Genomic DNA, 178,251 nt, shown 5'->3' with positions numbered 1-178,251 from the left:
AATACGTGCGCTATTACAACCAAGACCGTATCCTAGAAAAATTAGGCTACCTGACGCCCAAAGAATTTGGGGCGCAAGCAGCCTAAAGAGGTGTTTTATATGTGTCTCAAATCGCTATGTCAGTCTACAGGCATGTGTTTTTTTAATTTTCGTGGGTGGATCAGATATTGAAACTTTCAATCACGATTCGTCTGCCTGTACTTAAGGTGAATTCAAAGCGGTCCCGTTTCTTTTTGTAATAAGTGAAGTGATGCTGTACGGCACACACTTCAACACCGTTGTCGAAGGTAATGAAGTTCACGCCTTCTTTGATTTTTTGGTTTCCGAGGAAAACAAGGTGGTTGTGGCAAAAGATACTATCATAAATAGAATAACCCAGGTTGTTTAAGGCTGTTGTAAACTGATGAAAAGCATCATCAGAAATTTCTTCTAATAAATTCTCCAACGAATACAATATATTCTTCTTTATTTGAATTCGATCGCCATTTTCGATTCTTATTCGCTCATACGGTGTGACAATGATTCCATCTTCTAAAAGAACACCAGCGAGCCAGTCTCCATCTCGATACACCTTTAATTCATGATTGAGGTAAAATTCGAGCTCAGACTCTTCCTCTGCATCGATTTCGAAAAAAAACCATGTACCCTCTTCGAATAAAGCAGTGCCTTCGGAATAGGATCTTTTTTGGGATTTTAAAATGTTTGATCGAAATATGTTGCTCAAGTGAATATCCCTCCTTAACTACATTTCTTGTCATAATTATCATATTTCATTCATGTAAAGATTGATTGAGACAATTAACCATTTCTCTGTGAAGGCATAGAATAATTTATGTGTCAGTGAGCCCAATTTGTTTGAGTAGAAAGTGAGGATGATCACCATGTGCGGAATTACAGGTTGGATCCATTATAAACGAGATTTGACGAATCAAAAAGAAGTGGTGGAAAAAATGGCAGAAACCCTTTCTAAAAGAGGGCCGGATGAAACGAACGTATGGATGGATCAACATATTGCCTTTGGTCATAAGCGGTTAATTGTAGTCGATCCCAAAGGTGGAAGGCAGCCAATGACCCTTCACCATAACGACCACCTTTTCACCATTTGCTACAACGGGGAACTTTATAATACAGAGGATTTACGACAAGTACTTATTGAAAAAGGATATACATTCAAGGGACATTCCGATACAGAGGTCCTATTAACTTCTTATATTGAGTGGAGAGAAGAATGTGTTCACCATTTAAATGGCATTTTCGCCTTTGCCGTATGGGATAGTGAGAAGGAGCATGTATTTTTAGGAAGGGACAGAATGGGCGTAAAGCCTTTATTTTATTTTGAGAAAGATGAGGGGATTCTTTTCGGTTCGGAAATTAAAGCACTGTTGGCTCATCCAGATGTTTTGCCCCAGGTAGACCTTCAAGGATTAGCGGAAGTGCTCGGACTCGGTCCATCCCGGACTCCCGGTAATGGTGTATTCAAAGGGGTGAAAGAACTGCGTCCCGCCCATGCGATGCTCTTCACGAAAGAAGGCTTGAGAGTATGGAGATACTGGAATGTAAAAAGTGAGGAGCATACCGATTCATTTATCGAAACGGTTTCAAAGGTACGCTTTCTGCTTACGGATGCCATCCAGAGGCAGCTTGTTTCCGATGTGCCCCTATGTACATTCCTATCTGGTGGCCTCGATTCCAGCGCTATAACAGCAGTGGCAGCAAATCGGTATAAAGAAGAAGGAAAAGGGAATCTCCATACGTACTCCATTGATTATGAGGAAAATGATCAATACTTTAAAGCAAGTGATTTTCAGCCGAATTCCGATGCTCCTTGGATTGAAAAGATGACATCAGAATTCGATACGATCCATCACAGCTGTGAGATCAGCCAACAGGAATTAAAGGACCATTTGATTGAGGCAGTCCATGTAAGGGACCTGCCGGGCATGGCGGATGTGGATTCATCTCTCTTATGGTTCTGCCGGGAAATTAAACATGACTTTACTGTAGGACTGTCCGGGGAATGTGCTGATGAAATCTTTGGTGGCTATCCGTGGTTTCATCGCCCCGAAGACTTCAATCGCAGAGGTTTTCCATGGATGCGCTCCACAGCTGAACGACAGGGCCTTTTGAAGGAAGAGTGGAGTAAGAAATTAAACCTCGAGGAATATGTCCTGGAGCAATATGATCGCACAGTTGCAGAAACCCCGTTATTAGAAGGGGAAAATGAAGTGGAGACCAAAAGAAGACAATTATTCTATTTAAATTTACTCTGGTTCATGACGACATTGTTAGACCGGAAAGATCGCATGAGTATGGGGGCGAGCCTCGAGGTCAGGGTGCCGTTTGCCGATCATAGACTTGTAGAGTATGTATGGAACATTCCGTGGGAGATGAAAATGCACGAAGGAAGAGAGAAGGGCATCTTGAGAAAGGCTCTCGAAGGAGTGCTTCCCCATGAGGTCCTGTATCGAAAGAAAAGTCCGTATCCGAAAACCCATCACCCGGAATATACGAAACTGGTCGGAGATTGGCTCAATGAAATTCTTGAAGACAAATCAAGTATTCTCTATGAATTGTTTGATGAAAAAAAGCTCAAAGATATTGTCGCAACCGGCGGAGCGGCTTTTGAAGTGCCCTGGTACGGGCAGCTCATGACCGGCCCTCAGCTCCTCGCCCATCTCGCCCAGATCCATGTGTGGTTCAAGGATTATAATATTGAGATTGTGGAATAAGCAAATAATGAGAAAGCGGATAAAAATTAAGAGAACGGTACTAACATAGATTTAAAGTAATAATAATCAGAAAAGGGGCATAGTAAAAAGGGATAGTATCCTTTTATATGCCTCTTTTTAGCGATCTTTAGAAGGAAACTACGATGGCTTATTTGGTGTTAAATAGCAAAAAGTGCAAGGAAAAGGACCCTATTGTGGTCTCTAAGGGTTTGAGAATGGTAGGACAAGCCCAATTGGAAGGAAATAAACAAGTTTATTTGGTCAATAGAGTTTACTATTTCTTTCTGGTGGAAAAGTATTGTATAAGTATTGTATAATAATTGTACAAATAAAATACATTGGAGGCTATAACGATGGCCAAAAAAATAATCGTCATCGGTGCGGGTCCCGGAGGCTTGGCAGCGGCAATGCTTCTTGCCAGTAAGGGGTACAAAGTAGAAGTATTTGAGAAGCAATCATTTATAGGCGGACGAAATGGTTCCTTTACGATGGATGGGTATACGTTCGATATTGGGCCGACATTCTTGAGTATGCCGGAAATTGCAGAAGAATTATTCGAGGCTTCAGGAAGAAACCTTCATGATTATGTTGATTTACGGGAGCTCTCCGTAATGTATGAGCTCATCTTTAAAGATAAAAAAGTGCAAATGTTTAAAGATCCTGAAGCATTAGCCCGGGAAATTGAACGTCATTATCCAGGGAATTCAAAGGGATACACCCGGTTCATGAATGATACCCGTAAAAAAATGGAACGGCTAAAACCGATTTTACAAAGCCCTATGGATCGATATTATCAATATATCAGTTGGAAGGTTTTGAGGGCGCTCCCTCAATTATCATTGGGGAAATCGTTATATAGTGTGTTAAGTGATTACTTTACAGACCATGAATTGCGATTGGCGTTTACCTTTCAATCGAAATATTTAGGGATGTCCCCTTGGGAGTGTCCGGGGGCATTCTCCATATTGTCTTTCATGGAACATGAGTACGGTATCTTTCACCCGATCGGCGGGGTGAATCAATTATCCAAAGCCATGGCAGAAGTCGTGAAGGAGCATGGAGGCTCTATCCATCTAAGTGAAGGGGTCAAGAATTTGTGGATGGAAGACGGTAAAGTCGTGAAGGGTGTCAGTACAGATGCTGGAAAGAACATAGCGGCAGATGAGGTCATTATTAACGGGGACTTTGCCTATTGTATGAGCAATCTGGTGGAAGATGGTGTATTAAAGAAATACAGTAAAGAAAAACTAAAAAAGAAAAAATATTCCTGCTCCACATTTATGATCTATCTGGGAATCGATACACAATATGATCTTCCGCACCACAGTATCCTGTTTGCAGAGGACTATAAGAGAAACGTTGAAGAAATAACGGGAACGTATACGCTTCCGGAAGATCCCTCTATATATATGCAAAATGCATCAGTGACAGATTCGACACTGGCGCCGCCAGGTCATTCCACATTATATATCCTTGCTCCGGTTCCGAATAATGTTAGCGGAATTGATTGGACAGAGAATGAAGAAACCTTCCGTGATCTGGTATTGGATTCGGTGGAGCGTAAAACGGGTTTAGAGAACATTCGAGATCATATAAAGGTTGAAAAGATCATCTCTCCCCATCATTGGGAATCGGACTTCAACATCTATCAAGGGGCTACCTTCAACCTTGGTCACCAATTAAATCAGATGATGGCTCTACGGCCTCATAACAAATTTGAAGAGCTGGAAAATTGTTGGTTAGTCGGAGGAGGGACTCATCCTGGAAGTGGATTACCTACAATATTAGAATCAGCCAGGATCACGACTAATATGCTGATGAATGAAGATCCTTCCTACTCATTCACCAAAGAACGTACGATGGAGGAAGCTCTATGAAAACAGCAGTGGTAGGATCGGGAATAGGTGGATTGATAGCGGGATTGTTATTGGTGAAGGATGGTCATGAAGTTACTGTCTATGAGAAAGAGTCGACCATTGGCGGGCGGCTTACCTTTGTTCAGGAAGGGGATTATAAAATTGATAAAGGGCCGACTATTGTACTACTCCCTAACATGCTTCTATCCATCCTTCTGGAGGCAGGTATTGACACGGGTGAAATAGAATTCGTTCGTTGTGATCCCCTCTATGATGTTCACTTTGCAGATGGGCAATCGTATACGAAATATGCCGATATCCATAAGCAATATGAAGAAATCAAGGAGAAGTTTCCGGGGGATGAAGAGGGATTTCTTCAATTTATGAGTGATATGGAGGAACGATTTACAATCGGGAAGCCACAATTCCTTGAATCATCTTTTCTTAAAACAGGGGATTATCTTAACCGTCAAACAATGGGAGCACTACTTAAGTTAAAGGCCTACAGGAATGTGATGGGCAACTTAAAGCACTATTTTCATCATAGAAAACTTCAGACCGCTTATGGTCTTCAAACTCTGTACATTGGTGGGAATCCTTACTCGACTCCAGCCATTTACAGCTTGGTATCTTTCAGTGAACATAAGCATGGCATTTACTATATAAAAGGTGGGTATGCGGGCTTGCTGGACCATGTCAAGGACGCGTGCGACCGAAATGGCATCAGGATCAAAACCTCTTCTCTTGTTTCTGAAATCGAAACGACAGGAGATAAAGCGACTCATATCGTCATCGGGGCTCACAGGGAACCAATCGACTCGGTTATTATCAATGGGGATTTTCCCACAGCATCAAAATTAGTAAAGAAGAAAGCACCAAAATCGTATAAACCTTCATCAGGCTGTGTGCTTTTATACATGGGAGTGGACGGGAACTTTGATGACAAGCAAATGCATCAATTTTATTTAAATGAAGATTTCGCAAGGAATATGGAGGACATTTTCAAGAATAAGAGAATTCCTAAGGAACCTTCTTTTTATGTATTCAATCCCTCCAAGGTCGATTCCTCTCTTGCGCCTGAAGGTAAGAGTGTTCTGTATGTTCTAATCCCTGTTCCAGTTTCGGATCAAGTGGACTGGGGGGAAACTTCAGAAATTCTTTCCAACCATGTATTGGATACAATGGAAAAAAGGGGATTCGAAGAGCTTAGACAACGGATCACGTGGATGAAGATCAGAACGCCTGAGGATGCTCTGCAGGAGGGGTTATATTCCGGTGGGAGCTTTGGGATAGCCCCCAGCTTAGGACAATCAGGTCCATTCAGACCACAGGTACAACCGTTTCCGGAGAAGAACATCTTTGCTGTCGGAGCGTCCATTCACCCTGGTGGAGGTGTACCGATTGTCATGCAGGGTGCAAAGCTCGTTGCGGAAGCCTTTAAAGAACATTACAAGACTGAATCAGAAAGGAAGGATGTGTCCTTACATGAACAAGATCTCAGAAGCATACGATCATTGTGAAAATATCATTAAACTTCATTCCAAAACATTTTACAGAGCATTTTCCCTGTTACCGAAAGATCAAAAGAAGGCTGTATGGGCTGTTTATGCATTCTGTCGTAGAGTAGATGATATCGTTGACGAGGACACGAACCCTTCTGAGGAATTAAGTCATTTCGAGAAGGAATTCGAATCCTGCTTGGACGGTTATGATCATCGTGATGCTCCTATGTGGGTCGCCTTGGGTGATGTGTTTAAACGTTTTAACATGGATGTTCAAGCTTTCAGGGACATGATTAAGGGACAAAGAATGGACATCTGTGAAAGAGAATACGTGAAAATGGACGATGTCCTGGACTATTCATATCACGTTGCGAGCTCTGTAGGTTTAATGCTCATGCCTATTCTTGCCCCCGGGAAAGAACAGCATTTGAGGGAAGATGGTATTTATCTTGGATATGCCATGCAGCTGACCAACATATTAAGGGATATCGGTGAAGATCTTGAAAGAGGAAGATTATATATTCCTCAGGATTTATTAGTGAAATATGAATATACCATAACTGATCTTAGGGAGCACAGAATGAACGATGCTTTTCAGTCCATATGGGAAGAGATGGCCGGGCATGCTGAATATTATTATGATAAAGCTTTCCGTACCATGAATCTCTATCCTATGTACTCGAGAACCCCCGTAAAAAGTGCTGCCTTATTATATCGCGCGATTCTGGATGAGGTCAGAAATAATCACTATAATGTGTTTTCCAAAAAGCACTTTATATCAAAAGATGTAAAAGAGAAAATCATCACGTCCATCTCATAATAGGCTCATATGGAGGCGTAATAGACGCCATCCATATGAGCTTGTCTTTGTCTGAAAATCATTTTTGAAGTAAAAAAAGAGCCGCATAAAGCAGCTCTTCCTCCTGGTTAAATTGTGTTTCGTTGGTTCATGTCATTCACTTTACCTGTTCCAATCGAGTTCAATCGTTCAACTAAATCAGATCCGAATGGAGAAGTGGAAGAGACATTTGATTCCAATACGGTATCCTTTAATTCGTAGGCATTGGAACCATGCTCTGTAAAATCAAGTCCCGAGAGCTCTTCTTCACGGGAAACGCGAATACTTGATACTCTCGTTACGATGAAGAGAAATCCTCCAACGGTAATGGATGTCCAGGCGATGACTGCCAACACGCCGAGAGCTTGAGTGGCAACTAAAGAAGCACCTCCACCATATAGTAAACCGTTTTGAACATCGAACAATCCTACCGCCACAGTACCCCATACTCCACAAATTCCATGTACAGCAATGGCTCCGACAGGGTCATCGACCTTTAATTTCGAATCGATGAATGTTACAGCTTCCACCAGGATGACTCCGGCAATCAAACCGATAATGAGAGAGCCTGCCAGTGATACATTAGCACAGCCGGCGGTAATTCCGACAAGACCTCCAAGGGCACCGTTTAGTGTAAGAGATGGGTCAATTCGTTTAAATCGGATCAATGTATAAAAAGCGGAAGAGAGAATGGCGGCTGATGCTGAGAATAAAGTTGTAGTAATGACTTGTGGAACTAGGGTCGGATCGGCTGCCAGGCTGCTGCCTCCGTTAAATCCGAACCAGCCGAACCAGAGAATGAACACACCCAGTGCGCCGATCGGTATGTTATGACCTGGAATGACATTCACTTTTCCCTTGCTGTATTTACCGACGCGGGATCCCAGGAAGAGGACCGTGATGAATGCGCCTACAGCACCAGTCAGATGAACAACAGTGGAACCGGCGAAATCGACGAATCCAAGCTCTGAAAGCCAGCCGCCCCCCCACACCCAATGACCCACAATCGGATAGATGATTCCCGTCATAGCAATGGTTAAGAGGATATAGCTTTTAAGTTTCATCCGTTCGGCAACAGCCCCGGAAATGATCGTTGCACAAGTAGCCGCGAAGACCGATTGGAACAGGAAGAAACCGATATCTTCACGACCTGACAGAAAGAAACTATCCGTTCCAATAATTCCACCAGATGTCCCTCCGAACATGAAACCAAATCCAACGATGAAATATAGAACAGTGGCAATGGCTACCGTCAAAAAGTTTTTCATTAGGATATTGAGTGAATTCTTGGCGCGGGTGAATCCAGTTTCCACCATCGCAAATCCTGCATGCATGAAGAATACAAGAACAGCTGCGATCATGACCCACAGGGAATCAACGGAAGCTTGAACAGATTCAGCCGTAGGGGCGGCAGCGAATGCATGGGTACATATGAACAAGGACAAAAGGAATAAAACAGAAATTTTTCTTATCAATGGAATCCCTCCAAAAATTGGTATTTGGCCGTGACGGATGGAATAGATAAAGGACTGTTCAACTATAAGACTGCTTTTTTTCCACGTTCACCTGTCCTGATTCGAATCACATCCTCAACAGGATAGATGAAGATCTTCCCGTCTCCCACGGTTTCAGTACTGCAATGCTCCACGATGAGATCGATGATATCTTCCACCTGTCCATCGTCCACTATCATTTCCACTTTAATGCGGGGAACCAATTGAAGTTCGAATTTGTTTCCCCTGAAGATTCCTTGTTTTCCTTTTTGTTTCCCGCAGCCTGCTGCTTCCGATACAGTCAGGCCGCTGAAGCCTCGAAGGCATAATGCTTCTCGTAAAGACAAAAATGCTTCTGCCCGAATAATCGCTTCTACTTTTTTCATGGATATTTCCTCCTTTGATTTTTGTTTTCTCGATTTATCACTTCTTTGATGTGAGGTTATGTGACATGAATTAGTTATATTATTTATCATATTCAGAAAATAACAAAAGTTCAAGTGTTAATTTGATATGAAAGCGTTTTTATGTAAAAAAAGTTAACATTGTTTTATGGGTGCGCTTTCATTTCAGGATAAAAAAAGAGTCAGCTCGAGTTGCGAGCTGACTCTTTTGGATGGGGGATGAAGGTCCGTCCCTCTAAACGGCGTCCCTGTCACTTTGGGTGAAGCGTTTGTGGATCCATACTTTGGATCGCCAGCGTTTGAGCATGATGATGCCCCGTAGCCATTCATCAGCTATGAAGGAAATCCAGATTCCAATCAGGCCAAGTCCGAACCAGATCCCGAGAATATAGGAAAGGGTTACACTTACTCCCCACATTGATAAAATCCCCATATATACCGGGAATCGTACGTCTCCGGTGGCTCTCAGTGCATTAATGACAACAAGGTTGAAGCTTCTCCCCGGTTCGAGGATGATAGTCAGATAGATCAACGTCTTCCCAAGGGAAATGATGTCTTCGTTGTTTGTGAAAATCCGGAGGAGAGGTTCTGCAGCAACGGAAAAAATCCCTGCCATGATAAGTGAGATCATAATCGCGATTTTTAAACTTTTCAAGCATCGTTCGTACGCACTGTCAAATTCCCTGGCGCCAATCATATGACCGATGATGATCTGTGTCCCCTGACTTATGGCGACGCTGAATAAGAAAATGAACATCATAAGGTTTTGAGCATATACCTTCGTCGTCAAAGCGTTCGTCCCGATGCTTGCAATGAAGTAGGTAATGACCATTTGAGACCCATTATAGGAAAGGTGTTCTCCTGCGGAGGGGATCCCGATGCGCAATAAGTTTTTCACGTGAGAAACAGGCAGCCTGAATAATCTTCTTATTGGAAGTGCATTTGGAATTCGCTTCCTAATGACGATCATGCTCACGATGAATCCGATCAGTCTCGAGGTGATGGTGGAAATGGCAACCCCTTCTACACCTAATACCGGGAAACCCAGGGGGCCGAATATAAATAAATAATTTCCAATCACATTTACGATATTCATTCCGATTGTGATATACATGGCATCTTTCGTATATCCGTAGCTCCTCATAATGGATCCTGCCGTCATGATCAGAGCCTGGATGAAAGCGAAGCCGCCTACGATTTGTAGATAGGAAGAAGCTTCATTCATTAGGGAGGGGGGGAGATCCATCGATAATAGTATCGGATTGCTAAAAAACACAAGAGCGATACTTAATAAGAGCCCGAATAGTAAATTGACAGCAATGGAGACGATGGAAACCTCTCCAGCCAATCGGTTCTCATCCGCTCCTAAATGCTGTGCCACGAGAATGGCTGTACCCGTCGCCACAAATCCGAACATCACAATGATAAGGGAAAGGATCTGATTGGATACCCCGACTGCTGCAACCGAGTCATCCGAGTATTGACTCAGCATTAATGTATCGGCGTTTCCCATCAGCATATGAAGGAAGATTTCAATAAATATCGGCCAAGTCAAGGCGAAAAGGGTCATTTTTTTTTGGTTAATACTCATAAGGTTTCTCCTTTATTTGGCCAGGATTGAGAAGGCCTTGTCAGCTTCTGAATAGATAAGGGGACTAACCATTGTGGTATAGTCCCGCCTTTTACTTACACATTTCTTAACTAAAATTGCAAAATCGCAAATCCGTATCCATCCAGTGCTACTTCAATGAATTCCGCTTCAGCAGCAAATTCCTCACCACTCCATAGATTTACGATCTTCTTCCCTTTTAATTCAAAAGGTAGAGAATAGGTTGTTGCTTCTTCACTGCAGTTTAAAAGAACCATGATTGTTTCCTCTCCGTTTGATTTAGTAAAGGAAAGACAATGCTCGTTCTTGTCTCCGGGTAAAAAGGAGAGGTTCCCTTCATTACGTAATAAAGGATATTGGTTTCTGAGAATGATATGCTTTTGAATATGCTTGAAGAGATCGCTGTTGTGTTGATCTTCCTCCCAAGGGAAACACTTTCTGCAACCTGGATCCTGTTCGCCGGTAAGACCGATCTCATCCCCATAATAAATACACGGCGTGCCTGTAAAAGTAAGCATAAAGGTGTATATTTGTTTTGTTCGCCGGATATCCTCACTACATTCTGTCAACACACGGGGGGTATCGTGACTACCAACAAGGTTAAAGTTCACTTCGTTTACAGTTTTTGGATACATATGGACGACAGATGTCATATTCTCAACGAATTGGGAAGGAGAAATGGTTTGACTGGCAAACAGGTTCAAAAGATTCGTTGTAAATGGGTAGTTCATGACCGCGTCGAACTGGTCGCCCCTCAGCCAAGGCATAGAATCATGCCAGATTTCACCGAGAATGTAAACGTCAGGTTTTATACTTTTGACTTCTTTTCTGAACTCACGCCAGAAGTGGTGATCGACTTCGTTTGCAACATCCAGACGCCATCCATCAATATCGAATTCTTGTATCCAGTAGCGCCCAACCTCTAACAGATAGTTCCGTACCTCTTCGTTTTCAGTGTTTAACTTCGGCATGGAGGCTTCGAAGGCAAAGGTATCGTAATTAGGCGGCTTGCTCTCGATATCCAGAGGGAAATCATGGACATGGAACCAATTGTGGTAAGGAGATTTTTCCCCTTTTTCAAGTACATCCTGGAACGGCTCGAAATAGAATCCACTATGATTAAATACCGCATCCAGCATCACTTTGATCCCGTTCTCATGACAGGTCCTGATCAATTCCTTCAGTGTCTCTTTTGAACCAAACTGTGGGTCGATCTCAAAATAATCAATGGTGTCATATTTATGATTAGAATGTGCTTTGAAGATTGGAGTGAAATAGATTCCTGAGATACCCAGTTTTTTTAAATAAGGGATGTTTTGGATCACGCCGACCAAGTCGCCACCAAAAAAATTGGTCGGAGTCGGAGCTGCACTATTCCAACCGAGGACACCTTCAGGATCATTATCAGGGTTCCCGTTCGCAAATCGTTCCGGAAATATTTGATACCACACTGTATTCTTTACCCAGGAAGGGGCGTCAAACACATCGATGGAATTTATGAAAGGAAAGCAAAAATAATCTCCAATATCAGTAGAAGGGGACTCGTTGAACCCTTTTTCTCCATAAAATATTTCCTCTGCTTCGTCTTGAAGCAGGAATCCATAACGAAGGCGCCTGAATGGAGGGGAGATCGGTGCGAACCAGTAATCAAACAAGTGATCGGTACCCGTTAACACCATATCTTCCCGATCATATACCCAATCTCCGTCTTCCCATTGATAAGGGTCACCATGCAGGAGAGTGATGTGGTTTACATCATTCTTTTTGGTACGTAGACGGATGTGTAATTCATTATTTGCGCAAGCGTATGCATAATTATCTTTCGGTCTATGATATATAGCTTCCAATTGCATCGTCGTTCCTCCTCGTGTTTATTTCATTTAAAGAGTATTCTAAACGAGCTTCTATGTCAATAAAACGTATAAGGAGAGGTAAAGCATATTCCTATATTTCTTTCTACTATAAAAAATTTTCAAAAAAGTATTGTCAAAAGAATTATAGTTTGTATAATAAGAGGTAGGTTGTGCAATCGTTTTCACAAAGGGTGTAAGCGGTATCTTTGTAGTGAAAGTCAGACGTGTGCAAGCGTTTGTTCAATCTGAATTGTGAATCAATAGTTTTTACCATACTTAGGAGGGGTCGAGATGAAGAAAGCGTTATCATTACTAATGGTAATCATGCTTGCGCTGGGGGCGTTGGCTGCTTGTGGTCCAAACCGTGAGGAAGGATCAGGAAGTGACAGCGGAGAGAAAAAAACTGACGATGCAAACAAACCTGAAAAACTGGTTGTCTGGGAAGATCAAGAGAAAACTGGATGGCTTGATGAAGTAGGTGCCAAGTTCGAAAAAGAGACAGGCATCAAAGTAGAAGTGAAAGAAGTCGAAATGGCTACAAAAATGAAAGAACAATTACGTTTAGACGGTCCAGCGGGAACAGGCCCGGACGTATTAACATTACCTCATGACCAGATCGGTGAGCTTGCTCTTGCAGGGCATATCGCTCCTTTAGCAGTGGATGGGGACGTTGAAAAGCGTTTCACTGAGTCTTCCATGACAGCTGAGAGTTATGATGGGAAATTATATGGTCTTCCAAAATCTTCAGAAACACCAGTATTCATTTACAATAAAGCACTGATGGAAGAAGCTCCAAAAACAATGGATGAAGTATATACATTCTCTAAAGATTTCACGAAAGATGGGAACTATGGTTTCTTGGCTCTATGGGACAACTTCTATTTCGCACATGCACCAATTGGTGGATTTGGCGGATATGTATTTGCTGAAAAAGATGGAGCATTAGACGCGAAGGATCTTGGCTTAAATAATGAAGGCGCTGTAGAAGGTACTGAATATATTCAAAAATGGTACTCAGAAGGATTATTCCCTAAAGGAATCATCGGAGAAAATGGCGGATCTGCACTTGATGGATTATTCGGCGAAGGGAAAGTTGCTTCTGTCATGAACGGTCCCTGGTCTTTCCAAGGATATAAAGATGCCGGTATCGACATTGGTATTGCTGCTATGCCTAAGCTTCCAAACGGGGAGCCAATGAAAACGTTCATGGGTGTTAAAGGCTGGCATGTGTCAGGCTACTCTAAAAACAAAGAGTGGGCACAAAAATTCATCGAGTTCATCACTCAAGATGAATATGCTAAATTACGTTTTGAACAAACACAAGAAGTCCCAACAAACCAAGGGTTGATCGACGATCCTGCGATCGCTGATAACCCGGGTGCAAAAGCAGTGGCGGAGCAATCTCAATATGCGGTTCCAATGCCGAATATCCCTGAAATGGGAGAGGTGTGGGGACCAATGGCTGATTCACTTCAAACGGTTGTAACCGGTAAGCAAGAGCCAAAAGCGGCTCTTGATGCAGCGGTGAAACAAATCGAGCAGAACATTGATGCGAATCACTCTAACTGATATGAAACATAGCGGTACCTTCTCATACTGAGAGGTACTGCTATCCTTTTAAAGACCTATTCAAGGGCTTTTTAAGGGAAAAAGAAGTTCTTTTCTTAAAAAGCTCATGAAGCTTATCAAATTGTGAACGTAGAAAGGGGAATATAGGATGGAGCAACAATCCTATCAAACAAACAAAAGAAAAACAGCACTGGCCCTTTCCCTAATCCCTGGTTTAGGTCAGATGTATCATAGGCAGTTTATGAAAGGCGGATTCTTCCTGATCATGACAGCCGCCTTTATCCTTGTCTTTAGAGATTTGATCGGCTACGGATTATGGGGAATTACAACCCTTGGGACAGATATCTCATACGGAGATCATTCCATTTTCTTAATGGTATACGGTATCTTGGCCATTATTGTATCTATATTTGGAATCGGTTTTTACTTGTTTAATCTTCGGGACGCGTATAAGAACGGAGAAAAGAGAGACAGGGGAGAGAAGCTAAGTACGATCCGAGAGCAGTACAAAAATCTGGTCGACAATGGCTTTCCGTATCTCATTATGTCTCCGGGATTTTTACTGCTAGTGTTCGTGGTCATCTTCCCGATCATTTTTGTCGTCCTATTGGCGTTTACAAACTACGATTTGTATCACTCTCCACCGGCGAAGTTAGTCGATTGGGTAGGGATTCAAAACTTTGTTGATATCTTCAAGATTGATATTTGGAGAGAAACATTCATCACCGTACTTGCATGGACTCTCGTTTGGACATTCGGTGCGACAACTCTTCAAGTCGCTCTTGGTGTATTCCTGGCGATCCTTGTCAATCAAAAAGATTTAAAAGGGAAAGCCATCATCCGTACGGTGTTCATCCTGCCTTGGGCAATTCCGGCATTCGTTTCTATTCTCGTTTTTGCTGGTATGTTCAATGAATCATTCGGGACGATCAACCGGGATATCTTAGGATTCTTAGGTATTGAAGGACTACCATGGATGACAGAGCCGATGTATACTAGGATTGCCCTCATTGGTATTCAAGCCTGGTTAGGCTTCCCGTTCATATTTGCCATGACAACAGGAGTGCTTCAATCAATTCCTGATGAGCTGTATGAAGCAGCGACGGTTGACGGGGCATCAGCTTTCCAGAAATTCAAGAACATTACCCTGCCACTTGTCCTTTTTGCAACGGCACCAATCATCATTACGCAATACACATTTAACTTTAATAACTTTAATGTGATTTACTTGTTCAACGGCGGCGGGCCTGCTTTAACCGGACAGAATGCAGGTGGAACAGATATTCTTATTTCTTGGATTTACAGTCTGACAATGACATCAGCACAGTATTCGAAAGCCGCTGCCATCACATTATTATTATCCATCATCGTGATCACTGTAGCGATCTGGCAGTTCAAGAGAACGAAGTCATTCCAAGAAGAGGATATGATGTAATATGAATATGAAGAGACAGAAACTCATACGTTTGACCCTTTCATACGCAGCTATCGGAATCATGTTTGCCATCATCCTTTATCCGGTTGCCTGGATCATCGGATCTTCATTTAATCCAGGTCAAAGTTTATCCGGTTCATCCATCATTCCTAAGAATGCAACATTGGCACATTATAAGGAACTGTTTGATCTGGAAAAAAGCAACTATATGCTTTGGTACTGGAATTCATTGAAGGTCAGCCTATCCACGATGGCCCTTACGGTTTTACTTGTCAGTTTAACGGCTTATTCATTCTCCCGATACCGCTTTGCCGGTCGGAAGAATGGACTGATGACATTTTTGATTTTACAAATGATTCCGAACTTTGCTGCTTTGATCGCCATTTTTGTTTTAGCCTTACTAACAAAATTATTAGATACTCACATCGGTTTAATCCTGGTGTATGTTGGTGGTCAAATCCCAATGAACACATGGTTGATGAAAGGGTATCTGGATACGATTCCAAAAGAGCTTGATGAATCAGCCAAGATGGACGGAGCTGGCCACCTGCGTATCTTCTTCCAGATCGTCATGCCCCTTGCGAAACCGATCATTGCGGTTGTTGCATTGTTTTCTTTCATTGCACCATTCGCAGACTTTATCATTGCAAGTATCCTTTTACGCTCAGAGAAAATGTACACATTACCGGTAGCCTTATATGACATGGTGGCAAAACAATTTGGAGCAGAATTTACAACATTTGCTGCAGGATCTGTACTCATTGCTGTTCCGATTGCCCTATTATTCCTGTTCTTCCAGAAATACTTCGTTTCAGGATTGACGGCAGGGGGTACAAAAGGATAATCTTATAGGCGTTACTAACATTTTTAGGAGGAGCGGAGATGAAAAGAAGAGTATTATCTCTCATTTTAGTCCCGTTTCTTCTTTTTTACGCCCTACCGGTAGGTGCAGTTGAAAAAGAAGAACGAAAATGGCAGGATGAAACCATTTATTTTCTAATGGTCGATCGCTTTAATAATGGGGATACAAGCAATGATAAGAATGTAAACACAGAGGACCCAAAAGCCTATCAAGGCGGGGATTTCCAAGGGGTCATCGATAAGCTGGATTATATCAAGGATATGGGATTCACCGCCATTTGGCTTACCCCGGTCTTTGATAATCAACCAATGGGCTATCACGGATATTGGATTACCGACTTCTATAAGACAGAAGAACATTTCGGATCGATGAAAACGTTCAAAAAGCTTGTGGAAGAAGCCCATAAACGTGATATGAAAGTCATGCTGGACTTTGTGGTGAACCATGTCGGTCCTGAACACCCTTGGGTGGATGACCCTGAAAAAGAGGACTGGTTCCATGAGAATCAACCTATGAATTTTAATGATGAAGAAAGTCTACAGAATGCGTGGTTATATGATCTTCCTGATTTAAATACAGAAAATCCCGAAGTGAAAGACTACCTGTTCAATGCTGCAAAGTGGTGGATAAAGGAAACCGATATAGATGGGTATCGTCTTGACACTGTACGTCATGTCCCTCAAGAGTTCTGGGATGAATTCAGTGATGAAGTGAAGTCGGTGAAAGAAGACTTCTACCTGTTGGGTGAGGTGTTCGACCGTGATCCCGAGAAGATAGCAGCTTACAATGATGTGGGGATCGATGGTTTCGTCAATGTCCCTCAAGCAGAAGAAATGCGTTCAGTCTTCCAAAAACCGGATACCTCCATGGAACGCCTGTTTAACTTTTGGAAATACAATGAAAGCGATTATAACAATCCTTATCTGATGGGAACCTTCATTGATAATCATGACATGGAACGATTTACGAGAATGCTTGTTCAAGAGAAACTTTTCCCGGGAACGAGATGGAAGCTTGCATTGACTTATATGTACACAACACCGGGGATCCCGATTGTTTATTACGGATCCGAAATAGCGATGGATGGGGGGGATGACCCTGACAATCGCCGCTTTATGAATTTCAGGACGGATGAAGAACTGATTGACTATACCACTCGATTGGGAGAGATTCGTCAAGAATATCCCGCCCTGACGAGAGGGGATATCCAACCGATCTACGAGAAGGATGGTATGGGAATCTTTAAGCGAACGTACAAGGATCAGACAATCGTCATAGCGATCAACAACACGAGCGAAACACAAAATGTTCAATTAACAAAAGAAGATTTAGCAGAAAATCATGAGTTAAAAGGGTTGATTAGTGATGACCTAGTGCGCAGTGATAAGGCTGGAAATTATCATCTTGTCCTTGACCGTGAAGAAGCAGAGATTTATATGCTTAAAAACAAGAGTGGACTGAACTATCCTTACCTATTCGCATTGGGAACCATGTACTTCTTATTCCTTCTCTTCCTCTATCTCGTGTGGAAACGGGGAAAAGATAAGAAGAAGCAAAAGTAAGAAATAATAAGAGCAGGGCCACTTGCGTAAGCCCTGCTGCCTTTTTTAAACATAATAAATTGGAAGCGTTTTAATCTAATGACAAGAGCAGCCCGCCTGGAGGTTCGCTTTTTTAAATGAGGGGGGTGGAACCAATGGCGGTCACTATAAAGGATGTTGCGAAGCTTGCAAATGTAGCGCCATCTACGGTTTCGCGAGTGATAGCAAACAATCCGAGAATAAGCGAAAAAACAAAACAAAAAGTACGGGAAGCGATGGAACATCTGGGGTATCACCCTAATTTCATAGCAAGAAGCCTGGCAAATCAATCCACTCAAGTGTTAGGGCTTGTATTACCAGGGTCGGCCAGTACTTTTTCACAAAATCCATTCTTTCCTACAGTATTAAGAGGGTTAAGTGAAGGGGCTCAGGAAAAACAGTATGCCCTTCAAATGTCCACTGGTCAATCCGAAGAGGAAATTTTTGAAGGCGTCGTCCAGATGGTTCAGGGTGGACGGGTGGACGGCATCATCCTGCTTTACTCAAAGGTGGAAGATAAGGTGATGAATTACTTGAAGGATCGGGACTTCCCGTTCGTGGTGATCGGAAAACCTTATAAATATAGTGAAGAAATTACACATGTGGATAATGATAACTACAGGGCGACGAAGGAAGTAACAGATTATCTTCTGGAGCTTGGGCATAAATGCATCGGCTTTATCGGTGGGGATCTAAATCTCGTTGTGACGGTCGAGCGATTGTTAGGATATGAAAAGTCTCTGCGTGATGCGGGAATCGATATGAATAGTGAATACATTATTCATGAAGAATTCCTTCGAGAAGGGGGACGTGAAGCCATCAATGAGCTCATGCAATTGGCGGACCCTCCGACTGCACTGGTCGTAGCAGATGATCTGATGGCACTTGGTGTTTTGAACACACTGGATGAGATGGGCATTCGTGTTCCTGATGACATATCCATTGTCAGCTTTAATAACGTGCTCCTTGCTGAAATGTCCAGGCCGCCGCTTACTTCAGTGGATATCAATATTTTTAATCTTGGGAATGAGGCAGCGAAAAGCCTGATTCAAAAAATTGAAAACCCGAAAGAGCCTATCAAGAGAATCATTGTTCCACATCATCTTGTGACACGAAGTTCCTGCAGTGAACGAAACGTGAATTCAAAATAAATAGCGACTGAGGCGTGTGACGCTCCCACGAGGAGAGAAATCACAAGCTCCAGTCGCTTTTTAACTTATCCGTTGATGACGGTCCCGCCATTGATATGAATCATCTGTCCTGATACATAGCTGGAATCATCGCTTGCAAGATACACATAGGCAGGTCCTAATTCAAACGGTTGTCCAGCCCTGCCGAGAGGTGTGTTTCCTCCAAATTCAGATACTTTTTTAGAACTGAAAGTAGACGGGATCAGTGGAGTCCAAATCGGGCCGGGAGCGACCCCGTTCACTCTGATTCCATCGGAGGCGATATTTTCTGCCAGGGAGCGGGTGAAGCTGACAATGGCCCCTTTAGTAGAAGAATAATCGATTAGATCTTTATTCCCTTTATAGGCTGTAATCGATGCTGTATTAATGATTGATGCTCCTTTTTTTAGATGAGGAAGAGCTGCTCTCGTCAAGTAAAACATGGAGAATACATTCGTTTTAAAGGTACGCTCTAATTGTTCATCGCTAATATCCGTCAGTCCGTCTTGGGGATGCTGTTCACCAGCATTATTTACCAGTATATCAAGCTTGCCGAACTCTGAAATTGTTTTATTCAGGATATCTTTGCAAAAAGTGGAGCTACCGATGTCCCCTGGAAAGAGGATGCATCTGACTCCTTCAGCTTCTACCAGTTCCTTCGTTTTATTTGCGTCTTCATGCTCATCCAAGTAAGAGATTGCCACATGTGCTCCTTCCTTTGCAAAAAACCAGGCAACCGAACGGCCGATCCCGCTGTCGCCGCCAGTAATGAGGGCGATCTTTCCATCTAATTTCCCGCTGCCTTTATAATTTTGATCCGTATGAATAGGTTGAGGGTTCATATCATCCACCGTACCAGGCTGATGATCCTGGTGCTGAGGTGGAAATGTTTGTTTTTTTTGCTGTTGAGACAATGAAAACACTCCTTTTAGGTTTTGGTTTCTTAGGATAGTGTTTACCCGGAAAAAATTATTATTAACCTATTTTTTAGCATATGTAGGGGAGCTTTTTTCTGTAGAAGCATGATCCATTAAACAAGCATACCTATATATATAGCAGGCCTCTCACCTAGAGAAGCCTGCCTGTTCACTCCTTATTCATTAACCCGGCGCCCTTATATCCAATCATATTCAACAACCCTTTGGGAGAAGAGAAGGGAGGGGCGTAGCAGGTTTCGATTTCCTGGAGATCGGTAACCGTCAACCCGCCATAAATGGAAGTGGCCAGGATGTCAATTTGTTTGTCGACACCTTCACCTCCTACAACATTCCCCCCAAACAGCTTACCGGTTTCAGGACAAAAATGGACTCTTACAGATACGTCCAGTGCCCCGGGGTAGTAGCCGGCATGTGACTTCCCTTCATGCAGGGCCGTTTTATAAGTGTATCCTTTTTCCTTTAACTCTTTCTCCCCCAGTCCCGTTGCAGCAATGGCAAGATTGAAAACTTTGGCTATCGCCGTTCCAAGCATGCCCTTAAAAGGGACGGGGTTTCCTGATAGATGACTTGCGATGATGAAGGCTTGACGATGGGCGGGCCAGGCCAGGGGGACTTGTTTCGGAGTACCATCAATGAAATCGATGGACTCGACAACATCACCGACAGCATAAATGGAGTCATCGTCCGTTTGCATAAACTCGTTACTTACGACACCTCCTGATTCTCCAACTGATAACCCGGCTTGCTTTGCCAGTTGGTTCCGGGGCTTCACGCCGACTGAAAGAAGAATGAAATCCGAAAGTAGCGTTTCGCCGCTTTCGAGTTTTAACGTACACTCAGGCAGTACTTCTTTCAGACCATCATTCGTATACAACTGAACACCCTGCTCGGTGATATGATCCTGCAATACATTAGCCGTCTCATCATCAAGGATGCTGATGACGTGTTCAGATCTTTCCACGATATTCACCTTCATGCCAAGATGAGTGAAGTTTTCAGCCATTTCCACCCCGATGAATCCACCGCCTATGATGGTGCAGGTTTTAGGCTTTGAGGTTTCTACGAACTGTTTGATTCTATCCATGTCTTCAACAGTTCTGAGATGGAAGGCGGGGATTTGATGAAGACCGGGAATATCGGGCAGAAAGGGAGATGCACCGGTTGCGATGACCAGATAATCATAAGCTTCTTCGTAATCCCGGTTATGGTCATGATTCCTTATAAGTAATGATTTTTTTTTCCGGTTGATTTGTAACGCTTCGTGATGCATTCTGACATCGATATTTTTTTTTGTATGTAATTTTTCCGGAGTAGCGGCGAATAAACTTTCCCGGTCTTTGATCACATCTCCTAAATAATATGGCATTCCGCAAGCGCCATAGGATAAATATGATGTTTTTTCGAGAAGGACAATCTCAATATCATTGTCGATCTTCCTGATTTGAGATGCAGTCGTGGCTCCTCCTCCGACGGCTCCAATAATGATGACTTTTCTCTTCATGTTTTTCCTCCTAAATGAAAGAAGTCTAATGGATTTATTGTACCCATTAGACTTCTTTAAAAAACCGTTTTAACGGAAGTTTACGTATTGTACATCTATAGAAAGATCTGCTTCACGAATGGCTGCGATGATTTTTTGGAGATCGTCTTTGCTTTTACCCGTAACACGGACTTGATCATCTTGAACTTGGCTCTTTACTTTCACACCGGAATTTTTTATGATTGTGTTGATTTTTTTTGCATTGTCTTTATCAATTCCCTGAACAAGCTTCGCACGCTGACGGACTGTCCCGCCTGATGCACCTTCAAGCTTGCTGTAGTCCAGGTTCTTCACAGGAACATTACGCTTGATCAATTTACTAATAAGGACGTCCTTCAGTTGATTCATTTTAAATTCATCATCGGATACGAGAACGATTTCTTCACCATCTAGTTTTATGTCGCTCTTGCTACCTTTGAAGTCATAACGTGTTTGTACTTCTTTTAACGCGATTTGGATCGCATTACTCACTTCAGACATATCCACTTTGGATACGATATCAAATGAACTTTCCTTTGCCATATGTAACCCCTCCATACTTTTTCTCTTTTCATTATAGACAAGCTGTGATGGTACATACAACTTCTATGGTTGGATTGGGTTGTTTTTTTGGAGAATGGATGGACTGAGTCGAGTCGAGACAAAGTGTTATTTGAATTGGAAGCGTATAAGGTAAATGCTTTCGTCAGACTATCCAACGCAAAAAGACACCAGCTCTATTGAGAACTCGTGTCTTCCATGCAGGTGGATCTCTTACAAATGATCCGTCTTTTTTGAGTATTGATTTTTACCGGCTTTCCGGTTAACTTCTTTGATTTTATTCTTTTCCTGTCTCAGTGCATTGTTGTCTCTAGCCTTTTTTTCATTATCAGATGTATGTGGCATAATTTATAACCCCTTCCTAATCAGATCTCTCGCTTAGTATGAGGAAGCGAAGAGGAGTTTATGAGTGCCCGTTTAAGAAAAATATGGCTAAGGTACCTGTTCCTGTATGAGATCCTATTGCGCATCCAATAATACTGATGTAAACATCCTTCGGGGTAAACCTTTCTTCTATGAGCTGTTTCATTTCAAGGGCAAGTTCTTCGTCATCCCCGTGACTGATGGCGATGATCTGGTCGGAGAAGTCTTCACTACGTTCTTCCATTAAATCCAGAATGCGTTTAAGTAGTTTCTTTTTTCCGCGTATTTTTTCAATTGGGACAAGCTTTCCATCTTCCACATGCAGAAGAGGCTTGATGTTCAGAAGTCCACCTAGGAAGGCTGATGCTTTGGAGACTCTACCGCCTTTTGCAAGGTATTCAAGGTCTTCTACAGTGAATAGATGTTCCATATGGTCGGAGTTAAATCGGGCTGCCTCAATGATTTCTTCTTTTGTGCAACCGTTCTTAAGGAGTTCGGCCGCTTTCATGACGACCAATCCGTAACCGAGAGAAGCACATTTTGAATCAATGATAGTCAGGTCAAGATCCGGGTAATCCTCTTTAACCTGATCTCGAATCATGACAGCTGTTTGATACGTACCAGATAACTGGGAAGAGAAGGCAACGTAAATACCCGATTGATTCGACTCAGCTAGCCTTGTGAACTTTTTTAGAAAAAGGTCTGGTGAGACTTGAGAAGTCTTCGGGAGATGTCCGTCCCTGATTTTATTAAATACGGTTTTCGGTTCAATGGTGATTAAATCCTCGTAGTCTTGACCATCTATATGTACTTTAAGTGGCAGAAGTTCTATGTTGTGCTCGGTGAAATAGGCTGCAGGCAGGTCGCTTGCACTATCTGCAAATAATTTTACTGTCATTCTCATCATCCTTTGACTTATCTTATAACTTTAGTCTAGCTATTTTGAATGAAAATAACAATCGATTGAACACGAATTTATGATAAAAGATGAATGGTAGAGGGAGTTTAGTTAAGATGTAATGTGGAACATAGAAAATAACAACAAGATGCAGGAGGTATGTGTATGTCGAGAGATTATGTTCAATTAGAGGCGAAGAAGTTTGTCGTAGTACTGGTAGGATCCTTGTTAGGGGCCATTGCCATGAACTTTTTTCTTATTCCGGCAAATGTGTATGCGAGTGGCTTTACGGGACTTGCCCAGCTGCTCTCAAGCGTGCTGAAGGAGTTTGCCCCATTTAATATTTCAACAGGTATTTTATTATTTATCCTCAATATCCCTGTAACCATTTTGGGATGGCTGAAGGTGGGCCGTTCCTTTACGGTGTATAGCTTTATTTCAGTGTTTTTGACTTCCTTTTTCCTGGAAGTGATTCCTGTCATTAAATTATCACCTGATATCCTTCTGAATGCTGTCTTCGGTGGGGTCATTGCCGCTGTCGGGGTCGGGATTACGTTGAAATGGGGGGCTTCCACCGGAGGGATGGATATTATCGCCATGATCCTCTCAAGAATGAAGGATAAGCCGGTTGGATCTTATTTCTTCTTAATGAATGCTGTTATCATAACGTCTGCAGGATTCCTGTACGGCTGGGAAAAAGCATTGTATACGCTAGTCACACTATATGCTTCCACACGTGTCATTGATGCCATTCATACACGTCATGAGAAGCTGACAGCAATGATTGTTACAAAGAAATCGAATGAATTACGTGAAGCCATACATTCCAAATTGGTGAGGGGAATTACGACTTTACCCGCCAAAGGGGCTTTTTCCGGTGAAGATAAGGAAATGTTGATCATCGTCATATCACGCTATGAACTTTACGAGCTTGAACATACGATCAAGGACGTAGATCCCAATGCTTTTACCAATATCGTTCAAACAACAGGGATATTCGGTTTCTTTAGAAAAGATTAGTTTCTCATGTTTAACAAATACTATAGGTGAACCTACATAGAAAGGGGTATCACCTTGAAGGCGATCGTATATATACTTTTCAGCACTATCTTGTTTTTGGGTGCACCTATGACAACAAAAGCGGAGAAAGTTCCCTTGATTTTTTCAGTGAAAGCTATTCCCGGTGAAGAGGGGGCTGAGATTCAGCTTGTCCTTTTTAATAATTGTGAACGTGATCGCAGCATTACCTTCCCTACGAGTCAGCAGTTTGACTTTATCATCAAAAATAAGGAAGGAAGAGTGATTTATCGTTACAGTGAAGGGAAATCATTCTTACAAGCTCTCCAAACCATTCATTTGAAAAAAGGTCAAACAAAGGTATGGAATGAAAGATGGAGCTACATTCAAGGAGGCACACGTGTTCCGGAGGGTGTCTATACTATTGAAGCTTTGTTTGGTGGAGAAGACATGGAGGGTTTTAATCATCCTTTACAGGCAGTTGGATCATTTACTGTTCCGGAAGAAAATCCGTCCTTTAGGGACGTGAAGGTGCGGGAGGTTAAAGGTCGCTATACGATAAGTGGACAAGCCTGTGTATCGAATGGAAGTTTTTATTATTCAGTAGAGGATGGGCACAGAGTGCTTCTATCAGAAACCCTCCTAAAAGTGAATAAGGAAGCTCCAAACTGGTCAGATTTTTCCATTATCCTTCCGGAAATGAGAGGGAAAAACGGTAAGCTGATTATGAGTTTATATGAACGTGATGATGGGGATGGGAAGATTATACATCCATATGTTATCATCATGCCATAAAAAAAGAGGGTTGCCGGATATACAGGCAACCCTCATTTGATTATGATAGGCGGTTCAACTCATCTTGAAGAGTGTGCAGCTGTTTTTGTTCTTCAACATTTGAGTTAGCGTAAGCAGATGACAAAGCATTCTTCGCTTTCTCAATGGACATTTGAGCGTTTTCTCCCGAACTGCATGCCTGTTTGGCTGAAGATACAGCGCTCCGGGCTTGTTGAAATAATGGATTGCTCATTATTGCAGCCCCCCAGAACCTTCACCGTGTGAAGCTAGCTTTTTAGCTTCGGCTTCAGCATACGTCAGATGATACGGGATACGTTCGTCATGTTTTGATACAGCAATCTTACCTTGTTGTACAAATCGTTTTGATTTATTTCTACCCATCACTAACCACCCCTTTTACAAGTTGGAACGCAAGGTGCGCTCCTTACTAGTATGGCTCTCCAAGGAGGAACGTACAGTAAGAAGATTTACCCACCGCTGCCATCTGGGTTAAAGGTCAAAGCGCTTTTGCAGATAGCGGCCAATGCCATCCTCTTCATTCGAGAGTGTCACTTCATTCGCGACATCTTTCAGTGGATCAATGGCATTACCCATGGCAACACCAGTACCAGCGTAGTCGAGCATTTCCAAATCGTTGTCTTCATCACCGAATGCTATGATTCGTTCTTTGGGAATATTTAAAGAGGTAGCAACTCGTTCAATGCCCACAGCTTTATTCAATCCGGATTTAACGATTTCAATGATGTGCCAAGGCGCAGCCCACCTGCGATGATCAATTAATTCTGCATGGACATTATCTAAATGTGCACGAATTTCTGCCACATCTTCTTCCTCAGCATGAATGAGCATGGACGTAGGATGATCTGATAGTACTTTTCGGATATCACCTGTAGAGATGGCAGGATTCCCCATCATGAATACATCGATGATTTTTTCATCATGATAATGCAGATAGACATCATCCATTACTTCCGCGACGATGTTACGGAATGGAAAATCATCACAGGCATCAATGATTTGTTTTGCCACCTTTAAATCCATTGGCTCATGGAATATACCCCATGACGGATCGGTGGGATGATGCACGAATGCTCCATTGAAGTTGACGATGGGAGTCGTCAACTGTAATTGTTGATAATACAATTCACTTGCACGGAATGGCCTACCTGTTGCAATCATTACTTCATGGCCTTTATGACGCGCTTTTTTTAATATATCATGTGTTTTGGACGAGATTTTCTTCTCATCGGTTAATAATGTTCCATCGAGATCCAGAACGATCAGATGTTTTTCTTGTGAGTTCATGAATACAATTCCCCAATCTTATTGGTATAAGGCAATTCTAGTGTAGCGTTACACGTTGAAAGTTGTCCACCGCCTGCTCATACATTTTAATAAATGTTTACAAACGCTTCCGATTTAAATATTATACATACTACCAAATCTAGGATATCATAGTAAAGTGAAATGCAATCAGGGGGGAGAGAACCAACATGATTCTAGTTGATAAATCCAATATTCAATCGATCCCATTTCTTCACCTTGTGAGGGAAGAGAACATATATAAACCGTTACCTACATGTTTTTTTATTCACGGTTTCACTAGTGCGAAAGAGCATAATCTTCACTACGCCTATCTTCTTGCGGAAAAGGGATTCAGGGTGATTCTCCCGGATTGTTTAGAGCACGGAGAGCGATCAAGCGGAAAATCAGAGTATCAATTAGGAGAAATCTTTTGGAAGATTGTCTTAAATACCATTCATGAATTATTGATGTTGAAAGACCATTTTGAAGAAAAAGGGATGATCGCACCAAATGGAATAGGCGTTGCCGGTACCTCAATGGGGGGGATTGTAACACTCGGTGCCTTGACTCAATATGAATGGATCTCTTCGGCCGTTTCACTAATGGGGAATCCTACATATGTGAAATTTGCACAAGCCCAGCTGTCGCAAGTGGAATCGTTAGGATATGATCTACCATTCACCGAAGAGGAAATCGAAAGCATGATGAGTGAGCTTGCTCTTTACGATCTAAGTCTTCAACCCGAGAAGCTGGGTGGCCGCCCCCTCATGTTCTGGCACGGAAAGCGCGACAAGGTTGTTCCCTTCAATTTGACAAGAGAATTCTATGAAAGCATTTTGCCTTATTATAAGGAACGTGAAGACTATCTGCTCTTTATAGAAGATGATAAAGCTGATCACAAAGTAACGAGAGAAGGCGTATTGAGGCTTGTCGAATGGTTTGAGAAGCATTTAACAGTTTAACCTTTTGTTTTATACCTGGTTATTTGTTAAGATGAGTAATGAAAATGGGTAAGAGACAAGTATAAACTGTAAAGGAGTGGAGTGAGTAGAATGGATCAAGATCTTAAGGATAATATGATGGGTGCATTAGAGCAGGTTGTCGACCCTGAATTAGGAATAGACATTGTTAATTTAGGTTTAGTATATGATGTGGATCTGGATGAAGAAGGAAAAGCTACGGTCACCATGACCCTCACGTCAATGGGATGTCCCCTTGCCGGAACCATTGTCGATCAAGTGAAAACAGCCCTAAGGGATATCCCCGACGTCAAGGAAACAGAAGTAGACATCGTCTGGAATCCACCATGGAGCAAAGATAATATGTCCCGCTATGCCAAGATTGCATTAGGGATTCGATAAGATTTATTGGATGAAAAAATCCCCCTAAAAGCACAGTGTGCTTTTAGGGGGATTTTCTTTAAAGGGTAATCAATCAATTCGACAAATGGAAATGGGACAATTGTCACAGTTGATTTCATTTTTCAAATAATCCAGATCAAGGATCGTAATCGATCCTCTTTCCGACATAAGGACGTCCTCTTTCTTCAATTCACTTAGTAATCGGTTGACAACCTCCCTGGATGATCCACAGAAGTTGGCCAGTTCCTGATTCGTTAAGGGTAAATCGATCAGTACGCCATTTTTAACGGTTCTTCCGTAGCTATTGGCCATGCGGATCAGGGTAGAGTACAGGGCTCCTTTTTTTCCATGAAGGATGAGGTCGCGAAACTTTGTTTGGTTTTGTTGATTTTGAAGTTGAATCCATTTCAGCCATTTTATCGTCAGTTCACCGTTTTGGGAAAGCTTTTCTTCAAAAATTTCTTTCGGTAATACATACACCTTCGTATCCTCGAGTATTTTCGCACTGAGCATGTAGCACGCCTCACTGCTGAATAACGTCAATTCTCCAATGACGTCATGACTTGAACAGATGCGGAGGGATAATTCACGTCCGTCGGCAATGACTTTGCTAATTTGAATGCGACCGCTTTTAATTAAATATAACTCGTGAGCCGTTTTTCCTTCTTGAAATAAAAAATTTCCCTTTTTCACGGTTTTCATCGTTTTGTTCTCGATAAATAGTTGTTTAATCTCGGAAGGAATTTCAAAAATTTCACTCATGAGATCACATCGTTTCCATTAAATTGTCTTATTCTTAAGCTTAACAAAGGTACCAGACGGATAGAGGGAAATTAAGCGAAAATTAGAACGGCAGCTCCGACAACGAGACAGTAGATGGCAAAGTATTTTAAGTTTCCTTTAGCCATAATATTCATGAACCACTTCAATGAGAAGTAAGAAGCGATCAGTGATGCAATGAAAGCCACCACATATGGTAACGCCATAGAAGCAAGGTTCGGATCATTCATTAAGTCGCTTATTCCGAATACCATAACCCCTACGCTGACAGGGATATAAAGAAGGAATGAAAAGCGCAATGCTGTTTCTGCCTTCATACCGCTTGCCATTGCAGCGACGATCGTTGCGCCTGAACGGCTGATTCCAGGTATGAGGGCAACGGCCTGTGCAAGCCCTATGATGATGGCGTCCTTTACATTTAAGTCCCCATCATTTTTTCTCCCTCTCAGGTTCCGGATCAGCCAAAGGGCAATCCCTGTGATGATTAAAGTCATTCCTACAGTAGTGATACGAGTTAAATGCTTTTCAATTACATCTCCAAATAGTACACCAATCACCCCAGCAGGGATTGTAGCAATAAGCAAATATATAATAAAATGAAAATCACGTTTCGTATCCGGTGTTTTATGTTTGAAATAGCCCAATCCATTCACAATCAGACGTAGAATATCTTCACGGTAAATAACGAGAACTGCCAGTAAAGAAGCCGTATTGACCAGCATTTCAAATGTTAAAGTTGCATCATCGATTCCCAGGAAATGCCTGGCCATAAGTAAATGTCCACTGGATGAGATGGGGATTGGTTCCGTAAACCCTTGAAAAATCCCCAAAAATAAGTATTTCATAATCAGATAAAAATCCATTGTGTATCCTCCAAGCTTTTTTTCTCCACATTTTTTAATTTAACACCATAAAGGGAAACACTGTAAAGCCTTTTTCAGAATGTTAACCGAACGGTAACGTGTTTATCATATTTATCCTTCATCTGGCATGCATGAAAGAAGCAGCTTGTAGAAAAATAGGGAGGAAGCATCGCTTCGAAAAAGGAGGGGTAAGAATGGGACAGTCGCGACAATTCAGGGCCGGAGAAAAGGCACCGAACAATGGTGAGTATATAGAAATCGGTGAAACCGGGAGCATGGTAAAAAATCCGCAAAAACTGCGTTTAAAAGCTGGGGACAGGTTTCCTGAAAACTCCAATCACAATCGTCTTTGGTCGTATATGAGAAAACCTTAACCTGAAAGGAACAAGGATGCCCCCGTGAAAGATAAAGGCAATCCTTGTTCCTTTTTCTTTTCCTTTTACCAGACAAAGGGATATAATGTGAGTAAAGGTCAATAAAGGTCAAAATGAGGTGGACAACGTGAATCTGGAATATATGACTCACAGCATTCAGGAAGGGTTGATTTCTGCTGGTCAATTGGCCAAAGAAAGGCTACATACAGATGTCAGCATTCTTCATTTATGGAAAGCCCTTCTGGGTTCAGGAGAGAGTTTCCTTCGTACCATCTATGAACGGGCGGGAATAAACACTCAGGTTTTGATGCAAATGGTCGATGGGAAGATAAATGACATTCCTGCTGTTGAGGGGGAGGGTATTCAATATGGACAGTACCTTTCCAAAGACATTCATCAACTCTTCCGGGACAGTGAGAGTATGAAGAAAAAATGGGATGATGAATATATCTCCATTGAACATCTTGCCCTTTCCTTGTGGAAGCAGAAGAATCATCCGATAACGTTATACTTAATCGAAGAAAATGTGAAAGAAAAGGATTTTAAAGAAATCATTGAAGAGATTAGAGGAGGGAGCAGGGTGACAACACCAAACCCCGAAGTGAAATATGAAGCGCTAAAAAAATACGGAAGGGATCTTGTAGCTGATGTCAGATCGGGAAGAATCGATCCGGTCATCGGGAGAGATAGTGAAATTCGACACGTCATCCGCATCCTTTCCCGAAAGACAAAGAATAATCCTGTATTAATCGGAGAGCCGGGGGTAGGGAAGACCGCCATCGTGGAAGGGCTTGCCCAGAGAATTGTACGGAAGGATGTTCCAGAAGGCTTGAAGGATAAGACGATTTTTGAGTTGGATATGAGCTCTTTAGTGGCCGGTGCCAAATTCAGGGGGGAATTTGAAGAACGGTTGAAGGCTGTACTTCAAGAGGTGAAAAAGAGTGAAGGACGCATACTCCTTTTCATTGATGAACTCCATACGATCGTAGGAGCAGGGAAAACAGAGGGGGCTATGGATGCGGGGAATATCCTTAAGCCAATGCTTGCCAGAGGGGAGCTTCACTGTATAGGGGCCACGACCCTCAATGAATACCGAAAATATATTGAAAAAGATCCGGCCTTGGAGAGACGCTTTCAACAGGTGCTCGTCCAGGAACCAAATGTGGAAGATACCATTTCCATCTTGAGAGGGTTGAAGGAACGATTTGAAATCCATCACGGGGTCAATATCCATGATCGGGCCATCGTAGCTGCATCCAGGCTGTCAGATCGATATATATCAGACCGGTTCCTCCCGGACAAGGCAATCGATTTGATTGATGAAGCATGTGCCATGATCAGGACGGAAATCGACTCGATGCCGTCGGAGCTCGATGAAGTGACACGTAAAGTGATGCAGCTTGAAATAGAGGAAGCGGCATTGAATAAGGAAAAGGATGCTGCCAGTCATGAACGCCTCGATCGGATCCGTGAAGATTTAAGCAATCTGAAGGAACAATCGAAAAGCATGAAATTAAGGTGGCAGCAAGAAAAAGAAAGCATCGCAGTTGTACAGGAGAAACGGGAAGAATTGGAGAAGCTCAGGAGACAATTAGAAGAAGCCGAGAGCGAATATGATCTTAATAAGGCCGCTGAGCTAAGGCATGGACGGATTCCGGCAATGGAAAAAGAGCTTGCCTCGGTAGAACGGGAAATGATGAAGGAACAGGAAGGGCGCCTGCTCCGTGAAGAAGTGACTGAAGAAGAAGTAGCCAACATTGTGGGACGATGGACAGGGATTCCAGTCACAAAGCTTGTAGAAGGAGAACGGGAAAAGCTATTGAAGCTCGATCACATTCTTCATGAACGGGTGATAGGTCAGGATGAGGCTGTCCAATTGGTCAGTGATGCGGTCATTCGGGCGAGGGCAGGGATCAAGGATCCTAACAGACCGATTGGTTCCTTCATTTTCTTAGGGCCCACTGGGGTTGGGAAGACGGAACTTGCGAAAACACTCGCTCAAACACTTTTTGACAGTGAGGAGCAGATGATCCGTATCGATATGTCTGAATATATGGAGAAGCATGCGGTTTCAAGGTTGATCGGTGCACCGCCGGGCTATGTAGGGTATGAAGAAGGAGGTCAGCTGACGGAAGCCATCAGACGTAAGGCGTATTCCGTCATTTTACTGGATGAAATTGAAAAAGCGCATCCGGAAGTATTCAACATTCTTCTGCAAATGCTCGACGATGGCCGGATCACCGACTCTCAGGGGAGGACGATTGATTGTAAAAACACAGTGATCATCATGACCTCCAATATTGGTTCGGCTCATCTCCTGGAAAGGAACAAAGGGGAAGAAGAGATTGACGCAGAAACGAAGGAGCTCGTGATGGGACAGCTGCGCTCTTCCTTCCGCCCGGAGTTCCTTAACAGGGTAGATGACATTATCTTATTTAAACCATTGAGCTTACAAAATATAAAAGGGATCATTGAAAAGCTCATAGTAGATCTCAATCATCGGGTAGAAGATCAGCATATTACCCTTTCTCTTTCAGAAGAGGCGAAAGAATTCATCGCCCAATCTGCCTATGATCCTGTTTACGGAGCTCGACCTTTAAAAAGGTACCTCCAAAAGGAGATCGAGACGAGACTGGCACGGGAGCTTATTGCGGGGAACATACAACCGGATCAAAAGATCATCATTGATAAGGGAGAAAATGGCTTACTGTTTCATTAGATAAAAAAAGCAGCCGGATTGGCTGCTTTTTTTAGTGGTTTTCAACAGGCTCGTTTGGAATAACAAGCGTGATAAGGAATACCAATACCGTGAAACAAACGGAAAGGATTAATCCTGTTTGAAAATGGAATTCGTTCCCATTCATAGAGCTTACAACGTAAGTTAACATTTCGGACAGTGCAAATGCCCAGAAGAACATCCAAAAAAATCTCACGCCAAGTCACCTCGTTCCTATGTAATCAACTAACAATCGTATGTTGTAACCCATTTCAATCTTTTTCATTTTACCACAACTATTTGAATTAATAAATGACTAATCTGTGAAATGTAAACCCTGCCATCCGGTGGAGAAAAGTGGACAAAATTTTAAAAAAAAGGTGGCGTTGGGCTATCTCCCTTACCATTGTTATGTTCTTACATAAACTATAAAGACTTACTATGTAAAAGGAGAAATTTATATGTATCAGCGATTGTTTCAATTAGAGCAAGAGTGGTGCATGATTCATTATCCTGAACGCCCAAATGGATTTGCTGTCATGATAATAGGGGATTCCCACCATTACGTAGACAAGAAGAGCAGCTTTTGGGTTCAGCATGAGGCACGCTATAAGTGGATTCAAGAGCTGACATCCAAGGGGTATATTGTATATTATAGTAATCTTTATGGAGCGAATTGGGGTAGCGATCAAGCCGTGCATCTGGCAAGGCGGCTCTATCAGCATGTGAAACGGAACGAAATCATCAATGGAAAGATCCACGTATTAGCCGAAGGAATGGGAGCGTTAGTGTTGAAAAATCTTTATCCTAAATTGGAAGATGATATTAGAAGTGCCGTTATGCTCTCACCCTGTGTGTCATTATATGAGCATTTAGAACAAGAAAAGGAACAGAAATTCTTTTATAAAAAAGTGATAAGAGAACTTTCCCGGGTGCTCAAGGTGAAGGAGGAGGAATGTGAAGCGTATATCGCACAACAATCAGGGGACTACAAAGTATTCAAGAATATCTCCATTCCACTCTATATTGTTCAGTCAATGACTCTTAATCGTTATAAAAATCAATTCACTCTCATAAAAGATATATATACGGAACGTTTAGAAAAAGGAACGTCAACGGATCTATTCTTTGTACTTCCTGAGAAGCGGGGGTCTCTTGGAGGGAAGTTTGCCTCTTATTTTTCCTTACATGAGAAAGAGTTATAACAAACATATTGGAGTGATTGACTTGAATCATGCATTCGTATTTGCTGCTCAACAGTTTTTGGGGTTTGAGCTCTGTGATGCCCTTCTGGAGAAAGGATGGACCGTGACCGCTGTTGATGAGGACAAAGAGATGAAAGATAAATGGATGGAAATCGGAAGGAATGCAAACCTTGAGTACGTGACTTACACGGAATGGGATAAGAACGTACGATCAGAGGGCTATGTATTCCTTCCATACTATGACCAGGTAAGAGAAAATAAGGTCAATTACTTAACAGAAGCAGATGAACTTCTTTCAAAAAAGGACCAACCCTTCCAAATGATACGGATTTATTCAAATGTGAAAGGGAAGCGGGACATGAGTGGGGATGGAGCCGCTTTTTACCTACCGACGTTATATGGGGTTCATCAACCGGAGGAATTTCTGTTTGCAAAACTTTTAAAGGGAAGACAAGAGATTTCGGGTTATATAGATGATCCTTCAGGCGCAATTTATGTGAAGGATGCTGCCAGAATGATTGTCCAACTTTCATCCAAGAAAGAACGATTCACACTGAAACCATTATCAGCTCAAAGTTGGAATGAAGCTCTATCATATGTTACGAAGGAATCCTTTTCACCTGCTTCTTATGACTTCGAATCCCAAGGCAAAGAGATTATAGTCAGGCCTTCCAAGTCACACAAAAGCATTATTGATCAGCAGGATAGGGGAATAAGAGTGGATGAAAATCGGGAATGAGAAAACTTTTTCTTTCCATGTGGCGCCAGGTGAGGGTAAAATAAGGATGATGTAATTAGACTTTTTATAGATGATGCACGGGCTTTAAAGGAGTTGCTGCACATGAGTAAGAAATGTTACACGTTTTTCCTGGTTGTATTCCTGATTGGACTAAGTGGTTGTTCAGCAGGGAACAACCCGAACATTGAAAAGGTTGGTTTACTGGTACCTGAAGCGGTAAACGATGGAGTATGGGGAACTAAAGGATACAAAGGATTATTAAAAATACAATCCGACTATCATGCAGACGTGTTCTATAAAGAGGGAATGAAGACTGATACATCAATCAAGCAGACAGTGGATGAATATAACGATAACGACGTAACTTTAGTATTTGGTCATGGAAGTGAGTATGCGGAAGTGTTTAACACCTTGTCAGGAGATTATCCCGACATTCATTTTGTCAGCTTTAACGGTAATGCCACTGAGAAAAACACGACAAGCCTACAATTCAAGGGATATGCTATGGGCTTTTTTGGAGGCATGACAGCAGCCTTTCATTCTAAGACGAAAAAGATTGGCGTGATTGCTGCCTTTGATTGGCAGCCTGAGGTTCAAGGTTTTATAGATGGAGCGAAGTATCAAAACAGTCAGACAAAGATGATGGTTGAGTATACCCACCATTGGGACGATCAAGCTACTGCCCTCAAAGAGTTAGAACGATTAATAAATGAGGATGCCGATGTTGTGTATCCTGCAGGTGACGGCTATAATGTAGCTGTAATCGAAAAGCTGAAGGAAAAAGGGCTTTATGCAATAGGATATGTATCCGATCAATCAGATCTCGGCGAATCAACGGTCTTAACAAGTACCGTTCAGCATGCTGATAAGTTGTATGGGATAGTAGCCGAGAGATTCGCCCATGACGAATTAGAGTCTGGTAACCTGGAATTTGATTTTGAAGATGGCGTGATATCGATGGGGAAATTCAGTCCGGTCATTCCGAAAGATTTTCAATCTGAAATGAAGCAACATATTCAGGACTATATTGATACAGGCAAGTTGCCTAATGGAAAGGAATCGAAGCAATGAATCAAGACAAAACAATGGAATTTATGCAGATTGCCATGAAGTACTTCCCTCAAGCGAAGGAACAGCTGGATCAGGCGGGTGTTGAGTTTACTCCTGAAATGCTGCAGCCATTCATGACACTTTTCACCCAAGTTATGAGTGAAGCCTATGAATTAGGAAAACAGGAAGCCTTACATAAAGAGTAAGTAAACAAACGGGTCATCGAATGTTCGATGGCCCGTTTTTGGTTTATATTGAACGTTTATTTACTATTCCATTGTTTTAAATAGGGGCTGATTTTCTTATAAAGGGGTTTTAATTCATCAATGGAATTCATAATAGAATGGACCCCATCCAGTAAGGATCCCCCTTCAGTCGTCCTATTGTGTTCTTCCTGTGAAAGAGAATCCTCTGTGTTCCTTCTCAGTCCCCCATACATCATTTGTTCAAATGGATGTGGCTTCTTTTCTTCAGACACAATCTCACCTCCTCTTATTATTAATTAACCTATGTATCAGGGGGTTGTACGAGTATAGTCAAACGCGTAGAAGAATGGAAGAAGTAAAAAATAATTGCAGAAAGGAGAAATCTTCGATAAAATTAGTACCAAGTCATAATAATTGATAATAATCGAATGGTATATGAAAAAATTATAAACGAAAGTAGGGAACGCCAGTATGAATACAGGTATTATTGGAATTGGACGTTATCTTCCTGAAAAAATCTTGACAAACGCTGACCTGGAGAAAATGGTGGATACTTCTGATGAATGGATACGTACAAGAACAGGCATTGAAGAGAGAAGAATAGCAAATAATGAAACAAATACCTCCGATATGGCTTTCGAAGCTGCTAAGAAGGCAATCGCTGATGCGGAGATTACTCCTGAAGAAATCGATTTAATCATGGTTGCAACAGTGACCCCGGATCATCCGTTCCCTTCAGTTGCCTGTCTCCTTCAAGAAAGGTTAGGAGCAAAGAAGGCTGCAGCCATGGATATCAGTGCCGCATGTGCCGGTTTTATGTATGGTATGATTACGGCAAAGCAATTTATTGATAATGGTGCGTACAAGAATGTTCTTGTCATAGGTGTGGAGAAACTATCCAAGATTACAGACTGGGAAGATCGAAATACTGCCGTTTTATTTGGTGACGCTGCAGGTGCAGCGGTTCTCGGACCCGTTCCGGACGGTAAGGGGATTCTTGCCTTTGAATTAGGTGCGGATGGATCAGGAGCCAAGCACCTGTATCAAGATGAAAAATTGATCATGAATGGCCGGGAAGTGTTTAAGTTCGCGGTTCGCCAAATGGGTGAATCCAGTATAAATGTCATTGAGAAGGCTGGCTTAAATAAAGAAGATGTTGATTTCCTGATTCCTCATCAAGCCAATATCCGTATTATGGAGGCAGCAAGGCAGAGGTTGGAATTACCGGTGGAAAAAATGTCTAAAACCGTGAATAAGTATGGAAATACTTCAGCAGCATCAATCCCTGTTTCCCTTGTGGAGGATCTGGAAGCCGGAAGAGTGAAAGAAAACGATGTAATCGTCATGGTAGGATTCGGTGGTGGTCTGACATGGGGCGCCATCATCATGCGTTGGGGTAAATAGAAAATAAGAATCTTCATATACAACTTGCAGATAAAGGAGATGGATTGAATGAATAAGAAGCGTGTAGTGGTAACAGGATTAGGGAGCGTCACGCCATTAGGTAATGACGTTGAATCGACTTGGTCGAATATTTTAGCCGGGAAAACAGGGGTAGGGCCTTTAACTCGGTTAAATGCCGATGAGTATCCTGCGAAAGTAGCGGCAGAACTAAAAGACTTCAATATCGAAGATTTCGGAGTAGAAAGAAAAGAAGCGAGAAAGATGGACCGTTTCACTCATTATGCGATTGCGGCATCGTTAATGGCTGTTAAAGATTCGAAGTTGGATATTACTGAGGAAAACGCCCATCGTGTTGGTGTATGGATCGGTTCGGGAATTGGAGGGATGGAAACATTTGAACAGCAATATGAGACATTCCAAAAGCGGGGATATCGCCGGGTCAGCCCATTTTTCGTTCCAATGATCATTCCTGATATGGCAGCGGGGCAGGTGTCCATCATGCTGGGTGCGAAAGGATTCAACTCATGTACCGTAACGGCATGCGCAACAGGTACAAACTCAATCGGTGATGCGTTTAAGGTGATACAGCGTGGAGATGCTGATGTCATGGTTTCCGGTGGAGCAGAAGCACCGATCACGAAAATGTCTGTAGCGGGCTTCTGCGCCAATACTGCTCTTTCGACTAACGCAGATCCTGAAAAAGCATCGAGACCATTTGATGCCAACCGTGATGGATTTGTAATGGGTGAAGGCGCAGGGGTCGTCGTCCTGGAAGAACTTGAGCACGCAGTGAAACGAGGAGCACCAATATATGCTGAAATCATTGGATATGGCTGTACTGGTGATGCGTATCATATTACAGCTCCTGCACCAGCTGGAGAAGGTGGAGCGAGAGCAATGAAGATGGCACTTGACGACGGTGGGATCCTTCCAAATCAAATGGATTACATTAATGCTCATGGAACAAGCACTCCTTACAACGATAAATACGAAACGATGGCAGTGAAGGAAGTTTTCGGGGAACATGCCTATAAATTGGCCATGAGTTCAACGAAATCGATGACAGGTCACCTTCTTGGTGCAGCAGGCGGGGTAGAAGCGATTTTTACAGTCCTTGCAATGAAAGACAGTGTCCTGCCGCCAACAATTAATATTGAAACACCGGACCCTGATTGTGATCTTGACTATGTTGCAAATGAAGCACGAAAACAAGAAGTAAATGTCGCAATGAGTAACTCATTAGGATTCGGTGGTCACAATGCTACCATCGTTTTCAAGAAATACACTGATTAATGATACAAACGAGCCCGCCGATCCATTGGCGTGCTCGTTTTTTTTAAGTCATCTGACTGGCAAACCTAAACTGCTGGAGTTTTTTCGAGTTGTGAACCCTCTATTCGTAACATATACATAATAAAAAAGCCGGAAAAGAGGGATCATGGTGGCCGTTGCTCCTACTGATGAGTGGTTAGAGGATTTAATCAACAAGCCATTGGAGCTATTAAAAAAGACGATTAACGGTAAAGAAGACCAAAATTCGTTTTATCATTATCTAATGAAACATGGGATGTACCGATCATCACATCACGCAGGGGACATTTATGTAAAAATGAAAGAAAAGAATCTATGGGAACGATTTGCACTCTATGAAAATAAGTATAAGCGAAAGTGGAAGGGACCAAGCGTACCAATCTACTTATTCCCCGTACAAGAAAAAAGGGGAATGTTCCAGTCCTCAATGAAAAAATCAGGTGTATGCTTTAAAGATGAAATCTTCTTCTTCGTTACAGACCAGGAAGATCCAAAAGAATATGAAGCGTTGTTTGTACATGAGTATCATCACTGTGTCAGAATGAAGCGATTAAGCAAAAAAGACGATCAATATAATCTACTTGATTCCATCATTTTTGAAGGACTGGCCGAACATGCCGTTAAAGAATATTGTGGTGAAGAGTATGTGGCTACATGGACAAATGCGTATGAAGAAAAGGAACTGTCCGAATATTACCGAAAATGGATAGAGCCAAATTTGAATGTGAAACGAAACAGCCCCCTTCATGACCAGCTTCTTCTTGGACAGAAGTCTTATCCTAAAATGCTCGGCTACTCGTCGGGATATAGAATGGTGCAAAACTATTTAAATAAGCATGATACGTCAACCATTTCTCTAATAGGGAAACCATCAACAGTATTTTTACCATAGCAAATCAGGGGAACAGCCGGTCCCGGGGCAGTTTTCTCGAAAATGGGAGTCCATGTTCCGTCATATCTTTCCATTCCTTTCATAAACTATAGTGAGCAGGACGAGCTCCATTATCTTAATGTAGGGATAGAGGCGGAAGGTATGGTGGTACAATTGTTTGGGCTTTTTATAGGGTTTGGACTGGCCGTTTCTGGAGGAGTGAGCTTAATCATGTATCTAAATTTACTTACAACTGGTATGACGTTTACAGATTATATATTCTTCGTATCCACCAGGGTCGAATGTTATTTATTCCTTTTAGGGATCCTCATTATCACGCTCTCAATTTATATACCCCGCAGAAAAAACAGTGACTATCTATAAAACCCGGGAATGATAGGAATAAATTTACACCAATTAGCCTATACTGATTGACAAATAAGATTGAAGCAAAGCGAGGGGTCAATCATGTTATATCTTCATGATGTATGGGTAAATTGGTTCGAAGGCGAAGAAAATGGCTACAATGTTTGCCATTTTCATGAGTGGAGAAAAGAGGACGTTATTGAATTACTCGATCAGGTTCCTCTGATTAAAGTGGACACAGCACTGTTTCATTACATCGAGAATGATTTATCAGAGTTACCTCAACAACTGCTCAATAATGTCTATCAAAAAGCATACTTGCGAAAAAACCATGAAAGAATTCAATTGGACTATTGTTTCATCCTCACAGACGGGACGGGGATACTCGCAGTCGATACGATCGGGTACACCGTGCCAATCAGGAAAAGCAGGCTTATCCCAAGGCAGGAACAACTCGTATATGAAATGGTTGAAAGTCATGAAACGGTGCAATTCCCTGTTCAGCCAGATTCAAAGAGGGAGGAAGCTTATCACATTCTTTCACCAAGTCCATATATGATGAGTGGACTGACTAGAAAAGAAAGACAATTGAAGCAACTGTTATTCATGGCACTGGATCAACTTCACAGTTCAAACAACACAGCGGAAATTCGCTACTGGTACACTGAATGGGCACCACAACGCTATCGCACAATCCAGAATATGGACTTTGAAGACATATGGCAAATGCTGTATGAAGAAACCCAGTTCGGTTGGTCGGACAAGCATCTGACACTTTGTGAGAATCTGATAAAGGGACAACCATTCTTTGAAAAACTTTGGGAAGTGGAGAATCGTCCGAAAGTAAATTAATGATACTCAGTAAACCTTGAGTCCAAATAACGGGCTTAAGGTTTTTTATTTCAGGAAGGGGGACGAAAGGGATAGTTGATTCAAGTCTATGTTGCTCACTTATTCTTAGCAGCATACCGATTTACAGGTGTATGTGGGGGACTTAAGAGGGCATTATTCGATAATCAGGATTTAAAAAACGACCAGAAACTGCTGAATCAGTCTCTGGTCGATATCATTATTTTTTCTTTCTCTCTTTTCGTCCCAATCCCATGGCTTTTTCCATCTTCTTCAGCATTTTATTTGCTGCGAAGTTTGCCTTTTCTGCACCGCGGTCGAGAATATCATCCAATTCTTCGGAATCAATTAATTCGTAGTAGCGGTCCTGTACTGGTTTAATGGCGTTTATGACCACTTTGGCTAAGTCACTTTTAAAGTCTCCATAGCCCTTACCTTCATATTTTTGTTCAAGTTCCTCTATAGAAGTGCCATCAAGAATCGAAAAGATGGAGAGGAGGTTCGACACACCCGGTTTATTTTCTTTATCGTATTTTACGATTCCATCAGAATCGGTTACAGCACTTTTGATTTTCTTCTCGATTTGCTTTGGATCGTCGAGGAGTGTAATAAACGCCTTCTGATTCTCGTCAGACTTACTCATTTTCTTCAACGGATCTTGGAGTGACATGACACGGGCGCCCATTTTAGGAATGCGTACTTCGGGTACAGTAAAGATATTATTGTACTTATTGTTGAATCGCTCAGCAAGGTTTCTTGTTAATTCCAGATGCTGCTTCTGGTCCTCACCGACTGGAACGAGTTCCGTTCCGTATAGGAGAATATCAGCCGCCATTAACGGTGGATAAGTCAATAATCCTGCTGAGACGGCTTCTTTACCATGAGATTTATCTTTGAATTGCGTCATTCTTTCGAGTTCACCTATATAAGTGACACATTGTAAAATCCAACCTGCCTGTGCGTGTGCAGGGACTTCTGATTGAATGAATAAGGTTGATTTTTCTGGATCGATTCCGCAGGCAATATAAAGGGCAGCAAGACTGCGAATGTTTTTTCGCAATTCCATTTTATCCTGTGCCACTGTAATGGCGTGCTGATCAACCACACAGAAATAACAAGTATATTCTTCCTGAAGTTCTGTAAATTGCTTCATCGCCCCGATGTAATTGCCGAGAGTAATCGTTCCACTCGGCTGAATACCACTAAATATTGTCTTCATTTCAGTTCCTCCTAGTTTTACACAAAATAAAAACCCACCCGTCCTATGAAAAATAGGGACGAATGGGATCATTTCCGCGGTGCCACCCTAAGTACTCGTATGAGTCAGCTTAGTCCATGATCTGCATGGAACCTCTTTAACGTGAAGTTACCCCGTTATATGCTACTCCGTTTCACAAATAAAGCTCCGAAGTCCATTCCTTTTCAAATGAATGCTTGTTTGCACCATTCACAAGCTCTCTTGAAATCATATAGAAAAGTACTACTCTTCATCTACGCTTATACTTTCATTTATATGTAGGTATTATATAAAAAAAAACAATTGAATTCAAGTATACAAAAGATAGGACAGAAGGATGGAAAGAGCGAATGTGAGTCCTCCTATCAGCAAAAAGGACCGTGTAATAGAGTAGGAACGCTGAACCCCATATTCTTCATGAGCTTCTTTCATCTCGTCTATATCGTCGAATTGTGAAATATACTTTCCCTGTTTCGTGCTGTTGCGGAATCTCTTAAGTGCATACACGATGCCGTTGAAAAATCCCTTTTCGAAAATATAAAGGAGAGCACCGAGACTAATATATGCAATTCCGATTACAAACATGCTGTCTATAATAGAAAGAAGCAGATTTTTTTCCTGGAGTAAGGCCGTCACAACGGCAGTGACGAATAAAAGAGATGTAAATATATAGAACAGATTAATTCGTTTCATAATGCTCCTTAAAATGTTTTTATCAAAAGTATACATGAAGCATAAAGAAGAATTCAATCCTCGTTTATATATATTCAATTTATCAAGAGGTGTATGAGGAGTGACAACAGAAGTCCGCAACCGGCATACAAAAGAACAGCAACATATTTCCAACATTCATGCAGAGTGAAATAAGTATTAATTCTATTATTTATATTTAGTCCGACTATCTAATATTTATAATAGAAACGGTGGATCGCTGAAAGAAATATCATACAAACTGTAAAAGAACTTCAGGGCTTAATCATTTACAATTGTAACAATTGTAATGGGGCGAACTCTCTAAAATGTTTACCGAAAACGCTGGTATTAAAGGATTTAAACATCAATATACCTATTAATCTGATTATTTAGCAAAAAAACTGTTAAATTCATATTGCAATAATTTCTCTATCATGTATAATAAGTAACAAATCTTCTGAAAATTAGAAGATAAATAAATATGAGATTTACGAGGAGGTCAATTTCAAGATGAAGAAAAAGTTTTCATTCTTGCTGGTTCTTCTTCTGGCTCTCAGTACTTTCTTAGCTGCTTGTGGCGGCGACAAGAAGACTGAAAGCAATGAAGAGGGATCAGGTGCGGGCGGTTCTGACGAAAAGAAAGAGCAAGTACTTAACCTGCTGGAGTCATCTGAAATCCCATCAATGGATTCCACGCTGGCAACTGACGCTGTTTCATTCAACGTAATGAACAACGTACTAGAAGGTCTTTACCGTTTAGGTGAAAATGACGAGGCAGTTCTTGGTATGGCTGCTGAAGAACCACAAATCAGTGAAGACGGTAAAACATACACGTTCAAGATCCGTGATGCAAAATGGTCTAACGGAGATCCGGTTACGGCTAACGACTTCGTTTACGCTTGGCAAAAAGCTTTAAACCCTGATACTGGTGCAGAGTATGCGTACATCATGTACGATATCAAAAACGCTGCTAAAGTAAATAATGGCGACGTACCTGTTGAAGAATTAGGTGTTAAAGCAACTGATGAAAAAACGTTAGAAGTACAGCTTGAAACACCAGTACCATATTTCAAAGCTTTACTTTCTTTCGCAACATTCTATCCTCAAAACCAGAAATTCGTTGAAGCTCAAGGAGATAAGTTCGGTCTTGAAGCTGATACAGTAGTATATAATGGTCCTTTCACACTTTCTGAGTGGAAGCATGAACAAAGCTTCAAATTAACTAAAAATGACGGTTACTGGGATGCAGAAAATGTGAAGTTGAAAGAAGTTAACTTCAACATCGTTAAAGATACTGCTACTGGTGTAAACCTTTATGAAACAAACAAAGCGGATATCGCTGGTCTATCAGCTGAATTCGTTGATAAGTACAAATCTGATGAAAACTTCAAAACAAGAGCAGCAACGTCTGTATACTTCTTACGTTTAAACCAGGGTAATGAAGTATTGAAAAATGTTAACGCTCGTAAAGCAATCGATTCTGCTTATGACAAACAGGGTATGGTTGACGTTCTTCTTAATAACGGATCAATTCCTGCGAACTACTTAGTACCAAAAGATTTCGTATCTGGTCCTGATGGAACTGAATACCGTGAAGCGGTAGGCGATTTTGGTGGATTTGACGTTGAAAAAGCGTCAGAATACTGGGCTAAAGCAAAAGAAGAGTTGGGTAAAGATTCTATTGAATTAGAACTATTAAACTACGACTCTGACAGTTCTAAGAAAATCGGTGAATTCTTAAAAGAACAACTTGAGCAAAACCTTGAAGGATTAACTGTTAAAATCAAGGCTCAACCATTCAAGCAAAAGCTTGAGTTAGAAACTAAAGGTCAATATGACTTCTCATTCGCTGGATGGGGTCCTGACTATCCAGATCCAATGACATTCGTTGACATGTTCGTGACTGACGGTGCTCATAACCAAATGGGTTACTCTAATCCTGAATATGATAAGAAAATTGAACAAGCTAAAGGTGAACTTCTTGACGATTTAGATGCACGTTGGCAGGCAATGGTTGACGCAGAAAAGATCCTATTTGATGATCAAGCGATCAGCCCAATGTACCAAAAAGGCGTTTCTTATCTAGAACGTCCGTATGTTAAGAATGTTCTACGTCATTCATTTGGTGCAGACTATTCATACAAATGGGCTTCAATTGAGTAATTGTTAACTCAGTAGACACACCTTTAAAGGGAGAGCGTATGCATGAGCATATGCTCTCCTTTTCCAGTGATTGTCGATAATTATCTAAAAAATAAAAATACATTGAAAATTTGTCGAAAAAGGCTATAATAAAAAATGTAGAAAAAATAAGATAAAAAAAGGGGGGCTAAAGAATGGTCAGATATACTATTCAACGTATCGTCTATATGATCATCACTTTGCTTATCATTGCAACCGCCACTTTCTTTCTGATGAAGCTCCTGCCTGGATCTCCACTGCAAAACACAGAAAGGCTGTCTCCGGAACAACAACAAATCATCCTGGATAAATACGGTCTAAACGACCCGCTGCCTGAACAATATGTTAACTATATGGTCGGGTTGGCAAAAGGGGATTTAGGGTTGTCCTTCCAATATGATAATCGCCCAGTTACACAAATTCTTGGCAGTCGTATTGGTCCTTCCTCACTTTTAGGATTTCAAGCCATGGTATTAGGAACGTTTTTAGGACTTTTGGTTGGAATTATTGCTGCAATTAAACACAATACATGGTTAGACTATGGATCTACCTTTATGGCTGTGTTGGGGATATCGATTCCTTCCTTTGTGTTCGCAGCACTATTACAGTATTATGTTGGGGTCAAGCTAGAATGGCTGCCTGTTGCTCTTTGGGGCGAATATAAACATACCATACTTCCGACACTTGCACTGACGGTGGGTGTTGTAGCCACCATTGCTCGATTTATGCGTACAGAAATGCTGGAAATATTAAACTCTGATTATATCTTACTGGCAACTGCAAAAGGTATCTCAAAAACAGGAACAATTGTAAAGCATGCTGTAAGAAACGCGATGATTCCGATTGTTACGATTCTTGGGCCTATGACTGTAGCAGTTATGACAGGGTCATTAGTAGTTGAAAGAATATTTGCTGTTCCTGGCTTAGGGGAACAATTCGTATTATCAATTAACACGAATGATTACACAGTTATTATGGGGATTACCCTATTCTTCAGTGCTTTATTCATCGGTGTTATTTTCTTAGTAGATATTTTATATGGAATCATTGATCCACGTATTCGCTTAGCTGGAGGGAAGAAATGATGGAAGTAAACAAAAAGAAATTAGAGCAACTTAGTCCGGACCTCTTCCAACCTCAACAGGCTAGTGAAGACGAGGCAGAAAAAATTTCACGTCCAAGTTTGAATTTCTGGCAGGACTCATGGATTCGTTTGCGCAAGAATAAGGGTGCACTTGTAGGGATGGTTATCACTGCAATAATTATTTTCTTCGCTATTTTTGGTCCTGGAATGAACGACTTTAAATTCAGCGATCAAAATATTCGCCATGCAAAACTACCTCCAAAAATTGAAGCGCTTTCAGGCGTTAGTTGGCTCCCTTTTGATGGTAAAGACGCAGATGGCTTTGATGTTTATGAAGCTAGACAAGTGAAAGAAAATTATTGGTTTGGTACCGATGATTTAGGTAGGGACTTATGGACACGTACTTGGAGTGGTACCCGTATATCACTATATATTGGTATCCTAGCAGCGATCATTGATTTTATGATTGGTATTTCTTATGGTGGGATTTCTGCATATTATGGAGGAAAAGTCGATGATATCATGCAACGTATCATTGAGATTTTAGTGGGTATACCAAACTTAATTGTTGTAATCCTCTTTATATTAATATTCGAACCTGGGATATTTTCAATAACGATGGCGATGGTAATAACCGGATGGACAGGAATGGCGCGTATCGTTCGCGGACAGGTATTGCAATTAAAGAATCAAGAGTTTGTCTTAGCATCCAGAACCCTTGGTGCAACAAGCAACAGATTAATCTTTAAACACCTATTGCCGAACGTAATGGGACCTGTGATCATCACTACAATGTTTACTGTTCCTTCAGCCATTTATACTGAAGCATTCCTAAGTTTTATCGGGTTAGGGATTGCTCCTCCAAAAGCGTCTCTAGGATCATTGGTGAATGATGGATATAAATCTATTCAGTCATTCCCACATATGATGTTGGTACCGTCAGCTGTCATTTCATTAGTTATCTTAAGTTTTAACCTAATGGCAGACGGTTTGCGTGACGCGCTAGATCCGAAAATGCGAAAGTAATCGAAGGGAGATATTATTATGTCGAAAATACTAGAAGTGAAAGATCTACACGTCTCCTTCAATACGCATGGAGGAGAAGTTCAGGCTGTCCGCGGTGTAGATTTCCATTTAGATAAAGGTGAAACATTAGCGATCGTTGGAGAATCCGGTTCTGGTAAATCGGTTACAACGAAAGCTCTAATGAGACTTATTCCAAACCCGCCAGGATTCATTAAAGGTGGAGAAATCCTTTTTGAAGGAAAAGATTTGGCAAAGCTTCCAGAAAAGGATATGCAAAAGATCCGTGGGAAAGATATCTCGATGATCTTTCAGGATCCTATGACGTCTTTGAACCCAACGATGACAATTGGTAAGCAAATTATGGAACCACTCGTGAAACATCAAAATATGAATAAGAATGATGCAAAGAAACGTGCCATTGAATTACTTAAGCTGGTAGGACTTCCTAGCCCTGAAACACGTTTTAAACAATACCCTCACCAATTCTCAGGTGGGCAACGTCAGCGTGTCGTCATCGCGATTGCTTTGGCATGTAATCCTAAGATTCTTATTGCCGATGAACCGACAACCGCATTGGATGTTACGATTCAGGCGCAGATTCTTGAACTGATGAAGGATCTTCAAAATAAAATCGATACTTCCATCATTTTCATCACTCATGACCTTGGCGTAGTTGCCAATGTTGCAGATCGTGTCGCGGTTATGTATGGTGGTCAAATTGTTGAAACGGGAACGGTAGATGAAATATTCTACGATCCCCGTCACCCGTATACTTGGGGATTGATCGGTTCTATGCCTACAACCGATACAGAAGGTGAACAGGAGTTAGTTGCGATTCCGGGTACACCTCCTGATTTATTGAATCCGCCAAAGGGAGATGCCTTCGCTTTGCGAAGTGAATATGCATTGAAGGTGGATTTCGAACAAGAGCCGCCATATTATCAGGTGTCAGACACTCACTATGTTAAGTCCTGGTTATTGCATCCGAGTGCTCCTCAGGTTGAGCCTCCAGAAGCGGTTAAAGTTAGACAAAGACAAATGCCGTCAAACTATCAAGAGCCGGTACTTGTTGAGGGGGTTCGTTCATAATGGCTGAAAAATTATTAGAAATTAAGAATTTAAAACAGTACTTCAACCCTGGAAAACCGAATATGGTTAAAGCGGTAGATGATATCAGTTTTGATATTTATAAAGGGGAAACACTTGGGCTCGTAGGAGAATCAGGTTGTGGGAAATCAACGACTGGCCGTACAATTATTCGTTTATATGATGCGACAGACGGTCAGGTTCTCTTTAACGGTGAGGATGTTCATGGTAAAAAATCACGCTCGCAATTAAAGAAATTCAACCGTAAAATGCAAATGATTTTCCAGGATCCCTACGCAAGCCTTAATCCAAGGATGAAGGTAGCAGATATCATTGCTGAAGGAATTGACATTCACGGATTAGCTACTTCTAAGGAAGAGCGTTTGAAAAAAGTCCACGAACTTCTTGAAACAGTGGGACTAAATAAAGAACATGCCGGCCGCTATCCACATGAATTCTCCGGTGGACAGCGTCAGCGTATCGGGATTGCCCGTGCCTTGGCAGTGGATCCTGATTTCATCATTGCCGATGAGCCGATTTCTGCCCTGGACGTTTCGATTCAAGCACAGGTAGTTAATCTGATGCAGGAACTTCAGAAGGAAAAAGGATTAACTTACTTATTCATCGCCCATGACCTTTCTATGGTTAAATATATCAGTGACCGCATAGGCGTGATGTATTATGGGAAACTCGTAGAATTAACGACAAGTGATGCACTATACAAAAACCCGCTTCATCCATATACTCAATCGCTTCTATCAGCGATTCCGTTACCGGATCCCGAGTATGAGCGCACTCGCAGAAGAAAAGAGTATAATCCGTCTGTTCATAACTATACAGAGGATGATACCCTTGAAATGCGCGAAGTGGTTCCTGGTCATTTCGTATATTGTTCTGAGAAGGAATTTGCGCAATATAAAGCATCATACAAAAATTAAAGACAATAACAAAAAGGCTGAGACAAAAGTGTTTTAGTCCAAGGAAAATCCGAACGATCATTCGAAATTCTTTTAGGAAAATCGAAATCGTTCGGATTTTTATTATTTTTAATAAAGCATACATATTGTATTGCTGTTTCTAGCTGGACATCTTGAGGACAGGAAGAGGCTCGTCTTCCGCCCGAGGAAAGAGAAGTCTTGCACAGATTCGGGCAGCGGTGTAACAAGTGAATCTAAAGACTATTTAATATGAATCGTTCGTTTTTAGATTAGAACGATTTAGTTATGTCCCGGCCTCTTTCATTGATATATTCTTTTATTGTATGAATATCATAGTATATATTGAAGAATATTCATTTCCTTGGAAATTTCGACAGACTAGGTGGATTAACCCTTTTCTTTCAAGTAATTTCCTTGTTAGAATAGAATATGGAGTTACATATTTTACAAGAAAGCTTATTTAATAGAGGAGAGGTTCATTTTGAAATGGAATAAGGTAGCGACATCTTTATGTTTAGTCACACTGTGCGTCATGCCGTTTCAATCAGCCAGCGCTGCTGAAGAAGGATCGGCTAAAAGCCACGAGAAGAGAGCGTTTTTAATGGGCAAAAAAGAGATAACAAGCCCTGTACCACGGTTTGTGTATGATTCCGGTCTGAGCTTTGAGTATCCGGATGCCGTTAGAGGAGTATATGTCACTGCGCATTCTGCTGGCGGATCACGATTTGATACTCTCACGAAATTGATGGATGATACAGATCTAAATGCGGTGGTCATTGACATAAAAGATGACGTTGGGAACGTAACTTATGAACCGGAAGAGTCTTCCCCATATGCTAAAGTGGGACAGCCATATATTAAAGATCCTAAAGCGATGTTAAAGACGTTGGAAGAAAAGAAAATTTATCCGATTGCCAGGGTGGTTGTGTTCAAGGATACGGTACTGGCGAACCAAAGACCGGAATTGTCCTTTAAAGATGGAAATAAGGTCTGGTCAAATGGAGGAGGGGATTCCTTCGTAAATCCATTCCTGAAAGAAGTATGGGATTATAATGTTGGTATTGCCATAGAAGCTGCCAAAATGGGATTCCAGGAAATTCAGTTTGACTATGTCCGTTTCCCCGAAGGTTTCGAGAAACGGGATGATGAGCTTATTTATGACGGTGGGGAATATGCAAAAGAAAACTCCGATAATGTACAAAAACGTGTGCATGCCGTCACTGACTTCGTGGAATATGCCCATCAAAAGCTCGAACCTTATGGTGTGAAAGTGTCAGTTGATATTTTCGGGTATACGGCAACACTTCCAGAGGCACCCGGTATCGGCCAGAATTTCTCGAAGATATCTGAAAATGTCGATGTGATCTCATCGATGATTTATCCAAGTCATTGGACTCCTTACTTCGGGATAGCAAAACCGGATTTACAACCTTATGAATTAGTGACTGAATACTCCAAGGTGGAAAAAGCTAAAATAGCCGAACTGAAAAATAAGCCGATATCCAGACCATGGCTCCAGGATTTCACCGCTTCCTGGTTGGGCAGCGGGAATTATAAAGCTTATGGGAAAGCTGAAGTGGAGGCGCAGATCAAAGCGTTAAATGATCAAGGAATCAATGAATTCCTTCTATGGGACGCGGGTAATTCATACACTGAAGGCGTAGACTACACTCCTTAATAAAAGAGACTGACCTGTAACCATGCAGGTCAGTCTTTTTAATTCAAGGGTAGTCACCTGCTGAAACATAGCGTTGCATTTGAAAAAGTGTTCAAATATTGTTATGATAAATATATTGGTAAGATTAACCGCTTTCAACCACACTACCCCCTTCATGGGCAGTTCAGCCTGTGATTCCGTATTATTATCCCACGGATAAGACTAACATCTAACATAAACCTATTTTTTCTGAGAATCATAATGGTATCCCGTTAGTCAAAGTCATTTAAAAATTCACTTGAAGGAGTAGATCCATGCACTGGTATGAAAAATTAAATCAATATTTCCCTGTAGAGGAAATGAAATCAAAAGAACATCTTGAATCACTGCTAAAAGAAAGAAGCGACATCTATCACAAAGATGAGGGCCCTCATCATGTGCTTATGTATGCCGAACTTGAAGACTTTATCTTCATCGATTATCTCTTTGTCTCAAAGGATGCCCGGGGACAAGGCCTGGGTCATAAATTACTTGATCAGTTAAAGGAAAAGAAGAAGGCGATAATTCTGGAAGTAGAGCCCGTAGACTATGATGACAGTGATACTGAAAAGCGTTTAAAGTTTTATAAGCGTGAAGGTTTCGAACATGCTGTCAGTATCGGATATGCCCGCCGTTCACTTGCCACAAACGAAATAAATGAAATGGAAATCCTTTATTGGGCTCCCCATCATGAATCGGAAGACCTTATCTTCGATTCCATGAAAAAAACGTATGAGTTGATTCATACCTATAATGATCAAAAATTTTATGGTGCCTCTTATCAACCTGTGGAAGAGGTATTAAAGTTAGATGAAGAACGTGATGGAGATGTATTAAAAGATCTCTAGAAACGAATAGTCGGTTTTGATTCTCGTCCCCCGGAGGCTAGTCAGGTGAGACTCTAAAGGCAGGGCAGTCTCAAATCACCCCCCGGGGAAAAACAAGCTTTACGATGAATAGTCACAAAGGTGATGAAACCTGCCTAAAGCTAAGAAAACCTTATTGTCTATTCGCAATAAGGTTTTCTAAATGAAAATGTAATATGTCATGTTTAGGCACAAGTTGTACCGGGTATACCCATAATAGAATCAGTTTTTATAACTATGTTAAACCTATGTATAGGAAATTTGACAAATTAGTTAAAACTATGTTCAAGGGACAGTAATTCATGTATAATACATAATAGAGATTTCTTATTTAAACTAATTTTAAATAACAGTAAATGTTTAAATAAAATACTCTATATTATAAAAAATCCTTAAGGGAGTGTGAATGATTCGTGGTTACATTATTCACTTCACCTAGTTGTACATCTTGTCGTAAGGCAAAAGCTTGGTTAGAAGAGCATGAGATTCCATATACAGAACGTAACGTATTTTCCGAGCCATTAAGCATTGATGAAATTAAAGAAATCCTTCGTATGACTGAGGATGGAACAGATGAAATCATCTCGACCCGTTCTAAAACATTCCAAAAGCTTAATGTGGACTTAGAAACTTTACCACTGCAAGAGTTGTTCGAACTGATTCAAAAAAACCCGGGTCTTCTAAGACGTCCAATCATTCTTGATGAAAAGCGTCTGCAGGTAGGGTATAATGAGGATGAAATCAGACGATTCCTTCCAAGAAAGGTTCGTACATTCCAACTTCTTGAAGCACAGAGAATGGTAAACTAAAAAATCAATGCATTCTCGAGCATTTTTGATGCTTAGGAATATATAAGTAAAAGGGGCTGACCCTTTAAGGAACGTTGCGTATCCTTTCGGGTCAACCCCTTTTATTATTAGATTAAGTATTATCACTTGAATTTTCTGCAAATATTCGCTAAAATGTCAAAAACACCTAATGGGATTTGTGAGACAAAAATGGGTGTTAGTTTAATTCCATTTTCTGCGGTTATATCATAAAATAGAAGTACAAGGTACAAACTAACCTACATGTATCTTCTATCTTCACCAGCAATAGAGCATTTATGCTCAGAGGGTGTAGTCCCTTCACCAACATCATGCAAGAAGGGAGAGGTGTTAATTGGAAATCGAACGCATAAACGAAAATACCGTCAAGTTCTATATTTCTTATGGGGATATAGAAGATCGCGGCTTTGACCGCGAGGAAATCTGGTATAATCGCGAAAGAAGCGAAGAACTCTTCTGGGAAATGATGGATGAAGTTCATCAGGAAGAAGATTTCGGAATTGAAGGACCGCTTTGGATTCAAGTTCAGGCGTTAGATAAAGGGCTTGAGGTACTTGTTACACGAGCTCAGGTTTCAAAGGATGGTCAACGATTTGAGCTTCCTATTCCAGAGGATAAGCTAAAGGAACTTCCTGTCGATGAACGTATAGAGGAGCTTTTGGATCAGCACTTCCAGATCAAACAGGATCAAGACGGGGAAGCGGAAGTGGTGTTGGATTTCACGTTGAAATTCAATGATTTTGAAGATGCGATTTCTCTATCCCATCGTTTGAAAGATATGCCTTTGGAACATTTAGAGACAAAGCTGCTTGCATTCGAAGATAGATATTATATTTACGTTAAATTTTCAGAAGAGCACTTTTCAGAAGAAGATATCGACAATACGCTAAGTATACTGCTTGAATACGCTGATGAGTCACGCATGACCGTTCATCGTCTTGAAGAGTATGGGAAAGTGGTCATCCATGAAAATATCTTCAAGACATTGAGTGAACATTTTTCGTAAGGATCAATACCGGTTTCATTTAGAAATCGGTATTTTTATATTTCCTCACTCTTTTGTTCTAAGGGAGATATTCTCTCGAAGACCAGTCATTGATTAAGCCGGTGGAAGGTGTTAAACGTATGAAAAATACAGTAAGGGTCCTTTTATTTATCGCAGTACTCGTGTTAAGTTATATTTTCTATTTTGATCAGTTTCTTTCCGGGATGGTGAAATATTTTAGTATTGTCTTTACATTCTCGGTCATTGTTATTGGATTTCTTATTTTCTTTGAAAATCGTCATCCTACCCAAACGTTGACATGGCTGGTCGTATTAGGGGCTTTTCCGTTTTTGGGATTCATATTTTATTTATTATTTGGACGAAATTATCGAAAAGAAAAGATGTATAAGAAGAAGTACATATTGGATCAGGAAACGTATAATAAATTTGAGCCGGGCCCAAAGGAAATAAATGCTGATATGTTTGGTTTATTTCAGGAGAAACATTTTCAGCTGGCACAGAGAATTGGGAATAGTGCCATTTCTTTTTCGAGTGAAACGAAATTGCTTACCAATGGTACCGAGACTTTTGGTGAAATTTTAAAGTGGTTGAAGACGGCCAAGCATCATATTCACATGGAATATTATATAGTGCGTCATGATGATATAGGAAATCAAATTAAGGATATTCTCATTGAACGAGCCAATCATGGAGTAAAAATCCGCTTTCTTTATGATGCCGTTGGTGCCTGGCAATTATCAAAGAAATATATTACTGAACTAAAAGATGCAGGAATTGAAGTGGTGGCGTTCGGACCTGTGAAAATTCCCGTTTTGAATAACAAGTTCAATTTTCGAAATCATCGAAAGATCATTGTCATCGATGGAAGTGTCGGTTTTGTGGGGGGATTGAATATCGGTGATGAATATTTAGGCAGGAATCCGCATTTCGGCTTTTGGAGGGACACGCATCTATTTGTCAGGGGAGAGGCAGTGCGTACCTTGCAGTTGATCTTTCTTCAAGACTGGTATTATATGACGAACGATGACTTCCTGACTCCTGGTTATTTAAGTCCTGACCCACTTGAAAATGCCAACGATGGCGGAGTTCAGATGATCGCTGGGGGACCAGATAACGAATTAAGCGTATTAAAGAATATTTTCTTTTCAATGATCACTTCGGCGAGAAAGAGTGTGTGGGTGGCTTCTCCTTATTTCGTTCCAGATGAAGACATTTTCTCAGCCCTCAAGATTGCGGCTTTAAGTGGTGTCGATGTAAGATTGTTGGTTCCTCATAAACCGGATAAACGAATTGTATTCCATGCATCCCGGTCATATTTTCCGGATCTTCTTGAAGCCGGTGCCCGTATTTTTGAGTATCAAAAGGGATTCATGCACAGTAAAATTGTGATAGTCGATGAGGAAATGGCTTCGATTGGAACATCGAATATGGATATGAGAAGTTTCCATTTGAATTTTGAAGTCAATGCATTTTTGTACAAAACAGAGAGTACAGCCTCCATTGTAAAGGAATATCTGCATGATTTAGAGGAATCGGAAGAATTACAGTTTGAAGAATTCCAAAAGAGACATCTTGGATATAGGATCTTAGAATCCACTTCCCGATTAATGTCTCCTCTTTTATAAAGGTTTGCCTTCAAGTGATTTTTTAGCTTGAAGGCTTTTTTTTTGCAGGAAATCCTCGATCTTTGGCGAATAATGGTAAGAGGAGGTGTTCTATGTTAACTGCTTTACTAAATCGTCAGGTATTTACCACGATCCATTATTCCAGGGAGGAATTGAGAAGGTTCAGAAGGAAAGGCTTGTCGTTTCTTTGCCCTCAATGCTCTTCTGTATTAAAGCTTCGCATCGGTAGCCAAAACATCCCGCATTTTGCCCATGTTTCCCATTCTAATTGTAGGGTGGCAATGCATGAGTCCCCTAAACATCTATTAAGCAAGCAGCTTTTATATGACAGGATAAGTCCTCTCTATGCAGGTGTCAGGCTTGAGTATTATATAAAGGAGCTTAAGCAAATCGCCGATATATATGTAAAAACAGATTCCAGAGAGATTGCTATTGAAATTCAGTGTTCCGTCATTCCGATTCCTGAAATAGTACAGCGTACCCGCGGGTATCTTCGCCAGGGAATCACCCCGTTTTGGATTCTTACTCAACCTTTGAAGCATAAAGAACTCCTGAATCTATCTTCCTTTCAACAAGCATTTATCCGGTTTTCGCCTCACTTAGACTACTTCCTTCTTCAATTTCTTCCGGAAAGAAGCAGCTTTCAACTATACACTCATCTCCTTCCGGTTTCGACTACGGCATTTATGAGTTCATGCCCCATTACCATTCCTGTCGAGCAATTCACTCTCCCTTTACTCATTCCAGACGGCCCCTTTCATCACCCCTATTCCTTTACGAAATGGTACCACCATAGAATGAAGTGGATTTACAACAAACTTCATTATAATAATGGGAGGAAAGATGTGCTTTTAAGGGAAGTGTATGGGGAAGGGGATACGTTTTTGTATCTGCCTCTGTATATTGGTATGCCGGTTACCCCCCATGGCATCCGTATTAAAAATCACGAGGTGGAATGGCAATACTATATATGGAAAGACTGTTTAAAAAAAGATCGCTTCTTTTCAGAGGGAAGAGTGTGTACAGTATTAGGTAGAAGACTCACTAAAGGGTATATCGAGCTCCGTTCCCTGCCGTTACTTAAAAAAGATGAAGGTATAAAGACAATTGTTAGGGGGTATTTAAGACTACTGGAAGAAGTGAACGTGATTAAAAGGATAAGCAATACACAATTTCAGCTAACTGAACCCTGGAGCTGCCCAGATCATTTTTCTGCATTTGAACAGCATAGGCATGATTTTTTTCCTAAATGGAAGCATATATTAAAAAAGCTGTAACTAAGATTGTATTGTTGCAGGAAATTCATAGATGAGAGAGAATGTAACTATAAGGAATTTTCTGTAGATTTCAGAATGGAGGATGTATATGTCAAAAGATACAGCTACTAAAAGTCTGCCTGGTAGAAAAGAGGTAGAGGAAGCTTTGACTTGGAGATTGGAAGATATTTTCGCAAGTGATGAAGAGTGGGAAAAAGAATATAAAGACATCAAAGTGTTAACAAAGAAGGCCGATGATTTTAAAGGAACACTGGGTGAAAGTGCAACTCAGCTTTATAAAGCATTTGCTTTCCAGGATGAAATCATGGAACGTATGGGGAAGGTTTATACATATTCTCATATGCGCTATGACCAGGATACGACCAATTCATATTATCAGGGACTCGATGACCGTGCCAAGAGTCTTTATACACAATTAGGAAGCAAGTTTGCTTATGTGGTTCCTGAAGTCCTTTCCATAGACGAAAAGAAGCTCCAAGGTTTTCTTGAAGAGAAAGAAGAGCTGAAGAAGTATAAGCATGCTTTAGAGGAAATTAATTTAGAGCGTCCCCATGTTCTTTCCGCTGAAGAGGAAGCGCTTCTGGCGCAGGCATCTGAAGTGTTCAGTGCTGCAAGTAATACGTTTGGTATGCTGAACAATGCGGATCTTGAGTTTCCGAGCATTAAAGATGAAAGCGGCGAAGAAGTGGATATTACTCACGGACGATTTATCCGGTTCCTGGAAAGCAGTGATCGCCGTATCCGTGAACAAGCCTTTAAGAAGGTATATGAAACGTACGGAAAATTCGAAAATACATTTGCTTCGACTTTAAGCGGTGCAGTGAAGAAAGATAACTTCATCGCGAATGTAAGGCATTATGATTCTGCAAGACATGCAGCATTATCTAATAATAATATACCCGAAGAAGTATATGATAACCTTGTTGATACGGTCAATAAGAACCTTCATTTGCTTCAGCGTTATGTGAAGCTTCGCAAGAAAGTGTTGGGTTTGGATGAGGTTCATATGTATGACTTGTATACGCCTCTTGTAAAGGAAGTCAAAATGGATATTAGCTATGACGAAGCACAGAACATGATCCTGGATGGCTTAAAGCCCCTTGGTGATGAGTATGCCAATGTGTTGAAAGAGGGCTTTGAAAATCGCTGGGTGGATGTAGTCGAAAATAAAGGAAAGAGAAGCGGAGCATACTCATCTGGGGCATATGGCACCAACCCTTATATCCTCATGAACTGGCAGGATAATGTGAACAATCTATTTACGCTGGCCCATGAATTCGGACACAGTGTCCATAGCTACTATACTCGTAGTTCCCAACCGTACACGTATGGTCATTACTCCATCTTTGTGGCAGAAGTGGCATCCACTTGCAATGAAGCTTTATTGAATGATTACCTTTTGAATACAATCGATGACGAGATGAAACGATTGTATCTATTGAATCATTATCTGGAGGGATTCAGAGGAACCGTTTTCCGTCAAACAATGTTTGCTGAATTCGAGCATCATATTCACAAGAAGGCACAAGAAGGAGAAGCCCTGACTTCTGAGTTCTTAACTAAAGAATATTATGAACTGAATAAAAAATATTTCGGGGATGATATTTCAATTGATGAAGAAATCGGGTTGGAGTGGGCACGAATTCCGCACTTCTATTACAATTACTATGTCTATCAATATGCCACAGGGTTTTCAGCTGCAACGGCTCTAAGTCAACAGATCCTGGAAGAAGGCGAGCCGGCTGTGGAACGCTACATCGACTTCCTGAAAGCAGGAAGTTCAGATTATCCGATTGAAGTGTTGAAGAAGGCAGGAGTGGATGTGACGACATCCAAGCCTGTGGAAGATGCTTGTAAAGTCTTTGAGGAAAAGCTGAATGAAATGGAAGAACTGTTGGAAAAGTTACAGTAGTAAGCGTCACTTCTTAAAGAAACACCCCGTCTGAAGGGCAACTCCCTTCAGACGGGGTGTTAGTTGTTTATGGCAGTTGATGATCGTTTGATAGTAAAGGTCCGTCCCTCATTTCATTGATTTGAAGCCCCTGAAGCGGTTACGGTTACCAAGGGAGTGAATGAAGAGGAGGAGTGATAGAAAGAGGATGGGTGATGTGATATAAACCGGCACAAGGTGCATGAGACCGAGGATGTTTATAAAGAAGCTGATCAGGATCAGCAGGAGAAAGATTCCATATTTCATTTTTGCAAGCATATCAATTCCCTCCGAACGTTGTCTTATAACCATGTATATGAGGTAGAGGAGGCGAACATGTATCGATTTTGACAATATTGTGAAATACCATACAAACAACTTGCCAATACAAGTGAAAACGTGATATATTATCAGTGTGAAGTTGATCACAAGCAAACATATACCCCTTTGTTTGACCGTGAAAAATTTCTCCCATCCCCTTTGTTCGTATTGAAAAACCGATGTTGGAAACAACATCGGTTTTTCCTGTTTTTATGATGTTTTAATTATTCTAATATAATCAACGGTTGAGATATTTCCAAAATGTTCCATGCTTGGCAGGGAGCTTTTTTACTTTTTGCTGAAGTGTCCATTTCTTCATTTGCTTTTCTACATCTTCTATTGATAAATCGTATACAACGGCGATTTCCTTCGACGCCACAACCCGATAATATTTCATGAATACTTCCAGTGGAGGTAAGGGTTGTTTCTCAGGCTTGGTTGCAAGCATTTCTTGAATAATATGAACATACACCTCATAAGAATACAAACCAGTGATCTTTAATCCCTCATCTTCTATATTCTCATTGAAAAAGACCAGGGTCGGAATTTCTTCCACTTCCATCTCTGACGTGATTTTAACATCGCACTGAAACGCCTTGGATGCAGAAGAAGAGTTAATATCGTTCATGAACTCATTCAGATCCAACTTGGCGGCCAGAGCACATTCCTTTAAGACCTCGATGTTGGAGATATCTTGTTTCTGAAGGAATAACCGTTCCTGTAAAAAACGTAAAAAGCGGATCCCCGAATGCTTTCCTTGAAGTTCTGCTGCTTTAATGGCAAAAGAAGCCAGATATGGAGAATCAATCGGATTATCAATCCACAGGCTTCCGTCACACGACATTCCAGACCGACTTGCTGTTTTATCCCACTGCTGAGCTAAATCCTCCTGTTTCCGCTTAGTCGCAAGGTTTAAGGAGGCCAGCTGTCCGCTTAAGATATAGCGGATCCGAAAGTATTGTCCGTACTCAATGTGCAATTTCTTTAAGATTGGTTCAAGTGCCCAGCATTCCGGGCAAAGAGGGTCAACAAACATATATATTTCCAGAGGTTTCTTGTCACGCCCACACCCTTTAAGGTGATGCCAGCTATTTGTACTAGTCAATGGCAGAACCCTTTGATGTCGTCGCATTTACCATGTGGTGGGCAGTTAATACGAGTCTGTGAAAAAAGTCATCCCTTACTGGACCCTCTAGATTGACCTCATCCATAGCCTCATGCATGCAGCTTAACCAAGCCTTGGCACGTTCCTCAGTAATGGGGAAAGGAAGGTGCCTGGCACGCAGCATAGGGTGTCCATGCTCTTCTGTGTAAAGAGCCGGCCCACCTAAATATTGAGTTAAAAATTGTTTCTGTTTACGTGCTGTCTCGGTTAAATCATCCGGGAAAATCGGTGCTAATTCAGGATGAATGGATACTCTATTATAAAAAGCTTCAACGAGCATGGAGAGTTTCTTTTCGCCGATAAGATTATAAGGCATTTGTGGTTTCTCGACCATAAGAATGACTCCTTTTTACTTAGATTGTATGTTTATTCTAGCAAGCATTTATCCATATCTCAAACAAATCGCCTTACATCGACTGATTATTCCTATTTTAGTGTAGCCTCCTTTCATCGCTCTATGCTCCATTTTTATGAAATAGTTGGGGTAAGGTTGATAAGTTAATGGGGGTCCATCGGATTAGGTATGTGGTCCCGGAAAGAAAAGGCAGGCCTGAAGTAAGGCCTGCCTTAAAAGTGAAGAGGGACCTTTATGCAAAGTAGCGATCCGTCACTTTTTTTACATATGTGGTGGTTTCTTTAAAAGGTGGGATACCATTGTATTTATCAACGTTTCCAGGGCCTGCGTTGTAGGCGGCGAGTGCAAGGTGGATGTCCCCATTGTATTTATCGAGCATCTGTTTCAAGTACTTTGTGCCGGCAAATACATTTTCTTCGGGATCGAAAATGTTGTTGACTCCAAGACCTTTTGCGGTGCTGGGCATGAGCTGCATTAACCCCGTGGCACCTGCAGGACTGACGGCAGCCGGATTAAAATTGGACTCCTGTTTAATAACGGCTTGAATCAATTTTTTAGGCAGGCCATAGTGATCCGCTGCCCGGGTGACGATCTCATCGATTTCCTGAGGTGTATTCCAGTTTGTCTTGTTAACCATGGAAAGCTGGCGAATGCTTGTTGTCCCCGATGAGGATGGATTTGAGATCAGTCCTTCATTGACGGCCCCCAGGGTTTGATTCATATTTAGATTATTTTGGCTCTTTTGGATGGCATGTGATAATAGTTGTTGAAACAAGTCATTCGTTTGACCAGTTGTATCTTGAATCGTGGATACTGAACCCAAGCTGTTCAGTGCTTGGAGCTCCATCATCGTTTTCAACTGCTGAACATTCATGTGTATAGCTCCTCTTATTTAAACTGTTCTGGTGAATACTTACAAAAACAGAGCATCATTCTCTGTTTTAAACAACAATCTTTGAGAAAAGATCCTTTCATTCTATATATATATCGGTCACGATTTCTCTTGGTTTAATTTTTCCAAGTAAAAACGTTTGATTTTATTTTCTGTTTTGCGTTGTGGAATGTGGTGTTCCTCCAGTAACTCATGGAATGCCACTTCACCTGATTTCCGTTCTTTCACTTCATATTCAAGCTCACAGTCTTCTTTTTGTAAATATGAACTTTTGTCGAAAACAAGAAGTCCATCCTTATAGGGGATTTCAGCCCTTCTTGTCGATAGTGTCCCAAAGTGATGAAGAGATAGGTGTGAGATAGAAAGAGAATCCAATACATCTGCGACTTCTCCTTTTGGAAATGTACCTCCTTGTAATAGGGAATCTGTTTGCTCCTTGGATATGGATTGATGCGTCTCTAAGAGATCTTCGTTCAAAGGGGTTTTTAACGTTAACGTATACACTCCTTTTTTCTCCCGGATTCTGAGGGCAGATTGTTTTTCTTTTAATTGATAATCCGGTGTATCAAAATAGTGATTGTCCTGAGAGGTAAAATCCTCCTCTTTAATATGGAAATGTGAGGTTAATCGGGTAAATTCCTCTTCTGTTACGAGATTCTTAAATTCAATTTCAATTTCCTGAGCCATGACAAGCATCCTTTCCTTGCATACTTCTTCTATTATCTCTTTAATAATAGGGAACTTCAATATTTAGATGAAATGGTTGTGTTGTGTTAAAATGATACTGATTGTTTAATGGAAGGATGAAGAAAAGCATGAGAAAAATTGTTCAATTTCAACACACAACATATGAAAACGGTACATTATACTTACATACGGACCAAGCGGATCTCTTACAAGATACATCTGCCGCCGGTCAGATCATTGCAGACTCTGATCGCTATGCTTTCGTTTACTTAGCAGAAAATGAAGAGGAATACATATATTTATATCTGGAAGAGTCAATCTGGCCGGAACTGAAAAAAGCCCTGAAGGAAAAAGCAACTGTCCTTGCCAAAAGCGGTGATCATTCATTGGAATTGGACCAATTCACAGAAGAGCTTGAATATCTAGTAGATAATATAGAAGGAAACGGGAACTACGGTGACGAAATGGTTAAAAAGGTAGAAAGCGTATTTCTTGAAAAGTAGGCGTGTAGAGGTGAGGGGAATGAATCACTGGGAACAATTTTTAGCTCCCTACAAGCAAGCGGTTGATGAATTAAAGATTAAGCTTAAAGGAATGAGGGGAGAATATGAACTTCATAACACCCATTCTCCCATTGAATTCGTGACAGGAAGAGTAAAGCCTATCGCGAGTATTCTTGATAAAGCAAATGAAAAAGGGATCAAGTTATCAAATATAGGAAAAGAGTTACAGGATATCGCAGGACTCAGGATGATGTGCCAATTCGTTGAGGATATTCATGTGGTAGTGGATAAGCTTCGTGGACGTAAGGATTTTACGATCATAGAAGAACGTGATTATGTGACCCATAAGAAACAAAGCGGATACCGCTCCTATCATGTTGTCATCGATTATCCGGTACAAACGATTCACGGAGAAAAGAACATTCTGGTAGAAATTCAAATACGTACTCTTTCGATGAATTTTTGGGCTACAATTGAGCACTCATTGAATTATAAATACAGTGGACAGATTCCTGAACAGATTCGTTATCGTCTGCAAAGTGCTGCGGAGGCTGCATTCAGACTCGATGAAGAAATGAGTTTGATCCGTGAAGAAATCCAGGAAGCCCAAGTCATTTTCACAAACAAAAAGGAAAAGGATCAGCGTGGGAATAGCTCTAACGATCAACTAAAACAGTAGTGACTTGAAGGGGGTAAACGAATGAAGTTCGCGATTACATCAAAAGGTGATTCGAAATCCAATACATTAATGCATAAGATGAGAACATATCTACAAGATTTCAACCTGATCTATGATGACGATCAACCGGATATCGTCATATCTGTTGGTGGGGATGGCACGCTTCTTTACGCATTTCATCGCTACAGATCGAGGCTTGATAAGACAGCTTTTGTCGGTGTACATACTGGTCACCTCGGTTTCTATGCCGATTGGGTGCCTGAGGAGATTGAAAAGCTTGTCATTGCCATTGCCAAGACACCTTATCAAATCATTGAGTATCCATTATTGGAAACCATTATCCGGTATCAGCATGGTGGAAAGGAAACCCGTTACTTGGCTTTAAATGAATCAACGGTTAAAAGCGTGGAAGGAACCCTTGTTATGGATGTGGAAATCAGGGGGCAGCATTTTGAACGCTTCAGAGGAGATGGACTATGTTTATCTACTCCTTCAGGCAGTACGGCATATAATAAGGCGCTGGGTGGGGCGATCATTCACCCGTCCTTGCCTGCCATTCAATTCGCTGAAATGGCTTCCATCAATAATCGGGTGTTTCGGACCATTGGATCCCCTCTTATTTTACCTGCACATCATACATGCATGTTGAAACCTGTAAATGGACCGGATTTTCTGGTGACGATCGATCATCTTTCACTCCTTCATAAAGATGTGAAAAGCATTCAATATCGTGTTGCAGATGAGAAGATTCGATTTGCCAGGTTCCGCCCTTTCCCATTCTGGAAACGGGTGCATGATTCATTTGTAGCGGATGAGTAAAGGTGTAGTGTCAGATGAAGGGATATAAGCTTACATGGATCATCCCGTCAAGCTATGAAGGAAAGATGATGAGAGAATTTTTAATCGATCAGCATTTGTCAAAGCGGACACTGACTGCTGTAAAGTTTGACGAAGGAAGGATCACAATCAATGGGCATGAAGAAAATGTTCGTTACCACCTGTCTTCAGGGGATTTCCTTGAAGTAAGATTTCCCGAAGAAAAACCGAGTGACACGTTAGTCGCGGAGCAATCCGCTCTGTCCATCGTATATGAAGATGAAGATGTTCTCGTTATCGACAAACCATGGGGAATGAAATCCATACCCACGAAAGATGAGCCAAAGGGTAGTCTCGCTAACGCCGTTTTAGGGTATTTTGCTAAAAGCGGTGTTTCGTCTACAGTACATATTGTTACCCGATTGGATAAAGACACATCCGGTCTTGTCCTCGTGGCGAAACACCGGCATGTTCATCATTTATTCAGCCTTCAGCAGAAGAAAAGGGAAATCAAGAGGACGTATAAAGCCTTTGCTGAAGGGGTATTGGACAACGGCTGCGGTATTATTGAAGAACCGATTGGCCGAAAATCCGACAGCATCATTGAAAGAGAAGTGCGGAGCGATGGACTGTATGCCTTGACTCAATATAGGGTGGAGGAGCAGTTTCCCGGGTTTGCTTACATCGAGTTAAGGCTGGAAACGGGCAGAACCCATCAGATCCGGGTTCACCTATCTTTTATCGGGCATCCACTAGCAGGTGATGATTTATATGGCGGAAGTTTAAAGCTGATAGGAAGACAGGCTCTACATTGTGGGGAATTATCCTTTTTTCATCCGGTTAAAAAGGATTGGCTGAGCCTGGAGGCTCCTTTACCTTGTGATATGAGGACACTGCTCGAAAATAATGGGAAAAGAGATCCTTTTCGGCAAGACTGAAGAGGGTCTCTTTTTCTATTCATACATTAAGAAGGTCATTCCATCACCCGGAACTTCTCTTTCACAAGAGGCATCCCTGAAGTTACACTCACCACTTCCATCTCGGGATATCTGATAGCAGAAAGCTTTCCGCCGAATACTGCACCCGTGTCGATGTTAGCCGTTTTATTCACGATACGGACTTCCTTCACCGGTGTGTGACCATATACGATCCAGGCATCCCCTTTATAGTCACGGGCCCAGTCTCTTCTGACAGGGGTGCCATCTTCATTTATTTCCCCTGATATGTCTCCATAGAGGACAAAGGTCTTTACCCGGTTAGTCTGTTTTCCGATTAAATTCTCTTTAATGCCTGCATGAGCAATGATTAGCCTGCCTTCATCCAATTCCTGATATAGAGGAGCTTGTTCATATAATTTAACGAACATTTCGCGAAATCTGTTCCTTTCTTTTTGCGGAAGGGAACTTAGTTCGGCTACGGTTGTCTCCAGCCCGTGCAGGATTTTTACTTTGTTACCTAAGAAATAGCGATAAAGCTTATTACAATGATTACCAGGGACGTAATAAACGGAATCCTTTTGAAAAAGTTCAAAGACGGTGGATACCGTCTTTAGTGAATGAGGGCCACGGTCGGTCAGGTCTCCCACTAAGCCCAGCTTCCTCCCTTCAGGATGAATAGGCAGTCCCATACTCCATTCATACCCCATCTTTAACGTTAACTCTTTTAATTCATTAAAGCAGCCATGAATATCACCGATAATATCAATTTTCATCTGAATTCCTCTTTCGTAGTGTGCCTTTTTCTTTTCTTTTCACGTATTTTATGACATATTAATGATTCAGTATTTAAATCCTTCGTTTATTCCTTCTTCAGGCATTATTATTACATAATAAAGCAAAGGGATACATCCATGTTTATGATTTCATAAGAGACAATTGTCTTGAGATTTGCTAGTATTATTACGACTATATACAATTCATGATAAAAAGGAGGGTGTATTAATGTCTGAGGTAACTCAAGATCCAGAAAAAGATAGAGAAAAGCAGGAAAAGGAAATGTATGATGAAGACCTTCTCATTAGAGCCCTTCAAGAAGAAAATCTGGATTTATTCCGTTCAGAATTTGTTCAATTACACTCTTATGACCAAGCAAAGTTTTTCTCAAAAATAGATGAAGATTTACGAAGCAGACTGTACCATTATCTTTCACCTGAGGAAATGGCGGAGCTTTTTGAAAGTCTGGATATAGACGAAGAGGATTATCAGGATATTTTAGCCGAGATGAATCCTACATATGCTGCAGAAATGCTTTCTAATATGTATGCAGATGACGCAGTGGATGTTTTGAATGAGCTGGATAAAGAGCAGGTTGTCAGTTATTTGACAATCATGAATGATGAGTCGGCTAAAGAGATCAAAGAGTTATTGCACTATGAAGAGTATACTGCCGGTAGTATCATGACCACTGAGTTCGTAGCCATTTCTAAAAATCAGACGGTGCGTTCTGCCATGTACATACTAAAAAATGAGGCACCGAATGCAGAAACGATTTACTATATCTATGTTGTGGACGATGATAAAAAGCTGGTAGGGGTTATTTCCCTTAGAGATTTGATCATTAGCCATGATGATGTCATGATCGGTGAAATTATGAGCGGTCGTGTCATGGCTGTTGGTGTAAGTGAAGATCAAGAAGCAGTTGCTCGACAAATGAAGGACTATGACTTCCTTGCTCTCCCGGTTGTCGATTTTCAGCATCATCTCCTTGGAATCATTACAGTAGATGACATCATGGACGTTATGGAAGAGGAAGCGTCCGATGACTACTCCAAACTTGCCGGTATCGCCGATTTGGATTCCATTGACAGAAGCCCCATAAATGCAGCGAAAAAACGTCTGCCTTGGCTGATTGCCCTGTTATTTCTTGGAATGTTCACAGCAAGCCTCATCGGTAGATTCGAGGCCACATTGGATAAATTGGCGATCCTTGCTGTATTTATTCCATTGATTGCCGGAATGGCTGGAAATACCGGAACACAGGCACTTGCCGTTGCCATAAGGGGAATTGCGACGGGCGACCTTGAAACGGAAAATAAGATGTCCCTGGTCATTCGTGAAGCAGGTACAGGACTTATTACAGGCACAACCTGCGGAATTGTTGTCAGTATTATTGTCTATGTTTGGAAGGGTGAACTCTTCTTAGGGATCCTTATCGGGGTCTCCGTGTTGATTTCATTATTCGTTGCAACCCTAGCCGGTACATTAGTGCCCCTCATTATGCACAAGCTAAAAGTAGACCCGGCCGTCGCTTCCGGTCCTTTTATCACCACGATTAATGATGTCATCAGTACCTTGATATATCTTGGTTTAGCGACTATGTTTATGAATTACCTAATATAGAGAGAAGAGGGGGAGGAATGAATGGAACAACATGCATCTGTTGCATCGCTTGTCATCGTTATTCTAGTAGCTTTTTTAACTCCCATTTTGCTACATAAATTTAAGTTGAATTTTATCCCGGTTGTAATCGCGGAAATCATCATGGGATTAGTTATTGGTAAGAGCGGATTTAATTTTGTTCATCAGGACATGTGGCTTGAGACTTTATCTACCCTGGGGTTTATATTCCTCATGTTCTTAAGTGGTCTCGAAATTGATTTCACGGCTTTTTCAGGCGGTAAAAGGAAAAAAGAGATGTTGCCGAATGGTAAAGAGGAACCAAATCGATTGAAATTGGCGATCATCATTTTCATCGGTATTTTCTTTGTATCTCTGGGGTTGTCTTATCTATTTGTCCTATTTGGACTCATCGATAATGCGTTCTTGATGACATTGATCATTTCGACGATATCACTGGGAGTCGTCGTACCGACACTTAAAGAAGCCCATATCATGAAAAGTGCCATCGGGCAGATCATATTGCTCGTAGCGGTCATTGCAGACCTTGTGACTATGATTTTACTTGCTGTGTTCGTTTCTCTTTACGGAGAAGGTCACGGGAATATGTGGCTCCTTCTAATCCTGTTTGGGGTTGGAGTGCTATTGTACTTCGTTGCAAAAAGATTGAAGAACAATCCATTCATCAAAAGCTTATCCACAGGGACGGTTCAAATTGGTACGCGTGCTGTCTTTACATTGATCATCTTACTTGTGGCGGTATCTGAGACGGTGGGAGCGGAAAATATCCTCGGAGCATTCCTTGCAGGTGTGCTTGTTTCCTTGCTTGCTCCAAATCAGGAAATGGTCCATAAGCTTGATTCATTTGGATATGGATTTTTAATCCCGATCTTCTTCGTAATGATCGGAGTGGAGCTCGATCTTGGGTCTCTACTGAGCGATAAGAAAATGCTCTTACTCATCCCATTATTGGTTTTGGCATTCCTGATATCAAAAATCATTCCGGTTTACTTATTGAGATACTGGTATGATACGAAAACAACGATTGCCTCAGCATTTTTACTTACATCAACATTATCATTGGTGATTGCTGCTGCAAAAATTGCAGAAAGAATCGAGATTATTACAGCTCAAATGAGCGGTACCCTCATTTTAGTTGCCGTCATCACATGTATCATTACACCAATCCTCTTTAAAAAGCTTTTCCCGAGGGAAAGTGCGAAAGAAAAAAAGTTGAAGATTACGTTCTTGGGGGCCAATCAGTTAACAATGCCGGTTTCTAGAGAACTTCAATCTTCCTTGTATGAACCGGTGCTGTATCATACTAAGCAGGATAAATCTGATCGGAGTATTGCTGATTCACTGTTTACGATCAATGAGATCGAGAATTATGAACTTGATACGCTGGAGGAAAAGAATATCTTTGAATCGGATATCATCGTAATCTCCACTGGGGATGAAGAAGTGAATGCCACCCTCGCCGTCACGGCAAGGGAGTATGGAGTAGGTCGCGTGATTGTAAGGGTGGAAAGCCCGGATCTGCATGAAAGCCTGCGTGAACAGGATATCGAAGTATACTCCGTATTCTTGTCAACCAAAGCGTTATTAAGGGCACTCATTGAGTCACCATCCGTTATGAACATCCTGACAAATCAGGAAACGTCCCTTTATGAAATCCGTATGCTGAACAGTCAGTTTGAAGGAATGACACTTCGTAAATTCCCGTTTACGGGAGATGTCATCTTTGTCCGGATCTTCAGAGGGAAGGATTCCATCGTTCCCCATGGGGATACAGAACTACACATGAATGACCGTTTAATCGTCACAGGTTCAAAAGAATATGTGGATGAACTCAAGCGGGAACTCGAATTCTGTGAATACTGCTAACCATGAACCTTGCTTCCCAAGAGAACCTTTTCTTGGGGAGCTTTGTTTTTTATAAGGCTTTTTTCGCAAACTTTGTTACTGATAAATTAGTGAGTGCTAGTTGATTGGAACGAAAGGTGCTCGCTTTCCACCGGCAAGGCCACTCGAGGTCATAAGCTAAATGGTCCACCATTAGCTCTGACACCAAATGCTCCTTTAAAGGGTAAGGGGAACTGCGTAGACTCCTACGGAAAGCGGAGCAGTTCCCCTCACCCTGCAGCACACACTCAAAGTCAGAGCATGTGCAAATAGTGTATTTGTCATCATAAAACGAAGAGAGCCTTTTATAAAGAATTATTAACTCAATTTTCTAATAAATATAGAGTAAGGAGGATATATACATGTGGGAAACGAGAATAGTGGAGATCCGAGAAAGGGTAAAGGAGAGTCTGGAGGATTTATCATTTGAAAAACTGAATGAAAAGCCTTCACCCGGAGAATGGAGCATTGCTCAAATTGTTCTTCATCTGGCCGGAGCAGAAACGCGTTTTTTGACTTTAGCTATCGAATCTGCAAAGTTGAAGTCCGTTACAACAAGAAGTACTCCAGTTGATTTATCTGTATTTGACGATGAATCCACGAAATTAAAAGCACCGATCGAACCTTCGTCGGATCCAATGAACATGGTAGACTTGATGAATGCTCTGGACAAGTCACGTACCTTAACATTACACTTACTTGATCAATATACGAAAGAGGATCTGAATGATCGATCCATGCACCATCATCGCTTCGGAGAAATGCCGATCTGGCAGGTGTTTGAGCTGCTCGGAAAGCATGAACAAAGGCATTTACTTCAAATAGAAGATGTAAAAAAGAGGATAGGATAGGATAGGATAGGTATAGGTGCGTTCACTATTTTGCTCTTCTTAGTTACGAGTTCACCTGCACATTGTAATTGAACACTGCCACTTTATTTTATAAGAGCTATTTTCTATACTGTTGGATTATTTATTCTGATTGGCCCATTTAGCTTATGAACGTCAATGGGGTTAAGACTCACGGCTCCGGGTAAAAGCGTGGGCCTGGCGTGGAAGTGGAAATCAACCCGGCACTCGCATTTTCAAAAGCAACAAAGTTTACTAAAACAGCTTTTCTTTTACAGGAGATTGGGGTAGAATTAGTAGTAGGTACTAATAACATGTATTAATTAGGAGGACTATAATGACTCTTTCATTAAAAGGTAAAACATATGTCGTGATGGGAGTGGCAAACAAGCGAAGTATCGCTTGGGGAATCGCCCGTTCATTGCATCAATCCGGTGCTCGCTTGATATTTACATATGCAGGAGAACGTTTTGAAAAAGGTGTCAGTGATCTTGCCGGAACACTCGAAGGCGGAGAAGATTCACTCGTTCTGCCTTGTGATGTAACAAGTGATGAAGATATTGAAAAATGCTTTGCAACGATCAAAGAGGAAGTGGGTGTCATTCACGGACTGGCTCACTGTATCGCATTTGCCAACAAGGAAGAACTTGCAGGAGATTATATGAATACGACAAGAGACGGTTTTCTTCTTGCACACAATATTAGCTCTTACTCCTTGACGGCAGTTGCTAAAGTGGCTAAGGATCTTATGACAGAAGGTGGAAGCATCGTTAGCATGACCTACCTCGGTGGAGAGAGAGTCATGCAAAATTATAATGTCATGGGTGTAGCGAAAGCATCTCTTGAAGCAAGTGTGAAATATCTTGCGAGCGACCTTGGGAAGCATGGCATCCGGGTTAATGCCATTTCTGCAGGACCGATTCGCACCCTCTCAGCAAAAGGTGTAGGTGACTTTAACAGCATTCTAAAAGAAATCGAAGAGCGTGCTCCGCTGCGTCGCAATACGACACAGGAAGAAGTGGGAGATACGGCAGTGTTCCTTTTCAGTGATTATTCAAGAGGAATCACAGGGGAAAATCTTCATGTGGATTCAGGTTATCACGTACTGGGATAAAGAAAGAAACGGCAGTGGGGAATCATTCCCACTGCCATTTCTTTTTTCTTTTCATTTTGTAAAGTTTTCATAAAAAAGAAACCCATGGGCACTTTTTGCATACATATAAAAGTGGAGAACTATTAGGAGGTGCCTTTGTGAGAAAAGAGAAAAATGCAGGGAGAGAACCTATGCTATATATTAACCAGCCGACATTAGAAGAGGTTAAAGGCAATATGCAAGTTACTTACCGCTCAACTAAAAAGAAATCGCCCCCCCAATCTCAACCCCTAACAGAAAGTAAGCACAATATAAACCTATCTGCCGCTGAATCACTTGAAAAGCAAGAGATCCAGGAAAATAAATTTCTTGATGAGAAGTCTATTGTGCTCCATGAGGACCAAAATGAAAATTCAGCGACCAAATCGATTCCTCAGCTTCCTGAACGGAAAACGGCTGCTACTGCTTTTAGAAGATTAAAGCCATTCAGGGATTTGTCAATAAATGAGAAATTAGAGTACATTTCTGCAAGTATCTCCGGTAAAGTACCCTTTCCGTGTGAGTTTTCAAATGGGGAAATGACTGTGAAAGGTGTCATACTGGTGGAAGAAGAGGATGAAATAATTGTTAAAAGCTTTCAAGGGGAAGAAGTGAAAATGAAGAAAAATGAATTGCAATCCATCAAGATGATTGGCCTTCAATAAAAAAAGAGCCAGGCGGGATACCCGGCTGGCTTATTTCATCTGAAACTAGAGGATTAGTCTTCGCATTCCAAGAATACGTGTACGTCCTTGATACATTGAATCGCACAGAAGCAATCCAGATCAACTGTGATACACTCTCCTGTAAATACCCATTCAGTGTTATTACCCATAGTCTCCATATCAGACCCAGAGCCAGACCTGGACCTTGACCCAGAACCAGTACCTTCAGCATAGTCAGGCTTTAACACTTGAAGAGTCGCACAGCAGTTATCGAATACTTCCTTCACTCGGAAAAATGGTGATTTCCAAGGACATCCTTTGATATGCGCTTTAAAGGTCTCACCGTTTTTAAGATATAACTTAAAGATACGAGTATTCAACCGATTGCTGGGACTTACCATTGAACCTAGTGGCTCAAGGAAACAATCATTTTTACAATCGTTACACTCTTGATTTGCTTCGTCTTGAATATCTTTAATAGCACGAACGGCTTGACATACGCAACCACGATCTTTTGAACTTTTGTCTTTATCTCTTCCGCAACCCATATAGAAGTTCCTCCTTAAATTGAATTTCATTTACATTACTAACATATTGCCATGTAGGCAATTAGGTAACGGACATCTGCCCTCTTTTGAAAATTTGGGCTTGTATAATTTGCTAAATGAAGGGAGTCTTTCCATTGCCACTTACTTTTGTCGAACTGATTGCCCTTGGGTTAGCCATTTTTCGATTAACCCACCTCATTGTCTTTGACAAGATCACCGAATTTTTAAGAGCTCCATTTTTTGATGAATCCATAGTGGTGGAAGAGGATGGTGAGGAAGCCATCTATCTCTCCCCTAAAAAAGGCGGGTTAGTGGGTTTTATCGGAGAATTATTATCCTGTTATTGGTGCACGGGTATATGGGTTTCTTGTTTCCTTTATGGAGGATATTTCTTTTTCCCATTGTATTTCAATCCCCTTATTACATTATTGGCGGTTGCTGGAATAGCCGCCATTTTAGAAGCGGCCGTCCAAAGTTGGAATACTGCCTGATGACATAGGTAATTAGTGGAAACAAGCTAAGGTTTCTTCACATATACTAAAAAGGGAAACAGGGTAAAGGAGGATATAAAAAGTGAAGAAAACCTCTATAAATACAAAGAATCAGGGAAACTCATCCACCAAGAAAAAAGGATGCGGTTGTGGATCGAAAGTGAAAAAAAGCTAAGGCTGCTCAAATTGGGCAGTCTTTTTTTCATAAAAAATGACTTTATGAAAAAAATAAAGGATGAGTACAAATAAAAGAGGGATATAGAATGAACAAAAATCGGATCATCATTCCGCTTGCAGTATTTGTGTTGATCGGTTGCGCAAATAAGGAAGATGGAAATGACAGCAAGATTGCTCTTATGAAGAAAACCAATCCGCCACCCATCGAATTAGTGGACAATCCTGAGACGGACAGCTACGGTCATGCCATCAAGAGGGAAATTTCCAAGATGGAGGAGCTCTACGACGTCGCTGTCATCCAGGGGAAGGAAGAAACGCTCGTTGTTTACAAAGTGAAACATATGCATAGATTCAAAATGAAAAGTATCGAAAAAAAAATGGATGGCTATTTAGAGGATAAATATCCCAAAGAAGATTTTATATTATCCAGTGATTATAAAATCTTTCTCGAGACCATCCGCCTAAAAGAAAAGCTGAAAAAAGGTTCAATCTCTAAGAAGGATGCTGAAAACAAGTTTCAGGATATCGTGAAGCTTCAAAAGGAAAAAACGTAGGAGGAATGGTTTGTGGGGAAAACACCGAAAACACCAGAACAGAAGAAGTACGAACAGTTAGAAAAACAATACGAAACGAAGCGGCCCTTACTTAAAAATGTCATTAAAGCATTCTTTGTCGGCGGTTTCATCTGTTTAATCGGACAAGCGGTTACGTACATGTACATTTACTATTTCAACTTCACAGAGCAGACAGCAGGGAATCCGACGGTTGCGACAATGGTCTTTCTCGCCATGCTCCTGACTGGCTTCGGGGTGTACGACCACATTGGCCAATTTGGCGGGGCTGGAAGTGCCGTCCCCGTTACAGGCTTCGGGAACGCTGTGATTTCTGCGGCCATTGAGCACAGAACAGAAGGCCTCGTCCTTGGGGTTGGAGGAAATATTTTCAAACTGGCAGGCTCTGTTATTGTCTTCGGGGTATTCTCAGCCTTTGTTGTTGCCTTAATCAAGACCATTTTAATCCAGTTGGGGGTAGTCTAATGCTACAGGGTTCAAGATCATGGGTGTTTCCTACAAACCCGGCCATCCTCTCAACCGGGGTTGTAGGTGGACCTTTTGAGAAAAAAGGAAACCTCACCGCTGACTTCGATCAGTTTTACGATGATGTATGGATGGGGCAGGACACATACGAAAAAGCTAATCGCACTCTCATTGAGGATGCCGTTCAAATTGCACTGGAAAAACAATCTCTGCAAAAGGATGATATTCAATTTTTCTTAACCGGGGACCTGATCAATCAAATTACCCCTTCAAGCTTTGCGGCAAGAACCAACGGAATTCCGTATTTCGGATTGTTCGGCGCGTGTTCTACATCAATGGAGGGTCTCGCCCTCTCGGCTTTTTTAGTCAACTACCATGGGGCCCATCATGTAGTTACAGGAGCCTCCAGTCACAATTCCGCTACCGAGAAGCAGTTCCGCTACCCTACTGAATACGGCGGCCAAAAACCTCCAACTGCGCAGTGGACCGTCACTGGTGCCGGCTATGCCGTGATTGGTGAAGGGGCATCCGTTACTATACCGGCTCCCAGAGTGACCTCTGCCACCATCGGAAAGGTAATGGATATGGGGTTGAAGGATCCATTTAATATGGGCGGCGCTATGGCCCCGGCGGCTGTCGATACGATCACTGGCCACTTTCAGGATCTGGGGAGAGATTCTTCATATTATGATCTCATTATAACCGGAGACCTTGCCAAAATCGGAAGACAGACGGCCCTTGAAATGCTGAAGCAAAAAGGCTATCCACTATCGGATCAACAATTTAAAGATTGCGGAATGTTGATTTACGGTGAAGATCAGCCGGTCCAGTCCGGGGCAAGTGGACCAGGGTGTTCAGCAACCGTGCTTTATGGTCATTTATTGAATGAAATGAAAAAAGGAACGTATAAACGTATTTTAGTCATAGCGACAGGTGCACTGTTATCACCCCTTACATTTCAACAAGGCGAATCGATTCCTTGTATTGCTCATGCAGTGTCGATTGAGTATTTGTAGGGCTTTAAAGGAGGAAACCAAGTGTTAGCGATGTTTTTTTGGGCATTTACGATAGGCGGTATCATTTGTGTAATCGGTCAATTATTGTTTGATGTGGCGAAATTAACCCCAGCCCACACTTTAAGTCTGCTGGTGGTCTCAGGAGCAATCCTTTCAGGATTCGGTCTATACGAGCCTCTCATCGATTTTGCCGGGGCGGGAGCAACCATTCCCATTACGAGCTTTGGGAACGCCCTTGTAAACGGGGCTATGCAGGAAGCCGGGGAACATGGAGTAGTTGGGGTCCTCACCGGTATGTTCGAAGTCACAAGCTCTGGGATCTCTTCGGCCATCATCTTTGGTTTCATTGGGGCGCTCCTGTTTAAACCAAAGGGATGATAGGAGTGAATATAGATGCCTGAATACTTACAGGTGGCGGTGAGAAGTTTATTTATCCTGCTTTCCCTGTTTGCCATCACCAAGTTATTAGGGAAAAAACAGCTTTCAAAATTATCTTTTTTCGAATACATCACAGGGATCACCGTGGGGAGCATTGCTGGAACTCTATCAATGGATCTGGGCCTGCCATTAAGTGAAGGCCTTATGAGTATTCTATTATGGTTTGCGTTCCCCCTGTTGTTTTCTTTCCTATCATTAAAGAGTATTCGCTTTAGAAGATTTGCTGAAGGAAAACCCACAGTATTCATTAAGGATGGAAATATCGATGAAAGAGCGTTGAAAAAAGAAAAATATTCTGTCGATGAGTTGCTCGAGCAACTGCGGAAAAAGGATGTTTTCCGTGCAGCGGATGTAGAATTTGCATCACTTGATACCAACGGGGATTTAAGTGTTCTTTTGAAAAAAGAAAAGCAGCTGCTTGTTCGAGAAGATGTATTTGCTTTATCGCAAAAGTCCACCCCTCCACAAGCCGTGATTACAGACGGTAAGATTGATCAAAAAGCCCTGTCGGAAATTGGTTTTCCCTTAACATGGTTAGTAAGTGAGCTGGCGAAGAGAAAACTGAAAGTGGAATCCATCTTTCTTGCCCAATTAGATGCAGAAGGCAACTTGACCTTTGACCTGTTCGATTGGACAAACACACAATAAATTATCCAAGAGCCCATACGTAAACCTCTCTTTATACATATGTTATAAGAGACTAAAGGTAAAAGAGAGGTGACAGTAAATGTATGGATATGGTTACGGTGGCTGTGGATATGGCGGCGGCGGTTATGGCGGCGGATATGGTTCGACGTTTGTATTAATCGTTGTGCTTTTCATTCTATTAATTATCGTTGGAGCCAGCTTCTGTTAGAAAGGGGTACAAAAGGCAGAATCCTCATTGGAGGGATTTTGTCTTTTTGTTTGGTTGTTTTCATAAACATTGTTGCTTTTGAAGAAGGGTATAGTGGTTGATTTTCGCTCCAGGTGATCGCTTCCCGCCAGGAGGCGAGCACCTGGAGCGAAAATCAAACTGTCCAAGCGACGTTTTTCACTACAACAAAAATGTAAGGAATGCATTATTGCCTAATAGTACGAATATTCTTTTTCTTTTCTGGTGAAAATGGACTGTTTAGCTCTGACACAAAATGATCCTTTAGAGGGTGAGGGGAACCGCGTAGATTCATACGGAAAAACTGGCGTGCCGAGACCCCGGAAGCAAAAAGCTGAGGAAGCTCGGCCGAACGTCCGTGGAAAGCGGAGCAGTTCCCCTCACCCTACCGTACTCACTCAATGTCAGAGTAGTGGTAATAGTGTATTTGTAATCATAACCTCAATCTTCTGCGAAAAGAGCCTTTTATTTAGAGTGAGGCTAAGGGAAAATGCCTAAATAATTTTCAATTCAATTCACGCTCCTGTTTTTTTTACATATGATGCTTATAGTTAAAAGGAGGCGTGATGGAAATGAATAATAACTTTTTTAAGAATTTAGAGAAGAAGACAGGCGTAAACATGAACGAAGTGTTAGAGCTTGCGAACTCATTACAAAATGCGAATTTCAAAGATGAAGCAACGGTTAGAAGCGTCATCAAACGAGTATCTAAAATTGCCAATAAACCTGTAAACAAGGAAATGGAAGATAAAATTGTCCAATCGATTGTGAACGACGGTAAGCAACTGGACTTTGGTACAATTTCCAATATGTTAAACAAGGGGAAGAAATAAAAGAATTTTCACTAAATCAAGAAGAATGGACATAAAAAAACGGTAAGCCACGTATTTTATGTTAATTCTTCTTTCTTTTTTGAAGGGATCTAAAAGAGTAGCGTTTACACGTTTTTCAAAACCAAAAATTGGGTAAGTAAAACCAAGGAGGTAATACCATGGGATATATTGCGCCAATTCCTCACTATCAATACAAACAATATCAAGAAAGGGAAATAAAAGTTAATAAGGATCCGTTCAGTTTTTTCCCCATACATTCAATCAATCCACTTAAAAATAACACCCATTTCCAAGAAACAGAAACAACTGATGAAGTCCGATTCAATCAAAGGACAACTCCCTATCATTCTCAGAGTAAATCATCCATTCCAACCACATTATTAGCACAACTAACAGGAAAAGGAAAACACTTTAACGAATATGTATAGTGAATCGATTCATTGGAGGTATTGACTTGGAACTTCAGCAATTCACTGAACATTGCTTTGCGTTTACGGGAGCTGTTACGATTGGGTATTGTGTAAAGAGGGGAAAGGGGCTTCTGATCGACAGCGGATTGGATGACTCGGCCATGAAGAAGGTAATCAGGAAGCTTGAGAGTGAAAAGATGCCCCTTGATTATTGTATAATCACCCATGCCCACGCCGATCATTTTGGAGGTGCCCATTATTTAAAGAAAAAATGGGGGATTGAAATGTTTGCCCCTAAATTGGAAAAATCCATTATGGAGAGTCCCATCTTGGAACCCATTTATTTGTTTAACGGGGCTGTTCCTATAAAAGAACTCCGGAATAAATTTCTGGAAGGACAGGCAGTGGAGATAGACGGGGAGATTGTGACTGGAGAAAACAAAATTGGTCCGTTCACCTTTGAAGTCATTGATTTACCGGGGCATTCATATAGTCAGGCAGGCCTCCTGATAGATGATATCCTTTATGCAGCAGACAGTTATTTTGGAAGTGCTATGTTAAAAAAGCATGTGATACCCTTTATTGTGGATGCGGATCAAACCTTGAGATCATTAGAAAAGCTCCTTCACATTTCCTGCAAAGGAGCAATCCCTGGTCATGGACACTTCGAAGAAGACATTTCTTATACAGTGAAGGAAAATATAGAACTTCACAACGACAGAATGAACTCTCTATTAGCAATGGTAATTGATAGTCCAAACGGACAGACCATCGACCACATCATGAGAGAATATTTAGATTTACATATGATCACTGTATCGAATGTGGGGCAGTGGCTGCTATATAGAACATCGGTTACAGCATATCTCACAAGTCTGGAAAGGAAGAAGCTCCTATCATTTTTGATTGAAGGCAATGAGCTCATTGTAAAGCCTCTTTAATATCCTTGAACCAACAAGGTTTTCCCATCTTCCCATTCGGCGTATAGCACGTCCTTTGAGGAGAGAAAGCCTTGTTTTTTAATTTCGTTTATCAACCACGTGTCTTCTTGTCCGGCAAGGAGTAAATTATCATAGACGATTTCCCCATCGACGATCAATGAAAGAGGGAGGGTGGCGGCCTTGATTGGTAATTGAAGATCCTGACGTTGTACCATATCATAAAGTGGCTTCCGAATGACGCTCAACGTGCCGTCTGATTCCAAGAGGGCATATTCACATTCTCTTACAGAAAATACATCCTTTGCCCGAAGTAAATGCTGCAGCTGATTCAAGTCCAAATGATTCTTCTTGAGTTCTTTAAAGTTTATTTGTCCTTTATTTATGATTAATGATGGAGTTCCCTCCAGTATATGTCGAAACCGTCTTGATTTTTGAGTGAAGTATTCAGTAATGAAAATCAAACTACCCCAAATTGAAATGGCAGCGAGAATAGGATAAACCGTTGTTTTCCCGTCATAAAGGGAGTTACCCACGAGCTCACCAAGAATTAAAGCGGAAATGAAATCAAAGGCTGATATTTGTGTGATTTGTGTTTTGCCAAGGATTTTTGTCAGAATGAGCAATGCGAAATATCCAACGATTAATTCGATGGCAATGGACTTGATTTCCATGAGGTTCCCCCTTTCCATACATTTCACCATTATCGACGAGAACTGAGCTGAATATACGAAGGAACAAAGGAAAAAGAACAGTGTATCTAGTCCTGAAACTAGATACACTGTTCTTTATTGGATGGTCTTTTTCATTGTTTTATGTGGAATGCCTGCATCCAGGAATTCATCGGATATAACTTCATAGCCTAACCCTTCATAAAAAGGGATCGCATAGGTTTGAGCATTTAGCTTCAATTGGGATAAGGGCTGCTGCTTTGCATATTCTTCAATGGCCAGCATCAGTTCACGCCCTGCCCCTTTCCCCCTGATGGCTGGAAGGACGCAGATCCTTTCTACTTTTCCTACTCCATCAAGAATACGAAAACGCCCTGCCCCAACCGAATGACTTTGGTCATAAAGAACGAAATGAGTGGAGTCGTTTTCATATTCATCGATCTCTTCTTCAAGGGGAACCTTTTGTTCTTCTACAAAAACAGTCTTTCGAATGTTGAATACTTCTTGGATCTGATCCTCTGTCTTGGCAACTACGACTTTCACCGTTTATTCTCCCTTTCCCAATCGGAATGTTTCGTACACGGTCCAGGATCCATTCTCTAACTGATAAAGTAAGTGAAAACGGTCGATTGTCTCTTCATGATCGATACCGAGCATGCTGAGTGAACCGAAGATATCTGAATGCTCATCATTAGAGAGCTTCTGGGCGACTGTAATGTGAGGAACGAAAGCGAATTCAGGTTCGTCACCCATGAAGTTTTGATTATGCATGTCATCGTGCAGCCCTTGCAGTTCAGGCTTGGACTCAACTTTGAAATAAATAACGTTATTTACAGGTTGAAAGGAACTTACTTTGTACACTTTTAAATTGAAGGGGTCGTATTTTTTTGAAATTGCAGAAAGTTTCCCTGCGATCTCTTTAATTTGATCATCATCTGCACTAAAGACGTTCTTTAATGTCAAATGTGGCGGGACCAATGCATAATGAGGATCATAGCGCTTCCTGTAAGAGTTCGCGATATCTTGTAGCTTTTTCGATGGGAAAATGACTATACCATAATTCATTTTCTTCAATCCTCCTCTATTTAACTATCATTGTTATATGTATAGTATAGCAAATTTTTCAAAAATTTAATATAGGGCGAACGAAAGAGGAATAGGGTGATTCCGGCTGATCTTATACTTCATTGGTAAGCGACAAGGATGCCCTTGTCGCTTACGTCAACTGAACATCATTTTTAATGCACGCTTTAAATCGGGTTGCCAATGCTTCCATGTGTGGTCACCGTCGAATTCATCATAGAAGGAAGAAAATCCTTTTTGTTCGAATGTTTCGTGGAGCTGTCGGTTTGGTTTTAAAAAGTCCTTAACCTTTCCGTCCGTCGTTTTTACTTCAGTTTCCTGCTTACCAATAATATGGTAGATGCTTAACAGGTGAGGCTGAGTAAAGTCATCCACAGCATCCAACACTTTCTCATTGACGAATGGAGATTGAAGGAGTACTTTGCCAAATGTGTTCGGATATTTTAATGCAGTCAAAAGCGACACTGTTGCACCTAATGAATCTCCAATGAGAGCGCGTCCCATTCCCATATGATAAGTAGGGTAATGCTCATCTAAATATGGGACTAATTCATGTGCCAAAAATCGGATATAGGCACTATTTTCCTCACCATGGGGATGGTACTTCCTTCTTCTATCATCTACGTCCTTGTACGGGACCCCTACAATGATCATATTTTCAATTTCCCTTTTCGAAAGGAGTTCATCCGCGAGTCGGGGGATCCTTCCAAGCTGGAAGTAATCTTTTCCATCCTGCGCAATGAGCAGGGAATATTTATAAAGGGGAGAGTACGTTGCCGGTAAATAAACGAGCATTTTCATCTCTTCGTTCAGTTCTTTACTAAAGAGGTTTACTTCGGTTACGGTTCCTCTTGCAGTTGTCATGACAATAGCCTCCTAAGATCTGTGTTAACGTTTACAGAAAGATTGTATCATAATCCCTTATTTATTTCCCGAAAGCGGATTACAATACGAAAATTCGAAAAAGTGTTATAATTTTCAACAGAAAGGGAACGCCCAGAAAGGGGAATGAGTATGAATAAACCTGTTCACTCAAGAGATGTTACCAAGGCTGCATTACAAAGGCTGGAAGATCGGGGTGTATCCATAGAGGATATTGCCGAAATCGTTTATGAAATGCAGTACGCATATAATCATGAGCTTCTTATGGAAGATTGTATTGATAGCGTGAAGAAAGTGCTGTTAAAAAGGGAGATTCAGCATGCGATTCTTGTGGGAGTCGAATTGGATCAGCTTGCTGAACAGAAGCAGCTTTCAGAGCCCCTTCAATCGATCGTAGAAACGGATGAAGGTCTGTTCGGAGTCGATGAGACCATTGCACTGGGGGCTGCCCTTGGATATGGAAGTATAGCCGTAACCACCTTTGGTCATCTTGACAAAAATAAGATCGGGATCATCCGTGAATTGGACACAAAAAACGGGGAAGGGGTACATACCTTTTTGGATGATATCGTTGCAAGCATCGCAGCCAATGCTTCATCAAGGATTGCACACAGCCTGAGGGACCGGGAAGAAAACATTTCTGAAGAAGATAAGCTTAAATTTGAGAATGAAGAATTAATCGGTAAAAAAGAAACTATTATATAACAGTGGGGACTGAAGGATGGACATTTAACTTCAGTCCTTTTTATGTGGACAAATATGCGTCGTGTATGAAATGAAAATAGAATGATTGTAAACGCTTTATACATTCCCTATGCATGCGTACGTTGGTTGTATAGAATAATGAAGCATTATTCGTGACATTGTGTAATAAGAGGAATGAAGAAAGAGGTTTTTTATGAAAAAAGTTAAAAGTTTATGTATTAGAATTGACAAGATTGTTACAGTTTGTGTTACAATTATTTCGTTAACGTATAAAATTTAATAGGGGGAATTAGAATATGAAAAAACGCAGTTTATTCCTAAGCACTGCACTACTTCTAGTTCTATCTGTCATTCTTGCTGCATGCGGCGGCGGATCAGGTGGAGGATCATCATCTGATGGTGAAGGTAACAAAGAGGTTGACTTCATTGGAATTGCTACAGGTGGAACAGGGGGTACATATTACCCGTTAGGCGGAACATTCGCTAAGATTATTGAAGATGAAACCGGAATCAAGTCTTCGGCATCCACTTCAGGTGCATCTGCTGAAAACATGGCCGCTGTTAAAGACGGTAAAACGGAAATTGCTTTTACGCAAACAGATATTGCGTCTTATGCTTCTGAGGGAACAGAAATGTTCAAAGATAACAAGGTAGAAAACGCAAGGGGTATTGCGACTCTCTATCCGGAAACAATTCAAATTGTCACCACGAAAGATTCAGGTATCAAATCAGTGGAAGATCTTAAAGGGAAAGTTGTTTCGGTCGGTGAAGCCGGTTCAGGAACATTATTGAACGCCACTCAGATTCTTGAGGTTCATGGAATTAAACTGGAAGATCTGGAGGCTCGTAACTTGTCATTTGATGATTCAACTACGGGTATCCAGGATGGTACAATTGATGCCGCATTCATCACGTCTGGTACCCCGACTGGAGCGGTTGAAGGCTTGGCTGCAACGGAAGACATCACGATCGTACCTGTAGAGTCAGGGAAGGTCAGCGAGTTAATCGAGAAGTACCCTTATTACTCAGAGGATGAAATCCCTGCAGGAACATACAGTAAGGTAGATGAGGCAGTGACAACTGTTGCCGTTCGTGCCATGCTTGTTACGAACGCTGACATTTCTGAAGATGTCATTTACGATGTAACCAAGGCTATTTTTGAAAATACGGATAAAATCACCCACGCCAAAGGTAAGTTGATCAAGGCGGAAGATGGACTCAAAGGGATGGGCATTGAATTACATCCAGGTGCTAAGAAATACTTTGATGAAAAAGGAATTTCAATGGAATAGGTTCACACCAAAAGATGGACGAAGGGATAGGCCGCTTAACACGGTCTATTCTTTTGTTTTGGTAGAAACCCATTTCACGGATGCACAACGGATGTGAAAATGGAATGGTGGGGAATTCTACATGAAGAAATTTATATTCACAGGAGCGTTTCTCCTTATTCTATGTCTTTTAGTTATCCTTTTTATACCTTTACACATTTTTTTGGTAATAGAACCAAGAAGTACATCAGGGGACTCTGTCCTTTTCAGCCTTTCCGAAGATCATTCATTTTCGGTTCGTTATACTCACTCTATCCATCTATCAGAAGTAGAGGAGTTTTATCATCAAACATCATCAAATCAAATTCAACAAACCAAGTTACTTTATGAAGATACTGCTATTGGGATGCCTGCCAATGCAGAAGGGGATGAAGTTTTTGAAGTAACGAAAGAAGGCAAATATTTAATTTCTAATATGAATAAAGTGTTTCCATACATTGATATCCGGATCGGACAGGTTGTCGCCAATCATCGTCTCGTGCTGGACGGCAAGGAATACCCTTTTGCAGACTACTTTGATAAAGGTTCTGTCGTTCGGGTTCAATTAAAGAAACAATCACTTTATGATCAGTGGAAAGGAGTGACTGTAGTTGGAGAAAGATAAAGAGTTTGAATCATTGACTGCAGAGCAACAACAAGAGTTACTTGAGAAATATGATCCTGAATCATCCACAAGAAAATTCTATCATGGAACGTTCAAATGGATCATATTCTTCGGATTATTAGCGTTTTCATTATTTCAATTAGTAGCATCCATCTTTCAATTCATCCCTAGGCAATTATTATTATCCATTCATTTAGGGTTTGCTCTTTCTTTAGTGTTCCTATTATTTCCTGCACGGAAGAAAAATCTGAAGAAGAATAAGGTTGCCTGGTATGATATCGTTCTTTCAATCATTTCTGTTGGAATTGGTGCTTATTGGCCGATCATGCAGGATGACATCGTAAGCAGGGTGGGATTAATGACTTCCCTGGACTTTTATGTTGGTTTCGCTGCCATGATCCTTGTATTGGAAGCGACCCGTCGTGCCGTCGGGTTACCGATTACGATTATTGCTTCTGCATTCATCCTGTATATGTATTATGGCAGGTTGATGCCTGGTTTCCTTGCCCATAGAGGATACGACTGGGATGATATCGTAAAAACGATGTTCTTTACCAGTGAAGGGATCCTTGGGACCCCATTGTATGTGTCAGCCACTTTCATCTTCCTGTTCCTTTTGTTTGGGGCATTTTTGGTGAAAACAGGCGTCGGACAATATTTTAATGACTTAGCTGTGTCGATAGCTGGAAAGCGTGTCGGTGGGCCGGCTAAGGTTGCGATTTTCTCCAGTGCCCTTCAAGGAACCATTAGTGGAAGCTCTGTCGCAAACGTTGTAACATCAGGTTCATTCACCATTCCTATGATGAAAAAGCTGGGGTACCGTAAAGAGTTTGCCGGTGGGGTAGAAGCGGCTGCGTCGACTGGTGGTCAGCTAATGCCACCAATTATGGGAGCAGCTGCTTTCCTGATGGTTGAGTTTATCGGTGGGATATCGTATTGGGATATTGCGAAAGCAGCCTCGATACCTGCTGTACTCTACTTTACAGGGATCTGGATCATGACCCACTTTGAAGCTAAGCGAATTGGTCTTCGCGGATTATCTGATGAAGAAATGCCCGACCGTAAAGAAGTGTTCAAGAAGATTTATCTGCTTCTTCCAATACTGGCAGTTATCATTTTATTGGTCAGCGGAATGAGCGTTATGCGTGCAGCGCTTTGGTCGATTGTTATAACTATCGCCGTCAGTGCGATAAGAAAGGATACAAGAATCGGTTTCAAGGATGCAGTAGATGCCCTTGTGGACGGTGCCCGAACTGCTCTATCTGTAGCAGTGGCTACAGCCGCAGCAGGTATGATTGTAGGGGTCGTGACGAAAACCGGGTTAGGATTGACCCTTGCAAATGGGCTGGTGGATCTGGCAGCTGATCTTACCAATTCCACAGAGGGCAAGTTGATCCTTACATTAGTGTTCACGATGATTGCGTCGATTGTACTTGGTATGGGTTCTCCGACTACAGCAAACTATGTCATTACATCGACAATCGCTGCTCCTGCGATAATACTATTGGGAGCACCTGAGTTAGCGGCTCACTTATTCGTTTTTTACTTCGGGATCATAGCGGATATCACGCCGCCTGTGGCACTGGCTGCATTTGCCGCTGCCGGGGTGTCGGGAGGAGAACCGATACGGACAGGTGTCAATTCGGCTAAATTGGCCATTGCTGCCTTTATCATACCGTACATGTTCGTCCTGTCCCCTGAACTGTTAATGATTGATACAACCATTCCAAGATTACTATGGGTCGTCTTTACGGCCATTACAGGAATGATGGCGATCGGAGCAGGTATGATCGGCTATTGGTATAGAAGAGTATTCGTCATTGAACGACTCCTCTGCGTAGCAGCGGGATTATTACTGATCTATCCGGAGGGAATGTCGGATATTATTGGTTTGGTTTTATTCGGTATCATGCTGGCTCTGCAATTCTTTATTAAAAGAGAAGATAAAACACCAACACGAGCAACGGCATAAAACAAAAAGAGGCTGATCCATTTTAGGGCTCAGCCTCTTTTTCATAGTGATGAAGTCAGGAAAATGTTTCATTTAGACGAGGGAGGGGAGGAAAAGCGGCTAAAATATCGTGAATTTTAAATTTGCGGATATCTTTTCTGGAAAAGCAGTAAGCTGTAATATAGTTCGTTTCAACTTTTTTCACGAGTATCCTTCTTTTCGTACACTGCAGTTCCGAATCCATGTAAATGATTTCAATGGGATGTCGTTCCAGTAATGAACGCTTTACTAATCTCATCATTTGGATGCCCTCCTCAACTGGATGTACTGACAGTATATACGAACGGATGTTCTTTTATACGTGGAAGAGTGAAAAAGAGAATAATCTAGTGAAAAACCATTGACATTTTTCTGTTCATGAATATAATAGAATATATACCTTCCAATGCGACTTGTTAGCTCAGTGGGAGAGCACTTCCTTGACAGGGAAGGGGTCGTGGGTTCGAATCCCTCACAGGTCATACATAGAAAAAAGACAGCATCATGTACATGATGCTGTCTTTTTTTTATATTTTTTCAACATTTATTGTTTGCATGATAAAGGACTCTGCTGAAATTGGGTAAGAGTCCTTGTCAAAATCCTATTAAAAGTATGATGGCTTTTAGTTTACTTCTAATTCTTCTTCAAAATAAAATGTGCCTGGATGTTCCTTCACGATATAAGAATATCGCTTCATGTTTTTGACGTACTGCCATTTTAATATTGTCACTGTTTCGCCAGTTTCCTTAATCGTAACCATAGAACCATTACTGAACCGATTTTTTGTGGATTTCATTGGGCACTCCCTTTCATATTTAATCATTATACCACAGTTTACCCTTCGTTTTAGAGTCCCATGAGTGATAATCTTATAAAACGATCACGTTCCTTCAAAAGGACTAAAAAGGAAACGGTTTCAAATAGCGGGAATGGGAGGTGCCGTTCATATCATACAAATAGATGTGTAGAAAGGAGCGGTGTTCCTTAGTGTGTCGGAGGTCTGACTTTCAAAAGTTCTTCGTCAAGAACTTGCTTATTTGTTTCATTACTGTTATTCTATAGAAGAATTATTTTTGTCCGGTATACGAGGGAAGAACAAGATTTGGTTTTCACCTGATATCGCAAGAATAGTAATATATTGTGTGTAAAGCACTTTAGGAGGCAACAAACATGGAAAATGGTAAAGTAAAATGGTTTAACGCAGAAAAAGGTTTCGGATTCATCGAAGTAGAAGGTGGAGACGACGTATTCGTACACTTCTCAGCGATTCAAGGTGAAGGTTTCAAATCTCTTGACGAAGGTCAAGAAGTATCTTTCGACGTTGAACAGGGTGCTCGTGGACCACAAGCAGCTAACGTACGTAAAGCATAATCTAACGTTACAACTCCAAAAACAGACTCATCCGTGAGTCTGTTTTTTTTATTTTTTTATATGGATAATGCAGATAAGGGACGGACCTTTAAAGGTCCGTCCCTCTATTTATTAACAGTCTATATCTTTTTAATGGAAATTGCGTCACGCATTTTTTGCAGGGAGGATTTGGATAAATCTTTTCGTTTCTTCATGATGTTGACAAAGAGGGCGTCCACTATAGTTAGCTGACTGATTCTTGAGGCGAGGGCCTCTCCACGGTATTCGGTCTCCTGGGAGACAGTGAATAACGGAATATCGATTCTGGTGCTCAAAGGAGATTTGGCGAAGTGGGTGATGCCAATGGTAGTGACACGATTTTTCTTTGCAACTTCCAACACTTCGAGTAAATCCTTATTGGCACCTGAATGAGAAATAAACACAATCACATCATCTTCTGTCAGTTGAGAAGCAGATATCAGTTGCATATGTGAGTCATTATAGGCGTTAGTGGTCATGCCCGACCTGAGAAACTTATGATGGGCATCCATGGCAATGAAACCTGATCCGCCAGTACCGTAAAATTCAATCCTTCTTGCCCCGAGCATAGCCTGAACTGCTTCCCGGAAGGTTTCCTCTTTCAGGATGCGTAATGAGTCCTCAAGGGTCCTCATATTGGATCGAAATACTTTTTGTGCGATGACACCTTCTGAGTCCTGTTCGTGGATGGTTTCATGGATATCTTCAATCGGAGTCACGATATCGGCAGCTAATGAAATCTTCATCGCCTGGTAGCCTTTAAAACCTAAACGCTTGCAGAATCGGAATACCGTTGCGTCTGCAATACCAAGATCTTCTGCCACCCCACTGATGGTTGAATGGATAATTTTTTCAGGATTAGCAATAATAAAATCAGCAATCATCTTTTCTTTTTCACTTAAATTTGAGTAATGGGACCTGATTCGTGGAAAACAATGGTGAGCCTGTTCCTCCATGGTAAAACCCCTCCTGTAAGACATGTGTGAAAATAATTTTAACCTATTCAAGCAAATAAAAAAATATTATTTCATAAAAATCCACCATAGAAATTTATTTCGTATTATAATAATAACGGTGAAGAGCTCTATTTATTCGTATTGAAAGGGATGATCGTAATGACAAAACAACAAATAGGAGTCGTCGGCGTCGGAGTGATGGGAAAGAGTCTCGCCTTAAACTTTGAAAGCAGAGGCTATTCAGTTTCTATATATGATGTGTCAGATGAAAAGGTAAGAGAAGTTCTGGATGAGCATCAAGGGAAACAATTGGTAGGTACACATGATGTAAGTGAATTTGTTCAATCGCTGGAAGCACCGCGTAAAATTCTTATCATGGTACCTGCCGGAAATATTACGGATAAAGCGATTGATTCATTGCTTCCGCACCTGGATAAAGGTGATATTCTCATTGACGGTGGAAACACATACTTTGAAGATACGGTCCGCCGCAATAAGTCTTTGGATGAGAAGGGAATTAACTTCATTGGAGCAGGAGTTTCCGGTGGAGAAGAAGGTGCATTATACGGCCCTGCGATTATGCCAAGCGGCCAGAAAGAAGCCTATGACTTAGTCGAGCCTTTCCTGACTGCCATTGCAGCGAAGGTAAAAGGGGATGCATGCAGTACATATATCGGTCCAGACGGATCCGGCCATTACGTGAAAATGGTTCATAATGGAATAGAATACAGTGATATGCAACTTATTTGCGAAGCGTATTACCTTATGAAGAATGTACTGGGGCTAAGTGCAATAGAACTTCATGAAATTTTCAAAGGATGGAATGAAGGGGAACTCGACAGCTATTTGATTGAAATCACAGCCGATATCTTTACGAAGGTGGATGAAGAAACAGGTAAGCCGCTTGTGGATGTTATTTTAGATACCGCAGGGCAAAAAGGTACCGGTAAATGGACGAGCATCAGCTCCCTTGAATTAGGGGTACCGCTATCGATCATCACTGAATCCGTTTTTGCCCGCTTCATTTCAGCTATGAAGGAAGAACGTGTGAAAGCGAGCAAGATCCTGAGAGGACCAAAGAATAAAGAATTTACAGGAAACAAACAGGCGTTCATCGAGATGATTCGCAAGGCATTGTACATGAGCAAAATTTGTTCTTATGCACAAGGATTCGCACAGCTTCAGTCGGCTTCAGATGAATACGATTGGAACCTGAAACCCGGTGAAATTTCCATGATCTTCAGAGGGGGATGCATCATACGAGCAGGCTTCCTGGAAGAAATCAAAAATGCCTATGATCGTGACCCGGGCTTAAGGAATTTACTACTTGATCCGTATTTCAAGGACATTGTGGAGAACTATCAGGATGAAGCAAGGGAAGTGGTGGCAACAGCTATCAAGTTGGGCATACCGGTACCAGGCCTTTCCAGTGCATTGGCTTATTATGATAGCTATCGCTCAGAGTCACTGCCAGCGAATCTCTTGCAGGCTCAAAGGGATTACTTCGGTGCCCATACGTATCAGCGCATTGATAAGGAAGGTACATTCCATACAGATTGGTTATCTAAATAAAACGACAAAAGCCCAGTGGATATCCACTGGGCTTTTGTCGTCATTAATCATCTTTTGATTTATGTTTGTTCTTTTCATCAAGCTGATCTTTTTTCAATTCGTCGATAGGGACAGGGTCGACGTTTTGCTCGCTTTCATGCTGATCAAGGATACTTTCTTGATCCTGCTCCCCGTTCTCCGGGTTATTATTTGTTCGTTTGGTCATGTTGGTTCAGCCTCCTTGAAATGTTCGGTTCTTATACCATACCCCCTTATGCATGCCGGAAAACCCTCTTGGGAAAGATTAAAAAAAGCCGCCTTATAAAAAAGGCAGCTTACTGACTTGAGTTAGATTTTAACATCAATTTTAGCATTTTTCTTAAGATCTTCTACATGCTGAACAAGTTTTTCTTGTTTTTTCTGTTGTTCCAATTGAGTTTTAATTTGTGGTTTTACATCTTCAAACTTAGGTGCATCCTTTGATTGATCCTGCCCTTGCTGACTTGCATACTGATCATAGAACTTCTTCATTTCATCTTCCGTGACTTCAGAGACCTTGATTTCTTTATCAACGTAGTTCGTATATTTAATATTTTCAGCAATTTGAGTTTTTAATTCATCCATGGTAAATCCGGCTTTCTTCATGGCTTCTTCGAATTGCTTGTCATCTTTGTATTGCTTTTTTACTTCTTCTAGCTGTTTATTGATTTCATCATCTGTCGCTTTATACCCTTTTTCATCTGCCTGCTGCATAAGAAGGGTTTGTCCAACTATACTATCGATGGTCTGATCTTTGATTTTCTTGGCTGCATCTTTACTTGTCGGGTCTTGTCCCATTTGTTGATACTGCATCTGTGATTGAGTCAGAACATTGTTGAAGTCTTCACCGTTGATTTTTTCGTCGTTGACGATAGCCACGATCTTATCTTTTTCTACCTTTTGTTCATCCATCTTCTTTTGCATTTCTTCCATTTTCTTTGCTTGTTCTTCTTGAGCCTTTTTATCCGTTGCTTCAGTTTTCGGTTTATCGTCAGCTTTTTGGCTCTCCTCATTCGAACCGCAAGCGGCTAGTCCAATTGTTAATAATGCTACCAGTAAAGTCGTTAATAGTTTCTTCATAATAGACTCCTTTCAGAACTAAGGTGTGATTTCCAAAAAAATCACTTAATGCGAATTTTAAATGAAAAACCTGCAAAAAGAAAGTATTTAAGCCAAAAAGTATTGATTGTAATAAGGATGAAACACAGGTAAAGAGCTAAATCTCCTTTTAGGTACGGATATGTATGGGATTATAAAAAAGAAACCACCTCCAAACAATATGGAAAATAACATGATTATTACATGAAACATTAAAAAAGAGGTTGCTTAAATCGAGTTATTCTCCATTTAAACAACCTATGAAAAAATATTGGGGACCAAAGAATACGGTCAAACAACCTTCTATTTGAATTATAGAGAGTGGGGGGGAATAGCTCAACCAGCATCTAGGAAGTTGAGAGCTCCTCACTGTTCGTTTGAGGATCTTATTCGATCTTCTTCTTCCCTTTTTATGAAAAATAATAATTATAAGCATATTCCATGGGAAGGGATTTTCTTCCTTTTGTTGAATTAGTAATATTATCAATAGGAAAAGGAGAAAGAGCATGAAGCAACTAGTAAGAGTGGGGACGACATATATTCCCGTGAGTGATGTTCAAAAGGCAAGTACGTGGTATAGGGAAATGTTAAACGCAAAGCTGAACTACAAGGATGAGGATAAAGCCATATTAGATCTTGCCAATCAAAGCATCTTCCTGGTGTGTTCGGCAGATGGGGAAAGCAGTAATTTTCTCGATAAGTATCATACTAAGCGATTTTCTTTAACCTTTGAAGTGGATGGTTCAAGTGAATTAAAGGAATTGAGAGAGCAAATGCTGCACCTGGGAGTAGAGGCAGGGGAAATCGAAGACAGGGGCCATGGTGGACTGAATTTCGTTTTTTCAGACCCCGATGGTAATCTTTTTGACGTGTGGAGTGAATTGAGTCCCAAGTTTAAACAATCCTTGTTAACAAGTGAACTATAAATTAATCGGTTATGCTTGACTCTTTATTAGTAGTAGAGAGATACTAGTAAAAGTTTAATAGATTTACTTGTAAATCCATTTTGAATCGTATATGATAGTAAAGAACACAACATTTTGTGTTCTTTTATATTTTCATAACTATATATTGATTATAACCTGTAAATAAGGTGTCTGATGAGACTTAAAAGGGAATCCGGTAAGAATCCGGAACTGTCCCCGCAACTGTAAGTGCTGACGAAATAAGGAACTGCCACTGTCAAATTGATGGGAAGGCCTTAGAGTAGAGTGAAGCACAAGTCAGGAGACCTGCCTTATTTAACACGTGTTATCTTCTTCGGGAATTGGGAGGATAAAGCGAGGATTGAAATAGGCTGAAGTCTATACTATCTCCTCATTTTTAAAAGCCCACCTTTCAAGAAGGTTGGGCTTTTTTTGACTCCTTCCCACTATAAAAAACGGGAGGAATGAATGATGTCAATCACAGTAAATGAACAACAAAAAGAAATGGAAGGGATTCTTAACAGTCTTCACAGTCAGTTTACGAACCTTGATTTCACAGAATTCAATGAGAAGATTTCATTGTATGCAAATCAACAGGCGAATCTCTCGAGAGATAAGCTTTATCATTTCATGATCCTGACAGCTGTTGAACGTATCTCAGCACTTGAACCGGATTGGACTTATGTGGCTGCAGCACTTTATATGAAGGATTTATATCACGGGATAGCTTTATCAAGGGAATTATCAGACGATAATCTATACGATTCCTTTTATCACATGGTTAAAGACTTAACCGCAGCACAGTTATATTCTCCGGCACTACTGGATTCTTACAGCAAAGAAGAAGTGGATTACTTAGGTTCGGTCCTGGACTCGACCAGAGATCATCTCTTTACTTACATAGGAATTGTGACTTTAACTGAAAGGTATCTGACAAAGTCCCATGAAGGTGAAATTCTGGAGCTGCCCCAAGAGCGATTTATGATCATTAGTATGACCTTATGCATGAACGAGGACAAAGAAAAAAGAATCTCATTGATTGAAGAAGCGTATTGGGCCCTTTCCAATTTGTATATGACCGTGGCCACCCCTACATTTGCAAATGCAGGAAAAAGCCATGGCCAGTTATCCAGCTGTTTCATTGATACAGTGGAAGATGACTTAAGAAGCATTTACGACAGTAATACTGACGTTTCCACACTGAGTAAAAATGGAGGCGGTCTTGGTATTTATTTAGGGAAAGTCCGTAGCAGAGGCAGTGATATAAAAGGCTTTAAAGGAGTGAGCTCAGGGGTCATACCCTGGATGAAGCAACTGAATAATACGGCGGTTTCCGTCGATCAATTAGGTCAGCGTCAAGGAGCGATCGCCGTTTATTTAGATGTATGGCATAAAGACATCTTCTCATTTCTAGATACCAGGTTGAACAATGGGGACGAAAGGCAAAGAACTCATGACCTTTTTACAGGGGTCTCTATACCTGATCTATTTATGGAACAAGTGGAAAACAGAGGATCCTGGTATTTATTTGACCCTCATGAAGTGAAAGTAGTTATGGGGTATTCCCTGGAGGATTACTATGACGAAAAGGAGGGGAGTGGATCTTTTCGGGAGAAGTACTGGGAGTGTGTAGCTCACCCGTCACTTTCAAGGGAAATGGTGCCGGCAATTGAAATTTTCAAGCGGATCATGATATCCCAGCTCGAAACGGGGACTCCTTATATGTTTTACCGTGATACGGTTAATCGGATGAATGCCAATCCGCATAAAGGAATGATCTATTGCAGTAACTTATGTACGGAAATCGCTCAGAATATGAGCGCGACTGTGATGGAAGAGGAAGTGGTACAAGACGGAAAGATCGTCACGTATAAGTCTCCGGGAGATTATGTCGTTTGCAACCTTGCCTCCATTTCCCTGGCCAAGACCATTATGGATGATGAGTTGAAGAGAGTCGTATCCATAGGGGTAAGATTACTTGATAATGTGATCGATTTAAATAATCTACCCGTTCTTCAAGCTCAGATAACCAATCAGCGATATAGGGGAATCGGGTTAGGAACATTCGGATGGCATCATCTCCTTGCATTAAAAGGATTGAAGTGGGAAAGCAGTCAGGCAGTCGACTATTGTGATTCCCTTTATGAAGAGATTGCATATTACACGATAAAAGCCAGCCACCACCTGGCAAAAGAAAAGGGAGCTTATCCTTATTTCAACGGTTCGGACTGGTCTACGGGAGAGTACTTTACCAAACGGGGATATTCAGGTGAGAGATGGTTGCAATTAAAAGATGAGGTTTCTGACAAAGGGTTGCGTAATGGATACTTAATGGCAGTTGCGCCGAATTCCTCAACCTCTATCATCGCAGGTTCCTCTGCGAGCATTGATCCGATATTCCGCCTCGAGTATTCTGAAGAAAAGAAAGATTATAAGATTCCGGTCACCGCTCCTGATCTGTCTCCGAAAACGACCTGGTATTACAAGACCGCCTATAAAGTCGATCAACATTGGAGTGTGGAACAGAATGAGAAGAGACAGAGGCATATTGATCAAGGAATTTCGTTCAATCTGTATGTGCGTAATGATATCAAGGCAAAAGAATTATTGGACCTTCACCTTGACGCATGGAAATCCGGGTTGAAAACCACCTATTATGTCAGGTCGACATCAGAAACTAATTTTGATGAATGTGAAAGCTGTCATAGCTAGCAGGGAGGGAGAGGTAAAGATGAATAAGTTGAAGAAGAGAATTCTGATTGATTCAAAGGCACCAAATAAATCAACTGGGATCATAAACGGAAAAAGCTCCAATATATTAAACTGGGATGACGTACGATTTTCATGGGCATATCCGAAATATAAGAGGATGCTGGGGAATTTTTGGACTCCTTTTGAAATCAATATGGCCAAGGATATCAAACAATTCCCGACTCTATCAGAAAGAGAGCAGGATTCCTTTTTGAAAATTATTGGGTTGCTGGCCCTGCTTGATAGCATTCAGACCGATTATGCAGGGAAGGTGGCAGATTATTTGACGGACTCCAGTTTGAATGCACTGATGATCATTCTGGCACAGCAGGAAGTCGTACATAACCATTCCTACAGCTATGTATTATCCAGCATCGTGTCTAAAAGTGAGCAGGATGAAGTATTCGATTTCTGGAAGAACGACCCTATTCTAATGAAGAGAAATGAATTTATTACAAATGGATACAAAGGGTTTGTTGAATCACCAAATGTGGAGAATCTATTAAAGTCAGTTATCTATGATGTCATCCTGGAAGGTTTGTTCTTCTATTCAGGTTTTGCCTTTTTCTATAATTTGGCCAGAAACCAGAAAATGGTTGCAACAAGTACGATGATCAATTATATCAATCGGGACGAACAGCTGCATGTCGGGTTATTTGAAAAGATATTTAAAGAAGTTTTAAATGAAAATCCATCTTATCAAACGGAGGAGCTGCGTACCTTCGGGATGGAAACATTCAAACAGGCAGCTTATCTTGAAATAGAGTGGGGCAGGGAGATCATCGGATCCCATGTCGATGGTCTGTTAATGACCGACCTGGAGGCTTATATAAAATTCATGGCCAATAAAAGAGCGAAACAATTAGGTTTTGACGAACCGTTTGAGGGCTACAGGACTAATCCACTCAAATGGATCATTGCGTACCAGGAAGTGGATAGAGGGAAGACCGATTTCTTTGAACAAAGATCAAGGCAATACACTAAAACATCGGATGCCAATGGATTTGATGAACTATGAAGAGACCTTAACAAAAAGCGAGTCAGGTTGACTCGTTTTTTGTTATCTTTTTTCTATAAAAGGGCCATAATCCCTTCTTTTATGTTGAACGGGCACCCATTTAACAGCGATGAATTCTTCGCATGGCCTATTCTCTGTCAACAATCAGCTCCTTGTATTCCTCAACACGGCTATGAAGAGCAGCGAGTGAAGGCAGCCAGAAGGCAGGGGGATTTTCTTGAAGCTTATGAAGAACCGAAAAACAGGGAAGAGAAGCTATTTAATGAATGATGGAAAGGGGGAAATAAGAAGAGCAGCATATGTATGCTTTCTCACATGTTGGTGAAACTTGTTCACGCAGAATCTGGAGCAAACTAAGAAAGGGCATCCCATCGGAAGCCCTTTTTTTGTGTGTTACATATGTATTTCTGGTTCTACCCTAACCGTCACATTTCCCTTGAGGGCACGGGTGATCATACAAGATTGTTCAGCTTTCAGCATTAATTTCTTAGTAAGTGTGAAGGCTTTTTCATTGGCAGAAGTCCCTAAGAAAAGGATGGGACGATGAATGATTTCTTTGTAGGTGATGATCCCTTTATCCACTTCCACAATTCCTTCAGATTTCATAGTTAAGGCTCTTTTTTCTATTCGACTTCGTTCAAGCATTGCTGCCAGTGTGATGATATAACAAGTAGCAGCTGCCCCAAGAAGCATTTCATCAGGATTCGTACCAACCCCGGGCCCGTCCATTTCAGGGGGGATTGATATTTTCGTATGGAAATTCTCCGAGCTCATGGTACCAGTATCATTCCTGAGTCCTGGCCAATCAGTCGAGATATGAAACGAATGTCTTGGCATTTATGTTAGCCTCCTAGAAAGCATGGTAAGATTATTGTATACACATTTTGTAGTGATGGCAAAGAAAAAAGACTCTACAGAGTAGAGTCTTTCGGGTAAGCATGAATTATGCTTTAGTTACGTTAGCTGCTTGGTCGCCACGGTTTCCTTGAACGATTTCAAAAGAAACTTTTTGACCTTCTTCCAAAGTTTTGAATCCTTCGCCTTGAATAGCTGAGAAGTGTACGAACACGTCGTCTCCACCTTCGCGCTCGATGAATCCGAAACCTTTTTCTGCGTTAAACCATTTAACTGTACCTTCTAACATACTGTTACCTCCTCGTGTGTTCTCCACACAATTGTATTACTATTCTTGCTCATGTAACTTCAAGGCGAAAAGCTTTAAAAACTTTGTCCATCCTTCCATTCCGAACAAAAATAATTCTCTTACATAATATCAGGTAAACGTGTAAAAGGCAACCCTGATGAATGTCTGAAATCATATCGTGTTGTTAGTAGTGTGAATATTAGTTCTATTCTAGCGTGATGAATAAAGGGTTGGAATGGGACAGCTGATTAAAGATTTGTACGTACTTTCCATAGCTCCGGGAAGAATTGGTGATCTAGCACCTTTTTCAAATAACCGACACCGCTTGAGCCACCTGTTCCCATTTTATGGCCAATGATTCTCTCGACGGTTTTCATGTGACGGAACCTCCATTGCTGCAGCCAATCCTCAAGGTCGATTAATTTTTCAGCCAATTCATATAGGTCCCAATACTGTTCAGGGTTCTTATAGACGGTTGTCCAGGCATCGAGTACCGACTGATCTTCACTGTATGGTTTTTTATAATCACGCTTCGTCACATCTTCATGAATGGGTAATCCTGCACCTGCCAAAGCAAGTATGGAAACATCATACAGGGAAGGGGCTTCATAGGCCTCATTCAGCTGGACCAGTAGCTCTGGATCCTTTTTATAAATTTCAAGGACATGCTTTGTTTTATATCCCAGGGCAAACTCAATCATTCTGTATTGGTACGATTGAAATCCAGATGCTTGACCAAGGCTGTCTCTAAATTGAACATACTCTGATGGAGTAAGGGTCGATAACACATCCCATGCATGAATGATTTGAGATTGAATCTTTGAAACTCTGGCAAGCATTTTAAACGCAGGTGACAGTTCCCCGTTTTGTATGGAGGAAATGCTTGCACGGATTTCATGCAGTATCAATTTCATCCATAGTTCACTGACTTGATGTATGATAATGAACAACATTTCATCGTGGTGACCTGATAACCGTTTTTGACTGTCCAATAACGTATCCAGCCCCAAATATTCTCCATAGGTCATTTTGTTAATGAAATCCGTATAAACTTCTTCATTCCCCATAGAGTCTTTCTTGTTAACCATTAAGATTCTCCCTTTCTTCTGACTGAATTCGAGAGATGCAATTGATTGAGCCCTCTTGATATATACTTCTTGAATGGGAAGTGGAATTCCTTCCTTTATCTTCAGGGAGCCATTTCCTCTTTTGGATCAAATATCTTCACATCTGCTTTATAAAAAGGAAGAGTTCAAAAATTCAGCGAATGATGCAAAGCGGTTTGAAAAGGATTGAATCGTAACGGAAAGGGGAAAGTAAGAGTATCTTTTCCTATATAGGAGTCTAAAATCATGAATATTTTACATCATACAAAGACGGTGACAGTTCGGTTTTTCGATGAGCGCTTCTTCGATCATTCTGCACAGTTGGCTTATTATTTATTGTTATCGATTTTCCCATTTTTGCTTTTTGTGTTTTCGTTGATCAGTTATCTCCCCATATCAGAGACCAATGTGCTTCTGCTGATCAAACCTTTTGCTCCGGATAAATCGTACGCCATCATACAAAATAATATTGAACAAATTCTTAATGACCAAAGAGGGGATGTTTTATCCATTTCGATTTTCTTTACTTTCTGGCTTTCGTCAATGGCCGTTCAATCCATGGTGCGATCGCTGAATCAGGCGTATGGAATTGAAAGGAAGAAACCCTTCTTGATTGCATTAATGTATGATCTTTTGTTGACTGTTGGGTTTATGGTCCTTATATCATTCTCCCTTATCGTACCGGTCTTAGAGGAGTATGTCCGTCATGCACGATTTACAGAAGGTAAAATTAACGGGGATTGGAGTCAGGTGTGGGTGATAGGCAAATGGGGCTTGAGTTCAGTCTTTATGTTCATTCTTTTTGTCTTTCTGTATATGGTCGTCCCAAGTAAGCGGATATCGCTTCTTCATGTGATTCCTGGCGCCCTTGTTGCTACCTTCGGATGGCAGGGGATTTCCTGGATATATGGCACATATGTGAAACTGAACGACTATTCTCAATTTTACGGTCAGTTGGGAAGTGTCATAACGCTGGTGGTCTGGTTTTATATATCCTCCACAATCCTATTGATAGGTGGACTGTTGAACGGAAGTATAGCGGAGAAATAGGTGAGGGAGAAATAATAAGAAATCGCTTGGCTTTGTGCCAAGCGATTTCTTTAGGTTGTTATACGTGATTCTCTTCTCTCATCATCGCCACAAGCTTCTTGGATATAGTGAGTAATACTAATCCCAGGATAATGGCCGCAGCTCCGATGACGGAGAATATTTCTAAATATCCAAGAGTTTCGGTAAGGGAAGCCAACTGCCCGGCAAGTAAGCTGGCCACTCCAATGGCAGCCATCCATACACCCATAAGCAGTGATGCAATCTTCACGGGTGCGACTTTACTGACAAGAGACAATCCGACCGGTGACAGGAATAGTTCGCCGAGAGTATGAAGTAAATAGGTAAAAACGATAAACAACAGGTTGGCTCTGACCGTGATATTTTGTTCATCGGAACCCGTTTGCATTACAGCAGGAATCAGAATCATGAACCCGAGGCCAAGCAGGATCATCCCGATTCCCATCTTTGTCGTCATGTTTAAATCCCCACTTTTTGAACGGGAAAGCCGAAGCCAGACACTGGATAAAATCGGTGCCAGAATGACAATGAATAACGGATTGACAGATTGGAACCAGGCTACCGGTATCGTATAGCCAAACACTTCACGGTCGATAAAGTTCTTCGTGTAGAGAGTGAATGAGCTTCCTGCCTGTTCAAATCCTGCCCAGAAAAATACGACAAAGCATGCAAGAATGAGGATGGCGACGGTACGCTGTCTTTCCTTCTTTGTTAAGGGGACATTAGTTTCTTCATTTGCTTCTTCAACCAATAATTTATTCGGCTTCAGCCCCACGTCCCCAAGATATTTATTGTTCAATGCACTAAAAATGATCTGTCCTGTGATCATTCCAATAGAGGAGGCAAGGAATGCCCATTTAAATCCATAATGCATGGTTCCGTCTGCCATGGTTGTCAGAAACAAATCTTCTGCAAGAAAACCTGCAATAAGTGGTGCGAACAAGGCACCAAGGTTGATGCCCATATAGAAAATGGTAAAGGCAGCATCTTTACGTTTATCGTTTCGAGGATAGAGCTCACCTACGAACGTGGAAATATTAGGTTTAAAGAAACCATTTCCAATAACAAGTAATGCTAACCCGGCATATAAGCCAAGTTGGGAATGGGTTAGAAATATGGTGAAGTCCCCACATGCCATCGTAATTCCTCCGATGGTAATCGCTTTTCTTAATCCGATATAGCGATCCGTGAGCCATCCTCCGAAAATAGGAGTGAAGTATACACTCCCTGTATAGATCCCATAGATAGATAATGCCTTTGCGGGATCAACACCCAAGCCTCCGCTCACAAAAGCGGTAGTTAAATAAAGGACGAGAAGGGCCCTCATCCCATAGTAGCTATACCGTTCCCATAACTCAGTGAAAAATAGAAGGTAAAGACCTTTAGGATGTTTTTTACCTTGAGGTAAACTGTCTAAAGTTGATGAGCTCACTTTATCACTCCTGTTTTTTAAAATGTAAGTAAGACAAGAAGAAAAGGGACGATTATACTTTTTTCCAATTCCTTTCATAGTATTCCCGTTCTTTTCATAGGCATGTACAAAAAGGGGCGGTGGAGAATTTGTTTAAAGGGTGTTTGTATTGCGGTCATGCATCGATTACAGAAAATGAATTATTTATGAAAGAAGGATATGGTGAAACGAAATGGCACGTTCATGGACAAAGAGTTGGAGGAAATGTGGCCATGTACAGCTGTGATCGATGTGGCTTCATTCACCCTTTCAATAATGATAAAAGGAAGAGATTCGAAAGGGAAGAGGCGAATAGCTCCCGCTCCATTCGATGGAATATTCGGTAAACAGCATTTGTAGTCATCTGGCAAATGACGGTATAATACAAGAAGGGAGGGAGTCAAATGAATACATATCCAGATACGAAGAAGACCATTCAATTGATAAAGGAGCTTGTGGAAATCCCAAGCCCTTCAGGAAACACAAATAAAATCATGAGTTTTGTTGAGGAATATCTGTCGGATTTACAGGTTGAGATGAGTTGGAACCGAAAAGGGGCCCTCATCATCACACTGCCAGGTGAAGACACAGACAGACACCGCATGCTGACGGCACATGTCGATGCACTCGGTGCCATGGTTAAGGAAATCAAGAATGACGGACGATTACGGTTATCCATGATCGGTGGATTCAGATGGAATGCGGTGGAAGGGGAATATTGCCGGATTGAAACTTCATCAGGCAAAACCTACAGCGGGACCATTCTTATGCATCAAACCTCTGTTCATGTATACAAAAATGCAGGAGAAGCGAAGCGGGACGAAACGAATATAGAAGTCAGGATTGATGAAAAAGTCCATAATGCAAAAGATGTAAGGGAGCTCGGCATTGAAGTGGGGGATTTCGTATCATTTGATCCCCGTGCTGAGATTACTGAGAGCGGGTTTATTAAATCCCGCCATTTAGATGACAAAGCAAGTGTAGGGATGCTCATGCAGCTAATACGCCACATTCAATCTGAAGGAATGACGCTTCCATACACGACCCATTTTTTAATTTCGAATAATGAAGAGATTGGTTATGGGGGGAATTCCAATATCCCTGAGGAAACGATTGAATATTTGGCTGTCGATATGGGTGCAATCGGAGACGGTCAATCTACTGATGAATATACGGTATCCATTTGTGCGAAGGATTCAAGTGGACCTTATCACTACGGCCTGCGCAAGCATTTAGTCTCCCTGGCTGAAGAGAATTCAATTGATTATAAGGTGGATATTTATCCGTATTATGGTTCTGATGCGTCCGCGGCCATACGAGCAGGCTTTGATATTGTCCATGGATTGATCGGGGCTGGGATCGATGCCTCTCATGCTTACGAACGGACACACGAGTCCTCGATTCTGAATACAGAAACACTCCTTTGGCACTATGTTCAATCAAAGATGGTCACTGAATGATCACGCAGTCTTCCATCATCCATTTTGGGTGATGGGAGTTTTTTTGTTTTAGTTATTCTAAAGTGTGGGTATGGTGACATTTGTGACAGAAAAGTTTGTTGTTAAGTTTAGGAGGTATTTCTCTTATCAAACCTAAGATGATAAGATAAAATATAGATACTAATAATTAAAATGAGGTAAAAGAATGATTACATATAATCTGTTAGAGAGCATTAAATTAAAAACCATCTACGGGGAACTGCCTTCGGAAATAACCGATATTCATGTGGATTCCAGAAAAGTGACTGAAGGCACCGTGTTTGTGTGCACAAGAGGGTATACTGTGGATGGGCATGACTTTGCTGCAATGGCCGTTGAAAAAGGTGCTACATTAATCATAGCAGAAAAACAGCTCGATATTGATTTAAGCAAAGCGGCATTAGTTGTAGTAAAAGACACATTTAAGGCATTGGCTCAATTAGCCAATAAATATTACAATTATCCTTCACAAAAGCTCACTGTTTTCGGTGTGACTGGTACAAACGGAAAGACCACTGTGAGTAATTTGATCCATTCTATTCTTAAAAGTTCCGATCAAAGCTCAGCTTTATCTGGAACCATCGGTTTTAACCTGGATGGAGAGATGCTTCCGAGCGAAAATACGACATGCGATAATTTAACGAATCAACAGATGATGCAAAGTGCGTTAGATCGGAATATCGCTAACTTCACCCTTGAAGTATCCTCCCACGGCTTGGCACTGGGAAGATTATGGGGGATCGACTTCGATGTCGTTGCCTTTACGAACCTGAGTCATGACCATTTGGATTACCATGGAACAATGGAGCACTACGGATATGCAAAGGGACTTTTATTCTCCCAACTGGGGCAGGATCTTCAAAATCCAAAGTATGTCGTATTGAATGCAGACGACGATTGGTATGACCGTTACAGTTATATGACTCCCCATGAAGTTATCAGCTACGGACTTGAATCACATGCCGACTTCAGGGCTGTGGATGTGAAATATTTTAATGATTTAACAAGGTTCACATTGGCTTCACCTGAAGGGAGCTTCGATGTAGAAATGAAGCTCTTAGGGAAATTCAATGTGTATAATGTACTGACTGCTATCGCATGTCTGTATGCAAGAGGAATGGAAATATCCAGGCTTGTTGAGATCGTCCGTGAACTTCCTCCTGTAAACGGAAGAATGGAGAGGGTGGAGATGGAGGCCCCACTTTCTGTATATATCGATTACGCCCATACACCTGATGCTATCGAGAACGCGATTCAAGCGGTGCTTCCATTTAAGGAGAATAAAATCATCTTCCTGGTCGGTACGGGAGGAAACCGTGATAAGACAAAACGTCCAACCATGGCAGAAAAAGCATCATTGGCAGATTACGTCATCTTAACCACCGATGATCCAAGGTATGAAGAATATGATAGCATCCTGAACGATCTGGAGAAAGGGATGCAGCATAAACAATATGCCCTGATCGGGGATCGCTCTGAAGCAGTTAAGCATGCTATCGAGGTAAGCGAACCGGGAGATATCATCATTTTCGCAGGTAAAGGACATGAGGATTATCAAATCATCGAAAATACAAAATACCCTCACAGCGATAAACAAATTGCTGTGAATGAGAGTAAGCTGAAGTACGGGATATTTGAATGATTTTTATGGGAAACAGACCAATATGACAAATGTTGGTCTGTTTTTTTGTATGAGGATAGACGGATTTCTCAATCTTTGGTAAATTTAAATTACATAATAAATGATGAAAGTATGAAGCTTATGAAGTTTTCGTTATATTTAAATGATTATGAAACAGAGAAGTTATTTTCCACGTTAAGATGGCTATTTGTGTTAATTGCAACAATAATATTTTATATTCCGCCCTTTACAACTTATATCACGACGAACAAAACAGTATTTCCATATTTACTAGTTTCTGGGATCCTTTATATGCTGGTGACTCAATTAGCTTTATTTCGGGCAAGGGAGGATAAACAAAATCTTCAATTCATCCTTAAAGCGGGGATTGTTTTTGATTTCCTGGCACTGATTTGGCTGATGTTCTTATCAGAAGGTATTCACAGCCCCCTTTATCCAATATCGATATTATTCGTTATGCATGCCACGATATACTGGAGAACGAAGGGTGCCCTCATATCCCTCACTGTTTTTAGTATCGCCTATTTTGTGATGGGAGTCGTCACTGTTGATGTTATGAAATTTCACCATTATTTTACTTTGACGTCCAATCTGTTTTTTCTCTGGATCATTGGTTTGTTCGGGGCATTAATCATGTTGAGAGAGCGGGCTCAATACGTCCAAAAGGAAGCCTATCACCACCTTGCCCATAAAGACTATTTATCAGGCCTATATAATCATCGTTCATTCCAGGAAAGATTCAGGCGAAGATTGGAAAATAACGAATTGTTTATCTTATTTCTTGGAGATATAGATGATTTCAAAAAAGTGAATGATGAGTACGGTCATTTAACGGGAGATGAAGTGATTAGAAAAACCGGTGAAGTCTTTCTTTTCCATGCTGAAGCTTACAATGGACAGGCGTTCAGGTATGGGGGGGAGGAATTTGTCTTCATCTTGCCTGCTATGGAAGATCGTATCATCCAAAAGTTCCTTCATGAATTATACGATCATTTGAAGAATTTGGAGCCGGTACCCATTTCCATGAGCTTCGGCCAGTCTCAATCAAGCGAAACCTTTGAACCGGAGAAACTGATTGCACTTGCAGATCACAGACTTTATGTTGCGAAGAAAACAGGAAAGGGAAGAAGCTGTCTGACTAGTGACCATCTGTTCATACCCGTAGTACCCATAGACAATCACGAAAAAGAAGCCATCCGATAACGGATAGCTTCTTTGTTTGTAACATGAATTAAACGAACATACCTGCAATGGCAGCACTTAAAAGTGAAGCAAGTGCACCAGCAATGACTGCTCTAATTCCTAAGCGGGCAATATCACCTCTGCGATCTGGTGCGAGATTTCCAAGTCCACCGAGTAAAATACCCAGGGATGAAAGATTCGCAAATCCGCAAAGTGCGAAAGAAATAATCGCTACTGTTTTATCGGAAAGGTTCCCGATTTCCGGAGCGAAGGCAGAATATGCAACAAATTCATTAATTACGAGCTTCTGACCAATGAAGTTTCCTGCCGTAATCGCTTCGTGCCATGGTACACCGATAGCGAAGGCAAGTGGAGCAAATACATAACCAAGTATTAGTTCTAGTGAAAGACTGTCAAATCCGAATACTCCTCCTACTAAGCCAAGTAAACCATTGATCAAGGCTACAAGAGCTATAAATGCAAGCAGCATAGCTCCAATATTTAAAGCCAGTTGAAGACCGACACTTGCACCGTTTGCCGCAGCGTCGATCACATTGGCCGATTCCGAATCCGCTTCCATTTCAAACGCTTCTGGTTCCGGAGAATCATCTGTTTCCGGAACAAATAACTTAGCCATCACGAGTCCTGCAGGAGCGGCCATAAAACTTGCAGCAAGTAAGTATTCCAAAGGAACACCTAAAAGAGAATATCCTACTAACACAGAACCGGCGACAGATGCCAAACCTCCCGTCATGACGGCGAATAGCTCTGATTCAGTCATTTTTGATAGGAAAGGTCTTACAACCAACGGTGCTTCAGTTTGTCCCACAAAAATATTGGCAGCGGCAGACAATGATTCCGCTTTCCTTGTTCCCAACAGTTTAGACAGCCCGCCACCTAAAATCTTAATGAAGAACTGCATAATTTTAAGGTAGTAAAGTACTGAAATTAAAGCTGAGAAGAAAATAACAACAGGAAGTACATTAAATGCAAAAATGAACGCAATGTTCGATTCTTCTGTGTAAAGTCCTCCAAAAAGGAATGTGATCCCTTCGTTGGAATAGTTAATAATAGCATTAACCACTTCCGTCAAACCTTTAAGAGCGTCCTGGCCCCACGATGTTTTTAACACGATAAAAGCGAAAAATAACTGTATGGCAAGTCCTCCAAGGACAGTTCTGTAATTAACCCGCTTCTTGTTCTTAGAAAATGCAAAAGCAATTCCCATAACGACAATAATACCAATGATACCCCATAAATATTGCACTTTTTTCACCTCTTCGATAAGTATGATTGAAACTTGAAGCTTTCGGATTTTTATTTTACAATTCTTTCAGACGTCTGACAACCTACAATTGCAAGATTTGTCGAAACTTGTACGGACAACATCGTCAATAGTATGCGCAAATACAGCGTTTTCATGAAAGGGGATACAAAAATGAAGATCAGAAAAAATATTTTGGAAGGCATGGAACAAAAAGTATATATTTACGAAAATAAGAAAGAAGAATTCTTTTTAATTGCAGTTCCGGCTATTGAATGGTCATATTCATTCAAGTATGAGGATGATAATGTCCAGTCAAAATTACTACATTCATTAACGGAAAGGGTTCCAACTGAGAAAGCGGAGACGTTGAGCTCCCGAATCGTCCAATGGACAACCGAAATGTAAAAGACGTTTTTTCCATGGACTAAGGAAGTAAGCTCCACGATGATAGGTCATTTTCGTGGCTGAATCCTTGTAATCATAAGGATTCATCAAATGTATTCCCTGTACATCTGCATTGATTCTTTGTTGCATTGTTACTTTAGAACGAATATGATGAGAAAGTGAGAATGACGAGAAAGGATTTTATCAATGAAAATAGACTTTATACAGGAAGTTCAGTCGAGACGGACTTTCGCTATTATTTCCCACCCGGATGCCGGGAAGACAACCTTAACAGAGCAGCTCCTTTTGTTCGGAGGAGCGATTCGCGCAGCTGGTACAGTTAAAGGAAAAAAATCAGGAAAGTTTGCAACATCTGACTGGATGGAAATCGAGAAGCAGAGAGGGATTTCTGTCACTTCTTCTGTCATGGCATTCGATTATGATGATTATCGGGTGAATATCCTGGATACACCAGGTCACCAGGACTTTTCCGAAGACACCTATAGAACATTGATGGCAGTGGATAGCGCTGTTATGATCATCGATTCAGCGAAAGGGATTGAAGCACAAACCTTGAAACTATTCAAAGTTTGTCGAATGAGAGGCATTCCGATCTTCACCTTCATCAATAAGCTTGATCGCCAAGGGCGTGAACCACTTGAGTTATTGGAAGAGCTTGAAGAGGTATTGGGAATTCAATCTTATCCTATGAACTGGCCGATCGGAATGGGGAAAGAATTCTTAGGGATCTATGATCGCTTCCATAATCGCATCGAGCAATTTCGAGTTGAGGAAGATGATCGCTTTATTCCATTAAGTGATGAAGGTGAAATCGAGGGAGAACACCCCCTAAAGGAAAACAAGCTATATGATCAAACACTTGAAGATGTTCTGTTGCTGAATGAAGCTGGAAACCAGTTTTCCCGCGAACGGATAGCGAATGGAGAATTGTCTCCAGTCTTTTTCGGAAGTGCATTAACGAATTTTGGTGTTCAAACATTTCTAGAAACATACTTACAGTTCGCTCCATCTCCGCAACCAAGGAATTCCGATGCTGGAGAGATTGAGCCAACGGCAGAGGATTTTTCTGGATTTGTATTTAAGATTCAGGCTAATATGAATCCTGCTCACCGTGACCGGATTGCATTTGTCCGGATTTGCTCTGGTCAATTTGAGAGAGGAATGACGGTTAATCTTTCCCGTACAGGAAAGTCCATAAAACTTGCTCAATCCACTCAATTTCTAGCAGATGACCGGAGTACGGTGAATGAAGCGGTCAGTGGGGATATCATAGGGGTTTATGACACGGGTACGTATCAAATTGGAGATACACTCGTCCAAGGCAAGCAAGGCTTTCAATATGAAAAGCTGCCTCAATTTACACCTGAACTTTTTGTACGTGTCACAGCGAAAAACGTGATGAAGCAGAAGCATTTCCAAAAAGGGATTCTTCAACTCGTTCAAGAAGGGGCTATCCAATATTATAAAACCCGCACGGAAGATATTATTCTTGGAGCAGTTGGTCAGCTTCAATTTGAGGTATTTGAACATAGAATGAAAAATGAGTACAACGTTGATGTAAAAATGGAACCAATCGGCTCTAAAATCGCCAGGTGGATCGAAAACGAAGAGGATGTTAAGGAGTCCATGTCCAGCTCCAGAAGTATGTTGGTAAAAGACCGTCATGAAAATCTTGTCTTCTTGTTTGAAAACGATTTTGCCATGAGATGGTTCAATGATAAAAACCCGGATATTCGATTGTACAGTTTAATGTAAAACATGCTGAGCACCCTTCCTGAGTCAGGAAGGGTGCCTTTTTTATAGCCAAGTAGTCATATTATTCTCTTCTCACACCTTTTAGCTAAAAACACTGAGTATATAAAAAAGTATACAAATATCAAGTGATATTTTCCTGATTAAAGGGATATTACTGGCATCTTTTAAGTTGAAAGTCTTAGTATATGAATATGGATGTTATCACTTCTCCAACCGGATTATGTAAAGGTTGATCGATCATTCATTAATCACTGTGATCGTCATGAGGGAAATCAGAAATTTTTACAAAGAGTGATAAAGCTAGCCAGAGAATTAGATATTCTTGTACTGGCAGAAGGTATAGAGAGAAAAGAATTGCTCTTTTGCAAAGAAATCAGGGTACACTATGCCCAGGGCTTTTTAATGTAGTGACAAAAGTCAATCGAAAGAGCAGATTCCTACCATGGAAGTTAACATTAATCCCTCAACACTAAAAAGAAGCCGTTCAGGGAAACAGAACGATTGATGATATACCCCCTTGACAAATGAAGAGAACATGATAATATACTATTATAAATTACTTTAGTGCATAAAAGCTTAAAAGCGTTTAAGAGTAAAAGAATTAAATTCTTAACGAAATCACATATACATTGTCTTGAACAACCTAGTAGGAAAAAGTGAGGCAGCAACCAGAGACTGGACATAAGGTGGAAGTCCAGGCCGCTTCTTTCTGAATTACATTGTTTATAAACACTCTAAGTCATTAGAGGTTTATCAAGAGGCAGCCTTTACGAAGTGGAAATAAACCTTGTTAAATCCTGGATCAGCTGTAATCCAGTTCATTGCATGAGTTTATTTCAATTAGGGTGGTAACGCGGAGAACTCTTCGTCCCTATCAGGGGATGGAGGGTTCTTTTTGATTTTGAATTTAAAGAGAAACATATTATTCAACCAAGATAAGGAAGTGTTAAGATGTTAAACATAAAAAGCGTTCATAAACCTGCTGTACCGGAAGCGTCACTAGTATTACTCGCTGTGCTGGGAATAATCAGTGTCAGTATTACAGTGGTGGGCTCGGTCCCTCATATTCCGATTATTCTATCCCTTTTCTTTTTGATGGTTTATGGGCTTATACGCAATGTGAAATTCAAAGAAATCGAACAGGGTATGATTGCCGGCGCACAAGGGGGATTAGGTGCCATATTATTATTTTTCTTTATAGGACTCCTTGTAAGTAGCTGGTTGATCAGTGGGACAATCCCCACATTAATGTTTTACGGGTTTGAATTTGTCACCCCTCATTATTTTTATGCCATTGCCTTTTTGCTCACTTCCTTAAGCGGTATAGTAATCGGAAGTTCACTGACAACGGCAGCAACCATCGGCGTGGCGTTAATCGGAATTGGGGAGGCAATGGGATTATCCATGGCAATCACAGCAGGTGCAATCGTTTCAGGTGCCTTCTTTGGCGATAAGATGTCCCCGTTATCGGATACGACCAATCTTGCTTCATCCATTGTCAAAGTGGATCTCTTTACCCATATTCGAAATATGGCATGGACAACAGTACCCGCCTTTGTCATCACGTTAATCGTATTCGGTGTCTTGTCACAGGGTACCAGTGATATTAATTTGGTTCAGCTTGATGTTCTGCAGGAAGGCTTGAAGCAAACAAATCTTATCCACTGGTATAGTTTAATCCCTGTAGTCTTGCTAATTGTAATGATTGCGTACAAAACACCGGCATTATTCACACTGGCTATTACGATAGCAGTCTCTGTGTTACTATCTTTTTTCCACGGGGTGTTAAAGGCAAATGAATTATTCCAGGTCCTCTTCTCAGGCTATAGGTCAGAAACAGGTGTGGAATCCATTGATTCCCTGCTGACAAGAGGAGGAGTGGAGAGCATGATGTTTACCATTTCCCTTGTCATTCTTTCTCTGAGTCTAGGGGGATTGCTATTTAAACTTGGAATCATACCTGTTTTGTTAAATAAGGTATCTGCCGTGATTCAAACTGGAAGAAGAACCATTCTTTCTACTGCGTTATCCGCTATTGGGATCAACCTTGTAGTAGGAGAGCAGTACTTATCAATTTTGCTGACGGGTGAAGCTTTTCAGTCTCAATACAAAAAATTGGGAATTCATCCTAAGACCTTGTCCCGTACATTGGAAGATGCCGGTACAGTGGTCAATCCTCTTGTTCCATGGAGTGTGTGCGGGATATTCCTAACAGATGTATTGGGTGTTTCAACCCTTGAATATTTACCATTTGCAGTTTTTTGTCTTATTTCTCCTGTGATCACCATCCTGTATGGTTTCACAGGGTGGACTATCGAGAAAGAACAAACCGGGAACAATCCTGCTATGAATTCATAACATCAAGAAATGAAAAGGAATTCTCGAAAAGATTGTTGCCATTTTTAACAACAAGTGAAAAAGGACTGTCCGTGTGAATCATTCACTGTAATAGAGTGAGGATGATTCATCTTGAGGACAGTCCTTTTTGCTTCATTTCTACATATGTGTCAAATCTGCGCTGGTAATAGCGGTTTCCCACAGAAATCATGAAAAGGTGGAAAAGGGGGAGTACAAATATCATCAAGGGACCTTCGACCAATAATACACCTTCCTGTATCATATAGAGCTCAACCGTAAAGAGAAAAAGAATGCTCCCTAAAGAGTATGTCCAATCTCCGTTTCTAAAAAAAATTACCAGGCTATAAAAGTATGTCGTGAACCAGATGTAGATAACATTGCCGGCGATCAAATCCCTGGAAGGGTTTGAAAAATGATTCAAGGGGATGATATATAGCTCCAGAAGGGAAGACAGGATCCAGGCGAAAGAAAGCGTGACGGTGGAGAGGGCAAAGAACAGGGTGATGAATTGAACATAATGATTGGAAGATTCCTCAAGTATTCTCCACCACGTCTTGGCCAAAATGACCGAAACGACGAGGAAGAAAGTTGTGTAATACGAATGCCACCAATGATGTTCATATAAATTCGTGTATAGGAACCACGTCTCAATAAGGAAAAACACACCGATGATAAGGGCAATCCTCATCGTCGACAAGCGGTACAAGACAATGTACGTTATGGCAACTGGTACTGAGAATGCTTGAGAGCTGATCGATCCCAGGACGCTATCGTTGTAATTATTCGATAAAATATGGGGATGATACGTATAGCTGTTAAATAAAACAAAGATAACATATTCGAAAACATAAGCCAATCCGGAAATAAAAAGCCAAAATAGGATGATCCGGGCAGAAATGTGCTGGTTCTTTATCACTATGAAAGATAGAACGAAAATGCTGAAAAGGCTAAGGAATACAAAGGGAACCCAGTTCGCCATTCTAATGCTCCTTACGTTACAGTATAAAAATAGTGTACACACATAAGGATGAATTATTTATTTGAGAGAAAATTATCCTTAATTATAATCTGAAGACGGTTTAATATTGAAGGATCTTCCTTTAGAGACTATAGTTAACAGTAACTGCTTCCAAACCAGTGAATGATATAGATAAAGAAAGGGGAGCATTCCAATGAAGATTAGTGATTTTTCCATACGTCGCCCTGTGTTCACCATTGTCACCATGCTGCTTATCCTTATATTGGGGGGAGTTTCCCTTCTCAGGATACCGTTAAAACTCATTCCCGACCTGAATCCGCCAGTAGGGGTCGTTGTGACTAATTATCCTGGAGCGGGTCCAGAGGAAGTGGTGGAAAAGGTAACGAAACCACTTGAAGAAAGTTTATCCACCTTGCCCGGGATGAAAAACATTCAATCGACTTCGAGGGAAGGATCGAACTTTATTCTCCTTGAATTTTCATGGTCCACTTCCATTGATGACATTGAGAACGATGTCCTGCAAAGATTGGACCAAACTCCTCTTCCCGATGGAGCAGAAAATCCAAGGTTTCTCAAATTTGACCCTGCACAGTTCCCAATCATTCAATTTTCTTTGAGAGAAGAGGGGAAAGAGGCCAATTTAAAGACACTATCCGAAAATTTAAAGTTAGAACTGACAAGAGTTGAAGGTGTTGCAAATGTAAATGTGTCGGGTTCTCTTAAAGATGAAGTGGTGATTGAATTAAATCAACAATCACTGAAGGATAATCGTTTAAGTCAGAAAGATGTGATTAATACGATTCGGGCAAATAATGTAACAGCGCCTGGAGATACGATAGAGACAAATGGACAAACCTTGACCACAAGAGTACTCAGTAAGCTTCAGTCTGTGGATGAGTTAAAGAAATTGGTCCTTCTGGTGAATCCTAAGTCAGATAAAAAGATCACTCTTTCAGATGTAGCAACAGTGGAAAAGCGGCAGCAAGATACAAACACAATTACACGAGCTAATCAAGAGCCTGCCATCCTGTTCAGCGTATTGCAACAATCCGACGCAAACACAGCCTCCGTTTCAAAAGCATTTCAAAAGGAGCTGGATCGTCTTCTGGAACAGGATCAATATCAATTAATCAAAGCTGATGTCTTGTTCGATCAGGGAGATTACATCACTCAAGCTATCGGTAATATCGCTAATTCCCTCTTAATAGGTGGAGCTTTTGCCATGCTCGTTCTATTCCTGTTTCTTAAGAATGTAAAGAGCCCCCTTATTATCGGGGTAGCGATTCCTTACTCTGTCATTGTCACATTTGTTCTCATGTTTTTTGCTGATTTCGCATTGAATATTATGACACTGGGAGCATTGGCCCTTGGTATAGGGATGCTTGTGGATAATGCAATTGTGGTCATTGAGAATATATACCGCCATCTTTCCCTCGGGAAAAGCCCCAAAGAAGCTGCAAGTATCGGAGCGAAGGAAGTAGGGGGAGCCATCACCGCTTCCACACTTACGACAGTTGCAGTATTCCTGCCCGTGGTCTTTATATCAGGTTTACTTGGTGAATTATTTACTGAGTTTGCTTTGACGATTTCATTTAGTTTATTGGCTTCTCTCGTAGTGGCATTGACGGTCATACCGATGCTTGCGAGCAGACTGTTAAAAAAACCTAAAGGAAACATAGAAGCAAAACGAAGACGTTCGAAAAGCAGAAAAACCTTCACCCGATCCGTGAAATGGGCACTTCGTCACAGGTTTATTGTATTATTTCTCACTCTCATTACTTTAGTAGCAGGAGGTCTCGGCCTTACAACTGTAGGAACCCAGTTTCTACCACCTACCGATGAAGGATTCTTTAACATGAGGGTCGAATTGGAAAATGGAGCTTCTGTAGAGGAGACTAATAAAGTCGTAAATGCGATTGAAGAGAAGTTAAAGAAGGAAAAAGATGTTGATGTATTTGTAAGTCTGGTAGGGACAACTCAAGAAGAATCATTTAGAGGGAGTGGGAAAGGAAATATTGCAGAAGTTTATGTGAAAATGAAGCCTTTGGACGATCGTGAGAGGTCGATTTTCAATTTTGCGGATGAAGTAAAGCCTGAAGTAGAAAGGGCAGCACAAAAGGTGAATAAATCCGCTGAAGTTTCGTTTAATTTACAATCGACTTCTGGTTCCAGTCCTCAAACCCTGACGTTTAATTTGAGGGATACGGATCAGAAGCGGTTAGAGAAATCAGTCGATACCCTTTTTACTTCATTGAAAAACATGAAGGATGTATCGGAAGTTTCAACAGATCAAATGGAGACGGTAAAAGAAGTTCAAATGAATGTGAACCGGGAGAAAGCTCTCCAACAAGGATTGGCACCTGCTCAGATAGGGACTCTCGTTCAAGATGTCACCCGGGGAGTTCTCGCTACTCAGATGGTAACGGATTCATCTGATGTCATTAATGTTCTCGTTCAATATGATCGCAATATTACCGAGAATCTCGATTCTTTAAAGAAACTCCTTATTCCAAATGGACAAGGAAAGTATATTCAGTTAAATTCCGTCGTTGACTTCTCAATAGAAGACGGACCAGTCAGCATTCAAAGGATTGACCAGCAGCATGCGGTCCAATTTACACTCAAATATTCATCGGCGACCAACCTTGGAGAGATTTCAAAGGCGGTTGATGAGAAGATTGAATCAGTGGATCTTCCAAAAGAGACCTTGGTTTCATTCAGCGGAGACAGAGAGCTATTGGATGATTCTATTGACGACATGGCCCTTGCACTCGGACTCGCCATTGTTCTGGTATACATGGTCATGGCTGCGCAATTCGAATCATTTAAGTATCCTTTTGTGATTATGTTTACAGTACCACTCATGGTGATTGGTGTGGCAATTGCCCTGGCGATTACCCAGACACCTATCAGTATTTCGGCAATCATTGGAGTGATTGTCCTGGCAGGGATCGTTGTTAACAATGCAATCGTCATTGTCGATTACATTAATCAACGGAAAGAGGCAGGCACCAATAGTTTTGACAGCATTGTCGAAGCGGTACAGGACCGGGCAAGACCGATCTTCATGACGGCCTTAACGACGATACTCGGTTTATTGCCTCTTGCTCTTGGCATAGGTGAAGGTACAGAAATCAATCAACCTATGGGAATAGCCGTCATTGGTGGACTGATCAGCTCTACGTTATTAACCATATATGTCATTCCGATTGTGTACAGTTTCTTTGATAAAGATACGCGAAGAATGAAGAGAGGAAGAAAAACGTACGAATATAAAGAGTAGTTCATATACAACCTTTTTTGATACTATAAGGCTCTTTTCTAAAGATTGTTGTTTTTGAACAATGTAGCTTGAGATCTGTCAGTCGGTGTGGTGGGTGGTGAGAGGGGCTGCATTGTTTGCAGCTAGCGTGCGGACGAGCCTCTTCAGCTAAAACGATGCCCGATCCCCGCCGGAGTCTGCGCAGTTCTCCTCGCCATTAAACGCGACTTGAATGACAGAACTCACTATTTAAAAAGCAACAAAGTTTGCGAAAACAGCCTTCTAAAAATAGGAAGGTATCATGGATAAGGTACGTCTATTTTCCCACTGCAAGTAAACATCGTAATAATTGGGAGGAATATGGTAAAAATAAAAGAAGAAGCATCAATAGGAGGAATTTCAAGATGATATTTTCCCTGAAACCATATCCAGTCCAATACATACTGTACCTGTTCCATAAAGGCATAGATAGGCAAATATGTCACAAAATAGGCCCTTTCCAAGTGTGCTTATGAAGACTTCCATAACAAAATTAGAAGGAATCCTTTGGAGTATCGCACTGCCGGGTTTTCCTCAATTACTTGCCGGTTTATGGTTTAAGGGAGCACTGTTTGTCATTCTTGAGATTATTATAAATGTCCAAAGTAACTTCAATCTGGGAATCATGTACAGTTTTTTAGGGGAAACGCAAAAAGCAGCAACAGTGATTGATTACCAGTGGCTGATGTTCTACCCTTGTCTATATATGTTTGCTATGTGGGATGCGTATAAGTTTGCCGATGGTCAAAATGAAAGGTACAGCTTTTTGCCATTTGTAATGTCGGCCTATATGGTGACGGTTGGATTGATGGTTTCTCCCAAGGTATATATATTCGGAAAATTCATCGGACCTATATTTTTACCCATTTTGTTCGTCATACCCGGAGTACTGTTGGGGCTCTTGATCCGCTCTCTCCTGATTCGGTTTCATTAAATCTTATTTCTTTACGAAAAGCCTTTTTTGAGTTAGAATACATGTATACAATTTAACGTTTTCTACCTGTCAAAGGGGAGTAGCTATAGGTTTTATTACCTAAACAAAGTCGTCAATTCATGGTTTTATACCATCGGCTTTGTTGGCATATTCGTATGCTAAGCAAGACCTTTGCCTTATTTAGGCAAGGGTCTTTTTATTTTATAAAATTCCTTGCCTATTGGAAAACTAACTATGTAAATAGGGAGGGACTAAAAGGTATGGATGCTTCGATGTTATTGGAATATGGTTGGGTCCTACTGATATTGGTAGGTCTTGAAGGAATCTTAGCTGCGGATAATGCAGTGGTCATGGCCGTAATGGTTAAACATCTGCCGGTTGAACAGAGGAAGAAAGCACTCTTTTATGGACTTTTAGGGGCATTTGTATTTAGGTTCGCTGCACTATTTCTCATTTCGTTCCTGGTCAATGTGTGGCAGGTTCAAGCAATCGGGGCTATCTATTTATTCTACGTGGCCATTCACCATTTCGTTAAGAAAAGGAAAGACACTGGAGCAGTAGAAGCGGAACCCGCGAAAGGATCAGGCTTCTGGACTACTGTACTCAAAGTGGAGCTTGCTGATATCGCATTCGCGGTTGACTCGATGCTTGCAGCCGTAGCTTTAGCCGTCACTCTGCAGCCTACAGGATGGTTTGATGTAGGGGGAATCGACGGAGGTCAGTTTATTGTCATGTTCCTCGGAGGTATCATCGGATTAGTGATTATGCGATTTGCTGCCACTTGGTTTGTGAAATTATTAGAGAAATACCCTACTTTAGAATCAGCTGCTTTTTTAATCGTTGGATGGGTTGGAGTGAAGCTTGCAGTGTTTACGCTCTCACATCCAGATGTAGCTATCCTGGATCATCACTTCCCTGAATCAAAAGGGTGGAAGCTTGTATTCTGGAGCGTACTGATCCTGCTTTCTGTTGGTGGATATTTATTATCGAGAAGAAAAGCAAAACAGACAGAAGCAGAAATAGAAACAAAAGCAAAAGCAGAATAATTTTACAAGAGCTAACGTGAATTTCCCACGTTAGCTTTTTTTGTGTGTATTCATCGCTGAAACACATTCTAAGAATTTTATTTAAAGAAACCCCCTCAAAAAAAAAACTTTTTACGTAACTCCTTTAATAAGGCGATCGATCGGCCAAATAATTTAAACATTTTAGGGGTGTACATATGAAAAGAAAATCAAAAATCATGAAAACTTCATTAGCGGTACTGGTTGCCAGTTCTATTAGCTTACCGAGTTCAATCGCATTTGCAAATACGAATGATGAAAATTTTGATTCCATCAAAATGGAACAAGAGAATTCGACTTCAAATAAAGATGTGGTAGTAAATGACGAAGCAATGTTGGATTCAGCAAAAAATGAAGTCGAAAGACTAAAGGAATCCACAGAGTCTCCATCCTTATTACCGGGTGATTTCTTCTATTTTGCGAAGCTGGCTATTGAAAAGATACAGTTGGCCTTTACAATGGATGACGCCAAAGAAGCCAAATTACTAGCCGGATATGCTGCAGAAAGATTGGCGGAAGTAGAAGCTTTATTTAAAGATGGTAAACAAGAAAAAGCCATCGACGCCTTGAATAACGCCATTGAGATGATACAACAATCGGAAGATCAATGGTCTGATAATGATGAAAGCGATAAGGATTCAACTGATGAGGCAAGCATTGAGACTGATTCAGATATGAAAGATGAATCTAAAATGGAAAAAGAAACAGACGACACAACTTCTGAAGATGCCACTGTTGAAGATTCTGTAAAAGAAGAAGAAGCAAATTCCGATGATTATGAGACAACAGAGAAATCCGATGAAATGACTAAAATGGAAGAAATGAGGGCACAGAACATCTTATCTCTAAAAGCCAATTTGGAAAAAGTGAAAAACCCTAAAGCAAAAGCTGCCCTACAAAGAAATATTGAAAAGAGTTACATGAAATTAGCTGAAAAGCTTGCGAAATTAGAAGAAAAAGTAACGAGAACGGCTGAAGAGAAAGAATCTGAAGAAAAAGAATCTGAAGAAATAAAGCTGAATAACACTAAAACAGCGATAAAGGAATCATCAAGCGTTAAAATAGAAAAACATGCTGTTGAGGGAACTTCGGATGTACAGACTCCAGAAACAACAGAAGTAAGAGAAGAAACGGCATCACCGGTAAAAGAACATGTAGAGACAAGAGAAATCAAGAACGAATGGAAATCACAACATAAAGAAGCAAAAAAAGAAGCAAAAGAAGCACGTAAACAAGAGAAAAAAGATGCAAGAGAAATCCATCATGAAAAAAAAGATGAAAAGAAACAACATACAATACAAGGCAAAGAAAATCGACAACACCGCGAGAAAGCCAAAGGAAACGGAAATGGTAAGGGTCACCATAAAGACTAATAAAAACAGCTTCAAGGTAAAAGACTGAAAGTTAATGGACACATCAGTCTGGAAAGGGTTGACATCAACTCTTTCCTCCCTATTATTCTTTTAAAATCAATATGATATGAGTATAATAGTGTGCAGGACGGGGTGAGACTGATGCTAAATTTATTACTATTTATGCTCGCGAAACAAAAGAAAAAGCAGACGCTTGAAGAATTGGCGATTCAAATCCAAAATGGTGATGAGCCATTATTGAATGTAGTCCTTGAAGACTATAAGCCATTTATTAAAAAAACAGTATCTTCAGTCTGTAAACGGTTTATTTATGAAAGTGATGATGAATTCAGCATCGGTCTGATTGCCTTTCATGACGCCATCTTAAAATACAATCATCAAAGAGGAACTTCGATCATCAGTTTTTCTGAAGTAATCATTAAAAGGAAAGTCATCGATTATATCAGGAAAAATGGAAAGTATCAGGATGTTAGCATTGATATGAGTTTCTCTGATGATGGGGAAGAATCTTCTAATCTAACTATTGATCAAATAGTATCTGTAGAGGAATTCGATAAGCAGGAGGAAGCGAATAAGAGACGTGAAGAGATCCTGTCTTTCCAGGAGCACTTAGCTCACTTCAAATTGTCTTTCAAAGAATTGCTTGAACAATCGCCTAAGCATGAAGATGCCAGGTTGAATGCTATTGATATCGCAAAAACAGTGGTCAATTCAAAGGAATTATTGGACTATCTTATAGATAAAAGGCGATTACCGGTAAAGAAAATAGAGAAACAGGTAAGCGTCAGTAGAAAAACAATTGAGAGAAATAGAAAATATATAATAGCCATTTCTCTTATCCTGATAGGAGATTATGTCTATTTACGGGATTATTTAAAAGGGCGGTTAGATATATGAAAAAAGGGATCATTATGGAAATCAAACGGGATATCCTTGTTATGATGACACCAGAAGGGGAATTTCTTACAGGTAGAAAGCAGCCCGATCAACAGTATGCAGTTGGGGAAGAGATTCCTTTCTTTCCACTGCAGAGAGACTTCGTTAAATCCAAACCGTTATTTAAATGGAATTGGAGAGTTTCGACTTCATTGTTTACAGCCCTTGTTGTACTCATTGCCCTGTTCTCAAGTACTATGGTTCAGAATAATCGGGCTTACGCCTATGTTTCCGTCGATATCAATCCGAGTATGGAATTAACATTAAACAAAGAAAAACAGGTATTGAAAATCAAGCCATTTAATGATGATGCGAGGGTCCTCCTAAAGGAACTGAGTGACTGGGAGAATGAAGATGTGGGTGAAGTGACGGAGAAAATCTTTCTCTTAAGTGAAAGACTCGGATATTTAAAGGATAATCAAAATGTTTTCATCACTTCTTCCTTCATTGATGATTCCGATATTAAAAAGGAAAACGAATTACTTGACGTTTTAACTGAATTTGTTCAGGAATACAGTTCTGATCATCGCACGAACATCGTCGTAAAAGAAACTTCCAGTGAGTTTAGAGAAAAAGCATCGGAAAAAGGAATGACTGCAGGCTCTCTCATTAGGAAAACAGAACAAAAGAATTCCATTCAACCAATCGAGCCATCAGAGAAACACAATGAAGCGATCAAAAAAGAAAAAGAAAATCAAAAGATGAATCAAATAGAAGAACCCAAAATCGAAAATGAAAAGATGAATCCGCCTGAAGTTGAAAATAAGCAGAATGCGGATAAGTCTGAGCCTCTCCGAAATAAGCATACTGATTCTCTAAAACTTCATCCTGGTAAGAATGAGGAAAAAGAAAAACCTGTAAAGTCAGAAAATGGTAATTCTTCACATGATAACAAATGGAAAAGAGATAACGATAGATCAAATAGAGGACACAACGATCCTTCATACAGGGAAAAGTATGACAACAGGGACATTGAAAAACATAATCATCATCAAAATAGAAAAGAAGTAAAGAAAGACAATCATGAAGAAAGAAAAGGTAACAAAAAAGACTAATAAAGGCAGATAAAGGCTCATTCATCGAATGGGTCTTTGTTATTGGAACTCTTAAAAAGAAAGGGTAGCTGGTATATGCCAGCTACCCATTGCCATATTATTTAGTTTGTTGTCCAGTTAGTTGAGATTGAGCTTGTTTCACAAGGCGCTTCGTGATTTCTCCTCCAACTGATCCATTAGAGCGAGCTCCTGTATCTGATCCAAGTGTCACACCAAACTCCTGAGCGATTTCATATTTCACTTGATCAAGGTATTGTTCAACACCAGGAACGAGTAGTTTATTGGAACTTCTAGCCATAATCGTTTTCCTCCTTACTAGTATACTTGAAACAATGAATGATTTGTTTCAGTACCTTTATTATTTGTATTATCACCACGAACATGAATGGTAATATTTCGCCGAAATTGCATTGTTTGCTTAATAATAAAACGATTCATGAAACCAGTTGGTTTAGAAGCCTTTTATTAAAGAAAGAATAATCATTAAAGAAATTATCCATTTTTCCTTTCATTCTTCTGATTTATTCTTTAAGATAGAAAAGGAAATAACGTTGAAAGGGAAATACATATATGTGGTATAAGCTTAGATTGAATTTAAATAAATTAACTCCAGCACAAGTTATTGTATCGTACTATCTGCTTGCAGTAACGATTGCGACGATACTGCTCAGTCTCCCCATTGCTCATAAGTCGGGGGTAGAGTGGAGTTTCTTAGATGCGATTTTCACAGCTGTCAGTGCTGTGAGTGTCACGGGCCTGACCGTTGTGAGCACCGTTGACACATTTAATACGACAGGCATCTTTATATTAATGTTTGTTCTGCAATTTGGTGGAATTGGAATCATGACCCTTGGGACATTTTTCTGGTTGATTGTGGGCAAAAAGATAGGTTTGAAAGAACGCCGGCTCATCATGACGGATCAAAATCAGACTAGCCTTGCGGGGTTGGTTAATTTATTGAAGCAAATATTATTATTAATCATCTTTATAGAAATCGTGGGGGCTTTCATTTTAGGTGTATACTTCTTAGGTTATTATCCAACCTGGCAGGAAGCCTTTATCCAAGGATTATTTGCCTCAGTCAGTGCAACGACGAATGCTGGTTTTGATATTACAGGTCAATCCCTCATTCCTTATGCAAATGACTATTTTGTCCAGTTCATCACCATCATCTTATTGACCTTGGGAGCAATCGGCTTCCCGGTGTTGATCGAGACGAAGGATTATCTTATGAGTAACAAGAGGAACAGACATCACTTTTCATTATATTCCAAGATCACAACCGTTACTTTTTTTGGATTATTGGTTTTTGGTACATTGATTATCTTTATCTTTGAATACAACCGCTTTTTTGATGGTATGGAATGGCACGAGTCTTTCTTTTATGCGTTTTTCCAATCGGCCACGACAAGGAATGGTGGTCTTGCAACAATGAATGTTGCTGAGTTTTCATCTCCTACCTTGTTGGTTATGAGTGCCCTTATGTTCATCGGGGCATCCCCAAGCTCAGTTGGTGGAGGAATCAGAACCACCACTTTTGCCCTTAATCTATTGTTTTTGTTCCATTTTGCCAAAGGAAATCAAACAATCAAGATATTTAAGCGGGAAATTCATCAGCAGGATGTAATTAAATCACTTGTCGTGACGATGATGGCCATTTTTATCTGCTTCCTATCTGTCATCATCCTATCCTTCACAGAGGACCATTCCATTATGGAGATTGTCTTTGAAGTCGCATCTGCCTTTGGAACGACGGGATTATCCATGGGAATCACCTCTGAGCTCTCTGCCATCGGTAAATGTGTCATCATTGCGTTAATGTTTATTGGTCGAGTGGGGATACTCTCCTTCCTCTTTATGATAGGAGGAAAAGAAAAGACAGCAAAATATCATTATCCAAAAGAACGGGTGATCATTGGATAATGGATTTCTTTAAAACTTCTTTAAAAACGATGCTGATTGGAGCATCGTTTTTTTCTGCCCCATCGGGCATAGAAGAGATCATTTTAATGCGGAATAGGGTACGTCAAAGAAGATGAAGAGGAATAAGATGATGGGAAAAGAAATGATCCATCCCAGGATCGGATTTTTATGATGAACGATCAGTACAGTGAACATCATAAGATTAAAAAGGATATCCCAGCCGTAATGCCAACCGTTATGATACGTCATCATCCCAAGTAGATGGGAAATTCCTTCAGTCAGTCCGTATATTCCTGTCCACAGTATGATCCAACATAGCTTCCCTAGTTTGGAAGAAGGGAGTCTGCCTATAAAGATGGTAATCGTCACAGTGTATTGAATCACCATCTTGCTCAATGAAATGAGGGTATGATTCAAATGAATTGAGTCTCCGAATGGAGTAATAGTGCGGAATTCCCACATGGAATAATCATATAAAAGAAACTGTGAAAGTAAATCCCCAATAATGAAAAATAATAATGTGGGATAATAACTGTAAAACTCCTTCCAATTTCCAAATCGCCACCCTAAAAAAACGTATACCAATAATAAAAATAGTATCATGTCATATCCTCATTCACCCTTTTCCCTTAGTTTCCGGTATAATCCTTGATTTATTCTGCCTATTATTAGAAGAATGGAAAAGGAGCAGAAGGGAAAAATAAGCTCGAAGGAGATGAGTCATACCATGAAACGAAAAGCACAGTATAATGCTGCAGAAAAAAATAATCAAACCCCGCTTAAAAATAAGCGAGAGGCTGAGTTTTCCGCTGAATTTACTCAAGGGGAAGATCCTGCTAAAGGAAAGAATAGAAATTCTTCAAAAGGCAAAAAGGGCAGAAGCTGATGAAAGATAAAAAACAGTCCTTTCGCGAAGAATTTGGCCAGGAATTTGGAGATGTCAATGCAGCCAAAATCTATGAAGTGACACAAAAACAAACCAAAACAAAAGAAAAGAAGAAAAAATGTTAAGCGATTCGCTTAACATTTTTTCTTCTTTATCATTGCACAAGTTGACGGTCGAACTCAAATATGGTTGATTGGCCAGAAGAAGGTTCAAAGTAGGCAAGTACATATTGATCCTGACCATCTTTTGATTGAATCGTTTCCAGGAGAGTATGTTTATACAACTCTTTTTCGTTTAAATTCAGATCTGCAAATGATCTTCCTGCAATAGCTGGATGCATCAAAAGGCTTTGATAGATAGATGAACGTTCTTCTTTGGTCAGTTCATGTGTCCACCATGGTTTCCTTGGTTTGTATTTTTGGTTTTCCAAGTAATCAAGTTTCATCAGACTCTCGATGATGGATATATGAAAGCTTGTTTCAGTGGATAAGAATTCAAAAAGACGTCTGAATAAATCTTCTAACTGATGACCAATTCGTGACCACCCCTGATTTTCCCAATAGGAACCAAATTGCTGGAAGAAATCAAATGGTGTTTCAAAGCATTCGGTCACGAGGTACTCAATGGTGCGATCCATGCGGTGATCGTTCCAATACTTCTCCAAAACGTCTTCCACCTGCTTGATCCGAACGATATCGTCGAAAGATAGTACATTATTTCCCAATATTTCATAAGGTGAATGATCCATATACGTATACTGATGATCATTTGCACGAATTCTTAAACCAGTTCCACGGAGCATCTTGAGAAATCCTAATTGTAGCTCCTCAGGTCTCATTTCAAATACATCATTGAATGTTTTCCGGAATGAATGGTAATCCTCTTCGGGTAATCCTGCGATTAAATCGAGGTGCTGATCGATCTTTCCGCCATCCTTTACCATCGTAACGGTTCTTGTCAGTTTTTTATAGTTTTGTTTTCGCATCACAAGGTCATTCGTTTCATCGTTAGTGGATTGAATGCCAATTTCAAATCGGAATAATCCCCGTGGTGCATGTTCGTTCAGGAATTCAATCACTTCCGGTCGCATGATATCTGCCGTAATTTCAAATTGAAATACGGTACCTGGAAGATGCTCGTCAATGAGAAATTGAAACATTTCCATCGCATAGCTACGGCTAATGTTAAAGGTTCGATCCACAAACTTAATGGTTTTTGCTCCATGCTTCATAAGGAAACGGATATCTTCTTTTACCTTCTCACGATCAAAATAGCGCACACCTACTTCTATAGAAGAAAGACAGAACTGACAACGGAAAGGACATCCCCTGCTTGTCTCGATATACGTCACCCTTTTGCCGAGCTGGGGTAAATCATCCTTAAAGCGGAAAGGAGAAGGAACGTCACGTAAATCGATTTTATTTTGTTGAGGCTTGATGACCGGCTTACCGTCTGTTAAATAAGCAACACCATGTACCTTAGTCCAATCTTTATCACCATTAAGCTGATCTAATAATTGCTTAAAGGATTCTTCCCCTTCACCCATAACGATAAAGTCAACGTCTTCCAGGCGCTCCAGCCAATATGGAACATCATACGTCACTTCGGGACCTCCAATGATGATCGTTACCTCAGGCATGATTTTCCTAAGAACCTTGATAACTTTGATGGTTTCTTCGATATTCCAAATGTAGCAGCTGAAACCGATGACGTCAGGCTTCTTAGAGAATAAGTCTGAAACGATGTTCAGTGTTGGATCCTTGATGGTGTATTCAGAGAGCTCAATTTCATGTTCAGGCTCTGCATAGGCCTTTAAACAGCGAATAGCTAAATTCGTGTGAATATATTTTGCATTTAACGTACTTAAGACGACTTTCTTCATTAATAATCTCCTTTATTTTAAATCCATCTGACGAATAGCCTAACGAATTCTTGGTGCCGTATTTTTTTCCTGCAACAAATGTTGTTCGTACAACATATTAATCCAACCTGATTATCATTTTATCTAAGCTTGCGAAAAAGCTCAATGATTGTCTAAAATGAATTTAAATTTATTGTAACTATTAGAAGGAATTTTAGTAAAAGTTGCGAATTATATAAGGTAATAAAGGTTTTTTGAATATTGTGTAATATGAAGCACGTCTGCTTAGCCAAAAGAATAGATTTTTAGGAAAAAGGGACTGACCCGTTTTGGGTCAGCCCTTTCTAGTGAGGTTTATCTTGTTTTCATTTCTCTTTTTGAAAGCAGTTTCTGAAGTCTTGTCGATTTAAACTCGATGATTGGCTGAGTGATGCTTGTAAAGAATTTTGTTGAGAAAATCATCGTGAGTACAAGGGATACCCCGAGTAAAAGTAACAGACTCGTATTGGGGTCAATGGTGTCCTTTAGATGACTTTCACGGAATAACCGGATAAGAAAACCATGGAGAAGGTAAACATAGAGGGTGTTTTTCCCCCATTTAGTGAAAAACTGTCTCTTTGTTGGGACAAATGTAAAAAAACTGAATATCATCACAACGTTTAATAAGTATACAGCCGCCCTGACAACCATGCTGATGGCGCTATTCCATTCGAAATCTCCATAAGGTTTAGAACCGAGCAGCCATTTGTCTGAGAATTCAGGGATAAAATACATTCCCAAAAATACGATTACAAATAATGAGCCTGCCACTAAACGGGCTTTACTCGTTTTGAAATATTCGAAGTGCTCCTTTTCCATGTAGTAACCCATCAGAAAAATAGGAAAAAACACAAAGGTTCTGGACAAGCTCAAGTAATTTGTAATGATATCGGCGAACCCCACAAGCAGTCCAAGTGAGAAAGCCACTGTCAAGCCGGGACCAGGTTTAAACTTAAACCACTTGATGAAAGCATAAAGCAATGCGTTCCAACAGAAAAGGCTGATGAGAAACCATAATGACCAGTGTGGATTAAGTGGATCTACCTCAAATGTTGATTTTTGATAAAGAAAATGGTAATACACCGTGTATATCAATTGAAACACAATGTAAGGAAGAATCAGCTTTTTAGCAAGCTTTTGGATATATCCCTTTTTATAAAATCCTTTCGCGAAGAACCCTGCCACAAGAATGAAGGCAGGCATATGGAATGTGTAGATTGTTTTATACAAAGAAAGGATAAAGGGATCGCTTTCTATATAAGACCGGATTATATGTCCAAATACCACTAAGAAAATCAAAATGAATTTGGCGTTGTCGAAGTAATAGTCGCGTTGTTTCATATCTTCACCATCTTTTAGAAAAGTTTAATCCTAATTCATTCTTACCCTAGGATACAATGAGCAAAACATGAATTCACTGTTAATTATCACCAAAAGTATGGGAAGCTATGCGGATTCTATACAGACCTGAGCCAATGGTCGTCATTTAAATTAGTAAGGGGATGAGGAAATGACTAATAGTAGTGAAGTAAAGGAAGAGCGAAATAAGGAACAATGTCATCCCGTTGATAGGGAAATTTGCTTAGCTTCACCCATGCCGATGCTTGTGATCAATAGAGAGTTGAAAATCGTTTATGCCAACCCTGATGCATGTGAAACCCTGCGAACGAATAATGAGAATGTTGTAGGTAAGCTGTTCAGTTCCTTTTTCTCTTCTGTACCGGCTCCGATTGTAGCCCATTATAAAGAGGTCATGGAAACAGGGAAAACACTTGAAGATGAAACACTGATGAATGTGAATGAGAAAATAATCATTCATGTTGAATTATTGCTCAAAAAATCGACCATTTCACCTAATGCTTATTTATACTTTAAAGACGTAACCGAGCTGAAGGAGAAAGAACGAAAAGATCATATGAATGTGCATTTGCTTTCAAATATATTTCAGAACGCATCCGAGGGCATTGTCTTATTTGATATAGAAGGTAATATCAATGATGTGAATCATGCATTCAGTTTACAAGTGGGGCTCGATAAAGAAGAGATTACAGGAAGAAATATCAGCTCATTCATCCCTGAGAATGCTCACTATAAGATAGATAAGATTAAAGAATTGATTTCTCAAAACAAAAAAGCGCGTGGTGAAATCCCGATAAAGAAATCACAAAGTATTTCAATCGTTGAATTTACTACAAGTCCGTACGTTCATCATAAGCTTCATATGGCTATTCTTAGGGATGTAACGGAAAAGAGGCAGATGGAGATTCAGCTCAAACGGAATGAAGAGTTGTTCAAGGGGTTATTTGAGGAAGCGATTGATGCAATTGTTTTATGGGATCATGACGGAAGGGTCCTTAAAGCAAACTCATCAGCCCTTAAAATATTTGAGTGCACCCTTTCTGAACTCCTTTCAAAAAAAATCAGGGACTTCGTATATCCATTAGAAAGCCAGAAGTTCGATTTGGTCATGGAACAATTAAATAGAAGCGGAGCAGTAAGGGATGAGGTGTTGTTCCTCATGCCGAACAATCAGCTGAAGCATTTGGAATTCACCTCCAAGCTTCATTCTGTTGACGGCTACAACATGACCATTTTCCGTAATGTTAGTGAACGTTATCAAATGGAAAAAGAATTGCGTGAAAGCGAAGAAAGGTTCAGAAAAATATTCGAAGGATCATTGGACGGATTGCTTCTGACCAATCACAATTATGTGGTGGTTGATGCGAATCCTGAAGTGAGTAAAATCATTAAGCTGGAAAAAGAGCAACTCATTGGTAAAGATGTACGTGAAATATTGAATATAGAACCTGGCGAAGAGTCGTATGATGAATATTTGCAGCAATTGAAAGAAGAAGGTCAGGCAACATTTTTACAAACGTTAACGTCATACAGAGACAGGGTTCAATATGTTGAGTTGTCGTCGAAATATAATTTGCTCTCTAACCTGAATTTAACCATTATTCGGGATATTACCGATCAAATTGATATGCAGGAGCAATTAAGGAAATCGGATACATTAAGCGTTGTAGGAGAGCTGGCTGCAGGAATCGCCCATGAAATCAGAAATCCAATGACTGCACTGAAAGGGTTCATACAGTTACTTGAGAATAGTGTCGGAAAAGATCACGAGATGTATTTTAATGTGATTACTTCTGAATTTCAGCGTATTGAGTCAATCATCACGGAGTTTCTCGTATTAGCAAAACCTCAGGCAATCCAATACCAGGAAACGAATCTAATCAGAATTATGAAAGATACGGTTGAATTATTGAGTGCTCAGGCAGTGATGCATAACGTTCAATACGAAGAGAGGTATGAGGAGAACCTTCCAACCATCATCGCTGAACCCAATCAGCTTAAACAGGTATTCATCAATGTCATTAAAAATGCGATTGAAGTTATGTCAGATGGAGGTGTGATTTCCATCAGCATTCAGGAAACGGAGGATGGAATGATTCATATCGAAATTAAAGACCAGGGAGGAGGCATCTCAAAGGATAAAATTAAAAAGCTCGGGGAACCTTTTTATACCACGAAGGAAAGAGGCACTGGACTTGGCCTTATGGTAAGCTTTAAGATTATTAAAGAGCATAAAGGCAGTGTTCAGGTGGAGAGTAAAGTGGGTGAGGGAACCATTTTCCACATCTATCTGCCTAAATCATAAAGGAGTCCTGTTAAATGTCGATTCAAACGATTGTGATAGAAAGTCCCATAGGTAATTTGAAGCTTCTTGCGGATCGAAATCAATTGCTGAGTGTACAGTTTGTTGATGGAGAAGCATACACCGAAACGGAACATCCCATTTTAATAAGAACCATGGAGCAGATTCGGGAGTTTTTTAAAGGGGAAAGGACTGAATTTAATCTCCCTTTAAAAATAGAAGGAACAGCTTTTCAGAAGGAAGTTTGGAATGCTCTTCAGCAGATACCGTACGGAGAAACCTGGTCGTATCAAGATGTAGCACAAGCCATCCAAAGACCGAAAGCAGTGAGGGCAGTGGGGCAGGCAAATAAAGCCAACCGTTTTCCCATCATCATCCCTTGTCACCGTGTCATCGGAAAAAATAAGACACTTACAGGCTATGCAGGTAAGCAAATAGACAAAAAAGAACTGTTATTGTCATTAGAAAAATAAGTATAAACGGGCATTTTCCATTTGGAGATGCCTGTTTTTTTATGATTTTTTCGGAAGGATTGTTGTTCTTAAAACATATGGCCTATGTTGGATTTGTCAATTAGAGTGTGTTGGGTTTTAATTGCTTTTTTTATCTATTTCGATTATTATCTAATTAGATAATAATCGAAATAGAATGGAGGCGAAAGGTTGCAATTAAGTAAACAGGTGGCTTTTCATAAAACAATGGGTGATCCGACCCGAATCAAGATAGTCTATTTATTGGCAGAAGAAAGCTTGCACGTGGGAGCCATTGCGGGGAAGCTTGGACTTACTGCTCCGACCATCTCCCATCACCTGACGAAATTGAAAGAATGCAATCTGGTTTATTCAAGGAGAGAGAAAAACACGGTTTACTATTATCTGAATAAAAAAGTAGTGAATCATCACGGGGATGTTCTTCATCAGTTTGCTAATGAAGAGAAGGGGGACAGGACGATGTCAGAACCACTATTGAAAGAAAAACAAAAAATAAAAAATAATTTTTTGGAGAAAAATGGACGGATCAAAAGTATTCCCTCCCAACAAAAGAAAAAAATATTCATTCTGGAACATCTTGTGGAAGGACTGAAAGTGGGCGAAAAGTACACGGAAAAAGAAGTGAACGAGTACATTCTGCAATTCCATGAAGACTTTGCCACCTTAAGAAGAGAGTTCATCATTCATCAATTCATGTATCGGGAAAATGGCATTTATGAGGTGAATCCGAGGGAAATGTGGGCTTCAACAAAACTAGATGAAGCTTAAGCTCAATAGAGGAAATAGAAGGGGTGAGTCCTTCTATTTCCTTTATTTTATGACAATGGTTCGTCGAATGCTTTCCGCAAAGTTTGGATAAAGCACTCCCTTTTCCGTTATGATACCAGCAATCAATTCATGAGAGGTTACATCAAAAGCAGGATTATAAACTGAAACATTTTCTGGTGCAATAGTGGTTCCGTTAATCTTCGTGATTTCCTCTCCTGATCTTTTTTCAATCGGTATTACGTCCCCGGTTTTGGATGTCAGATCGAAAGAGGAAGAAGGGGCAGCCACGTAGAATGGAATATTATAATGGTCACATACTATGGCAAGCATCGACGTACCGATTTTATTCGCAGTATCCCCATTTGCAGCTATACGGTCCGCACCGACAATCACCGCTTCCACACCTTTTTCCTTTATAGTATGAGCAGCCATGCTGTCGGTGATGAGGGTCACGTCAACACCTGATTGTTGAAGCTCCCATGCAGTGAGACGTGCACCTTGTAGGACCGGTCGTGTTTCACAAGCATAGACTTGAAATCCAAGCCCCTTTTCCCTTCCTAAGTGAAAGGGGGCGAGTGCTGTTCCGTATTTACCAGTGGCGATGGATCCTGCATTACAGATGGTCATGACTCTCCGTTTATCATCTAATTCTTTCAAGGCGAATTCACCAATCATTCTGCATATTTCCTCATCCTCAGTATGGATCTGAATGGCAGTGTGAAGAAGATTGGTCTTGGCTTCATTTACGGATTGTGCATGTTTGATAACACCTTGCAAGCGCTCCAATGCCCAGGAGAGATTGACCGCAGTCGGTCGTGAACCAGAAAGATATTGTTTATCACGCCTGAACAGGTCATTGAAAATGGTCAGATTATCTGTTTCATACTGGCATGCAGCTTGGGCTAATCCATAGGCAGCCGTAATTCCGATTGCCGGTGCACCTCTCACTTTAAGTGAAACAATCGCTTCATAATATTCTGTAATGGTCGAAAGTTTAAGATATTCCACTATGTTCGGCAGTTTTTGTTGGTTAAGAATCAGTAAATGATCTTCATGCCACTCTAGTGAAGTTGGAATGGTCAGTGTATGTGTCATGAGTTTCCCCTTTATTTATTCAGAATGTGAACGTACAATAGTCAGAAGTTCTTCGATCGAATGAATTTTTTTGCGGTTTACAATCAATATTTTTCCAAGATTCAAGCATGAGCGTTTTGTCTTGAGTCTTTGTTCTTTATCTCCGATGCTTTCGAGGTCATCCACACGAGCAAGTCCGATCGTTCTTCTGATGCATTCGCACCCTGCAAATCCGATGCTGTCCTGGAAGCTCTTCTCCAACACATATTCCAGATAGCCATCCACCTTCGTGTAGGCGTCGCCGCTTTCCTTCCAGTGCATGGAGAACGTAGTGGAGAAAACGGTCCAGGTATTTTTGATATGGTGGAGGATAGACTCCTTCTCATTAGTCTTTGAGACCACTTGGAAAATAAGGTTGGCAATAAATTGCCCGATATCAAAGCCGATGGGTCCATAGAAAGCAAACTCAGGATCAATCACTTTTGTTTGATGTTCATCTACAAAGATACTGCCCGTATGAAGATCGCCATGAAGCAGGGCTTCACCTTCTGTAAGAAAGCTCTTTTTTAGTTTTGCCACCTCTAGCTTTACTGCGAAATCATCCCATAATTGTTGAACATCCCCGGTAAGTTCTTCCTCAAACTGATTTGTTTCGCTGTTGAAAAAAGGATCCGTGAAAACAAGGTCTTCTGTGATTTTACAGAGCTCGGGATTTGAAAACTCTTTCACATATTCCTTTTTCTTGAAAGGATGAAGAGCATAATCGGATGTGAAATACAATGTATTGGCGAGAAATGTACCAATATCCTCTGATAGATTAGGATAGTCCCCTCCATTAATTAGACCAGTACGTGCGATAGTCAGACTACTCAAATCCTCCATCACTGTAATGGCGAGGGCGGGGTCAGAATAATACACTTCGGGTACAAGGTCGCCTGCAAATGATCGCTGAAGATGAAGGGCACCAGCTTCAATTCTTGCCCGATCAATTGTCAACGGCCAGCTTTCACCAACAATTTTTGCATAAGGGAGAGCTTGTTTGATGATGATTCCTTTACCGGAATCTCGTTCAACTATATGAAAAACCAGATTTAAATTACCATCTCCAATTTCTTTACATGTTAAATGAGACCCTTCTTCAAAGATGTTTAAGCGATTGGCCATTGCGATGGCAGACAGTTCCGTTAGTGGTTGATACGTATTGAGTTTTGTAATTGCCATTGTTGATCCTCCTTTTGTTACATCTTTATAACAGGAGGCTTTTCCGTGGCATAAGAAAAGCCTCTTTCCATGTTTGAAAGAGGCTTGAAGAGTCAACTTCATCGCCTCTTATCTCTCAGAAAGACTATCTTTCTGTTGGAATTAGCACCGTGCCTTACTGGATTGATCATTCCGGCGCTTGCAGCGCCCCGTTTTTACAACGGCATTAAGGTCGGTTGCTGGGCTTCATAGGGCCAAATCCCTCAGCCAGCTCTTGATAAGAGTTGCGTATTCTATTTAATTAAAATTCTGAATGTTCCATTTGAATTGAATAGTACCATTGAAGTATTTTCCATGTCAACGGTTTTTTATTGTTTTCTAATAAAAATCAGGTCTTCGGTCTTGGAAGATCGGAATTTGTTTACGAACTTTTTCTACTTCTTGTAAGTTGATCTCAGCTGAGACCAGGTGCTCAGTTTGATTTCCTTTAGCAAGGATTTCGCCCCATGGACCAATGATGAGGGAGCAACCTCCAAATTCGTTATCGGGGTCACTGCCCACCCGGTTGCAGGCGATTACGAAACATTGATTTTCGATCGCACGTGCCTTCAAAAGTGTCTGCCAGTGGTCGATCCTGGCTGCAGGCCATTCAGCAACGACAAAAATAACCTTGGCACCCAGCAGTACATGCTTTCTGATCCATTCAGGAAATCGAATATCATAACAAATGAGTCCAGCCATCTTTGTATCATCGAGAGAGAACATTCCATCCTCCTGCCCAGGAAGTAAATAATGATGCTCATTCATTAATTTAAACAAGTGAAGTTTTGAGTACCGTTTCACGAGACCTCTTTTCGAATCCGCCACCAATAGTGTATTTCTTACGCCATCATTTGATTTATTTGCAACAGAACCACCTATGATGTGAATGGAGTACTTCTTCGAAAGGGCAGTCAGGAAGGAGCAGGCATCTTCGGCTCCATCATCTGCGATTTCTTCCATCCGTGTAAGATCATACCCGGTTGTCCAAAGCTCGGGAAGAACGACCGTACTGCATCCTTCTTCCCGGGCTTTTTTCACCCAGTGTTCCACCTTCACCTTGTTTTCTTCAGGATTTCCAAACACGATATCCATCTGGGCGAGACCAATCTTTTGTATCATTACCTTCACCTCGTTATGTACTTTTTGGTATTTATTCCTTTACATTCTTTAATTTCCGTTATATCATTTGTCACTAGAATTTGAAAGTATTTAATTTTCGAAAAAATAAGTGGGTGAGTGTATGAAAAACTTTAAGCAGGCAAAACGATTGGATTTATTACCTCAACAATTTTTTGCATCCCTTGCAGGAACAGTGAATGCTGTGGTGAACGAGGGACATGACGTCATTAATTTAGGTCAAGGAAATCCGGATCTGCCGACCCCTCCGCATATTGTGGAGAAACTAACAGAAGCAGCTGCTTCCCCGTCTAATCATAAATATCCTCCATTTCGCGGTTTATCCTCATTTAAAGAGGCGATTGCCGCCTTTTACCTCCGGGAGTATGGAGTAGAGGTAGATCCGGAAACAGAGGTAGCCGTGCTGTTTGGAGGAAAAGCAGGGTTAGTTGAAATTCCTCAATGTTTATTGAATCCGGGGGATGGTGTATTAGTTCCTGATCCAGGTTATCCGGATTATTTATCCGGGGTAGCATTAGCAGAAGCCAGCATGATCAAGATGCCGCTGAGGGAGGAAAATGGATTTCTGCCGGATTATGGGGAACAGTCAAGCGAAGTGTTAGAAAATGCAAAGTTAATGTTTCTCAACTACCCTAATAATCCTACTGGTGCGATTGCTACACAATCATTCTTTGAAGAAACGGTTGAACTTGCCGACCAGCATGATATATGTGTTGTACATGACTTTGCCTATGGAGCGATCGGGTTTGATGGAAAGAAGCCTATTAGCTTCTTAGAAACAGAAGGAGCCAAGGATGTCGGGATTGAAATCTATACATTATCGAAAACGTATAATATGGCTGGATGGCGAGTGGGTTTTGCAGTGGGGAATAAGAGTGTCATAGAAGCGATTAACGTTCTTCAGGATCACTTATATGTGAGCCTTTTCGGAGCCATACAAGAAGCTGCGACAACCGCTTTAATAAGCTCCCAGGAATGTGTGAATGCATTGGTATCAACATATGAGGAAAGAAGAAAAATATTGATCTCAGGTCTTCAGAAAATTGGATGGGAGGTCAAAGCCCCGCAAGGTTCCTTCTTTGCCTGGCTGAGGGTACCGGAGGGATTCACATCAGTTGAGTTTTCAACCTATTTGCTTGAAGAAATCAAAGTCGCGGTTGCGCCCGGTATAGGCTTTGGGGAATTCGGTGAAGGGTACGTACGTGTAGGGCTTTTAACAACAAACGAGCGTATCAAAGAGGCGATTTCCCGCATAGAAAATTTAGAATTATTCCACAAAAAAGGATTGACATAAGTTGAATTTGGTGCAATAATCCAACTGAAATATTGAATAAAGAATTCTTATCAAGAGCAGGCGGAGGGACCAGCCCGATGAAGCCCGGCAACCGACTTATTTAAGCACGGTGCTAATTCTTGCAGCTATATGCTGACAGATAAGAAAGAGTGACGAATTCAAACCTCTTCTTATTTGGAAGAGGTTTTTTGTTTGGAGTCTGTAAGTTCAACAGGCGTTTAGCCTGGCTTTTTTCAAAAGGAGGTACTATGACAATGAGTGAAATAATAGCAACATATCATTTAAAGGGAAAAATCGGGACCTTCGAGAAAAAGGCAGAAGGAATTGCCTTGGGATTGACGGTTGGGTCATGGACGGACTTGCCGCTTCTAGAGCAGGAACAATTGAGCAAGTATAAGGGTAGAGTCGTTTCCGTGAAGGAGTGGGAGGAGGAAGACGGAGTCCGCGGTGAGGTGCAGATCGGATATCCCGGACATAATTATTCAAATGATATCCCAGCCATCCTTACAACCGTATTCGGTAAGCTTTCACTGGATGGTGAAGTGAAATTGGTGGATTTAGAGTTTTCGAAAGACCTGAAAAAAACGTATCCCGGTCCTCGTTTTGGAATGGGAGGGATCAGGGAGTTAACAAAGGTACATGACAGACCGTTGTTAATGAGCATCTTTAAAGGTGTGATCGGCAGGGATCTTTCCTATCTGGAAAATCAATTAAGAGCCCAGGCTCTGGGAGGAGTCGATGTAGTAAAAGACGATGAAATTTTGTTTGATAATCCACTTACACCTTTTTCTGAGAGGGTCAGCTCAGGGAAAAAAGTACTGCAAGAGGTTTTTGAGGAAACAGGTAAGAAAACGTTGTATGCAGTAAACCTAACAGGCAGAACCTCACAATTACAGGATAAAGCAAGAAGAGCAAGGGAGCTTGGAGCGCATGCTCTATTATTCAATGTATTTTCTTACGGTCTCGATGTTCTCCAGGAATTAAGAGAAGACCCTGAAATCTCATTACCAATCATGGCCCATCCCGCTTTTGCCGGAGCTGCTGCCGCTTCGCCTGCATATGGGGTGAGTTATTCATTATGGTTAGGGAAATTTTTACGAATGGTGGGAGCTGATTTTTCACTATTTCCCTCACCTTATGGAAGTGTTGCATTAGAGAAGAGTAAGGTACTATCCATCAGCCATGAGTTAACAAAGGAAGATGCCCATTTAAAAAAAGCATTGCCAGTACCATCAGCAGGCATTCATCCTGCTCTTGTTCCTCTTTTGGTGAAAGACTTTGGTATTGACTGTGTCATTAATGCAGGGGGTGGCATTCACGGTCACCCGGACGGTGCAAGTGGAGGAGGGAGAGCATTCATTCAAGCAATCGAAGCTATTGTAAATGGAACGTCTCTCAATGAGGCAGCTGAAACCAATGAGGAACTTCGCAAAGCACTGTCCTTATGGGGTGAGGAGGTAAAAGTGTAGTGGGGTATCCAATCATTTTCTGTGATTTTGATGGAACGATAACAGAAACCGATAATATCATTTCCTTGATGAAAATCTTTGCTCCTCCTGAATGGGAATCTATCAAAGATGAGATTTTAAACCAGTCGGTGTCCATTAAAGAAGGTGTAAGCAATCTGTTTTCCCTCATTCCTTCTTCCAAGAAGGACGCCATGATTCAGTATCTAGTAGATACAGCTATTATACGAGACGGATTTAAGGAATTTGTAAACTATACCAAAGAGCATGAAATTCCTTTATATATCGTCAGTGGAGGAATGGACTTTTTCGTTCGACCTTTACTAAAAGAATATGGTCCATTTGATGGGGTATTTTGTAATGAAGCGCACTTTAACGATACGACTATAACGATTCGGTGGCCATATCCATGTGACGTCCACTGTGAAAGTAAAGGATGTGGATGTTGCAAGCCTTCTATCCTGAGATCATTGTCCCTGGAAGATCATCTGGTCATTGTAATAGGGGACTCAGTTACAGACGTCGAGATGGCAAAGCTTGGCGATACGGTGCTTGCCAGAGACTATCTTGCACATATATGTGAAGAAAAAGGAATCCCGTATCATCCGTTTGAAACTTTTCACGATTGTATGGACGCTATTGAAAAAGGAGTGACATTATGAAATCGTATCAACCCGAATGGGAAGAGCTCGCTGATATTAAAAGAGAATTAGCAGAAAGAGACTGGTTTATGGGGACGAGTGGGAACCTTGCGATACGTGTGGGTGCTTCCCCTGTTACTTTCTTGGTTACGGCAAGTGGAAAGGATAAACGAAAGCATACAAAGGATGATTTCCTTCTTGTGAATGCTCATGGTGAGGCAGTTGAGGAAACTCATTTACGACCATCAGCGGAGACACTGCTTCACAGTCATATTTTCAAAGAAAGTGCAGCGGGATGCAGCTTGCATGTCCATACGGTTGCCAATAATGTAATCAGTGAATTGTATGGGGACGAAGGTGTCATCACATTAAAGAACCAGGAGCTGCTCAAAGCCTGGGATAAATGGGGGGAACATGATTCTCTGCCTATTCCCATCATTCACAATCATGCACACATCCCAACCTTAGCAGATACCCTTCGACCATTCATTAATCAAGACACAGGGGCAGTGCTCATTCGCAACCACGGGATTACGGTATGGGGACGAACCGGATTTGAAGCTAAGAAACTATTAGAGGCATGTGAGTTTATGTTCCAATATCAACTCACTCTTTTGTCTTTAACGAAAACGAAAATACATTCCTAAAGGAGGAGCCGGTTTATGACAACGATTAACATTCAGGGGAAAAATCAAGTCATTGATAGTCAGGAAGAGGTAGTAAAATATTTACGTGAACAAGGGGTCATTTATGAGCACTGGAACATTGAAAAGCTGAACGAAGGATTAAGGGACCATTACGCTTTAACCGAAGATGAAAAAGCGGAGATTTTGTCTACCTTCAAAGAGGAGATTGAAGATATTTCAGAACGAAGGGGGTATCAGTCCTGGGATGTGATCTCCCTTTCCGAGAATACACCTAATCTTGAAGAGCTATTGAAAAACTTCCAACAGGAGCATCATCACACAGATGATGAAGTCCGCTTTATCGTTAATGGACATGGTGTATTTGTCATTCAAGGAAATGATGGGGACTTCTTTGAGGTCCACCTAAACCCCGGGGACTTAATTTCAGTTCCTGAAAATATCCGCCACTATTTCACCTTGAGCGACGATAAAAAAGTAGTCGCAGTCCGTATTTTCATCACCCAGGAAGGTTGGGTCCCAATCTATTAATATAATAGGGATAGACAAATGAAAAACCTTTTGTCTATCTTTTTTTTGGTTAATGACGAAAATTGTCTAATTTAGATACAAAACTAGTTATTTTGTCTTGTTTTGCGAATCTATTTACTTTTCTAGTAATCCTTGCGATAATTCTCAAGTAACGATTTTACCTTATAAAGACTAGGAGCTAAAAAAAGGAGTTTAGTAGAAATGGGTCGTCTATTCAAACAAAAATGGTTATTAATGAGAATCAATCAGAAACGTACAGAAATGATTTCCCTTGGAGAGAGCCTGGGACTATGTGCAGAGGAGACAATCAAATGCAGCCAGCAATTGGATCAGCTTTTGAATGACTATAGCAAATGCACAAGTGATATTATTCCATTCACGTTCCAGGAATCATCAAGTGAATTCGGGCAATACATTAAGAGCTTATTGAAACGCACTGCTTCTTGATCACTCACCAAGAACTCCCTCAGCATTCAAGAATTACACAAGAGAAAGAATCTCCAATCATTCCCACTTTTAAATTACAAACATTCTAATTTGTCGTTTTTTCAAAAAAAACAAAGACGGTCCGCAGTTTGCGGACCGTCTTTGTTTTCACCTTGAAGCTGCCTATTATGTTTGACAAGGAGAGGATTTATTTGTATAATATTTTGAAACTGAGATATTTATCATTAAAGGAATGAATGCTATGAACCAAACGAAAGATTCAAAACAATCATTGAAGCTTTTCATTGTCCTGTCAAGAGCTTTTAAAGCCTTGAATGAAGAGATAAATAAGAATATTCAAGAGAATGGATTAAATCCTACTGAATTTGCTGTCCTTGAGCTCCTTTATCATAAAGGAGACCAGCCTTTGCAGCAAATAGGAGGGAAGATCCTGTTAGCATCCGGCAGCATCACCTACGTAGTCGATAAGCTTGAACAAAAGGGATACCTTAAACGTGCAGCATGTCCTAAGGATCGTCGTGTGACCTATGCCCAGATTACGGAAAATGGCAGAGCCTTAATCAACGATATATTCCCGAACCATGAAAATCGTATCCATGAATTGATGTCTGCATTAACTCCTGATGAAAAGGAAGAAACAATACAGATGCTGAAAAAGTTAGGTTTATCCATCAAAGATTTATCCTATTAAGCTCTGGCAACCTGCCCTGTCTATTTAGATGGGGCTTTTTTATGGGTTAAAATGAATTCGATAACAACTTTGGTATTTGTCAATACGTCAACTTGAGAATTAAAATAGAAGTACAAAATGGAAGCGGAGGACACTTGACATCGATGGGATATTTAGGGAGGGATTGAGCGATCCATGTATTCACCTTCACTTATTTGGATAGTGCAAAGCCTAAAGCACCAATGTTTACGAAAAGAGCCTTACGAAAAGAACTTAACATATAAACAGGAGATTTCGGATATGGAGTCGAATAATTAATATCGGGATGAAATTAAGAGGAGGTAGTATTTATGAAATTTGAAGAGTTTACATATGAAAGACCAAATCTGGAAGAAATAAAGCCAGTTTTCGGGAAAGTACTTCAGAAATTTAAAACGGCTTCGGATGTCTCTGAACAGGTGGAAGCCATCAAGGAAATGAATGAAATTCGTCTTAGCATTGATACAATGCAGAACATTTGCTATATCAGGCATTCCATCGACACAAATGATGCCTTTTATAAAGAAGAGCAGGAATATATCGATAATATGATGCCTGAGGTTTCCGGCATGGTGACAGAATATTATCAGGAACTGGTAAATTCCCCATACCGTCAAGAATTAGAGGATAAGTGGGGGAAACAGTTGTTTTCACTTGCAGAGAGTGAAATCAAGACTTTTTCTCCTGAGATCATCACTCTGCTTCAAAAGGAAAATAAGCTGTCTTCCCAATATACAAAATTACTGGCTTCTGCCAAAATCCCCTTTGATGGCGAAGAGAGGACATTAGCCCAAATGGGTCCCTTCACTCAATCCGTGAATCGCGGGACAAGAAAAGATGCTGCCCTGGCCAGCGTCTCCTTCTTTGAAGAGAATCAGGAAGAATTAGATCGTTTGTTCGATGAGCTAGTCAAACTTCGTCATGAGATTGCGACGTCATTAGGGTATAAAAACTTCGTTGAACTAGGGTACTATCGCATGACAAGAACAGATTATACACCAGAAATGGTAAAGGTATTCCGCGAACAGGTGAAGGAGCATATCGTTCCTCTTGCGACAGAGCTGAAAGAAAGACAGGGAAAACGAATTGGAATCGACTCCATGAAGTTTTATGATGAAGGATTTAAATTCACTTCGGGAAACGCATCCCCTAAGGGAAATCCTCAGTGGATAATTGATAATGGAAAGCAGATGTACGAAGAATTATCACCTGAAACAAAGGAATTTTTTGATTTCATGATCGAACATAACCTCATGGATTTAGAAGCGAAGAAAGGGAAAGCCGGAGGAGGTTATTGTACGTATATTGCAGGGCATGAATCACCTTATATCTTCTCGAACTTCAATGGCACGTCGGGAGATATCGATGTATTGACCCACGAAGCTGGTCATGCGTTCCAAGTTTATTCAAGCCGTGGATTCGATATTCCGGAATACATTTGGCCTACATACGAAGCGTGTGAGATACATTCCATGAGCATGGAATTTTTCACTTGGCCATGGATGAATTATTTTTTTAAGGAAGATACGGATAAGTATCAATTTTCTCATTTAAGTGAAGGGCTTCAATTCCTTCCGTACGGTGTTGCAGTTGATGAATTCCAACATTTTGTATATGAGAACCCTGAGGCTACTCCTCCTGAACGTAATGCAGCATGGAGAAAAATCGAGAAAGAGTATCTGCCCCACAAGGACTATGATCATGTTTCATATTTAGAGAATGGAGGTTTTTGGCAGAGACAATCTCATATTTACAATTCACCATTCTATTATATTGATTATACACTTGCTCAAATCTGTGCTTTTCAGTTTTGGAAGAAAATGAATGTTGATCGTGAAGGAGCATGGGATGATTATGTTGCCCTTTGTAAATTGGGGGGAAGCCGTTCTTTCACAGCACTAGTGGAAGCAGCCCATTTAGACTCCCCATTCCAGGAAGGGACAGTTGAAAAAGTGATTGAACCAATAAGAAAATGGTTAAATGGGATCGATGATACATCCCTATAAACGAATTTCGGCAGCCTGTATTTAATACGGCTGCTCTTTTTTTCTTCTATTCTATTGTGGTTGAATTCTCAAAGAATTATCTTCTTTTGCTTCTGTTTTCCCCTGCTTGTACATAAGGTGAAGTAGAAGGTGTCAGAGGTGATGGGATGAAAAAAATTGCTGGATCGTTTCAGATAGCTGCAGTATATGTGGGAACTGTCATAGGAGCCGGCTTTGCCACGGGAAGGGAAATTGTAGAGTTTTTCACCAGGTTTGGTTTTGTCGGATTTATTGCCATTTTACTAAGCGGATACTTATTTATTACCATGGGGACCAAGATCATGCTCAAATCCCATGATATTAAAGCGAAGTCCTTCGAAGAATTTAACGAATACTTATTTGGAAAATGGTTTTCAAAGATCATGAATATCATCATGATGATCATGCTGATCGGGGTTTCAGCCGTGATGCTATCGGGAGCAGGGGCAGTTTTCCAGGAGCAGCTCCTATTATCCAAACAATTAGGTATTTTGTTGACCATTGCTTTAGGTTTTTTTACGATGATGGTCGGCATTAAAGGGTTATTTGCTGTGAATACGTTTGTTGTTCCCCTTATGATTGTCTTTAATCTTTTCCTGATGGTATATTCTGTTCGCCATGCTGAATTTTTAGACGCATTTTTGATGATCCCTCATGCTGAAGATGGATGGAAATCGGTTGTTGCCCCTTTTTCATATGTAGCCTTTAATTTGGCCATGGCACAGGCTGTTCTTGTTCCAGTTGCCGGAGAAGTAAAGGATCGGGAAGTCATTAAATATGGGGGATACCTAGGCGGTTTTTTTCTTACACTCATTTTGATCTCCAGTCATATCACCCTTGTTATGATTCCTAACGTCACACAATACCAGATTCCCATGGCCGTTGTGATGAAGTCATTTGTTTCCGGCTTTTACATTGTTTATATCCTTATTATTTATGGTGAGATTTTTACTTCCGTCATTGGGGGTGTGTTCGGTCTCGAGAAGCAGCTGAGCAGTTATTGGAAAGGACCTTCTTTACTGACTTTTACAGGTATTTTCCTGATGATTTATTCTTTAAGTTTCTTCGAATACAGCGAGCTCTTATCCTATTTGTACCCTCTATTTGGGTATATGAGCCTGTTATTCATCATTCTTCTCTGGATGAAACCGAATAAATAATCCTCAAGGAGAGTAAAAAATGTGTCTGCTGCCCATGTTAATAGAGAGTAAATAAACAGAAGGGGTGGCAAACATGACACAGTCCAAGCATGAAAAGGAAAGACAGTGGAATGTACGGAAAGAGGAGCAGCATGCTCATGGGAAAGTTTCTTCTTTTAAGGAGCTTTCTGAAGAAAAAAAAGAAAAACAATAAAATAAAAACGGATGCCTTTGGCATCCGTTTTTATTAGTCTATGTGTCATTATCGTGATGATAAGCGTCTTTGGTTTTGTATTCTTCAGGAAAGTACTTATTTCGCACTTCATCTTTATCCCAATCCTTCTTCCCACAAACAGCTGCCAGTTCGTCAAGATGTCTCATAAGGTACTGCATATCAAGATCCTGCAGGCTCTCATAGTCGATGCCTTCTAAAATATAATCCTTAAATGTCCAAACCAGCCTCTTCGTTTCTCCACTGTTATTCTCACCGATCATTCTCAGGGAACGCATGATTTCTGCAATGATGGATACATCCTGTTTCCCGTAATGCCTTAATTGGTAAAAGCTTTTGTATAAATAATCGACAAAGGTCGGCTGTTCTAATATGATGCGCACCTGGTTTTCATCATCTGTCAGATATGAGCTTGGAAGCTTGTGTTTAGCAAGCTTTGAAAGGATGATTCCGATTTCTTCTATGCAGTTCTTGGCAGTATTCGGGTCATTGATAGCGGGGGAAATGGCTCTTAAGGCTATCTCCACAAGCTTACGTATTCCGAGTTCAATGTCTTCCATTGGTTCTTTATCAGGACCCAACACAAGGTATTCCAGGTAATCTGCAACGTTTATGTCTTCATTCGTGGTCCAAATTGTCATTACAAGGGTTTCCTTTAGTAAATATTCGCCAGGTGTTTTCACCATCCGGACGATGCTCTTGTCCTTCCAGGCTTTCTTGATCATTCGTTCAATATCAATCTGCTGTAAATATCCGGATGCCTCGCTGTACACATTCATGGGCTCGGTTTCTTTAAAGAAGATTTCATTGAATGTGGATGGCTCTTCTTGAATGGCATTTTTTCTGTACAGATAGCTATTATCAATTTTATTATTTGTTTTAATGGTGATGTTATGGATTAAATTACTCACCTTCACCCAATTGGACACATGATGAACAAAATAAACGAAAACAAATAAACAAATAACCGCCACTACACCTGCAAAAGCCGAAGAAATATATAATTCTTGACCGGATTCATCCTGGAGTAGGACCAGCAATGTGATGCAATATACTACACCTGAAACAAGGATGGCAAGCACTCGTTGAGTCGGCCGATCGTTGATGAAATTCTGTAAGGTCCTGGGTGAATATTGGGACAGGAACGTTGTGAGAACAACCATGATGGTTGAAAAGGTAATGGTCGTCATAGTCATGATTGATGATGCGATGGTACTGATAATCGTCATGGATAGGTTGAAATTTGAAAACAAAACCTTAGGGAATATGGGGTAATGATGCTGACTCAACCACCAATCAAAATAAAAGGTGATGAGTGAAAGACATAAGGATACCAGCGAGAATAAAAATGGCACAAACCAAAAGCTTTTTTGCGCTTTATTAAAGATATGTATGTTCAAGTTCATAAACAGGGCTCCACCTTACGAAACAGTATGCTATAAGAATATCCTCAAAGCCGTTCCCGTAAACCTTACTATTAGGTAGGTCATGAAAAAAGGCGGAGAGAATCCCTCCACCTTAAAAGAAAATATCTTTAACTATTATGCCTCTATGATTTTATAGTTTTTGTGATTAACCACCGTCTTTTCTTCTAATTCTAGATCACGATAATTTTTCATATAGGTTAAATCGACGATTACTGAATTTTCATTCACTTTTTCAACGATTCCTTTTAAGCCATCTCTAAATTCTATCACATTTCCGATTTCTGCTTTTTTCATGAAGGTCGCTCCTTTATTGGCAAAATTCTACAAACAATTACTAATATTTTGACGTAAAGTTATGGAAAGGTAAAGAGTTTTCTAAAAATTTCATTTAAAAAATATGACTTGAGCTTATCGTCCTTTTATAACTACAATAGAAACAGTGAGAATGGAGGTAAGGATATGAGCGAAACAGAAATTCTTGAACAGTTGCAGTTATTACGTACAAAAGAAATAGAGGAAATAAAGGTGATGAAAGATGACTTTCTTGCCTTTCGATCAGTGCTTGTGAAACAGGATGATTTTAAACAGTTCCGAGGTATAGCTAAGCAAGGTGGGAATATCCACTTTCAATATCTTGATATACCGAGAAGTTAAAAGGCAGTGGGGGAGATAATCCTCCGCTATTTTATTTTTTCGGGATCTGGGGCTTTGGAGTCCATCTGTATACAATCATTATATGAAGGAAGCTCATCTTTTAGTAGCAGGTTTACACGGAAGACAACGCTTCGCAAAATAACCGATACAATAAATTATCGTTCGGGTACTTTTTTCTTTTCTCCATGTGGAATTAATAGTAAAATAGAGTAAAGAAAAAGAGGTGATGTTGATGAAAATCGTGGCTCAAATTGAGATGGTACGGTGGAAGATGATAGATTCCGGCATTCGTTTGGGGCTAAGCAGTCCAACCACCATTCAACTGAGTAAAGAGCTGGATGCTTTGATCAATATTCATCAGCGTAATGATACTAAAAATACAACTCAAAACAAAATCATTCAATAAAACAAATAGAAGGGTTAACCTCTTGAATTTCTTCTCTTTTCTAAGAGAGAAATAGAAAAGGGTTAACCCTTTTCTATTTCATTAAAGGAGATTGAATAGCTATGGCAAGGGGTATCCTTTTATAGAAGCAATTGATAAAAAAATGAAGGGAGATGGGGAGAGTGAAGGATCATGTTGTATGTATCACAGGGGGAGCCAATGGAATTGGGAAAACTCTCGTAGAAGAATATGCTAAACAGGGTAGTATTGTAGAATTCATGGATACGGACGGCGAAAAGGGAAGAGAACATTCCCAAAGGCTTAATGCGGAAGGATATACAACCGTATTCCATGAAGTGAACGTTGGAGTGCCAGCAGAGGTAAAAGTCGTTTTCAATAAAATTAAAGAAGATTATGGTGGTATGGATGTTCTGATTAATAACGCCGGAGTATCCAGGTTCATGTCCTTTTGGGAGATGGAACCTGATGACTGGAACAACATATTATCATCAAACTTAAGCAGTGTATTTTATTGCAGCCGGGAAGCAGCCTTATTAATGAGGGATCGTGGAGGATGTATTATTAACATGGCTTCCACAAGGGCTTCTATGTCTGAACCGGACACAGAAGCCTACTCAGCTACGAAAGGCGGCATTGTAAGTCTTACCCATTCACTGGCCATAACTCTGAGTGAAGCGAAGATTCGCGTCAATTCCATCAGCCCCGGTTGGATTCAAACAGAAGATTATGATGCATTAAGAAAAATTGACCATGATCAGCATCCTTCAGGCAGGGTGGGGAAACCGGATGACATTGCGAGAGCTTGCTTATTTCTTACCCATCCCGATAATGATTTTATAACGGGAGAAAATCTCGTTGTTGATGGTGGGATGACGCGGAAAATGATTTATAAGCATTAATGAATCGAGTATCAGGGTTTTGCGGTTCAATGGTCCTATCCCTTTCTTAATACGACAATATTGATGAGGCCGATGAATAGAACAAATAGTACGCTGACAATCATGCTACTTTTCACTCCTATTCTCTTTTATTTTCATAATATGGGAGTGATGTGGAATGAGTTCGGGATCTTTGATAAGAGTTTGTAAATATTCTTTCAAGGTAGAAATAGAGTAGATCACACACCGAAACGGTGGAGTGGTCTTTTTTTATAAAAAAGGGATAATTTAACAAAGTCTTATGATAAAATGTGATATATAGTATTGTTAGAAAATTAAATCAATAGTATTGAACGTAAACGAGGGGGAAAAAGGATGAATCAATTGGATTCAATTAAGAGAGAAATGAATAAAGTGTTAGTGGGTAAGGACAAAGAGATCGACCTGTTGTTGATTGCCTTGCTTCAGGAAGGACATGTCCTATTGGAGAGTGTGCCCGGTACAGGTAAGACTTTACTCGCAAAAACATTCAGTCATTGTATTGATGGCACATTCAAAAGAATTCAATTCACTCCTGACGTGTTGCCGAGTGATGTGACAGGTATACAGTTCTTTAATCCCAAAACACAAGAATTCGAATTAAGAACAGGACCCGTGGTTACGAACGTCCTACTCGCCGATGAAATAAACAGAGCCACACCGAGAACGCAGGCGAGTTTACTGGAAGTGATGGAAGAAAAGCAAATCACAATTGATGGAGAAACCGTCCCATTAGAGCCACCCTTTATCGTGGTGGCGACTCAGAACCCTATTGAATCCCAGCAAGGAACATTTCCTCTTCCAGCTGCTCAGCTGGACCGCTTTTTATTGAAGATTCCGTTTACATATCCTGATTTTGAAGAAGAAAGAATGATTTTAACCCGTTTTAAAACGAATCAGCCTCTCAATGAAGTCAAAAAAGTGGTGTCACTATCTGAAATTCTGGAGATGACGAATATGGTAAAACATGTGCATGTTGACTCAGATATAGAGGCTTATATTTTACAGATGACCAGGGGGACACGGGAGCACGAATGGATAGAGACTGGTGCCAGTCCAAGAGCCAGCTTGGCATTGTTAAAAGCATGTCAGGGGCAAGCTTTTATCGAAGGGAGAGATTTTGTTCGTCCTGAAGATGTGATGGAAGTAGCTCCCTATGTGTTGCAACATAGAGTCCAATTAACTGCAGAAGCTTCTTTAACCAAGACGAATGAAGAAGTAACGAAGCAAATAGTAGAAATGGTCAATCTTCCGGTTGAAATGAGGTAGTGGATGTGGAATGGGAACGTGAAATCATAGAAGATCCATATAATTCTCTGAGTGAAATTCTTCTCATTTTTGCTGGAGGAGCCTGCTTTATCTTTCAATCTTATATCGGACTAGTCATTTTTCTCTTCTGCTTCTTATATTTTAGGGCTCATAAGTGGTATTTGGAGAAAATAGGGATTGGGATCGAGGTGGAAAATAACCCTACACGTGTGAAGCTACATTGTAATGAGCAGGGATACTTGGATTTCCATGTTAATAATCGTGGTCTGCCGGTTTGGGGAGCCTCTCTGAAACTATCTTTTAAAGATATTGTTGAGCCTATTTCTCATCATTATGAATCATATCATGGCAACATGATTGAAGTGACTGTCCCCTTCTCCATTAAAAAAGGAGAAAAAGGGAGGGTCCGATTGCCGATTAAAGGCAGCAGAAGAGGGCTTTGTCGTTTAACAAGGGTACAACTGGTCATTCCCCATCTGTTTGGAAGCGGCAAGGTGATCATGAATTTACAAGAACCTGTCTCATCGACAATGATTGTTTTTCCTTCTTCTTCTCCAGTAAAACTTCTGAAAAATAGGGACTCGAATCGAAATGGTGAATTATCTTCACCTCACTCTCTATTCTTCGATGTTTTTCAACCAATTGGTACAAGAGAATATGTTTCCGGCGATCGTTTTCAAGATATTCATTGGAAGGCATCAGTAAGGACCGGTCAATTGCAAACAAAGGTATATGCTCCATCTATAAAGAAGGAATGGATGATTGCTATTAATCTTTCGGACCGTTATTCTATAACCGGTCAGCTTGAGTCCATCATCAAACATACAGCTTTCTTAATGCATCTCGCTGTAGAGCAAAATATTTCGTTTTCACTGGTGTTAAATGCAAGGAGTCTGGGAATCACGCCCTTCTATTATTTACCTGCAGGTACAGGAAGAAAGCATCAGCAAAAAGGACTGGAACTATTAGCAACTTTATCGACGGATGAGTTTACTATTCCTTTTCATATCGTGTTACAACACCTACATATGAGACAGCTAGTTCCGTCTGTCTTTATTGTGGCAGGAGCAATGGAGGCCAGGGAAAGAGATAGATTGGTGAAGATCTCCATTAAAGAACCGGAAATCTTCATGTTGAACTCAGATGAAGAGCAAGGAGTCGTGACAATATGGAATCATACATTGAAAATTCCTTCTTAACAAAACATTTTAATAAGCTCATCGTAAAGCTGGTAGTGTTGCTGGGGGTAGACTTATTATTCTCTCTATTAGCTGTAACTTTTTTCGTACCAAGAGAAAAATTCCTGGTGAGTTACTTGCCTATTGTCAGTCTGGTAACGATTTGTTTTTTTTCTTGCATTATTATATTTGTAAGATGGAAACGTGTGAATCAATTCATTTTATACGCTCTTTTGTTCGTGATGCTTGTATTAGGAATCTACACCTTCTCAGCATCTTGGTGGCTTTTATCTCTATTATTGTTATTTCTCCATTGGCGATTTGTTTCCCATTTTCAAAGTGAGGATAGTGACATTGATATTAATAGTGGAGCGGTACTTGCATTCATTTTAGTCTCTATCGTATCTTTACTATTCGGATCCAGGAATGATTTGGGGAATGCGACAATTATCTATTGCCTGCTCTTTATGTTGGTGGTTTTTATTACAATCGGAACAGCGGTTCAAAGAATGATGAACCAGGCTGATTCAGAATCTAAAATATATAGACAATTTTTAAGGCCGTTTGCCATCCTACTGGTTGTAATCATCGGCGGTGGTTTATTGGTTTTTTTCATTCCTTTCTTAAGGACAGGCTTCTATTGGGGTGTTCAAAAATTCTTTTGGGCGATTTCATTTTTGGCAGATCCGGTTTTTAATCTATTGCTCAGAATAAGGGATTGGATCATGAGTCTCATTTCGAGAGATACATTGGAAGGGGTGGGACTGAAACTGGAAACGGCAGATATAGAATCAGCCCAGCAAAATGCATTTTATGAAGGAATATCAATGCCATGGATAAAGTGGGTTTTAATTGGAATCTTCCTTTTGATTTTCATTATGTATGTGTTGAAAAAGAGAAGGGTCACTCTTGATACAAGTGATGAGGAAGGTTCGTCCCCCCTATTGACTACGTTTAAATCCGATTATAAAGAGGAGGGGAAACAACACAATATAGCTGCATATTCAGATGCAAGTAACACCATCCGTAAGAAAATGAAGAATTTGGAAAGAGAAGCCTCCCTGGCTAATACGGGAAGAAACTTTAATGAAAATGTTCGTACATGGTTTATGAGAATGAACATTTTTGAAGAAGAGCATTTTTTTGTACTTTATGAAAGGGTTAGGTACGGAATGAAAGATCCAAGTCTGGAAGAAGTCGAATACTTTACCAGGCGAATAGAGCTCCACATTGCTGAATTGAAAAATAGGATAGACCAATAGTAGAAGATAAACAGAAAAGAGAGGCACGTTTTCTCTAGCATTGACTTCTTTAATTTTTTCCTCCAATGGTATAAATAATTAAGAGGTGAGCATTTTTATTTTATTGGAACTAAAGCAATTATTTACAAAATACAAACTGAATATTATAAGCCTTTTCCGTTCTAATCTAGTTTCTTCAGCATATGCTAGAGAAAGAATGATAGGAAAGGAAGGATTCAATATGAAATACGAAATAGAGCAGGCGCTGCGGGTCAAAAGCCTAGCCATCGATGTAATGGAAGAACTGATGAAAGATGATGGGAAACATAGTGTTCAAGAATTAAAGCAGCTGTCAGAGTTATTCTCCCGATGTATCTGTGATCTGGTGAATGTATACACAAACACTTCTGAAGATCACGAAATGATCCTGAAAGGAACGGTTATAAAGGCAAAGATCGGCTATAACCTCATGAAGCCACAAACGGTAGAAAAAGAATAGTATGACAATGAAAAAACTGACTCATACTAAAAACTCCATCTCAGATAGAAATGGAGTTTGAAAAAGGTCGGTTTTTTATTTGTCATTGACAGTAAATCATCAAATTTTACATAATTAGGTTCATAACAGTGGCAAATTTATGAAATACTAAAAAAATCAAGCTTTACAATTGTGTATATCTTCATTGCATGCTATTCTTTTTTATTGAACAGCTTTATAGGAACAATGGATTAATCACTAGAAGTAGTTGACGTTTTCATCATAATCCATTACTTTTATGAAGCAACTAAAAACAAGATATTTGAAGGAGTCGATTTTCATGGCACAAAAAACATTTACAGTTACAGCTGAAACAGGAATTCACGCTCGTCCGGCAACTCTACTAGTTCAAACGGCAAGCAAATTCGACAGCGATGTACATCTAGAATACAAAGAAAAGAAAGTAAACTTGAAATCAATCATGGGTGTTATGTCTTTGGGTGTTGGTAAAGGTGCAGAAATCACAATCATTACTGAAGGTAGTGACGAAGAAGAAGCGTTAAACAGCTTGCAAGAAACGTTGAACAAAGAAGGTTTAGCTGAGTAATGTCCAGTCTGTTAAAAGGAATTGCGGCATCAAATGGTATTGCCATAGCGAAAGCGTATCGCTTAGTCGAACCTGACTTGAGCTTTGAGAAGAAAAACGTAGACAATGCTGAGCAGGAAGTTTCACGCTTCCAGGAAGCTATTTCAACGTCTAAAACAGAGCTTGAAGCGATCCGTGATAAAGCTAAAGTTGATTTAGGGGAAGATAAAGCTCAAATCTTTGAAGCACATCTTCTTGTCTTAAGCGACCCGGAACTACTGACACCGATTGAAGACAAAGTCAAATCAGAAAATGTAAACGCAGAATTCGCCCTTAAAGAAACGGCGGATATGTTCGTATCCATGTTTGAATCCATGGACAATGAATACATGAAAGAACGTGCAGCTGATATCCGTGACGTGACAAAACGCGTCCTTTCACACCTTCTGGGCGTACAGATTGCCAACCCAAGCATGGTATCAGAAGAAGTGATCGTGATTGCAGAGGATTTAACTCCTTCCGACACGGCACAATTAAACCGTGAATTCGTTAAAGGATTTACAACAGACATTGGTGGAAGAACATCTCACTCTGCCATTATGGCCCGTTCCATGGAGATTCCGGCTGTAGTGGGGACGAAGTCCATTACTTCCTCTGTTGAAAATGGTGATATGATCATCGTGGACGGATTAAATGGAGAAGTACATATTAATCCGACTCCGGAAGTCATCGAAGAATATAAAAAAGAGCATGCCCGTTATGAAGATCAAAAAGCTGAGTGGGCCAAACTTGTGAACGAACCAACGGTATCCAAGGATGGGGAGCATGTTGAGCTTGCTGCCAATATAGGGACACCGAAGGATCTTGAAGGGGTGATTAATTACGGCGGAGAAGGTGTAGGTCTGTATCGTACAGAATTCCTATATATGGGTCGTGATGAATTACCGTCTGAAGACGAGCAATACGAAGCTTATAAGGCTGTTTTGGAAGGTATGGAAGGGAAACCTGTCGTGGTTCGTACTCTTGACATCGGTGGGGATAAAGAGCTTCCTTACTTAAATCTGCCTAAAGAAATGAACCCGTTCCTAGGGTATCGTGCAATCCGTCTATGTTTAGATGAACAGGATATCTTCCGTACTCAGCTCAGAGCCCTATTAAAGGCAAGTCCTTTTGGGAATCTGAAAATCATGTTCCCGATGATTTCAAATCTTCAAGAGTTCAGAGAAGCGAAAGCTATCCTTGAAGAAGAAAGAAAAGCTCTTCTTGAGAATGGGACAAACGTAGCCGATCATATTGAAGTGGGAATCATGGTGGAAATTCCCTCTACTGCTGTCATGGCGGATATGTTTGCCAAGGAAGTTGATTTCTTCTCGATTGGAACCAATGATTTAATTCAATACACAATGGCTGCGGACCGCATGAACGAGCGCGTTTCATATTTATATCAACCGTATAATCCTGCCATTTTACGTCTTGTGAAGATGGTCATTGACGCGGCACATAAAGAAGGCAAATGGGCAGGTATGTGTGGGGAAATGGCTGGAGATGAGATTGCCGTACCGATCCTACTTGGATTAGGTTTGGATGAGTTCTCAATGAGTGCCACTTCCATTTTACGTGCACGTTCTCAAATTCGTCAGTTAAACCGTACTGAAATGAAAGAACTTGCAGAACAAGCCCTTCAATTAGACACCAATGATGCGGTCATTTCTGCCGTGAAAAAAGCAACAACAATGGAATGAATTTAGGTTTTTTATAGTGAATTTGAGGGTATATATGGGAAATATAGGCACACCATTTAGGCCTATTTATTCTCATTTCCCCCTTACTTGTGGATTGAAGGAACGTATAGTTCTTTCAATCCTTCTTTATTTATAGAGGGAGTACTTACTTATCAAGATATAATAATCCAGGTTGTTTTCATGATATTGAAAAAGGCAGAACCTTGTTTCCGGGAATTCACTTGTTCATTATACTTTATGAAAGCGCTTTTTTAAAGTGTTTTACTAAAATAACTTTTTTTGTAAACGCAGCGTTAAATTCATAAAATGTTGATTTTCAAAGTGATCTTATTATTTCTTTTATAAAAAAGATAGAATGGTGGTTTATGATTTGGAAAAGCGGGTATTCTATAACTAAGCATGAAATTGGAGATTAATTTCTCACTAACACCCCCTTTTCCTTTTTTTTGAACTGACTCAGTTAGCTGTGTTGGTTCTTTTTTTTTGTCTCTTTATTTTGCCGATGAATAGCACACCAGATGTAGATGAATAATAACCGTGTGCTTATCATTCATAGGATAAGCAGAACAAAAAGGGGTGCATCAAAAAATGGCGAAAAGAACAAAAAAGAATGATCCACAACAAAAAAATAAAAAAGGCTTTGATTCATCAAAAATCAACGCTGAATTTGCCCATGAAATAGGAAGTGCGGCAACAAATAAAATACACAAAGACAAAGCGAAAAAAGAAAAAATATCTAAAAACAACGGTGAGTATAAAGGGTAATGATGGAGAGGGACGGACCTATAAAAAAGGTCCGTCCCTCTCATTAGGTCTGGATGAAGGATTGAAGACGGTTGAGGCCTTCTGTCAGTTGATGCATGGAGCATGCGAATGATAGGCGGAAGAACCCCTCGCCGAGCGGGGAAAAAGCGTCTCCCGGAACGACTGCGACCTTCTTTTCCTGAGCCAGGGCAAGGGAAAAGTCAAAAGAGGTTAATGATAATGAATCAGGTATTTTCACGAAAAAGTAAAAGGCACCGTCGGGTTTGACAACTTTCTCAAAGCCCATAGCAATGAGTCGGTCGTAAACGTAGTCCCTTCGTTTCTTATAGTCATACTTCATCTCCAATGCATCGTCCTTTCCATCTGTCAGAGCTTCATATGCAGCCTTTTGAGAGATGGAGGAAGCACAGGATACGTTGTATTGGTGTACCTTTAAAAGATGCTTTGAAATGGCTTCCGGGGCAAAGATAAGGCCAATCCTCCATCCTGTCATACTATGTGATTTTGATAAGCCGTTGACGACTATCGTTTTTTCTCTTAAATATTCAGCTATGGAGTGATGTTGCCCATCAAATGTGAGTTCACTATAAATCTCATCAGCCAATACAAAGATGTCACGGTTCTTAAGTAAATCCGCTATCTCTTTTAGTTCTCCCTTTGATAGGCTAACCCCTGTCGGATTGGAGGGGTAGGGGAGGATAATGCATTTGGTTGAAGGGGTTAAGCTGCTTTCAATAAGAGCCGCATCTAATTTGAAGTCATTTTGGGTGATATCAATATGGACAGGATTTGCTCCGCATAATTTTATGATTGGTTCGTATCCCGGGTATACGGGTCCGGGGAGGAGACAGTCGTCTCCCTGGCATAATATTGTGCGAAGAACCACATCGATTCCCTGGGAAGCTCCATTTGTGACGATGACTTCTGCATGAGGGTCATAACGTATATGGTATTTCTCTTTCACGAATGCCGCTGCGGCTTCACGCAATTGGAGAAAACCTGCATTATGGGTGTAAGAAGTGAAATTATCATCAATAGCTGCTTTTCCAGCGTCTTTAATATGTTGAGGGGTGGGGAAATCAGGCTGACCGATTGTTAGGGAGATCATGCCTTCGATATCAGACACCATGTTGAAAAATTTACGAATGCCTGAAATTTGAATGTCCCTTACCAGGGGATTTATATGCTGTTCCAATATGTACACCTACTTTATATAATTTTGATTCATATTTTAACACTAATTTAACCTTTTACGTAGAGATTTTGTTTGAATGAAGGAGAAAAAGGGAAATGATAAAAAATGAAATTAGTCGGATAGGGAGAGCCTTATGATACGAACAAGCATAATAAAGGAAAATGGGGATATTCAAAGCGATGTACCTTTATCCAGAATAAAAGAAAAAGACGTAAAATGGTATTGGGTGGATTTTTCAGAACCTACCAGCAAAGATATCCGGTTACTTAAGTTGTATTTTCGGTTTCACCCTCTTGCGATTGAGGATTGCTTGGACGACTTCAGTCAGCGTCCTAAACTCGATTTTTATGATCAGTACATATTTGTCCTCTTACATGGAATAAACCAGAAGAACCTTGAATCCCATGAGGTGAATATGTTCGTGAACTCGAGATTCATTGTTACTTTCCATAAGGAGTCAGTTAAGGAATTAAATCAACTATGGGAGAGAGTGATAGAGGAAGGGGGACAACTCAGTCCATTTAAAATCATGCATGGAATCGTGGACCGCTTAGTGGATGAATATTTCCCTCTCATTTATAAGATTGAAGATCGCCTGAATACAATTGAAGATAGAACGAATGAAGGTGCAGACAGTGACCTGATGGATGAATTATTCGATATTCGACATGATATGTCAAAACTCAGGCGAACACTTGTGCCAATGAGGGACCTGTTGTACCGGATCAGTAACTCAGGAAGATTAGATACGCTGAAAGAAGAACAGCTATACTTCAATGATGTGTATGATCATCTGATAAAGCTGGTGGAAATGCTGGAGTCTTATCGTGAATTTTCTTCCGATATACGTGATAACTACCTATCAATAAATTCAGACAAAATGAATAACATTATGATGACCTTGACCGTCATCACGACCATTTTCATGCCCCTTACTTTTATTGCAGGCTTATATGGAATGAACTTTGTCTACATGCCAGAACTAGATGAGCGGAGAGGATATTTTATCGTTCTTGGGATTATGGGCCTAATCGCATTGATCATGTTCAGTTTCTTTATGAAAATTGGCTGGCTTCGCTTCAGCACGAAAAAACGAAGGAAGCGGAGAAGGCTCCTTCGTTTAAAATAAGATGTTCTTTAAGCGGGTGTTTCGTATATGGAATACCTGCTAAATCATGGAGGCTAATCTTCCTTAAGCCATCCTCTTTTCACGCCTGTCCCCACCCATTCCTTTACCAGGGCGTAAATTTGCGGGGAGATATCTTTCATCCACGCATTGCGGTTTAGTACCTGGTGCGAGAAAATCTGATGCTCCAACCATGATTTTCCTTCTGTAGAGACATTCAGGAGAAGGGGGTGAATGTGGTCGATTATGGACGCATAAATAGCCTCATTGGTCTTTCCTTCTTCAAATTCTTCCCAAAGAGCTCTGAACTCGTCTCTTGCTCTTTCAGGCAGCATCCCAAAGATTCGATCCGCTGCAAGCCCTTCCCGCTCCCTCTTGTCTTCATATCCCTTTGCATCAAAGGCATAAGTATCACCTGCATCTATCTCCACAATATCATGCAGAAGCAGCATCCGGATGGAAGTGAAAAGGTCTGTATCCTGCTTTCTTTCGTATACTTCAAATAAGGTCATGGCCATCACACTTACATGCCATGAATGCTCCCCGCTATTTTCTCTTCGGCTTCCGTCACTCACGTACGTCCGACGATTGATGGCTTTTAATTTGTCCACTTCTTTAATGAATTTCATCATATCATGTAACATGAAATAACCCCCAATCATTGTATTTCCATTTTCATTATGAGGAGATTTTAAAAAACGTGCAACTGTTTCGGGAAACAATCAAGTAAAATTGCTTTAAAAAAGTGGATTTTTTCGTGAAAAAACGTTATATTGGTTGAGGACAAAAGAAGAAGAACTGGGGCGATGTTCCCGAGAGGTTCTAGCACAACCCTCTATAAAAAACTAAGGAAAACGACATCCTTAGGTGTCGTTATTTTTTGTTAGTGGCAATCGAGAGCCTATATTATAGAGTTTTAAAGAATCTCTTTCTTCATTGCATGGCGAATGGGCCGGTAGAAAAGAAAGGAGAACCTTATATGAACACAGATAAAGCATTAGTCGTATTTAGCGGAGGTCAAGATAGTACCACGTGTTTATTTTGGGCAAAGAAAGCATTTAAAGAAGTAGAAGCAGTGACATTTAACTATGGTCAGAGGCATGTTGCAGAACTTGACTGTGCAAAAGAGATTGCAGAGGATCTGAATGTAGCCCACCATGTATTAGATATGAGTTTATTAAATCAACTGGCACCAAGTGCACTTACAAGAGCGTCTGAAGAAATTACCCATAAGGATGGCGAATTACCGTCCACCTTTGTTCCGGGAAGAAATTTATTATTCCTGTCATTTGCAGGCATATTGGCAAAGCAAATCGGAGCGAAGCATATTGTGACAGGTGTATGTGAAACAGACTTTAGCGGTTATCCTGACTGCCGTGATATTTTCGTGAAATCGTTGAATGTCTCCCTCAACCTTTCCATGGATGACCAATTTGTCATTCATACTCCCCTGATGTGGATCAATAAGGCCCAAACGTGGGGATTGGCTGACGATTTAGGGGCTTTTCATTATATCCAGGAGAATACCCTTACCTGTTATAACGGGTTGAAAGGCAGTGGGTGTGGAAAATGTCCCGCTTGTGAACTTAGGCAAAAAGGATTGGAAGAGTATGTAATTGACCGAAAGAGAGGAGAGGGGCTATGATTCAACAAATTTATCCTGCTCCCGACCATCCTTATGAATTTGAATTAAATAAAGATATGCATTTTGCAGCAGCGCATTTTATTCCGCATGTAGAGGCAGGAAGTTGTCAGGAGGTTCATGGTCACACGTACTTCGCCAATATTACGATTGGGGGAGACCAGCTCGATGATTCTGGATTCCTGATTAATTTCCAACATATAAAGAATCTGATCCACAAACGTTTTGATCATACGTTGATCAATCAGGATGAGCTGTTCTCTTCGGAAAGTAATAGGGAATTTCCCACAACTGAAGTGGTCGCGAAAGTAATGTGGGAAATCATTCAATCCCATTTAGACTCACTTCCCCATCGTCCAAGATGTCTTCAAGTGTTCTTAAGGGAGACACCTACAAGCTATGTCATCTACAGACCGAAGGGGAGACAAGCATGAAGAAGTTACCCGTTTTAGAGGTTTTCGGTCCAACCATTCAAGGGGAAGGGATGGTCATTGGTCAAAAAACGATGTTCGTCCGTACCGCGGGCTGTGATTACAGTTGTGCCTGGTGTGATTCAGCCTTCACTTGGGATGGATCAGCCAAAGATGACATAGAGCTCTTGACAGCTGAAGAAGTGTGGAAGAGGCTAAGGGAGATTGGAGGAAATCGATTCTCCCATGTAACGATTTCCGGCGGAAACCCTGCTCTATTATCTAACCTTAAGGAGCTAATTGACCTATTGAAGGAAAATGGCATTGAATCAGCACTTGAAACTCAGGGAAGTCGATGGCAGGATTGGTTTTATGATATTAGTGATCTGACTATTTCCCCCAAACCGCCAAGTTCAAGGATGGAGACCGACTTTATGAAGCTTGATCATATTGTTCATCGCTTATCGGAAAATCGCTCACAATTCAGTTTGAAAGTGGTTGTTTTTGATGATAAGGACCTAGAATATGCGACAAATATACATCATCGTTACCCTGATGTCCCTTTTTATATCCAAACTGGCAACCCTTCCGTGGTAGAAGGGGACACAGCCAAGTTGGTTACAGATTTACTGTTTGATTATGAAACACTCATTGGAAAAGTGTGTGAAAGAGAAGAATTAAATAATGTTCGTGTACTTCCGCAACTCCATACTTTGGTGTGGGGGAATAAGCGGGGAGTGTAGGGTGAAAAGCGATTGATGTAATTATATTCAATCGCTTTTTTGTATTTTCGTGGATATTACTAAGGGCTGGTTCCCTCATTCTCTTGATTCCGGCTCTTATGCCCTTCTATATAAGCAAGTTCATCGGGTTCATCCGTGCCATTTGAGTTCTTTCCAATGGCGATCAAGGGTAGATTATTCTGGGCAGGGAGAATGTGATCGCTTATCTCATCGAAGTCCTGCCTGCTTTTGCCTTCAAAATCTTTTCGATCTGTCATTTCAACACCTCCTTTCCTTAGTATGTATTGGCATTGAGATTCTAGTCAGTGGGTTTTCCTTAATGGGAAGAGTCGAATGCCAAATACAGGGAACTCGACTTTTTTCATGCCTCTTGTAAAGAAGTTCATAAATTGTTCGATATAAGAAGGGAGCGGAATAATGTATGGAAGGACGAATACAATTGAATCAATCAAATGGAATACTTCTTGAAAGTGGAACAAATGAACTTGAAATTGTTGAATTCGAGGTTGCAAACAATAAATTTGGGATCAATGTGATTAAAGTTAAGGAGATCATTCAGCCGACGACGGTCATACCGATTCCCCATTCACACCCTCATGTCAAGGGGATCGTTCAATTGAGAGGAGAAGTACTCCCTGTTGTGGATATGGCAAGAGTCCTGGGAGTGGCAGAAGAGGAAACAGCAAAGTCCAAGTACATTGTTGCTGAATTTAATCAACAGAAAGTCATATTTCATGTTCATAACGTCACTCAAATCCATCGCATCTCATGGAACCAAATAGAAAAACCTTCAGAAATGTATTCTGGCGTGCAGTCGGGAATCATCGGGGTGATCAAGCGGAACGAATCGATGATCCTTCTATTGGATTTTGAGAGCATCATGCTCGAGATTAACCCTGAAACAGGGATCAGGGTAGAACAAGTTAGGAAATTAGGCAAAAGGGAGAGAATGAATAAGAGAATTGTTGCAGCAGAGGATTCACCATTACTACGAAAGCTCTTGAATGACACCCTGAAAGAAGCTGGATATGAAGACGTGGAGTTTTTTGAAAATGGAGCAGATGCATTTTATTTTTTAGAGACCCTTGTTGAGGGAAATAAAGATCTGAAAGAAAGCGTACATCTTGTATTGACGGATATTGAAATGCCACAAATGGATGGGCATCATTTGACCAAAAGAATCAAAAACCATCCAAAGCTTAAAAACCTGCCCGTCATTATTTTTTCATCTCTTATCACTAATGATTTAAAACACAAAGGCGAGGTGGTGGGGGCTGAAGATCAAATCAGCAAACCTGAAATAGCAGAGTTGATTTTAAAAATCGATAAGTACATACTGTGAATTTCTGAAAAAAAGGGTTCTGACCATTGTCAAAACCCTTTAGGGGATATATGCGTTACTGTACTAAAATCATTGGGTATTAAAAGAAGCTGTCGCCTAGCTTTTTAAATACAGGCTTTTGATATTGATTTTTACCCGACTTTCGTATTCCGTCAGTATGATCGGACATTCCTGTATACTGTTCCAAAATTCCTTTTGCCTGCTGCAAGCCCATTTTACATTTTGGGTTTCTTGAACTTTGATCAAGTGTTCCCAGATGTGGAAGCTCTTTGAAATCTTCCTTTAAAGGGGGGAGATGGAAAGTATATTCTCCACAATCTATCAACACATCTGACTGCTGTTGACTATTTTTGGGGTTTTTAGAGAAGTGAAGTCCAACTTTTTTCGCCTTACCTTCTCGAATCATTTTCATTAAGGCTCGCTTTTTTAATGAATATAAGTATTTTGGGTTACCTGCTGTTTTCGCATGGCGATTCACAGTGAAAATAGCTTGAGAGAGGGTAGTGACGGATGTGGAAGAAGGGGTGGTTTTACTAGTGTTTCTCAAGTTATTGGCTCCTTTCTAATGTATTCATCTTTATTATAAACCCTTTTCCTATGATTGGAAAGGAAAGTAGGGGAGTTTATTGATTAAGATGTTGCTTGGAAGAAGTATGAAATTTCGGAGCGGGTAAGGAAAGGTACTTGTGGGGAAAGGTCATAAAGGCTCTACCCAAACAATGCATGGGTACATTTTTAGGCGAGCCTGTTGATTATCTTCCGGGGTATATATTAATATTCTCCGTAAGGTTATACGGTGATGATTGATAATTGTTAACACCATAGGGTTGCTGGTATCCAGGATAAGGGTACCCTCCATAAGGTGGATAAGGCGGATAGCATGCAGGGCCATAGCATGGTCTATTGAATAGGAAAGGGCTGATGGCCAATCCCGCTAAGCCACCGGCCAGGAATGGTAATCCGAAGAATGGGAAGAAACGCTGCTCGCCTCCTCTATAGGCTGGATAGCTTCGGTAAGGGTAATATGCGTGTTGGTACATAAACGTAAAAACCTCCTCTCTCTATATTCAGTCTATGGTTCATGTTCAACCTGTGCGCCTGTCTCATATATAATAGGCAGAGGAAGTGGATAACGTAGACATTTTAGGCTGAATCGAGAGGGGAAACAGTGTATATTCTTACAAGAATGCAGGGAGTCATGGATGAACCAGTACCATTGAAACGAAATTCATGATGTAGATTAAAACATAAGCATAAAAGGATGACGAATCCATGAAATGGACAGATAGTACCACAATCAGTCAAGATCAGAAGTTCCTGGATACTGTGCTGAAGGAATTAATTTTAGATCATATACACGATATGATTTTCATAATGAAGGTTGAAGAGGGAAAAGGATTCAGGTATGTATATGTAAATGAATCTGCGAAAAAGTATACGATGATCCAACAGAAGGATATGGGGCGTTACTTAGAGGAAGTGATCCCTGTTGAAATGGCAGTGGATTTGAAGAAAAAATATTTGGAACTGGTCGAAACAGGAGAACGCATCATCTATCAGGATGCATTTTATGTGAAAGGTTATAAAGTGATAAACGAATCCATCCTTACTCCAATTAAGAATGAAGTAGGCCTGGTAGACTACGTTATTTCCATTACGAGAGATATAACCCCCTCAATTGAGGAAAAAAAGAAGTTGGTGAAAGCGAAGGAACGATACAAATCAATCATTGAACATAATCTTGATGCCATTTTTATACTGAACTCACAAGGAATCATCAGGGAGTCAAATGCGGCGGGCTGCTCTCTTTCAGGGTATTCAATAGATGCCCTGGCCAATATGAATATATTTGATTTATTCTACCCACAAAATAAAAAATTGTTAGAAGGTGCCCTCTCTCAATCATTACTGGGAAACCCTTCTTCGATTGAACATTGTCTTCTAATGAATGAAAAGGGAGAAGAAAAAGTAACTCAATTGAAAATAGTCCCCATCGTGGTAAAGGAAAAGTGTGATGGATGCTATATTATTGTGAAAGACATCACGTCGCATTATGAACAAAGTGAAATGATTCATTATATGGCTTTGCATGATCAATTAACTGGCCTTTGGAACAGAAAGGCATTGGATGATCATGTACCCTTAATCATACACAATATGGAAGAAAGAGGAGTTGAGCTATCACTTTTATACCTGGATCTGGATCGGTTTAAATTTGTGAATGACACGTTAGGTTTAAAAGGTGGGGACCGTTTTCTTAAAAAGATTACAGAACGCTTGATCACTTTGACGAATGAGGATTGTTTATTGTACAGGCAAGGGGGAGATGAATTTATCTTCCTTTTGAAGAATTGCAGCTTTGAAGATACCAAGACAAAAGCAAAAGAGATCCTGGCGTTATTCGTAGCCCCTTTTATAATGGAGACACAGGAATTTTATATTTCTCCCTCCATCGGCATAAGTCGCTACCCTGCAGATGGTTATGACTCTAATTCCCTTATCCAGAAAGCGGCACAGGCTCTATTTGAGGTGAAAGAAAAAGGAAGGGCCCATTATCGTTTTTATCAAACCCATATGAAATCAAGCTTTCCAAACTACATAATAATGGAATCACACTTGAGAAAAGCGATAGAGAAGGGCGAATTGTACATACATTATCAACCGCAGGTCAATTTGTCCACTGGTAACATCGACAGTTTTGAAGCGTTGATCCGCTGGAATAACCGTAAGTTTGGTTTCGTTTCTCCTGCCCAATTCATTCCTCTGGCAGAAGAAACAGGCTTGATTCATCAAATTGGCGAATGGGTTTTGGAACAGGTATGCATACAGTTGCAAAAATGGAGAGTCAAGGGGTACAGGTCAGTCCGCGTGGCAATCAACATATCCCCAAAACAATTCCAGCAAGAGCATTTAGTGGACACCATTGATTTCTATTTATCAACGTATAAGATATCCTCTTCCTGCATAGAAATTGAAATTACGGAGGGAGCCATGCAAGATACTCAGCAAACGTTGAAAATGTTAAAAAAGCTTAAAGAGCTCGGAGTATTCATTTCTGTAGACGATTTTGGTACGGGTTACTCCTCTCTTCATTATTTAAAACGATTCCCCATCGATATATTAAAGATCGACCAATCCTTCGTAAAGGAGATTGGAATGAATCAGAAGGACTCTGCCATAACGACTACGATTATCCATCTTGCCCACAGCCTGGGACTTGAAGTCATCGCAGAAGGGGTTGAGCGCGAAGGACAGGTTGACTTTCTGAAGGAGGCGAAATGCCAGAAAGCTCAAGGTTATTACTTTAGTAAACCGATAGGACCAAAGGAAATCGAGCAGCAGCAATTTGTTCTTATGTAATGGCCGGTTGGTATCAAAATCCCTTTATGGAAATATGTCGTTCACACTAAATGATTGACAGGAAAATTCCTATGACTTATTTTAAAGTGAGGAGAGTAATAGGTTCATTGAAAGAAAGCCGTCAGGATCACTTTTAATATGAATCACAGTTCCGAATGCTTTATGAAGGAGAGGGATTATGAAAAAGACAAAACGTATGGAAATCCTCTTTCTCCCTACCGAAAGAGGGACGATTAAAGTATATGTATACGGCTTTAAATCTCCTCGATCTTTAGGCCAGGTAGTTGTTTCATATAATGATGTTTCAGTTGAAGCAAAAGGATATAAGAGAAATAAAACAATAATTAAGGCACTAGCCCAATTACACGAACTCATAGTGAATAACTTGGATAGTTAGCTTCTTAGACTGATTTTTAAGAAAATACCATTTTCTTAAAAATCAGTCTTTTTTCTTTAAATATGGTTGTAATGCTTCTTTGTATGATAAAATATGAGTGAGTATTCATTCATTGACAGGGGGAGTTACATATGGGAGAAAAGCAAGTTGTAATCGTAACAGGCGGTTCGAATGGTATGGGGAAATATATGGCAAAGCACTTCGTGGAAGCCGGTGCAAGTGTCGTAGTCACAGGAAGAAATGAAGAGAGGCTTAAATTGGTAAGAGAGGAGTTCTCATCTCTTGACGGTAATATAGAAGTATTTCAAATGGATGTAAGGGAGCAGGAACATGTTAAAGCAATGGTTGAGTTTACTGTAGAGAAATTCGGTAAGATCGATGTTCTCATTAACAATGCTGCTGGAAACTTTATTTGTCCTGTAGAAAAGCTAACCCCAAATGGCTGGAAGTCTGTCATTGACATTGTTTTGAATGGAACATTCCTTTGTTCACATACCGTAGGAAACTATTGGATTGAACAAGGTCAAAAGGGATCCATCATTAACATGGTTGCAACATATGCCTGGAATGCAGGCGCAGGTGTCGCTCATTCTGCTGCAGCAAAGGCAGGCGTTTTATCGTTGACACGAACCCTTGCCGTTGAATGGGGCCACAAATATGGTATCCGTTCGAATGCGATTGCCCCTGGACCTATCGAAAGGACCGGCGGGGCTGAGAAGCTTTGGATTTCAGAGGAAGCAGCCAAGAGAACCATTGACAGTGTTCCATTGAAACGTTTGGGAACACCGGAAGAAATTGCAGGACTTGCCTTCTACCTTGCCTCTGAAAAAGCGGCCTATATTAACGGAGAGTGCATTACCATGGATGGCGGTCAATGGCTGAACCCATTTCCATTTTGATTTATAAGACTAATTAATCAAGTACTTCCTATAAAGCTTTCTCTATTCATGTCAAGTCGACAGGAAGAGAAAGCTTTTTAATGGTTTCTTTTTCAGGTCCCGAGAATAGTTGTGTTATAATTATGCAAAAAATACATAAGTGAAGGTGGGGGAGTGGGAATGGATGCATTAGAGATATTAACAAATATAGAACAAGTGATTCCGTACTTTCAACCGATCTTCAGTGCAGATGAACATAAAATCATCGGATATGAGGTATTGGGGAGAATGAAAAGCGGGGATGGAGCAGTAGAAAGTCTCGGTCCATTCTTCGTGGATGATGAGATACCCGATGAATATAAAATTGAAGTGGATGAGCGTGTCACACGTCTGGCGCTTGAAAAATTCATAGAAGAGAGCCAAGAGGGGGACATATTCCTTAACCGTGATGCCAGATTGCTGATGCTTGACCATGGAGAGTCCTTCCTTGAACTTCTACTGGAATTTGAAAAGAAAGGGTTGAATCTGAACCGGACTGTAATCGAACTGTCTGAAAAATCGTTTGTGGGGGACTTTGATCAACTGGTTCATCTGCTCTTATATTACAAAACCTATGGGATAAAAATCGCCATCGATAATATTGGGGGGAACAGCGGTCAATTAGACAGGCTTTCACATTATTCACCGGATATCCTCAAGGTGGACTTGTTTCAACTTCGAAATGATGCGGGAAACAAAGTGTATAAAGATATTTTATATAGTTTATCGGTGCTTGCCAGAAAAATCGGGGCATCCCTTTTGTTCGAGAATATCGAAATCAATTATCAGCTTCAGTTTGCCTGGCTGAACGGAGGAAGATATTATCAGGGCTTTTATCTCAAGCACCCTTCGGATTCCTTTCTGACTCCGGATCTATTGAAGGAGAAGTTGAAAGAAAAATGTCAGGATTATATTCGGTATGAAAAGAAGCATCTGGAAGCAGGATATGAATTTGCAGACGTGTTGCATAAAGAAATCAGTCAAACGTTGGTGTTAATAAAAAAACAAACGGTTGAGTTCGATGGTCTACTTTTCGAGGTGGCCAAGCATTTCACGGATAAATGCTTTCGTTTATATATTTGTGATGAAAATGGATTTCAAGTCACGAGTAACGTGGTGAAATCCAATCAAAAATGGATGATCGAACCAAGGTATAAAGGCAAGAATTGGAGCTGGCGCCCATACTTTCTGGAAAATATCATACGTATGAGAATAGATAAAAAAGGTTTATTGTCTGATATCTATAGTGACATCGATTCCGGGGAGTCTATCCGTACGTATTCATACCCATATGGAAATGGTCTTTACCTCTTTATGGATCTCTCATATGAATTTTTATTTGAAGAGGAAGGTTTGCTTTTTTAGTATGTTTGTCGGGCCAAGCCCCTCCGCTTTTCGATTGTCCAGCTCCGGCGGCTAGTCCCTCGAGGTCATAAGTCAAACCAACCAAAAAGGCAAAGAGCGCCTTTCCGGTTGGTTCGTCTTATGCTTGTCGCCTCTGGGCAAAGCCCCTCCGCTTTTCGATTGTCCAGCTCCGGTGCTTAGAGGCTCGAGGTCATAAGTCAAGAATGCCAAAAAGGCAGAGAGCGCCTTTCCGGCATTCTCGTCTTATGCTTGTCGCCTCTGGGCAAAGCCCCTCCGCTTTTCGATTGTCCAGCTCCGGCGGCTAGTCCCTCGAGGTCATAAGTCAAACCAACCAAAAAGGCAAAGAGCGCCTTTCCGGTTGGTTCGTCTTATGCTTGTCGGGCCTTAGCGAGCCGCCTCCGCTTTTCTTGTATAGCTGTCTCTGGTTGGGACAAATTAATTTTAAGGACATTTTGTAAGGAGGGGCTATGATGAGTATATTTATGATTGTGCTTGCCTTGATAGTTTTGGCGATTGCAGGTTATTCACTTGTGTATACGTTTAGAGTTGCCGGGCAGGAGAAGCGGCTTAAGGGTGACTTTGACACTGATATCCCTGACGTCGTAAAGGAGCACCCGTTTATCCGTAATCCCGTGTTTCTGTCTATTCTAATTGGAACCATTCTGATTACATTATTCATTATCTATTGGTCCATACGCTACTTGTCATAATAACTGAAGGATACAGCATGATGTTCATGCTGTGTCTTTTTTTTGTTGGATAAATATACCACCAAGAAACGTGTTTGAACGTCAGGAACAGGGGGAATTTTACAACCAAACCAATTAATATGTCAGACATTGTTATGATTTAACGAAAGAATGGTATCCTATCGACAAATTTCCGTTGCTACAATAATTTCATCTAATGAAATGGGAGGGAAAGCATATGGAAAAGAAGAAGTTATGGTTATTATTTTTTATTTTGGGACTCGTAACAGCGGCGTGCGGACAAGCAGTTCAAACACAAGCATCCGAATTCAACAAGGAGAATGCACTATCCCTTGTAGAGGAAGCTTTTCATAGTCAAGTATCCCTAAGTGAAAAACCACAATCGAAGAAACAGATTGAAGACCAGCTATCCAAATATTTTTCTCAAAGTCTTACAACAAATTTTATGAGTGAGAATATATACGAGGTAGATGGAGGATATATCACATTCGGTTCTGATTTCGCCTCGCATTATGTACCATTTTTTCATTATGATGAATCCACCAGGGTAAGATACAAAGATGGGAATTGGTATGTGTGGGAAGAAAGAACAGGTGAAGAAGAAGGACCGGTTTCAAGTTTAAACGGTGTCGAAGCCGTTGTGTTGAGCGAGGAAGAAGGTACATGGAAAATTTCTTCCATTACTTATGAATTGCCTAAAGCCGTTAAATCTGAATAAATAAGAAAAAGTTGGCCAATTTCCCTGCAGTTAAAAAGGCTTAAATGCAAGGGATGGCCAACTTTTTTTGATGAATCCGACGTAACTTATTTGTTTAAAGCAGCGGTCAAGGCTTCCAGATTATAGCCTGAAATGACTTCCGAACCGATTGTGATAGTAGGAGTGGAGTAAGATTTCAATTGATCGATAAGATATCTTCGCGCTTGATTGTCTTCCTTGATGTTGATTTCCTTATATTTAACATTTCGGTCTTTCAGGAACATTTTAACCACTTCACAGGGTGGGCAATCAGGTTGAGAATATAAAGTAACTTCCTTCATGATGAATGATCTCCTTTTTTTTGCTTCGTGAAATAATCTACGATACCCATTGCAGAAACGTTCATATCGAGTTTTAACAAATGGAAAATGGGGTTGTCTGGATCGATTCCTTTTTGTACTAATTCCCTTTTTGTAAGGTCAATGAGTAAAGAAGAAATGTTTTTTACATTCTCCTTCATTGTAGCATTAGAAGAGTATTGTTTCTCACTATTTTTCATGAAAAGATCCAGCCATTTTTCTACTTCCGTAAGGGCAAAAGAAACTTCCTCCGTTACCCCATAATGACCAAAATACAACCTGTCCAAATGAAGATTTCTATACATACTGATAGAAGTCTTCATTTGTTCTGGATCAAATTGATTGGGGGAGGTGGAAGGGAAATAAAACCGCTTTGACCCAATGGTATATTGAATTCCACACGTATCACCGGTAAACATCCCATTCGATGAGGAATCAAAGATACTGAGGTGATGATCGGCGTGTCCCGGCGTATGAAAAAACGTTAACGTGCAGGTATCGCTTATACTCAGTTTCTCTTTATGTTCCATCACCAGAATCCGATCTTCAGGAATTGGTACAATCGGTCGAAACAGCTCATCGAATTTCTCTCCATATACTGCTTTGGCTCCTGAAATCAATCGCGTAGGGTCATTGATATGACGTTTTCCTTTTGGATGGACAATGATCCTCGCATTTGGACATTCTTTTAGGAAAAGACCAGCACCTCCAGCATGATCAAGATGGATATGGGTTAAAATTATGTATTGAATATCTTCTGGATTAATGTTTAACTTAGAGAGACCTTTTTTAAGATGAGGTATAGAAGGGCTCGCAGATGTTTCGATTATGGTCAGTGCGTCTTCGCTCAATATATAACTACCTGTACGTTCCTTTAATGATAAATCCATTAGATCTACTAATGATATCCGGGAATCTATACGGTAAATACTCATCGAATCAATCCTTTCAAAGGGAGAAGATATTTGTTCTCTTTCATTATAAAGGAATTTTTGCTGAAAAAGGGCAAAACAATAGATTTAACAGGATAGAATCTGGTACAATGCAAAAGCTATGACCAAGAATTAGATCAGGAAAGGAGAGAGTGATTATGTCTCAGCTTCTTGGAATTATACAAAGATTAAAATCATTACAAGAACAAGGTGAACAAGGGGAAACTCAACAACGATTCTTCGAATACAGTGGAAAGAAAATCTGTGAGGTGAAATATCTGCCAAAGCAGGATACATTCGAAATCGAAGTCATGAATGAAAAAGGAAACAGCTTTCCTTTTGATAACATAGACATTACAGCGATTGAAATTTTCGAACTTCTACAGGAAGCACAACAAGATTAACTCATGTAAAAGGTAACCTTTTGGTTATCTTTTTTAGTGGAGCCATGGTAGATCATGCTGTTAATTTCATTCTGAACGAAAAGGGCTTTCGTTCTTAAAACGATCGTTTTAACATACATTTTTCTTCCTATATGTTAAAATGGAGTAGTGTCAGGTTCATTTGCCTGTTAAGTGCCACGCAAATTTTTATTTTCTAAAATGAGGGGTTATACATGATTTCATTGAGTAGCAAAGAGTTATTAGAAACGAATATTAAGGATTTTATTATTCCTTCTGAGAAGGTAGCTCATGTGCAAGTGGGGAATTCCCTGGAACATGCTTTACTATTACTCACAAAGAGTGGTTACTCAGCCATCCCTGTCCTCGATCCAACTTTTCGTTTCCAGGGTTTAATCAGTTCGAGTTTAATTACCGATTCGATTCTTGGTCTTGAACGGTTTGAGTTTGAAAAACTTGAAGCCAAAAAAGTAGAAGAGGTTATGACTACAGATTTTCCGATTGTCTCCTTACAATCGGACTTCAAGAAGGCTTTGGAATTATTGGTCGACCATCCATTTTTATGCGTGGTATCCGATGATGGCTATTTTGAAGGAATCATGACAAGGAGAGTTGTGTTAAAGCAGCTTCAACGACAGCTGTTTAAAAGGGATTAACCCCTTTATAGCAGTTACATAATGGCAATATCATAGAGGATGGCACCTTTGCCATCCTCTTTATTTTTGGCTGTTTCGTAACCTTTGTTCCTTTAAGGAGCGTGTTGGTTGATTTCAGCCAGATGCTCGCTTTCCGCGTGGCAGTTCCCCTAACCATCCAGCAAGCACTTGGTTGACAGTGCTTCAGCAAAGATTGTTTATAAAACCTCTTGAAAGATCCCTGTTTTTCGTTAAACAAGAAAAATAGGACGGACAACATTATTTTTTACCGCCATCCTGTTCATCGGTACCGTTCCTTAGAAGAATAGGTTCTTACCGAGCTGGAGAATAAGAATCAAAGTCAAAATGTTTAAAAGGATTCGTAAATGTTTCAAAGAAAGCCTGGATGCAAACCTCACTGCCATTTGAGCACCTATAAGTGCACCCAATGCAAAAGGGATGGCGACATCCCACTCAACATGACCATTGTGTAAATATACAGTAAATGCACCTAAACAGCTGATAAAGGTTTGAAAACGTGTCAGGGCTACTGATTTTAAATATGTCAACCCATGAAATAAATGTGTATACATAAGCATGGTTGCCTGACCCGGGCCGAATAATCCGTCATACGTACTGATGAAATACAGGTATCCGTAGACCCTATAATATTTCTGATTCCTTTCCTTTGGTTGGAACCCTTTTAGAAGACTTATAAACAGGGCAATGAGAAGAAAGAAGAAGGCCATCCACTCAAGCAGGGAAGGGGGGATCTTATCAGACAAAAAGGCCCCCGACAGCCCCCCGGCGAGTGCAATAGGAAGAATCGGCAAACATTCCTTCCAAGTGACTTTCCGGTCTTTCACTAAATACACAAAGCTCGAAAACGAACTGATAATATTCGAAAATTTAGCCGTGGCGACAGCAGTATGAATAGGTAACCCGACTAGCAGCATGACGGGCATGCCGATCAGACCGCCGCTTCCTGCCAACGTACCTATTAGAGCGACTACCAACCCAGTGAAAAATAAAATCACTTCCACTAATCCTCACCTCTTTTCCATCTACTCTAAGTGTATTTGATACCAGATAATAATGAAATTTTATATAAATTAAGATATAATATAAGAAAAACTTATGAAGGTGAACGAAATGGCATTCTCGGAATATCAACTGCTCCACGTACTAGCACAGGAAATGAATATGCGGAAAGCCGCTGAACGGTTATTTGTATCTCAGCCTGCTTTGTCTCAGAGACTCCAGACGATTGAAAAAGAATGGGGAACGAAATTATTTCTTCGCTCACAAAAAGGGCTTTCCCTGACTCCGGCTGGAGAGCTTGTCGTGAAGCTGGCGGATGAGATGCTTCAGAGGGAAGAGAGTGTGAAGGAGAGGATACAGGCTCTTGAATTTGAAGTGCACGGAACATTAAAGATTGCCTGTGCATCGATTGTAGGTCAAAATTGGCTCCCAAAAGTACTTAAACAATTTGTTGAGACCTATCCTCATGCCAAAATCTCGTTAATGACCGGTTGGAGCAGTGAAATCCTTAAGGCGATCTATGAAGATGAAGTCCATATTGGGATCATTAGGGGAACACCGGATTGGAAAGGTCCGAAACACCATTTATTTCAGGATACGCTTTACTTGGTGGATAGGGAGATTCAATCCATAGATGAAGTCATGAAAACAGATCGTCCCTTTATCCAATTTAAGAGTGACTCGAATTATTATCAGGAAATACAGGACTGGTGGCATCGCCAATTCCAAACAACCCCAAAACGGACGATCGTGGTGGATCAAATTGAAACATGTAAGCAGATGACTTTAAACGGAATCGGCTACGCCATCCTACCAGCCATCACATTGGACGGTATGGAAGAAGATATTTATAAAATCCCGCTGATCGATGAGCATGATTCATTCATCCACCGTGATACATGGTTACTTGGGTACGAGTCTGCATTTCAATTACGACAAGTAGAAGCATTTGTTGAAGTTGTAAACGAATTCATTCATGAAAACTCATAGGATTTGCGTTAATGGGTTGTCTTCCACCCTTTAATCTGATAAAGTAATTCAAGAAACGAATTCTGAATTTATACATAATTACGGAGGGAATTCTCATGAACATGATGGATGCAAACGAAATTATTTCTTTTATTCAAAATAGTACAAAATCAACTCCTGTGAAGGTTTATGTAAAAGGTGATCTGGAAGGGATCGACTTCGGCCCATCCCAGACTTTCCTTCAGGGCAGTTCCGGTGTAGTATTCGGAGAATGGAGCGAACTTTCTACTATTCTTGAAGAAAATAAAGATAAAGTCGAAGACTACGTAGTGGAGAATGATCGCCGCAATTCTGCGATTCCCCTTCTTGATCTTAAAGGTGTTAAAGCCCGCATTGAACCAGGTGCTATCATTCGTGATCAAGTAGAAATCGGTGACAATGCGGTCATCATGATGGGTGCAATGATCAATATCGGTTCTGTGGTAGGTGCTGGAACGATGATTGATATGAATGTTGTACTCGGTGGCCGTGCGACAGTAGGGAAGAATTGTCATATTGGAGCGGGTGCAGTACTTGCAGGGGTTATTGAACCCCCATCTGCCAAGCCTGTCGTCATTGAAGACGATGTCGTCATTGGTGCCAATGCAGTGGTCTTGGAAGGTGTAACGGTAGGTAAAGGTGCTGTTGTGGCAGCAGGAGCGATTGTAGTGGATGATGTAGCTCCTTATACCGTTGTGGCTGGAACCCCGGCAAAGAAATTGAAAGACATTGACGACAAAACAAAATCAAAGACAGAAATCAAACAAGAATTACGTCAACTGTAATCATTTCAACAATCGATGATCATGATCAAAGTAAGAACGGACGGCTGACGTCTGTTCTTTTCTTGTAAGTCCACATTTTTCACAATTTATCACTCTACTTTTTCATTAAAGGAGGAGACCCATGTCAACAATAGACTTTAAGTCAATCAGGAGAGATCTTCACCAAATTCCCGAACTGGGGTTTCAAGAGTTTAAAACACAGCAATACTTATTGAATTATTTGACAAACCTGCCTGCTGACCGTTTAGAGATTAGAACTTGGCAAACAGGTATTTTCGTTAAGGTTTATGGGACTAATCCTAAAAAGACAATCGGATATCGTGGGGACATTGATGGTCTGCCGATCCAGGAAGAAACAGGATTAGAATTCCCTTCATCCTATGAAGGGAGGATGCATGCTTGTGGGCATGATTTTCATATGACGATTGAATTGGGGGTACTTACTCATTTCGTTTACCATCCAATCCAAGATGATCTCCTGTTCATTTTTCAACCGGCAGAGGAAGGACCTGGTGGGGCCAAGCCGATGCTTGAAAGTGATATCATGAAGGAATGGAAGCCGGATTGTATATTCGCCCTCCACATTGCCCCGGAATATGAAGTGGGTACGGTTGCAGTTAAAGAGGGGCTGCTATTTGCCAACACATCTGAATTATTTATTGATTTTAAAGGAAAAGGCGGACATGCTGCCTATCCTCATCATACCAAGGATATGATTGTCACGGCCTCATCCTTTGTTTCGCAAATGCAGTCCATCGTTTCCCGTAATGTCGATCCATTAGACAGCGCGGTCATTACGGTAGGGAAAATGGAGAGTGGAACAGTACAGAATATCATTGCTGAAACGGCCAGGTTGGAAGGTACAATCCGCACCCTTTCCGCCCAGTCAATGGAGAGCGTAAAAGAACGGCTGGAAGCGCTGATAGAAGGAATGAAAATCAGCTATGAGTGTGAAATTGAAGTGAATTATGGCAGTATGTATCGGCAGGTCTTCAACAATCCTGAATGGACAAATCATTTTATGTCCTTTTTGAGGGAAACGAACCGGAACCTTATCATCTGCAAAGAAGCAATGAATGGAGAAGACTTTGGATATATGCTTGAAGAAATACCCGGTTTCATGTTCTGGCTGGGAGTCGATTCCCCATTTGGGCTGCACCATTCTAAATTAAACCCAAATGAAGATGCCATTGATTTTGCCATCTCACTTCTTACGGATTATATCAGTACAATTAAGTAGTCAATCTACATCACGGAATGGTATCAACAAATACCTTCCGTGATTTTTTTTGTAAATACGGGGAAATAAATGCTATTAATTTAAAAATCCGTATTGCGAATGAATTAAAATAGTGTAAAATTACACTTGAGGAAGTTGAGTAATGAAAAGATTTACAAAGAAAGAAACTTTTTCCTGTTACATTTCGACTATGTTCTAGAGAGAAAGAGGAAGGGGAATGCATGTGAATAGGTGGGGAAAAGCAATATTTGTTCTGTTCTTAGGCTTACTGATGTTCCTGTGTATGGAGGACAAGACACTTGCAGAAGGACAAATAAAAATATCAGTCGAAGAAGGTATCGACGGAAAAGTAAAGGAAGGTCGGGGCTTTCCACTTAAGGTAACGGTTGAAAATAATGGATCCAATTTTAAGGGGGATCTTTTGTTTGATTATGCTCCATCTTATCAAACAGGGGGAGCGAGGGCGTTGTCCATCGATGTTCCTGCCAATTCCGAGCGTACATACACATTTTCTGTTCCCGGATTCAGCGATGAAATCAGGCACAACTCAAACCTTGAGACCATTCATCTCTTCGAAGGATCATGGGAAGATGGAAAAGAAGTGAAATTTAAAGGCGATAAGCGATTAACACCTAATTTCATCTATAGCAATCGTTCAACGATTGGTTTATTAAGTGAAAATCCTGACCGCTTAAAAGGGGTTAAAGGTACTGTCATGGGGGGGGACCGTGTAGTGGCATTGACTCTCTCAAAGGAAAACCTCCCAGAGGAAAAGAGCGGTCTACAAATGCTGGATTATATCATCATTGACCAATTCAACATATCAGAACTAAACCAAAATCAACAGCAGGTTCTAAAGAGCTGGGTAGAAAATGGAGGGATATTAATTATAGGGGCGGCCCCCCACTTGGAGGATACACTTGGTTCTATAGCCAATATGGCTCCTCTTGCATTGAAGGAAGAAGCAACGCTTTCCGATACCTCTTCCTTCAATGTGAAGAAAAGCATTTCGGCTTCTTTCGGCTCTTTATCCATCTTTAAAAATGAAGAAGTGCAAGGTGCAGAAGTCATGGTCAAACAAGGGGATATTCCCTTAGTCGCAAGGGATGCCAGAGGACTTGGTGAAGTTTGGCAAACTTCCTTCTCATTGGGAGACCCCGTTTTGAATGGCTGGGAACATTATGATGAGTGGTTCGCGAACATGTTATCTAAAACAGAACCTTATTTTTTACTGGGGCAGAATAATGGTGATCAAAGTTTCCTGGAGAGAATTTATTATGATGTGGCGGAAAGTAACGAACTCTTTCCATCGACAAATTTTAAAGTAAGCACGTTAGTGATCATTCTGATTCTGTACTTGATTGCCATCGTGCCGCTTCTGTATTTATTATTAAGGAAACTGGATAAACGTGAACAGGCATGGTGGATCATCCCTGTCATATCCATTCTTGTTTCCTCAGGGATTTTCGTTACCGGTGCTAAAGACAGGATTTCAAAACCTCATTTAAATCAGATGAACATTTTGAAGGTGGAGAATGATAGAAGTGTTCATGGTATTTCAACATTTACTGGCCTATCAAATTCCGGTGGTGACTACGGATTTGTTTCCGACAAGAAACAATTAGAGCTTACACCGGCAAGGACGAGAAACAATTCCGGTGGTTCCGATCAGTATAAATTTGCCATTGAAGAAATGACTAAAGATAAAAGAAAGATTACTTTCAGGGATGTAGAGTACTGGTCAACTAGAACTGTGTTGGGAACAAGTGAAAAAGAGGACATCGGGAATTTCATCCCAGAATTAGTCCTGGAGGATAAAAACATTACGGGAAAGATACAAAATGATTTCCCTTACGATTTTACCGATGTATATATATGGTCTGGATCACGAATTTATCGATTGGGTGAAGTGAAAGCAGGGAAAACCCTTACTATTGATAAAAAGCTTTCGACAGAGTATTTATCATCACCAATCGGAAATCCAAATATGTCAGCATCGTTCCCGAACCAACAAAGCATAAAGCAGCAAAAGAAGGAACGCTTGGAGAACTTCGCATCACAAATGATTTCTTCGGATAATGAAAATAACTCACCAGTCATTTTTGGATATACAGAAGCTGAGATATTCGATATGAAAATGAAGAATAAAGAAACGAGATCTGAAAATTTCTCCTTGCTTTATCAGCACTTTCCTTCTCTTGGTCACTATAACGGAGCTTTTACCCTTCGAAGTGAGCAGCTTAATTTTGATGTTAAGCCTGTAAAGGGGCAAATCATCGAGCATTATTCCCATAATGGTGCAGATGAAATGGGCCTTGAAGATGGAACATATGAAATGACCATTCAAATTCCTAAACAAATCGATCTGTCTAAGGTTACACTTCATTCTTTAAATATGAGTATCCATACTGGAGGAGTCCTGCATTTCTCAATTTTGGATTCACACACGGACGAAAAGGTCCGTCTTGAAGAGACATCTGCTAATTCAATAGAATTTAAAGAGAACTTGAAAAATTATATGAATGACAATGGGGAAATCGTTTTTGAATTTGAAAAACGCTCACAAGGAGATCCGGTAGTTCGTCTTCCTTCCATTGTACTGAAAGGGGAGGTACAACCATGATCGAAATTCAAAACTTATCCAAACGTTACGGGTCATTCCTTGCCCTGGATGAATTAAATTTATCCATTCGGAAAGGAAGTGTATTTGGGTTTGTCGGTCAAAATGGAGCAGGGAAATCCACGACGTTTTCCATCCTGGCAACACTTCTGGCTCCTACTGCTGGAACGGCCACGGTGAATGGATTTAATATTAGTAAAGAGCCTAAATTGGTCCGGAGACAAATTGGATATATGCCGGATTTCTTTGGTGTGTACGACCAATTGAAAGCAGAGGAGTATCTTGATTTCTATGGTGCCAGCTATAAAATTCCCGCTGACCAAAGAGAAAAACTCATACCTCAACTATTGGAACTGGTGAATCTTTCTCACAAGAAAGATTCCTATGTGGACCTTCTATCAAGGGGAATGAAGCAGCGCCTATGTTTAGCCAGATGCCTCATCCATGATCCGGATGTCCTGATACTCGATGAACCTGCTTCCGGATTGGATCCGAGGGCGAGAATAGAAATGAGGGAGATTCTTAAAGAATTAAAGAAAATGGGTAAAACCATATTGATCTCTTCCCATATCCTTCCTGAGCTCGCAGAAATGTGTGATGAAATAGGGGTAATCGATAATGGGAGGCTTGTGGCACATGGTTCTGTATCCGATATCCAATTTCAGCTTCAGGCTGAAAAGTTGATAGTGGTGAAGGTAAGGGGACTGGTTGAGAGTGCCGTTGCATTTTTTGAAGAAGATCCTCTTGTCTCGAAGATCGAAGTGAATGAAGAAAACAAAACTCTTCAATTCCTTTATAAGGGAGAAGAAACCGAGCAAACAGAATTGCTGAAGAAAGCCATTCTAAATGATGTTCCCATTTTGAGTTTTAAAGAGATTGAGACGAACTTAGAGGACGTATTTATGGAGATCACGAAAGGAGTGACACTTTCATGAAACAGCTACTCATTAATCCAATGTTAAATAAGGAATTCAAACTTCGCTTCCGCACGGTTAAAACGTTTATCGGGATGCTGTGCTACTTGATTGCAGTAGGTATTGTGGTGATCGGCTTCATCTATATGCAAACCCGATTTTCAAATACAGGCTATTTTCGCCCCCAAGAGAGCAGGGAGATGTTTATGATTCTCTCATTTTTGCAACTTGCACTCGTTCTATTTATTACCCCTGGTTTAACAGGGGGCGTGATCAGCGGTGAAAGAGAGAAGCAAACCTTAAGCATGTTGTTAACGACAGAACAAAGTTCCATGAGTATTATCCTGAGTAAGCTCGTTTCGTCCGTTTCCTATTTGCTTTTACTTGTGATATCAAGTTTGCCCCTGTATAGCTTTGTTTTCCTATTCGGCGGCGTATCTCCTTCAGATTTGGTCACTGTGTTTGGATACAGTCTGTTTCTTGTGTTTACATTTGGCTCTATAGGTGTATTTTATTCAACTGTCCTCCGCAAAACGATTGTGTCCATGGTCACAACCTACGCAACGGTTCTGTTTCTGGTAGGGGGTACATTGTTCCTCTTTATGCTTTCCATGGCAATCGGAAACGGACCGTATCAGAATCAGTCTACTCCGGTACCGTATCTCATCGCGATGTTTAATCCTGCTATTGTTATCATGGGGCATTTTGAGCCGATGGCGATTGATGAAATCTATACGCGCAGCGGGATCAAGCTTCCGTTGTGGATCTCATTCCTGGTTATATACTCTGTAATCGCTGTGATTTCCCTGTCCCTAAGTATTATGAAGCTCAGACCGAGCATGAAGGTGAAGAGCATAAAATAAAGGGTGAGAAGATGGAAAGTATCTCTTGGAAAAAATGCTGTTAATGGAAAAAAGTGTGAAAGAATTCGGAAGGAGATTCATTATGTTCGGTGGGGGTGAAAGCTTATGATCGAATCAAACGTCTTCTTGAAGAAAAAAAGAGAAGGGAAATATAAGAAAAGAGAAGGCGGCGCCTTCTCTTTTCTTTAACCTTCTTTTTTCTCAATGTAAACCTGGTGTGGATAGGGGATTTCAATTCCGTTCTGATCGAGAGCTTCTTTTAATGCTTTACGAAGCTTCCGTTCCACTCCCCATTGCTCCATGTTTTTCGTTTTGCATAACACACGGAGAACAACATCAGAAGCACCAAGTGTTTGAACGCCAAGCACATTAGGACCATCGACAATATTATCATCTTCCATGGCGATCGTATCGCAAACCTGTTGAAGGACGACCAATGCCTTATCAATGTCATCATCATAAGAAATCCCAATATCCACAAGTGCTCTCATGTTTCCTCGGGAATGATTGCTGACACTGGTAATCTCTCTGTTCGGTACATAATGAAGAGTTCCATCAAATCCGCGGATATGTGTCGTCCTTAAACCGACCTCTTCGACAATTCCGGAGAAGCTTCCAGTCGTCACATAATCACCCACATCCACCTGCTTCTCAAGAAGGATGAAGAATCCTGTAACCACATCGCTTACCAATCCTTGTGCACCAAACCCGACAGCCAATCCAACAATCCCTGCACCCGCAAGGATCGCCGTCACCTGGATTCCAAAAATTTGCAGGATTGTAACGAAGAAAACAAATATCAAGATATAGCCCACAATATTTTTAGAAAGACTTTGTAATGTCTGGGCACGACCATCAGAAACATCATTTCTCATTCTATATTTGTCAAAGATCCTCTCAATCACTTTGTTAGCTGCACCTTTTACAATGATAAAAGCGATCCAAATCGCTACTATTTGCAAGGCGCCTATTCCAATCGTCACTAATAGACCGCCCCAATTAAAATTGGAAAGTCGTTCACTTAAAGCAGTTAGACTAAGTATGTAACCCAAACCAAAACATCCTTTCATATTAAATAATGACCATTCTAGTATACACAATACTCCATAGGTTATGTCAAAGGAGGTGCCCTTTTAATAGCATATTGATTTATTCCCTGGATGAGAAATGGTAAACTTTATCTGGAAGTGATTCAATAGAGTAAAGTATTTCTGAATGGGGAAAAACAATAAGGGATAATTGAAATAAATTATAATAA

The 178,251-nt window shown here is 40.7% G+C and carries 183 protein-coding genes, 1 tRNA gene, 5 riboswitches and 1 other annotated feature; of the genes, 125 read left to right on the top strand and 59 right to left on the bottom strand.

The annotated features are described in order from the left end of the window. Nucleotides 1–5 precede the first annotated feature (5 nt). Nucleotides 6–86, top strand: a complete 81-nt coding sequence (locus BAA9072_RS24695; protein ID WP_408015236.1) for a hypothetical protein — start codon at nucleotides 6–8, stop codon at nucleotides 84–86. A 74-nt stretch (nucleotides 87–160) separates the two neighbouring features. On the opposite strand, the gene BAA9072_RS14055 is transcribed toward BAA9072_RS24695, so the two are convergent. Continuing rightward, nucleotides 161–724 (bottom strand): DUF2777 family protein, encoded by a 564-nt coding sequence (locus BAA9072_RS14055; RefSeq protein WP_201715312.1) that lies wholly within the window; start codon nucleotides 722–724, stop codon nucleotides 161–163. 148 nt (nucleotides 725–872) lie between these two features. Between BAA9072_RS14055 and asnB the strand changes: the two genes are divergently transcribed. From asnB to BAA9072_RS14035, 4 genes are all read left to right on the top strand, one after another. Beyond that, nucleotides 873–2,729, top strand: a complete 1,857-nt coding sequence (gene asnB / locus BAA9072_RS14050; RefSeq protein WP_201715311.1) for an asparagine synthase (glutamine-hydrolyzing) — start codon at nucleotides 873–875, stop codon at nucleotides 2,727–2,729. A gap of 353 nt (nucleotides 2,730–3,082) precedes the next feature. After that, complete coding sequence (locus BAA9072_RS14045; RefSeq protein WP_201715310.1) at nucleotides 3,083–4,606, top strand: phytoene desaturase family protein; 1,524 nt, start codon at nucleotides 3,083–3,085, stop codon at nucleotides 4,604–4,606. Then, complete coding sequence (locus BAA9072_RS14040; RefSeq protein WP_201715309.1) at nucleotides 4,603–6,105, top strand: phytoene desaturase family protein; 1,503 nt, start codon at nucleotides 4,603–4,605, stop codon at nucleotides 6,103–6,105. Before BAA9072_RS14045 ends, BAA9072_RS14040 begins: the two co-directional genes overlap by 4 nt. Continuing rightward, nucleotides 6,071–6,907, top strand: a complete 837-nt coding sequence (locus BAA9072_RS14035; protein WP_201715308.1) for a phytoene/squalene synthase family protein — start codon at nucleotides 6,071–6,073, stop codon at nucleotides 6,905–6,907. The genes BAA9072_RS14040 and BAA9072_RS14035 overlap by 35 nt, the downstream gene beginning before the upstream one ends. A gap of 107 nt (nucleotides 6,908–7,014) precedes the next feature. On the opposite strand, the gene BAA9072_RS14030 is transcribed toward BAA9072_RS14035, so the two are convergent. The 4 genes from BAA9072_RS14030 to BAA9072_RS14015 form a co-directional block, all read right to left on the bottom strand. Further along, nucleotides 7,015–8,400 (bottom strand): ammonium transporter, encoded by a 1,386-nt coding sequence (locus BAA9072_RS14030; RefSeq protein ID WP_201715307.1) that lies wholly within the window; start codon nucleotides 8,398–8,400, stop codon nucleotides 7,015–7,017. 62 nt (nucleotides 8,401–8,462) lie between these two features. After that, complete coding sequence (locus tag BAA9072_RS14025; RefSeq protein ID WP_098352945.1) at nucleotides 8,463–8,804, bottom strand: P-II family nitrogen regulator; 342 nt, start codon at nucleotides 8,802–8,804, stop codon at nucleotides 8,463–8,465. Nucleotides 8,805–9,057: 253 nt separating this feature from the next. Beyond that, nucleotides 9,058–10,413, bottom strand: a complete 1,356-nt coding sequence (locus tag BAA9072_RS14020; protein WP_201715306.1) for an MATE family efflux transporter — start codon at nucleotides 10,411–10,413, stop codon at nucleotides 9,058–9,060. Nucleotides 10,414–10,523: 110 nt separating this feature from the next. After that, entirely contained in the window at nucleotides 10,524–12,284 is a 1,761-nt protein-coding gene (locus tag BAA9072_RS14015; protein ID WP_201715305.1) for an alpha-glycosidase, read from the bottom strand. Between the two features lie 291 nt (nucleotides 12,285–12,575). On the opposite strand from BAA9072_RS14015, the gene BAA9072_RS14010 reads away from it, so the two are divergent. From BAA9072_RS14010 to BAA9072_RS13990, 5 genes are all read left to right on the top strand, one after another. Further along, nucleotides 12,576–13,853: an extracellular solute-binding protein gene (locus BAA9072_RS14010; RefSeq protein WP_201715304.1), complete on the top strand. Its 1,278-nt coding sequence runs from the start codon at nucleotides 12,576–12,578 to the stop codon at nucleotides 13,851–13,853. Nucleotides 13,854–14,001: 148 nt separating this feature from the next. Beyond that, nucleotides 14,002–15,288: a carbohydrate ABC transporter permease gene (locus tag BAA9072_RS14005; RefSeq protein ID WP_201715303.1), complete on the top strand. Its 1,287-nt coding sequence runs from the start codon at nucleotides 14,002–14,004 to the stop codon at nucleotides 15,286–15,288. A gap of 1 nt (nucleotide 15,289) precedes the next feature. After that, nucleotides 15,290–16,132 (top strand): sugar ABC transporter permease, encoded by an 843-nt coding sequence (locus BAA9072_RS14000; RefSeq protein ID WP_079534824.1) that lies wholly within the window; start codon nucleotides 15,290–15,292, stop codon nucleotides 16,130–16,132. Between the two features lie 38 nt (nucleotides 16,133–16,170). Next, nucleotides 16,171–17,712, top strand: a complete 1,542-nt coding sequence (locus BAA9072_RS13995) for an alpha-amylase family glycosyl hydrolase (protein ID WP_201715302.1) — start codon at nucleotides 16,171–16,173, stop codon at nucleotides 17,710–17,712. A 134-nt stretch (nucleotides 17,713–17,846) separates the two neighbouring features. Beyond that, entirely contained in the window at nucleotides 17,847–18,881 is a 1,035-nt protein-coding gene (locus tag BAA9072_RS13990) for a LacI family DNA-binding transcriptional regulator (RefSeq protein WP_201715301.1), read from the top strand. 65 nt (nucleotides 18,882–18,946) lie between these two features. Here BAA9072_RS13990 and BAA9072_RS13985 read toward each other — a convergent pair whose 3' ends face one another. The 5 genes from BAA9072_RS13985 to BAA9072_RS13965 all read right to left on the bottom strand — a co-directional run bounded on the left by BAA9072_RS13985 (nucleotide 18,947) and on the right by BAA9072_RS13965 (nucleotide 23,178). Beyond that, nucleotides 18,947–19,813, bottom strand: coding sequence for an SDR family oxidoreductase (locus BAA9072_RS13985; RefSeq protein ID WP_201715300.1), 867 nt, complete (start codon nucleotides 19,811–19,813; stop codon nucleotides 18,947–18,949). Nucleotides 19,814–19,985: 172 nt separating this feature from the next. Beyond that, the gene (locus tag BAA9072_RS13980) at nucleotides 19,986–21,338 is read right to left on the bottom strand and encodes a CoA-disulfide reductase (protein ID WP_201715299.1); all 1,353 of its coding nucleotides are present in this window, start codon (nucleotides 21,336–21,338) and stop codon (nucleotides 19,986–19,988) included. Between the two features lie 69 nt (nucleotides 21,339–21,407). Next, nucleotides 21,408–21,899, bottom strand: a complete 492-nt coding sequence (locus BAA9072_RS13975) for a YajQ family cyclic di-GMP-binding protein (RefSeq protein WP_201715298.1) — start codon at nucleotides 21,897–21,899, stop codon at nucleotides 21,408–21,410. A gap of 231 nt (nucleotides 21,900–22,130) precedes the next feature. Then, the gene (locus BAA9072_RS13970; protein WP_098441051.1) at nucleotides 22,131–22,262 is read right to left on the bottom strand and encodes a DUF3941 domain-containing protein; all 132 of its coding nucleotides are present in this window, start codon (nucleotides 22,260–22,262) and stop codon (nucleotides 22,131–22,133) included. 58 nt (nucleotides 22,263–22,320) lie between these two features. After that, complete coding sequence (locus BAA9072_RS13965; RefSeq protein WP_201715297.1) at nucleotides 22,321–23,178, bottom strand: DegV family protein; 858 nt, start codon at nucleotides 23,176–23,178, stop codon at nucleotides 22,321–22,323. Between the two features lie 165 nt (nucleotides 23,179–23,343). Between BAA9072_RS13965 and BAA9072_RS13960 the strand changes: the two genes are divergently transcribed. Then, a complete protein-coding gene (locus BAA9072_RS13960; RefSeq protein WP_201715296.1) occupies nucleotides 23,344–24,198 on the top strand; it encodes a YitT family protein in 855 nt (284 codons plus the stop codon). 108 nt (nucleotides 24,199–24,306) lie between these two features. After that, on the top strand, nucleotides 24,307–24,990 hold the full coding sequence (locus BAA9072_RS13955; RefSeq protein ID WP_201715295.1) for a BsuPI-related putative proteinase inhibitor: 684 nt from the start codon (nucleotides 24,307–24,309) through the stop codon (nucleotides 24,988–24,990). Between the two features lie 40 nt (nucleotides 24,991–25,030). On the opposite strand, the gene BAA9072_RS13950 is transcribed toward BAA9072_RS13955, so the two are convergent. From BAA9072_RS13950 to BAA9072_RS13940, 3 genes are all read right to left on the bottom strand, one after another. Beyond that, nucleotides 25,031–25,222: a DUF3813 domain-containing protein gene (locus BAA9072_RS13950; RefSeq protein WP_201715294.1), complete on the bottom strand. Its 192-nt coding sequence runs from the start codon at nucleotides 25,220–25,222 to the stop codon at nucleotides 25,031–25,033. Next, on the bottom strand, nucleotides 25,222–25,371 hold the full coding sequence (locus tag BAA9072_RS13945; RefSeq protein ID WP_201715293.1) for a hypothetical protein: 150 nt from the start codon (nucleotides 25,369–25,371) through the stop codon (nucleotides 25,222–25,224). Before BAA9072_RS13945 ends, BAA9072_RS13950 begins: the two co-directional genes overlap by 1 nt. A gap of 108 nt (nucleotides 25,372–25,479) precedes the next feature. Continuing rightward, the gene (locus BAA9072_RS13940; protein ID WP_201715292.1) at nucleotides 25,480–26,295 is read right to left on the bottom strand and encodes a Cof-type HAD-IIB family hydrolase; all 816 of its coding nucleotides are present in this window, start codon (nucleotides 26,293–26,295) and stop codon (nucleotides 25,480–25,482) included. Nucleotides 26,296–26,483: 188 nt separating this feature from the next. On the opposite strand from BAA9072_RS13940, the gene BAA9072_RS13935 reads away from it, so the two are divergent. Further along, the gene (locus BAA9072_RS13935; RefSeq protein WP_201715291.1) at nucleotides 26,484–27,257 is read left to right on the top strand and encodes a prolyl oligopeptidase family serine peptidase; all 774 of its coding nucleotides are present in this window, start codon (nucleotides 26,484–26,486) and stop codon (nucleotides 27,255–27,257) included. Between the two features lie 90 nt (nucleotides 27,258–27,347). After that, nucleotides 27,348–27,656 carry a metal-sulfur cluster assembly factor gene (locus tag BAA9072_RS13930; RefSeq protein ID WP_201715290.1) on the top strand — a complete coding sequence of 103 codons (309 nt, stop codon included), beginning with the start codon at nucleotides 27,348–27,350 and terminating at the stop codon, nucleotides 27,654–27,656. Between the two features lie 69 nt (nucleotides 27,657–27,725). Here the strand turns inward: BAA9072_RS13930 and BAA9072_RS13925 are convergent, their stop codons facing one another. Beyond that, nucleotides 27,726–28,418, bottom strand: coding sequence for a Crp/Fnr family transcriptional regulator (locus BAA9072_RS13925; protein WP_201715289.1), 693 nt, complete (start codon nucleotides 28,416–28,418; stop codon nucleotides 27,726–27,728). Between the two features lie 71 nt (nucleotides 28,419–28,489). After that, a complete protein-coding gene (locus tag BAA9072_RS13920; RefSeq protein ID WP_201715288.1) occupies nucleotides 28,490–29,299 on the bottom strand; it encodes an undecaprenyl-diphosphate phosphatase in 810 nt (269 codons plus the stop codon). A gap of 194 nt (nucleotides 29,300–29,493) precedes the next feature. Between BAA9072_RS13920 and BAA9072_RS13915 the strand changes: the two genes are divergently transcribed. Together BAA9072_RS13915 and clpB are read left to right on the top strand one after the other, a co-directional pair. Continuing rightward, nucleotides 29,494–29,673: a YjzC family protein gene (locus BAA9072_RS13915; RefSeq protein WP_034763424.1), complete on the top strand. Its 180-nt coding sequence runs from the start codon at nucleotides 29,494–29,496 to the stop codon at nucleotides 29,671–29,673. 127 nt (nucleotides 29,674–29,800) lie between these two features. Continuing rightward, nucleotides 29,801–32,392 carry an ATP-dependent chaperone ClpB gene (clpB, locus tag BAA9072_RS13910; RefSeq protein ID WP_230980869.1) on the top strand — a complete coding sequence of 864 codons (2,592 nt, stop codon included), beginning with the start codon at nucleotides 29,801–29,803 and terminating at the stop codon, nucleotides 32,390–32,392. A 31-nt stretch (nucleotides 32,393–32,423) separates the two neighbouring features. On the opposite strand, the gene BAA9072_RS13905 is transcribed toward clpB, so the two are convergent. Further along, nucleotides 32,424–32,591, bottom strand: coding sequence for a YjzD family protein (locus BAA9072_RS13905; protein WP_309137639.1), 168 nt, complete (start codon nucleotides 32,589–32,591; stop codon nucleotides 32,424–32,426). Between the two features lie 259 nt (nucleotides 32,592–32,850). Here BAA9072_RS13905 and BAA9072_RS13900 point away from each other — a divergent pair, with 259 nt between their 5' ends. The 4 genes from BAA9072_RS13900 (at nucleotide 32,851) to BAA9072_RS13885 (ending at nucleotide 35,589) form a co-directional block, all read left to right on the top strand. Then, nucleotides 32,851–33,594, top strand: a complete 744-nt coding sequence (locus BAA9072_RS13900) for a hydrolase (RefSeq protein ID WP_201715287.1) — start codon at nucleotides 32,851–32,853, stop codon at nucleotides 33,592–33,594. A 22-nt stretch (nucleotides 33,595–33,616) separates the two neighbouring features. Further along, entirely contained in the window at nucleotides 33,617–34,333 is a 717-nt protein-coding gene (locus BAA9072_RS13895) for a Rossmann-fold NAD(P)-binding domain-containing protein (RefSeq protein WP_201715286.1), read from the top strand. Nucleotides 34,334–34,435: 102 nt separating this feature from the next. Further along, complete coding sequence (locus BAA9072_RS13890; RefSeq protein ID WP_201715285.1) at nucleotides 34,436–35,404, top strand: BMP family ABC transporter substrate-binding protein; 969 nt, start codon at nucleotides 34,436–34,438, stop codon at nucleotides 35,402–35,404. Continuing rightward, nucleotides 35,401–35,589 (top strand): ComZ family protein, encoded by a 189-nt coding sequence (locus tag BAA9072_RS13885; protein ID WP_201715284.1) that lies wholly within the window; start codon nucleotides 35,401–35,403, stop codon nucleotides 35,587–35,589. Before BAA9072_RS13890 ends, BAA9072_RS13885 begins: the two co-directional genes overlap by 4 nt. 56 nt (nucleotides 35,590–35,645) lie before the next feature. Here BAA9072_RS13885 and BAA9072_RS13880 read toward each other — a convergent pair whose 3' ends face one another. Then, nucleotides 35,646–35,861 (bottom strand): hypothetical protein, encoded by a 216-nt coding sequence (locus BAA9072_RS13880; protein WP_201715283.1) that lies wholly within the window; start codon nucleotides 35,859–35,861, stop codon nucleotides 35,646–35,648. Between the two features lie 199 nt (nucleotides 35,862–36,060). On the opposite strand from BAA9072_RS13880, the gene BAA9072_RS13875 reads away from it, so the two are divergent. The 4 genes from BAA9072_RS13875 to BAA9072_RS13860 all read left to right on the top strand — a co-directional run bounded on the left by BAA9072_RS13875 (nucleotide 36,061) and on the right by BAA9072_RS13860 (nucleotide 40,393). Continuing rightward, the gene (locus BAA9072_RS13875; protein WP_201715282.1) at nucleotides 36,061–36,993 is read left to right on the top strand and encodes a beta-ketoacyl-ACP synthase III; all 933 of its coding nucleotides are present in this window, start codon (nucleotides 36,061–36,063) and stop codon (nucleotides 36,991–36,993) included. Nucleotides 36,994–37,041: 48 nt separating this feature from the next. Next, nucleotides 37,042–38,286 carry a beta-ketoacyl-ACP synthase II gene (gene fabF / locus BAA9072_RS13870; protein ID WP_201715281.1) on the top strand — a complete coding sequence of 415 codons (1,245 nt, stop codon included), beginning with the start codon at nucleotides 37,042–37,044 and terminating at the stop codon, nucleotides 38,284–38,286. A 145-nt stretch (nucleotides 38,287–38,431) separates the two neighbouring features. Beyond that, nucleotides 38,432–39,196, top strand: coding sequence for a DUF2268 domain-containing protein (locus tag BAA9072_RS13865; protein WP_201715280.1), 765 nt, complete (start codon nucleotides 38,432–38,434; stop codon nucleotides 39,194–39,196). A gap of 447 nt (nucleotides 39,197–39,643) precedes the next feature. Further along, nucleotides 39,644–40,393 carry a YjbA family protein gene (locus BAA9072_RS13860; protein ID WP_201715279.1) on the top strand — a complete coding sequence of 250 codons (750 nt, stop codon included), beginning with the start codon at nucleotides 39,644–39,646 and terminating at the stop codon, nucleotides 40,391–40,393. A gap of 217 nt (nucleotides 40,394–40,610) precedes the next feature. Here the strand turns inward: BAA9072_RS13860 and trpS are convergent, their stop codons facing one another. Both trpS and BAA9072_RS13850 read right to left on the bottom strand, forming a co-directional pair. Continuing rightward, a complete protein-coding gene (gene trpS / locus BAA9072_RS13855; protein WP_201715278.1) occupies nucleotides 40,611–41,609 on the bottom strand; it encodes a tryptophan--tRNA ligase in 999 nt (332 codons plus the stop codon). A 51-nt stretch (nucleotides 41,610–41,660) separates the two neighbouring features. Further along, nucleotides 41,661–41,893: a binding site (T-box leader), on the bottom strand. A gap of 43 nt (nucleotides 41,894–41,936) precedes the next feature. Further along, nucleotides 41,937–42,320, bottom strand: coding sequence for a DUF3899 domain-containing protein (locus BAA9072_RS13850; RefSeq protein WP_201715277.1), 384 nt, complete (start codon nucleotides 42,318–42,320; stop codon nucleotides 41,937–41,939). A gap of 510 nt (nucleotides 42,321–42,830) precedes the next feature. On the opposite strand from BAA9072_RS13850, the gene BAA9072_RS13845 reads away from it, so the two are divergent. The 12 genes from BAA9072_RS13845 (at nucleotide 42,831) to pepF (ending at nucleotide 57,844) form a co-directional block, all read left to right on the top strand. Further along, nucleotides 42,831–44,483 (top strand): peptide ABC transporter substrate-binding protein, encoded by a 1,653-nt coding sequence (locus BAA9072_RS13845; protein WP_201715276.1) that lies wholly within the window; start codon nucleotides 42,831–42,833, stop codon nucleotides 44,481–44,483. A 173-nt stretch (nucleotides 44,484–44,656) separates the two neighbouring features. After that, nucleotides 44,657–45,586: an oligopeptide ABC transporter permease gene (opp3b, locus tag BAA9072_RS13840; protein ID WP_201715275.1), complete on the top strand. Its 930-nt coding sequence runs from the start codon at nucleotides 44,657–44,659 to the stop codon at nucleotides 45,584–45,586. Then, the gene (gene opp3C, locus BAA9072_RS13835) at nucleotides 45,586–46,611 is read left to right on the top strand and encodes an oligopeptide ABC transporter permease (RefSeq protein WP_201715317.1); all 1,026 of its coding nucleotides are present in this window, start codon (nucleotides 45,586–45,588) and stop codon (nucleotides 46,609–46,611) included. The genes opp3b and opp3C overlap by 1 nt, the downstream gene beginning before the upstream one ends. Nucleotides 46,612–46,629: 18 nt before the next feature. Continuing rightward, entirely contained in the window at nucleotides 46,630–47,700 is a 1,071-nt protein-coding gene (locus tag BAA9072_RS13830; protein WP_201715274.1) for an ABC transporter ATP-binding protein, read from the top strand. Then, entirely contained in the window at nucleotides 47,700–48,635 is a 936-nt protein-coding gene (locus BAA9072_RS13825) for an ABC transporter ATP-binding protein (RefSeq protein WP_201715273.1), read from the top strand. The genes BAA9072_RS13830 and BAA9072_RS13825 overlap by 1 nt, the downstream gene beginning before the upstream one ends. 478 nt (nucleotides 48,636–49,113) lie before the next feature. Continuing rightward, nucleotides 49,114–50,313: a putative glycoside hydrolase gene (locus BAA9072_RS13820; protein ID WP_408015240.1), complete on the top strand. Its 1,200-nt coding sequence runs from the start codon at nucleotides 49,114–49,116 to the stop codon at nucleotides 50,311–50,313. 293 nt (nucleotides 50,314–50,606) lie between these two features. Beyond that, entirely contained in the window at nucleotides 50,607–51,179 is a 573-nt protein-coding gene (locus BAA9072_RS13815; protein WP_201715272.1) for a GNAT family N-acetyltransferase, read from the top strand. A gap of 431 nt (nucleotides 51,180–51,610) precedes the next feature. Continuing rightward, entirely contained in the window at nucleotides 51,611–52,006 is a 396-nt protein-coding gene (gene spxA, locus BAA9072_RS13810) for a transcriptional regulator SpxA (protein ID WP_032089161.1), read from the top strand. 352 nt (nucleotides 52,007–52,358) lie between these two features. Beyond that, nucleotides 52,359–53,030, top strand: coding sequence for an adaptor protein MecA (gene mecA / locus BAA9072_RS13805; protein ID WP_201715271.1), 672 nt, complete (start codon nucleotides 52,359–52,361; stop codon nucleotides 53,028–53,030). Between the two features lie 119 nt (nucleotides 53,031–53,149). Further along, entirely contained in the window at nucleotides 53,150–54,655 is a 1,506-nt protein-coding gene (cls, locus tag BAA9072_RS13800) for a cardiolipin synthase (RefSeq protein ID WP_201715270.1), read from the top strand. A gap of 92 nt (nucleotides 54,656–54,747) precedes the next feature. After that, nucleotides 54,748–55,932 carry a competence protein CoiA gene (locus BAA9072_RS13795; RefSeq protein ID WP_201715269.1) on the top strand — a complete coding sequence of 395 codons (1,185 nt, stop codon included), beginning with the start codon at nucleotides 54,748–54,750 and terminating at the stop codon, nucleotides 55,930–55,932. An 88-nt stretch (nucleotides 55,933–56,020) separates the two neighbouring features. Then, a complete protein-coding gene (gene pepF / locus BAA9072_RS13790; protein WP_201715268.1) occupies nucleotides 56,021–57,844 on the top strand; it encodes an oligoendopeptidase F in 1,824 nt (607 codons plus the stop codon). A 108-nt stretch (nucleotides 57,845–57,952) separates the two neighbouring features. On the opposite strand, the gene BAA9072_RS13785 is transcribed toward pepF, so the two are convergent. The 5 genes from BAA9072_RS13785 to BAA9072_RS13765 all read right to left on the bottom strand — a co-directional run bounded on the left by BAA9072_RS13785 (nucleotide 57,953) and on the right by BAA9072_RS13765 (nucleotide 61,282). Continuing rightward, nucleotides 57,953–58,141, bottom strand: coding sequence for a hypothetical protein (locus tag BAA9072_RS13785; protein ID WP_201715319.1), 189 nt, complete (start codon nucleotides 58,139–58,141; stop codon nucleotides 57,953–57,955). A 280-nt stretch (nucleotides 58,142–58,421) separates the two neighbouring features. Beyond that, entirely contained in the window at nucleotides 58,422–59,288 is an 867-nt protein-coding gene (locus BAA9072_RS13780; RefSeq protein ID WP_230980866.1) for a ClpXP adapter SpxH family protein, read from the bottom strand. Next, on the bottom strand, nucleotides 59,281–59,682 hold the full coding sequence (locus BAA9072_RS13775; protein ID WP_201715266.1) for a globin domain-containing protein: 402 nt from the start codon (nucleotides 59,680–59,682) through the stop codon (nucleotides 59,281–59,283). Before BAA9072_RS13775 ends, BAA9072_RS13780 begins: the two co-directional genes overlap by 8 nt. A 253-nt stretch (nucleotides 59,683–59,935) precedes the next feature. Next, nucleotides 59,936–60,577, bottom strand: coding sequence for a lytic transglycosylase domain-containing protein (locus BAA9072_RS13770; protein ID WP_201715265.1), 642 nt, complete (start codon nucleotides 60,575–60,577; stop codon nucleotides 59,936–59,938). A gap of 117 nt (nucleotides 60,578–60,694) precedes the next feature. Next, nucleotides 60,695–61,282 (bottom strand): CYTH domain-containing protein, encoded by a 588-nt coding sequence (locus BAA9072_RS13765; protein WP_201715264.1) that lies wholly within the window; start codon nucleotides 61,280–61,282, stop codon nucleotides 60,695–60,697. Nucleotides 61,283–61,410: 128 nt separating this feature from the next. Here BAA9072_RS13765 and BAA9072_RS13760 point away from each other — a divergent pair, with 128 nt between their 5' ends. Genes BAA9072_RS13760 through BAA9072_RS13745 form a run of 4 tightly spaced genes read left to right on the top strand, consistent with a single transcriptional unit; the run spans nucleotide 61,411 to nucleotide 64,218 of the window. Then, nucleotides 61,411–61,785: a UPF0738 family protein gene (locus BAA9072_RS13760; RefSeq protein ID WP_201715263.1), complete on the top strand. Its 375-nt coding sequence runs from the start codon at nucleotides 61,411–61,413 to the stop codon at nucleotides 61,783–61,785. 19 nt (nucleotides 61,786–61,804) lie between these two features. Next, nucleotides 61,805–62,464, top strand: coding sequence for a GTP pyrophosphokinase (locus BAA9072_RS13755; RefSeq protein ID WP_201715262.1), 660 nt, complete (start codon nucleotides 61,805–61,807; stop codon nucleotides 62,462–62,464). 21 nt (nucleotides 62,465–62,485) lie between these two features. Next, complete coding sequence (locus BAA9072_RS13750) at nucleotides 62,486–63,283, top strand: NAD kinase (RefSeq protein ID WP_060670229.1); 798 nt, start codon at nucleotides 62,486–62,488, stop codon at nucleotides 63,281–63,283. Between the two features lie 14 nt (nucleotides 63,284–63,297). Further along, the gene (locus BAA9072_RS13745; RefSeq protein WP_201715261.1) at nucleotides 63,298–64,218 is read left to right on the top strand and encodes an RluA family pseudouridine synthase; all 921 of its coding nucleotides are present in this window, start codon (nucleotides 63,298–63,300) and stop codon (nucleotides 64,216–64,218) included. A 35-nt stretch (nucleotides 64,219–64,253) separates the two neighbouring features. On the opposite strand, the gene prpE is transcribed toward BAA9072_RS13745, so the two are convergent. Then, nucleotides 64,254–64,991, bottom strand: coding sequence for a bis(5'-nucleosyl)-tetraphosphatase PrpE (gene prpE / locus BAA9072_RS13740; RefSeq protein WP_201715260.1), 738 nt, complete (start codon nucleotides 64,989–64,991; stop codon nucleotides 64,254–64,256). A 283-nt stretch (nucleotides 64,992–65,274) separates the two neighbouring features. Here prpE and mgtE point away from each other — a divergent pair, with 283 nt between their 5' ends. From mgtE to BAA9072_RS13715, 5 genes are all read left to right on the top strand, one after another. Continuing rightward, on the top strand, nucleotides 65,275–66,618 hold the full coding sequence (mgtE, locus tag BAA9072_RS13735; RefSeq protein ID WP_230980871.1) for a magnesium transporter: 1,344 nt from the start codon (nucleotides 65,275–65,277) through the stop codon (nucleotides 66,616–66,618). 21 nt (nucleotides 66,619–66,639) lie between these two features. After that, on the top strand, nucleotides 66,640–68,502 hold the full coding sequence (locus tag BAA9072_RS13730; protein ID WP_201715258.1) for a monovalent cation:proton antiporter family protein: 1,863 nt from the start codon (nucleotides 66,640–66,642) through the stop codon (nucleotides 68,500–68,502). Nucleotides 68,503–68,882: 380 nt separating this feature from the next. After that, nucleotides 68,883–69,371, top strand: coding sequence for a DinB family protein (locus BAA9072_RS13725; protein ID WP_201715257.1), 489 nt, complete (start codon nucleotides 68,883–68,885; stop codon nucleotides 69,369–69,371). Between the two features lie 334 nt (nucleotides 69,372–69,705). Continuing rightward, nucleotides 69,706–70,482, top strand: a complete 777-nt coding sequence (fabI, locus tag BAA9072_RS13720) for an enoyl-ACP reductase FabI (RefSeq protein ID WP_148968482.1) — start codon at nucleotides 69,706–69,708, stop codon at nucleotides 70,480–70,482. 137 nt (nucleotides 70,483–70,619) lie between these two features. Next, nucleotides 70,620–71,165 (top strand): CotO family spore coat protein, encoded by a 546-nt coding sequence (locus tag BAA9072_RS13715; RefSeq protein ID WP_201715256.1) that lies wholly within the window; start codon nucleotides 70,620–70,622, stop codon nucleotides 71,163–71,165. A gap of 53 nt (nucleotides 71,166–71,218) precedes the next feature. On the opposite strand, the gene BAA9072_RS13710 is transcribed toward BAA9072_RS13715, so the two are convergent. Beyond that, complete coding sequence (locus tag BAA9072_RS13710; protein WP_201715255.1) at nucleotides 71,219–71,713, bottom strand: CotY/CotZ family spore coat protein; 495 nt, start codon at nucleotides 71,711–71,713, stop codon at nucleotides 71,219–71,221. A 134-nt stretch (nucleotides 71,714–71,847) separates the two neighbouring features. Between BAA9072_RS13710 and BAA9072_RS13705 the strand changes: the two genes are divergently transcribed. From BAA9072_RS13705 to BAA9072_RS13660, 10 genes are all read left to right on the top strand, one after another. Beyond that, nucleotides 71,848–72,204 carry a DUF1360 domain-containing protein gene (locus BAA9072_RS13705; protein ID WP_201715254.1) on the top strand — a complete coding sequence of 119 codons (357 nt, stop codon included), beginning with the start codon at nucleotides 71,848–71,850 and terminating at the stop codon, nucleotides 72,202–72,204. Between the two features lie 263 nt (nucleotides 72,205–72,467). Next, nucleotides 72,468–72,935, top strand: coding sequence for a sporulation protein (locus BAA9072_RS13700; protein ID WP_201715253.1), 468 nt, complete (start codon nucleotides 72,468–72,470; stop codon nucleotides 72,933–72,935). A 12-nt stretch (nucleotides 72,936–72,947) separates the two neighbouring features. Continuing rightward, nucleotides 72,948–73,418, top strand: coding sequence for a stage V sporulation protein AC (spoVAC, locus tag BAA9072_RS13695; protein ID WP_201715252.1), 471 nt, complete (start codon nucleotides 72,948–72,950; stop codon nucleotides 73,416–73,418). Further along, the gene (gene spoVAD, locus BAA9072_RS13690) at nucleotides 73,418–74,434 is read left to right on the top strand and encodes a stage V sporulation protein AD (RefSeq protein WP_201715251.1); all 1,017 of its coding nucleotides are present in this window, start codon (nucleotides 73,418–73,420) and stop codon (nucleotides 74,432–74,434) included. The genes spoVAC and spoVAD overlap by 1 nt, the downstream gene beginning before the upstream one ends. Nucleotides 74,435–74,455: 21 nt before the next feature. Further along, nucleotides 74,456–74,812, top strand: a complete 357-nt coding sequence (gene spoVAE / locus BAA9072_RS13685) for a stage V sporulation protein AE (protein ID WP_201715250.1) — start codon at nucleotides 74,456–74,458, stop codon at nucleotides 74,810–74,812. 15 nt (nucleotides 74,813–74,827) lie between these two features. Beyond that, nucleotides 74,828–75,520, top strand: a complete 693-nt coding sequence (locus tag BAA9072_RS13680; RefSeq protein ID WP_201715249.1) for a DUF421 domain-containing protein — start codon at nucleotides 74,828–74,830, stop codon at nucleotides 75,518–75,520. Between the two features lie 79 nt (nucleotides 75,521–75,599). After that, a complete protein-coding gene (locus tag BAA9072_RS13675; protein WP_201715248.1) occupies nucleotides 75,600–75,728 on the top strand; it encodes a YjcZ family sporulation protein in 129 nt (42 codons plus the stop codon). Between the two features lie 590 nt (nucleotides 75,729–76,318). Next, nucleotides 76,319–76,579, top strand: a complete 261-nt coding sequence (locus BAA9072_RS13670) for a stage VI sporulation protein F (RefSeq protein ID WP_034763965.1) — start codon at nucleotides 76,319–76,321, stop codon at nucleotides 76,577–76,579. Nucleotides 76,580–76,737: 158 nt separating this feature from the next. Further along, on the top strand, nucleotides 76,738–77,007 hold the full coding sequence (locus BAA9072_RS13665) for a hypothetical protein (protein ID WP_201715247.1): 270 nt from the start codon (nucleotides 76,738–76,740) through the stop codon (nucleotides 77,005–77,007). 26 nt (nucleotides 77,008–77,033) lie between these two features. Then, nucleotides 77,034–77,930, top strand: a complete 897-nt coding sequence (locus BAA9072_RS13660) for an MBL fold metallo-hydrolase (protein ID WP_201715246.1) — start codon at nucleotides 77,034–77,036, stop codon at nucleotides 77,928–77,930. Here BAA9072_RS13660 and BAA9072_RS13655 read toward each other — a convergent pair. The 4 genes from BAA9072_RS13655 to BAA9072_RS13640 form a co-directional block, all read right to left on the bottom strand. Further along, on the bottom strand, nucleotides 77,927–78,601 hold the full coding sequence (locus BAA9072_RS13655) for a DUF421 domain-containing protein (RefSeq protein WP_201715245.1): 675 nt from the start codon (nucleotides 78,599–78,601) through the stop codon (nucleotides 77,927–77,929). The genes BAA9072_RS13660 and BAA9072_RS13655 overlap by 4 nt on opposite strands. Before the next feature lie 114 nt (nucleotides 78,602–78,715). Then, nucleotides 78,716–79,141, bottom strand: coding sequence for a GNAT family N-acetyltransferase (locus tag BAA9072_RS13650; RefSeq protein WP_201715244.1), 426 nt, complete (start codon nucleotides 79,139–79,141; stop codon nucleotides 78,716–78,718). A 3-nt stretch (nucleotides 79,142–79,144) separates the two neighbouring features. After that, nucleotides 79,145–79,663 carry a YjcG family protein gene (locus BAA9072_RS13645; protein WP_201715243.1) on the bottom strand — a complete coding sequence of 173 codons (519 nt, stop codon included), beginning with the start codon at nucleotides 79,661–79,663 and terminating at the stop codon, nucleotides 79,145–79,147. Nucleotides 79,664–79,819: 156 nt separating this feature from the next. After that, the gene (locus BAA9072_RS13640) at nucleotides 79,820–80,545 is read right to left on the bottom strand and encodes an alpha/beta hydrolase (protein ID WP_201715242.1); all 726 of its coding nucleotides are present in this window, start codon (nucleotides 80,543–80,545) and stop codon (nucleotides 79,820–79,822) included. Between the two features lie 150 nt (nucleotides 80,546–80,695). Here BAA9072_RS13640 and BAA9072_RS13635 point away from each other — a divergent pair, with 150 nt between their 5' ends. From BAA9072_RS13635 to BAA9072_RS13620, 4 genes are all read left to right on the top strand, one after another. Then, a complete protein-coding gene (locus tag BAA9072_RS13635) occupies nucleotides 80,696–81,268 on the top strand; it encodes a phosphatidylglycerophosphatase A family protein (RefSeq protein ID WP_201715241.1) in 573 nt (190 codons plus the stop codon). 296 nt (nucleotides 81,269–81,564) lie between these two features. Beyond that, nucleotides 81,565–82,560 carry a TAXI family TRAP transporter solute-binding subunit gene (locus BAA9072_RS13630; protein WP_201715240.1) on the top strand — a complete coding sequence of 332 codons (996 nt, stop codon included), beginning with the start codon at nucleotides 81,565–81,567 and terminating at the stop codon, nucleotides 82,558–82,560. A 121-nt stretch (nucleotides 82,561–82,681) separates the two neighbouring features. After that, on the top strand, nucleotides 82,682–83,203 hold the full coding sequence (locus BAA9072_RS13625; protein ID WP_201715239.1) for a DUF1850 domain-containing protein: 522 nt from the start codon (nucleotides 82,682–82,684) through the stop codon (nucleotides 83,201–83,203). Beyond that, nucleotides 83,190–85,175, top strand: a complete 1,986-nt coding sequence (locus tag BAA9072_RS13620) for a TRAP transporter permease (protein WP_201715238.1) — start codon at nucleotides 83,190–83,192, stop codon at nucleotides 85,173–85,175. Before BAA9072_RS13625 ends, BAA9072_RS13620 begins: the two co-directional genes overlap by 14 nt. Before the next feature lie 55 nt (nucleotides 85,176–85,230). Here the strand turns inward: BAA9072_RS13620 and BAA9072_RS13615 are convergent, their stop codons facing one another. Continuing rightward, complete coding sequence (locus BAA9072_RS13615; protein ID WP_201715237.1) at nucleotides 85,231–85,455, bottom strand: WYL domain-containing protein; 225 nt, start codon at nucleotides 85,453–85,455, stop codon at nucleotides 85,231–85,233. 148 nt (nucleotides 85,456–85,603) lie between these two features. On the opposite strand from BAA9072_RS13615, the gene BAA9072_RS13610 reads away from it, so the two are divergent. Then, a tRNA-Val gene (locus BAA9072_RS13610) sits at nucleotides 85,604–85,675 on the top strand. A 141-nt stretch (nucleotides 85,676–85,816) separates the two neighbouring features. On the opposite strand, the gene BAA9072_RS13605 is transcribed toward BAA9072_RS13610, so the two are convergent. Beyond that, the gene (locus tag BAA9072_RS13605) at nucleotides 85,817–85,990 is read right to left on the bottom strand and encodes a hypothetical protein (protein ID WP_167562135.1); all 174 of its coding nucleotides are present in this window, start codon (nucleotides 85,988–85,990) and stop codon (nucleotides 85,817–85,819) included. Nucleotides 85,991–86,364: 374 nt separating this feature from the next. Here BAA9072_RS13605 and BAA9072_RS13600 point away from each other — a divergent pair, with 374 nt between their 5' ends. Next, a complete protein-coding gene (locus tag BAA9072_RS13600) occupies nucleotides 86,365–86,565 on the top strand; it encodes a cold-shock protein (protein ID WP_034763533.1) in 201 nt (66 codons plus the stop codon). 119 nt (nucleotides 86,566–86,684) lie between these two features. Here BAA9072_RS13600 and BAA9072_RS13595 read toward each other — a convergent pair whose 3' ends face one another. Then, a complete protein-coding gene (locus BAA9072_RS13595) occupies nucleotides 86,685–87,539 on the bottom strand; it encodes a MurR/RpiR family transcriptional regulator (protein WP_201715236.1) in 855 nt (284 codons plus the stop codon). 159 nt (nucleotides 87,540–87,698) lie between these two features. On the opposite strand from BAA9072_RS13595, the gene gndA reads away from it, so the two are divergent. Next, nucleotides 87,699–89,111 carry an NADP-dependent phosphogluconate dehydrogenase gene (gene gndA / locus BAA9072_RS13590; protein WP_201715235.1) on the top strand — a complete coding sequence of 471 codons (1,413 nt, stop codon included), beginning with the start codon at nucleotides 87,699–87,701 and terminating at the stop codon, nucleotides 89,109–89,111. A gap of 43 nt (nucleotides 89,112–89,154) precedes the next feature. Here the strand turns inward: gndA and BAA9072_RS13585 are convergent, their stop codons facing one another. Next, nucleotides 89,155–89,316: a hypothetical protein gene (locus BAA9072_RS13585; protein ID WP_201715234.1), complete on the bottom strand. Its 162-nt coding sequence runs from the start codon at nucleotides 89,314–89,316 to the stop codon at nucleotides 89,155–89,157. Between the two features lie 122 nt (nucleotides 89,317–89,438). After that, entirely contained in the window at nucleotides 89,439–90,209 is a 771-nt protein-coding gene (locus BAA9072_RS13580; RefSeq protein WP_201715233.1) for a SurA N-terminal domain-containing protein, read from the bottom strand. A 524-nt stretch (nucleotides 90,210–90,733) separates the two neighbouring features. Here BAA9072_RS13580 and BAA9072_RS13575 point away from each other — a divergent pair. From BAA9072_RS13575 to BAA9072_RS13565, 3 genes are all read left to right on the top strand, one after another. Further along, nucleotides 90,734–91,153 (top strand): VOC family protein, encoded by a 420-nt coding sequence (locus BAA9072_RS13575; protein ID WP_201715232.1) that lies wholly within the window; start codon nucleotides 90,734–90,736, stop codon nucleotides 91,151–91,153. Between the two features lie 148 nt (nucleotides 91,154–91,301). After that, a riboswitch (cobalamin riboswitch) is annotated at nucleotides 91,302–91,481 on the top strand. Between the two features lie 140 nt (nucleotides 91,482–91,621). Further along, a complete protein-coding gene (locus tag BAA9072_RS13570; protein WP_408015239.1) occupies nucleotides 91,622–93,865 on the top strand; it encodes a ribonucleoside-diphosphate reductase subunit alpha in 2,244 nt (747 codons plus the stop codon). A 19-nt stretch (nucleotides 93,866–93,884) separates the two neighbouring features. Then, nucleotides 93,885–94,922 carry a ribonucleotide-diphosphate reductase subunit beta gene (locus BAA9072_RS13565; protein ID WP_201715231.1) on the top strand — a complete coding sequence of 346 codons (1,038 nt, stop codon included), beginning with the start codon at nucleotides 93,885–93,887 and terminating at the stop codon, nucleotides 94,920–94,922. 393 nt (nucleotides 94,923–95,315) lie between these two features. On the opposite strand, the gene BAA9072_RS13560 is transcribed toward BAA9072_RS13565, so the two are convergent. The 3 genes from BAA9072_RS13560 to kynA form a co-directional block, all read right to left on the bottom strand. Beyond that, the gene (locus tag BAA9072_RS13560) at nucleotides 95,316–95,759 is read right to left on the bottom strand and encodes an SACOL1771 family peroxiredoxin (RefSeq protein WP_201715230.1); all 444 of its coding nucleotides are present in this window, start codon (nucleotides 95,757–95,759) and stop codon (nucleotides 95,316–95,318) included. A 106-nt stretch (nucleotides 95,760–95,865) separates the two neighbouring features. Continuing rightward, nucleotides 95,866–96,066, bottom strand: a complete 201-nt coding sequence (locus BAA9072_RS13555; RefSeq protein WP_034763568.1) for a cold-shock protein — start codon at nucleotides 96,064–96,066, stop codon at nucleotides 95,866–95,868. A gap of 248 nt (nucleotides 96,067–96,314) precedes the next feature. Further along, complete coding sequence (kynA, locus tag BAA9072_RS13550; protein WP_201715229.1) at nucleotides 96,315–97,154, bottom strand: tryptophan 2,3-dioxygenase; 840 nt, start codon at nucleotides 97,152–97,154, stop codon at nucleotides 96,315–96,317. Nucleotides 97,155–97,418: 264 nt separating this feature from the next. Between kynA and BAA9072_RS13545 the strand changes: the two genes are divergently transcribed. Beyond that, complete coding sequence (locus BAA9072_RS13545) at nucleotides 97,419–98,222, top strand: YihY/virulence factor BrkB family protein (RefSeq protein ID WP_201715228.1); 804 nt, start codon at nucleotides 97,419–97,421, stop codon at nucleotides 98,220–98,222. Nucleotides 98,223–98,280: 58 nt separating this feature from the next. Here BAA9072_RS13545 and BAA9072_RS13540 read toward each other — a convergent pair whose 3' ends face one another. Beyond that, complete coding sequence (locus tag BAA9072_RS13540) at nucleotides 98,281–99,672, bottom strand: peptide MFS transporter (RefSeq protein ID WP_230980865.1); 1,392 nt, start codon at nucleotides 99,670–99,672, stop codon at nucleotides 98,281–98,283. 198 nt (nucleotides 99,673–99,870) lie between these two features. Here BAA9072_RS13540 and BAA9072_RS13535 point away from each other — a divergent pair, with 198 nt between their 5' ends. The 4 genes from BAA9072_RS13535 to BAA9072_RS13520 all read left to right on the top strand — a co-directional run bounded on the left by BAA9072_RS13535 (nucleotide 99,871) and on the right by BAA9072_RS13520 (nucleotide 104,013). Next, nucleotides 99,871–100,050 carry a hypothetical protein gene (locus tag BAA9072_RS13535; protein WP_201715226.1) on the top strand — a complete coding sequence of 60 codons (180 nt, stop codon included), beginning with the start codon at nucleotides 99,871–99,873 and terminating at the stop codon, nucleotides 100,048–100,050. A 44-nt stretch (nucleotides 100,051–100,094) separates the two neighbouring features. Next, nucleotides 100,095–101,150, top strand: coding sequence for a M42 family metallopeptidase (locus BAA9072_RS13530; RefSeq protein ID WP_201715225.1), 1,056 nt, complete (start codon nucleotides 100,095–100,097; stop codon nucleotides 101,148–101,150). A 184-nt stretch (nucleotides 101,151–101,334) separates the two neighbouring features. Beyond that, nucleotides 101,335–102,810, top strand: coding sequence for a UDP-N-acetylmuramoyl-L-alanyl-D-glutamate--2,6-diaminopimelate ligase (locus BAA9072_RS13525; RefSeq protein ID WP_201715224.1), 1,476 nt, complete (start codon nucleotides 101,335–101,337; stop codon nucleotides 102,808–102,810). 111 nt (nucleotides 102,811–102,921) lie between these two features. After that, entirely contained in the window at nucleotides 102,922–104,013 is a 1,092-nt protein-coding gene (locus tag BAA9072_RS13520; protein WP_201715223.1) for a GGDEF domain-containing protein, read from the top strand. A gap of 28 nt (nucleotides 104,014–104,041) precedes the next feature. Here BAA9072_RS13520 and BAA9072_RS13515 read toward each other — a convergent pair whose 3' ends face one another. Next, nucleotides 104,042–105,259, bottom strand: a complete 1,218-nt coding sequence (locus BAA9072_RS13515; protein ID WP_201715222.1) for a NupC/NupG family nucleoside CNT transporter — start codon at nucleotides 105,257–105,259, stop codon at nucleotides 104,042–104,044. 171 nt (nucleotides 105,260–105,430) lie between these two features. On the opposite strand from BAA9072_RS13515, the gene BAA9072_RS13510 reads away from it, so the two are divergent. The 4 genes from BAA9072_RS13510 to nhaC all read left to right on the top strand — a co-directional run bounded on the left by BAA9072_RS13510 (nucleotide 105,431) and on the right by nhaC (nucleotide 109,777). Next, complete coding sequence (locus BAA9072_RS13510; protein WP_201715221.1) at nucleotides 105,431–105,664, top strand: YueH family protein; 234 nt, start codon at nucleotides 105,431–105,433, stop codon at nucleotides 105,662–105,664. A 186-nt stretch (nucleotides 105,665–105,850) separates the two neighbouring features. Then, nucleotides 105,851–107,419, top strand: a complete 1,569-nt coding sequence (locus tag BAA9072_RS13505; protein ID WP_201715220.1) for a peptide chain release factor 3 — start codon at nucleotides 105,851–105,853, stop codon at nucleotides 107,417–107,419. 195 nt (nucleotides 107,420–107,614) lie between these two features. Beyond that, nucleotides 107,615–107,827, top strand: coding sequence for an EAL domain-containing protein (locus BAA9072_RS24690; RefSeq protein WP_201715219.1), 213 nt, complete (start codon nucleotides 107,615–107,617; stop codon nucleotides 107,825–107,827). A 543-nt stretch (nucleotides 107,828–108,370) separates the two neighbouring features. Next, complete coding sequence (nhaC, locus tag BAA9072_RS13495) at nucleotides 108,371–109,777, top strand: Na+/H+ antiporter NhaC (RefSeq protein ID WP_201715218.1); 1,407 nt, start codon at nucleotides 108,371–108,373, stop codon at nucleotides 109,775–109,777. Nucleotides 109,778–109,883: 106 nt separating this feature from the next. On the opposite strand, the gene BAA9072_RS13490 is transcribed toward nhaC, so the two are convergent. Continuing rightward, complete coding sequence (locus tag BAA9072_RS13490) at nucleotides 109,884–110,756, bottom strand: hypothetical protein (protein ID WP_201715217.1); 873 nt, start codon at nucleotides 110,754–110,756, stop codon at nucleotides 109,884–109,886. 193 nt (nucleotides 110,757–110,949) lie between these two features. Between BAA9072_RS13490 and BAA9072_RS13485 the strand changes: the two genes are divergently transcribed. From BAA9072_RS13485 to BAA9072_RS13460, 6 genes are all read left to right on the top strand, one after another. Continuing rightward, on the top strand, nucleotides 110,950–114,039 hold the full coding sequence (locus tag BAA9072_RS13485; RefSeq protein ID WP_201715216.1) for an efflux RND transporter permease subunit: 3,090 nt from the start codon (nucleotides 110,950–110,952) through the stop codon (nucleotides 114,037–114,039). A 490-nt stretch (nucleotides 114,040–114,529) separates the two neighbouring features. Continuing rightward, a complete protein-coding gene (locus tag BAA9072_RS13480; protein WP_201715215.1) occupies nucleotides 114,530–114,991 on the top strand; it encodes a hypothetical protein in 462 nt (153 codons plus the stop codon). Between the two features lie 62 nt (nucleotides 114,992–115,053). Next, nucleotides 115,054–115,151: riboswitch (yybP-ykoY riboswitch) on the top strand. A gap of 100 nt (nucleotides 115,152–115,251) precedes the next feature. Continuing rightward, nucleotides 115,252–116,037 (top strand): TerC family protein, encoded by a 786-nt coding sequence (locus tag BAA9072_RS13475; RefSeq protein WP_201715214.1) that lies wholly within the window; start codon nucleotides 115,252–115,254, stop codon nucleotides 116,035–116,037. Nucleotides 116,038–116,213: 176 nt separating this feature from the next. Continuing rightward, on the top strand, nucleotides 116,214–117,428 hold the full coding sequence (locus BAA9072_RS13470) for a DUF5667 domain-containing protein (protein ID WP_201715213.1): 1,215 nt from the start codon (nucleotides 116,214–116,216) through the stop codon (nucleotides 117,426–117,428). 141 nt (nucleotides 117,429–117,569) lie between these two features. Further along, the gene (gene sigI, locus BAA9072_RS13465; protein WP_201715212.1) at nucleotides 117,570–118,325 is read left to right on the top strand and encodes an RNA polymerase sigma factor SigI; all 756 of its coding nucleotides are present in this window, start codon (nucleotides 117,570–117,572) and stop codon (nucleotides 118,323–118,325) included. Next, nucleotides 118,322–119,419, top strand: coding sequence for an anti-sigma factor domain-containing protein (locus BAA9072_RS13460; RefSeq protein WP_201715211.1), 1,098 nt, complete (start codon nucleotides 118,322–118,324; stop codon nucleotides 119,417–119,419). Before sigI ends, BAA9072_RS13460 begins: the two co-directional genes overlap by 4 nt. 97 nt (nucleotides 119,420–119,516) lie before the next feature. Here BAA9072_RS13460 and BAA9072_RS13455 read toward each other — a convergent pair whose 3' ends face one another. Continuing rightward, nucleotides 119,517–119,717, bottom strand: coding sequence for an alpha/beta-type small acid-soluble spore protein (locus BAA9072_RS13455; protein ID WP_201715210.1), 201 nt, complete (start codon nucleotides 119,715–119,717; stop codon nucleotides 119,517–119,519). Nucleotides 119,718–119,989: 272 nt separating this feature from the next. Here BAA9072_RS13455 and BAA9072_RS13450 point away from each other — a divergent pair, with 272 nt between their 5' ends. Next, nucleotides 119,990–121,342, top strand: a complete 1,353-nt coding sequence (locus BAA9072_RS13450) for a TrkH family potassium uptake protein (RefSeq protein WP_201715209.1) — start codon at nucleotides 119,990–119,992, stop codon at nucleotides 121,340–121,342. Nucleotides 121,343–121,420: 78 nt separating this feature from the next. Here BAA9072_RS13450 and BAA9072_RS13445 read toward each other — a convergent pair whose 3' ends face one another. Further along, the gene (locus BAA9072_RS13445; protein ID WP_201715208.1) at nucleotides 121,421–121,945 is read right to left on the bottom strand and encodes a hypothetical protein; all 525 of its coding nucleotides are present in this window, start codon (nucleotides 121,943–121,945) and stop codon (nucleotides 121,421–121,423) included. A gap of 124 nt (nucleotides 121,946–122,069) precedes the next feature. Between BAA9072_RS13445 and BAA9072_RS13440 the strand changes: the two genes are divergently transcribed. Both BAA9072_RS13440 and BAA9072_RS24530 read left to right on the top strand, forming a co-directional pair. Continuing rightward, entirely contained in the window at nucleotides 122,070–122,228 is a 159-nt protein-coding gene (locus tag BAA9072_RS13440; RefSeq protein WP_201715207.1) for a hypothetical protein, read from the top strand. Next, complete coding sequence (locus BAA9072_RS24530) at nucleotides 122,228–122,353, top strand: hypothetical protein (protein WP_269139954.1); 126 nt, start codon at nucleotides 122,228–122,230, stop codon at nucleotides 122,351–122,353. Before BAA9072_RS13440 ends, BAA9072_RS24530 begins: the two co-directional genes overlap by 1 nt. A gap of 29 nt (nucleotides 122,354–122,382) precedes the next feature. Here the strand turns inward: BAA9072_RS24530 and BAA9072_RS13435 are convergent, their stop codons facing one another. Next, a complete protein-coding gene (locus BAA9072_RS13435; protein WP_201715206.1) occupies nucleotides 122,383–124,110 on the bottom strand; it encodes a B12-binding domain-containing radical SAM protein in 1,728 nt (575 codons plus the stop codon). Between the two features lie 333 nt (nucleotides 124,111–124,443). Continuing rightward, nucleotides 124,444–125,469: an acyltransferase family protein gene (locus BAA9072_RS13430; RefSeq protein ID WP_201715205.1), complete on the bottom strand. Its 1,026-nt coding sequence runs from the start codon at nucleotides 125,467–125,469 to the stop codon at nucleotides 124,444–124,446. 169 nt (nucleotides 125,470–125,638) lie between these two features. On the opposite strand from BAA9072_RS13430, the gene BAA9072_RS13425 reads away from it, so the two are divergent. The 3 genes from BAA9072_RS13425 (at nucleotide 125,639) to BAA9072_RS13415 (ending at nucleotide 129,048) form a co-directional block, all read left to right on the top strand. Continuing rightward, nucleotides 125,639–127,792 (top strand): PAS domain-containing sensor histidine kinase, encoded by a 2,154-nt coding sequence (locus BAA9072_RS13425; protein ID WP_201715204.1) that lies wholly within the window; start codon nucleotides 125,639–125,641, stop codon nucleotides 127,790–127,792. Nucleotides 127,793–127,806: 14 nt separating this feature from the next. Beyond that, nucleotides 127,807–128,262 carry a methylated-DNA--[protein]-cysteine S-methyltransferase gene (locus tag BAA9072_RS13420; RefSeq protein WP_201715203.1) on the top strand — a complete coding sequence of 152 codons (456 nt, stop codon included), beginning with the start codon at nucleotides 127,807–127,809 and terminating at the stop codon, nucleotides 128,260–128,262. Nucleotides 128,263–128,451: 189 nt separating this feature from the next. Beyond that, nucleotides 128,452–129,048: a DUF2087 domain-containing protein gene (locus BAA9072_RS13415; RefSeq protein WP_201715202.1), complete on the top strand. Its 597-nt coding sequence runs from the start codon at nucleotides 128,452–128,454 to the stop codon at nucleotides 129,046–129,048. A gap of 42 nt (nucleotides 129,049–129,090) precedes the next feature. Here BAA9072_RS13415 and mtnA read toward each other — a convergent pair whose 3' ends face one another. The 3 genes from mtnA to BAA9072_RS13400 all read right to left on the bottom strand — a co-directional run bounded on the left by mtnA (nucleotide 129,091) and on the right by BAA9072_RS13400 (nucleotide 132,483). Next, nucleotides 129,091–130,143, bottom strand: a complete 1,053-nt coding sequence (gene mtnA, locus BAA9072_RS13410; RefSeq protein ID WP_201715201.1) for an S-methyl-5-thioribose-1-phosphate isomerase — start codon at nucleotides 130,141–130,143, stop codon at nucleotides 129,091–129,093. A gap of 15 nt (nucleotides 130,144–130,158) precedes the next feature. After that, nucleotides 130,159–131,343 (bottom strand): S-methyl-5-thioribose kinase, encoded by a 1,185-nt coding sequence (gene mtnK, locus BAA9072_RS13405; protein WP_201715200.1) that lies wholly within the window; start codon nucleotides 131,341–131,343, stop codon nucleotides 130,159–130,161. A gap of 105 nt (nucleotides 131,344–131,448) precedes the next feature. Beyond that, nucleotides 131,449–131,606: riboswitch (SAM riboswitch) on the bottom strand. Between the two features lie 94 nt (nucleotides 131,607–131,700). Continuing rightward, complete coding sequence (locus BAA9072_RS13400; protein ID WP_201715199.1) at nucleotides 131,701–132,483, bottom strand: carbon-nitrogen family hydrolase; 783 nt, start codon at nucleotides 132,481–132,483, stop codon at nucleotides 131,701–131,703. 121 nt (nucleotides 132,484–132,604) lie between these two features. Here BAA9072_RS13400 and BAA9072_RS13395 point away from each other — a divergent pair, with 121 nt between their 5' ends. From BAA9072_RS13395 to BAA9072_RS24260, 10 genes are all read left to right on the top strand, one after another. Beyond that, the gene (locus BAA9072_RS13395) at nucleotides 132,605–133,795 is read left to right on the top strand and encodes a pyridoxal phosphate-dependent aminotransferase (protein WP_201715198.1); all 1,191 of its coding nucleotides are present in this window, start codon (nucleotides 132,605–132,607) and stop codon (nucleotides 133,793–133,795) included. Nucleotides 133,796–133,839: 44 nt separating this feature from the next. Next, a riboswitch (SAM riboswitch) is annotated at nucleotides 133,840–133,941 on the top strand. 108 nt (nucleotides 133,942–134,049) lie between these two features. Next, entirely contained in the window at nucleotides 134,050–135,264 is a 1,215-nt protein-coding gene (locus BAA9072_RS13390) for a 2,3-diketo-5-methylthiopentyl-1-phosphate enolase (RefSeq protein ID WP_201715197.1), read from the top strand. Next, on the top strand, nucleotides 135,264–135,923 hold the full coding sequence (locus tag BAA9072_RS13385) for a 2-hydroxy-3-keto-5-methylthiopentenyl-1-phosphate phosphatase (protein ID WP_201715196.1): 660 nt from the start codon (nucleotides 135,264–135,266) through the stop codon (nucleotides 135,921–135,923). The genes BAA9072_RS13390 and BAA9072_RS13385 overlap by 1 nt, the downstream gene beginning before the upstream one ends. Then, complete coding sequence (locus BAA9072_RS13380; protein ID WP_201715195.1) at nucleotides 135,920–136,549, top strand: methylthioribulose 1-phosphate dehydratase; 630 nt, start codon at nucleotides 135,920–135,922, stop codon at nucleotides 136,547–136,549. Before BAA9072_RS13385 ends, BAA9072_RS13380 begins: the two co-directional genes overlap by 4 nt. Before the next feature lie 15 nt (nucleotides 136,550–136,564). Beyond that, the gene (locus BAA9072_RS13375) at nucleotides 136,565–137,077 is read left to right on the top strand and encodes a 1,2-dihydroxy-3-keto-5-methylthiopentene dioxygenase (RefSeq protein ID WP_201715194.1); all 513 of its coding nucleotides are present in this window, start codon (nucleotides 136,565–136,567) and stop codon (nucleotides 137,075–137,077) included. 201 nt (nucleotides 137,078–137,278) lie between these two features. After that, nucleotides 137,279–137,524 carry an aspartyl-phosphate phosphatase Spo0E family protein gene (locus BAA9072_RS13370; protein ID WP_201715193.1) on the top strand — a complete coding sequence of 82 codons (246 nt, stop codon included), beginning with the start codon at nucleotides 137,279–137,281 and terminating at the stop codon, nucleotides 137,522–137,524. A gap of 232 nt (nucleotides 137,525–137,756) precedes the next feature. Next, on the top strand, nucleotides 137,757–138,215 hold the full coding sequence (locus BAA9072_RS13365) for a MarR family winged helix-turn-helix transcriptional regulator (RefSeq protein ID WP_408015238.1): 459 nt from the start codon (nucleotides 137,757–137,759) through the stop codon (nucleotides 138,213–138,215). A 329-nt stretch (nucleotides 138,216–138,544) separates the two neighbouring features. After that, the gene (locus BAA9072_RS13360) at nucleotides 138,545–140,239 is read left to right on the top strand and encodes a M3 family oligoendopeptidase (RefSeq protein ID WP_201715191.1); all 1,695 of its coding nucleotides are present in this window, start codon (nucleotides 138,545–138,547) and stop codon (nucleotides 140,237–140,239) included. A gap of 146 nt (nucleotides 140,240–140,385) precedes the next feature. Next, nucleotides 140,386–141,417 carry a YkvI family membrane protein gene (locus tag BAA9072_RS13355; protein WP_201715190.1) on the top strand — a complete coding sequence of 344 codons (1,032 nt, stop codon included), beginning with the start codon at nucleotides 140,386–140,388 and terminating at the stop codon, nucleotides 141,415–141,417. 73 nt (nucleotides 141,418–141,490) lie between these two features. Next, nucleotides 141,491–141,610, top strand: coding sequence for a DUF6254 family protein (locus BAA9072_RS24260; RefSeq protein WP_230980864.1), 120 nt, complete (start codon nucleotides 141,491–141,493; stop codon nucleotides 141,608–141,610). A gap of 38 nt (nucleotides 141,611–141,648) precedes the next feature. On the opposite strand, the gene BAA9072_RS13350 is transcribed toward BAA9072_RS24260, so the two are convergent. Further along, nucleotides 141,649–143,034 (bottom strand): DUF2254 domain-containing protein, encoded by a 1,386-nt coding sequence (locus tag BAA9072_RS13350; RefSeq protein WP_201715189.1) that lies wholly within the window; start codon nucleotides 143,032–143,034, stop codon nucleotides 141,649–141,651. A 135-nt stretch (nucleotides 143,035–143,169) separates the two neighbouring features. Further along, nucleotides 143,170–143,349: a YkvS family protein gene (locus BAA9072_RS13345; protein WP_201715188.1), complete on the bottom strand. Its 180-nt coding sequence runs from the start codon at nucleotides 143,347–143,349 to the stop codon at nucleotides 143,170–143,172. Nucleotides 143,350–143,514: 165 nt separating this feature from the next. Between BAA9072_RS13345 and BAA9072_RS13340 the strand changes: the two genes are divergently transcribed. From BAA9072_RS13340 to BAA9072_RS13295, 10 genes are all read left to right on the top strand, one after another. Beyond that, nucleotides 143,515–143,709: a hypothetical protein gene (locus BAA9072_RS13340; protein WP_201715187.1), complete on the top strand. Its 195-nt coding sequence runs from the start codon at nucleotides 143,515–143,517 to the stop codon at nucleotides 143,707–143,709. 232 nt (nucleotides 143,710–143,941) lie between these two features. Further along, on the top strand, nucleotides 143,942–144,115 hold the full coding sequence (locus BAA9072_RS13335; RefSeq protein ID WP_230980863.1) for an aspartyl-phosphate phosphatase Spo0E family protein: 174 nt from the start codon (nucleotides 143,942–143,944) through the stop codon (nucleotides 144,113–144,115). A 152-nt stretch (nucleotides 144,116–144,267) separates the two neighbouring features. Further along, nucleotides 144,268–145,014, top strand: a complete 747-nt coding sequence (locus BAA9072_RS13330; RefSeq protein ID WP_201715185.1) for an SDR family NAD(P)-dependent oxidoreductase — start codon at nucleotides 144,268–144,270, stop codon at nucleotides 145,012–145,014. Between the two features lie 354 nt (nucleotides 145,015–145,368). After that, entirely contained in the window at nucleotides 145,369–146,301 is a 933-nt protein-coding gene (locus tag BAA9072_RS13325; protein WP_201715184.1) for an AAA family ATPase, read from the top strand. A gap of 5 nt (nucleotides 146,302–146,306) precedes the next feature. Further along, on the top strand, nucleotides 146,307–147,500 hold the full coding sequence (locus BAA9072_RS13320; RefSeq protein WP_201715183.1) for a DUF58 domain-containing protein: 1,194 nt from the start codon (nucleotides 146,307–146,309) through the stop codon (nucleotides 147,498–147,500). Continuing rightward, complete coding sequence (locus tag BAA9072_RS13315; RefSeq protein WP_201715182.1) at nucleotides 147,470–148,741, top strand: hypothetical protein; 1,272 nt, start codon at nucleotides 147,470–147,472, stop codon at nucleotides 148,739–148,741. Before BAA9072_RS13320 ends, BAA9072_RS13315 begins: the two co-directional genes overlap by 31 nt. Nucleotides 148,742–148,961: 220 nt before the next feature. Then, complete coding sequence (locus BAA9072_RS13310) at nucleotides 148,962–149,219, top strand: hypothetical protein (RefSeq protein WP_201715181.1); 258 nt, start codon at nucleotides 148,962–148,964, stop codon at nucleotides 149,217–149,219. A gap of 319 nt (nucleotides 149,220–149,538) precedes the next feature. Beyond that, nucleotides 149,539–149,805 (top strand): phosphocarrier protein HPr, encoded by a 267-nt coding sequence (locus BAA9072_RS13305; RefSeq protein ID WP_034756145.1) that lies wholly within the window; start codon nucleotides 149,539–149,541, stop codon nucleotides 149,803–149,805. Next, nucleotides 149,805–151,526, top strand: a complete 1,722-nt coding sequence (ptsP, locus tag BAA9072_RS13300; protein WP_201715180.1) for a phosphoenolpyruvate--protein phosphotransferase — start codon at nucleotides 149,805–149,807, stop codon at nucleotides 151,524–151,526. Before BAA9072_RS13305 ends, ptsP begins: the two co-directional genes overlap by 1 nt. A 588-nt stretch (nucleotides 151,527–152,114) precedes the next feature. Beyond that, on the top strand, nucleotides 152,115–152,291 hold the full coding sequence (locus tag BAA9072_RS13295; RefSeq protein ID WP_201715179.1) for a hypothetical protein: 177 nt from the start codon (nucleotides 152,115–152,117) through the stop codon (nucleotides 152,289–152,291). A gap of 43 nt (nucleotides 152,292–152,334) precedes the next feature. On the opposite strand, the gene BAA9072_RS13290 is transcribed toward BAA9072_RS13295, so the two are convergent. Then, nucleotides 152,335–153,486, bottom strand: a complete 1,152-nt coding sequence (locus BAA9072_RS13290) for an aminotransferase A (protein WP_201715178.1) — start codon at nucleotides 153,484–153,486, stop codon at nucleotides 152,335–152,337. A 133-nt stretch (nucleotides 153,487–153,619) separates the two neighbouring features. Here BAA9072_RS13290 and corA point away from each other — a divergent pair, with 133 nt between their 5' ends. Continuing rightward, a complete protein-coding gene (corA, locus tag BAA9072_RS13285; protein ID WP_201715177.1) occupies nucleotides 153,620–154,615 on the top strand; it encodes a magnesium/cobalt transporter CorA in 996 nt (331 codons plus the stop codon). A 53-nt stretch (nucleotides 154,616–154,668) separates the two neighbouring features. Here corA and BAA9072_RS13280 read toward each other — a convergent pair whose 3' ends face one another. Continuing rightward, nucleotides 154,669–155,256 carry an HD domain-containing protein gene (locus BAA9072_RS13280; RefSeq protein WP_230980862.1) on the bottom strand — a complete coding sequence of 196 codons (588 nt, stop codon included), beginning with the start codon at nucleotides 155,254–155,256 and terminating at the stop codon, nucleotides 154,669–154,671. Between the two features lie 166 nt (nucleotides 155,257–155,422). Further along, nucleotides 155,423–155,467, top strand: a riboswitch (PreQ1 riboswitch). A 124-nt stretch (nucleotides 155,468–155,591) separates the two neighbouring features. Here BAA9072_RS13280 and queC point away from each other — a divergent pair. Genes queC through queE form a run of 3 tightly spaced genes read left to right on the top strand, consistent with a single transcriptional unit; the run spans nucleotide 155,592 to nucleotide 157,407 of the window. Beyond that, entirely contained in the window at nucleotides 155,592–156,257 is a 666-nt protein-coding gene (queC, locus tag BAA9072_RS13275) for a 7-cyano-7-deazaguanine synthase QueC (protein ID WP_201715176.1), read from the top strand. Then, nucleotides 156,254–156,688, top strand: coding sequence for a 6-carboxytetrahydropterin synthase QueD (gene queD / locus BAA9072_RS13270; protein WP_201715175.1), 435 nt, complete (start codon nucleotides 156,254–156,256; stop codon nucleotides 156,686–156,688). The genes queC and queD overlap by 4 nt, the downstream gene beginning before the upstream one ends. Beyond that, complete coding sequence (gene queE, locus BAA9072_RS13265; RefSeq protein ID WP_201715174.1) at nucleotides 156,685–157,407, top strand: 7-carboxy-7-deazaguanine synthase QueE; 723 nt, start codon at nucleotides 156,685–156,687, stop codon at nucleotides 157,405–157,407. Before queD ends, queE begins: the two co-directional genes overlap by 4 nt. 59 nt (nucleotides 157,408–157,466) lie before the next feature. Here queE and BAA9072_RS13260 read toward each other — a convergent pair whose 3' ends face one another. Beyond that, nucleotides 157,467–157,664, bottom strand: coding sequence for a hypothetical protein (locus BAA9072_RS13260; protein WP_201715173.1), 198 nt, complete (start codon nucleotides 157,662–157,664; stop codon nucleotides 157,467–157,469). A gap of 164 nt (nucleotides 157,665–157,828) precedes the next feature. On the opposite strand from BAA9072_RS13260, the gene BAA9072_RS13255 reads away from it, so the two are divergent. Next, nucleotides 157,829–158,749, top strand: a complete 921-nt coding sequence (locus BAA9072_RS13255; protein ID WP_201715172.1) for a chemotaxis protein — start codon at nucleotides 157,829–157,831, stop codon at nucleotides 158,747–158,749. Nucleotides 158,750–158,828: 79 nt separating this feature from the next. On the opposite strand, the gene BAA9072_RS13250 is transcribed toward BAA9072_RS13255, so the two are convergent. Then, the gene (locus BAA9072_RS13250; protein WP_201715171.1) at nucleotides 158,829–159,296 is read right to left on the bottom strand and encodes a YkyB family protein; all 468 of its coding nucleotides are present in this window, start codon (nucleotides 159,294–159,296) and stop codon (nucleotides 158,829–158,831) included. 205 nt (nucleotides 159,297–159,501) lie between these two features. After that, nucleotides 159,502–159,789, bottom strand: coding sequence for a hypothetical protein (locus BAA9072_RS13245; protein WP_408015237.1), 288 nt, complete (start codon nucleotides 159,787–159,789; stop codon nucleotides 159,502–159,504). Nucleotides 159,790–160,021: 232 nt separating this feature from the next. Between BAA9072_RS13245 and BAA9072_RS13240 the strand changes: the two genes are divergently transcribed. From BAA9072_RS13240 to BAA9072_RS13215, 6 genes are all read left to right on the top strand, one after another. Further along, nucleotides 160,022–162,109 (top strand): sensor domain-containing protein, encoded by a 2,088-nt coding sequence (locus BAA9072_RS13240; RefSeq protein WP_201715170.1) that lies wholly within the window; start codon nucleotides 160,022–160,024, stop codon nucleotides 162,107–162,109. 178 nt (nucleotides 162,110–162,287) lie between these two features. Beyond that, on the top strand, nucleotides 162,288–162,506 hold the full coding sequence (locus BAA9072_RS13235) for a hypothetical protein (RefSeq protein WP_201715169.1): 219 nt from the start codon (nucleotides 162,288–162,290) through the stop codon (nucleotides 162,504–162,506). A 131-nt stretch (nucleotides 162,507–162,637) separates the two neighbouring features. Next, a complete protein-coding gene (fadH, locus tag BAA9072_RS13230; protein ID WP_201715168.1) occupies nucleotides 162,638–163,405 on the top strand; it encodes a 2,4-dienoyl-CoA reductase in 768 nt (255 codons plus the stop codon). 159 nt (nucleotides 163,406–163,564) lie between these two features. Further along, complete coding sequence (locus BAA9072_RS13225; protein WP_201715167.1) at nucleotides 163,565–164,788, top strand: EAL domain-containing protein; 1,224 nt, start codon at nucleotides 163,565–163,567, stop codon at nucleotides 164,786–164,788. Between the two features lie 467 nt (nucleotides 164,789–165,255). Beyond that, complete coding sequence (locus tag BAA9072_RS13220) at nucleotides 165,256–165,498, top strand: hypothetical protein (protein ID WP_230980861.1); 243 nt, start codon at nucleotides 165,256–165,258, stop codon at nucleotides 165,496–165,498. 217 nt (nucleotides 165,499–165,715) lie between these two features. Further along, on the top strand, nucleotides 165,716–166,216 hold the full coding sequence (locus tag BAA9072_RS13215) for a DUF3993 domain-containing protein (RefSeq protein WP_201715166.1): 501 nt from the start codon (nucleotides 165,716–165,718) through the stop codon (nucleotides 166,214–166,216). An 86-nt stretch (nucleotides 166,217–166,302) separates the two neighbouring features. On the opposite strand, the gene BAA9072_RS13210 is transcribed toward BAA9072_RS13215, so the two are convergent. Together BAA9072_RS13210 and BAA9072_RS13205 are read right to left on the bottom strand one after the other, a co-directional pair. Next, nucleotides 166,303–166,536, bottom strand: a complete 234-nt coding sequence (locus tag BAA9072_RS13210) for a glutaredoxin family protein (RefSeq protein WP_201715165.1) — start codon at nucleotides 166,534–166,536, stop codon at nucleotides 166,303–166,305. After that, nucleotides 166,533–167,489: an MBL fold metallo-hydrolase gene (locus BAA9072_RS13205; RefSeq protein WP_201715164.1), complete on the bottom strand. Its 957-nt coding sequence runs from the start codon at nucleotides 167,487–167,489 to the stop codon at nucleotides 166,533–166,535. The genes BAA9072_RS13210 and BAA9072_RS13205 overlap by 4 nt, the downstream gene beginning before the upstream one ends. Before the next feature lie 155 nt (nucleotides 167,490–167,644). Between BAA9072_RS13205 and BAA9072_RS13200 the strand changes: the two genes are divergently transcribed. Next, a complete protein-coding gene (locus tag BAA9072_RS13200; protein WP_201715163.1) occupies nucleotides 167,645–167,890 on the top strand; it encodes a DUF1797 family protein in 246 nt (81 codons plus the stop codon). 212 nt (nucleotides 167,891–168,102) lie between these two features. Then, complete coding sequence (gene cbpB / locus BAA9072_RS13195; protein ID WP_098350855.1) at nucleotides 168,103–168,543, top strand: cyclic-di-AMP-binding protein CbpB; 441 nt, start codon at nucleotides 168,103–168,105, stop codon at nucleotides 168,541–168,543. A gap of 296 nt (nucleotides 168,544–168,839) precedes the next feature. Here the strand turns inward: cbpB and BAA9072_RS13190 are convergent, their stop codons facing one another. After that, the gene (locus BAA9072_RS13190; protein ID WP_201715162.1) at nucleotides 168,840–169,565 is read right to left on the bottom strand and encodes a sulfite exporter TauE/SafE family protein; all 726 of its coding nucleotides are present in this window, start codon (nucleotides 169,563–169,565) and stop codon (nucleotides 168,840–168,842) included. A gap of 109 nt (nucleotides 169,566–169,674) precedes the next feature. On the opposite strand from BAA9072_RS13190, the gene BAA9072_RS13185 reads away from it, so the two are divergent. From BAA9072_RS13185 to BAA9072_RS13160, 6 genes are all read left to right on the top strand, one after another. Continuing rightward, nucleotides 169,675–170,553: a LysR family transcriptional regulator gene (locus tag BAA9072_RS13185; protein ID WP_201715161.1), complete on the top strand. Its 879-nt coding sequence runs from the start codon at nucleotides 169,675–169,677 to the stop codon at nucleotides 170,551–170,553. Nucleotides 170,554–170,648: 95 nt separating this feature from the next. Further along, nucleotides 170,649–171,356, top strand: coding sequence for a 2,3,4,5-tetrahydropyridine-2,6-dicarboxylate N-acetyltransferase (gene dapD, locus BAA9072_RS13180; RefSeq protein WP_201715160.1), 708 nt, complete (start codon nucleotides 170,649–170,651; stop codon nucleotides 171,354–171,356). Between the two features lie 121 nt (nucleotides 171,357–171,477). Then, entirely contained in the window at nucleotides 171,478–172,596 is a 1,119-nt protein-coding gene (locus tag BAA9072_RS13175) for an N-acetyldiaminopimelate deacetylase (RefSeq protein WP_201715159.1), read from the top strand. A 217-nt stretch (nucleotides 172,597–172,813) separates the two neighbouring features. Then, nucleotides 172,814–175,219, top strand: coding sequence for a DUF7408 domain-containing protein (locus BAA9072_RS13170; RefSeq protein WP_201715158.1), 2,406 nt, complete (start codon nucleotides 172,814–172,816; stop codon nucleotides 175,217–175,219). Then, nucleotides 175,216–176,151: an ABC transporter ATP-binding protein gene (locus BAA9072_RS13165; RefSeq protein WP_201715157.1), complete on the top strand. Its 936-nt coding sequence runs from the start codon at nucleotides 175,216–175,218 to the stop codon at nucleotides 176,149–176,151. The genes BAA9072_RS13170 and BAA9072_RS13165 overlap by 4 nt, the downstream gene beginning before the upstream one ends. After that, the gene (locus BAA9072_RS13160) at nucleotides 176,148–176,993 is read left to right on the top strand and encodes an ABC transporter permease (protein ID WP_201715156.1); all 846 of its coding nucleotides are present in this window, start codon (nucleotides 176,148–176,150) and stop codon (nucleotides 176,991–176,993) included. The genes BAA9072_RS13165 and BAA9072_RS13160 overlap by 4 nt, the downstream gene beginning before the upstream one ends. 185 nt (nucleotides 176,994–177,178) lie before the next feature. Here the strand turns inward: BAA9072_RS13160 and BAA9072_RS13155 are convergent, their stop codons facing one another. After that, a complete protein-coding gene (locus tag BAA9072_RS13155; RefSeq protein WP_230980860.1) occupies nucleotides 177,179–178,045 on the bottom strand; it encodes a mechanosensitive ion channel family protein in 867 nt (288 codons plus the stop codon). Between the last annotated feature and the right edge of the window lie 206 nt (nucleotides 178,046–178,251).

Source organism: Rossellomorea arthrocnemi, assembly GCF_904424705.1.
In the GTDB taxonomy this organism is placed as follows: domain Bacteria; phylum Bacillota; class Bacilli; order Bacillales; family Bacillaceae_B; genus Rossellomorea; species Rossellomorea arthrocnemi.
This window is presented reverse-complemented; position numbering and strand designations above follow the sequence as displayed.

Bases quoted from the DNA above. Each gene is read 5' to 3' on its own strand.
- BAA9072_RS13785 (WP_201715319.1), bottom strand. From the start codon at position 58,141: ATGCTTGCAAAAATGAAATATGGAATCTTTCTCCTGCTGATCCTGATC.
- BAA9072_RS13925 (WP_201715289.1), bottom strand. From the start codon at position 28,418: ATGAGTGAAATTTTTGAAATTCCTTCCGAGATTAAACAACTATTTATC.
- BAA9072_RS13205 (WP_201715164.1), bottom strand. From the start codon at position 167,489: ATGAGTATTTACCGTATAGATTCCCGGATATCATTAGTAGATCTAATG.
- BAA9072_RS13450 (WP_201715209.1), top strand. From the start codon at position 119,990: ATGTGGTATAAGCTTAGATTGAATTTAAATAAATTAACTCCAGCACAA.
- BAA9072_RS13510 (WP_201715221.1), top strand. From the start codon at position 105,431: ATGAAGATCAGAAAAAATATTTTGGAAGGCATGGAACAAAAAGTATAT.
- fabI (WP_148968482.1), top strand. From the start codon at position 69,706: ATGACTCTTTCATTAAAAGGTAAAACATATGTCGTGATGGGAGTGGCA.
- BAA9072_RS13400 (WP_201715199.1), bottom strand. From the start codon at position 132,483: ATGATACAAAAGATTGGTCTCGCCCAGATGGATATCGTGTTTGGAAAT.
- BAA9072_RS13675 (WP_201715248.1), top strand. From the start codon at position 75,600: ATGTATGGATATGGTTACGGTGGCTGTGGATATGGCGGCGGCGGTTAT.
- BAA9072_RS13775 (WP_201715266.1), bottom strand. From the start codon at position 59,682: ATGGTCGAGAAACCACAAATGCCTTATAATCTTATCGGCGAAAAGAAA.
- gndA (WP_201715235.1), top strand. From the start codon at position 87,699: ATGACAAAACAACAAATAGGAGTCGTCGGCGTCGGAGTGATGGGAAAG.
- nhaC (WP_201715218.1), top strand. From the start codon at position 108,371: ATGTTAAACATAAAAAGCGTTCATAAACCTGCTGTACCGGAAGCGTCA.
- BAA9072_RS13520 (WP_201715223.1), top strand. From the start codon at position 102,922: ATGAAGCTTATGAAGTTTTCGTTATATTTAAATGATTATGAAACAGAG.
- BAA9072_RS13595 (WP_201715236.1), bottom strand. From the start codon at position 87,539: ATGGAGGAACAGGCTCACCATTGTTTTCCACGAATCAGGTCCCATTAC.
- BAA9072_RS13575 (WP_201715232.1), top strand. From the start codon at position 90,734: ATGAAGCAACTAGTAAGAGTGGGGACGACATATATTCCCGTGAGTGAT.
- BAA9072_RS13330 (WP_201715185.1), top strand. From the start codon at position 144,268: ATGGGGAGAGTGAAGGATCATGTTGTATGTATCACAGGGGGAGCCAAT.
- BAA9072_RS24530 (WP_269139954.1), top strand. From the start codon at position 122,228: ATGAAAGATAAAAAACAGTCCTTTCGCGAAGAATTTGGCCAGGAATTT.
- BAA9072_RS13315 (WP_201715182.1), top strand. From the start codon at position 147,470: ATGGAATCATACATTGAAAATTCCTTCTTAACAAAACATTTTAATAAG.
- BAA9072_RS14035 (WP_201715308.1), top strand. From the start codon at position 6,071: ATGAACAAGATCTCAGAAGCATACGATCATTGTGAAAATATCATTAAA.
- ptsP (WP_201715180.1), top strand. From the start codon at position 149,805: ATGTCCAGTCTGTTAAAAGGAATTGCGGCATCAAATGGTATTGCCATA.
- BAA9072_RS13905 (WP_309137639.1), bottom strand. From the start codon at position 32,591: ATGTTCTTCTGGGCATTTGCACTGTCCGAAATGTTAACTTACGTTGTA.
- spoVAD (WP_201715251.1), top strand. From the start codon at position 73,418: ATGCTACAGGGTTCAAGATCATGGGTGTTTCCTACAAACCCGGCCATC.
- BAA9072_RS13485 (WP_201715216.1), top strand. From the start codon at position 110,950: ATGAAGATTAGTGATTTTTCCATACGTCGCCCTGTGTTCACCATTGTC.
- BAA9072_RS13215 (WP_201715166.1), top strand. From the start codon at position 165,716: ATGGAAAAGAAGAAGTTATGGTTATTATTTTTTATTTTGGGACTCGTA.
- BAA9072_RS13970 (WP_098441051.1), bottom strand. From the start codon at position 22,262: ATGCCACATACATCTGATAATGAAAAAAAGGCTAGAGACAACAATGCA.
- BAA9072_RS13825 (WP_201715273.1), top strand. From the start codon at position 47,700: ATGGCTGAAAAATTATTAGAAATTAAGAATTTAAAACAGTACTTCAAC.
- BAA9072_RS13240 (WP_201715170.1), top strand. From the start codon at position 160,022: ATGAAATGGACAGATAGTACCACAATCAGTCAAGATCAGAAGTTCCTG.
- BAA9072_RS24690 (WP_201715219.1), top strand. From the start codon at position 107,615: ATGTTATCACTTCTCCAACCGGATTATGTAAAGGTTGATCGATCATTC.
- BAA9072_RS13435 (WP_201715206.1), bottom strand. From the start codon at position 124,110: ATGAAGAAAGTCGTCTTAAGTACGTTAAATGCAAAATATATTCACACG.
- BAA9072_RS13490 (WP_201715217.1), bottom strand. From the start codon at position 110,756: ATGGCGAACTGGGTTCCCTTTGTATTCCTTAGCCTTTTCAGCATTTTC.
- BAA9072_RS13995 (WP_201715302.1), top strand. From the start codon at position 16,171: ATGAAAAGAAGAGTATTATCTCTCATTTTAGTCCCGTTTCTTCTTTTT.
- BAA9072_RS13505 (WP_201715220.1), top strand. From the start codon at position 105,851: ATGAAAATAGACTTTATACAGGAAGTTCAGTCGAGACGGACTTTCGCT.
- BAA9072_RS14040 (WP_201715309.1), top strand. From the start codon at position 4,603: ATGAAAACAGCAGTGGTAGGATCGGGAATAGGTGGATTGATAGCGGGA.
- BAA9072_RS13165 (WP_201715157.1), top strand. From the start codon at position 175,216: ATGATCGAAATTCAAAACTTATCCAAACGTTACGGGTCATTCCTTGCC.
- queC (WP_201715176.1), top strand. From the start codon at position 155,592: ATGAACACAGATAAAGCATTAGTCGTATTTAGCGGAGGTCAAGATAGT.
- opp3C (WP_201715317.1), top strand. From the start codon at position 45,586: ATGGAAGTAAACAAAAAGAAATTAGAGCAACTTAGTCCGGACCTCTTC.
- BAA9072_RS13975 (WP_201715298.1), bottom strand. From the start codon at position 21,899: ATGGCAAAGGAAAGTTCATTTGATATCGTATCCAAAGTGGATATGTCT.
- prpE (WP_201715260.1), bottom strand. From the start codon at position 64,991: ATGAAAATTGATATTATCGGTGATATTCATGGCTGCTTTAATGAATTA.
- corA (WP_201715177.1), top strand. From the start codon at position 153,620: ATGATACGAACAAGCATAATAAAGGAAAATGGGGATATTCAAAGCGAT.
- sigI (WP_201715212.1), top strand. From the start codon at position 117,570: ATGCTAAATTTATTACTATTTATGCTCGCGAAACAAAAGAAAAAGCAG.
- BAA9072_RS13355 (WP_201715190.1), top strand. From the start codon at position 140,386: ATGAAAAAAATTGCTGGATCGTTTCAGATAGCTGCAGTATATGTGGGA.
- BAA9072_RS13470 (WP_201715213.1), top strand. From the start codon at position 116,214: ATGAAAAGAAAATCAAAAATCATGAAAACTTCATTAGCGGTACTGGTT.
- BAA9072_RS14000 (WP_079534824.1), top strand. From the start codon at position 15,290: ATGAATATGAAGAGACAGAAACTCATACGTTTGACCCTTTCATACGCA.
- BAA9072_RS13850 (WP_201715277.1), bottom strand. From the start codon at position 42,320: ATGAAACGAATTAATCTGTTCTATATATTTACATCTCTTTTATTCGTC.
- BAA9072_RS13175 (WP_201715159.1), top strand. From the start codon at position 171,478: ATGTCAACAATAGACTTTAAGTCAATCAGGAGAGATCTTCACCAAATT.
- BAA9072_RS13560 (WP_201715230.1), bottom strand. From the start codon at position 95,759: ATGCCAAGACATTCGTTTCATATCTCGACTGATTGGCCAGGACTCAGG.
- BAA9072_RS13625 (WP_201715239.1), top strand. From the start codon at position 82,682: ATGAAGAAATTTATATTCACAGGAGCGTTTCTCCTTATTCTATGTCTT.
- BAA9072_RS13725 (WP_201715257.1), top strand. From the start codon at position 68,883: ATGTGGGAAACGAGAATAGTGGAGATCCGAGAAAGGGTAAAGGAGAGT.
- BAA9072_RS13940 (WP_201715292.1), bottom strand. From the start codon at position 26,295: ATGAACTCACAAGAAAAACATCTGATCGTTCTGGATCTCGATGGAACA.
- BAA9072_RS13955 (WP_201715295.1), top strand. From the start codon at position 24,307: ATGACAACAAAAGCGGAGAAAGTTCCCTTGATTTTTTCAGTGAAAGCT.
- BAA9072_RS13600 (WP_034763533.1), top strand. From the start codon at position 86,365: ATGGAAAATGGTAAAGTAAAATGGTTTAACGCAGAAAAAGGTTTCGGA.
- BAA9072_RS13535 (WP_201715226.1), top strand. From the start codon at position 99,871: ATGGTGAAACGAAATGGCACGTTCATGGACAAAGAGTTGGAGGAAATG.
- mtnK (WP_201715200.1), bottom strand. From the start codon at position 131,343: ATGGCAATTACAAAACTCAATACGTATCAACCACTAACGGAACTGTCT.
- BAA9072_RS13580 (WP_201715233.1), bottom strand. From the start codon at position 90,209: ATGAAGAAACTATTAACGACTTTACTGGTAGCATTATTAACAATTGGA.
- BAA9072_RS14010 (WP_201715304.1), top strand. From the start codon at position 12,576: ATGAAGAAAGCGTTATCATTACTAATGGTAATCATGCTTGCGCTGGGG.
- BAA9072_RS13655 (WP_201715245.1), bottom strand. From the start codon at position 78,601: ATGGAAATCAAGTCCATTGCCATCGAATTAATCGTTGGATATTTCGCA.
- opp3b (WP_201715275.1), top strand. From the start codon at position 44,657: ATGGTCAGATATACTATTCAACGTATCGTCTATATGATCATCACTTTG.
- BAA9072_RS13860 (WP_201715279.1), top strand. From the start codon at position 39,644: ATGTTATATCTTCATGATGTATGGGTAAATTGGTTCGAAGGCGAAGAA.
- BAA9072_RS13380 (WP_201715195.1), top strand. From the start codon at position 135,920: ATGAAATCGTATCAACCCGAATGGGAAGAGCTCGCTGATATTAAAAGA.
- BAA9072_RS13605 (WP_167562135.1), bottom strand. From the start codon at position 85,990: ATGAAATCCACAAAAAATCGGTTCAGTAATGGTTCTATGGTTACGATT.
- BAA9072_RS14015 (WP_201715305.1), bottom strand. From the start codon at position 12,284: ATGCAATTGGAAGCTATATATCATAGACCGAAAGATAATTATGCATAC.
- BAA9072_RS13815 (WP_201715272.1), top strand. From the start codon at position 50,607: ATGCACTGGTATGAAAAATTAAATCAATATTTCCCTGTAGAGGAAATG.
- BAA9072_RS13585 (WP_201715234.1), bottom strand. From the start codon at position 89,316: ATGACCAAACGAACAAATAATAACCCGGAGAACGGGGAGCAGGATCAA.
- BAA9072_RS13710 (WP_201715255.1), bottom strand. From the start codon at position 71,713: ATGGGTTGCGGAAGAGATAAAGACAAAAGTTCAAAAGATCGTGGTTGC.
- BAA9072_RS14025 (WP_098352945.1), bottom strand. From the start codon at position 8,804: ATGAAAAAAGTAGAAGCGATTATTCGGGCAGAAGCATTTTTGTCTTTA.
- BAA9072_RS13900 (WP_201715287.1), top strand. From the start codon at position 32,851: ATGTATCAGCGATTGTTTCAATTAGAGCAAGAGTGGTGCATGATTCAT.
- BAA9072_RS13340 (WP_201715187.1), top strand. From the start codon at position 143,515: ATGAGCGAAACAGAAATTCTTGAACAGTTGCAGTTATTACGTACAAAA.
- BAA9072_RS13990 (WP_201715301.1), top strand. From the start codon at position 17,847: ATGGCGGTCACTATAAAGGATGTTGCGAAGCTTGCAAATGTAGCGCCA.
- pepF (WP_201715268.1), top strand. From the start codon at position 56,021: ATGTCAAAAGATACAGCTACTAAAAGTCTGCCTGGTAGAAAAGAGGTA.
- BAA9072_RS13965 (WP_201715297.1), bottom strand. From the start codon at position 23,178: ATGACAGTAAAATTATTTGCAGATAGTGCAAGCGACCTGCCTGCAGCC.
- BAA9072_RS13950 (WP_201715294.1), bottom strand. From the start codon at position 25,222: ATGAGCAATCCATTATTTCAACAAGCCCGGAGCGCTGTATCTTCAGCC.
- BAA9072_RS13420 (WP_201715203.1), top strand. From the start codon at position 127,807: ATGTCGATTCAAACGATTGTGATAGAAAGTCCCATAGGTAATTTGAAG.
- BAA9072_RS13890 (WP_201715285.1), top strand. From the start codon at position 34,436: ATGAGTAAGAAATGTTACACGTTTTTCCTGGTTGTATTCCTGATTGGA.
- BAA9072_RS13665 (WP_201715247.1), top strand. From the start codon at position 76,738: ATGGGATATATTGCGCCAATTCCTCACTATCAATACAAACAATATCAA.
- BAA9072_RS13745 (WP_201715261.1), top strand. From the start codon at position 63,298: ATGAAGGGATATAAGCTTACATGGATCATCCCGTCAAGCTATGAAGGA.
- mtnA (WP_201715201.1), bottom strand. From the start codon at position 130,143: ATGACACATACACTGACCATTCCAACTTCACTAGAGTGGCATGAAGAT.
- BAA9072_RS24260 (WP_230980864.1), top strand. From the start codon at position 141,491: ATGACACAGTCCAAGCATGAAAAGGAAAGACAGTGGAATGTACGGAAA.
- trpS (WP_201715278.1), bottom strand. From the start codon at position 41,609: ATGAAGACAATATTTAGTGGTATTCAGCCGAGTGGAACGATTACTCTC.
- BAA9072_RS13945 (WP_201715293.1), bottom strand. From the start codon at position 25,371: ATGGGTAGAAATAAATCAAAACGATTTGTACAACAAGGTAAGATTGCT.
- BAA9072_RS14005 (WP_201715303.1), top strand. From the start codon at position 14,002: ATGGAGCAACAATCCTATCAAACAAACAAAAGAAAAACAGCACTGGCC.
- BAA9072_RS13530 (WP_201715225.1), top strand. From the start codon at position 100,095: ATGAATACATATCCAGATACGAAGAAGACCATTCAATTGATAAAGGAG.
- BAA9072_RS13370 (WP_201715193.1), top strand. From the start codon at position 137,279: ATGGGTCGTCTATTCAAACAAAAATGGTTATTAATGAGAATCAATCAG.
- BAA9072_RS13615 (WP_201715237.1), bottom strand. From the start codon at position 85,455: ATGATGAGATTAGTAAAGCGTTCATTACTGGAACGACATCCCATTGAA.
- BAA9072_RS13235 (WP_201715169.1), top strand. From the start codon at position 162,288: ATGAAAAAGACAAAACGTATGGAAATCCTCTTTCTCCCTACCGAAAGA.
- cbpB (WP_098350855.1), top strand. From the start codon at position 168,103: ATGATTTCATTGAGTAGCAAAGAGTTATTAGAAACGAATATTAAGGAT.
- BAA9072_RS13160 (WP_201715156.1), top strand. From the start codon at position 176,148: ATGAAACAGCTACTCATTAATCCAATGTTAAATAAGGAATTCAAACTT.
- asnB (WP_201715311.1), top strand. From the start codon at position 873: ATGATCACCATGTGCGGAATTACAGGTTGGATCCATTATAAACGAGAT.
- queE (WP_201715174.1), top strand. From the start codon at position 156,685: ATGAAGAAGTTACCCGTTTTAGAGGTTTTCGGTCCAACCATTCAAGGG.
- BAA9072_RS13255 (WP_201715172.1), top strand. From the start codon at position 157,829: ATGGAAGGACGAATACAATTGAATCAATCAAATGGAATACTTCTTGAA.
- queD (WP_201715175.1), top strand. From the start codon at position 156,254: ATGATTCAACAAATTTATCCTGCTCCCGACCATCCTTATGAATTTGAA.
- BAA9072_RS13185 (WP_201715161.1), top strand. From the start codon at position 169,675: ATGGCATTCTCGGAATATCAACTGCTCCACGTACTAGCACAGGAAATG.
- BAA9072_RS13280 (WP_230980862.1), bottom strand. From the start codon at position 155,256: ATGTTACATGATATGATGAAATTCATTAAAGAAGTGGACAAATTAAAA.
- BAA9072_RS13830 (WP_201715274.1), top strand. From the start codon at position 46,630: ATGTCGAAAATACTAGAAGTGAAAGATCTACACGTCTCCTTCAATACG.
- kynA (WP_201715229.1), bottom strand. From the start codon at position 97,154: ATGGTTAACAAGAAAGACTCTATGGGGAATGAAGAAGTTTATACGGAT.
- dapD (WP_201715160.1), top strand. From the start codon at position 170,649: ATGAACATGATGGATGCAAACGAAATTATTTCTTTTATTCAAAATAGT.
- BAA9072_RS13260 (WP_201715173.1), bottom strand. From the start codon at position 157,664: ATGACAGATCGAAAAGATTTTGAAGGCAAAAGCAGGCAGGACTTCGAT.
- BAA9072_RS13395 (WP_201715198.1), top strand. From the start codon at position 132,605: ATGAAAAACTTTAAGCAGGCAAAACGATTGGATTTATTACCTCAACAA.
- BAA9072_RS13960 (WP_201715296.1), top strand. From the start codon at position 23,344: ATGTCGAGAGATTATGTTCAATTAGAGGCGAAGAAGTTTGTCGTAGTA.
- mgtE (WP_230980871.1), top strand. From the start codon at position 65,275: ATGTATGATGAAGACCTTCTCATTAGAGCCCTTCAAGAAGAAAATCTG.
- BAA9072_RS13295 (WP_201715179.1), top strand. From the start codon at position 152,115: ATGGCGAAAAGAACAAAAAAGAATGATCCACAACAAAAAAATAAAAAA.
- BAA9072_RS13770 (WP_201715265.1), bottom strand. From the start codon at position 60,577: ATGAATGTTCAGCAGTTGAAAACGATGATGGAGCTCCAAGCACTGAAC.
- BAA9072_RS13200 (WP_201715163.1), top strand. From the start codon at position 167,645: ATGTCTCAGCTTCTTGGAATTATACAAAGATTAAAATCATTACAAGAA.
- BAA9072_RS13310 (WP_201715181.1), top strand. From the start codon at position 148,962: ATGAAATACGAAATAGAGCAGGCGCTGCGGGTCAAAAGCCTAGCCATC.
- BAA9072_RS13765 (WP_201715264.1), bottom strand. From the start codon at position 61,282: ATGGCTCAGGAAATTGAAATTGAATTTAAGAATCTCGTAACAGAAGAG.
- BAA9072_RS13565 (WP_201715231.1), top strand. From the start codon at position 93,885: ATGAATAAGTTGAAGAAGAGAATTCTGATTGATTCAAAGGCACCAAAT.
- BAA9072_RS13360 (WP_201715191.1), top strand. From the start codon at position 138,545: ATGAAATTTGAAGAGTTTACATATGAAAGACCAAATCTGGAAGAAATA.
- fabF (WP_201715281.1), top strand. From the start codon at position 37,042: ATGAATAAGAAGCGTGTAGTGGTAACAGGATTAGGGAGCGTCACGCCA.
- BAA9072_RS13475 (WP_201715214.1), top strand. From the start codon at position 115,252: ATGGATGCTTCGATGTTATTGGAATATGGTTGGGTCCTACTGATATTG.
- BAA9072_RS13440 (WP_201715207.1), top strand. From the start codon at position 122,070: ATGAAACGAAAAGCACAGTATAATGCTGCAGAAAAAAATAATCAAACC.
- fadH (WP_201715168.1), top strand. From the start codon at position 162,638: ATGGGAGAAAAGCAAGTTGTAATCGTAACAGGCGGTTCGAATGGTATG.
- BAA9072_RS13760 (WP_201715263.1), top strand. From the start codon at position 61,411: ATGAGAAAAATTGTTCAATTTCAACACACAACATATGAAAACGGTACA.
- BAA9072_RS13755 (WP_201715262.1), top strand. From the start codon at position 61,805: ATGAATCACTGGGAACAATTTTTAGCTCCCTACAAGCAAGCGGTTGAT.
- BAA9072_RS13170 (WP_201715158.1), top strand. From the start codon at position 172,814: ATGCATGTGAATAGGTGGGGAAAAGCAATATTTGTTCTGTTCTTAGGC.
- cls (WP_201715270.1), top strand. From the start codon at position 53,150: ATGAAAAATACAGTAAGGGTCCTTTTATTTATCGCAGTACTCGTGTTA.
- BAA9072_RS13645 (WP_201715243.1), bottom strand. From the start codon at position 79,663: ATGAATTATGGTATAGTCATTTTCCCATCGAAAAAGCTACAAGATATC.
- BAA9072_RS13460 (WP_201715211.1), top strand. From the start codon at position 118,322: ATGAAAAAAGGGATCATTATGGAAATCAAACGGGATATCCTTGTTATG.
- BAA9072_RS13325 (WP_201715184.1), top strand. From the start codon at position 145,369: ATGAATCAATTGGATTCAATTAAGAGAGAAATGAATAAAGTGTTAGTG.
- BAA9072_RS13455 (WP_201715210.1), bottom strand. From the start codon at position 119,717: ATGGCTAGAAGTTCCAATAAACTACTCGTTCCTGGTGTTGAACAATAC.
- BAA9072_RS13885 (WP_201715284.1), top strand. From the start codon at position 35,401: ATGAATCAAGACAAAACAATGGAATTTATGCAGATTGCCATGAAGTAC.
- BAA9072_RS13640 (WP_201715242.1), bottom strand. From the start codon at position 80,545: ATGACAACTGCAAGAGGAACCGTAACCGAAGTAAACCTCTTTAGTAAA.
- BAA9072_RS13750 (WP_060670229.1), top strand. From the start codon at position 62,486: ATGAAGTTCGCGATTACATCAAAAGGTGATTCGAAATCCAATACATTA.
- BAA9072_RS13670 (WP_034763965.1), top strand. From the start codon at position 76,319: ATGAATAATAACTTTTTTAAGAATTTAGAGAAGAAGACAGGCGTAAAC.
- BAA9072_RS13445 (WP_201715208.1), bottom strand. From the start codon at position 121,945: ATGATACTATTTTTATTATTGGTATACGTTTTTTTAGGGTGGCGATTT.
- BAA9072_RS13350 (WP_201715189.1), bottom strand. From the start codon at position 143,034: ATGAACTTGAACATACATATCTTTAATAAAGCGCAAAAAAGCTTTTGG.
- BAA9072_RS13245 (WP_408015237.1), bottom strand. From the start codon at position 159,789: ATGTACCAACACGCATATTACCCTTACCGAAGCTATCCAGCCTATAGA.
- BAA9072_RS13225 (WP_201715167.1), top strand. From the start codon at position 163,565: ATGGATGCATTAGAGATATTAACAAATATAGAACAAGTGATTCCGTAC.
- BAA9072_RS13570 (WP_408015239.1), top strand. From the start codon at position 91,622: ATGATGTCAATCACAGTAAATGAACAACAAAAAGAAATGGAAGGGATT.
- BAA9072_RS13425 (WP_201715204.1), top strand. From the start codon at position 125,639: ATGACTAATAGTAGTGAAGTAAAGGAAGAGCGAAATAAGGAACAATGT.
- BAA9072_RS13480 (WP_201715215.1), top strand. From the start codon at position 114,530: ATGAAGACTTCCATAACAAAATTAGAAGGAATCCTTTGGAGTATCGCA.
- BAA9072_RS13220 (WP_230980861.1), top strand. From the start codon at position 165,256: ATGATGAGTATATTTATGATTGTGCTTGCCTTGATAGTTTTGGCGATT.
- BAA9072_RS13930 (WP_201715290.1), top strand. From the start codon at position 27,348: ATGGATCAAGATCTTAAGGATAATATGATGGGTGCATTAGAGCAGGTT.
- BAA9072_RS14045 (WP_201715310.1), top strand. From the start codon at position 3,083: ATGGCCAAAAAAATAATCGTCATCGGTGCGGGTCCCGGAGGCTTGGCA.
- BAA9072_RS13915 (WP_034763424.1), top strand. From the start codon at position 29,494: ATGGGACAGTCGCGACAATTCAGGGCCGGAGAAAAGGCACCGAACAAT.
- BAA9072_RS13430 (WP_201715205.1), bottom strand. From the start codon at position 125,469: ATGAAACAACGCGACTATTACTTCGACAACGCCAAATTCATTTTGATT.
- BAA9072_RS13390 (WP_201715197.1), top strand. From the start codon at position 134,050: ATGAGTGAAATAATAGCAACATATCATTTAAAGGGAAAAATCGGGACC.
- BAA9072_RS13630 (WP_201715240.1), top strand. From the start codon at position 81,565: ATGAAAAAACGCAGTTTATTCCTAAGCACTGCACTACTTCTAGTTCTA.
- BAA9072_RS13865 (WP_201715280.1), top strand. From the start codon at position 38,432: ATGGTGGCCGTTGCTCCTACTGATGAGTGGTTAGAGGATTTAATCAAC.
- BAA9072_RS13375 (WP_201715194.1), top strand. From the start codon at position 136,565: ATGACAACGATTAACATTCAGGGGAAAAATCAAGTCATTGATAGTCAG.
- BAA9072_RS13845 (WP_201715276.1), top strand. From the start codon at position 42,831: ATGAAGAAAAAGTTTTCATTCTTGCTGGTTCTTCTTCTGGCTCTCAGT.
- BAA9072_RS13305 (WP_034756145.1), top strand. From the start codon at position 149,539: ATGGCACAAAAAACATTTACAGTTACAGCTGAAACAGGAATTCACGCT.
- BAA9072_RS13680 (WP_201715249.1), top strand. From the start codon at position 74,828: ATGCCTGAATACTTACAGGTGGCGGTGAGAAGTTTATTTATCCTGCTT.
- BAA9072_RS13335 (WP_230980863.1), top strand. From the start codon at position 143,942: ATGAAAATCGTGGCTCAAATTGAGATGGTACGGTGGAAGATGATAGAT.
- BAA9072_RS13730 (WP_201715258.1), top strand. From the start codon at position 66,640: ATGGAACAACATGCATCTGTTGCATCGCTTGTCATCGTTATTCTAGTA.
- BAA9072_RS13935 (WP_201715291.1), top strand. From the start codon at position 26,484: ATGATTCTAGTTGATAAATCCAATATTCAATCGATCCCATTTCTTCAC.
- BAA9072_RS13545 (WP_201715228.1), top strand. From the start codon at position 97,419: ATGAATATTTTACATCATACAAAGACGGTGACAGTTCGGTTTTTCGAT.
- BAA9072_RS13875 (WP_201715282.1), top strand. From the start codon at position 36,061: ATGAATACAGGTATTATTGGAATTGGACGTTATCTTCCTGAAAAAATC.
- BAA9072_RS13555 (WP_034763568.1), bottom strand. From the start codon at position 96,066: ATGTTAGAAGGTACAGTTAAATGGTTTAACGCAGAAAAAGGTTTCGGA.
- BAA9072_RS13980 (WP_201715299.1), bottom strand. From the start codon at position 21,338: ATGAAGAGAAAAGTCATCATTATTGGAGCCGTCGGAGGAGGAGCCACG.
- BAA9072_RS13920 (WP_201715288.1), bottom strand. From the start codon at position 29,299: ATGGATTTTTATCTGATTATGAAATACTTATTTTTGGGGATTTTTCAA.
- BAA9072_RS13365 (WP_408015238.1), top strand. From the start codon at position 137,757: ATGAATGCTATGAACCAAACGAAAGATTCAAAACAATCATTGAAGCTT.
- BAA9072_RS13700 (WP_201715253.1), top strand. From the start codon at position 72,468: ATGAACAAAAATCGGATCATCATTCCGCTTGCAGTATTTGTGTTGATC.
- BAA9072_RS13345 (WP_201715188.1), bottom strand. From the start codon at position 143,349: ATGAAAAAAGCAGAAATCGGAAATGTGATAGAATTTAGAGATGGCTTA.
- BAA9072_RS13635 (WP_201715241.1), top strand. From the start codon at position 80,696: ATGAATAAACCTGTTCACTCAAGAGATGTTACCAAGGCTGCATTACAA.
- BAA9072_RS13210 (WP_201715165.1), bottom strand. From the start codon at position 166,536: ATGAAGGAAGTTACTTTATATTCTCAACCTGATTGCCCACCCTGTGAA.
- BAA9072_RS14020 (WP_201715306.1), bottom strand. From the start codon at position 10,413: ATGAGTATTAACCAAAAAAAAATGACCCTTTTCGCCTTGACTTGGCCG.
- BAA9072_RS13525 (WP_201715224.1), top strand. From the start codon at position 101,335: ATGATTACATATAATCTGTTAGAGAGCATTAAATTAAAAACCATCTAC.
- BAA9072_RS13795 (WP_201715269.1), top strand. From the start codon at position 54,748: ATGTTAACTGCTTTACTAAATCGTCAGGTATTTACCACGATCCATTAT.